Origin of the sequence: Kitasatospora sp. NPDC051984 (assembly GCF_044593455.1) — a bacterium.
GTDB lineage: Bacteria > Actinomycetota > Actinomycetes > Streptomycetales > Streptomycetaceae > Kitasatospora.
The window spans coordinates 1-168,015 of record NZ_JBIUCB010000003.1 but is presented as its reverse complement, the minus strand read 5'-3'; the positions used below and the strand labels follow the sequence as shown (position 1 = coordinate 168,015).

The 168,015-nt window shown below is 72.2% G+C and carries 156 protein-coding genes, 6 tRNA genes, 3 pseudogenes and 1 riboswitch; of the genes and pseudogenes, 68 read left to right on the top strand and 97 right to left on the bottom strand.

Features of this window, described 5'->3' with window-relative positions:
- Positions 1-356: 356 nt before the first annotated feature.
- Positions 357-1,754 (top strand): DUF2079 domain-containing protein, encoded by a 1,398-nt coding sequence (locus tag ACIHEI_RS07320; protein WP_396605976.1) that lies wholly within the window; start codon positions 357-359, stop codon positions 1,752-1,754.
- Between the two features lie 71 nt (positions 1,755-1,825).
- Here the strand turns inward: ACIHEI_RS07320 and ACIHEI_RS07315 are convergent, their stop codons facing one another.
- The 3 genes from ACIHEI_RS07315 to ACIHEI_RS07305 all read right to left on the bottom strand — a co-directional run bounded on the left by ACIHEI_RS07315 (position 1,826) and on the right by ACIHEI_RS07305 (position 6,211).
- Positions 1,826-2,389, bottom strand: a complete 564-nt coding sequence (locus ACIHEI_RS07315; protein ID WP_380480394.1) for a YbjN domain-containing protein — start codon at positions 2,387-2,389, stop codon at positions 1,826-1,828.
- A 201-nt stretch (positions 2,390-2,590) separates the two neighbouring features.
- Positions 2,591-5,194 carry an ATP-dependent chaperone ClpB gene (gene clpB, locus ACIHEI_RS07310; protein ID WP_392948897.1) on the bottom strand — a complete coding sequence of 868 codons (2,604 nt, stop codon included), beginning with the start codon at positions 5,192-5,194 and terminating at the stop codon, positions 2,591-2,593.
- 87 nt (positions 5,195-5,281) lie between these two features.
- Complete coding sequence (locus ACIHEI_RS07305) at positions 5,282-6,211, bottom strand: LysR family transcriptional regulator (RefSeq protein ID WP_392948900.1); 930 nt, start codon at positions 6,209-6,211, stop codon at positions 5,282-5,284.
- A gap of 70 nt (positions 6,212-6,281) precedes the next feature.
- Between ACIHEI_RS07305 and ACIHEI_RS07300 the strand changes: the two genes are divergently transcribed.
- The 7 genes from ACIHEI_RS07300 to ACIHEI_RS07270 all read left to right on the top strand — a co-directional run bounded on the left by ACIHEI_RS07300 (position 6,282) and on the right by ACIHEI_RS07270 (position 13,052).
- The gene (locus tag ACIHEI_RS07300) at positions 6,282-7,391 is read left to right on the top strand and encodes a TDT family transporter (protein WP_392948903.1); all 1,110 of its coding nucleotides are present in this window, start codon (positions 6,282-6,284) and stop codon (positions 7,389-7,391) included.
- A gap of 635 nt (positions 7,392-8,026) precedes the next feature.
- Positions 8,027-9,031, top strand: a complete 1,005-nt coding sequence (locus ACIHEI_RS07295) for a LuxR C-terminal-related transcriptional regulator (RefSeq protein ID WP_387639614.1) — start codon at positions 8,027-8,029, stop codon at positions 9,029-9,031.
- Positions 9,024-9,995: a helix-turn-helix domain-containing protein gene (locus ACIHEI_RS07290; RefSeq protein ID WP_387639611.1), complete on the top strand. Its 972-nt coding sequence runs from the start codon at positions 9,024-9,026 to the stop codon at positions 9,993-9,995. Before ACIHEI_RS07295 ends, ACIHEI_RS07290 begins: the two co-directional genes overlap by 8 nt.
- Positions 9,988-10,938, top strand: coding sequence for a LuxR C-terminal-related transcriptional regulator (locus ACIHEI_RS07285; RefSeq protein ID WP_392948909.1), 951 nt, complete (start codon positions 9,988-9,990; stop codon positions 10,936-10,938). The genes ACIHEI_RS07290 and ACIHEI_RS07285 overlap by 8 nt, the downstream gene beginning before the upstream one ends.
- Entirely contained in the window at positions 10,935-11,873 is a 939-nt protein-coding gene (locus ACIHEI_RS07280; RefSeq protein WP_392948912.1) for a helix-turn-helix domain-containing protein, read from the top strand. Before ACIHEI_RS07285 ends, ACIHEI_RS07280 begins: the two co-directional genes overlap by 4 nt.
- Positions 11,870-12,007: a hypothetical protein gene (locus tag ACIHEI_RS07275; protein ID WP_396605975.1), complete on the top strand. Its 138-nt coding sequence runs from the start codon at positions 11,870-11,872 to the stop codon at positions 12,005-12,007. The genes ACIHEI_RS07280 and ACIHEI_RS07275 overlap by 4 nt, the downstream gene beginning before the upstream one ends.
- A gap of 58 nt (positions 12,008-12,065) precedes the next feature.
- Positions 12,066-13,052: a LuxR C-terminal-related transcriptional regulator gene (locus tag ACIHEI_RS07270; RefSeq protein ID WP_392948917.1), complete on the top strand. Its 987-nt coding sequence runs from the start codon at positions 12,066-12,068 to the stop codon at positions 13,050-13,052.
- Between the two features lie 7 nt (positions 13,053-13,059).
- On the opposite strand, the gene ACIHEI_RS07265 is transcribed toward ACIHEI_RS07270, so the two are convergent.
- The 6 genes from ACIHEI_RS07265 to dnaK all read right to left on the bottom strand — a co-directional run bounded on the left by ACIHEI_RS07265 (position 13,060) and on the right by dnaK (position 19,714).
- A complete protein-coding gene (locus ACIHEI_RS07265) occupies positions 13,060-13,671 on the bottom strand; it encodes a hypothetical protein (RefSeq protein ID WP_387639596.1) in 612 nt (203 codons plus the stop codon).
- 579 nt (positions 13,672-14,250) lie between these two features.
- Positions 14,251-15,258 (bottom strand): helix-turn-helix domain-containing protein, encoded by a 1,008-nt coding sequence (locus ACIHEI_RS07260; RefSeq protein ID WP_392948921.1) that lies wholly within the window; start codon positions 15,256-15,258, stop codon positions 14,251-14,253.
- Positions 15,259-15,465: 207 nt separating this feature from the next.
- The gene (locus ACIHEI_RS07255) at positions 15,466-15,984 is read right to left on the bottom strand and encodes a heat shock protein transcriptional repressor HspR (RefSeq protein ID WP_396605974.1); all 519 of its coding nucleotides are present in this window, start codon (positions 15,982-15,984) and stop codon (positions 15,466-15,468) included.
- 7 nt (positions 15,985-15,991) lie between these two features.
- On the bottom strand, positions 15,992-17,143 hold the full coding sequence (gene dnaJ, locus ACIHEI_RS07250; protein WP_387639588.1) for a molecular chaperone DnaJ: 1,152 nt from the start codon (positions 17,141-17,143) through the stop codon (positions 15,992-15,994).
- A gap of 136 nt (positions 17,144-17,279) precedes the next feature.
- Complete coding sequence (gene grpE, locus ACIHEI_RS07245; protein WP_387639585.1) at positions 17,280-17,870, bottom strand: nucleotide exchange factor GrpE; 591 nt, start codon at positions 17,868-17,870, stop codon at positions 17,280-17,282.
- Positions 17,867-19,714 carry a molecular chaperone DnaK gene (dnaK, locus tag ACIHEI_RS07240; protein ID WP_387639582.1) on the bottom strand — a complete coding sequence of 616 codons (1,848 nt, stop codon included), beginning with the start codon at positions 19,712-19,714 and terminating at the stop codon, positions 17,867-17,869. The genes grpE and dnaK overlap by 4 nt, the downstream gene beginning before the upstream one ends.
- 324 nt (positions 19,715-20,038) lie before the next feature.
- Between dnaK and ACIHEI_RS07235 the strand changes: the two genes are divergently transcribed.
- The 5 genes and pseudogenes from ACIHEI_RS07235 (at position 20,039) to ACIHEI_RS07215 (ending at position 26,318) form a co-directional block, all read left to right on the top strand.
- On the top strand, positions 20,039-22,252 hold the full coding sequence (locus ACIHEI_RS07235; protein ID WP_396605973.1) for a (Fe-S)-binding protein: 2,214 nt from the start codon (positions 20,039-20,041) through the stop codon (positions 22,250-22,252).
- A gap of 93 nt (positions 22,253-22,345) precedes the next feature.
- The gene (locus tag ACIHEI_RS07230; RefSeq protein ID WP_396606190.1) at positions 22,346-22,846 is read left to right on the top strand and encodes a LamG-like jellyroll fold domain-containing protein; all 501 of its coding nucleotides are present in this window, start codon (positions 22,346-22,348) and stop codon (positions 22,844-22,846) included.
- 222 nt (positions 22,847-23,068) lie between these two features.
- A pseudogene (locus ACIHEI_RS07225) lies at positions 23,069-24,142 on the top strand (sugar phosphate nucleotidyltransferase); the annotation flags it as partial.
- Positions 24,143-24,378: 236 nt separating this feature from the next.
- Positions 24,379-25,338: a YIP1 family protein gene (locus ACIHEI_RS07220; RefSeq protein ID WP_396605972.1), complete on the top strand. Its 960-nt coding sequence runs from the start codon at positions 24,379-24,381 to the stop codon at positions 25,336-25,338.
- An 86-nt stretch (positions 25,339-25,424) separates the two neighbouring features.
- A complete protein-coding gene (locus ACIHEI_RS07215; protein ID WP_396605971.1) occupies positions 25,425-26,318 on the top strand; it encodes a metal-dependent hydrolase in 894 nt (297 codons plus the stop codon).
- A gap of 71 nt (positions 26,319-26,389) precedes the next feature.
- Here ACIHEI_RS07215 and dcd read toward each other — a convergent pair whose 3' ends face one another.
- Both dcd and ACIHEI_RS07205 read right to left on the bottom strand, forming a co-directional pair.
- Positions 26,390-26,965, bottom strand: coding sequence for a dCTP deaminase (gene dcd, locus ACIHEI_RS07210; protein ID WP_387639570.1), 576 nt, complete (start codon positions 26,963-26,965; stop codon positions 26,390-26,392).
- A gap of 80 nt (positions 26,966-27,045) precedes the next feature.
- On the bottom strand, positions 27,046-27,246 hold the full coding sequence (locus ACIHEI_RS07205; RefSeq protein ID WP_387639567.1) for a hypothetical protein: 201 nt from the start codon (positions 27,244-27,246) through the stop codon (positions 27,046-27,048).
- A gap of 163 nt (positions 27,247-27,409) precedes the next feature.
- Here ACIHEI_RS07205 and ACIHEI_RS07200 point away from each other — a divergent pair.
- A tRNA-Gly gene (locus ACIHEI_RS07200) sits at positions 27,410-27,483 on the top strand.
- Positions 27,484-27,773: 290 nt separating this feature from the next.
- On the opposite strand, the pseudogene ACIHEI_RS07195 reads toward ACIHEI_RS07200, so the two are convergent.
- Positions 27,774-29,022, bottom strand: a pseudogene (locus ACIHEI_RS07195) (IS3 family transposase).
- A gap of 171 nt (positions 29,023-29,193) precedes the next feature.
- Between ACIHEI_RS07195 and ACIHEI_RS07190 the strand changes: the two are divergent.
- Complete coding sequence (locus tag ACIHEI_RS07190; protein ID WP_396605970.1) at positions 29,194-29,583, top strand: hypothetical protein; 390 nt, start codon at positions 29,194-29,196, stop codon at positions 29,581-29,583.
- Between the two features lie 19 nt (positions 29,584-29,602).
- Here ACIHEI_RS07190 and ACIHEI_RS07185 read toward each other — a convergent pair whose 3' ends face one another.
- A complete protein-coding gene (locus ACIHEI_RS07185; protein ID WP_396605969.1) occupies positions 29,603-32,662 on the bottom strand; it encodes a type ISP restriction/modification enzyme in 3,060 nt (1,019 codons plus the stop codon).
- Between the two features lie 571 nt (positions 32,663-33,233).
- Between ACIHEI_RS07185 and ACIHEI_RS07180 the strand changes: the two genes are divergently transcribed.
- On the top strand, positions 33,234-36,983 hold the full coding sequence (locus ACIHEI_RS07180) for a hypothetical protein (RefSeq protein WP_396605968.1): 3,750 nt from the start codon (positions 33,234-33,236) through the stop codon (positions 36,981-36,983).
- Between the two features lie 103 nt (positions 36,984-37,086).
- Entirely contained in the window at positions 37,087-37,617 is a 531-nt protein-coding gene (locus ACIHEI_RS07175; RefSeq protein ID WP_396606189.1) for a very short patch repair endonuclease, read from the top strand.
- A gap of 394 nt (positions 37,618-38,011) precedes the next feature.
- On the opposite strand, the gene ACIHEI_RS07170 is transcribed toward ACIHEI_RS07175, so the two are convergent.
- Positions 38,012-38,968: a DUF4331 family protein gene (locus ACIHEI_RS07170; protein ID WP_387639562.1), complete on the bottom strand. Its 957-nt coding sequence runs from the start codon at positions 38,966-38,968 to the stop codon at positions 38,012-38,014.
- Between the two features lie 208 nt (positions 38,969-39,176).
- On the opposite strand from ACIHEI_RS07170, the pseudogene ACIHEI_RS07165 reads away from it, so the two are divergent.
- From ACIHEI_RS07165 to ACIHEI_RS07150, 4 genes and pseudogenes are all read left to right on the top strand, one after another.
- Positions 39,177-39,921 (top strand): annotated as a pseudogene (locus tag ACIHEI_RS07165) (cytochrome P450); the annotation flags it as partial.
- 219 nt (positions 39,922-40,140) lie between these two features.
- Positions 40,141-43,407 carry a BTAD domain-containing putative transcriptional regulator gene (locus tag ACIHEI_RS07160; RefSeq protein WP_396605967.1) on the top strand — a complete coding sequence of 1,089 codons (3,267 nt, stop codon included), beginning with the start codon at positions 40,141-40,143 and terminating at the stop codon, positions 43,405-43,407.
- A gap of 165 nt (positions 43,408-43,572) precedes the next feature.
- Positions 43,573-44,214 carry a pyridoxamine 5'-phosphate oxidase family protein gene (locus ACIHEI_RS07155; protein ID WP_392948957.1) on the top strand — a complete coding sequence of 214 codons (642 nt, stop codon included), beginning with the start codon at positions 43,573-43,575 and terminating at the stop codon, positions 44,212-44,214.
- 3 nt (positions 44,215-44,217) lie between these two features.
- The gene (locus ACIHEI_RS07150) at positions 44,218-45,468 is read left to right on the top strand and encodes an MFS transporter (RefSeq protein ID WP_396605966.1); all 1,251 of its coding nucleotides are present in this window, start codon (positions 44,218-44,220) and stop codon (positions 45,466-45,468) included.
- Between the two features lie 16 nt (positions 45,469-45,484).
- Here ACIHEI_RS07150 and ACIHEI_RS07145 read toward each other — a convergent pair whose 3' ends face one another.
- Together ACIHEI_RS07145 and ACIHEI_RS07140 are read right to left on the bottom strand one after the other, a co-directional pair.
- Entirely contained in the window at positions 45,485-46,111 is a 627-nt protein-coding gene (locus tag ACIHEI_RS07145) for a hypothetical protein (protein WP_396605965.1), read from the bottom strand.
- A 29-nt stretch (positions 46,112-46,140) separates the two neighbouring features.
- Complete coding sequence (locus ACIHEI_RS07140) at positions 46,141-47,652, bottom strand: LCP family protein (RefSeq protein WP_396605964.1); 1,512 nt, start codon at positions 47,650-47,652, stop codon at positions 46,141-46,143.
- A gap of 283 nt (positions 47,653-47,935) precedes the next feature.
- Between ACIHEI_RS07140 and ACIHEI_RS07135 the strand changes: the two genes are divergently transcribed.
- Complete coding sequence (locus ACIHEI_RS07135) at positions 47,936-49,126, top strand: ROK family transcriptional regulator (protein WP_396606188.1); 1,191 nt, start codon at positions 47,936-47,938, stop codon at positions 49,124-49,126.
- Positions 49,127-49,144: 18 nt separating this feature from the next.
- Here ACIHEI_RS07135 and ACIHEI_RS07130 read toward each other — a convergent pair whose 3' ends face one another.
- From ACIHEI_RS07130 to ACIHEI_RS07120, 3 genes are all read right to left on the bottom strand, one after another.
- Positions 49,145-50,386 (bottom strand): RNA polymerase sigma factor, encoded by a 1,242-nt coding sequence (locus ACIHEI_RS07130; protein ID WP_396605963.1) that lies wholly within the window; start codon positions 50,384-50,386, stop codon positions 49,145-49,147.
- 8 nt (positions 50,387-50,394) lie between these two features.
- Complete coding sequence (locus tag ACIHEI_RS07125; protein WP_396605962.1) at positions 50,395-50,766, bottom strand: YciI family protein; 372 nt, start codon at positions 50,764-50,766, stop codon at positions 50,395-50,397.
- Positions 50,767-50,856: 90 nt separating this feature from the next.
- On the bottom strand, positions 50,857-51,669 hold the full coding sequence (locus tag ACIHEI_RS07120) for a GNAT family N-acetyltransferase (RefSeq protein ID WP_392948974.1): 813 nt from the start codon (positions 51,667-51,669) through the stop codon (positions 50,857-50,859).
- 94 nt (positions 51,670-51,763) lie between these two features.
- Here ACIHEI_RS07120 and ACIHEI_RS07115 point away from each other — a divergent pair, with 94 nt between their 5' ends.
- The 4 genes from ACIHEI_RS07115 (at position 51,764) to ACIHEI_RS07100 (ending at position 53,864) form a co-directional block, all read left to right on the top strand.
- The gene (locus ACIHEI_RS07115) at positions 51,764-52,177 is read left to right on the top strand and encodes a MerR family transcriptional regulator (protein WP_392948977.1); all 414 of its coding nucleotides are present in this window, start codon (positions 51,764-51,766) and stop codon (positions 52,175-52,177) included.
- A gap of 19 nt (positions 52,178-52,196) precedes the next feature.
- Positions 52,197-52,520 carry a thioredoxin gene (gene trxA / locus ACIHEI_RS07110; protein WP_387639527.1) on the top strand — a complete coding sequence of 108 codons (324 nt, stop codon included), beginning with the start codon at positions 52,197-52,199 and terminating at the stop codon, positions 52,518-52,520.
- Between the two features lie 73 nt (positions 52,521-52,593).
- Positions 52,594-53,016, top strand: coding sequence for a MarR family winged helix-turn-helix transcriptional regulator (locus ACIHEI_RS07105; protein ID WP_392948980.1), 423 nt, complete (start codon positions 52,594-52,596; stop codon positions 53,014-53,016).
- An 80-nt stretch (positions 53,017-53,096) separates the two neighbouring features.
- A complete protein-coding gene (locus ACIHEI_RS07100; protein ID WP_396605961.1) occupies positions 53,097-53,864 on the top strand; it encodes a MerR family transcriptional regulator in 768 nt (255 codons plus the stop codon).
- A gap of 22 nt (positions 53,865-53,886) precedes the next feature.
- Here the strand turns inward: ACIHEI_RS07100 and ACIHEI_RS07095 are convergent, their stop codons facing one another.
- The 3 genes from ACIHEI_RS07095 to ACIHEI_RS07085 all read right to left on the bottom strand — a co-directional run bounded on the left by ACIHEI_RS07095 (position 53,887) and on the right by ACIHEI_RS07085 (position 58,270).
- Positions 53,887-54,903: a helix-turn-helix domain-containing protein gene (locus ACIHEI_RS07095; protein ID WP_392948982.1), complete on the bottom strand. Its 1,017-nt coding sequence runs from the start codon at positions 54,901-54,903 to the stop codon at positions 53,887-53,889.
- Positions 54,904-55,281: 378 nt separating this feature from the next.
- The gene (locus ACIHEI_RS07090) at positions 55,282-56,772 is read right to left on the bottom strand and encodes an aminopeptidase P family protein (protein ID WP_396605960.1); all 1,491 of its coding nucleotides are present in this window, start codon (positions 56,770-56,772) and stop codon (positions 55,282-55,284) included.
- Between the two features lie 127 nt (positions 56,773-56,899).
- Positions 56,900-58,270 carry a PP2C family protein-serine/threonine phosphatase gene (locus tag ACIHEI_RS07085; RefSeq protein WP_396605959.1) on the bottom strand — a complete coding sequence of 457 codons (1,371 nt, stop codon included), beginning with the start codon at positions 58,268-58,270 and terminating at the stop codon, positions 56,900-56,902.
- A 349-nt stretch (positions 58,271-58,619) separates the two neighbouring features.
- Between ACIHEI_RS07085 and ACIHEI_RS07080 the strand changes: the two genes are divergently transcribed.
- Positions 58,620-59,276: a bifunctional DNA primase/polymerase gene (locus ACIHEI_RS07080; RefSeq protein WP_387860573.1), complete on the top strand. Its 657-nt coding sequence runs from the start codon at positions 58,620-58,622 to the stop codon at positions 59,274-59,276.
- Positions 59,277-59,466: 190 nt separating this feature from the next.
- Here the strand turns inward: ACIHEI_RS07080 and ACIHEI_RS07075 are convergent, their stop codons facing one another.
- The 4 genes from ACIHEI_RS07075 to ACIHEI_RS07060 all read right to left on the bottom strand — a co-directional run bounded on the left by ACIHEI_RS07075 (position 59,467) and on the right by ACIHEI_RS07060 (position 63,535).
- The gene (locus tag ACIHEI_RS07075) at positions 59,467-60,444 is read right to left on the bottom strand and encodes a DUF5926 family protein (RefSeq protein ID WP_387639509.1); all 978 of its coding nucleotides are present in this window, start codon (positions 60,442-60,444) and stop codon (positions 59,467-59,469) included.
- A 65-nt stretch (positions 60,445-60,509) separates the two neighbouring features.
- A complete protein-coding gene (locus ACIHEI_RS07070) occupies positions 60,510-61,046 on the bottom strand; it encodes an ATP-binding protein (RefSeq protein WP_387639507.1) in 537 nt (178 codons plus the stop codon).
- A 238-nt stretch (positions 61,047-61,284) separates the two neighbouring features.
- Positions 61,285-62,097, bottom strand: coding sequence for a glycerophosphodiester phosphodiesterase (locus tag ACIHEI_RS07065; protein WP_396605958.1), 813 nt, complete (start codon positions 62,095-62,097; stop codon positions 61,285-61,287).
- Positions 62,098-62,176: 79 nt separating this feature from the next.
- Positions 62,177-63,535: a purine-cytosine permease family protein gene (locus ACIHEI_RS07060; protein WP_387639503.1), complete on the bottom strand. Its 1,359-nt coding sequence runs from the start codon at positions 63,533-63,535 to the stop codon at positions 62,177-62,179.
- Positions 63,526-63,677: riboswitch (TPP riboswitch) on the bottom strand. (Overlaps the previous gene by 10 nt.)
- Before the next feature lie 241 nt (positions 63,678-63,918).
- On the opposite strand from ACIHEI_RS07060, the gene ACIHEI_RS07055 reads away from it, so the two are divergent.
- Positions 63,919-65,661 carry a S1C family serine protease gene (locus ACIHEI_RS07055; RefSeq protein WP_396605957.1) on the top strand — a complete coding sequence of 581 codons (1,743 nt, stop codon included), beginning with the start codon at positions 63,919-63,921 and terminating at the stop codon, positions 65,659-65,661.
- Between the two features lie 58 nt (positions 65,662-65,719).
- Positions 65,720-65,805: transfer RNA gene (locus tag ACIHEI_RS07050), tRNA-Ser, on the top strand.
- A 103-nt stretch (positions 65,806-65,908) separates the two neighbouring features.
- Here the strand turns inward: ACIHEI_RS07050 and ACIHEI_RS07045 are convergent.
- From ACIHEI_RS07045 to ACIHEI_RS06945, 21 genes are all read right to left on the bottom strand, one after another.
- Complete coding sequence (locus ACIHEI_RS07045) at positions 65,909-67,321, bottom strand: tyrosine-type recombinase/integrase (protein WP_396605956.1); 1,413 nt, start codon at positions 67,319-67,321, stop codon at positions 65,909-65,911.
- A gap of 55 nt (positions 67,322-67,376) precedes the next feature.
- The gene (locus ACIHEI_RS07040; RefSeq protein ID WP_396605955.1) at positions 67,377-67,571 is read right to left on the bottom strand and encodes a helix-turn-helix transcriptional regulator; all 195 of its coding nucleotides are present in this window, start codon (positions 67,569-67,571) and stop codon (positions 67,377-67,379) included.
- A gap of 170 nt (positions 67,572-67,741) precedes the next feature.
- On the bottom strand, positions 67,742-68,995 hold the full coding sequence (locus ACIHEI_RS07035; RefSeq protein ID WP_396605954.1) for a DUF3631 domain-containing protein: 1,254 nt from the start codon (positions 68,993-68,995) through the stop codon (positions 67,742-67,744).
- 78 nt (positions 68,996-69,073) lie between these two features.
- Entirely contained in the window at positions 69,074-69,961 is an 888-nt protein-coding gene (locus ACIHEI_RS07030) for a bifunctional DNA primase/polymerase (RefSeq protein WP_396605953.1), read from the bottom strand.
- A gap of 54 nt (positions 69,962-70,015) precedes the next feature.
- Positions 70,016-70,372 carry a hypothetical protein gene (locus ACIHEI_RS07025; protein WP_396605952.1) on the bottom strand — a complete coding sequence of 119 codons (357 nt, stop codon included), beginning with the start codon at positions 70,370-70,372 and terminating at the stop codon, positions 70,016-70,018.
- The gene (locus tag ACIHEI_RS07020; RefSeq protein ID WP_396605951.1) at positions 70,369-70,959 is read right to left on the bottom strand and encodes a hypothetical protein; all 591 of its coding nucleotides are present in this window, start codon (positions 70,957-70,959) and stop codon (positions 70,369-70,371) included. The genes ACIHEI_RS07025 and ACIHEI_RS07020 overlap by 4 nt, the downstream gene beginning before the upstream one ends.
- A gap of 180 nt (positions 70,960-71,139) precedes the next feature.
- On the bottom strand, positions 71,140-71,412 hold the full coding sequence (locus ACIHEI_RS07015; RefSeq protein WP_396605950.1) for a hypothetical protein: 273 nt from the start codon (positions 71,410-71,412) through the stop codon (positions 71,140-71,142).
- Between the two features lie 13 nt (positions 71,413-71,425).
- Positions 71,426-71,845 (bottom strand): hypothetical protein, encoded by a 420-nt coding sequence (locus ACIHEI_RS07010; protein ID WP_396605949.1) that lies wholly within the window; start codon positions 71,843-71,845, stop codon positions 71,426-71,428.
- 22 nt (positions 71,846-71,867) lie between these two features.
- On the bottom strand, positions 71,868-72,059 hold the full coding sequence (locus ACIHEI_RS07005; protein WP_396605948.1) for a hypothetical protein: 192 nt from the start codon (positions 72,057-72,059) through the stop codon (positions 71,868-71,870).
- A gap of 51 nt (positions 72,060-72,110) precedes the next feature.
- Positions 72,111-73,487, bottom strand: a complete 1,377-nt coding sequence (locus tag ACIHEI_RS07000; RefSeq protein WP_396605947.1) for a transfer protein — start codon at positions 73,485-73,487, stop codon at positions 72,111-72,113.
- Positions 73,484-74,317 carry a hypothetical protein gene (locus ACIHEI_RS06995; protein ID WP_396605946.1) on the bottom strand — a complete coding sequence of 278 codons (834 nt, stop codon included), beginning with the start codon at positions 74,315-74,317 and terminating at the stop codon, positions 73,484-73,486. The genes ACIHEI_RS07000 and ACIHEI_RS06995 overlap by 4 nt, the downstream gene beginning before the upstream one ends.
- Before the next feature lie 83 nt (positions 74,318-74,400).
- Positions 74,401-74,895 carry a hypothetical protein gene (locus ACIHEI_RS06990; RefSeq protein ID WP_396605945.1) on the bottom strand — a complete coding sequence of 165 codons (495 nt, stop codon included), beginning with the start codon at positions 74,893-74,895 and terminating at the stop codon, positions 74,401-74,403.
- Positions 74,896-74,906: 11 nt separating this feature from the next.
- Positions 74,907-76,238, bottom strand: a complete 1,332-nt coding sequence (locus ACIHEI_RS06985; RefSeq protein ID WP_396605944.1) for a hypothetical protein — start codon at positions 76,236-76,238, stop codon at positions 74,907-74,909.
- 843 nt (positions 76,239-77,081) lie between these two features.
- Positions 77,082-77,264, bottom strand: coding sequence for a hypothetical protein (locus tag ACIHEI_RS06980; RefSeq protein WP_396605943.1), 183 nt, complete (start codon positions 77,262-77,264; stop codon positions 77,082-77,084).
- On the bottom strand, positions 77,264-77,764 hold the full coding sequence (locus ACIHEI_RS06975) for a hypothetical protein (protein WP_396605942.1): 501 nt from the start codon (positions 77,762-77,764) through the stop codon (positions 77,264-77,266). Before ACIHEI_RS06975 ends, ACIHEI_RS06980 begins: the two co-directional genes overlap by 1 nt.
- A 41-nt stretch (positions 77,765-77,805) precedes the next feature.
- On the bottom strand, positions 77,806-78,300 hold the full coding sequence (locus tag ACIHEI_RS06970; protein ID WP_396605941.1) for a transcriptional regulator: 495 nt from the start codon (positions 78,298-78,300) through the stop codon (positions 77,806-77,808).
- 40 nt (positions 78,301-78,340) lie between these two features.
- Positions 78,341-78,916, bottom strand: coding sequence for a hypothetical protein (locus ACIHEI_RS06965; RefSeq protein ID WP_396605940.1), 576 nt, complete (start codon positions 78,914-78,916; stop codon positions 78,341-78,343).
- Between the two features lie 2 nt (positions 78,917-78,918).
- Positions 78,919-79,056: a hypothetical protein gene (locus ACIHEI_RS06960; RefSeq protein WP_396605939.1), complete on the bottom strand. Its 138-nt coding sequence runs from the start codon at positions 79,054-79,056 to the stop codon at positions 78,919-78,921.
- Positions 79,057-79,071: 15 nt separating this feature from the next.
- Positions 79,072-79,302: a hypothetical protein gene (locus ACIHEI_RS06955; RefSeq protein WP_396605938.1), complete on the bottom strand. Its 231-nt coding sequence runs from the start codon at positions 79,300-79,302 to the stop codon at positions 79,072-79,074.
- Between the two features lie 24 nt (positions 79,303-79,326).
- Positions 79,327-80,913 (bottom strand): DUF2637 domain-containing protein, encoded by a 1,587-nt coding sequence (locus ACIHEI_RS06950; protein WP_396605937.1) that lies wholly within the window; start codon positions 80,911-80,913, stop codon positions 79,327-79,329.
- Complete coding sequence (locus ACIHEI_RS06945; RefSeq protein WP_396605936.1) at positions 80,910-81,203, bottom strand: hypothetical protein; 294 nt, start codon at positions 81,201-81,203, stop codon at positions 80,910-80,912. Before ACIHEI_RS06945 ends, ACIHEI_RS06950 begins: the two co-directional genes overlap by 4 nt.
- A gap of 696 nt (positions 81,204-81,899) precedes the next feature.
- On the opposite strand from ACIHEI_RS06945, the gene ACIHEI_RS06940 reads away from it, so the two are divergent.
- Together ACIHEI_RS06940 and ACIHEI_RS06935 are read left to right on the top strand one after the other, a co-directional pair.
- Complete coding sequence (locus tag ACIHEI_RS06940; RefSeq protein ID WP_396605935.1) at positions 81,900-82,670, top strand: helix-turn-helix domain-containing protein; 771 nt, start codon at positions 81,900-81,902, stop codon at positions 82,668-82,670.
- Positions 82,667-83,140: an NUDIX hydrolase gene (locus ACIHEI_RS06935; protein ID WP_396605934.1), complete on the top strand. Its 474-nt coding sequence runs from the start codon at positions 82,667-82,669 to the stop codon at positions 83,138-83,140. The genes ACIHEI_RS06940 and ACIHEI_RS06935 overlap by 4 nt, the downstream gene beginning before the upstream one ends.
- On the opposite strand, the gene ACIHEI_RS06930 is transcribed toward ACIHEI_RS06935, so the two are convergent.
- The 5 genes from ACIHEI_RS06930 to ACIHEI_RS06910 form a co-directional block, all read right to left on the bottom strand.
- Positions 83,137-83,682, bottom strand: a complete 546-nt coding sequence (locus ACIHEI_RS06930) for an HD domain-containing protein (RefSeq protein WP_396605933.1) — start codon at positions 83,680-83,682, stop codon at positions 83,137-83,139. The genes ACIHEI_RS06935 and ACIHEI_RS06930 overlap by 4 nt on opposite strands.
- A 27-nt stretch (positions 83,683-83,709) precedes the next feature.
- Positions 83,710-84,144 carry a GntR family transcriptional regulator gene (locus tag ACIHEI_RS06925; RefSeq protein ID WP_396605932.1) on the bottom strand — a complete coding sequence of 145 codons (435 nt, stop codon included), beginning with the start codon at positions 84,142-84,144 and terminating at the stop codon, positions 83,710-83,712.
- A 397-nt stretch (positions 84,145-84,541) separates the two neighbouring features.
- Positions 84,542-85,102 (bottom strand): NUDIX hydrolase, encoded by a 561-nt coding sequence (locus tag ACIHEI_RS06920; protein ID WP_396605931.1) that lies wholly within the window; start codon positions 85,100-85,102, stop codon positions 84,542-84,544.
- 4 nt (positions 85,103-85,106) lie between these two features.
- Entirely contained in the window at positions 85,107-86,594 is a 1,488-nt protein-coding gene (locus tag ACIHEI_RS06915; protein WP_396605930.1) for a hypothetical protein, read from the bottom strand.
- Positions 86,595-86,675: 81 nt separating this feature from the next.
- A complete protein-coding gene (locus tag ACIHEI_RS06910) occupies positions 86,676-86,897 on the bottom strand; it encodes a hypothetical protein (protein ID WP_387639492.1) in 222 nt (73 codons plus the stop codon).
- 105 nt (positions 86,898-87,002) lie between these two features.
- Here ACIHEI_RS06910 and ACIHEI_RS06905 point away from each other — a divergent pair, with 105 nt between their 5' ends.
- Positions 87,003-88,367 carry an FAD-binding oxidoreductase gene (locus ACIHEI_RS06905; RefSeq protein WP_396605929.1) on the top strand — a complete coding sequence of 455 codons (1,365 nt, stop codon included), beginning with the start codon at positions 87,003-87,005 and terminating at the stop codon, positions 88,365-88,367.
- Between the two features lie 624 nt (positions 88,368-88,991).
- Here ACIHEI_RS06905 and ACIHEI_RS06900 read toward each other — a convergent pair.
- The gene (locus ACIHEI_RS06900; RefSeq protein WP_396605928.1) at positions 88,992-89,960 is read right to left on the bottom strand and encodes an EamA family transporter; all 969 of its coding nucleotides are present in this window, start codon (positions 89,958-89,960) and stop codon (positions 88,992-88,994) included.
- 357 nt (positions 89,961-90,317) lie between these two features.
- On the opposite strand from ACIHEI_RS06900, the gene ACIHEI_RS06895 reads away from it, so the two are divergent.
- The gene (locus tag ACIHEI_RS06895; RefSeq protein WP_396605927.1) at positions 90,318-91,979 is read left to right on the top strand and encodes a long-chain fatty acid--CoA ligase; all 1,662 of its coding nucleotides are present in this window, start codon (positions 90,318-90,320) and stop codon (positions 91,977-91,979) included.
- A gap of 68 nt (positions 91,980-92,047) precedes the next feature.
- Here ACIHEI_RS06895 and ACIHEI_RS06890 read toward each other — a convergent pair whose 3' ends face one another.
- Positions 92,048-92,641, bottom strand: a complete 594-nt coding sequence (locus tag ACIHEI_RS06890) for a PepSY domain-containing protein (RefSeq protein WP_396605926.1) — start codon at positions 92,639-92,641, stop codon at positions 92,048-92,050.
- A 134-nt stretch (positions 92,642-92,775) separates the two neighbouring features.
- On the opposite strand from ACIHEI_RS06890, the gene ACIHEI_RS06885 reads away from it, so the two are divergent.
- Positions 92,776-93,453 (top strand): response regulator transcription factor, encoded by a 678-nt coding sequence (locus ACIHEI_RS06885; protein WP_392949015.1) that lies wholly within the window; start codon positions 92,776-92,778, stop codon positions 93,451-93,453.
- Positions 93,446-94,879 (top strand): sensor histidine kinase, encoded by a 1,434-nt coding sequence (locus ACIHEI_RS06880; RefSeq protein ID WP_396605925.1) that lies wholly within the window; start codon positions 93,446-93,448, stop codon positions 94,877-94,879. Before ACIHEI_RS06885 ends, ACIHEI_RS06880 begins: the two co-directional genes overlap by 8 nt.
- A gap of 7 nt (positions 94,880-94,886) precedes the next feature.
- Here ACIHEI_RS06880 and ACIHEI_RS06875 read toward each other — a convergent pair whose 3' ends face one another.
- Positions 94,887-98,132 (bottom strand): PAS domain-containing protein, encoded by a 3,246-nt coding sequence (locus ACIHEI_RS06875; RefSeq protein WP_396605924.1) that lies wholly within the window; start codon positions 98,130-98,132, stop codon positions 94,887-94,889.
- A gap of 201 nt (positions 98,133-98,333) precedes the next feature.
- On the opposite strand from ACIHEI_RS06875, the gene ACIHEI_RS06870 reads away from it, so the two are divergent.
- The 3 genes from ACIHEI_RS06870 (at position 98,334) to ACIHEI_RS06860 (ending at position 98,787) form a co-directional block, all read left to right on the top strand.
- Positions 98,334-98,424 (top strand) — tRNA-Ser (locus ACIHEI_RS06870).
- Positions 98,425-98,601: 177 nt separating this feature from the next.
- Positions 98,602-98,677 (top strand) — tRNA-Arg (locus ACIHEI_RS06865).
- 34 nt (positions 98,678-98,711) lie between these two features.
- Positions 98,712-98,787, top strand: a tRNA-Arg gene (locus tag ACIHEI_RS06860).
- 37 nt (positions 98,788-98,824) lie between these two features.
- On the opposite strand, the gene ACIHEI_RS06855 is transcribed toward ACIHEI_RS06860, so the two are convergent.
- Positions 98,825-100,030 (bottom strand): globin domain-containing protein, encoded by a 1,206-nt coding sequence (locus ACIHEI_RS06855; RefSeq protein ID WP_396605923.1) that lies wholly within the window; start codon positions 100,028-100,030, stop codon positions 98,825-98,827.
- A gap of 12 nt (positions 100,031-100,042) precedes the next feature.
- A complete protein-coding gene (locus tag ACIHEI_RS06850; RefSeq protein ID WP_396605922.1) occupies positions 100,043-100,519 on the bottom strand; it encodes a globin domain-containing protein in 477 nt (158 codons plus the stop codon).
- Between the two features lie 236 nt (positions 100,520-100,755).
- On the opposite strand from ACIHEI_RS06850, the gene ACIHEI_RS06845 reads away from it, so the two are divergent.
- The 3 genes from ACIHEI_RS06845 (at position 100,756) to ACIHEI_RS06835 (ending at position 106,249) form a co-directional block, all read left to right on the top strand.
- Entirely contained in the window at positions 100,756-103,884 is a 3,129-nt protein-coding gene (locus tag ACIHEI_RS06845) for an Ig-like domain-containing protein (protein WP_396605921.1), read from the top strand.
- Positions 103,885-104,075: 191 nt separating this feature from the next.
- Positions 104,076-105,305 carry an SPFH domain-containing protein gene (locus tag ACIHEI_RS06840; RefSeq protein WP_396605920.1) on the top strand — a complete coding sequence of 410 codons (1,230 nt, stop codon included), beginning with the start codon at positions 104,076-104,078 and terminating at the stop codon, positions 105,303-105,305.
- Positions 105,302-106,249 carry a C40 family peptidase gene (locus ACIHEI_RS06835; protein WP_392949035.1) on the top strand — a complete coding sequence of 316 codons (948 nt, stop codon included), beginning with the start codon at positions 105,302-105,304 and terminating at the stop codon, positions 106,247-106,249. The genes ACIHEI_RS06840 and ACIHEI_RS06835 overlap by 4 nt, the downstream gene beginning before the upstream one ends.
- Before the next feature lie 71 nt (positions 106,250-106,320).
- Here the strand turns inward: ACIHEI_RS06835 and ACIHEI_RS06830 are convergent, their stop codons facing one another.
- Positions 106,321-107,277 carry an aldo/keto reductase gene (locus ACIHEI_RS06830; protein WP_396605919.1) on the bottom strand — a complete coding sequence of 319 codons (957 nt, stop codon included), beginning with the start codon at positions 107,275-107,277 and terminating at the stop codon, positions 106,321-106,323.
- A gap of 150 nt (positions 107,278-107,427) precedes the next feature.
- Between ACIHEI_RS06830 and ACIHEI_RS06825 the strand changes: the two genes are divergently transcribed.
- Positions 107,428-107,628 carry a hypothetical protein gene (locus ACIHEI_RS06825; RefSeq protein WP_387639454.1) on the top strand — a complete coding sequence of 67 codons (201 nt, stop codon included), beginning with the start codon at positions 107,428-107,430 and terminating at the stop codon, positions 107,626-107,628.
- Between the two features lie 103 nt (positions 107,629-107,731).
- Complete coding sequence (locus ACIHEI_RS06820; protein ID WP_396605918.1) at positions 107,732-108,580, top strand: tyrosine-protein phosphatase; 849 nt, start codon at positions 107,732-107,734, stop codon at positions 108,578-108,580.
- Between the two features lie 143 nt (positions 108,581-108,723).
- Here the strand turns inward: ACIHEI_RS06820 and ACIHEI_RS06815 are convergent, their stop codons facing one another.
- The 6 genes from ACIHEI_RS06815 to ACIHEI_RS06790 form a co-directional block, all read right to left on the bottom strand.
- Positions 108,724-109,545, bottom strand: a complete 822-nt coding sequence (locus ACIHEI_RS06815; RefSeq protein ID WP_396606187.1) for an RNA polymerase sigma factor SigF — start codon at positions 109,543-109,545, stop codon at positions 108,724-108,726.
- A gap of 173 nt (positions 109,546-109,718) precedes the next feature.
- Entirely contained in the window at positions 109,719-110,576 is an 858-nt protein-coding gene (locus tag ACIHEI_RS06810) for an RNA polymerase sigma factor SigF (RefSeq protein WP_387639449.1), read from the bottom strand.
- Positions 110,577-110,780: 204 nt separating this feature from the next.
- Entirely contained in the window at positions 110,781-111,074 is a 294-nt protein-coding gene (locus tag ACIHEI_RS06805; protein ID WP_387639447.1) for a Dabb family protein, read from the bottom strand.
- Positions 111,075-111,150: 76 nt separating this feature from the next.
- Positions 111,151-111,315 (bottom strand): hypothetical protein, encoded by a 165-nt coding sequence (locus ACIHEI_RS06800; RefSeq protein ID WP_189273132.1) that lies wholly within the window; start codon positions 111,313-111,315, stop codon positions 111,151-111,153.
- Between the two features lie 367 nt (positions 111,316-111,682).
- Positions 111,683-115,393 (bottom strand): HEAT repeat domain-containing protein, encoded by a 3,711-nt coding sequence (locus tag ACIHEI_RS06795; RefSeq protein WP_396605917.1) that lies wholly within the window; start codon positions 115,391-115,393, stop codon positions 111,683-111,685.
- The gene (locus tag ACIHEI_RS06790; RefSeq protein WP_396605916.1) at positions 115,390-115,815 is read right to left on the bottom strand and encodes a hypothetical protein; all 426 of its coding nucleotides are present in this window, start codon (positions 115,813-115,815) and stop codon (positions 115,390-115,392) included. The genes ACIHEI_RS06795 and ACIHEI_RS06790 overlap by 4 nt, the downstream gene beginning before the upstream one ends.
- A gap of 265 nt (positions 115,816-116,080) precedes the next feature.
- Here ACIHEI_RS06790 and ACIHEI_RS06785 point away from each other — a divergent pair, with 265 nt between their 5' ends.
- Positions 116,081-118,111: a hypothetical protein gene (locus ACIHEI_RS06785; protein WP_396605915.1), complete on the top strand. Its 2,031-nt coding sequence runs from the start codon at positions 116,081-116,083 to the stop codon at positions 118,109-118,111.
- A 70-nt stretch (positions 118,112-118,181) separates the two neighbouring features.
- Here ACIHEI_RS06785 and ACIHEI_RS06780 read toward each other — a convergent pair.
- From ACIHEI_RS06780 to ACIHEI_RS06765, 4 genes are all read right to left on the bottom strand, one after another.
- Positions 118,182-118,268, bottom strand: a tRNA-Ser gene (locus tag ACIHEI_RS06780).
- 66 nt (positions 118,269-118,334) lie between these two features.
- Positions 118,335-118,874 carry a tRNA adenosine(34) deaminase TadA gene (gene tadA / locus ACIHEI_RS06775; protein WP_387639438.1) on the bottom strand — a complete coding sequence of 180 codons (540 nt, stop codon included), beginning with the start codon at positions 118,872-118,874 and terminating at the stop codon, positions 118,335-118,337.
- A gap of 29 nt (positions 118,875-118,903) precedes the next feature.
- Entirely contained in the window at positions 118,904-119,470 is a 567-nt protein-coding gene (locus ACIHEI_RS06770) for a hypothetical protein (protein WP_396605914.1), read from the bottom strand.
- 285 nt (positions 119,471-119,755) lie between these two features.
- Positions 119,756-120,031 carry a hypothetical protein gene (locus ACIHEI_RS06765; protein ID WP_392949054.1) on the bottom strand — a complete coding sequence of 92 codons (276 nt, stop codon included), beginning with the start codon at positions 120,029-120,031 and terminating at the stop codon, positions 119,756-119,758.
- 149 nt (positions 120,032-120,180) lie between these two features.
- Here ACIHEI_RS06765 and upp point away from each other — a divergent pair, with 149 nt between their 5' ends.
- Positions 120,181-120,816: a uracil phosphoribosyltransferase gene (gene upp, locus ACIHEI_RS06760; RefSeq protein ID WP_387639430.1), complete on the top strand. Its 636-nt coding sequence runs from the start codon at positions 120,181-120,183 to the stop codon at positions 120,814-120,816.
- A 92-nt stretch (positions 120,817-120,908) separates the two neighbouring features.
- On the opposite strand, the gene ACIHEI_RS06755 is transcribed toward upp, so the two are convergent.
- The 3 genes from ACIHEI_RS06755 to ACIHEI_RS06745 all read right to left on the bottom strand — a co-directional run bounded on the left by ACIHEI_RS06755 (position 120,909) and on the right by ACIHEI_RS06745 (position 123,323).
- On the bottom strand, positions 120,909-121,589 hold the full coding sequence (locus ACIHEI_RS06755; RefSeq protein ID WP_392949057.1) for a LytR C-terminal domain-containing protein: 681 nt from the start codon (positions 121,587-121,589) through the stop codon (positions 120,909-120,911).
- Between the two features lie 205 nt (positions 121,590-121,794).
- Positions 121,795-122,091 carry a type II toxin-antitoxin system VapB family antitoxin gene (locus tag ACIHEI_RS06750; protein ID WP_014136828.1) on the bottom strand — a complete coding sequence of 99 codons (297 nt, stop codon included), beginning with the start codon at positions 122,089-122,091 and terminating at the stop codon, positions 121,795-121,797.
- A gap of 68 nt (positions 122,092-122,159) precedes the next feature.
- Positions 122,160-123,323, bottom strand: a complete 1,164-nt coding sequence (locus ACIHEI_RS06745; protein ID WP_396605913.1) for a hypothetical protein — start codon at positions 123,321-123,323, stop codon at positions 122,160-122,162.
- A 92-nt stretch (positions 123,324-123,415) separates the two neighbouring features.
- Between ACIHEI_RS06745 and ACIHEI_RS06740 the strand changes: the two genes are divergently transcribed.
- Positions 123,416-124,252, top strand: coding sequence for an alpha/beta hydrolase (locus ACIHEI_RS06740; protein ID WP_392949064.1), 837 nt, complete (start codon positions 123,416-123,418; stop codon positions 124,250-124,252).
- A gap of 49 nt (positions 124,253-124,301) precedes the next feature.
- Positions 124,302-124,820, top strand: a complete 519-nt coding sequence (locus ACIHEI_RS06735) for a YbhB/YbcL family Raf kinase inhibitor-like protein (RefSeq protein WP_387639420.1) — start codon at positions 124,302-124,304, stop codon at positions 124,818-124,820.
- A 9-nt stretch (positions 124,821-124,829) separates the two neighbouring features.
- Here ACIHEI_RS06735 and ACIHEI_RS06730 read toward each other — a convergent pair whose 3' ends face one another.
- Entirely contained in the window at positions 124,830-125,327 is a 498-nt protein-coding gene (locus ACIHEI_RS06730; protein WP_387639418.1) for an FBP domain-containing protein, read from the bottom strand.
- A 67-nt stretch (positions 125,328-125,394) separates the two neighbouring features.
- Complete coding sequence (locus ACIHEI_RS06725) at positions 125,395-125,979, bottom strand: HhH-GPD-type base excision DNA repair protein (protein WP_387639415.1); 585 nt, start codon at positions 125,977-125,979, stop codon at positions 125,395-125,397.
- Between the two features lie 95 nt (positions 125,980-126,074).
- On the opposite strand from ACIHEI_RS06725, the gene ACIHEI_RS06720 reads away from it, so the two are divergent.
- Together ACIHEI_RS06720 and ACIHEI_RS06715 are read left to right on the top strand one after the other, a co-directional pair.
- Positions 126,075-126,584, top strand: a complete 510-nt coding sequence (locus tag ACIHEI_RS06720; RefSeq protein ID WP_387639413.1) for a SixA phosphatase family protein — start codon at positions 126,075-126,077, stop codon at positions 126,582-126,584.
- Between the two features lie 26 nt (positions 126,585-126,610).
- Complete coding sequence (locus tag ACIHEI_RS06715; RefSeq protein WP_396605912.1) at positions 126,611-127,210, top strand: hypothetical protein; 600 nt, start codon at positions 126,611-126,613, stop codon at positions 127,208-127,210.
- On the opposite strand, the gene ACIHEI_RS06710 is transcribed toward ACIHEI_RS06715, so the two are convergent.
- Together ACIHEI_RS06710 and ACIHEI_RS06705 are read right to left on the bottom strand one after the other, a co-directional pair.
- Positions 127,198-128,205: a hypothetical protein gene (locus tag ACIHEI_RS06710; RefSeq protein WP_396605911.1), complete on the bottom strand. Its 1,008-nt coding sequence runs from the start codon at positions 128,203-128,205 to the stop codon at positions 127,198-127,200. The two genes, ACIHEI_RS06715 and ACIHEI_RS06710, sit on opposite strands and share 13 nt — an antisense overlap.
- Positions 128,206-128,399: 194 nt before the next feature.
- Complete coding sequence (locus tag ACIHEI_RS06705; protein WP_396605910.1) at positions 128,400-128,696, bottom strand: hypothetical protein; 297 nt, start codon at positions 128,694-128,696, stop codon at positions 128,400-128,402.
- A gap of 167 nt (positions 128,697-128,863) precedes the next feature.
- Here ACIHEI_RS06705 and ACIHEI_RS06700 point away from each other — a divergent pair, with 167 nt between their 5' ends.
- Together ACIHEI_RS06700 and ACIHEI_RS06695 are read left to right on the top strand one after the other, a co-directional pair.
- Entirely contained in the window at positions 128,864-129,664 is an 801-nt protein-coding gene (locus ACIHEI_RS06700) for a VOC family protein (RefSeq protein ID WP_396605909.1), read from the top strand.
- A gap of 4 nt (positions 129,665-129,668) precedes the next feature.
- On the top strand, positions 129,669-130,190 hold the full coding sequence (locus ACIHEI_RS06695; protein ID WP_396605908.1) for a DinB family protein: 522 nt from the start codon (positions 129,669-129,671) through the stop codon (positions 130,188-130,190).
- 6 nt (positions 130,191-130,196) lie between these two features.
- On the opposite strand, the gene ACIHEI_RS06690 is transcribed toward ACIHEI_RS06695, so the two are convergent.
- Positions 130,197-130,577 carry a MerR family transcriptional regulator gene (locus ACIHEI_RS06690; RefSeq protein ID WP_396605907.1) on the bottom strand — a complete coding sequence of 127 codons (381 nt, stop codon included), beginning with the start codon at positions 130,575-130,577 and terminating at the stop codon, positions 130,197-130,199.
- On the bottom strand, positions 130,574-131,566 hold the full coding sequence (locus tag ACIHEI_RS06685; protein ID WP_396605906.1) for a helix-turn-helix transcriptional regulator: 993 nt from the start codon (positions 131,564-131,566) through the stop codon (positions 130,574-130,576). The genes ACIHEI_RS06690 and ACIHEI_RS06685 overlap by 4 nt, the downstream gene beginning before the upstream one ends.
- A gap of 138 nt (positions 131,567-131,704) precedes the next feature.
- Here ACIHEI_RS06685 and ACIHEI_RS06680 point away from each other — a divergent pair, with 138 nt between their 5' ends.
- The 4 genes from ACIHEI_RS06680 (at position 131,705) to gap (ending at position 135,775) form a co-directional block, all read left to right on the top strand.
- A complete protein-coding gene (locus ACIHEI_RS06680) occupies positions 131,705-132,277 on the top strand; it encodes a DinB family protein (RefSeq protein ID WP_396605905.1) in 573 nt (190 codons plus the stop codon).
- A gap of 200 nt (positions 132,278-132,477) precedes the next feature.
- Positions 132,478-133,149 (top strand): NAD(P)-dependent oxidoreductase, encoded by a 672-nt coding sequence (locus tag ACIHEI_RS06675; RefSeq protein WP_387639390.1) that lies wholly within the window; start codon positions 132,478-132,480, stop codon positions 133,147-133,149.
- Between the two features lie 112 nt (positions 133,150-133,261).
- Entirely contained in the window at positions 133,262-134,218 is a 957-nt protein-coding gene (locus ACIHEI_RS06670; protein WP_392949092.1) for a GlxA family transcriptional regulator, read from the top strand.
- A 558-nt stretch (positions 134,219-134,776) separates the two neighbouring features.
- Positions 134,777-135,775 (top strand): type I glyceraldehyde-3-phosphate dehydrogenase, encoded by a 999-nt coding sequence (gene gap / locus ACIHEI_RS06665; RefSeq protein ID WP_387639385.1) that lies wholly within the window; start codon positions 134,777-134,779, stop codon positions 135,773-135,775.
- A gap of 56 nt (positions 135,776-135,831) precedes the next feature.
- Here gap and ACIHEI_RS06660 read toward each other — a convergent pair whose 3' ends face one another.
- The 4 genes from ACIHEI_RS06660 to ACIHEI_RS06645 form a co-directional block, all read right to left on the bottom strand.
- On the bottom strand, positions 135,832-137,034 hold the full coding sequence (locus ACIHEI_RS06660) for a serine hydrolase domain-containing protein (protein WP_396605904.1): 1,203 nt from the start codon (positions 137,032-137,034) through the stop codon (positions 135,832-135,834).
- A gap of 154 nt (positions 137,035-137,188) precedes the next feature.
- Positions 137,189-138,391: a serine hydrolase domain-containing protein gene (locus tag ACIHEI_RS06655; RefSeq protein ID WP_396605903.1), complete on the bottom strand. Its 1,203-nt coding sequence runs from the start codon at positions 138,389-138,391 to the stop codon at positions 137,189-137,191.
- A 131-nt stretch (positions 138,392-138,522) separates the two neighbouring features.
- Complete coding sequence (locus ACIHEI_RS06650; protein ID WP_396605902.1) at positions 138,523-139,179, bottom strand: response regulator; 657 nt, start codon at positions 139,177-139,179, stop codon at positions 138,523-138,525.
- 103 nt (positions 139,180-139,282) lie between these two features.
- Positions 139,283-140,407 carry a sensor histidine kinase gene (locus tag ACIHEI_RS06645; protein WP_396605901.1) on the bottom strand — a complete coding sequence of 375 codons (1,125 nt, stop codon included), beginning with the start codon at positions 140,405-140,407 and terminating at the stop codon, positions 139,283-139,285.
- Positions 140,408-140,527: 120 nt separating this feature from the next.
- Here ACIHEI_RS06645 and ACIHEI_RS06640 point away from each other — a divergent pair, with 120 nt between their 5' ends.
- From ACIHEI_RS06640 to ACIHEI_RS06620, 5 genes are read left to right on the top strand one after another with little or no spacing between them, the layout of a single operon-like run.
- The gene (locus ACIHEI_RS06640) at positions 140,528-140,716 is read left to right on the top strand and encodes a hypothetical protein (protein ID WP_396605900.1); all 189 of its coding nucleotides are present in this window, start codon (positions 140,528-140,530) and stop codon (positions 140,714-140,716) included.
- Entirely contained in the window at positions 140,713-141,600 is an 888-nt protein-coding gene (locus ACIHEI_RS06635; protein ID WP_396605899.1) for an ABC transporter ATP-binding protein, read from the top strand. The genes ACIHEI_RS06640 and ACIHEI_RS06635 overlap by 4 nt, the downstream gene beginning before the upstream one ends.
- The gene (locus tag ACIHEI_RS06630; RefSeq protein ID WP_396605898.1) at positions 141,597-142,586 is read left to right on the top strand and encodes a transporter; all 990 of its coding nucleotides are present in this window, start codon (positions 141,597-141,599) and stop codon (positions 142,584-142,586) included. Before ACIHEI_RS06635 ends, ACIHEI_RS06630 begins: the two co-directional genes overlap by 4 nt.
- A 59-nt stretch (positions 142,587-142,645) precedes the next feature.
- A complete protein-coding gene (locus ACIHEI_RS06625; RefSeq protein ID WP_396605897.1) occupies positions 142,646-143,158 on the top strand; it encodes a SigE family RNA polymerase sigma factor in 513 nt (170 codons plus the stop codon).
- A complete protein-coding gene (locus ACIHEI_RS06620; RefSeq protein WP_396605896.1) occupies positions 143,155-144,066 on the top strand; it encodes a hypothetical protein in 912 nt (303 codons plus the stop codon). Before ACIHEI_RS06625 ends, ACIHEI_RS06620 begins: the two co-directional genes overlap by 4 nt.
- Before the next feature lie 12 nt (positions 144,067-144,078).
- Here the strand turns inward: ACIHEI_RS06620 and ACIHEI_RS06615 are convergent, their stop codons facing one another.
- From ACIHEI_RS06615 to ACIHEI_RS06600, 4 genes are all read right to left on the bottom strand, one after another.
- Complete coding sequence (locus ACIHEI_RS06615; protein WP_396605895.1) at positions 144,079-145,485, bottom strand: alpha/beta hydrolase family protein; 1,407 nt, start codon at positions 145,483-145,485, stop codon at positions 144,079-144,081.
- Positions 145,486-145,636: 151 nt separating this feature from the next.
- Positions 145,637-146,413 (bottom strand): ABC transporter permease, encoded by a 777-nt coding sequence (locus ACIHEI_RS06610; RefSeq protein ID WP_387639360.1) that lies wholly within the window; start codon positions 146,411-146,413, stop codon positions 145,637-145,639.
- The gene (locus ACIHEI_RS06605; RefSeq protein WP_396605894.1) at positions 146,410-147,444 is read right to left on the bottom strand and encodes an ATP-binding cassette domain-containing protein; all 1,035 of its coding nucleotides are present in this window, start codon (positions 147,442-147,444) and stop codon (positions 146,410-146,412) included. The genes ACIHEI_RS06610 and ACIHEI_RS06605 overlap by 4 nt, the downstream gene beginning before the upstream one ends.
- A gap of 52 nt (positions 147,445-147,496) precedes the next feature.
- Positions 147,497-148,165: a DUF4097 family beta strand repeat-containing protein gene (locus ACIHEI_RS06600; protein ID WP_396605893.1), complete on the bottom strand. Its 669-nt coding sequence runs from the start codon at positions 148,163-148,165 to the stop codon at positions 147,497-147,499.
- A 228-nt stretch (positions 148,166-148,393) separates the two neighbouring features.
- On the opposite strand from ACIHEI_RS06600, the gene ACIHEI_RS06595 reads away from it, so the two are divergent.
- Positions 148,394-149,176, top strand: coding sequence for a helix-turn-helix domain-containing protein (locus ACIHEI_RS06595; RefSeq protein WP_396605892.1), 783 nt, complete (start codon positions 148,394-148,396; stop codon positions 149,174-149,176).
- Between the two features lie 14 nt (positions 149,177-149,190).
- On the opposite strand, the gene ACIHEI_RS06590 is transcribed toward ACIHEI_RS06595, so the two are convergent.
- A complete protein-coding gene (locus ACIHEI_RS06590; RefSeq protein ID WP_396605891.1) occupies positions 149,191-150,675 on the bottom strand; it encodes an MFS transporter in 1,485 nt (494 codons plus the stop codon).
- Between the two features lie 251 nt (positions 150,676-150,926).
- Between ACIHEI_RS06590 and ACIHEI_RS06585 the strand changes: the two genes are divergently transcribed.
- Positions 150,927-151,832 carry a LysR family transcriptional regulator gene (locus ACIHEI_RS06585; protein ID WP_396605890.1) on the top strand — a complete coding sequence of 302 codons (906 nt, stop codon included), beginning with the start codon at positions 150,927-150,929 and terminating at the stop codon, positions 151,830-151,832.
- A 7-nt stretch (positions 151,833-151,839) separates the two neighbouring features.
- Here the strand turns inward: ACIHEI_RS06585 and ACIHEI_RS06580 are convergent, their stop codons facing one another.
- Both ACIHEI_RS06580 and ACIHEI_RS06575 read right to left on the bottom strand, forming a co-directional pair.
- Complete coding sequence (locus tag ACIHEI_RS06580; protein WP_396605889.1) at positions 151,840-152,394, bottom strand: cysteine hydrolase family protein; 555 nt, start codon at positions 152,392-152,394, stop codon at positions 151,840-151,842.
- A 28-nt stretch (positions 152,395-152,422) separates the two neighbouring features.
- Positions 152,423-153,658, bottom strand: a complete 1,236-nt coding sequence (locus tag ACIHEI_RS06575; protein WP_396605888.1) for an MFS transporter — start codon at positions 153,656-153,658, stop codon at positions 152,423-152,425.
- 142 nt (positions 153,659-153,800) lie between these two features.
- Between ACIHEI_RS06575 and ACIHEI_RS06570 the strand changes: the two genes are divergently transcribed.
- Positions 153,801-154,736, top strand: coding sequence for a LysR family transcriptional regulator (locus tag ACIHEI_RS06570; protein ID WP_392949143.1), 936 nt, complete (start codon positions 153,801-153,803; stop codon positions 154,734-154,736).
- 7 nt (positions 154,737-154,743) lie between these two features.
- Here ACIHEI_RS06570 and ACIHEI_RS06565 read toward each other — a convergent pair whose 3' ends face one another.
- On the bottom strand, positions 154,744-155,094 hold the full coding sequence (locus ACIHEI_RS06565) for an alpha/beta fold hydrolase (protein WP_396605887.1): 351 nt from the start codon (positions 155,092-155,094) through the stop codon (positions 154,744-154,746).
- On the opposite strand from ACIHEI_RS06565, the gene ACIHEI_RS06560 reads away from it, so the two are divergent.
- The gene (locus ACIHEI_RS06560; protein ID WP_396605886.1) at positions 155,069-155,794 is read left to right on the top strand and encodes an ArsR/SmtB family transcription factor; all 726 of its coding nucleotides are present in this window, start codon (positions 155,069-155,071) and stop codon (positions 155,792-155,794) included. The genes ACIHEI_RS06565 and ACIHEI_RS06560 overlap by 26 nt on opposite strands.
- Before the next feature lie 16 nt (positions 155,795-155,810).
- Here ACIHEI_RS06560 and ACIHEI_RS06555 read toward each other — a convergent pair whose 3' ends face one another.
- Together ACIHEI_RS06555 and ACIHEI_RS06550 are read right to left on the bottom strand one after the other, a co-directional pair.
- Positions 155,811-157,388, bottom strand: coding sequence for a hypothetical protein (locus ACIHEI_RS06555; protein ID WP_396605885.1), 1,578 nt, complete (start codon positions 157,386-157,388; stop codon positions 155,811-155,813).
- 283 nt (positions 157,389-157,671) lie between these two features.
- Positions 157,672-158,580, bottom strand: coding sequence for an MBL fold metallo-hydrolase (locus tag ACIHEI_RS06550; protein ID WP_396605884.1), 909 nt, complete (start codon positions 158,578-158,580; stop codon positions 157,672-157,674).
- 102 nt (positions 158,581-158,682) lie between these two features.
- On the opposite strand from ACIHEI_RS06550, the gene ACIHEI_RS06545 reads away from it, so the two are divergent.
- Positions 158,683-159,597: an AraC family transcriptional regulator gene (locus ACIHEI_RS06545; protein ID WP_396605883.1), complete on the top strand. Its 915-nt coding sequence runs from the start codon at positions 158,683-158,685 to the stop codon at positions 159,595-159,597.
- Here the strand turns inward: ACIHEI_RS06545 and ACIHEI_RS06540 are convergent.
- From ACIHEI_RS06540 to ACIHEI_RS06525, 4 genes are all read right to left on the bottom strand, one after another.
- On the bottom strand, positions 159,582-160,796 hold the full coding sequence (locus ACIHEI_RS06540; protein ID WP_396605882.1) for a hypothetical protein: 1,215 nt from the start codon (positions 160,794-160,796) through the stop codon (positions 159,582-159,584). The two genes, ACIHEI_RS06545 and ACIHEI_RS06540, sit on opposite strands and share 16 nt — an antisense overlap.
- Before the next feature lie 121 nt (positions 160,797-160,917).
- Positions 160,918-161,469 (bottom strand): nuclear transport factor 2 family protein, encoded by a 552-nt coding sequence (locus ACIHEI_RS06535; RefSeq protein WP_387639322.1) that lies wholly within the window; start codon positions 161,467-161,469, stop codon positions 160,918-160,920.
- Positions 161,470-161,735: 266 nt separating this feature from the next.
- The gene (locus tag ACIHEI_RS06530; protein ID WP_396605881.1) at positions 161,736-163,181 is read right to left on the bottom strand and encodes a DEAD/DEAH box helicase; all 1,446 of its coding nucleotides are present in this window, start codon (positions 163,179-163,181) and stop codon (positions 161,736-161,738) included.
- A gap of 106 nt (positions 163,182-163,287) precedes the next feature.
- Positions 163,288-163,491 (bottom strand): cold-shock protein, encoded by a 204-nt coding sequence (locus ACIHEI_RS06525; RefSeq protein WP_030916923.1) that lies wholly within the window; start codon positions 163,489-163,491, stop codon positions 163,288-163,290.
- Positions 163,492-163,940: 449 nt separating this feature from the next.
- Here ACIHEI_RS06525 and ACIHEI_RS06520 point away from each other — a divergent pair, with 449 nt between their 5' ends.
- The 3 genes from ACIHEI_RS06520 to ACIHEI_RS06510 all read left to right on the top strand — a co-directional run bounded on the left by ACIHEI_RS06520 (position 163,941) and on the right by ACIHEI_RS06510 (position 165,115).
- Positions 163,941-164,162, top strand: a complete 222-nt coding sequence (locus ACIHEI_RS06520; protein ID WP_387639316.1) for a hypothetical protein — start codon at positions 163,941-163,943, stop codon at positions 164,160-164,162.
- A 389-nt stretch (positions 164,163-164,551) separates the two neighbouring features.
- Positions 164,552-164,833: a type II toxin-antitoxin system Phd/YefM family antitoxin gene (locus ACIHEI_RS06515; protein ID WP_396605880.1), complete on the top strand. Its 282-nt coding sequence runs from the start codon at positions 164,552-164,554 to the stop codon at positions 164,831-164,833.
- Positions 164,834-164,836: 3 nt separating this feature from the next.
- Positions 164,837-165,115 (top strand): type II toxin-antitoxin system RelE/ParE family toxin, encoded by a 279-nt coding sequence (locus ACIHEI_RS06510; RefSeq protein WP_396605879.1) that lies wholly within the window; start codon positions 164,837-164,839, stop codon positions 165,113-165,115.
- Positions 165,116-165,171: 56 nt separating this feature from the next.
- On the opposite strand, the gene ACIHEI_RS06505 is transcribed toward ACIHEI_RS06510, so the two are convergent.
- Positions 165,172-167,385: a helicase C-terminal domain-containing protein gene (locus ACIHEI_RS06505; RefSeq protein ID WP_396605878.1), complete on the bottom strand. Its 2,214-nt coding sequence runs from the start codon at positions 167,383-167,385 to the stop codon at positions 165,172-165,174.
- A 284-nt stretch (positions 167,386-167,669) separates the two neighbouring features.
- Positions 167,670-168,015, bottom strand: a 346-nt coding sequence (locus ACIHEI_RS06500) for a hypothetical protein (protein WP_396605877.1), incomplete at its 5' end; no start/stop codon positions are given.

The window sequence follows — 168,015 nt, the reverse complement described above, 5'->3', positions numbered from 1 at the left end:
GGGGGGCCGCGCGCGCGCGGCCCCCCCCCCCGGGGCCCCGCGCCCCCCCCCCCCCGCCCGCCCCCCCCCCCCCCCCCCCCCCCCCCCCCCCGCCCCCGGCGCCCCCCCCCCCCCCCCCCCCCCCCCCCCCCCCCCCCGCGGCCGTGCGTGCTCCTACCTCGGACGGATCGTCGGTTCGCGGAGGCTGGCATAGTCTGCCGCCAGAGGGGTGATCCTCCTTCGGGGATCCGTGGGGCCGGGGGGAACCGGGCCCGCGTGGGGCTATCGGAAGTGAAGATATGGCGTCCGGAACAGTCGTATCGTCGTCTCCTGTCCGGCTGAGCGGGGAAGACGGCAGCCCGCCGGCCGGCCGGCGCGTGATCAACTGGCCGGCGCTGCTGCCGTGGGGGCTGGCCGCCGGGTTCTTCGCGTTCTACGCGGTGTTCTGCCTGCGGCGCCACGGGCTGCTGCTGACCACCGGCTACGACCTGGGGATATTCGAACAGGCGGTGCGCAGCTACGCGCACTTCGAGCTGCCGGTCACCCCGCTGAAGGGGAACGGTTTCAACCTGCTCGGCGACCACTTCTCGCCGATCCTGCTGGCGCTGGTGCCGTTCTACCTGGTGTGGCCGGCCGCCGAGACGCTGCTGCTCGGGCAGGCCGCCCTGCTGGCGCTGGCCGTGGTGCCGATCTCCCGTTGGGCGCAGCGGGAGTTGGGCCGTGCGGCGGCCGTGGCGGTGGCGCTCGGGTACGGGCTCTCCTGGGGCGTCGGCTCGACGATCGGCTTCGACTTCCACGAGGTGGCCTTCGCGGCGCCGCTGCTGGCGTTCTCGGTGGTCGCGCTGGCGGAGCGGCGCTGGGTGGCCGCGGTCGCCTGGGCGGCGCCGCTCTGCCTGGTGAAGGAGGACCTCGGCCTCACCGTCGCCGTCATCGGCGGCTACGTCGCCTGGCGCGGGCCGCGTCGGCTCGGGTTGGTGACGGCGGTGTCCGGCGTGCTGGCCAGCGTGGTGGAACTGCTGGTGCTGCTGCCGGCGATGAGCCCCAGTCACGCCTACAACTACTGGGACAACCTGGAGAGCCGGCCCGGCACCGAACCGAGCCTGGTGGAGCGGCTGTTGTCGATTCCCGGGCACCTGGTGACCGCCACCGTCGAGGGGCGGTTGCTGTTCTTCCTGCTGGTCCCGACGCTGCTGCTGGCGCTGCGCTCGCCGCTGTTCCTGGTCGCCGTCCCGACGCTGGGCTGGCGGCTGCTCAGCAAGAACCCGATGTACTGGGGCACCCAGTACCACTACAGCGTGGTGCTGATGCCGATCGTGTTCGTGGCGTTCGTCGATGTGCTGATCCGGTTGCGGGCCGCGAAGCCGCACTGGGGGCGCTGGGCGACGGCGCCGTTCCTGGCCGGCAGCGTGGTGGTGACCGGGGTGCTGTTCCCGTTCTTCCCGATGGCGCAGGTGACCGACGCGGGCTTCTACCGGGACTCCGCGCACGTGCGGACGGTGCAGTCGGTGCTGGCCGACATACCGTCCGGGGCGCGGGTGGCGGCCGGCAACCGGCTGGTGCCCCAACTGACCGGCCGCTGCACGGTGTTCGAGTTCGGCTGGCCGAAGGACTGGCGGACCGCGGACTGGGTGGTGCTGGACACCCGCAACCCGATGGGGTGGCCGCTGAACGGGGATCAGGAGGCCGCGGAGATAGCGAAGCTGCGCACGGAGGGCTTCTGGACGGTGCGCGAGGAGGAGGGCGTCCTGCTGCTGCGCGGGCCGGTCGCCGAGTAGTACGCGAGAACGCGAGAGGGCCCGCCCACCGATCGGTGCGCGGGCCCTTCCGTGTGCCAGGGGGCGGAGGCTCAGGCCTCGTCGGCCGGGCCGTCCTCGCCGTCGGCGGGCTTCTCGTCCTCGACCTGCTCCTGCAGGCCCAGGCGCTCGACCATCCACTGCTCGAAACCGACCGCGGCCTGCGTCCAGTTGGCGGTGGTGCCGACGAAGTACTCCAGGCTGACGCCGTTGCCGACGATCATCTGGGACTCGCCGATCAGGCGGACCACGCCGTCCTCGTGAGTGTGGGTGTAGACCTTGGGCCACAGGGTCTCGCGGTTCCACTCGTCGATCAGGTCGAGGATCTCGCCCTTCTTCTCCAGCGGGAACGCGCGGTCGTAGAAGGCGCGGACCGCGAACAGCTCCTTGTGGTCGCCGCGGAACATGTAGTAGACGCGGAAGTTCTCCCAGGGGGCGGTGAGGTCGCCCTCCTCGTCCACCACGTGCTTGAGCTGCATCTGGTCGAGCAGCTGGGCGACCAGGTTCTGGTCCGGGACGATCACCGGCGGCGGCCCGGCCGGAGCGCCACCGGGCTGTCCGCCCTGCGGCGGCTGCGGCAGGCCGAAGGACGGGATGGACGACGGGTCGATGCTCACGGGGGTGTCCCTTTCACGGTGCACAAGGTCGGCTGCCGATAGGGGGCCGCCTTCTCATGTTCCCATCCTGCCTCATTCGTGGCTCCCGGCACAGAGTGACCTCGGGGGGTGTTCCTGCCTGGTCCCGGGCGGTGCGCACACGCCGACGGGCGGAGCCCGCAGGGGCTCCGCCCGTCGGAGGGGCAGCGCTACTTCACCTGGTCACTTCACCAGCGAGGGCTTCGGGCCGACGCTGAGCCGGTCGTTCGCCTCGTCCCGGTCGACCAGGACGGTGTCCCCGTCCAGGACCCGGCCGGAGAGGATCTCCTTGGCCAGCTGGTCGCCGATCGCGGACTGCACCAGGCGGCGCAGCGGGCGGGCGCCGTACGCCGGGTCGTAGCCGGTGAGCGACAGCCAGTCGCGGGCGGCCGGGGTGACGTCCAGGGTGAGCCGGCGCTCGTGCAGGCGGCGGGCCAGCGCGGCGACCTGGAGGTCGACGATCCGGCTGAGCTCGGTGGTGCTCAGCGGGTCGAAGACCACGATGTCGTCCAGCCGGTTGAGGAACTCCGGCTTGAACGCCTGCCGGACGGTCTCCAGCACCAGTTCCTTCTTCCGCTCCTCCGGGGTGGTCGGGTCGACCAGGTAGGCCGAGCCGAGGTTGGAGGTGAGGATCAGGATGGTGTTGCGGAAGTCGACCGTGCGGCCCTGGCCGTCGGTGAGGCGGCCGTCGTCCAGCACCTGGAGCAGGACGTCGAACACCTCGGGGTGGGCCTTCTCCACCTCGTCCAGCAGCACCACGCTGTAGGGGCGGCGGCGGACCGCCTCGGTGAGCTGGCCGCCCTCCTCGTAGCCGACGTATCCGGGCGGGGCGCCGACCAGGCGGGAGACGGAGTGCTTCTCGCCGTACTCGCTCATGTCGATCCGGACCATCGCCCGCTCGTCGTCGAACAGGAAGTCGGCGAGCGCCTTGGCCAGTTCGGTCTTGCCGACGCCGGTCGGGCCGAGGAACAGGAACGAGCCGGTCGGGCGGTCCGGGTCGGCGATGCCGGAGCGGGTGCGGCGAACCGCGTCGGACACCGCCTGGACGGCCTCCCGCTGGCCGATCAGGCGCTTGCCCAACTCGTCCTCCATGCGCAGGAGTTTGGCGCTCTCGCCCTCCAGCAGCCGGCCGGCCGGGATGCCCGTCCAGGAGGAGACCACGTCTGCCACGTCGTCCGGGCCGACCTGCTCCTTGACCATGGTGGTGTTCGGCTCGTCCGCCGCGCGCTCCTGGGCCTCCGTCAACTCGCGCTCGGCGGCCGGGATTTCGGCGTACATCAGCTTGGAGGCGCGCTCGAAGTCGCCGTCCCGCTGGGCGCGGTCGAGGGCGCCGCGCAGGTCGTCGAGGCGCTCCTTGAGCTCGCCGACCCGGTTCAGGGACTTCTTCTCCTGCTCCCAGCGGGCGTTGAGGGTGCTGAGCTGCTCCTGCTTGTCGGCCAGATCGCGGCGGAGCCGGCCGAGGCGCTCGACGGAGGCCGGGTCGGACTCGTTCTCCAGCGCCAGCTCCTCCATCCGCAACCGGTCCACGGCGCGCTGGAGTTCGTCGATCTCGACCGGGGAGGAGTCGATCTCCATCCGCAGCCGGGACGCCGACTCGTCGACCAGGTCGATCGCCTTGTCGGGCAGGAAGCGGGAGGTGATGTACCGGTTGGACAGGGTGGCGGCGGCGACCAGCGCGGCGTCGGTGATCTCCACCTTGTGGTGCGCCTCGTAACGGCCCTTGAGGCCGCGCAGGATGGCGATGGTGTCCTCGACGGTGGGCTCGCCGACCAGCACCTGCTGGAATCGGCGCTCCAGGGCCGGGTCCTTCTCGATCCGCTCGCGGTACTCGTCCAGCGTGGTGGCGCCGACCATGCGCAGCTCGCCGCGGGCCAGCATCGGCTTGAGCATGTTGCCGGCGTCCATCGAGGAGTCGCCGCCGGCGCCCGCGCCGACCATGGTGTGCAGCTCGTCGATGAAGGTGATGACCTGGCCGTCGGAGTCTTTGATGTCGTTCAGGACGGCCTTCAGCCGCTCCTCGAACTCGCCGCGGAACTTCGCGCCGGCCACCATCGCCGCCAGGTCGAGCGCGACCAGGCGCTTGCCGCGCAGCGACTCCGGCACGTCACCGGCGACGATGCGCTGGGCCAGGCCCTCGACGACGGCGGTCTTGCCGACGCCGGGCTCGCCGATCAGCACCGGGTTGTTCTTGGTGCGGCGGGAGAGCACCTGCACCACCCGGCGGATCTCCTGGTCGCGGCCGATCACCGGGTCGAGCTTGCCGTCCCGGGCGGCCTGGGTCAGATCCGAGCCGTACTTCTCCAGCGCCTTGTAGGTGCCCTCCGGGTCCGGCGAGGTGACCCGGGCGCTGCCCCGGACGTCCTTGAACGCGGCGAGCAGGGCCTTCGGGGTGGCGCCGTGCTGCTTCAGCAGCTCGGCCACCGGACCGCCCTCGGCGGCGAGGCCGACCAGCAGGTGCTCGGTGGAGACGTACTGGTCGTCCAGATCGGCGGCGCGCTTGCCGGCCTCCTCCAGCACCGCGAGGGTGTCCCGGGCGAGCTGGGGGGCGGCCACCGTGGAGCCCTGGGCGGCGGGCAGCGCGGCGGCCTGCCGGCGGGCCTCGGTGGCGATCGGCGCCGCGTCCGCCGCGACGGCCTTGAGCAGCGGGCGGGCCAGGCCCTCCGGCTGGTCGAGCAGCGCCAGCAGGATGTGCACCGGCTTGACGTCGGGGTTCCCCGCGGCGCCGGCCTGGCGGATGGCGGAGGACAGGGCCTCCTGCGTCTTGCTGGTGAACTTACTGGCGTCCACTGCGGGCATACCCCTCTCGTCTTCGGGTCATCTGGCTCGTGACCAAGTCTGCTGACTACAGCATGCACTAAGTTGAGTCTATTCCGCTCAACTTTTTTTGAGACCCTGCGGCGACTGCCCCCCGCGGGTCAGCCCGAGCAGCAGCCGGGCCGGGCCGGCCGGGCGCTGACCGGCCGGCCAGACCGCGCGCAGCGGGCGCTGGAGCTCCAGCCCGGCCAGCGGGACGGCGACCAGCCGGCGGGTGGCCAGCTCCTCGGTGACGGCCAGCTCGCTCAGGCAGACCGGGCCCGCGCCGGTCATCGCGGCGGCCTTCAGCGCCGTCGAGGAGGCCAGCTCCAGCCGGGGCGCGGCCGGCCCGCCGTACGGGGCGAGCGCCTCCTCCAGCACCTCCCGGGTGCCGGAGCCGACCTCGCGCAGCACCAGCGGGGTGGCGGCCAGTTCGGGTCCGGTGACGGGGGTGCGGCGGCGGGCCCAGCGGTGCTCGGGGGAGACCACCACCACCAGCCGGTCCGTGGCGACCACGGCGCCGGACAGGCCGGGCGGGGTGGAGGTGCCCTCGACGAAGCCGAGGTCGGCCTCCCCGGCCAGCACCCGGGCGGCGACGTCCGCGGAGTTCGCGGTGCGCAGGGTGACGGCCGTGCCCGGGCTGGCCTCGCTCAGCGCCAGCAGCCAGCCAGGCATCAGGTATTCGGCGACAGTCAGGCTGGCCAGCACCCGCAGCCGGGCGTCCCGGCGTTCGCGCAGCGCGTCGATCCCGGCGTCCAGCGCCTGGGCGGCCTCCACCACCTGCCGGGCCCACTCGACCACCAGCCGGCCCGCCTCGGTGGGCCGGGAGCCGCGCGGGGAGCGCTCCAGCAGCGCGACCCCGATCTGCCGCTCCATCCCCTTGATCCGGGCGCTGGCGGCGGGCTGGCTGACGCCCAGTTCGGCCGCGGCCCGGCCGACGCTGCCCAGCCGGGCCACCGCGAGCAGCAGCTCCAGGGCGCCGAGTTCCGGGACGTGCGGGGAGAGAGCCATAGGTCCAGGCTATGTCCTCATAGCGGAGCCCCCGCTACCGCCGCCCCGGCCGCGCGGGGACGGTGGTGCCATGGCAACCCTCCTCGCGCCGCAGACCCGCCCGCACACCCCGAGCCTGCCCAGGCTGTCCCGGCTCGGACCCAACTGGTACGCCGCCGTGATGGGCACCGCGATCCTCGGCAACGGTGCCGCCGCGCTGCCGGTCGACCTGCCGGGCCGGCTGGTCCTCGCCGAGGCGGTGTGGACGCTGTCGCTGCTGCTGCTCGCCGTCCTGCTGGCGGCCCGCGCCGTGCACCTGGTGCGCCACCGCGAGCAGGCCCGCCGCACCCTCCTGGAGGAGCCGGCCGCCGCCGTGTTCTACGGCTGCCCGCCGATGGCGCTGCTGGCCGTCGGCTACGGCGCGCTGGCGGTCGGCGGGCCGGTGATCGGCGAGCGGGCCGGGCTGGCGCTGGACGTACTGCTGTGGAGCGCCGGGACGCTGTACGCGCTCGTGGTCGCGGCCGGACTGCCGTACCTGATGATCACCCGGCACCGGCTGTCCGCGCTGGAGGCCAACCCGACCTGGCTGCTGCCGGTGGTCGCCCCGATGGTGGCCGCCGCGCTCGGGCCCGCGCTGGTGCCGCACCTGCCGGAGGGGACGGCCCGGCAGGCGCTGCTGTACGGGTGCGTGGCGATGTTCGGGGCCAGTCTGCTGGCCACCCTGGCGCTGCTGCCGGTGGTGTTCGGCGGCCTGGTGCACAGCAAGCTGCCCGCGGTGGTGCTCACCCCGTCGCTGTTCCTGGTGCTCGGCCCGCTCGGCCAGTCCACCACCGCCGTGAACCAGTTCGCCGACGCGGTGCCGTTCGCGCTGCCGGGCGCCGGGCACCAGGGGGCGGCGGTGGCGCGCGGCCTGGCGGAGGTCTACGGCGTCGCGGTGATGGGGTTCGCGCTGCTGTGGCTGGCCGTGGCGCTGGTCGCCAACCTGCGGGCGCTGCGTGCCGGGATGCCGTTCGCGATGACCTGGTGGGCGTTCACCTTCCCGGTCGGCACGCTCGTCACCGGCTCGGCCGCGCTGTCCCGGCACACCGGCTTCGGCGGCTTCACCGGGCTGGGCGTCGCGCTGTGGCTGCTGCTCTTCACCGCCTGGGCGGTGGCCTCGGCCCGCACCCTGGCCGGTCTGAAGGCCGGACGGCTCCTCTAGCCCCCTCTAGCCCTTATCGGGACCGGGTGAGTCGCGTGCGGGCGATTCCGGATCGGTGGATTCGGCGAAGGATTGTCGAATTCTCGGAGACACCAGTGACATTTCCGTGCCGCGCGACGCTACCGCCCCGGCGGACCGCCGGAGAGGGACGAATGCCTGCTCGGAGAGGGGGGCAATGCCGAAAAATCGAGGATTCCGGTCACTCGATCGAGTGGTTTGCTGCAGGTTCCTGCACTTGCGGGAACCTGCAGCCGGAGAGCACTTGTTCGGCGTTCCCCGCGCTGTGAGGGTGGAGTCACGTCAAGTCGTCCCGGGCCGCCGCAGCCCGAGTCGGCGACTTGCTCTTCGTGTGGGGGCGACAGGTGCGTTCGTATCTGCGCAACGGGGGGAAGAGCACCGGTCCGGACGCCACGTGTGGTGGTGGCCGAGGGACCGGGATCGGTGAGGCGTTGCTGCTCCGCCTCGCCGAAAGCGCCTTGACGCTTGGCGTGACACGAGCGGGTCCTCCGGGGTCCGGGTGCCTGTGGCGCCCGCCCCCGGGGGACGCGCCCGTCTGCGGGGACTCCCGCCGTCGAGCCGGACGGCCCTGCTGAGATCATCATCCGCAACGGAGGAAGACGGCAGGAGAGCTCGACGTGGCTGCGGACCACCCGAAGTCCGATCCGGACGACACACTCCCCGAGGACGACGCCTCCCGGCTGTACCTCGCCATCCTGGCCGCCGGCGGTCGGATCCCGCTCGACCATCCGGAACTGCCCGGCTCCGACTTCACCCCCGAACGCCAACGCGCCCTGCTGGAGCAGCTGGTGGCCATCGGACTGGTGATGCCCAACCGCATCGACGAGTGCTACGTCGCCGTCAGCCCGCGCGCCGTCGCCGAACGCGTCGGCGCCGACCTGCGCGCCCAGGCCACCCGGCTGCTGCTCGACGCCGACCGGCTGCCCGCCGCCCTCGACCCGCTCGCCCGCGCCTACGACGCCGTCCCCCGGCCCGCCGACCGGGCCCGGCGGGCGGTCTACGTGGACGGCCAGGAGAGCATCCGGCTGCGGATCGCCCAGCTGGTCTCCGACTGCCGGCTCGAACTGCTCAGCGCCCAGCCCGGCCTGCGCCCGCCCGCCGTCCTCGAACTCGCCCACACCCAGGACCAGTTGATGCTCCGCCGGGGCGGCACCATGCGCACCCTCTACCAGCCGGTCGCGCTCACCGAGGAGAGCGCCGTCCGGCACGCCGCCGCGATGGCCGAGCAGGGCGCCCAACTCCGCGTCCTGGACGAGCCGTTCCTGCGGGTGATCGTCATCGACCGGCGGATCGCCGTGATCCCCGCCGCCGACGACCACAGCCGCGCCGCCTTCGTCGAGGACCCCGCCGCCATCGCCTACCTGGTGGCCGGCTTCGAACGCGACTGGGCCCGGGCCGACCAGGTGCACTGGAACAGCCTCGACGGCCGCACCCTCACCCGCACCGTCACCCACCGGGTCGGCCGGATGCTCGCCCAGGGCCTCACCCAGCGCGCCGTCGCCACCCGCCTCGGCCTGTCGGAGCGCACCGTGGCGGGTCACATCTCCCGGCTGCGCGACCTGCACAACGCCCAGACCCTGTTCCAGCTCGGCTGGTTGATGAGAGGCGGTGGACGTGGCTGACCCCTCCGCCGTACCCCCGCCGGTCGACGACCTCGCCCGACGCCTCTACCTGGAGATCCTCGACGCGGGCGGCCGGATCGCCGCCGACCGGATCGCCGACCCGCAGCGGCCCGCGCTCGCCGAACTGCTCCGCACCGGCCTGCTGATCTCCGACGGCCTGGACGGCGCCTACCTGGCCGTCGACCCGCGGTTCGTGGCCGAGAGCCTCGGCGCCGAGATGAACACCGAGGCCGCCCGGCTGCTCAACCGCGCCGAATGCCTGCCCGGCCGCCTCGAACCGCTGATCACCGCGTACGAGAGCGTCCCCCGCCCGATCGAACCGGCCGGCTGCGAGATCCAGGTGATCGGCCGCGAGCACATCCGCCGGCGGATCGCCCAACTCGGCGCGGACTGCCGCGAAGAGGCCCTCACCGCCCACCCCGGCGCGTTCGCCCCCAGCGCCCTGGAGACCTCGCTCCACCAGGAACTCCCGGTGCTGCGGCGCGGCTGCCGGATCCGCACCCTCTACCGGCCCGGCGTGCTCGCCGAACCCGCCGCGATCCGCTACGCCGCCGCCCTCACCGAGGCCGGCGGCGAGGTCCGGCTGCTCGACGAACCCTTCCAGCGTGCCCTGGTGTTCGACCGCTGCACCGCCGTCGTCCCCGCCGCCGAGGACCACAGCCGGGCCGCGCTGATCCTCGACCCCGCCACCGTCGCGATGGTCGTGGCCGGCTTCGAACGCGACTGGGCCCGCGCCGAGCGCGTCCGTTGGGACTCGCTGCTCGACACCGCCCCCACCCGCACCGCCGTCGACCGCACCGCCCGCCTGCTCGCCCAGGGCCTCACCCAGCGCGCCATCGCCACCCGCCTCGGCCTGTCGGAGCGCACCGTCGCCGGCCACATCTCCCGCCTGCGCGACCAGCACGGCGCCGACACCCTGTTCCAGCTCGGCTGGCTGATGCGCGGGGGCGAGGACCGTGACTGAACCGGACACCGTTCCCCCGACCGAGGCCGAACGGGCGCTCTACCTCGCCGTCCTGCGGGCCGGCCGGGTCTCGCTGCGCGAGGTGATGGAACAGGACGCGGGCGCGGCCGCCCGGCTGCTGGAACTGGGGCTGCTGGAGCACTACGCGGTGGGCGGCTGGGTGGCGGCCGTCAACCCGCGCACGGCCGGCGCCCGGCTGGGCAGCACCCTGCGGGAGCGCGCCACCGGCCTGCTCACCCGTGCCGACCGGACGGCGGCCGGCTTCGAGGAACTGGCCGAGTCCTACGACACCGCCCAGCGCCGCACCGAACCGGTCGCCGGGATCGCCCACCTGACCAGCGCCCAGCAGGTCCGGCACCGGCTGCTGGAGATCGAGGCCGACTATCGCGAGGAGGGCCTGGCCGCCCAGCCGGGACCGCGCCCGCCCGAGTACCTGAAGGACAGCTCCCGGCTGCACAAGGCGCTGGCCCGCGGAGCCGTCATCGACGTCCTCTACCAGCCGCTCACCCGGCACGCCCCGCACACCGTCGCCTACGCCGCCGAGGCCACCGACTGGGGCGTCCGCGTGCGGGTCCTGGACGAGCCGTTCGCCCGGATGCTGATCTTCGACCGGCGGGTGGCCGTCATCTCCGCGTCCACCAGGACCCTCGCCGCCGCCTTCATCGAGGACCCCGCCGTGGTCGACCACCTGGTCGCCGTCTTCCAGCGCGACTTCGCCCGCGCCGTCCGGGCTCCCTGGCGCGACCTGGCCGGACGTCGACTCCCGGAAACCGCACGCCGGATCGGCGAGCTGCTCACCGCCGGGCTCACCCAGCGCTCCATCGCCTCCCGCCTGAACCTCTCCGAACGCACCGTCGCCGCCCACATCGCCCGCCTGCGCGAGCGCTACGACGCCGAGACCCTGTTCCAGCTCGGCTGGCTGATGCGGGACGGCGTCCGATGACCGGGCCCACCGCGGCCGAACGGGCGCTCTACCTCGCCGTCCTGCGGGCCGGCGGCCGGGTCTCGGTCCGGGAGGCGGTCGAGCAGGACGCCGAGGCCACCACCCGGCTGCTCGAACTGGGCCTGCTGATCCAGCACGACGAGAGCGAGCAGCTGACCGCGGTGAACCCGCGCAACGTCAGCCACCGGCTGAGCCGGGAACTGCGGGAGGCCGGTACCCGCCGGTTCATCGAGGCCGAGCGGGTTCCGGCCGAACTCGACGAGCTGGCGGACGCGTTCGACAGTTCCACCCGCCGGGGCGACCGGGCGCCGCAGATCACCCACATCCTCGACGTGGACCGGATCCGGCACCGGCTGCTGCAGATCGAGGCCGACTTCCGCGAGGAGGTGCTGGCCGCGCAGCCCGGCCACCGCCCCACCGTCTACCTGGAGAAGAGCGACCGCACCGAGCGGGCCCTGGCCGCCGGCGCCCGGATGGACATCCTCTACCAGCCGGTCGGCAGCACCGATCCGGCGGTGATCGACTACGCGGTGCGCGCCACCGGCTGGGGCATGCGGCTGCGTTCGCTGGACGAGGACTTCACCCGGATGCTGATCTTCGACCGCAAGGTGGCGATCATCTCGGCGTCCGCCGACAACCGCACCGCCGCGTTCATCGAGGACCCGGCCGTGGTCGGCCACCTGGTGGGCCTGTTCCTGCGCGACTGGGAGCGGGCCGAACGCGTCCCGTGGCACGACCTCGCGGGCGGCGCCGTCCCCGCCGTCACCGACCGGATCGCCCGCCTGCTCGCCCAGGGCCTCACCCAGCGCGCCGTCGCCAGCCGCCTCGGCGTCTCCGAACGCACCGTCGCCGAACACATCGCCCGCCTGCGCGAACGCTACGACGCCGGGACGCTCTTCCAGCTCGGCTGGCTGATGCGGGACGGTGCCCGGTGACGGACCGACTGCCGGACTCCCGGCTCGGCCCGTCGGAACGGACGGTGGCCGCCCATGTCGCCCTGCTGCGCGACCTCTACGATGCGGAGACCCTGTTCGAGCTCGGCCGGCGGCTGCGCGGAGCACCGGAATGACCGATCGGAACCGACCGCCCTGGCGCCGCCGCCGAGCGGCCCGGAAGGAGTGGGACCTGTGAGCGAGTCGAACGGAGCCGCCCTGCCGACCGGGCCCGAGCGGCAGCTGTACCAGCAGATCCTCGACCAGGGCGGCCGGGTGGCCTTCCGCGAGGCGGTCGAACAGGACTCGGCGGGGGTGCTGCGGCTGCTGGAACTCGGACTGCTGGTGCACGACGCGGTCGGCCAGTCGCTGACGGCGGTCAACCCGCGGGTGGTCGGCGACCGGATCAGCGCCGAACTCCGCGCCGAGGGCACCCGGATGCTGCTGCGCGCCGAGGAGATGCCCGTCCTGCTGGAGGACCTCACCCACGCCTACGACGCCACCCCGCGCCGCGCGGACCGCTCCAGCGTGGTGCATCACGTCGGCCGGAGCGACCGGATCCGGGAGCGGGTACGGCAGTTGGAGAACGAGGCCGAGGAGGAGGTGCTCGCCCTGCAGCCCGGCGGGGCGCCCGCGGGCGACCTCCAGGCCGACTCCCTGGAGCGGGCCCGCGGCTTCCTGACCGGCGGGGCCGTGCTGCACACGGTCTACGAGCCGGCCGCGCTGCTCGACGAGGGGACGGTGCGCTGGGCGGAGGCCGTCACCGGATGGGGCGGCAGGTTCCGGACGCTGAGCGAGCCGTTCAGCCGGATGACCGTCTTCGACCGCCGGATCGCCGTCGTCCCGGCGTCGGCGGACAACTCCAGCGCCGCGCTGGTCGAGGACCCGGCGGTGGTCTCGTTCCTGGTCGCCGCCTTCGAACGGGACTGGGAGCGGGCCGAACGGGTCCGCTGGCGTTCGGCCGACCGCGAGGGCGAGAGCGTCGTACCGGTCCACGAACAGGTCGGCCGGCTGCTCGCCCAGGGCCTGACGCAGCGTTCGATCGCCTCCCGCCTCGGCCTCTCCGAACGGACCGTGGCGGGCCACATCTCCCGGCTGCGCGAACTGCACGACGCGGAGACGCTGTTCCAGCTGGGGTGGCAGATGCGCGCGGCCGAGGGCCCGGCCGCGCCACCGGCCTGACCGGGCATCAGCCGGTGGCGATCTCCGGGGACCAGAAGCCGTACGGGGCGGCGTGCTCACGGCGCGGACGCGGGAACTGCTCGCCGGGCGCGGTCCAGAAGCCGCTGCGCAGCGAGAGCGCCATGCCGGCCCAGTCCAGCGCGGTCTCCACGGTGTGGTGCAGCGCCTCCTGCGACCAGGTGTCGTCGAAGACCAGCGGCAGAACGGGGGAGACCTGCTCGATGGTGGCGATCAGCGGGTTGTGGGTGATCGCCTCGTCCACCAGCATCACGATCGGCTTGCGCAGCGCCGACGCCCAGCCCAGCTCCAGGCTGACCCCGGCCGACAGCGGGGCGCCGACGTACGCGAACACCAGGTCCGCGCTCTGCATCGCCCGGAAGTCCGAGGGGACCCGCTGCTCCGGCGCCTTCCCGGCCACCGTCCACGCGTCGCTGTGGTGGGCGCTGTACACCGCGGCTCCGCTGCGAAGCAGCGTGCTCCGCAGCGTGGTCAGTCTGGTCCGGCTGGCCAGCGTCACCACGCTGTCCGCAGGCCCGGTCAGCCGCATCAGGGGCGCGGCGAGGAAGACCCGTGCGCGTCGCCCCTCGGAGGCCTGGTACTGCAGGTGGGGCTCAGTCATGTCGACTCCGGGTGTGGTGATTCGGCCGGCTCGGTCCGGAAGGCCCTGTCCGGTGGAAGCGGTGCGGGCCCGAAGATTGCCGCACTTCGGGGTCGAGCGGACCGACGTGGAACTCGCTGATCATGCCGCTTTGGTTACGACTAGCTGATCGTCCATCGCCGGGTGTCAGGGAGTCCACTGGCGCATGGTGGCATCTGGCTGCCTGGCGGACAGATGACACCTCTATCCATCATCCGGACTTCTTAGTGCCGACATGCACATTTCACAGCCCGGGCGGTGCCGCCGCACCCGGTAGGTGACGGCGAGGCAGTTGATGAGTAATCATATGGGTGCCAATTGATGCGGGCGCCGTTCGGTGAACGGTGCTCGCGATGAATTTGTCCGAAAGGGGTGATTTTGTGCTGAAGGCCCGCCGTATCCTGATCTCGGCGCTCCTCCTGGGCATGGCCGTGTTCCTCGGGGCCGCCCCGGCGAGCGCGGACTCTCACTGGTTTGCGTCCCAGACCACCGAAACCCAGGTGGCCTCCCTCGACAGCCACTGGTAGAGCCCTGAAGCGCAGGACGGAGGGGCCGCCGGCGTCAGGCCGTCGGCCCCTCCGTTTGCGCGAGTTTCCAGCCGAGCTGGAACAGCGTGTCGACCCCGTATTCCTCGCGCATTTCGGCGATGTGCCGGGCCAGCGTCCGTTCGCTGAGGCCCAGCCGCCTGGCAATGGTGCGATGGGCGATCCCTTCCAGCATCATTCGCACGATCTGCCGGCGCATTCGGGTGACCACCAGGGGTGGAATTCCGTGGTCGCCGGTGAACGGAATTGCCCGTTCCCATTGGCTGTTGAACACCCCGACGATGTAGTCGATGACCGAGTCGTCCCGGATGAACGCCGCGCGATCGCGGTTCTCCTCGTCCCCCACGGTGACGACCGCGACCTGGCGATCGATGACGATGAGTTTGGCGAAGGCTTCGTCGAGTGTTCTGACCTGGCACCCTTCCTGGGTGACCGCCTGGACGTAACTGACCGTCGGGTTCGAATAGCGGGCGCTGGGCTGGTAGATCGTGCGGATCGTGCCGCCGCGTTCCACGAATTTCAGGTCACGGGCGATCGCGATTTTCAGCGCGTCCTCGCCGCGGCCGCCGCCGGGTTGCGCGGTGAGCATTTCCTTCGCACCGTTGGCCATCAGCGTCGCCAGCCGTTGGTTGATGTTCCCGCGGCCCTGGACGTATGCGATGGAACCGCCGGCCTCCGGGCGGCTGATGTAGCTCTGGTATTCCCGGTTCAGGTCCTGCAGGGTGTGGTGGATCGAGACCGAGCGCCGGAGTATTTCGCCGGCTTCCTGCTGGAGCTCCAGCGTCAGCGATTCCGCCAGTTGTTGGGGATCCTTCACGGCGTAGGTGCCGGACGGTCCCACCTCCGCCTGAAGCAGGCCGATGGCCAGCAACTCCTGCAAGGGGCCGTCGATTTGACCGGGTGACAGGCTGCCGGCATCGCGCTCGGTCAGCCTGCCTCCGGTCTGTACGGCGCGGACGTAGAGGGACCTGGCCTCCGGGGACAGGGCCGGGGTGACGGCACTGCTCCTCTGCTCAGTACTCATGTCCATGACTCCTTGCCTGAGCTGGGGCTTCCGGCAGTTCGGGAGCGTCTTCCGGCCCGCATCATAGAGCGAAGGGCGCTCGGTTCCGCCGAATTACCGAATCGGAGCGGAGCCGGAAGCACGTCCTCTCCCAAGACTCTGGCAGCACACCGAAACCGCCGACACCCCCCGGTGGGCAGGAATGTCGACGGTTCGTGGTCGGGTCGGTCAGCGCTTGGGGCGCCAGACCACCAGGGCGCTGGACTGCGTGACCTGCTGGTAGGGCACCAGGTCACGGCGGTAGGAGGCGTGCACGGCGGCCTCGCGCTGCTGCAGGGTGGCGGCGGCGCCCTCCAGGGCGTCGACCAGTTCGGAGACCCGGGACTGCAGGGCGGCGACCTGGTTCTCCAGTTCGATGATCCGCTTGATGCCGGCCAGGTTGATGCCCTCGTCCTGGGAGAGGCGCTGGACCTCGCGCAGCTGCTGGATGTCGCGCGCGGAGTAGCGCCGGCCGCGCCCGGCGGTGCGGTCCGGGCAGACCAGGCCGAGCCGGTCGTACTGGCGCAGGGTCTGCGGGTGCAGGCCGGAGAGCTCGGCGGCGACCGAGATCACGTAGACCGGGGTGTCCTCGGTGAGGACGTACGTCGGCGGACCGGCGGGGCGGCGGCCGGCGCCGGGCAGGCCCTCGCCGATGCCGGCGCCGATCCGGCCCTCGGCGCCGCGCGGGCTGCCGGGATGGGGGCTCATCGGGATCTCACGCTCCCTCCGCCGCCTTGAACAGGGCGGCTCGCGGGTCGTCCGAGGCGGTGGCCTCGCGGTACTGCTCCAGTGCGCTCAGTGCGTCGCCGCTGACGATCTTGGGTACGGCGACCTCGACGGTGACCAGCAGGTCTCCCCGGGTGCCGTCCTTGCGGGTGGCGCCCTTGCCGCGGGCCCGCATGGTCAGACCGTTGGCGCTGCCCGGGGGCAGCTTGAGCTTCACGGCCGGTCCGTTCAGGGTCGGCACCTCGATGGTGCCGCCGAGTGCGGCTTCGGGGAAGCTGACCGGCACCGTCACGGTGAGGTTGTCACCCTTGCGCCCGAACACCGGGTGCGGGTCGACGTGCACGGTGACGTACAGGTCGCCGGGCTGGCCGCCGCGCTCGCCCTGGGCGCCCTTGCCCTTGAGTCGGATCCGCTGGCTGTCCTGCACGCCGGCCGGGATCCGGACCTGCATGGTGCGGGCCGAGGAGGCCCGGCCGCTGCCGTGGCAGACGGTGCACGGGTCGTCGACGATCATGCCGCGGCCCTTGCAGTCCCGGCACGGCTCGGAGAGCGCGAACGCGCCCTGGCCCCGGCTGACGGTGCCCGCGCCGACGCAGGTCGGGCAGACCCGGGGGGTGGTGCCGGTCTTGGCGCCGGTGCCGGCGCAGGCCCGGCAGGCCGCCTGGGAGGTCATCCGCAGCGGCACCGTCGCGCCGTCCACGGCCTCCTCGAAGTTCAGGGTGACCTCGGTCTCGACGTCCGCGCCGCGCCGCGGCTGGGCGGTCTGCCGGCCGCCGCGGTTGAACAGGCCGCCGAACACGTCGCCGAGTCCGCCGCTGCCGCCGGCGGTGCCGCCGTTGAACAGGTCGCCGAAGTCGAAGCCGCCGCCGGCGCCACCCGCGCCGCCAGGCCGGAAACCGCCGCCGGCGAACAGCGAGCGCGCCTCGTCGTACTCCTTGCGGCGCTTCTCGTCGGAGAGCACGTCGTACGCCTCGGAGATGTCCTTGAACCGTTCCTCGGCCTTGGCATCGCCCTTGTTGGCGTCCGGGTGGAACTCCCGGGCCAACTTGCGGTACGTCTTCTTGATCTCGGCGGCGGTGGCGTCCTTGGGCACGCCGAGGACCTTGTAGTAGTCCTTCTCCACGTAGTCCTTAGCGCTCATGGCCTTTGACCGCCACCTCCCGTAATCCCGTAAGTCTGTTGGTGAAGCGTGTTGTTGGGAAGAGCCCCGATACGGCGCTGCGGAGCCGGCCGCCGTACTGGACGACGTACGACTCCGCAGCGCACAGGGACTCTACTCAGCTGTCGGACGAACCGTCAGCCTTGTCCTCGTCCGGTTCGCCGGTGGTCTGGGTGCCCGGCTGGGGCTCCGCGACCGCGACCATCGCCGGGCGGATGATCCGCTCGCCGATCCGGTACCCGGGCTGGAGGATCTGCACGCAGGTGTCCTCCGTGACGTCCGACGAGTAGCTGTGCATCAGCGCCTCGTGGATGGTCGGGTCGAAGGGCTCGCCCTCCTTGCCGAACTGCTGCAGCCCGAGCTTGGCGACGACCGTCTCCAGCGACTCGGCGACGGACTTGAAGCCACCCGTCACCTCGCCGTGCTCGCGGGCCCGGCCGATGTCGTCCAGCACCGGGATCAGCGATTCCACGATGTTGGAGACCGCGATCTCCCGGACGGTGGCCCGGTCGCGCTCGACCCGCTTGCGGTAGTTCTGGTACTCCGCCTGGAGACGCTGCAGGTCGGCGGTGCGCTCGCCGGCCTCGCGCTTGGCGGCGGCCAGCTCGTCGGCACCCGCACCCGCGACAGCCTCTTCGGCGGCCTTCAGCACGGCTTCCTCGGCGGCGGAGTCGTCGCCGGGCTGCTCGCCCTGCGGCTTCTCCGTCATGCCGCACCGCCCTTGGGCTTCTCGTCGTCGACGATCTCGGCGTCGACCACGTCGTCGTCCTTGGCACCGGCCTCGCCGGCCCCGGCCGCACCGGTGGCCGCACCCGCGCCGTCGGCCTGCGCGTACAGCGCCGCGCCGAGCTTCTGGGCGGTGGTGGAGACCTTCTCGGTGGCGGTGCGGATGGCCGCGATGTCCTCGCCCTTGAGGGCTTCCTTGAGCTCGGTGATCGCCGTCTCGACCTCGGTCTTGACGTCGGCCGGGAGCTTGTCGGCGTTGTCCGCGATGAACTTCTCGGTCGAGTAGACGAGCTGCTCGCCCTGGTTGCGGGTCTCCACGGCCTCGCGGCGCTTGTGGTCCTCCTCCGCGTAGCGCTCGGCTTCCTCGCGCATGCGGTTGACCTCGTCCTTCGGCAGCGAGGAGCCGCCGGTGACGGTCATCTTCTGCTCCTTGCCGGTGCCGAGGTCCTTCGCGGCCACGTGCATGATGCCGTTGGCGTCGATGTCGAAGGTGACCTCGATCTGCGGCAGGCCGCGGGGGGCCGGCGGCAGGCCGGTCAGCTCGAACATGCCGAGCTTCTTGTTGTACGCCGCGATCTCGCGCTCGCCCTGGTAGACCTGGATCTGCACGGAGGGCTGGTTGTCCTCGGCGGTGGTGAAGATCTCGGAGCGCTTGGTCGGGATCGTGGTGTTGCGCTCGATCAGCTTCGTCATGATGCCGCCCTTGGTCTCAATGCCCAGGGACAGCGGGGTGACGTCGAGCAGCAGGACGTCCTTGACCTCGCCCTTCAGCACACCGGCCTGCAGGGAGGCGCCGATGGCGACGACCTCGTCCGGGTTGACGCCCTTGTTGGCGTCCTTGCCGCCGGTCAGCTCCTTGACGAGCTCGGCGACGGCCGGCATACGGGTCGAGCCACCGACCAGGACCACGTGGTCGATCTCGGACAGCGCGATGCCGGCGTCCTTGATGACGTTGTGGAACGGGACCTTGCAGCGGTCCAGCAGGTCGGCGGTCAGCTGCTGGAACTGCGAGCGGGTGAGCTTCTCGTCCAGGTGCAGCGGGCCCTCGGCGGAGGCCGTGATGTAGGGCAGGTTGATCGAGGTCTCCGAGGAGGAGGACAGCTCGATCTTGGCCTTCTCGGCAGCCTCGCGCAGACGCTGGACGGCCATCTTGTCCTTGGACAGGTCGACGCCGTGGCCGGACTGGAAGACCTTCACCAGGTGGTCGACGACGCGCTGGTCCCAGTCGTCACCACCGAGGTGGTTGTCACCGTTGGTGGCCTTGACCTCGACCACGCCGTCGCCGATCTCCAGCAGCGACACGTCGAAGGTGCCACCACCGAGGTCGAAGACCAGGATGGTCTGGTCGTCCTTGTCCAGGCCGTAGGCCAGGGCGGCGGCGGTCGGCTCGTTGACGATGCGCAGGACGTTCAGGCCCGCGATCTCGCCGGCCTCCTTGGTGGCCTGGCGCTCGGAGTCGTTGAAGTACGCCGGGACGGTGATGACGGCGTCGGTGACCGTCTCGCCCAGGTAGGCCTCGGCGTCCCGCTTGAGCTTCTGCAGGACGAAAGCGGAGATCTGCTGCGGCGTGAAGTCCTTGCCGTCGATGCCGATCTTCCAGTCGGTGCCCATGTGGCGCTTGACCGAACGGATGGTCCGGTCGACGTTGGTGACCGCCTGGCGCTTGGCGACCTCGCCGACGAGCACCTCGCCGTTCTTGGCGAAGGCGACGACGGACGGCGTGGTCCGAGCACCCTCGGCGTTGGTGATGACCGTGGGCTCACCGCCCTCAAGAACACTGACGACGGAGTTCGTCGTACCGAGGTCGATGCCGACCGCGCGTGCCATCGTGAATACCTCCGGGGAGAAGTTGAGCAGTACAGGCTCAACTATGCACGAGGTCGCCCGAACCGTCAACAGCTTTGAGTTGAGGTGGCTCAACTTTACTGAGCGCTTATGTCGCGAGGCTCTCCGACCGGGACGTGGAGGTGCTCCGAACGGGTGAGTCTGGGCATAGTGACTGCCGCCATACCTTGAACATCTTCTGGACGGGTGTTAACGCGCGGTAATGTCCGGCGCGTCTACCCTCAAAGTTACCGACCAGTACACTCTTGGGAAGACTTGGGAAGCTGGGGAGAACCCGGACCAGAAGCCGCTGAAGACGGAGAGCCGATGCAGCTAGCAGCGATCGTCATCTCGCTGGTCACCTTCGTGATCGGCACCGCGCTCGCCGCCCGGGCGGCGCTGTACATCTACAAGGTGGTGCGCACCGGCTCCGCCGACAGCACCCGATTCGGGCAGCCCGCGCAGCGCGTGGCCACCGTGGCCAAGGAGTTCCTCGGCCACACCCGGATGAACAAGTGGGGCGTGGTCGGCGTCGCCCACTGGTTCGTCGCGGTCGGCTTCTTCTCGCTGATCCTCACCCTGGTCAACGCCTTCGGTCAGCTCTTCGACGCCGACTTCGCGCTGCCGGTCATCGGCCACTGGCTGGTGTGGAACATCTTCGTCGAGCTGATCGGCACGCTGACCACCCTGGGTATCGCCGTCCTGATCGTGATCCGGCTGCTCAGCCTGCCGTCCCGGTCCGGCCGCAAGTCCCGGTTCGCCGGCTCGATCGCCTGGCAGGCGTTCTACGTCGAGTACACGATCCTCGGCATCGGCATCTGCATCATGATGCTGCGCGGCCTGGAGGGCGCCCTCGAAGGCGTCACCTCCTACGACCCGACGTACCTGATCTCGTACCCGATCGTCGCCGCGTTCGAGGGCACCGCCCACGGCACCCTGGTCAACCTGATCTACCTGTTCGCGATGCTGAAGATCGTCATCTCGTTCGCGTGGGCCACCACCATCGGCATCAACCCGTCGATGGGTGTCGCCTGGCACCGCTTCCTGGGCTTCTTCAACATCTACTTCAAGCGCGAGGAGGACGGCGGCACCGCGCTGGGCGCCCTGCGCCCGATGACCAGCAACGGCGCCCCGATCGACTTCGAGGACCCGGCCGACGACGCGGTGTTCGGCGTCTCGCAGGTCGAGCACTTCTCCTGGAAGGGCATCCTCGACTTCTCCACCTGCACCGAGTGCGGCCGCTGCCAGTCGCAGTGCCCCGCCTGGAACACCGGCAAGCCGCTGTCGCCCAAGCTGCTGATCATGAGCCTGCGCGAGCACGCCTTCGCCAAGGCCCCGTACCTGCTGGCCGGTGGCGGCAAGGACATGGAGGGTGAGGAGAAGGCGTCCAGCGAGCAGCTGGCCGGGGTGTCCGCCGAGGCCCTCGCCGAGGCCGAGCGCCCGCTGATCGGCACCGCCGAAGAGGGCGGCGTCATCGACCCGGACGTGCTGTGGTCCTGCACCACCTGCGGCGCCTGCGTCGAGCAGTGCCCGGTCGACATCGAGCACATCGACCACATCGTCGACATGCGCCGCTACCAGGTGATGATCGAGAGCAGCTTCCCGACCGAGGCCGGGACGATGCTCAAGAACCTGGAGAACAAGGGCAACCCGTGGGGCCTGGCCACCAAGGCACGCCTGGACTGGGTCAAGGAGCTCAAGAAGGAGACCGGCATCGAGGTGCCGGTGATCGGTGAGGACATCGACCCCGCCGAGGTCGAGTACCTGTACTGGGTCGGCTGCGCCGGCGCCCTGGAGGACCGGGCGAAGAAGACCACCAAGGCCTTCGCCGAGCTGCTGCACACCGCGGGCGTCAAGTTCGCGATCCTCGGCAAGGAGGAGACCTGCACCGGTGACTCCCCGCGCCGCCTCGGCAACGAGTTCCTGTTCCAGATGCTCGGCGCGCAGAACGTCGAGACCCTGAACGCCGCGCTGGAGGACGCGCCGACCAAGCGGATCGTCGCCACCTGCCCGCACTGCTTCAACACCATCGCCAACGAGTACCCGCAGCTCGGCGGGCACTTCGAGGTCATCCACCACACCCAGCTGCTGCAGCACCTGATCGACGAGGGCAAGCTGCTGCCGGTCAACCCGGTGGAAGGCCTGATCACCTACCACGACCCGTGCTACCTCGGCCGGCACAACAAGGTCTACACCCCGCCGCGCGAGATCATCGGCAAGGTGCCCGGCCTGCGCAACGAGGAGATGCACCGCCACAAGGAGCGCGGCTTCTGCTGCGGCGCCGGCGGCGCGCGGATGTGGATGGAGGAGCGCATCGGCAAGCGGATCAACACCGAGCGCGTGGACGAGGCGCTGTCCCTCAACCCGGACATCGTCTCCACCGCCTGCCCGTTCTGCCTGGTGATGCTCTCCGACTCGGTCAACGGAAAGAAGAACGAGGGCGCCGCCAAGGAGCACCTGAAGGTCGTGGACGTCGCCCAGCTGCTGCTGGAGTCGGTCAAGGCCCTGCCCTCCGCGGAGGCCGAGCCCGTCGAGGCCTGACACCGCCTCACTCCCCGGACCCCGGACGCCCCTTACGGCTCCGGGGTCCGGGCGTTTTCGGCGATCGCCGATGACCTGGCATCTGCCGCATGACTGCTGACGGGGGAATACCGGGCCCGGCGGCTCCGGTGGCGGGCCCTACCACCTGCCGACGGTGACCAGCGCGGCTCCGGACTGGGCGGCGCTCGCCGAGGCCAACGAGAACGAGCACCGCCGTCGCCGGCTGCGGCTGCGGATCGGCGCCGGAGCGCTCGGCGTGGTCCTGACCGGCGCTCCACCGCCGCCGGAGCCGCCACCACCGGCCAGTGGACGCTGCTCACCGGCATCTACGACGCGGGCAGCAAGAAGATCACCCTGTACGTCAACGGGGTGCTCCAGCAGACCACCGCCGTCCAGGGCGTCTGGCAGACCACCGGCGGACTCCAACTCGGCCGGGTGCGCTACAAGAACACCTGGAGCGACTTCTGGGACGGTGCCATCTCCGACGTGCAGGTCTGGGACCAGGCGCTGCCCGCCACCGCCGTCGCCCGGTTGAACTGGTCCGGCGGCACCGATGCGGGAACGGCCGCCAAACGTTCCTGGCTGCTGCCCTAGCCCGGACCCGGCGGCTGTCCCGGGTCTGCCCCGGCGTCCGCACACCTGCCCGACAGGGGGAGTGGGTTTGACACGCTGTTCGAGCAAATAGAGTATGCGGCGGGGCCGGGAAATAGCCGGTTCCGTCGGAGGCCGCCTTGTGCCGGCCCGACACAGTCACCGAGCGAGCGCACCGGACCCTGTCGAGCCGGGCCGCCGGAATCTGACCAGGGGAGATAGGACATGACCGAGGCGATCATGTTGGTCGGCGGTAAGGGCACCCGGCTGCGCCCGTTGACCACGCACACGCCGAAGCCCATGCTGCCCGTGGCCGGTGTCCCGTTCATCGCCCACCAGCTGGCCCGTGCCGCCGCCGCCGGCGTCACCCGCGTCGTGCTCGCCACCTCGTACCTGGCCGACGTCTTCGTCGACCACTTCAAGGACGGCAGCCCCTACGGCCTCGAACTGGTCTACCTCACCGAGGACGAGCCGCTGGGCACCGGCGGCGCCATCCGCAACGCCGCGGCCGGCCTGACCTGCGGCGCCGACGAGCCGGTGCTGATCTTCAACGGCGACATCCTGTCCGGCCTGGACATCGCCGCGCTGCGCGACGAGCACACCGCCTCCGGCGCCGACGTCACCCTGCACCTCACCCGGGTGGCCGACCCGCGCGCCTTCGGTCTGGTCCCGACCGACGAGAACGGCCGGGTGCTCGCCTTCCTGGAGAAGCCCGAGACGCCCGAGCAGATCGTCACCGACCAGATCAACGCCGGCTGCTACGTCTTCACCCGCTCGGTGATCGACCGCATCCCGACCGGCCGCGAGGTCTCCGTCGAGCGCGAGACCTTCCCCGAGCTGCTCGCCACCGGCGCCCTGCTGCGCGGCGTCGTCGACACCTCGTACTGGCTGGACCTCGGCACCCCCGCCGCGTTCGTCCGCGGCTCCGCCGACCTGGTGCTCGGCAAGGTCGACTCCCCGGCCGTCCCCGGCGCGACCGGCGAGGCCCTGCTGCTGACCGGCTCGCACGTCGACCCGGCCGCCGTGCTCAGCTCCGGCACCGTGGTCTCCGCGGACGCCGAGATCGCCGCCGGCGCCATCGTCGAGGGCAGCGTGGTGCTCCAGGGCGCCCGGATCAAGGCCGGCGCGTACGTCAAGGACTCCATCGTCGGCGCCTTCGCCGAGATCGGTGAGAGCTGCTCGCTGGACGGCGTGGTGATCGGCGACGGCGCCGTCCTGGAGGCCGAGAACGAGCTCTCCAACGGCCTGCGGATCGCCTGCGGCACCCGCCTGCCGGTCGGCGCCGTGCGCCGCTCCGCCGGCCCCGGCGGCTGCGAGGCCGGCCTGAGCAACGCCGCCGCGGTGCACGCGCCCGGCAGCCGCGTCATCGGCTGACCTCCAACGGCCCCGCACGGCCGCGCCCTCGGCTTCACCGCCGACGGCGCGGCCGTGCGCCGTTTCCGGGCCCGCGCGGCCGCGTCACAGGACGGCTGCAATCCGGTCGTACCTTCATGATCACCCGGCCAGGGGTCGGCCGTTGCGGGTACCGTCGTGCCGTGGCTGGCAATCGACACGACGACGGACGGGGAGTCGACCCCCGGCGCTGGACGGCACCCCAACCGGGCACCCCGCAGGGTGACCCGTACCGCGGCGGGCCCACCGGCGTCCCCGAGTACTTCACCGCCCCGACCCCCGGCTACCCCGCCCCGACCCCCGGCTACCCCGCCCCGCCCGCGCACCCCGGCGACCAGCCCGGTCACACCAGGGCCTTCGCGATCGGCGAGCAGCCGTACGACGACGGGGCCCACCAGGGCTCGTACGACCCGTACGGCGACCCGTACGGCGGGCAGTACGGCGAGCAGCCGTACGCGGACGGGTACCAGCAGCAGTACGACCAGCAGGGCGGCTACCCGGTCGAGGACAACGTCGCCGTCTACCGGGCCGGCGGGCAGGCCGCGCCGCACCTCGGCGGGCCCCGGCTGGCCTGGCGGGAGCTGCTCGCCGGGATCTACCGCCGCCCGAGCGCCACCTTCGACCGGATGCGCGACCACCAGGTGTGGCTGCCCGCGCTGTCCGTCTCGCTGCTGTACGGCGTGCTCGCGGTGTTCGGCCTCGACAGCACCTACGACGAGGTGGTGCGCTCCACCTTCGGGGTCGCGCTGTCGGCGATCGCCGCCGCCGCGATCGGCTTCACCTTGGCCGGCGGCATCCTCAGTGCCGTCACCTACGCGCTGGCCCGGCAGTTCGGCGGCGACGGGCCCTGGCAGTCGACGGTCGGCCTGGCCGTGCTGGTCAGCTGGACCACCGACGTCCCGCGGCTGCTGCTGACGCTGTTCCTGCCCGCCGGCAACGTGGTGGTGCAGGCGGTCGGCTGGGCGACCTGGGTGGGCTGCGCGGCGCTGCTGACCATCATGGTGCGGCGGATCCACGACCTGCCCTGGGGCAAGGCGGCCGGTGCGGCGGCGGTGCAGCTGATCGCGCTGCTGGTGCTGATCAAGCTGCCCACGCTGGGCTGAGGCCCGTAGCCCCGGGCGTCCGGATGGTGGGATTTTTGTAGGGTGGGGTGTTCGGCCCACCCTCAGATCCCGTCCGGAGCCCGCGCATGAGCATGCCCACCACCCACGTCAGCTTCCCGGCCGGGGCGGTGACCGGCGCCTCGCCGATCCTCGCCGTGCACACCCTGCCCGACGGGCGCACCGCCGTGGTCACCGAGGCCACCCCCTTCCACCCGGTCGACCACACCTGGCCCGACCAGCCCGCCGACCTCGGCACCCTCACCGTCGACGGCACCGCGTACCCGGTCGTCGACTGCCTCACCGGCGGCCACGGCCCGGACGGCGAGTTCGCGGCCGGCGCCGACATCCCGGTCCGGCGCGGCGACGAGGACTGGGCCTGGCTGGTGCTGCACGTGCTGCCCGCCGGCGCGCTCGGCCCGGAGGCCGTCGGACGCACCGCCGAACTCGCCGTCGACGCCGAGCGCCGCGCGCTGCTGTCCGCCGCGCACACCGGCTGCCACCTGCTGGCACTCGCCCTGAACGCCGCGCTCGCCCCGCGCTGGCGCAAGGACCCGGGCCGCTCCGACGCCTTCGGCAACCCGGACTTCGACAGCCTCGCCATGGACACCTCGGTGATGGACACCGAGGCCAGCACCGACACCTACCGGATCGGCAAGTCGCTGAAGAAGAAGGGCTTCACCGTCGACGCCACCGAGGAACTCCCCTCGCTCGCCGACGCGCTGCCCGCCCTCACCGCGGACGTCAACGCCCGCCTGGCCGCCTGGGTCGCCGCCGACGCGGCCGTCCGGATCGACGTCCCCGGCCCCGAACTCACCGCCCGCCGCCGCTGGCACGCCGACCTCCCCGACGGCGCCGCGGAGATCCCCTGCGGCGGCACCCACCTTCACCACCTCGGCGAACTCGTCGAGCTGCGCGCGGAGTTGACGCTCTCCGCGGACGGCACCGAGCTGGTCGCCCGGACCAGCCCCAAGCGCGCCTGACACATGATGAGGGCCGGCCCCGAACTGCGGGGCCGGCCCTCCTTGCTGTCCGTGCGCTCTGCCGAAGCGGCTCAGACCTCGGTGCGGTGGAAGTTCAGGTACGACCGCGACGGCGTCGGGCCGCGCTGGCCCATGTAGCGGGAGCCGTAACGCTCCGAGCCGTACGGGTGCTCGGCCGGCGAGGACAGCCGGAACAGGCACAGCTGGCCGATCTTCATGCCCGGGTACAGCTTGATCGGCAGCGTCGCCACGTTCGACAGCTCCAGCGTCACGTGGCCGCTGAAGCCCGGGTCGATGAAGCCCGCGGTCGAGTGCGTCAGCAGGCCCAGGCGGCCCAGGCTGGACTTGCCCTCCAGCCGCGAAGCGACGTCGTCCGGCAGCGTGATCACCTCGTAGGTGGACGCCAGCACGAACTCGCCCGGGTGCAGGATGAACGCGTCATCGCCCTCCGGCTCCACCAGCCGGGTCAGGTCCGGCTGCTCCTCGGAGGGGTCGATGTGCGGGTAACGGTGATTCTCGAAAACCCGGAAGAACCGGTCGAGGCGGACGTCGATGCTCGACGGCTGGACCATCGACGGGTCGAACGGGTCGATGACGACCCGGCCCTTGTCGATCTCGCTACGGATGTCATTGTCAGAGAGCAGCACGCCCCCGAGGGTACGTGCCACGGGCGGGCCACCCAAAAGCACCCGCCCCGCAGACCAGCCCCGGCGGGCGCCCGCACCGCCTACATCCTTAGCCCGCGCGCCAGTTGGACCTCCGACAACTCCGACACGTCCGCCGGCACCGAATTCCGCAACCGCCCGCACCGCGGACACCGCAACAACCGCCCCGGCCCCAGCCGCCCCGCCTGCAACTGCTGCATCGGAAACGCCGCCGTCCCGAACAGATGCCCCTCCGCACAACGAACCAGGGTGCGCTGCTCCATCGGTCCCCTTCCCGTACTTCCGCATCCACCGAAAGCCGTCACATTAGGGGACCAACCGGACACCACCCCACCAGGCTCGCCGCCACCCAGAACCCCGCACTCCCACCCCACCCGATGGGGTACAGTGGTGCTTGATCGATCCGTCCCTGACGGTTCGTCAGCTGCGGGCGTAGTTTAATGGTAGAACATGAGCTTCCCAAGCTTAGAGCGCGAGTTCGATTCTCGTCGCCCGCTCCAGCAGAAAGCCCCGGGCCAGTGGCCTGGGGCTTTTTTGTTGTCTGGACCAATCGTCTCGACCAGGACCCGCTGTCGGGCGTTGAAGAAGCCCGCGAAGTCATCCTTGGCGAGCAGCGCGGGATCAGCCAGGCGGGTACGGATGTGGTCGGCCACGGTGTCCGCCTCCACCTCGGCGTTCTTGGCGAGCCTGGGGAGGTAGGAGGAAGCGCTGCCCCGCCGATGATCCGGTTGGTGCGTCCGGTCAGCGGGGGCGGGCCTTCCCCTGCGGTAGTGGACACGCGTTCGGGGTTTCATGCAGCCAGCGTGAGCTTATCGGATTGCTGCTGGTGCCGGTCTTCGTAGTCGATCGGGCTGAGGTGTCCGTTGGCGGAGTGTCTGCGGCGGGTGTTGTAGCGGGTGAGCCACCGGAAGACGATGCGTCGGCAAGTTCCGCGCCCGGGTAGTGGTGGGTGCCGCGCAGGGTTTCGCGTTTGAGGGTGGCATGGAAGTTCTCGCAGGCGGCGTTGTCGGCGGAGGTGCCGACCGCGCCCATGGACCGGGTGACGCCCAACTCGCCGCACAGATCAGCGAATTCACGGGATGTGTACTGGGCTCCGTGATCGGAGTGGAAAGCCGCGCCGCGCAGTCCGCCGCGGGTGGCCGCTGCCATCCGCAGGGCGCCGGTGACCAGTTCGGTGCGCATGTGGGCGGCGATGGACCAGCCGACCACCCGGCGGCTGAAGCAGTCCAGGACAGTGGCCAGATAGAGGAACTCGCCGTCTCCGGTGGGGAGATAGGTAATGTCGCCCATGTACTTCAGGCCGGGTGCTGGGGCGGTGAAGTCCCGCTGGAACAGGTCCACCACCGGTGTCGCCGACGGCTCGGGGACCGTGGTGCGGACTCGTCTGCGCAGGCGTATGCCCTGGATGGAGAACTTGTGCATCACACGGGCCACCCGCTTCTCGTTGATCTTCCGGCCGCCGGCGCGGAGTTCGGCGGTGATCCGCGGGGAGTCGTAGGCGCCGTCGGAGTCGGCGTGGACGGCGCGGATCTGTTCGGCCAGGGCCCGGTCGGCGGCCTGCTGCGCGGCCCGCGCGTCGGCCCCGTCCCGCCACTTGTAGTAGCTGGAGCGGTTCACGCCCAGCACCTGGCACAACCGCTTCACGCCGAAGGCGTCCCGGTGGTCGTGGACGAACTGGAAGCGGTTCACCAGTTTGTCTCGCCGGCGAAATACTTGGCCGCCTTGCGCAGGATGTCCCGCTCGGCGGCCAGCATCCGCTCGCTCGCCTCGAGCTCGGCCACCCGGGCCTCCAGCTGCCGGATCCGCTCGTCCGGATCGGCAGACGGTGCCGACTGTCCCGCCCAGACCGGCACCGCCCCGCCTGCCCGAGCGGCCGCCGCGATGCCGCGACGTTCCCGGTCCCGCAGCACCCACTCGCGCAGTGTCGCCCGGTTGATGCCCAGGTCAGCGGCGATGTCCTTGTAGGTCGCCCCGGGCGTGGACTCGTACAGGGCCACGGCATCGGCCTTGAATTCGTCGGAGTAGTCCTTCATCGCCATCGGCGGTGTTCTCGCTTCCTCCGGATCAAGCAGATCCAGTATCAGCGTGTCCACCACTCAGGGGGAGGCCCCGCAAGCGATCCCGGGGCGCGCATTCCTGCGACATGCCGCCTCTGCTGCGCGGATGAGATTCTAGGCAGCGCATAGCATCTGATGTGTTAGGCATGGCGTATGTCCGTCCCGCACGTGGTCCTGACACACTCGCAGTACCAGCTACTTACCGAGTTGGCGCTCAGTTCCCTACCTGCCTCCGCTCATGAGCCGCACTCCGCACTGGCACGTGGGCTGGTCCTGCAACAGATCAGGGCTGATGTGCCGGCCTTGCTGTGGATGGGCTTGATCTCCGATGCGCATGGAGCCCTGACGGTCACCGCGCTCGGGGCGGCAGTCTTCCACCGTGCCGAACAGGAGCATGCCGAGAATCGGCTGGCTGATGTGGCGGCGTTCGCGGATGCTCTTGAGACCGGTTCCGAGCTCGATCACCGCCGGATCCGCTCCGCCCTGCGCCGACTGGCGCAGGGCGTCTTCTCGCTGGACGAGGCGCTCGCGTATCTGTCTTGAGCCCATCGGTGCCAATAGCTCAAGATCCGAAAAGCCCGTCGGTCACCGCGCTTCGCGCCTTACGGACAGCAGCCTGAACCGGAAACACTCCAGCGGCCTCAAGGTCGTGCTCCGTGACGACCGGGCTGGCCAGGACCTCGGCGAGCAGATCGCGCTGCACCGGCACAAGGTCGACCAGGCGGCGCAGCAAGGACAGCAATTCGATGAGCTCGGATGTCCACTCGCTTGGCCAGCTGTTGACATGGATGTCGTCGAGAGGGCTAGTCTTCTTGCTGTTGGGGGAGGCCTTTCGGTAACCGAACCATTTCCGCAGCACCGACATGCCACCGACATTGAAGTTCCAGACATTCTCGGGCACCGGTGCGAACGAGCCTTGGCCGACATACAGCGTCTGAGTCTCGGCGTCGTGGGCCAGTCTGTCCGGGACTGCCGCGCCGATGTGAGTGAGGTATCGGATCTGACGGGGGTCGTCTTGCGGGAATTCGATGCTTCCGGTGGGGTGGGCGCCGTCCGGAGCTGTGTAGCGCTCGCCGTAGGTTGATGCCCACAGCACCTCGGTGCCGATCTCTACAGCCCTTTGCCAGGTACCCCTGTTTCGAGTGAGTGGGATGCGTACGCCAGGGGTGAGAAGCTCTTCACTGAAGTGCTCAGTGAAGACTGTGTGCCCCGTTACCGCGATCGTGTAGGCGGCCAAATCCTGGATCGTGATCTTCTCCAGGCCGAGTTCACGGGAAAGATACGCCAGTAGGCCAGTAGGGGCATTGGCCGAACCGTCGGGGTGCAGGAGAGGGATGTTCCTGCCGCCACGCCCATTGAAATGGTCTGTATCAGGGATAAGAGCGGTCGCCACCACAGCCGGCCCGGACTCAATCACGTGCGTTGACTGCTGATTCAGAAAGAGCTGGCCATCACCGAGCGCCGCCCAAAGTTGAGGGCGAGCGAAGTCCAGGACTCGGTTATCAGCTACAAGCCATTGTCGGTCAAAGCTGCGACGGGCGATGCGAACCAAATTCGGGGTGGGAGAGGTCTCCTCTCCAATTGCGAGCTTGTGGGCCGGTTGCCCCGGAAGTGAGGTCACTTTCCGGTCGAGCGTGCGGTCGCGAGTCTCCTTGAAGAGCCGACCCTTCTCGGCAGGATCATCTTCGCGGATGAGTCGGCTCCAGCGCCGGCGCAGGGTCTCGGCGGAGGGCGTGCTCACCCAGGAACGGTTCGACGTGACTCCCAGGGTTCCCCAGGGGAAGAGGTCGTCCAGAGCAGGGAAGTCCTCCCACCCGGACTGCGTGGCGGGGGTGAACGGACGCACGCCATCCGAGTGCGTGTCGCGCCATCCGTCACCGTCTAGCTGGATCTCTTTAAGCTGTCGGAACTTCTCAGCTCGCTTGCCAGCGATGGAGTAGTAATGGATTCGGGCAGGGCGCTCCGGATCTGTGTCAGCTCGGCGTAAAAAGATGCAGATGGCCAACGGCTGGGCGACCTTCGGGAAGATGCGGGTGTCGACGTCCGCACGTTGTCCCTCGGGGGAGAGATTAATGATCCAACCCTCATCGCAGGTACGCCGTAGGTAGTCTCGCATGCCCCGTCCACCGGGTCCGGTGGCGAAGCCCGACGGCGTGATAAAGCAGATCACCCCGTGACGATTGGCTTCATGAGCGTCGAACACCTTCCAAGTCGCCCAGCGCCAGAAGTACACGTACATGTTCTTGAGCATGTGCTCATATCGACCATTCCCAAGATGACGGAAGGCGTCGAGCAGGGGCGGCTCCTGGCCCTTCGCGCTCTTCTCCACCCAGCCACCGCGGTTCTCCGCCTTGTGGTCGTACGGCGGGTTGCCGATCACTACAGTGACGGGGATCTCTCCCTTTACCCTGTTGGCGCGCCTTCGAGAGGCGGAGAGGACGCTGTAGGTAGAGGCTAGTTCTTGCTCCTCCACGAATGGGTTATCTAGCGTGTCCGTGACGAAGAGATTGAGCCCGCCGTCAGGCAGTGGGGCTTGGTGCCGCTTCAAGAGGTCCGAGGTACGCAGTTCAGCGACGGCGAATGGGCCCATCTGGAGCTCAAAGCCGTAAAGACGCTGTGCGAGCCGGCCTATGGCGTCCTGCGCCATGGCGGGACCGCGGAGATCAGACGCCTGAGCGGCGACTCTCTCGATGATCGTGTGGAGGAAGGTCCCTGTTCCCATTGCCGGATCGACAATCTGCACGTCATCCCCGGCATAACCCTGTGCCTTGCTGAGTCGGGTGCGCAGCACGTCCTCGGTGAGGCGGACCATCTCCTCCACCACCTCGCGGGGCGTGTAGTACGAGCCGCTCCTCTGCCGTAGTTGGGCGTCGTACACAGTGAGGAAGTTTTCGTACAGGTGGAGATAGGCGTCCCTGTTGCCCTGCCTGATCGTGGGCCAGTCGACGCAGGCGATGGTGCGCATTAGCAGGTCGAGGGTCACCGCGAAGCGCTCGTTGACGTTGTCGGTGAGCAGTTGGAGGGCCTTGCCCATCAGCGCGTGATCGGCGTCCAACCTGCGGCCGACTTCATGGAGCCCGCCTTCGGTGAGGGGGATGTCCTCGGTGCGGGCCAGCAGCAGGGCGAAGGTCACGGCCTGCGCGTAGCCATCGGAGAACGTTGCGTCGTCGGCGGAGGGGAACAGCAGCTTGCGCCAGTCGCTCTTAAGCCCAGTGAACGGCCGGGCTCGTGCGTCGTCCTCAGCCTGGGAGGACTTGGCCTCAGCAGCCAACTGCTCCAGTACTGCGGCACGCAGCAAGCGGCAGAGCGGGGCGATGTGCTGAACGAGTCGGGAGACCTGGCGTATGGGGGGAGGGGCCCAGAGCAGGAACGCCTGCATCAGCGCGTCGAACGCCGCCGGATCGGCGGGGACGAGCCGCTCACCCGTGCTCTTCAGGGTGCCAGTGAACTGGACTGTCGCACCCAATTGGACCCCATCACGGAAGAGCCGCCACTCGGTGCCGTTGGTGTAGAGGAGGTTGGGTAGGTCGCGCAGTCGCTCCCACTGCTCCTTGTTGCGGCCGGTGAAGGTTTCGGGATCGACGCTGAGGCCTGGCCTCTTGACCTCGACGTAGCCGGTCACGAGTCCGTTGACCTGGAGCGCATAATCCGGACGTACACCGATTGCGGGAAGCGGAACCTCGTCGTGCCAAGTCACCTCGTGAAGCGAGTGGTGATCACCCACGGCCTTAAGAAGCGCCTCCAGGGGACTGCGTATCGCGGCCTCGGGGCCGCCTCCGCCAGCAAGCTTCCCCTTGCACGACCGGCCAAACTCCGACACAGCCTCGAGCAGCCAGCTGTCTAGGCTTTCAGGCATGGCTTCCCCCCCAGGATCACTCGATGGTGATCTTAACATCGGCTCTCTCGCCAAGATATGACTATGGATCAGCTGGTATCGAGGGCCGCTCACAGCTCGGCGCATGGTTCAGGATCTGCCGCATGCGTGCGAGCCTCAGCGCTCGGGCAGCCGCGGTTGGCGTTGGAGCCGTGGTAAAGCCGCAGGTCAGTTGACCTGTGGCTCCCGCGTTGGGTACAACATGGTCGTCGACGCGTTCACTGGCGAAGTCCAGCTGCCGGAACGTCGGCTAGTCGACCGCGCCCTCTCTTCCCGGAAGGCCGCCTCTGGGCCACTGGTCTTCGGCAGAATCGGGCGGGTGGCGAATTACATCGAGGGCGGGGAGTTTCACGGTCCGGTGGTGCAGGCCCGGACGGTGGGTGAGCTGCACATTTACACCAGTGGTGCACGTGATGCCGGACAACTGGTTGCCGAGTCCGAACTACCCTCCACCGAGGATGAGTTTGCTCGCCGCATCGACCTAGATCGCAAGACGCTGGCAACGGCGCGCAGCATCCGCAGGGGTGCTGGCGCCGATGGGCTGGAGACTCCATGGCTGCACACTCCGCTCAGCGATGTCCTTGAGGAGTTGACCTCCCCCGGGACGGTTGCGGCTCGCATCAGGTTGGCGGCTGAAGCGCTGCGGCGCTGGGTCGATTGGGATCCGCCCGCCGAAGGATTTCGACAGCCGACGGCCAAGCGGGTCGAATTAGCCCTCGGGGTGTGGCGTAGCCAGGAGTGTGATCGCGCGGAGTGCCTTCGGAGGGTCGAGGAGCTGGCCGCCATGCTGGAAGGCGTACCGCCCGAGTCCGCGAGGGACAACGGCAGCACAATCACGCCGGTGCTGGAACGGGCGGCCTCAGCGGCGGAGGCCATGGGAGCCCTGATCCGTGAGCTGTGTGCGGCTTTCAAGGCATCAGGGCCACGTGACGATCTGCCTGCCGAGCACGTTTCCGCCGAGCGGAGGCTGTTTTCCGCACTGCAGGAACTACATGCGTGCCAGCGCCAGCTGGCTGGTATCGGCATCGATGCCTCCCTACTCGCCCGAGCGTCTGGCGCTCTGCTGATTGCCGGAGGGTGGGGCACAGGCAAGTCCTACGGCCTCGGGGCCTGGACGGAGGCCCGGGTTGCTGCCGGGGCTCCGGTGGCGTTCGTCAGTGGTCGGGAACTCGGTGGCGAGCGGTGGGAGGAGGAAATCGCCGGCGCGGCCGCGCCGGGAGGTCGGGGCGGTCCCGTCCGGAAGCTGTTGGCGGCGCTCCAAGAACATGCGCGTGCCAGTGGGAAGCACGCCACGTTGGTGATCGATGCCCTCAATGACGTTGCCGCTCTGCGAGGTCATGAACTGGACGGGTTCGCGTCCCTGGCGATATTGCTGAGGGAGTTCCCCGAGGTCTTGCTCGTGGCATCCACCCGCCTGGACCGGCACAGGTCACGGGACGAGAGCACGGTCGGGCGGTACGGTATCCACTGGGCGAGCGGTGTGGCGGATCCGGAGAAGGCCTGGGAGGTCCTGCGGGATGTCTACCAGGTGCCCGCACTCGTTCTTCCACCTGACGTCGCTGAACTGCGCCGCCCGTTGATGCTGACCGTGCTCGCCTGGTGCCTGTACCGCGAGCGTGACGCAGTGGCCGTCGATGCACCCGTGCCAGTGCCCAGCATCGGCGATCTATTCGAGTGGTGGCTGAAGATCCTCGACAAGGACTATTTCGGGTACCTTCACGGTCGACCTTCCGCCGCCGCCCATCCTTTGGTGAGCAGAGCCTGTGCACTTCTCGGCGAGCGTCTGGGGCTGCAAGACTCCCTTGACCACGGCTCGGCATGTGCGGCTCTGCGTAGCGCGCCTGAACTGGGAGAGCCCGTACAGCTGTTGGAATGGCTCTTCCAGGCGGGTGTATTGGCGTCGGATCCACAGAATCAGCGGATCGGATTCGCCGTGCAGAGGTTTGCCGAGCACGTCTGGGCCAGCAATCTGATGGGTGGACCCGAGCGCCAGCGTCACCTGGTTTCCCTGGTGAACGACCTGTCTGGTCCTGACGAAACCGCCAATCGGGCCTACCGACTGCTGTCGGCTCTGGCCGGCGTGGTGCCATACACCCATCCGGGGAAGGAGCTTCCGCATTTCCTCCCGAAGGGGTTGCCGTCGGCAGCCGCCATGGCTGTTCTGGATTCTCTCCAAGGTAGGCGTGGTGATTGGGTCACTGGTCAATCGCTCGATTTCCTGAAGCGAGGTATGTCTGACCCCGAGCTGGCACCGTGGGTCTGGTACACGGTGCTGGTGAACTCGGCCTGCCGGGAACATCAAGCTGGTGCCGGCTTCCTGCACCGTGAGCTTCGCGGGCTGAGAAAGCGCCAGTTGGCAAGCCGTTTCATCGTTCCGATGCTGCACCTCCTGGAAGATCCGGACGGAATGGCCATGATCCAGCGGTTCATTCGATGGGCGGCCTGCGGGACTGACGAGGTTCGGAAGAATGCCACCGACGTGACCAGAGTGCTGCTATGGCTCGCCTCAGTTCCCAGCCCGCCTCTGCGTGCTCAGTGCGTGCGCACAGTGGCGCAGATCTGGCGGGACGTTCCCGGAGCGGCGATCGAACAGGTGGAGATCTTCGGGAAGCACCGCGATTCGTATATTGCCGAGGCGAGTTGGTTGGCCGCCTACGGTGCGCTGTTGCTGGGATCTGAGGCAGTTCCGGTGGAGGAGTGGAACGCCGTCATGATGCGTGACCAGTTCAGGGCACACAGGGGCATCCAACAGACGATCTCCAGCTTGCGGACGTTGCTCTGGCCGTCGTCTGCCCTGTCGTGCGAGGAGCCCAGGGTCGGACTGCCATGGGCTCCTCCACTGCCGGTCTCCTGGCGGAAGTTGGAGCGGTGCGAGAGCTACTTCGGGTCGATGGTCGAGAAGACCGACAGCCATCCAAGGCGCTATCGGTGGCTGGTCCAGCGGTCTCGGATTCTCAAGCCGAGGCGGCTTGAGGTGAAGATGCGCGGCCGCACGGGTTATCGCCTTGGGGAGTGGCCCTCCTACGCCCAGCAGCAGAAGGTCATGGAGACCGCCTTGGAGGAATGGCACGGCACGACCAAGTCCGGCTTGGGCGGGCTGCGCGCCTGGTCCGAACTCTCAGTGCTGGACCGGCGGCATGGGATCGACCCGACCATCGCACCCGGGTGGCCGACATCGTCGGCCCACCTGAGTCGGCGGTCCGACTCCTGGTGGTGTGCCCTGGTGGGCGAGGGTGACATCACGGCTGTGCTGAGAGGCATGCAGCCGTCCCGGTTTGCGATGGTGCAAGACCCCGATGGGGTGGCCTGGTATGTGCTGCGCGCCGAATACAACCTTGACCGGCCCGACGACACGGAGGGAGAAGGCCAACTTCCGGTTCTCGTCACCGACCCGTACACCGTTCTGCGACTGGACGGGGACCGGTCGTCGGCGCCCACCAGACCGGGCGCCGACCAGAGGTATGTCCATGTGGAGGTGGAGTCAGTCCTTGTACGGAGCGACGTGCGGGAGAGCGCCATCGAGACTCTGTTGGGTACGGGGGAGTCACCACAGTTGAGCGAGCGCTGGCCGCCGCAGATGTACCTGGCGGAGTACTACCGGCGAGCAGGGGCCACCACAGGATCCTCATCCGGCAGTGAAGCCACGTCCCCCAGCACGGCGGAATACGAGGACACCTTCCTCGTACGACTGTCGGACGGTGTCAAGGGCAAGCCGGATAACCGGGCCGTTCCATCACGGACGCTGGCCGACCTATTGGACCTCCACTGGAACGGCCGGCACCTCGACTTTCATTTTTCCGGGGAACATCAGCCAGTCCTACATGACCCGGGCATCGACCGCCACGGACCGCCGGCCCTGCTGCTTGCGACGACTGCCATGGACACCCTTGCCGCTAAAGGCTGGAATCTGGCTTGGAGAGTCAGGGTGACAGAAGGCTGGAGCTTCGGCCGAACGACCTGGACTGGTGACTGCGGATTCAATGGCGAAGACCTCGGCGATCAGGACGACTTCGGTGAACGGAGCGGTGATTGGCGGGTCGAACGTCGCGACTACTGGCGCAAGTACTGACGGTCCTGGATGGGCGTAGGCGTTCTCACGGCTGGTCGACTGGAGTGCAAAGCTGAGACGTGGGGGGCTTCGGGCGACGAATCTGGAGTGACCAGAACTCCGGATCGCGGTTGGTCAGCGTACGGGAGACACAGCTGGCTGGGCGGGCGCACCACCGCCACGGGACGCCAACGCCCGTCGTGTGATGCTGGCGCAGAGAAGTGTGAACACCCAGCCCGAGCTCGCGCTGAGGCGTGGGCTGCACTCGTTGGGCTTCCGGTACCGGGTGAACCATCCCGTTCCGGGGAAGCGGCGGCGCCGCGCGGACGTCAGTTTCGTGCGCTGGCGGACCGCGGTGTTCGTGCAGGGGTGCTTCTGGCACGCCTGCCCGGAGCACTTGCACATGCCGAAGCACAACGCGGAGTGGTGGTGGAACAAGCTCCAGAACAATGTTCGCAGCGATGAGGACACTGACGCGCACCTCGTCCGACTGGGGTGGCTTCCCCTGCGGGTCTGGGAGCACGAGGCCGTGGGGACCGCGGTGGCCAAGGTGGTCGAGGCGCTCGCGCACCAGGGGCACCCTCGTGCACGGGGGATCCACACGCGGAGCGGTAGGTCGGTCACGGAGGACGAGCAAGTAGCGGAGGAACGCTGAGTTTGGTGCCGCGGCCGGGAAACCTCGGCTGCTTGTTGCCTCCAGCACCCGGGGGCCGCCCAGCGTGGCAGGTGAGGGGTGCAGGTCTGGCAGCGGGCCTTGGGCGACATAGGTAGCACCGAGACGCGACTGAGGGCACGGTGCGGCTTCGGCGCGGACGATGGCGGTGCGTGCCAGATCAGTGCCAGAACGGCTGGTGGGTAACGGGTATCTCGGTAAGAGATGAGGAGCCGTAGGCCCCATCTGGCGGCGTATCACCGCAGGTCAGAGCCGCTTTGCGGCCCGGAGGCCCAAAGATTCCCAAGCTTAGAGCGCGAGTTCGATTCTCGTCGCCCGCTCCAGCAGAAAGCCCCAGGCCAATGGCCTGGGGCTTTTGCGTTGTTCGGTGGTGGGGTCAGGCCGGGTGGGGGGCGCCGAGGTGGGGGAAGTGGGGGAGGAGGTCGGTGTGGGGGGTGATGTGGTCGGTGGGGACTTTGCCGCCGGTGAGCATGGTGAGGCGGGCGGAGGTGACGTCGTCGGTGAGGGTGCGGCCGTTGGGGTAGGCGGTGGGCTTGGTGCGGTCGTAGCGGAGGATGTCGGGGAGGACGGCGCGTAGGGCCTGTTCGGCGGCTTGGGGGGTGTAGTCGCCGAAGTGCTGGAGGACGGCCGACCAGGGTTCGCGGTAGGTGGTCCAGTCGTCGGCGGGTTCGCCGGCGTTGTAGGCGTCCTTGACGTCCTCGGCGTTGAAGTAGGCGGTCAGGGACGGGTGGGCGCCGCGGTCGACGGACGTGAGTCGGCCGTTCTGGTGGAGGCTGACCCGGCCCCAGACGCCGATTTCGGGGTGCGGGCCGAGTTCGGTGTTCGGGACTTCCAGTGCCATGGCGAAGACGTTCTTGTCGGCTCCCCAGTCGACGCCGGTCCATTGGAACTTGGCGACGATGCCGTCCAGGTCGGCGAAGAACGGGTCGCTGCGGAAGCCGATGTAGCACTTGTAGGGGCCGGACTCGGTCACGGTGGGTGTGGCGTCGAAGTTCACCGGGAGGTCGGTGAAGAGTTCCTGGCCGGTGGCGTCGTGGGCGCGGGCCTGGTCGCCGGTGGCGCGGCGGACGGTGGCGGTCTGATGGTTGTTGGTGGGTGGGGAGAAAGTGAAGCTGTAGGCGATGTCGGCCCGGTGGTCGCTGTCGGTGTCGATGTTGATGCGGTAGACGGCGTCCGGGTGGAAGGCGTCGCCGCCGGTGGGGGCGATCGGGTTGACGTTGAGGATCAGGACGGTGCGGTCGCCGGGGGCGGCGAAGGCGAACAGGTCCGTCATGTCGAGGCGGGCGTCGTCCAGGGGTGAGCGGAGGTTGGGGCCGCTGAGGTGATGGGACATGGCGCCAGCATCGGAAGTCGAGTGTTCAGGGGTGTTGCGGCGCGGCTTGCGGGGGCCGGGATTCATCCGGTTGGCCCCGGAGCGGGAGCGGACATGGCCTCAAGTCGCCGTCAAGGGGCGGGAGTTCTGCTTTGGCGGAGTGGCGGGTGCGCAGGTGGCATGCGCGGTCGGCCGAGGTGTGTGCCTGCGCGGGGAGGAAGCCGAGCCGATGGACGTACGACTCGACGTGGCAATACCGGGGTGCCCGGTAAAGGGCGGGCGGGTGCCGCTGTACGGGCCGGAATTCGCCGCCGATCCGCAGGGGTACTACGAGCGGTTGCGGCGGTTCGGGCCGGCGGTGCCGGTGGAGTTGGCGCCGGGGGTGGAGGCCGCGCTGGTCACCGACTACGCGACGGCCCTGCAACTGCTGCAGGACCCGGCGACGTTCCGCAAGGATCCGCACCGGTGGCGGGCGCTGTACGACGGGCGGATCCCGGCCGACAGCCCGGTGCTGCCGTTGCTCGCGCCCCGTCCGAACTGCATGTTCACGGACGGCGCCGAGCACTTGCGGCTGCGGCGGCCGGTCACCGACAGCATGGCCCGGGTCGATCCGGGTCGGCTGGCCCGGACGACCAGGCAGGTTTCCGACTTCCTGATCTCGCGGTTCGCGGAGCAGGGGGCGGCCGATCTACTGGCCGCGTACGCCAAGCAGTTGCCGCTGTTCGTGTTCAACGACCTGTTCGGCTGCACGGCCGAGATCGGCGACCGGGTGCTGTTCGGGATCTCCGGCATGTTCGAGGGGGTGAACGCCGAGCAGGCCGCCCAGGTGCTGTTCGGCGCGGTCGGCGGAATTGGTCGTGCTCAAGCGGGAGCGGCCGGGCGACGATGTGACGAGTTGGCTGATGGAGCACGGCCAGCGGCTCACGGACGACGAGATGGTCCACCAACTGGCCCTGCTGCTGGGTGCCGGGGCCGGTTCACGCCGCGGGAGCCGGTGCCGCCGGTGCCCGCCCGGCGCACGGTTGTGCAGCCGGAGACGGCGCGGAAGCCGGAGGCGCCGGCTGGAAAACCTGGGCGTTGGAGCCAGTTCCTCAGCTGGCTGACCGGCTGATCCAAGAGCGACCCCGTCCTCCCTTGCCCGGCGCGAACGGCCCGGCCACACTTGCCTCGGGTCGGACGAGGGGGGACGCGCGATGGCGGTACCGGCGGCGGTTGGCGGGGTCCCGTTCGGCCCCCGGCTGCGGGCGCTGCGCCGGCGTTCCGGGCTCAGCCAGCAGGCCGCCGCCGAGCGCGCCGGGCTGAGCACCCGGGCGTTGCGTGACCTCGAACAGGGCCGGGTCCGCCGGCCCCGGCCGCGTACGCTGCGGCAGTTGGCCGAGGCGCTGGCGATCAGCGACGAAGAACTCGCCGATGCGCAACGGGAGTTGGACGACGGGCCGCGGCTGCTGGTCCTCGGGCCGCTGGAGCTGCGGACCGGTGGCGATCCCGTCCCGGTCACCAGCCCGATGCTGCGCCGCCTGCTCGGCCTGCTGGCGCTCAAGCACCCGGAGCCCGCCACCCGGCAGGAGATCACCGACACGCTGTGGCCGGACGGGCCGCCGGACTCGCAGCAGAGCCTGGTGCACACGTACGTCAGCCAGGCCCGCCGCCTGGCAACCGGGGTGGCCCGCACCCCCACCGGCTACCGGCTGACGGCCGGCCCGCAGGACACCGATCTCGGCCGCTTCGACGCCCTGTTGGCCCGTACGGTGTGCACGCACCACGCGCCCGACCCGGCCACCGTCCACGAGACGCTGGCCTTGGCGCTGCGCTGGTGGCGCGGGCCGGTGCTGGCCGACGCCGACCCGGCGCTGCGGCGGCACCCGGCCGCCGTCGCGGCGGGCGAACGGCGGATCCGCGCCGCGCTGTTGTACGCCGACACCGCCCTGCTGCTGCACCGGCCCGCCGACGCCGTCCCCCAGCTGTGGGAGTTGGTGCATGCCGAGCCGCTGCACGAAGGACTACACGCCCGGCTGATCCTCGCGCTGGCCGGGGGCGGCGAGCAGGCCGCCGCGCTCGACGTGTTCCAGCGGTTGCGCGAGCGACTCGACGAGGAGCTGGGCATCGCCCCCGGCCCGGAGGTCGAGGACGCCCACCTGCGGGTGCTGCGTCGCCAACTTCCAGTGCCTGCAAGGGGCGTCCAGCCGGCTCAGCTGCCTGCAAGGGGCGTCCAGCCGGCTCAGCTGCCCGCCGAGAGTGGCCCGTACGTCGGCCGCCGGGCCGAGCTCCGGCTGCTCGACGCGCTGACCGCCCCGGGCCCGCAGCCGCGCCTGGCGGCGGTGGTCGGCCCGCCCGGTGTCGGCAAGACCGCGCTCGCCGTGCACTGGGCGCACACCCGCCGCGAGCACTTCCCGGACGGGCAGCTGTACATCGACCTGCGCGGCCATTCTCCGCACCCGGCGCTGCGTCCCGCCGAGGTGCTCGGCCGCTTCCTGCGCGCCCTCGGCACCCCGCCGGACCGGCTGCCCGACTGCCGGGACGAGGCCGCCGCGCTCTACCGCACCCTGCTCGCCGACCGGCGCGTGCTGATCGTGCTGGACAACGCCCGCGACGCCGAACAGGTCCGCCCGCTGCTGCCCGGCGCCCGCGGCTGCGCCGTCCTGGTCACCGGCCGCCACCGCCTGACCGGGCTGGTCGCCGCCGACGGCGCCCGCCGGCTCACCCTGGACGCGCTCGGCCCGGACGAGGCCCGCGAGCTGCTCGGCAGCGTGGTCGGCGAGTGCCGGGTCGCCGCCGAACCCGAGGCCGCCCGCCGCCTCGTCGAGCTCTGCGACGGCCTGCCGCTGGCCGTCCGTGCCGCCGGTGCCGGCCTGGTCGCCCGGGACGGCACGATCGCCGAGCACTGCGCCCGGCTGGCCGGGGGCGACCTGCTCGAGCTGCTGCACGTCGAGGGCGACCCGCGTTCGACCGTCCGGGCCGCGCTCGACCTTTCCTACCGCGAACTGCCCTCCCCGGCCCGGCGGTTGTACCGCCTGCTCGGGCTGCTCCCCGGCCCGGACACCACCGCCGACGGCGCCGCCGCCCTTGCCGGCACCGGCCCCGGCGAGGCCGCCGCCCTGCTGCGCACCCTCGCCGACGCCCACCTGCTGCGTGAGCGCGCCGGCCGGTACGGGCTCCCCGGGCTGCTGCGCGCACATGCCCACGAGTTGACGGAGCGTCAGGAGATGGGCCCCGCCCGGCAGCGGCTGTTCGACTGGTATCTGACGGACGCCGACGAGGACCTGGCCCCCGTTGTCCGGCAGGCCTGCGACGCCGGCTTCCCCGCCACCGCCCGGCGGCTCGCCGAACAGTGGCGGCCCGCGGCGGCGGCCACCGGGCACCCCGACGAAGCCTGCGACGCCGGCTTCCCCGTCACCGCCCGGCGGCTCGCCGAACAGTGGCGGCCCGCGGTGGCGGCCACCGGGCACCTCGACGAAGCCTGCGACGCCGGCTTCCCCGTCACCGCCCGGCGGCTCGCCGAACAGTGGCGGCCCGCGGCGGCGGCCACCGGGCACCCCGACGAAGCCTGCGACGCCGGCTTCCCCGCCACCGCCCGGCGGCTCGCCGAACAGTGGCGGCCCGCGGCGGCGGCCACCGGGCACCCCGACGACCTCACCGTGCTCGGGCTGATCTGCGGGAAGCTCGGCCGGCTCCAGGAGGCCGCCGAGCACTTCACCCGGGCCGCCCGGCTGCACCGCGAGCAGGGCGCCACCGCCGAGGAGGCCATCGCCCGGACCAACCTGGCCGCCGTCCGCCGCGCGCTGGGGCGTCCGGCCGACGCCGTCCGCCTGCTCGACGCGACGCTGCCCGTGCACCGCCGCACCGGCAACACGTTCAGCGAGGCGGTGGCGCTGACCTGCCTGTCCGGCGCGCGCACCGACCTCGGCGACCCCGCCGCCGGCCGGCTGCTCGCCCGCGCCGCGATCACCGCCGCCCGCACCCTGCGCCACCCCGCGCTGGAGGCGGGCGCCCACCTCGCGCTGGCCGCCGCGCACGAACGCGCCCACTGCCGAGCCGACGCGGCCGCCGGATACCGGGAGGCGCTGCGCCTCGCGGAGGCCGCCGACGACCGGCACCCGCAGGCCGTCGCGCTGATCGGCCTCGCCACCACCCGCTCCGGCACCGACCCGCAGGCCGCCCTGGAGCACGTGGAAAACGCTCTCCGGATCAGCCGCGCCGCCGGTTTCCGCATCCTCGAAGGCAACGCTCTCACCGCTCTGACCTGCGCACTCGTCCGGCTGGAGCAGCCGCAGGCGGCACTGGACAGCGGCCGCCGCGCGCTCGCCCTGCACCGTGCGACCGGCCACCTGCCCGGCGAGGTGCGGGCCCTGCTGGCCCTCGGCCGCGCGCAGTCCGCGCTCGGTGCGCCCGGCCTCGCCGTCGGGCACTGGCGGGAGGCGTTGCGGCTGTCCCGGGCGATGGGCGTGAGCAGGCTGCGCTGAGCGGCAGTTCCGCCGCTTCCGCGCGTTCTGCCGGTCGCGGCTGACGGAAGGTCATATCGGCAGGTCAGAAAGGGTCCGGGCGCCTCTGGTCCGGCTGTGGGAGCGGGTACAGGCCACCTTCGTACGGTGGGCGCACCGCCCGCGCCGACACCCGGAGGACTTCGCATGAGCCGCTACGACCTGCTGGCGTCCACCCCGGCGGTGCGCCGCGTCCAACAGGAGCTGGGCAGCGCCGCCGCGGCCGGGCGCCGCCTGCGCGAGCCCGCCGGGGAGCCCGAGCCGCTGACCGGTGCTGCCGCCGCGTTCATCACCGGTCTCGACGGCTTCCTGGTCGGCACCGTGAACGAGAACGGCTGGCCGTACCTCCAGTACCGGGGCGGCCCGCCGGGATTCGTGCACGTGCTGGACGCGCACACGCTCGGCTACCTGGACGTCCGCGGCAACCGGCAGTACCTGACCACCGGCAACCTGCGCGCCGACGACCGGGTGTCGCTGTTCTTCCTCGACCACGCCAGGCAGGCCCGGCTCAAGTTGTTCGGCCGGGCCACCGCCGTCCCGGCCGATCGGTACCCGGAGTTGGTCGCCCGCCTGGAATCCCCGCGCACCGACGGCCGGATCGAACAGGTCGTCACCGTCCGGGTCGAGGCGTTCGCCTGGAACTGCCCCAACCACATCACGCCGCGGTTCAGCGAGGCCGAACTCGACCACGCCCTCGCCCCGGTCCGCGAGCGCCTCGCCCGGCTGGAGGCGGAGAACGCCGCCCTGCGCGCCGAACTCGCCGCCGCCCGTACCGACTTGAAGGACTGAACCGTGTCCGAACGCCTTGCCGATGCCCCTGCAGCGGAACAGGCCCGGCCCGCCGAACCGGCGATCTGGTCCCGCAACTTCCGCTATTACTTCACCGCCCGCAGTGCGGGCCTGCTCAGCTGGGCGATGCTCCCGGTCGCGGTCTCGGCCGGTCTGATCGGCAGCGGCCACGGCCTGGACGCCGCCGGCTACGCGATGGCTTTTCTGGTCGGCCCGTTCGCCGGGCTGGTGCTGTTCGGCGGAGTCCTCGCCGACCGGTTCACCGCCCGCCGGATGATGATCGTTGCCGACCTGGCCAACCTCACCGCGCACATCCTGCTGGCCGTTCTCTTCCTGCACGGCATCGACCACCTGTGGCAGCTGTACGCCCTGCTGGTGGTGGCCGGTACCGCCAACGCGCTGTTCCAGCCCGGGGCTTCGTCCACCGTCCCGCTGGTGGCCCGGGACGTGCAGGGTGCCAACGGGGTGCTGCGCACCTCCGAGGCGGTCACCGGGCTGGGCGGGCCCGCGCTGGCCGGTGTGCTGGTCGGGTTCGGTTCCACGGGCTGGGTGATGGTGATCTCCGGCCTCGCCTACGCGACCAGTGCGATCTGCCTGTTCGCGCTCCGCCTCGGTGCGGTGCCCGCCCCGCCGGTCGGGGACGGGCTGTGGCGGAACCTGGTGGTCGGCTGGCGGGAGTTCCGTTCCCGCAGCTGGCTGTGGGGCGTCATCGCGATCTGGATGGTCTACGCCGTGCTGTCCTGGGGCCCGCAACTCTCGCTCGCCGCAGGGCTGATCGTCCCCCGGCACGGCGCCACCGCCTTCGGGCTGGTCAACTGCGCGCTCGGCGCCGGGACGGTGGCCGGTGGGCTGATCGCGATCCGCTGGAAGCCGGCCCGTCCGCTCGCCGCCGGCGGGGCTGCGATGTTCGCCTACCCGCTGTACCCGCTCGGCCTGGTGCTCGGTGCCCCGGTCTGGCTGCTCGCCGCCGCGCAGCTGCTGGTCGGCGCGGGGATCGGCGTCTGGGGCGTCATGTGGGCCACCAGCGTGCAGACCCAGGTTCCCGGCGAGGTCCTCAACCGCGTCCACGCGTACGAGGTGGCCGGCTCGGTCGGCATGTACCCGCTCGGCAGCGCGCTGGCCGGCCCGGCCGTGCACGCCTTCGGCACCACGCCCGTCCTGCTGGTCGGCACCGTCGTCGCGCTGCTCGTCCCGGCCGCGCTGCTGCTCACCCGCCCGATCCGCACGCTGACCCGGGTGCCGGACCGCAGCTGAAAAACGTGGGCCGATATCAGTCGTCCAGCGGTTCCGGAGCGGGGGCGGCGGGGCGCGGGGCGGCGAGCAGGAAGGGGATCAGGCCGCGGTGCAGCAGGGCGGTGCGCCAGGCGGTGCGGGCCGCGGACAGCTCCTGGGTGTGCTGCGGCTCCTCGGAGGGCGTGGCGCGCTGGCGGGAGGCGCTGAACAGCAGGCCGAGCAGGCCGATCAGGGCGCTGGCGACGGCGATGGCGACGGTGGACCAGGCGGCGGTGCGCAGCACGTCGGCGGTGAAGGCGTGCGGGCTGGACAGGCCGATCAGGGAGGCCAGCAGGAAGAACACGGCGGCGGCGCTGCCGGACACGATCGGTACCACCAGGGCCAGCGCGCCGAACCAGCCGGACATCCGCTCGCCGGGTGCGGCGGCGGGCCCGGGTGCGGCGGGTGCGGCGTTGCGGAGCCGGCAGTACGTCAGGTACTCGGGTTCGGCCGCGGCCAGGATCTCCTCGGTGCGCTGCCGGGCCAGTGTCCGCAGCCGGGTGGCCTGCGAGGTGTCGCCGGTCAGTGCGGTGCGCACGGCGGGGTCGGCGAAGGCCCGGCCGAGGGCGTACTCGAAGTCGGCGCGGTCCTGCTGGGTGGGGCCGTGGCCGGTGAGCGGGTCCATGGTGTTGTCCCCCGTGGGTCGAATGCCGGTCAGCCGTAGCTGACGTCGGAACAGAGGTCGTCGTCGGCGGAGCGGGCCTGGCTGACGCTGGTGGGCAGCGGGCCGGAGGGCAGCGGCGGGGCGGCGGTGGTGCCGTTGCCGGCCGCGTAGTCGGCGCCGAGGGTGAGGGAGATGCCGGCGTGGCTGCCGGCCTGCAGGGTGGCGCCGGGGAAGAGTTCGGCGACCTTCTGGGCCTTGGCCTTCTCGCCGGGCCCGTATTCGACGAGGGTGGTGGCGTGGCTGCGGGAGGTGGCGTTGGCCCGGCCGGTGACGGTGAAGCCGGAGCCTTCCAGTGCCTCGGCGGCCTTGCCGGTCAGTCCGCCGGTCTCGGTGCCGTTGTAGACGGTGACCTTGATGCCGGCTCCGTCGACCTTGGCCGGTGCGACGGCCTGGCTGGGCGTGGGTTCGGCGGCGGGCGCACTGGCGCCGGCCGAGGCGTCCTGGCCGTCCAGGGTGCGGTCGGCCTTGAGCGCGGCCCACAGCTGGTCGACGTCGGGGTGCACGAGGGCGACCCGGTCGCCCTGGTAGCGCCACGGCACGGTGAGGAACTTGATGTCGTGCAGGTCGATGTCCTTGAGCGACATGGCGAAGTCGACGAGCTTCTGCGCCGAGCCGAGTCCCTCGTCGACGGTGAGCGACTTGGTGACGGCGTCGGCCAGCGGCAGCAGCGCGACGGGGTTCATGCCCTGCGACTTGACCTGCTTGATCAGCGAGGACAGGAAGGCCTGTTGGCGCTTGGTGCGGCCGATGTCGGAGCCGTCGCCGAGGCCGTGCCGGATCCGGACGTAGTCGAGGGCGGCCTGGCCGGAGATCTTCTGGTGGCCCTGGGCGAAGAGCTCCTTGCCGCGGTGCCCGAGGTTCGGGTTGAGGTCGCCCTCGTACACGGCCTTGGGCAGGCAGACGTCGACGCCGCCGACGGCGGAGGTCATGTCGGCGAAGCCCTGGAAGTTGATCACCATGGTGTGGTCGATGCGCAGCCCGGTGAGCTTCTCCACGGTGTTCTGGGTGCAGGCGGGGTTGCCCTGGTCGGTGTTGCCGACCGAGAAGGCGCCGTTGAACATGGCGCTGGCCTGCGGCTTGGTCCAGTTCTTGTTGGGCAGCAGGCAGGACGGGATGGCGACCAGCGAGTCGCGCGGGATGGAGACGCCGACGGCGTGTTTGTGGTCGGCGTAGACGTGCAGCAGGATCGCGGTGTCCGAGCGGGCGCCGCCGTCGTCTCCGCCGCCGAGGTCCTTGTTGGTGCCGGCGCGCGAGTCGGAGCCGATCAGCAGCAGGTTGACCGGGACCCGGCCCTGGGAGTCGGCGCTGGCGGCGTCGGGGCGGTCCTTGCTGATGCCGGCGCTGTCGAAGGTGCTCAGGTTGCCGTTGAGCCGGTAGTAGACCAGGCCGCCCGCGGTGACGGCGAGCGCGACGACGCCGGCGGTGGACCACAGGACGATCCGGCGGACTTTGCGGCCGCGGCCGGATCCGTCGCTCCGGGCCCCCACCCTGCGTGCAGACATGACGCACCCTTCCCCGTCGTGGCCGGCGGAGCGCCGGCCCGAACTTCTACAGAGCTGTAGAGGTTCAGCGAAGCATACAAATTCGGTCGGGTGAAGTCACACCCCTCCCTCCACGGCCCCCGGCCGCCCGTTGCCCGGGAAAGCGCGATCCCCCGGCGGCCGGGGGCCGTCGGGGGATCGGTGAGCGGGGAAGGTCAGTGCACGCGCAGCAGGGCGAGGTGGACGACGGTGGCCCGGGCGAGGTCCAGGGTGGCGCCGCGGCGGTGGCGGCGGGCTTCGGCGGATCCGGACCGCCCCCGCCCACCCGGCACCCTCGGCCCGCCGCCTGCGCACCCGGGCCACCCTGCTCGCCGTCCTCGGCGAACACGGCACGCTCAGCCGCGCCGAGATCAGCCGGCTCACCGGGCTCTCCCGCTCCGCCGTCAGCAGCGCCGTCACCGACCTGATCGACGAAGGACTCGCCGGCGAAACCGCCGCCACCACCGCCGCCGGACGGGGCCGCCGCGCCGCCGCCGTCACCCTGCGTCGCGCCCACGCCCTCGTTCTCGCCCTCGACTTCGGGCACACCCACGTCACCGCCGCCGTCGCCGACACCACCGGCACCGTACGCGGCGAGGCCACCGCCCGCCTCGACGTCGACAACCACCCCCGCGAGGTGCTGGCCGCCGCCCGCACCCTCGCCGACCGGGCACTCGCCGCCGCCGGCCACCCCCTGGACGCCATCACCGCCGTCGCCGCCGGCATCCCCGGCGCCCTCGACACCCGCACCAATGTGGTTCGCGCCCCCTCCACCCTTTCCCAGTGGATCGGCATGGACCCCGCCGCCGAACTCGGCCGGCTCTTCGGCCTGCCCGTCACCGTCGGCAACGACGCCGAGATGGGCGCCCGCGGCGAACGCGCCCACAGCGGCGGGAACGCCGTCAACGACCTGATCTACGTCAAGGCCTCCACCGGCATCGGCGCCGGACTGCTGCTCGGCGGACGCATCTACCGCGGCGCCAGCGGCATCTCCGGCGAGATCGGACACATCCAGCTCCCCGACACCGGCACCTGGTGCCGCTGCGGCAACCGCGGCTGCTTGGAGTCCGTCGCCTCCATCGTCGAGGTCCGCCGCCGCCTCGCCCACGTCCTCGCCCCCGGCGCCCGCCCCGACGAAAACGTCGAACTGCCGCCGCTCGGCGAACTCACCGACACCCCTGCCGCCGCCCGCGTCATCGGCGAAACCGGCCGCACCATCGGACGCGTCCTCGCCGACCTGGTCAACTGCCTCAACCCCGCCGCCATCGTGATCGGCGGCGAACTCGGCCTGGCCGGCACGCCGTTGATCAACGGCATCCGCGAGTCCGTCGACCGCTACGCACAGCCCGCCGTCGCCGAGGCCGTCGAGATCCGCGCCAGCCGGCTCGGCCTGCGCTCCGAACTGTACGGAGCGATCGACACCGCGGTGGCCGCGGCGGTCGGTCAACTGCCTTGATCGACACCGCGCCGGCCCCTAACGCAGCTGACGGGCCCGCTCCGCCAGGAAACGGCGCTCCGGCAGGCTCGGCGCCAGCGCGGACGCCCGGCGGAACACCTCCGCCGCGGCCTCCGCCTCGCCGGTGCGGGCCAGCAGTTCGGCCCGCACCGCCAGAAAACGGTGGTGCCGGCCCAACACCCGCTCCAGCGCTTCGAGTTCCTTCAGCGCGAGCTCCGCGCCGTGCACCTCCGCCAGCGCCACCAGCCGGCCCAGTTCCGGCATCGGGCCGGGCGCCACCCGCACCAGCAGGTCGTACAGCGCCAGGATCTGCGGCCAGTCGGTGGCCGCCACGTCCGGCGCCTCGTCGTGCAGCGCCGCGATCGCCGCCTGCAACTGGTACGGGCCCACCCGGCCGTGCGGCAGCGCCCGTTCCACCAGCGCCACGCCCTCGGCGATCGCCGCCGCGTCCCAGCGCGTCCGGTTCTGCTCCGCCAGCGGCACCAGCTCCCCGCCCGGGCCGGTCCGCGACGGGCGCCGGGCGTCGGTGAGCAGCATCAGCGCCAGCAGGCCCATCACCTCGGCGTCCGCGGGCAGCGACCGGTGCAGCAGCCTGGTCAGCCGGATCGCCTCGTCGGACAGCCGGGGGGTGGTCAGGTCCTCGCCGGAGGTGGCGGTGTAGCCCTCGTTGAACACCAGGTACAGCACCTGCAGCACCTCGCGCAGCCGCTCCACCGTCTCGCCCGGCTCCGGCAGCACGAACCGCAGCCCGGACGAACGGATGGTCTGCTTCGCCCGGCTGATCCGCTGCGCCATGGTCGCCTCCGGCACCAGGAACGCCGCCGCGATCTGCGCCGTGCTCAGGCCGCCGACGGCGCGCAGCGTCAGCGCGATCCGGCTCGGCGCGGTCAGCGCCGGGTGGCAGCACAGGAACAGCAGCGCCAGCGAGTCGTCCCGGTCCGCGGCGGGGTCGGCGTCGGCCGCCCGGCCCAGCAGCTCGGACTGCGGCGTGGCCAGGAACAGCCGCTCCTCGCGTTCGCGCCGGGCCCGGTCCGCGCGCACCAGATCGACCAGCCGGCGCGCCGCCACCGTCACCAGCCAGCCGCGCGGGTTCGCCGGCCGGCCCTGCCGCGGCCACTGTGTCGCGGCCGCCAGCAGCGCCTCCTGCACCGCGTCCTCGCAGCTGTCGAACGCGCCGGGGTGGCGGCGCAGCAGCACCGCCAGGACCTGGGGCGCGAGTTCGCGCAGCAGGTCCTGGTCGGCGGGTGCCCGGTCGGTCATGACGCGGTTCAGTCCGTCATCGGCGTCTCGTGCAGGATCGGCCACAGCTCGACCGGCTCCTGGTCCGCCCACGGCATGTCGGCGGCGATCTCCAGCGCCCGCTGCTCGTTCTCGCAGTCCAGCAGGTAGAAGCTCGCCATGTACTCCTTGGTCTCCAGGTACGGCCCGTCGCTCACCGCGGGCAGCCCGTCCTGGCGGCGCACCAGCCGGCTGGCGGCAGCGTCGCCGAGGCCGTACGCGCCGATCAGTTCGCCGGTCTCGCGGTAGCGCTGGTTGAACGCGTCCTGCTGGGCGATCGCCGCCGGCCACTCCTCGGCCGAGATGGACGCCCACTTCTCCTGGTTGCCGTAGGTCATCAGCAGGTACTTCACGCGGACCACGTCCTCTGTGTCGGTGGGTGCTTGTGTCCACTGGTCGGAGCGGAGCGGTGCTTCTCTACACGGAGTGGCGCTTCTCCGCACGGGGCGACGTTATTCGGCGGAGGCGGTCGGCGGTGTCCAGACGTACGGCGTGGTGGTGGTGACGGCGTGCATGCCGAGGCGGCGCAGGATCGGGGTGCTGTCGGGGGAGGCGTCGACCTGGAGGTAGCGGATGCCGTGGTCGAGGGCCCAGCGGGCGCGGTGGGCTACCAGCGAGCGGTAGATGCCGCGGCCGCGCCAGGCGGCCAGCGTGGAGCCGCCCCAGAGGCCGGCGAACTCGGTGCCGGGGGTGCGGGTCAGCCAGGCGGCGGAGACCACCTCGGGGGTGGGGGTGTCGGTCTCGGCGACCAGTACCAGGAAGCCCTCGGGGTCGGCGGCGGCGTTCTCGGTGAGGTCGCCGACCAGCCAGCTCCAGTCCTGGCCCCAGACCTCGCCCTGCAGCGCGGCGATCCGCCGCATGTCGGTGCGGGCGGTGACCCGGCGCAGCGTGATGCCGTCGGGCGCGGGGGTGGGGGTGGCGAGTTCGGCGGCCAGTCCGATCAGGACGGTCTCCGGGTCCTCGGCGACGAAGCCGGCCGCGGTCAGCCGTTCCGGGAGGTCGGCGGGCAGGTCGTGGCCGCGGGTCTTCCATTCGACGCTCTCGCCGCGGGCGGTGAAGAAGTCGCGCTGCCGGGCGATCAGCGCGTCGAGCTCGGCGCCGTCCAGGCCGAGGTCGGCGGACGGGGAGGTCACGAAGCCGCGGAAGCCGCCGCTCTTGCGCAGCAGCGGGCCGTCGGAGTCCCGGGTCTCGCCGTCGCGGACGGGGCCGAGGCCGCGCATGTGCTCGTCGTAGGCCGCGAGCAGGGCCGTGGTCAGGTCGGTCACCAGGCGAGGGTAAACGATCTTGTCCGGCGCTTTCCGGCAATTCTCGGGAATGCCACTGGCGTTGACGCCGGGGTGAAGGTCTAGCGTCGGAGCCATGCGGATCGGCGAGCTGGCACAGCGGGCGGGGACCACCACCAGGACGCTGCGGTACTACGAGTCGCGGGGGCTGCTGCCCGCGCGGCGCGGCGGGAACGGGTACCGGGCGTACGACGAGGAGGACCTGCGTCTGCTGCGGCAGATCCGGGTGCTGCAGGACTTCGGGTTCGAGCTGGAGGACACCCGGCCGTTCGTGGAGTGCCTGCGGGCCGGGCATCCGGCCGGTGACTCCTGCCCGGCCTCGCTGGAGGTGTACCGGGCGAAACTGGCCGAACTGGACGCCATGGTGGCCCGGTTGAGCGAGGTCCGGGATCAGGTGGCGGCCCAGCTGACCCAGGCCGAGGCGGCGCGCGACGCGCTGGCCGCGGCGGACCGGGAGCCGCGCTGCGAGCTGGTCCGCGACCACGAGTGAACGACGAGGGGAGAATCCGATGAGTGGCGTGCAGACCGTGACCGACCAGGACTTCGCGAGCGAGGTGCTGGCGGCGAAGGGCCCGGTGCTGGTGGAGTTCACCGCCGACTGGTGCCCGCCGTGCCGCCAGCTGGCGCCGGTGCTGGCCGAGGTGGCCGAGGAGCAGGCGGGCAAGCTGAAGATCGTCGCGCTGGACGTGGACCGCAACCCGGAGACCCAGGCCGCGTACGGCGTCCTGTCGATGCCCACCCTGATGGTCTTCCAGGGCGGCGAGCCGGTCCGCTCCCTGGTCGGCGCCCGGGCCAAGGCCCGCCTGCTGCGCGAGCTGGACGACCTGCTGTAGGACGCCGGTCGGCGCGGGCGGGCGGGTGCCCCTACGGTGGGTCGCAACACCGCACGACGAAGGAGTCACCGCCATGCCCGACCGCGACGCCGCGCTGGACACCATTCAGCGCGAGCTCACCGCGTTCGCCCGCCGGGCCCGCCACAAGGCAGCCCAGCTGCATCCCGAGCTGTCGCTGGTCACGTACAGCATGCTCGACCTGGTCAAGGAGCGCGGCTCGTGCCGGGCGGCGGACCTGGCGGCGCACTTCATGCTCGACAAGTCCACCGTCAGCCGGCAGGTCGGCGCGCTGGAGCGGCTCGGGCTGCTGGGCCGCCAGGCCGACCCGGACGACCAGCGCGGGCAGCTGCTGCACCTGACCGACGCCGGGGAGCAGCTGCTGGCGGAGGCGTACGAGCAGCGGCGGCGGGCCTTCACCGACCGTTTCACCTCCTGGGACGACGAGGACCTGGAGCGGTTCGCCGGCTACCTGGTCCGCTACGGCGCGTCCGAATAGCCCTGCGGCCGGGCCGGCTTGACCCTCACGCGACGTGAGGCCGGAGGCTGGTGCGCAGCGGGAGGGAAGGAGGCGACGCGATGAGCGGATACACGGTGGGACAGCTCGCCCACCTCGCCGGAGTGACGGTGCGCACCCTGCACCACTACGACGAGATCGGGCTGCTGTCGCCCAGCGGCCGCACCCCGGCCGGCTACCGGCGGTACAACGACGCCGAGCTGGACCGGTTGCAGCAGGTGCTGTTCTATCGCGAACTCGGCTTCCCGCTGGAGGAGATCGCGGCGATCCTGGACGACCGCTCGGTCAGCCCGACCGAGCACCTGCGCCGGCAGCGCGAGCTGATCGGCGACCGGATCAGGAAGTTGGAGGACCTCGCCGCGGCAGTCGAACGAGCGATGGAGGCAAGGACGTTGGGCATTCAGCTGACCCCGGAGGAGAAGTTCGAGGTGTTCGGCAAGGGCTACCAGGAGAGCTGGGAGGACGAGGCCGAGCAGCGCTGGGGCGACACCGACGCCTGGAAGCAGTCCCAGCAGAAGACCTCGAAGTACACCAAGGCGGACTGGGAGCGGATCAAGGAGGAGGCCGACGCCATCAACGACGCCCTGGTGGCGGCGTTCACGGCCGGCGCGGCCCCCGACAGCCCGGAGGCGATGGACGCCGCCGAACGGCACCGTGACCACATCGGCCTGAACTTCTACGAGTGCGCCCCGCAGATGCACCGCTGCCTCGGCGACATGTACGTCGCCGACCCGCGGTTCACCGCCACCTACGAGCAGCTCGCCCCGGGCCTCGCCGGGTGGCTGCGGGACGCGATCCACGCCAACGCGGACCGGCAGGAGCGGTCCTGACGGTGCGCCGGCCGGGCCGGCGTCACGCGGCCCGGCCGAAGGTGCGCCGGTAGGCGGTGGGCGAGGTGCGCATGGTGCGGCCGAAGTGGTGGCGGAAGGTCGCCGCCGACTCGAAGCCCACCGCCGCGGCGATCTCCTCGACGCTGCCTTCCGGCGATTCCAGCAGCGGCAGGCTGGCCGCGATCCGCTGGATCGCCACCCACCGCATCGGGCTGACCCCGTTGCGGGCGGTGAAGTGCCGCAGGTACGAGCGGTCGGACATGCCGGCCGCCCGGGCCAGCAGCGGTACGGTCAGCGGCCGGGCGAGCTGGTCCAGCGCCCAGCGCATCGACCGGGCCACCCCGTCCTCGGGCTCGTCCACCGGCCGCACCGCGGCTTCGACGTACTGGGCCTGCCCGCCGTCCCGGTGCGGCGGGGCGACGAAGCGGCGGGCGACGGTGTTGGCGACCTTGGCGCCGTGGTCCTGCCGGACCAGGTGCAGGCACAGGTCGATGCCGGCGGCGCTGCCCGCACTGGTCAGCACCTGGCCGTTGTCCACGTACAGCACGTCCGGGTCGACCCGGACGTCCGGGTGGCGGCGGCGCAGTTCGTCGGCCCACCGCCAGTGGGTGGTGGCGGGCAGGCCGTCGAGCAGTCCGGCGGCGGCCAGCGCGAAGGCGCCGGAGCAGATCGACACCACCCGGGCGCCGCGGGCGTGCGCGGTGCGCAGCGCGGCGACCACGGCGGGCGGCACCTGGCCGTACGGGTCGGGCACCCCGACCACCACGGCGGTGTCGGCTGCGGCGAGTTCCTCCAGGCCGTGCCGGGGGGTCAGGGTGAAGCCGCCGACCGCTTCCAGCGGGTGTCCGGGCCGCTCCGCGCACACCCGGACGTCGTACCAGGGGGCGGCCAGCAGCCCGGCGAGTTCGGGGCGGGCGAGGGCGAACACCTCGACCACCACCCCGAGTTCGAACGGGGCCATGCCCGCGAAGGCGTACACGGCGACGGTGTGCACGGGCGCCGGGCGCTTTCCGATGGTGACGGGCACGGGCTCGGCCATGTGGTGCTCCAGGTGCGGCCGTTGGCGGGACGCGGCGAGTGTAGCGGCCCGTGCCGCCGCCGTGCCGCGCGCCGGGCCGGGGCGGATCGGGTGCGTCCGGGCGGTGCCGCAGGCTGACCGGACGGTGGCGGAAAACCTTTGGAACTGAGCGGCGGCCGCCCGGGAGGATGGGGTCGACAGCACGCGCGGGCAGCGGCAGCGCCCTTCGCGGACCTCACCACACCCCTACTCCGGAGAGCAGCCATGTTCACGCCCGGCCGTGCCCGTTTCGAGAAGATTGTCGTGATCGCCGCCGTCCGCTCCGGGTGGGGCCGACGGCACTGAGCGCACCGAAGCCCCCGCCGGCGGACCGGACGGGGGCTTCGGGGCGACGCTGTGTCAGCCGTTCAGCGAGGCCATCCAGGCCTCCACCTCGTCGGCCTGCCGGGGCAGGCCCACCGACAGGTTCTCGTTGCCGTCGGCGGTGACCAGGATGTCGTCCTCGATCCGGACACCGATGCCGCGGTACTCCTCGGGGACGGTCAGGTCGTCGGCCTGGAAGTACAGGCCGGGCTCGACAGTCAGCACCATGCCGGGCTCCAGCACCGCGTCCACGTAGCTCTCGCGGCGGGCGTGCGCGCAGTCGTGGACGTCCAGGCCGAGCATGTGGCCGGTGCCGTGCAGGGTCCAGCGGCGCTGCAGGCCGAGCTCCAGCACCTTCTCCACGTCGTACACCGAGGCGTCGATCAGGCCCCACTCCAGCAGGCGCTCGGCGAGCACCCGCTGCGCGGCGTCGTGGAAGTCGCGGAAGGTTCCGCCGGGGCGGACGGCGGCGATGCCGGCCTCCTGGGCGTCGTACACCGCGTCGTAGATCTTGCGCTGCAGCGGGTTGAACCGGCCGTCGATCGGCAGCGTGCGGGTGACGTCGGCGGTGTACAGCGTGCTGGTCTCCACGCCGGCGTCGAGCAGCAGCAGCTCGCCGGGGCGGACGTCACCGTCGTTGCGCACCCAGTGCAGGGTGGTGGCGTGCGGGCCGGCCGCGGCGATGGTGCCGTAGCCGACATCGTTGCCCTCGACCCGGGCGCGGCGCCAGAAGGTGCCCTCGATCCAGCGCTCGGAGGTGGCGACGGCCTGACCGAGCTCGCGCACCACGTCGGTGAAGCCGTTGACGGTCGAGGTGCAGGCGGCCCGCAGCTCGCCGATCTCCCACTCGTCCTTGACCAGGCGCAGCTCGGACAGGAACACCGTCAGCTCGTCGTCCTTCTCGGCGTCGAGCTGCTCGGCGAGGGCGGTCTCCAGGGCGGCGTCGTAGCCGCGCACCAGGCGGGTCGGGACGGTGGCCGCGGCCAGCTCCTCGGCGGCCTTGCGGACGTCCCGCACGGGCAGGCCGTACAGCTGCTCGGCCTCGGCGTGCGAGTTGCGGCGGCCGACCCACAGTTCGCCCTGGCCGCTGAGCCAGAACTCGCCGTTCTCCCGGTCGGAGCGCGGCAGCAGGTACAGCACGAAGTCGTGGCCGCCCTCGACGGGCTCGCCGACCAGGACCGCGTCCTCGGTCTGGTTGCCGGTCAGGTGCACGTACTCGCTGGCGGCGCGGAACGCGTACTCGGTGTCGTTGGCGCGGGTGCGCAGGTTGCCGGCCGGAACGACCAGCCGCTCGCCCGGGAAGGCGGCGGACAGCTTGGCGCGGCGCTCGGCCGCGTACGGGGCCTGGGCGACCGGCTGCAGGCCGTGCAGTTCGGTGTCGGCCCAGCCGGAACGCATGGACGCGGCGAGTTCGTCGGAGATTTCGCCGTACAGGCCGTTCTTGCGGCTCTTGATCGGCTCGTCCTCCTCGCCGTCGGCGGTCCCTTCGGGGTTCTCGGACTCCGCCGGGCTGCGGTCCTCGGTCACTACGTCGCCTCCTTGCGCGTGGTACCGCCCCGCACTCCCCGGGTCGCGGGGCGCGAGGGCGGACGTCGCCCCCATGGTACGTAGGGCCGTTCCAGTGAAGAAAGGCTGTTCGAGCTGCGGTTTCGTGCTACTCGAAGCGGGCCGCCAGCAGCACCAGGTCGTCCTCGCCCGGCTCCTCGCCGCCGGCCTCGGCCAGCAGGTGGTCGCAGAGCCGCTCCGGGTCCAGCCGGATGTCGCGGGGGGCGTCCGCGGCGGCCCGGCGCAGCGCGCTCTGCCCGGCGTGCAGGTTGGACCCGAACCGGCGGGCCAGGCCCTCGGTGTACAGCACCAGCACGTCGCCGCGCTCCGCGGTGAGCTCCACCCCGGGCGCCTCCCAGCAGCTGAGCATGCCGAGCGGCGCGGACAGCGAGGTCTCGACGAAGTTCGCCCCGTACCGGGTGAGCAGCACCGGCGGGCAGTTCGCCGCCCCGGCCAGCGCGATCCGGCGCTCGGCGGGGTCGACGTTGGCGTACACGGCGGTCGCCGAACGGGTCGGCTCGGTGGTCTTCAGCAGCAGCTCGAGGTCGCCGAGCACCGACACCGGGTCCTCGCCCTCCAGCACCGCGTAGGCGCGCAGCGCGGCCCGCACCCGGCCCATCGCGGCGGCGGCGCCGACGCCCGCGCCCGGTCCGGCGCTGGGGCCGCCGCCGAGCACGCTGCCGACGGTCAGCGCCAGGGTGTCGTCCGGCAGCGGGACCGCGTCGTACCAGTCGCTGCCCGCGGCGTGCTCCAGCGCGGCGGGCACGCAGCGGGCGGCGATCCGCAGGCCGGGCCGGGCGGGCAGGTGGTCGGGGAGCAGTGAGCGGCGCAGCGCGGCGGCGGCGCGCACCGCCCGGTCGGCCTCCAGCTGGCGGGCCAGCAGCGGGGAGGCGAACTCGCAGTAGCGGCGCACCAGGTGTTCGCGGCGTTCGTCGGGGCGGCCCGGTTCGTCGTAGAACCAGACGGCGGCGCCGAGCGCGCCCTCGCGTGCGGTGGCCAGCGGCAGCGCGTAGCAGGCGCCGAGGCCGAGTCGGGCGGCGATCTCGCGGAACCGGGGGCCGACCGTCGGGTCGGTGGCCAGGTCGGAGATCAGCAGCCGGCCGGTGGCGCCGGGGAGGCTGAGCAGGTCGGCGAACGGGCCGTGCTCGGCGGGGATGGTCTCCAGCTGGCCGAGCGTCGCCGGGTCCAGGCCGAGGCCGACCGGCCGGGCCAGCGTGCGGGCCGGCCCGGGCCGCAGGGTGACCACCAGGCCGCGGCGGGCGCCGAGCAGTGCCGCGCCGGAGTCCAGCAGCGCGTCGAGGGTGCCGGGCAGCCCGTCGGCCCGGGCCAGCAGCTCCAAGTGCTCCTGGAGGCTGGTGAAATCGGACAGCCATCCGGCCAAACGGTCCTGCAGATCCGCCGAGGGCACCTCGCCGAGTTCCGGCAGCAGCACCGGCTCGGACCTCAGGGCCTCGGCCTCCAGCGGCTGGACGTCGGTCATGTCGCAACTCCCCACAATCCGGAACGTGTCACGCAGGAGCCCCGAGACCGACCGAAAACGATGTCTTTACTCACTACTCGGCACGATTCCCCCACTTGTACACAGGCCGATCGGGGCATGTCCAGGACTGCGACGGGCCGAACGTGCCAGGGATCGTACGGCGAGGCCCCGCAGGTGCCACCCGGGGCGCCGGGCACTCACTCGTACGGTGGAACCGGCGTCGGCGGAGGCGCGTCCATCCGGACGTATGGGGGATTCTCGTTCCAGCGGAGCGGCGTGGGCATGAGCGCGCCCGCACCCGCCCGCACCCCCGGCCCAGGCCGACCGACGCGGAGAGGAACGAGCCGCCATGCGCCGACACAGCCAAGAGCCGCTGACCGAGCGGGTCGGCCAGTGGTGGCCGGGCCGCCGAGGCCGGACGCTGGCGCTGGCCGCCGCGCTGCAGGCCGCCGTCGGCTGCGGCTGGCCGGTGGTGCCGGGGGCGCGGGCGCTGCGCGGACCGGCCTGCTCGTGCCCGGACCGGCTCTGTCCGGCGCCCGGCGCGCACCCGTGCGACCCGCCGCTGGAGGCGGCCACCACCGATCCGCGGATGGTCCGGCACTGGTGGGAGCGGCGCGCGCCGGGCGCGCCGGTGCTGGCGGCCACCGGCCGGTCGCTGTGCGCGGTGAGCCTGCCCCGCGCGGCCGGGCCGTGGCTGCTGCGGCACCTGGACGAGACCGGCGTCCCGTTCGGCCCGGTGCTCGGCGCGCCGGGCCGGTTCGTGCTGCTGACCGCGCCGTACACGCTGCCGGAGCTGGGCGCGCTGCTGTCCGAACGGCCGTGGGTGCCGGGTACGTTGCGCTATCACGGGCCGGGCGGCTACCTGGTGCTGCCGCCTTCGCGGACGGGCGCGGGCCCGGTGCACTGGGTACGCCGCCCCGGCCACGGCCGGCCCTGGCTGCCCGAGGTCGGCACCCTGCTGGGCGGGTTGATCACCGCGAGCGCGGTCGCCCTGCCGTACTGCTGACCTTCCGTCAGGTCCGTTGCACAGTAGGCCCGGAGACAAAAAAGGCCCGACCGCTGGCGACGGGGGATGCACCAGCGGTCGGACTGTTCAAACAGTAACAAAGATCCGGCTCCGCGCCAATTTGTCCACGCCGAAAGGACCTTGGGATTTTCGGCCGTCTGGCGGAAATGTGACGCCGGTCACTGCCCTGCTAGTTGAGGGTGATCTGACGGTTCACCAGGTTGGCGCGGGCGCGGCGCTCCTCGGCGGTCAGCGGCGCGGGCGCGGCCAGCACCTCGGCCAGCTTCGCGGCGAACTCGACGGCGGGCTTCTCCACCTCGGCGGCGGTCATGTCCACCGGCAGGTCCCACACCGGCACGGTCAGGCCGTGCGCCCGGAACGAGCCGACCAGCTTGGTGTTCTCGCCCAGCGAGCTCTCGCCGGCCGCCGTCAGCCGGGCCAGCGCGTCCAGCAGCTGCTCCTCCGGCACGGTCATCACCCAGCGCAGGTGGTTCTTGTCCGGGGTGCCGCACCAGTACGCGGAGTCCACGCCGGCCAGCTTCTCGGTCGGGATCGCCGAGGCGTTCGCCCGCTCCAGCGACGCCGCCACCTCGCCGGTCGCCGACTCGGCGTCCTCCAGCCAGAATTCGAACCCGGTGAACACGGTGGGCACGAAGTCGGCCGTGGTGTCGAGCAGTTCCTGCAGGCGGCGGCCGCCCGGGTTGGTCCGGCGGGCCGGCACCGGGGTGCCCGGCTCGGTCGCCAGCGCCAGCTCCAGCGCGTCCGCCAGGTCACGGCTCAGGTCGCCCGAGGACGACTGGGTCTGCAGGCCCAGCAGGATCGAGCCGTCCGCCCGCCGCAGCGCCGGCCAGGCCAGCGGCAGCACCGTCGCCAGCGTCACCGACGGGACGGTGCCGACGGCCTCCTCGGCCACCCCGGCGGCCAGCGTCAGCGGCACGGTGGCGGCCGGCACCAGCTCGCGCAGCGCCACCCAGTCCGCCTCGCCCGGCAGGCCCTCGAACGGCCGGTGCACCAACTCCTGCACCGCGTGCGCCGCCTCGCGGCCGTGGCAGGCCTTGTACCGGCGGCCCGAGCCGCACGGGCACGCCTCGCGCGCTCCGACGACCGGGATCTCGCCCTCGACGACGGTGGACTGGCTGGGCTGCTTCTTCGCGGCCTTCTTGGCCATGGTGCGGCTCTCCCGGGGACGTCGGACTTTGCACCGCGCAGCCTACTTCGCCCGCGGCCCGGGATTCAGGCGCTGCGCCGCTCCCCGCCGCCCACCACCTGCTCGAACACCGGCAGCTCCGCCCACACCGTCACCTGACCGGGGGCGTGCCGCACCCCCCAGTCCCGGGCCAGCTTGCCGACGATGCTCAGCCCCCGGCCGCCGTGCGCCGACACCGACGGGCTGGCCGGCACCGGCCGGGTGGTCGCCCCACCGTCCGTCACCTCGAGGGTCAGCAGACCGTCCCCGCGCATCCGCCAACTCCACAGCACCGTACCGATCTCCGCGTCGTCATCGCCGTGCGGATGCCACTCGGACGATCTGTCCGCCTCGTCGGGATCATCGGCCGGCAGCGGTCTGGCATGACGACAGGAATTGCTGAGCAGTTCGGAGAGGATCAACACCGCGTCGTCAATCACCCCGTCCGGTATCGAGCGATCACCGAGATCGTTGCGCAGCCTCCGTCGCGCGGTCGAAACACTGGCCGGACCGTGCGGAACGGCCATGGCCGATGAGGTCGACCCGGCCTGAACTGGCAAAGCTCGCGCCACCATCAACGCCACCCCCGGACCTCCTTCAGCTTCTGCCGAGGGATGGATGCCCGCCGTTAATGCATCGGAAACGGGAGTTCGACGATCCGATCGCGGCATTAACGAGATCCGCACGACGGGCGGCCAAAAGGTGAGGAGCGTCTCACCTTCGGTCTCACCGGGGGGCTTGTCCGAATGGCCAACAGGAAATACCCCGTTCGGTATTTCTGTCACGCCTATGGGGCGCGGGTGCCACCCGCCGGTTGCGCGGTCAGCGGCCCAACTGGGCCAGTACGTCGGCCGGTCGATTGGTGATCAGCGCCTCCACGCCCAGTTCCAGGCAGAGTTCGACGTCCTCGGGGCGGTCCACCGTCCACACGTGCACCCGGTGGCCGGCCCGGCGCAGCGCCCGGATCAGGTCCGGGTCGCGGCGCACCAGCGAGATGCCCGGGCCGGCGATCGACGCGCCGCCCGGCAGCGCCTTGGTGCGGCCCAGCAGCGGCACCGGGCGCTCCCACAGGTACACCCGGGGCACCGCCGGGGCGTTCCGGCGGACCCGGTGCAGGGCCAGCTCCGAGAAGCTCATCACCCGCACCGTGGACTCCTCCGGCGTGGCCGGCAGCAGCCCGAACCGGCCGAGCATCCGCAGCAGTTCGGACTCCACCCGGCCCGCGTACCGCACCGGGTGCTTGGTCTCGATGGCCAGCTCCACCCGCCGCCCGGTGTCCGCGACCAGCTCCAGCAGCCGCTCCAGGGTCAGCACGGAGCTGCGCCGCGGCTGCTCCGGGTGCTTCCACGAGCCGAAGTCCAGCGCGGACAGCTGGGCCAGCGTCATGGTCGACACCACGCCCTGCCCGTCCGAGGTGCGGCGGACGTTGCGGTCGTGCACGCACACCAACTGCCCGTCGGCGGTGACCCGGACGTCGCACTCCAGCCCGTCCGCGCCCTCCTCCAGCGCCCGCTTGTAGGCCTCCTCGGTGTGCTCCGGAAGGGCCGCGGAGGACCCTCGGTGGGCGATCACCTTGACCGCGGAGCGGTCGATCGGAGCGGGGAGCGGGGCCGAGGCGCTGTGCTGGGTGTTCACGTCAACCAGCCTACGCGGCACCGGATGACGGGTGGCTTCCGATCCGGCAACACTGCGGTGAACAGCCCTTGATGCGGCGTCAGCCCTTGCGGCGTTCCACGGCCGCCACCGCGCCGGTCGCCAGCGCAGCCACCAGGAACGAGAACAGCGAGGCCGAGCTCCACGCCTGCGGGGTGAAGTGCACGGCCTCCTGCGCCTGCGTCCACAGGTCCGTCCACCAGCCGGCCACCGCGGTCGGCGCCAGGAACTGGTACACCGCGAAGCCCAGCGCCCACGGCGCCAGCATCACCCAGCGCGCCGGGGCGTCCTGGGTCAGGTTCCAGCCGCGCCGGCCGGCCCCGAGGAAGTAGTCCACCGCCAGCACCGCGAACAGCGGCACGAACACCGACCCGATCAGGCCGAGGAACGCGTAGTACGAGTCGGTGAACTCCTTGATGCGCAGCGCCAGTACCGTCACCAGCACGCCGATGCCGCCGGTCAGCACCCGCCGGTCCACCTTCGGCCACAGGTTGTGGATCGACATCGCCGTCGAGTACACGTTCGCGAACGACTGGTCCGACTCGCGCAGCACCAGCACCAGCAGGAACGCCCAGCCCGCGGCCACGCCGGTGAACGAGCCGAGGATCTTCTCCGGGTCGCCGCCGGACTGCAGCAGCGCCACCACGCCCAGCACGTAGCACCACACCTGGGCCACCGTGTAGCCGGAGAACGTCCCCCAGAACGCGCTCGCCGAGGTGCGCGCGTGCCGGGTGTAGTCGGCGGCCAGCGGGACGAACGAGATCGACACCGCGATCACCGCGTCCGTCGCCGACAGGAAGCCGTCCCAGTTGCCCGCACCCGGGTCCGGGAAGCCCAGCCGGGCGAACTGCACCGTGAAGTACACCATCGCCACACCGACCGCGACGGCCACGTACTTGCGCAGCACCGCGATCGCGCCCAGCGGCCAGATCGTCAGCACCGTCGTCAGCACGCCCGCCAGCAGCACGAACAGCCAGCGCCAGCCCTCGGTGCCGGCCACCGTCTGGGCACCCCAGGCGATCACCGTCAGCTCGTACACGCCCCAGCCGACGCACTGCAGGATGTTCAGCACCGTCGGCACGTACGACAGCCGGGTGCCGAACAGGCCGCGCAGCACCGCCATGGCCGGCGCGCCCGTGCGGGCGCCCACCAGCGCCGCCACCGCGAGCATCGCGGTGCCGATCGCGGTACCCGCCACGATCGCCGTCACGGCCGCGGTGAAGCCCAGCTCGTGGCCCTGCTTGCCCAGCACCGTCGCGGCGCTGGTGAACCCGATCAGGCTCACCCCGAGGTTCGCCCACAGCGCGAACAGCGCCCGGAAATCCAGCGTCCGCGGCGGCGCCGTGTCGAGGGTCAGCGGGGCCTCGGCCCGCGCGGCCGTCTCAAGATCGGAAATTGGGGCAGACGGAACAGCCGTCATGGCCGATACTCCCTACGCCGGCATTACCCGGACAGGTTCCGGCGGTCAGCGCCCCCTCGACCGGGGTGGCGACACCGCCATGCCCTACGGTCGATCCGGCGCACTCTCAGCCTGGCTGGTCCAAGCTCCCGCGACGTTCTTCGGTTTACAGGAGCGACAGGCTAGCCTCCGGGTGGGAGAACGCCAAGGCCGGGGGGAACGGCGTCCGCATCGCGGGACCACTGATGTCCATGTCAGCGAGGCCTAAGGCTTCTCATGATTTCTTCAGGGGCCCGCTTACGGTGTCCGAATCCGGCATAGGAAAAACTGTGCCCCGAGGCTGTGGCCGCGCCGACCGAGCGACGGACCGCAGCCCAAGGTTCTGTCAGCGATGGAGGTCGTCCGTGAGCACCGAGCACGCGAGTGGTACCACCCCGCCGGAGAAGGCCCCCGAGGCCACCGGCACCGAGGCGGCCGCCGCCACCGCCGGAACGCCCGCGCCCGCTCCCTCCTACCTCGACGCCCCGCCGCCGGTGCTGCCGGCGGCCCCGGCGGCGCCCGCGCCCGCCGCGCCGGTGTCCGACCAGACCATGCAGCTCGGGAAGGTCCCCGCCGCGCCGGCGGCCCCGCCGGTGGCTCCGGCTCCGGCTCCGGCTCCGGTGGACGCGCCGCCGCCGTTCCAGAACCCGTACGGCAGCGTCAGCGAGCCGGCCAGCCCCTACACGCCGACCACCGTCGCCCCGGCCGTGCCGCCGCACGCCCAGGAGGCACCGGCCAACCCCTACGCGTCGGCCCCCGATGCCCAGCCCGTGGCGGCCAACCCGTTCGCGCCGACCGCGGTCGCCCACGACCCGCAGGGCACCCCGGGCGTCCCTGGCGTCCCCGGCGAAGGGCAGCACCCGTTCGGCGCCGGTCACCCGGTGGGCGGCTGGGGCCACCCGGCCGGCGGTCCGGGCGGCGTCGGCGGGCCGGGCGAGCCGGGTGCGCCGTGGGGCGGCCCGCAGCCCGCTCCGGGCGGCGGCTCCGGCAAGAGCAAGCGCGGCGGCCTGGTCGCGCTGGTCGCGGCGGTCGCCCTGGTGGCCGGCCTGGCCGGTGGCGCGATCGGCGCGAGCGTCTCCGGCGGGAACGGCGACAGCGGCACCAAGCACACCAGCACCACCGTCAGCGTCGGCAACGCCCACCAGACCCTGGACCGGGCCCCCGAGTCCGTCGCCGGGATCGCCGCCAAGGCGCTGCCGTCCACCGTCACCATCAAGGCCTCGAACTCCAGCGAGTCCGGCACCGGCACCGGGTTCGTCTTCGACACCGAGGGCCACATCCTGACCAACAATCACGTGGTCGCGCCCGCCGCCAAGGGCGGCAAGCTCTCCGTCAAGTTCTCCGACGGGTCCTCGTACACCGCGTCCGTGGTCGGCCGCGCCGAGGGCTACGACGTCGCGGTGATCCGCCTCGACAACCCGCCCAAGGACAAGCTCGTCCCGCTGCCGCTCGGCGACTCCGACAAGGTCGCCATCGGTGACTCCACCATCGCCATCGGCGCGCCCTACGGCCTCGAAGGCACCGTCACCACCGGCATCATCTCCGCCAAGGACCGCCCGGTCGCCTCCGGCGACGAGACCGGCGCCAACTCCTCGTACATGAACGCCCTGCAGACCGACGCGTCGATCAACCCCGGCAACTCCGGCGGCCCGCTGCTCGACGGCTCCGGCTCGGTCATCGGCATCAACTCGGCGATCCAGTCGAACACCAGCGGCTCCGGCCGGGCCGGCTCCATCGGCCTCGGCTTCGCCATCCCGATCAACCAGGCCAAGTGGGTCGCCCAGACCCTGATCAAGGACGGCACCCCCGTCTACGCGATCCTCGGCGTCCTGCGCAACGACGACTACCGCGGCGACGGCGCCCAGATCGCCACCGCCCCCGTCCGCGACACCCCCGCCGTCACCCCCGGCGGCCCCGCCGACCAGGCCGGCCTGAAGGCCGGCGACGTCATCACCAAGCTCGGCGGCATCTCCATCGACAGCGGCCCGACCCTGGTCAGCGAGATCTGGACGCACAAGCCCGGCGAGAAGGTCGAGGTCGAGTACACCCGCGACGGCAAGGCCGCCAAGACCACCGTCACCCTCGGCGAACGCAAGGGCGACAACTGACCCCTCCACCACGGAGTGCACCGAACCCGCCCCGACCCGTTAGGCTGGCCTCCGCCGAGGAGGGTTGCCCGAGCGGCCTAAGGGAACAGTCTTGAAAACTGTCGTGGCCTCTGGTCACCGTGGGTTCAAATCCCACACCCTCCGCGCTGGTGGGTAAAGCCACAGCTCAGGGCGGGTGCTGACGTCGAGTCAGTGCCCGCCCTGAGTCATTCCGTGTCGGGCTGTCCCGCCTCTGTGCCGGGTCCGGTCACTGTTCGTGGGCCAGCTGTGGGCCGGATCCGGGCCCGTACTCGGCGTCAAGGAACTTCTCGATCAGCCCGTTGGCCTGGTCCCGGCGGCCGTTGAGCACCTTGGCGTAGAAGTGGAACAGCACCGCCACGCTATGGCCGGCGCGATAGGCCACCTCCGTCGGGTCGACCCCGGCGGCGATCCAGCCCGAGACGCAGGTGGCCCGCAGCTTGCCCGGCGTCTCGGCCAGCGGGGTGTCCAGCTGGTGTGGCGGCAGGACCAGCTCCCGTGCCTCCTTCCATACGTCCGAGTACTCCTTGGTGGACACCAGCCCGCCGGTCGCGGACTGGAAGAGCCGCCCGTCCAGCCCGAGCCCGAACTCCTCGACGTGCGCGCGGAGCCGCTGCACGTAGATCGGCGGAATGGGTACCGTCCGGGTGGAGTTCCGGGCCCGGTGCTTCAACCCGCGCTCCTCGTAGGTCTTGCCGTCGTCCGTCCACCGGGACCCGACCCGCGGCGAACTCTTCGCCAGCACGGCCGACCCCCAGCCCTCGGCCGGCAGGTGGCAGTCCTCCTTTCGCAGGTTCACCGCCTCCGAGGGGCGGGTGGCGATCCAGTTGGTCGCGCCATACAGCGTCGACATGTGCCGCCCGCGCGGGCCGAGCGTGGCGGTGGCGTCAACCAGCTCCCGCGCCTGGTGGGGGCCCGGGACGTAGCGCCAATCGATCTCGGAGTCGGTCTCCGGGGGTGACCAGTCGATGAAGGTCAGCGGGTTGGCGGTGAAGAACTTCCGCTCCACCGCGTAGCGCAGGGCGCCACTGAACGTGGAGTACTTCCGGCGGATCGTGTTGTCCGCAGCCCGGGTGCCGTCGAGCTTCAACGTGATGGCGGTGAGCGCCTCCCGGATCACGTCCGACTCGTCCAACTGGGAGATGGGCACCGACCGTTCGGCGATCCATTCCAACGCCGCGACGATCTCGGGCGGCGGATCGCCCTTCTGTGGCGAGAAGTTGAACGCCCAGCAGCTCAACGCCCGCCGCAGCACGCGGGCCGACGGGCCACCGCGCGGATCCGTGACCAGCGCGGGCGTGAGCGTCGCGAGGCCGTCGGCTCGCGCCGAGCGCTCCTTGGCGGAGTCGTCGGGCCACTTCATCGAGACGTGCTTCACCGCGTGGCCGAACCAGGTTTCCTCCGCCGGCGCTTCCTTCTCCCGCAGCTTCTCCAGCTCGGAGACCGGGAGGCCGGTCTCCTCGTCGAACTGCTCGCCGTCCTTCATCGCCGTTTTCAGCTGGGCCAATCGGCCGGTGGCCAGCGTCTTCGTGACATAGCTCTTGGAGTGGGGTACCGATCCGACCTTCCACCGGAGTTCGAACGGGCGCCGACGCCCCTCGCGTTTGCGGATCGTGTAGAGCCGGACGTCATAGGTCAGCAAGGAGTGCTCCTGAGCGGGGCCCCGGCACCCCAGGGCCCCGCGAGTTGAAGGGATGTCAGGCTGCGGTGCTCTGCTCCTGGGCGCGCCACCAGGCGTCGAGGTCGGAACGACGCACCCGGATCTGACCGTTCGGCAGTTTCAGGACCTGCGGGCCGTGGCCGCGGGCAACCATGCGGTAGAAGGCAGAGCGCGACATGTCGAGCTCTTCGAGGACTGCGGCGAGTTTGAGCTTCTCGTCCAGGTTGGGCATGTACGGCTCCTCAGTCAGGGATCTTGGGCTTTCGCCTTCTTCTCTCTGGGATCCGTTACTGCCGTTACTTCCGTTACCGCGCAGGTCAGAGGCGTGATCGCGGTAACGGATTCGGTAGCGGTAACGGATTGCTGCCGTTTCCGGCGGGCTGGCCGGAGCGGCGCGGGGATCTACGGCGCAGTGGAGGCCGTGGTGACGGGTGACGGATCGGTATCCGTTACCGCCGTCGTATCCGTTACCGGGAACAGGGCCCTGACCTGCGCGGTAACGGAAGTAACGGCAGTAACGGATTCCTGGGACGGGAGCGGGCAGTAGCGGTTCCAGGCGTCGGCAAGGTCGGCGGCGTAGTAGCCCTTGGCGCCGGACTTGGGGCCGGTCTTGATGGTGCGGGGCTTGATGGGGTCGTTGTCGGCGGTGACGTAGTCGCCGAGCATGCGGGCGAGGGCGCGGGCGGTGATGGGCTTGCCGTCGAGGTCGGCCCAGGGGGCGTCGTCCAGTTCGGTGAGCTTGCTGAGGAGGTCGGCGCTGAGCATCCGTTCCGCACCGGCGAAGATGTCGCGCAGGTCGGTGAGGAGGCGGATGCCGACGGAGCCCTTGTCGTTTGCCTTGGCGGCGTTGACGAGCTGGACGCAGGCGGCGCGGGCGCGGGCGGGCCAGTGGCCGCCGGCGGCGTCGGCGACGGCGAGCAGGGGTTCCCACACGTCGGCGGGGCGGTCGCTGATGCCCTCGGGGAGTTCGGGCCAGACGTCGTTGAGCTTGTCACGGACGGAGTCGGCCCAGGCGGCGAGGCGCTTGCGCAGGGCGTGGCCTTCGGCGGCGTGGATGCGCTCGCGGAAGGGTTCGGTCTTCTCGTTGGGGGCGCGGCGGCGCATCCGGATGATGACGGAGCGGCTCATGATGGTGTCGGGGAGATCGCCGAGTCCGCCCATGGCGAGGGCGGCGTAGACGGGGAACGGTTGCACGGTCTGGACGTTGCCGTCGCCGACGCAGCGCAGGACGACGCCGGAGCGGCGGTGGCCGGAGTTGATGAGTCCGCGCAGGTCCTCGTTGCCGGCGGCCTTGGGCCCGAAGGTGGTGTCGATCTCGTCGAACAGCACGGTGGGTCGGGCCTCGGGGTCGCAGACGGAGCGGAACAGCGCGGCCGGGGACACGTCGGTGGTGAGGATCGGGCGGGGCGTGAGCGTCTCGATGATCTCCAGCGCGCGGGTCTTGCCGGATCCGGGCTCAGGGCTCAGGAACGCGATGCGGGGCGTGGACTCGAAGCAGTCCAGCAGGTGGGCGTGGGCGTCCCACAGGACCACGGCGACGTAGGCGGCCTCGCTGGGGAAGACGTTGAAGCGGCGGTGGTGGGCTTCGACGGCGTCGAGGAGGGCGGCGCCGTCCTCGAGCTCGGGGGCGGTGCGCGGCGGGGCGTGTTCGGTCATGGGTGTTCTCCTGGTTCTCGCATCGACGGGTCGCCGGGCCTAACTGGCTTGGTTGGCAAGCGAGTTACCTGCTGCCGGTCAGGTGGCGGCGTCGAAGCCGCGGGTGACGGCGCGTGCGGCGTAGTCGTCGGGGACGCCGACGGAGGTGGCGGCGGCGATGAGGTGGGCGGCGATGGTGTCGAGGCCGCAGGGGCCGGGGCACTGGGTGTGCTGTTTGGCGAGGAAGCGGGCGACGCCGTAGGTCTGGGATCCGGCGCCGCTCTCGACGTGGGCGCGGATCTTGGCGAGGCCCTTGGTGAGGCCGTCGGTGATGTAGCGCTCGGTGTGGCGGCAGCCGGTGGCGACGTGCCGCGACCACGGGGTGGGGGTGGAAGAGGCCAACCGCGCCCTGTTCGGCGACGGGTTGGCCTCTTCGTTCCGGACCACGAGGGCGCGGACCGCGTCGGTGAGGCGGGTCATGGTGCCGGTGCCGGGACCGAGCCAACGGGCGTACTGCATCATGGATTTGACGTCCACGCCGGGCCGGACGGCGTTCGAGGAGGGCATGGTGCCGAGGTAGATCCAGTGCTCGCCGCGCGTGGTCGCCACGGTGCGGGTGGCGGGCATGTGCTGCCGGGCCCATGCGACCGCGTCGGCGTTGTCGAGGTCGAGGACGGTCAGGCCCGCGCCGCCGGGGTGGTAGGCGACGGCGCGGGCCTCGCGCCAGGCGTCGAGCCAGGGGCGGCTGAGGATGACCCGCTGGTCGGTGGTGGCGGCGGCCCATGCGTGGCACGGCCTCGGGCACTGGCACGGGCCGGGGTTGCGCATGTTCGGCCGGCCGCCGCACCGGGAGCGGGTCGGGCTGATCTTCTCGCAGGCGGGGCAGTTGCCGAGGGGGCCCTTGCCCTCGCGCAGCGGCAGCACCGGCACGCCGGTGGCGGCGAGTTGGAGGGCGTCGGCAATCAGGTGGTGCATGGGGTGGGGCATCCGGGTCCTTTCGGAGCACCGGCCCGCCGACGTCACCGGCGGGCCGGTGGCGGGTCAGATGTCGAAGAGGGCGTCCGGCGCGGGCGGGTCGGCGGCCCGGGCGGTCCTGCGCGCGGCGGTGAGCGCGGCGTCGTGGCAGGCGGGGCACCAGGCGGCGAGGGCCTGCTTGGGCAAGGCGGCGGTCCGGTGCGGGGACATCAGGAGGTTCGCCGGGTCGGCGGGGGCGACGAGGAGGCGGACAGTGCCGCCGCCGTGGTGCTGCTGGTAGCCGCCGTGCTCGCGCCCGCACCTACTGCCGGCCTTGGCGTGGGACTTCCCGCACGCGCCCCGGCACTGGCACCGGCCGGCTGCCGCGGCGATGGCGGCCTGCCACAGGTCCGCGCCGACGACCGGTGGGATCCGGGCGCTCACTGCCTGCCCTCGGTGAGGTCGTTGACGAGGTGGGTGTGCGTATTCGTCCAGATCACCAGCGCGGCGATCGCGTTCTTGGCCTGGGCGGTCATGTCGTAGCCCGGCACCGTGGCGGTCGGGGTGACGAGGATGCGGTTGGGGACGGGCAGCAGCAGGATGGCGGTGGTCAGCAGGGCGGGCCGGCCGGTGGGGCGGGGTTCGGTGAGGGCGGTGAAGCCGTCGGCGGTGGCCCACACGTCGCGCTGCCAGTCGGTGAGGCGGTGGTCGGGCTGGGCCGCGAGGTGGTGGTGGCGCAGGGGGACGTCGATGCGCACCGCGACCTGGTCCAGGTCCTCACCGTCCGGGACGAGGGTGATGGCGCGCAGGTCGGGGCGGTGGCGGACGTAGCCGGGGGACATGACCGGGCTGGTGGCGATCCGCCAGACCGCGAACGCGAAGTCCTGGGAGTTGAGCGGCTCGCCGTCGTCGTGGAGCCGGTGCGCGTTGCGGGCGAGGTAGGCGCCGAAGCGGGAGTGGCCGTCGGAAGCGGCGCGGCGGTCGGCGACGTCGTCGGCAATGGCGAGCGTGGAGCGCGTGAAGTCGGGCATGCTGTGTCCTGGTTCGTCTCGTACGGACCTAGGCCCCGCAACAGCCGTTCATCTGCCAGGATTCGGCGGCTGCTGCGGGGTTTTGTTGTTCCGGGGTCGGACTGTCCGTCCCCCGCACCGCCCAACAGCCGCCGTTGGGGCGGGTGTTGGGCGGCACGGCGATCGGCACAGGTAGGCCGGTCAGAACGGCGGTTCGTCGCTGTAGGAGGGGTCGGTCCAACCGAAGAGCCGACGGGCGGCCCAGCGCGGCAGGGGCAGCGCGCGCTCGGGGCGGTAGGGGTTCCAGCACCCGCACGGGATGTGGTCGGCGTCGGCGTACTCGCCGAACTCGTCGCAGTAGCCGTCGGTCTGGCCCCCTGCGCCGTGGCATTCGGGGCACTTGGGGTCGGGGGTGTCGGTCAGGACCAGCCGGGGCCGGTAGCCGGCCCGGTAGCGCAGTCGCAGGCGGGACATCAGGGTTCTCCGTTCAGCGGTTGCGGTTGGTGACGTTGACGTGGACGTTCACGGCCCCGCCGCGCCCGCCGCCCGAGCCGCTGCCGTTCTTCAGCAGCCAGACGAGGGCGAGGACGGCGGCGAGCAGGCCGAGTCCGGTCGTGGCGGCGGCGAGGGCCTGGAGGAGGAAGCTGAGGCCGATACCGCCGGCGCCGAGGGCGACGCCACCGGCGAGGAGGCGGGCGGGCCAGGGGTCGCGGCCGGGCACGTCCATCGGCTCGGGCAGGTAGGCGGTGAGCGTGGCGGGCCGGTGCTGGGCGGCGGGTGCGGGGAGCCCGGTGACGGGCTGGTAGAGGGCGAGGGGCGCCGGGGCGGGCGGGGCGGCGTAGTAGGGGGTGCCGTCGGGGCCGTAGGCCACCGGGGTGGGGGCTGCTGTTTGAAGGTGCGTGTGCATGGGCCGTTCTCCTTCTCTTGGGTCAGCGGAGGGAGCCGGCCGCAGCGGCGACGGTGGCGATGAGGTGGTCGATGGCGGTGTGGAGGCCGGTGGAGGCGAGGGCGTAGCCGAAGAGGGCGGCGGTGATGGCGGATCCGAGGCGCAGGTAGCCGTGGCGCAGGAGGAAGAAGAGGGTGACGCTGGCGGCGACGGCCAGCGAGATGGAGAAGATCACGGGGTGCTCCTGGTCTGGTCGGGCGGTGGGTGGTGGCGCGGGGAGGGCGGGTCAGCGGAGGTTGCTGAGGGCGTTGCGGATGCTGCCGAGCTTCACGGCCCGTCCGCCGTCGGCGTTGACGGCTTCCAGCAGGGCGTGGGCGTCCATGTCGCCGTCGGTGGCCTCCAGGGCGGCCTGGACGCGGTCAGCGAGGGTCAGCCGGGCGGCGCTGTGCGGGCGGCCCGGTCCGGACGGTGCGCTGCTGCGTGGGCGGCTGCCGCTCTCGTCGTCGGTTTCGGGCGGGGGGAACGCGGCGTTGTAGGCGTCGGCACCGTCGAGTTTGTCGAGGTAGGCGCGTCCGGCGGCGGGCCAGGACGCCTTTTCCAGGGCGGCGTGCGGGCCGTCGCCGTACAGGGCGAGCATCTCGGGGTCGAGGCCGTCGGTGGGGGTTTTGGAGCCAACGTTGAACGCCCGCATCCTGGCGCCGGGATAGGGGCCGGAGAGGTGGTAGCCGCTGCCCTGGGTGCCGGGACGGTCGTCGTCGGCCTCGGACTCGAACTGTGAGATGAGGCGGGTGGCTCCGGCCTTCTTCGGGATGGGGGCGAGCTTCTGGCCGGCGGGGAGGAGGCCGTCGGCGACGAGCTGCTGCATCATGCTGGAGGTCCACCGCAGGAGGAGGACTTCGCCCTCTTTGAGCATGGCGCGCATGGTGTCGGACCCGCCGAGTTCCTCCAGGTGTCCTGCCTGGGCGAACAGGCCGATGCCGATGCCGAGAGATCGGCCGGTTCGGCCGATGTCCTTGATGTAGAAGGTGGCTTGCTCCCGGTAAGGAGCGCCCTTCTCCAGCAGGCGGTTCGGCTCGTCGATGATCTGGTAGAGCAGCGGGTCGGGCCGGCCCATGAGGAACTTGGAGCGGCCCATCTTGGCGTAGCGGGCCTCGCGTTCGCGCATGATGGACCAGGTGGTGTGCAGCTGGGCCATGACGCCCTCTTGCGAGTACACCGGCCAGTCCACGTTTTCCCGTGCTTCCGGGGCGGACTGGCCCCCTTTCAGGTCGCCGTAGAACGTGGCGATCCCGGAGCGTTTCATCGCGGCCAGGATGATCTGGCCGAGCGTCGACTTTCCGGCGCCGGTGGTGCCGAATACCAGCAGGCGCTGGGCGGACCCGGAAACGGGGTCGTAGAGCTGGATCCAGACCCGGCGGCCGTTGTGGTGGACGCCGATCCAGATCCGGCCGCGGGCGTCCATGGCGAGTGCTTCGGGGCTGGGGAGTTGGACGTCGGCGAGCGGGTCGGTGGGGTAGACGGTGACCAGGGCCTGGCTTCCTCGGGCCTCGATCGCGAGGCGGGAGGGGTCGTCGATGCGCATGGCGTCGGCGAGGCGGGCCGGGTCGAACTTGATGATGTCGCCGGGCGGGGCCTCGACGGTGAACTCGTAGATGCGGCTCACGCGTCGACCTCCCGACCGGCGTCGGCGTCGACGATCCGGATGCCGGTGATCGTGGTGCCGGGCATGCCCTTGGGGGCGATGTTCTGTGCCCAGTGCGCGTACAGGTCGATGGCGTCCTGCGGCGTGCGGCCGACGGTGAGGCGGCGGACTCCGGCGCCGCGTCCGGACATCTTGGTGACGGTGATGTCTTCCTCGTCCCAGTCGAGCAGCGCGGACAGGCGGGTGGTGGAGATGGTGGGGACGGGCGTGCCGGGGTGGGTCGAGCGGATGACGGCGGTCATGGACTCGGGGCCGGTCACCTCGATGTGCTCCAGGACGGTGCCGGGGGCGACGCCGCCGTCGGCGGCGGCGTGCTCGGACCACCAGGCGGCCAGCGGGTGCCGGTCGGTGGCCGCTTCCAGCCCGGTCGGCGTGTCCTGCTGGGCCTGCTCGACGGCGTCCGGGGTGAGGGACCGTTCGCGGCCGGCGATGACGCGGGCCATGCGGGCGGGGCGGACGACCCACACGGTGACGGCCCAGGCGGCGTCGGCCGCCAGTTCCCACCAGTGGACGCCCGGGGTCAGGCGCTCGGTGACGAGCAGGATGGTGAGGGTGGCGCCCGGGGCGAGGTAGAGGGCGGCGGCGATGTCCCGGACATGGCCCTTGGGGAGGGTGACGGACCACAGGAGACCGTAGGCGCCCGCGACCGCCGCGCCGCCGGCTGTGACGGGGAGGAAGTCGGTGGTGAACGCGCCGGCCGCGAGGCCCAGGGCGCCGGCGATGGTGGCGGCGCGGCCGATGCGGCCGCGGGCGGTGGCAATGTGCCCGCGGATCGGGCCGAGGGACATCATCAGCGTGCTCTCCTTCACGTTCCGTGGCGGGGTGAAGGGGCGGCGGCGTCGCCAACGGGGCGGCACCGCCGCCCCGTTGAGGGTCAGCGGTTGCTGTAGAAAGTCCGCTCGGCCATGGCGACGGGCATGGCGTTGGCGGCCTCGGCGACCGACCCGTAGTCGGCCTCGTGCTCGGCGGCGGTCGCGTGGAACGAGGTGGACAGGTCGGCGAGGTCGGCGGCCATGGCCTCGGCCTCGGCCAGGACCGAGCGCATGAGGGTGGCGGCGTCGCGGTGTTCGGCGACGGTGTCGTCATCGACGGCCAGGGCGGCGGCCTGGTCGGCGAGGCGGTCCACCGAGACGGCGCACTTCTCGACGTACTTGTAGGCGTCGGTGACGATGTCGGACACCAGGGCCAGCTTCACGCCGGCCTCGATGAGCTGGGCGATGACGATGCCGTAGCGGACGGCCTCGGTCATGACCCGGCCGGCGGCGACGAACGCGGCCCCGACCCTGGAGGTGCTGCCCCCGTCGGTGGGCGCGGCGGACGTGGTGACCGGCTGACTGCTCGTCACCGGCTCGTTGGTGCTCTCGGACACGGACGTCCTCCCTACTCGTTGTGGTAGTCGCGCTCGGCGGGCGCGGTGTGACCGGCGTCGCGCACGGCGTCCGCCAGGCCCTTGTGGCGGTCGGCGGCGTTGTTGCCGGCGGCGATGATGGCCTCGGAAGCGGCCGGGATCTTCGCGGCGACCGCCTCCGCGCGGGCCTTGACCGTGCCCGCCTTCTCCATCAGGCGGACGACCGCGCCGGCCAGGATGCCGGGAACCTTCAGCTCCAGGATCTTGGCGTGGAGCCTCTCCAGGTGCTCCGTCAGCTCTTCGCAGTCGTTGGCGGCCTGCTTGGCCTCGGCGGCGCCCTGGAGGATCTCCTCGCCCATGTCGGCGTCCGCCTCGATGACGTCGTAGATCGTCAACTCGGCGTCGTTGTACTGCGTGCCGTGCGCGGCGCGCGGCAGGGGAATGCTCACGGGCTGTTCTCCAACGGGTTTCGGTGGCGGGCCGGGTGGCGGTGCGGTGGTGCCGGGACGCTGGTGTTCCGGGCGGTCCGGCGCGGGGGGCAGGGCCGCCTGTCCCCGGCCGATCGCGGCGGGCTGACGGGGGCCGCGCCGGTGGGGGCCGTCGTCGGCGCGCTCGACCGTGATCGTCTCGCCCTCGGTCCAGCCCCAGCCCGGCGGTGGGCCGAACCCGCCGTCCGCGCCTTGACTCGGTGGCGGGGTGGCTTCTTTAGCACGTCCGTTCCTGGCCCAGCGGTCCCACCAGTGCGCGTGCCGCCACCAGTGGTTGTGCTTGCGGTGACGCCGTTCACGGCTGGACCGGCCCTGCCCGGGGCGGCTGCGCCAGGGCCTCGCCCCGGTCGCGCCTCCCGGTGTCATCCGTCGGCGCTTGCGGGCGCGCTTCGGCGGCTTCACCCTGTCGCGCTTGGTGGAGCCACTGCCCGTCTTCGGACCGGACGCGGCGCCGACCGGGGCGTTGGCGGGGGCAGCGAGGCCGGTACCGGGAGTTGCGGCCGACTCCGCCTGGTCTTTCGACTCGGCGGAGTCGCCGTCGGCGTCGGGCTTGGTCCTGCGGCCGTTGAGGATCCGGTCGGCGGCCCGCGCCCGGAGTGCCGCGCGGATAGTGATCGGCGAGTCGGACGGGGTCTTGTGAGCGCCGGTCGGCTTCCACGAGCCGGTGGTGATCCGGTCGGCGACCCGGCGGCTGGCGGCTCCCCGGATCGTGTCCGCCCCGGGCGGGGTCCGCTCCGCCTTGGCCGGCTTCTCCCGGGGGCCGTGCTTGATGCGGTCGGCGATCCGGTGGCGGACCGCGCCCCGGACCGTGTCGGGTCCGGCCGGCTGGCGCGACAGGCGTCCGTCGGCCCGGCCCCGGAGGGCGGAAGAGGCCATCCCGCCGCCCGAGTAACCTCCGGCGGCGAGGCGGCTCGGGCGACCCGCCGCCCCTGAGGCTTCCAGGGCCCCTCTGCGGGCCTCTCGCACTCGCCCCGCCCCCACGCCCCCACTCGCACTTGACGGGGCGTCAGAGCGCCTGTGGGGTGCCTTCGCGGGTGTCGTGCCGCCAGGGGCGGCGGTGTGGTGGCGGAACGTCGGCGAGACGGACGGGTCGGTGCGGGCCGTGCCGTGCGGCTGCCGGTGCGCGCTCCGCCCGAATTCCGGGCCGGACTGGACGCGGCCCCGGGGTGAGGCGCCGAACAGCGCGCGGGAATCCACAGGCTGTGGAGTTCCGGAGTTGCCCGGTGACTTCCGCTGGCCCTCCACCGCTTTCTGGTGTTCGGCGCGGGATTTCAGGTGGGCGACGAAATGCGCGGCTCCCCGCAGAGCGGCCACAGTGATTCCGGCCATCATGACCGTGGACATCGCGGCCACGTTCACCAGGCTCCCGCTTTCGCCGGAAGGAACGCCCGGCTCGGCGGATTCGCTTTCGGAGGAAAGGGCGGGATTGTCGGGGATGAGCAGGGATGCGGGCGGTGCCAGGTCGGTGGCGAGCGGGACCAGCGCCGGGATGTCGTCGGGCGGGCGGTCCTCGGCCACGACCCCCGGCACCGTCAGCCGGGGGAACCCGAGCACCGTCCCCCCGTCGTCGTCGGCCATCGGGGCCTCCAATCGGGATGTCACGCTCCGTCACGCATCCGGGGGTCCTCACACGCGTACGCGTGTACGCGTACGTGGGACCCCCGGATGTGCGGAGAGGAGTGATGATGATGAGCGCGAAGCGTCACTGGGAGTCGGGTGTCAGGACGCGGCGTGGTGTTGGGTCCAGGTGCTGAGCAGTCGCACCAGATCGGCCCACGACTCCTCGTCGGCGCCGGCCAGGGCGCGGGCCAGGTCCCACAGCACCCGGGCCCGATCGGGGTTCGTCGTCGTCGCGGCCAGGCGCTTTTGCCAGTAGGCGACCTGGCCCGGCGTGAGCGGCATCAGGCGCTCTCCTTGAGGAAGTCGAGGAATGCCGGAGTCTGCTTCTCACCGGAATTTCCTTCCGCCTTTTCGGAAACCGCACCGGTGATTCCGTGAAGGGTGGCGGCAGTGTTCACGGCGTTCATGGTCCGGGCCGCCTGGAGGCCCGCCTTCCGGGCCTTTTCGAGGGCCTTCTCGGCGGTGCGGGCGGCACGCTTCTTCGGGAGTTCGACGAATCGGCGGTTGTACTCCGCGTCGAGCTTTCCGGCGCAGTTCACGGCCTCCCGCAGGTGCCGCTCCAGGCTGGCGAGCGGCCGGGTGGCGAGGTAGGCGCGGACCTTGTGCTCCAGCGGCTTGTCGCCGTCGATGTGCACCAGCTCCAGGTCGGCGCGGTACTCGCGCACCAGGGCCTGGACCTCGTCGGCCATCTGCCGCAGCCGCTCGCGCTGCTGGGCGGCGTAGATGGCGGTGCCGCCCGGGGCCGTCAGGTGGTCGGACGTCCATCTGTTCGTGCTGGTCATGGTGTTCCTCCTGCTCCGTACTCGTTTCGGGTGGCGGCGGGTCAGGCCGAGGCGATGAGCGCCGCGACGGTCTCCCAGCCGTGGTGCCAGGCCTGGTCGAGCGCGTAACTGCCTCGGCCCAGGTGTCGGCCGGTGATGCCGTCCTCGGCGGTGGAGGTGTCGACGACGTCCGCGCCCAGGGCGTAGAAGTCGCCCTTACCGGTGGCCTCGGCGAGGCGGCGCAGGGGCTCGCGCCGGTCGGCGGCGTAGTGGGTGACGGCGGACACGGTCAGCGCTGCGGCCACCGGGACGGGCCGCAGGCGGACGCCGAGCAGCCGGGCCCCGCCCCACAGCGCGAGGCCCTGGGTGGCGACGTAGGCGGCGACGTGCGCGGCGCACGCGGCGCGGCCGGCGGCGCTGGACTGGCCCTCGTGGCCGTCGTGCTGGCCCTTGGTGCGGGCCTGGTGGTCGGTCTGGATCCAGTGGTCGGCGACGTCGGCGGCGGACCGCAGCAGGGCGTAGGCGGCGGCGAACCGCGCGGCACGGGCGGAGATCACGACAGGCTCCAATCGGCTTGTGGTGCGCGGGAGTTGGCGATCAGCGGCGGTTCTGGGTGCTGCTCCACCGGTCCTGGAGGCCGACGAACCGCGTCCAGACGGCCTCGCCTTCCTCGCACGGCTGGTCGTCCCCGCACGCCGGGCAGCCGCTGGTGTGCAGGACGGACGCCTCGAACGCGACCATGTAGTCGATGAACAGCTGGTCTCCCGGCCGGACGGTCCCGTCGCCGTCGCGCTCCACGACCGGCTTGGTGAGGTCGCGGTGTTCCAGGTGGACGGGGATTCCGGTCTTGCCGAGTCGGTCGGCGAGCGCCATGGCGACGGTGGCGGCGCGGTGTCGGCCACCCGCGCAGCCGACCGCGATGGTCAGCGGCGCGTCGATGGGGCCGACGTCGTACGCGTCCACGAGCAGGCTCGTGGCGCAGATCAGCTCGCTGATGCCCGGCGTGGCCAGGACGGCCTGCCGGACCGGCAGGCCGTTGGCGTCCATGTAGCGCAGGGCAGGCGAGACGTGGGGGTCGCGGAAGTGCTCGGACAGGTTCAGCACCAGGTGCGCGTTCGGCGGGGCGCCGTGCAGGTAGCCGAACGAGACGACGTTGATCACGGATGCGGTCATGGCTAGATCTCCTCGACCCGGTCGCCGTAGCAGTCGTCGCACAGCGGGATCAGCCGCTCCTCGTTGTAGACGTCCGCCGCGAACGGGTCGGCGACGGTCTGGACGTCCGGCTTGGCGGTGTTGCAGAAGTAGCACTTCACGGGTGTTTCTCCTGTTCAGCGGGTGAGTCGGGCCTTGGATGCGTCGAGGATGGATTGCGGGCTGATGCCGATCTCCTCGGCCTTGTCCGTCGCCCGGAGGGCGGCGACGACCGCAACGCGCCACGTCGGGTCGTCGTAGTGGTCGCGGCCCTGGTCGTGGATCTCGGTGGCGATCTGTCGAGCGCCCGCCGTGGCGATGACCGCCTCAGCCCGGACACGCTCAGCGAGCCAACTCGGAACGGACATGACTGTTTCTCCTGTTCAGAGCGGTCAGGCGAGGATGAGTGCGGTGGGCTGGTAGCCGGTGGCGAGGAGTTCGGCGGCGTCGGCGCGGCGCTGGGAGGCGGTGGCGAGGGAGACGCCGAGGTCGTCGATGATCGACTGGAGGGTGACGGCCTCGGGGTCGCCGTTGGCGGCGAGGATCATCCGGGCGACGCGGCGGGCGCCGCGGGCGGCGGGGGTGAGCTTCGCGGCGTCCTCGGCTTCGACGGCGCGGAGTTCGATTTCGGCGGCGCGCTCGCGGGCTTCGGCGGCGCGGAGCCGGGTGGTGTTTTCGGCGGCTTCGTGGTCGGCGCGGGTGCGGTTGGCGGCGGCGGTGTCGCGCTGGGCTTCGGCCTTCCGCTGGGCTGCTTCGGCGGCGGCGGCTTCCGTTTCGGTGGCGAGCTTGGCGGTTTCGGCGGCGCGCAGGCGGAGGGTCTGAGCGGCTTCCTCGTTCTCCGCCTTGGTCTTCTCGTGGGCTGCCGTGCGGGCCTGTGCTTCGGTGGCGCGCTCGCTGGCTTCGGCGGCGTCCTTCTCCGTTTCGGCGGCGACCCGGTTGGTTTCGGCGGCCTTCAGGCGGGCGTCGGCGGCGTCCTGCTCGGCGGCCGCGGCGGCAAGTTCCTCGGTCGCGTGGTCGAGCCGTTCGGCGGCGTCGGCTTCGCGGCCGGCGGCGAGGGTTCGGGCGTGGGCGTGAGCCTTGGCGGTCGCGGTTTCGGCGCCGACCTCGTACCCGGCGGACTCGATCCGGCCGGCGGTGCGGAGCTTGGAGATCTCGACCCCGGCGGCCCGCTCCTCGGCCCGCACCGCGGCTTCGGCTTCGAACGCGGCGGTGCGTTCAGCCCGCAGGCGGGCGGCCTCGTCGGCCTCCTGCGGCAGGGCCAGGGCCTCGTCCACGCTGAGTCCGAAGCGCTCCATGACGAGCGGAAGCAGCAGGTCGGCGGGCACGTTCTTCAGCTTCTTGCCGTGGTCGCGCTCCAGCATCACCCGGTAGACGGTCCGCTCGCGCTCCAGCTCGATCGCCCGCTGGTAGGAGTCGATCCCCCACAACCGCATGCGCCGGTACATGGCGAACGACGGCCAGGGGGCGAGGATCCAACGGCGAAGCGGGACGCCGTCGCGTTGGTGGCCGGCCTCGATCCGGGTGATCCGGACGACCAGGCGGCGCCCGGCCTCGACCACCGCGACGAACATCACCGGGATGACCGCGTGCATCGCCGTGCCGGTCGGGTTCGCCAGCAGCGGCCCGGCCGAAGCGGCGTTGAAGTAGATCGTCGCGGCGGTGAAACCGTGGGCCAGCAGCCGCAGCATCGGCCACGGCGTGCCCTTACGGATCAGGTGCAGGTCCATCGCCAGCAGCGCCACGATGCCCGCGTCCACACCGACCGGGAACGCGTAGCTGAAGTCCCCGAAGCCGTGCCTGAAGCCGAGGTCGCGCAGGGCGTTGTAGGAGCCGGTGAAGCCGATCGCGGCGAGGGCCACGCCGCCGACTGCGGCGAGGATCGTCAGGCCCAGCATGAGCCTGCCCGAAGCCGCCAACCGCGCGGTCGAAGCGACGGGCGTCGCGGCCGAAGCGGAGCCGCTCTGGTCCGGGGCGGTCACGCGGCCACCCGCTCGACGCTCGCGGTGCGGCGAATGACCGCCGGGCGCCGCAGCGGCACCGGCGCGATGCGCAGCAGCCGCTCGGCGTAGGCGGCCAGCGTCGGGTCCTCCCGGCGCAGGTCCGCCACAATGTCGTCGGCGGCGTACATTCGGGCCTCGCGCTCAGCCTCGCTCTCACCGGGAACGCCGATGAACAGGTGGGCGAACTCCGAGTCCGTGACCAGGCCGAGCGCCAGTTCCGCGAACTCTTCCTCCGTTGCGGCCGTCTGGCCTGCAACCATGTCCTTCATAGGTCTACCTCGTCTCTTGTGGGAGGTGGGCCCGGGGCCGCCGCGCGTTCCTTGGCCGGAGCGCGGCGGCCCACTTCGGGCCTGGACTGCTCGGTGCATCACGAGCAGCCGCGGCACCCGACGCGCGCCAACCACCCACTGTGGGGCGGGTGTTGCGCGCCGGGCACCGTGATCACTGGTGTGCGATCAGAAGCGGTGAGCCCCGCCCGCAGTCAGCGGCGGGGCCGGGAATGTCGGTGAGCTCTCATGGCTCACCCCCTTACAGGCGTATAGCTGGGTGATGGTGGTCGTCCCGCTGCTTTTCGAGAGCGTGCTCCCGTTTTAGGACGCAGCTGCGTGACCAGCGCTTTAACCCTCCGGCTGACAAGGTGCCGGGTACCTCGGCCCGATCTTTCGCGGGCCCCTTCACCCCTCGGGGTGCATTTGTGCAGCTCAGGGCAGCCCAAAGAAGGGCTGTTCAGTTCTTCAGCCCCGCCATGCGAGACATGTTGAACATGTCTCTTACGATGCCGACAGAATGACGCTTCGTCAAGTCCTTCGCTTGTCTTCGCCGGAGCACCCTGGCTGCGCACCAATAGATTCGGCGCTTCGGCCGTGTCAGAACACGACGCTCCTGGACGGCTGCTGGCCGGTTTCGTTACCGTCGAAGCGTCCCGAATCGTCCAAGCGCCGCGTGTTCGTCCAGGGGAGGGCGGGTTGGCCAACGAGAGGCTGCGAGGGGCGATCCTCGCGAGCAAGTTGACGCTGGAGCACATCGCAGAACGGCTCGGAGTAAGTCCTCGAACCGTCGAGCGCTGGGTAGAGGCCAGAGATGGTCGACGCCCGCACCGACGCTTCCAGTACGCGCTCGCCAACCTGCTGCAGAGAGACCTGTCGGACCTGTGGTCGGACGAGCAGACCAGCAGCGCGACAGCTGAGGCAGGCCGAGCAGAACTGGTGAAGCTGTACCCGCATCGTGCGGTCGCACCAAAGGAGCTCTGGACGTCGCTGTTTGCGAAGGCGAACCAGAGCTTTGACCTCGTGGTTTACGCCGGATTCTGGCTTTCGGAAGACCCACAGTTCCACCGGCTCGTCCGAGAGAAGGCAGACGCCGGAGTGCCAGTTCGGCTGATGCTGGGTGACCCCGACTGTGTGGGCGTGGCCCAGCGCGGTGAGGACGAGGGAATCGGTACGGCGATGGCCAGCAAGATCCGAAACGCGCTGGCCAACTACGGGCCGCTGTTCGGTCTACCCCGGGTCGAGTTCCGACTCCACTCGACCACCCTCTACAACTCGCTCTACCGAGCCGACGACGACCTACTGGTCAACGGCCATGTCTACGGCGTGGGCGCGTTCATGGCGCCGGTGATGCATCTGACGCGGGTCCCTGGCGGTGAGCTGTTCAGCACCTACGCCGCGAGCATCGAGAAGATCTGGGAGAGTTCACGAAGCATCAGCTCGCCCCAGCTCGGAAGTGAGGCCGCGTGAGCCGCATCGACTACTTTCACGACCCGGAAGCCCCGCCGGCGAACTCGGTGGTTCCGTCCGTGACGGCCGTGGTGACGAACGCCGAAGGGCAACTGCTACTCATCCACAAGACCGATAACAACCTGTGGGCATTGCCGGGTGGCGGGCACGACGTCGGCGAGTCCGTCAGCGACACCGTCGTTCGTGAGGTCCGCGAAGAGACGGGCATCGACGTGGAGGTTCTGTCGGTGGTCGGCCTGTACACGGATCCGAACCACGTCATGGCATACGACGACGGAGAGGTGCGGCAGCAGTTCTCCATCTGCTTCCGGGCACGTCCCGTCGGGGGAACACTGCGGACGAGTTCCGAGTCCAAGGAGGTCCGCTGGGTGAGCCCAACGGACCTCGCCGACCTGGACATTCATCCGTCGATGCGGCTTCGAATCGACCACGGCTTGTCGCAAGATCGCACCGAGCCATACATCGGTTAGGCGGAGGTCTCGGCCTGTTCCAACCGGAACTGGACGCGCTGTGCGGCGGCGCCGATCTCCGGCTCGGCGCGCCGGATGAAGCGTCCGACGACGCTATCGGGCCCATACCGGCCAACGATCTCCGCGATGCGGTCGGGCGTCGTGGTCGGCGTTCCGTCCGGGGTGGTGGTCATGTCGCAGTAGATCAGGGCATCGACCAAGTGCGGCTCCTCCAACGGGAACTCGCTCGCCAGTTCCCGTCGAAGGCCCCGCTCCTCGGCTTCGAGCAGCGCGCACGAGTGGTGAGCCACCAGCCGCACGACACGCTCGTCCACCCCTTCCCGGCGAAGGAAGCGGGCGCCGTCGAGAGGGTGGAACCCGGTGGCCGCGATCCGCGGCGCATACCCGACGTCATGAAGCACTGCGGCGGACTCCAGCAACTCGGCGTCCGGGCCGAGGATTCCTGCGAGAGTCCGTGCCTTGTCCGCCACTCCCTTGGAGTGGACCCATCGGCGGGGAAGGTCGTTGGAGAGAAGGGATTCGGCAAGCTCGTAGGCCCACACGATGGCATCTGCTCCTAAAGGCAGTGATCAGGAATGACTTGAAGGGAGGGACCGGACATGGCGCCCCTTCCCGTGGCGAACTTCGAGGACGCCAGCTCCTTCGAGCTGCGCGAGAGCACTGCGTACGGTGCCACGTGAGGCTCCAGTGGCCTCAACGAGCTTCTTTTCGGGAGGAAAGGCCGCCCCGACCTCGAGCGTCCGAACCATGGTGATGAGCTGTTCAATCACCGGAGGCTTGGCCTCACTCCCGGCGACGGCCCACCCGACACCCGGCTTCGACCGAATCAGCTTCTCGGCGGCGAGCACATCGAGCGCCCGCTTCACAGTGCTCCGGCCGGCCCCGTACTCCCGCATCAATGCGGCTTCCGACGGGAGCGCCGTCAGTTCCGGGCTCCCCTTGATCTTGGTGCGCAGCGCGTCAGCGATCCGCAGGTAGGTTCCACGCGGGCTTCGCTCGGGCACGGGCCGCTCCCTTCGTTGGGCAGGTACCCAGACAGCATGAGCGATCCCGGGGGGCGACTGCCAGCCCCGGGGTGGTCCCCGGGCTTCACCTTTCGACAGCAGGTCGAAGCATGTCGACCCTTGGGAGAGTCCGGGGAGAAGATCTTGAGATTTGCTGTGTGCGGCAGGAAGCAGCCACCTGTGGGCCAGGTGTGGGCCGCCAGCCGCGTGTGAGCCGCGATTGCAGGCTGCACGACTGGTCAGAGTGGGTGTGGGCGAGTAGCTTCACTCAGTCTTGAAAACTGTCGTGGCCTCTGGTCACCGTGGGTTCAAATCCCACACCCTCCGCGCCTGAGAACGGCCCCCGACCTGCAGTTTCCGGTCGGGGGCCGTTCGGCGTCCGCCGGGTGAGGAGCCGTCAGGGGAGGCGGCCGTGGGCCTGGGCGAGGGTGAGGGCGGCCAGGGTCATGCCGTCGTCGAGGTGGCCGGCGGTGATCCAGTGGCGGAGGGCGGGGAGGGGGAGCCAGCGGGTTTCGGTGACTTCGTCGGGCAGCAGTGGGGTGCCGGAGGGGGTGTCGCGGACGGTGGCGTGGACGATCGCGACGGTGCTGGCGAGCAGGCCGGAGTCGGGGGTCATGGTGCCGAGGAGCTCGAACTCGGCGTCGGGGACGCCGAGTTCCTCGTGCAGTTCGGCCCGCGCGGTGACCAGCGGGTCGGCGCTCTGCGAGAAGCCGCGGGGCAGGCCCCACTGAGGGCGGCCGAGCGGGTAGCGGTAGGTGCGGACCAGTCCGATCAGGTCGCCGTGGACGGGGATGATCACCACGCCGAGGCCCTCGTCCCGGTGACTGATCCTCAGGTAGTGCCCGGCGGTCCCGCTCGGGAAGGCGACCTCGTCGTCGTAGACGTCGACGAAGCTGTTGCGGTACGCGAGGACTTCGCGGGTGCGGCGGATGGCGTCCGGGTGCTCGGTGTCTGTCATGGCGTCAGTTCCTCACGTCGACGACTCGTCCCAGCGCGCACGCCAGCCGCCGGGTGGAGAGCCGGCGTGCCACATTCTCCTTGCCCTTGCGGTACAGGACGTTGCCGACGGCGCCGGCCGCCATCGCGGGGTAGCCGACCAGCCCGGGCAGTTTCCACACCTCGGTGGCCAGCGCGGGGCCGACCGTGCCGGCCGCGGTGAGGATCAGTTCGACGGCCATCCCGCCGATCGGGACGAGGCCGGTCCGGTCGCCGAGGATGGCGGCGACCCGGCTCAGGTGGGTGTCCAGCGCCTTGCGCGCGGAGAGCGGGTCCTCGGCCGCGCGCAGCCGCTCAATGCCTTGCCAGAAGGGCGATTTGGCGGTGCGGCCGCGTTCGGCGCGGGCCTGCAGCAGGGCGGCGATCGCGTCGGCGGCGTCGGTGCGCAGCGCCGCCATCCGGGCCCGTACCCGTTCGTCGGTGAGGCCGGCCGCCGCGCCGACCTTCACCTCGAACAGTGGCCCGTCCGAGGTCTCGTCGGTCTCCGGGAGGGTTCGTCCGGCCCGGTGGCGGTACTGGGCGAGGGCGAGTTCCTGGGCGGTGGCGCGGGCGGCGAGCCGGTTGTCGTCGTGGCCCTGGCCGGTGCTGAGGGTGGTGTCGGCGACGCCGATGGAGTCCACCACGATCAGGTTGTAGAGGGTGTCGACGAACTCCACCAGCAGGCCGAGGGTCTCCGGCCCGCCGACGATCTCCTCGGGGGTCCGTCCGGCGGCGTCGCCGGGCCACGGCCGGGCCAGTCGCAGCCGGCTGCGGTGGTGGAACGCGTGCGGGCGGTCGGCGCCGAGCCGGCGGATCGCGGTGGCCACGGTGGCGTGCACCTCCCGGTACGGCTCGGGCAGGTCCGCCACCGCCCGGCCCATCGGCGAGGTCTCGTCGACGGCGGCGAGCACCAGCTCGCCGAGCGCGTACAGCCGGGCCGGCGGCCGGGCGGCGACCCGGGGGAGGTGCCGGAACTCGTCGCGGACCACCGCCAGCCCGTCGGCCCGTTCCGGGTCGAGCCATTCGGCGTTCAGCAGCCGGTCGAAGTCGGCGGCCTGTTCCCGCACGTCGCCGGGGTCGAGGCCGTATTCGGTGGGGTCGTTGAGTTCGGGCAGCAGGCTGCTCAGGAACGGACTGGCCGGATCACCCGCCTGGGCGAGGATGCCGGCCACCGCCTCCTCGTACGAGCGCACCCCGAACAGGTGGAGCCGGAACGGGTGTTCGCCCGCCGCGCCGCTGTCCCGGGCCCGCAGTACGGTGGCCGCGACCCGCTGGAACCCGAACGAGTCGAACGCGTACGACTGCGGGACGACCACCTCGCGGCCGAGCGCCAGCGTCATCAGCACCTCGGTGAAGATCTGCAGGTGCAGCTCGTCCTCGTGCCCCTCGGCCGTGCGGTCCGGTCCGGGCCAGGTCGTCCGGGTCGAGTCGAGCGACTCCAGGTACTGGTACCGCGTGCCGTCGTCGTACGCCATGTCGTGCCCCCCAGGACGAACCGTCGCACGGGGACGCTACTCGTGGCGTCCGGTACTGGCCAGCCCCGGGGCGACGGGCCGTCAGAACAGCGTGGGTTCGCCGTCCTGGGCGGGCAGGCCGGGCAGCGCGTCCTGCCACAGGGTGGCGTCGCTGAACGGGAGTTGGCGCATGCTGCCGTCGCACAGCACCAGCGAGCGGCGGTCGCGTTTGTGGTCGTGGACGATGCCGTAGCCGGTGCGGCGGGTGGGCATGAGGGCGACCGGACGGCCGCAGGCGGGGCACTGGACACGGGGTGCGCGCATGGGTACCAGGGTGCCCGAACCGACCGACAGCCCGACAGTGGCCGGTGACGATTGCGGGGGGCCGGGCGGGGGAGGAGAGTGCGGGCGGAACGAGTGGAGGTTGTCGTGAGTGAGCTGGTCGAGCGGCTGAGCAAGGGACTGCCGGACGGCGCCGTCGCGGTGGACCCGGACGTCACGGGCGCGTACGCCCGCGACATGGCGGGATTCTGCGAGGCGGGCGAGCCGGCCGTGCTGGTCTTCCCGGAGACGGTCGAGCAGGTGCAGCACGTGATGCGCACCGCCACCGAACTGCGGGTGCCGGTGGTGCCGCAGGGCGCGCGCACCGGCCTGTCCGGCGGCGCGAACGCCGTCGACGGCTGCATCCTGCTCTCGCTGACCCGGATGAACCGGATCCTGCACCTGGACCCGGTCGACCGGATCGCGATCGTGCAGCCCGGCGTGGTCAACGCCGAACTGTCCCGGGCCGCCGAGGCCCAGCAGCTGGCCTACCCGCCGGACCCGTCGAGCTGGGAGTCCTGCACCATCGGCGGCAACATCGGCACCGGCGCCGGCGGCCTGTGCTGCGTGAAGTACGGCGTGACCAGCGAGTACGTGCTCGGCCTGGACGTGGTGCTGGCCGACGGCCGACTGCTGCGGACCGGCCGGCGCACGGCCAAGGGCGTGGCGGGCTACGACCTGACCAGGCTGCTGGTCGGCTCCGAGGGCACCCTCGGCGTGGTGGTCGAGGCGGTGCTCGCGCTGCGTCCCGCGCCCGGCCCGCAGCTGGTGCTGGCGGCCGAGTTCGACTCGGTGGACGCCGCCGGGCGGGCGGTGTGCGACGTGATGGCCGCCGGGTTCACGCCCTCGCTGATGGAGCTGATGGACGCCACCACCGTCCGGGCGGTCAACGAGATGGCGCAGATGGGGCTGCCGGAGTCCACCAGGGCGCTGCTGCTGGTCGCCTTCGACGGCCCGGACCAGCGCGAGCTGCTGGCCGCGGTCGGCGCGCTGTGCACGGCCGCCGGGGCCACCGAGGTGGTGCCGGCCGAGGACCGGGCGGAGTCCGAACTGCTGCTCCAGGCCCGCCGGCTGGCGCTGCCCGCGCTGGAGCGGAGGGGCACCACGATGATCGACGACGTGGCGGTGCCGCGCAGCGCGCTGGCCGCGATGCTGAACGGCGTCGCGGAGATCGCCGAGCGGCACGGGCTGACCATCGGCGTGGTCTCGCACGCGGGCGACGGCAACACCCACCCGGTGGTGATCTTCGACGCCAAGGATCCGGAGCAGGCGGAGCGGGCCCGGATCTCCTTCGACGAGATCATGGCGCTCGGCCTGGAGCTGGGCGGCACGGTGACGGGCGAGCACGGCATCGGGTTGCTGAAGCGCGAGTGGCTGGCCCGGGAGCTGGGGTCGGTCGGGCTGGAGCTGCAGCGGCAGATCAAGGCGGTCTTCGATCCGCTGGGTCTGCTCAACCCGGGAAAGATGATCTGAGAATCGTTCTGAATTCGGATCGGATTTCCATTGCCCCTGGCGTGCGGATAAAAATCGACATTTGACGGTCATCTCGGCTGTGACCGGGGCGCGGGCGCACCATTCGTGCGCCTGCAGGGTGGAACGACTCGCCGGAAAGCGGCGGCCTGCGCTCCGCCGTCCGGGCAGAAGCGCAGCTCAACAGCCGTGCAACCAGCGGCCGGCCACCTCGTGCGGCGGCCTCGGTATCACGCGAACGAGGGAAAAGGCCCAGTGGTGCTGGTGCTTTGTCGATTTGTTGCGGAATTCTGTTCCCAGGAAGAAGTGCAGGGAAGTGCAGGACAGCGATTCACGGTCATCAGCAGTGACCATCGGAACCGGACATCGGCAGCACGGAGGAAATCCATGGCGCGCTACTGACCTCCCGGCGGGAGGTGCGGCCGGACCGGCGGGGGCGCCGGACCGGCCCGAGCACGGACCGCCGGAGTACCCGGGAGTGGAAAGGGTCACCCGCCTCGGGGAGCAGGACGAGCAGAAACCCCTCGGGGGCGCGGCAGCCGCGAACGGCACCGCGCCCCCGAGGGGTGTTCGGAAGAGGACGCCCTACCGCGGAAAACCTACCGCGGAAGCCCTACCGCGGAGGCCCTACCGCCTGGCGGTGAGCGTGGCCCCGACGCTGGCGGCCACCACGCAGAAGATGCCGAACAGTTGCGGCAGGCCCAGCACCTGGCCGAGCACCAGCAGCCCGACCAGCGCGCTGACCGCCGGGTCCAGGCTGACGATCACGCTGAACACCCGCTGGGACATCCGGCGCAGCGCGACCATCTCCAGCGCGTATGGCAGCACCGGGAAGAGCAGGGCGACACCCGCGATCGCGAGCAGCAGCAGGGCGGGGGAGTCGGAGCCGGACAGGCCGTGCATCGCCTCGGCGGCGCCGAACGGGGCGAGCACCACCATGCCGACGGTGAAGGAGACCGCCAGGCCCTCGAAGCCCTTGAACGCGGCGCCGACCTTGTCGGTGAACAGGATGTAGCCGGAGTAGCAGGCGGCCGCCCCGAAGGCGCAGGCCAGGCCGACCGGGTCCAGGCTGGAGCCGGACTCGCCGTGGCCGAACAGGGTGAGCAGCACCACGCCGGCGGCGGCGAGCATCGCCCACAGCACGTGTCCGGCGCGCCGGGCGAAGACCAGGGCGACGGCGAGCGGGCCGAGGAACTCGATGGTGGCGGCGGTGCCCATCGGCAGCCGGTCGACGGCCGCGGCGAACAGCAGGGTCATGCCGGCGGACGCCACGCCGAGCAGTCCGGCCAGCGCCAGGTCGCGCTTGCTGCGGCCGCGCAGCCGGGGACGGGTGAAGGCGAGCAGCACGATGGCGGCGAAGGAGATCCGCAGGAAGGTCGCGCCGGCCACCCCCAGCACCCCGAACAGCGGCTTGGAGGCCGCCACACCGAGCTGGACCGCCACCATCGAGACCACGCACAGCACCGGTGCCGGGATACCGCCCAGCCGTCGTCGCATTCCGCTCGCCCGGGCTCGGCCGGAACTGGTGACCTTGGAAACGGAGGCGATGGCGGGGATGTCGGTGGTGCTTTCGACGGTGAGGGAGGTGCCTGGCATGAGATCGAGTGTGGCGTAAGGAGTGTCTTTGGTCAAAGACGGTTACCGCCAGAGGCAAGCCGGGGTGCACTGAGGGGCGAATCAAGGCCCGCGGGCGTCGGCGGCGCGTGCCGCCCGGGCGAACTGACGACCGGTCAGCGACCCGCCGCGCGACCATGGAACTGTGACGTGCCCCGCATCCCGAACACGCCGCGGACCCGGACGGACACGCGCGGAGACGGAAAGCCGCGCAGGTCGGCGGCGTCGGTCTCATCTCGGTTGCGGCTACTGACAGCGCGGGTGTGCCGGGGAAACAATCGGAGGCATCGCCTACTACCTGCGGGTAACAATCCGCCGGCCGGTCAAGGAGGACCCCTGGTGTACAGCACGATGCAGGACGTTCCACTCACTGTCGCCCGGATTCTGCAGCACGGGGCCACCATCCACGGCCGGTCGACCGTCACCACCTGGACCGAGAACGGCCCGGTCGTGCGGACCTTCGCCGAGGTCGGCGGCCGCGCCGCACAGCTCGCCCACGCCCTCCGGGACGAACTCGGAGTCACGGACGGCAGCGTGGTGGCCACACTGATGTGGAACAACACCGAGCACCAGGAGGCGTACCTGGCGATCCCGTCCATGGGAGCGGTGCTGCACACCCTGAACCTGCGGCTGCCCGCCAACCAGCTGGACTACATCGTCCGGCACGCCGCGGACCGGGTGGTGATCGTCAACGGCTCGGTGCTGCCGCTGCTCGCCGCCGTCCTGCCCAAGCTCGCCGACGTCGTCCGCCACCTGGTGGTCTCCGGCCCGTACGACCCGGCGCTGCTGGCGGGCTTCGAGGGGACGGTGCACGACTACGAGGCGCTGATCGAGGGCCGCCCGACCGACTACCCGTGGCAGACCGACATCGACGAGAAGCAGGCTGCCGTGCTCTGCTACACGTCCGGTACCACCGGCGACCCCAAGGGTGTGGTGTACAGCCACCGGTCGATCTACCTGCACTCGATGCAGATCATCGCCCCCGCCAGCTTCGGCCTGACCCCCCGCGACATCGTGCTGCCGGTGGTGCCGATGTTCCACGTCGGCGCCTGGGGCATCCCGCACGCGGCGTTCATGACGGGCTCCAGCCTGCTGATGCCGGACCGCTTCCTGCAGCCCAAGCCGCTGGCCGAGATGATCGACCGGGTGAAGCCGACCTTCGGCGCCGCCGTCCCGACCATCTGGAACGGCCTGCTGGACGAGCTGGACGCCGGCGACTACGACACCTCCACGCTGAAGTCCGTCGTCATCGGCGGCTCGGCCTGCCCGCCCGCGCTGATGAAGGCCTTCGAGGAGCGGCACGGCATCCGGGTCATCCACGCCTGGGGCATGACCGAGACCTCCCCGCTGGGCACCGTCGCCCACCCGCCGGCCGGCGTCAACGGCGAGGACGAGTGGACCTACCGGATCACCCAGGGCGTCTTCCCCGCCTCCGTGGAGGCCCGGCTGATCGGCCCCGGCGGCGAGGTGATGCCGCACGACGGCGTCGCCGAGGGCGAGCTGGAGGTGCGCGGCCCGTGGATCGCCGGGGCGTACTTCGGCGGCGCGAACGGCGAGCCCGAGCGTCCCGAGGACAAGTTCAGCCCCGACGGCTGGCTGCGCACCGGCGACGTCGGCACCATCACCGCCGACGGCTACCTGACCCTCACCGACCGGGCCAAGGACGTGATCAAGTCCGGCGGGGAGTGGATCAGTTCGCAGGCCCTGGAGAACCACCTGATGGCCCACCCCCAGGTGGCCGAGGCCGCCGTGGTGGCCGTCCCCGACGAGAAGTGGGGCGAACGCCCGCTCGCCACCGTCGTCCTGCGCCCCGGCGCCACCGTCGGCCTCCCCGAACTGCGCGCCTTCCTGGCCGAGCGGGTCGCCTCCTGGCAGCTGCCGGAACGCTGGTCGGTGATCGAGGCGGTGCCGAAGACCTCGGTGGGCAAGTTCGACAAGAAGGTGATCCGCGCCGACTACGCAGCCGACCGCCTGGACGTGACGGTGATCGGCAAGGGCTGACCACGCACGGTCCGCCCGGAACGCCCCGCCGCAGTTCTCGGTCCTGCGGCGGGGCCCCGCGGGTACGGTCAGCGGCCGTTCGCGACGGTGTTGGCGGTGATCGACCCGTCGGTGCCGTCCACCATCACCTGGTGGCGGACGCCGTCCGTGCCGAGCACCTCGACCGCCCAGGAGCTGCCCCCGCCCTCCCGGCCCACCACCGAGAGCGCGTCCACCTTGCCGCCGGGCACCGCGCCGGCCGCCTTGGCCACCGCCTGATCGGCGGGCACGGCCGGCAGCGCGGCCGGCGCGAGCCGCGCCGCCCGGCCGCCCGGCTGCGCCTTCCCGTCGCCCTGGGCGCCGCGGTGCGCCGCCTTCCCGTCGCCCTTCTGCTCCCCGTTCCGGTGCCTCCCGTGATCGCTTCCCCATGCGTTCGGTGCCCCGGGAGCCCCCGGCTCCCGCATCGCGAACGGGGCGATCGGCGGCCGTTCCCGGCCGGGGTGGTGCAGGGCCACCCCCGCGGTGACCGCGCCGACTGCCAGCACCAGCACGGCCGCCGCGCCCAGCCCCCAGCGGCTGCCCCGCCGCTTCGGCAGCCGGACCCAGCGTCGACGGGACGCCTTCCCGGCCTCGGGCCCGAACGGTTCCGGCGACTGCGGCATTGACGACTGCGGCTCGGACATCTGCGTCCCACTTCCCCTCGACGACCCGGCCGGGACCGAATCCGCCGGCCGGGCGCCCAGCATGCCGCCACCCGCCTGAAGCCAAGCTGAAGCCGCCCCCACCGCCGGATCCGGCGCCTGCGACGCTGGTTCCCATGCGCGTACTGGTGGTCGAGGACGAACGGCGGCTCGCCGCCGCACTGCAACGCGGCCTGCGGGCCGAGGGGTTCGCCGTCGACGTCGCCCACGACGGCGAGGACGGCCTCTGGCTGGCCACCGAGCACGACTACGACGTGATCGTGCTCGACATCATGCTGCCCCGCCTGAACGGCTACCGGGTCTGCGCCCGGCTGCGGGCCGCAGGCGACGACACCCCGATCCTGATGCTCACCGCCAAGGACGGCGAACTCGACGAGGCCGAGGCGCTGGACACCGGCGCCGACGACTTCCTGTCCAAGCCGTTCTCGTACGTGGTGCTGGTGGCCCGGCTGCGCGCCCTGGTCCGGCGGACCGGCCGCCGTCTGCCGCAGACCCTGGAGTTCGGCGACCTGGCGATCGACCCGGCCCGCCACAGCTGCACCCGCGCGGGCACCGAAGTGCGGCTCACCGCCCGCGAGTTCGCCGTCCTGGAGTGCCTGGCCCGGGCGGCCGGCGGGGTGGTCTCCAAGCGCGAGATCCTGGAACGGGTCTGGGACTCGGCCTACGACGGCGACCCGAACATCGTCGAGGTCCACATCAGCGCGCTGCGCCGCAAGATCGACGCCCCGTTCGGCCGCAGCGCCGTCGGCACCGTCCGCGGCGCGGGCTACCGGCTGGCGGCGGACGGTGGCTGACCGCGTGCGCCGCCTCCCGGCCCTCCGCCGCCTCCAAGTCCCGCCGCGCCTACGGCGGTTGCTGCCGCGCTCGGTGCGGGCCCGGGCCACCTTCGCCGCCACCGCCGTGGTGACGCTCGCGCTGGGCGGCAGTTCGGCCGCGCTGCTCGCCGTGCTCCACGCCAACCTGCTCCGCACCGCCCAGGACTCCGCGGTCGAACAGGCAGGCAAGGTGGTCGAGTTGGCCGCCCGCGAGCACCTGCCGTCGATCCTCCCCCTGCACGGCGGAACCTCCATCTGGGTGGTGGACGGCCAGGGCCGCCCGGTCGCCGCCACCCCGGACCTGCTGGCGCACCCCCTCGCCCCGCCGCCGGTACCGCCCGCCACAAAGGAGCAGCCCCAACCCGCCCAGGGCACCCAGCCGTTGATGCCCGTGCCGCGGATGCAGGAGCACCGGTCGCGGGTGATCACCATGCCCGTCACCGGCCCGGACGGCTATCTCGTGGTCCACGCCAGCACCTCGCTGCGCGACGTCGACGCCGCCGGGGACACCACCGGCACCGCGCTCGCCGTCGGCGTCCCGGTGCTGGTGCTGCTGGTCGCGGCCGTCACCTGGCGGGTCACCGGCCGGGCACTGCGCCCGGTGGAGGCGATCCGGGCCGAGGTCGCCGAGATCACCGGCCATGACCTGCACCGCCGGGTCCCCGTCCCGCACACTGGCGACGAGGTGGCCCGGCTGGCCGTCACCGTCAACGCCACCCTGGACCGGCTGGAGGACGCGGGCCTGCGCCAGCGCCGTTTCATCGCCGACGCCTCGCACGAACTGCGCAGCCCCATCGCCGTGTTGCGCACCCAGTTGGAGGTGGCACTGGCCCACCCGGACCCGGAGCTCTGGCCCGAACTGCTCGCCGACGCGCTGGAGGACACCGTCCGCCTGCAGGACCTGGCGGCCGACCTGCTGCTGCTCGCCCGGCTGGACGCCGCCGACCCGGTATCCGTCGAACTCCTCGACCTGACCGCCCTGTTCGCCGCCGCGCTGGCCGCCCGCACCGCCGACCGGATACCGGTCACGTCCCAACTCGCCGAGGGGGCCCAGGTGCTGGGCAACCGCACCTGGCTGACCAGGCTGCTCACCAACCTGGTCGACAACGCCCAGCGCTACGCCACGAGCCGGGTGGAGGTCCAACTCGCCGTCCAGGGGCCGCTGGTGGTGCTGGAGGTGCGCGACGACGGGCCGGGCATCCCGGAGGGTGACCGGGAGCGGGTGTTCGAGCGCTTCACCCGGCTCGACGACGCCCGCAGCCGCGAACTCGGCGGCGCCGGACTGGGGTTGGCCATCGCCCGGGACCTCGCCGGGCACCACGGCGGCACCTTGGCCGCCGAGCCCGCCCGCACCGGCGCCCGCCTGGTCGCCCGCCTGCCGAGGGCGGGAGCCGAACAGAACTGACGGACGGTCAGAACGACGCGGCCGTCGCCACCTGCCCCAACGCGCCGACCCGGGCCAGAAGTTCGACGATCCGGCGCTGCACCTCGTCGGTGGTGGAGCGCTCCGCCAGGAACAGCACGTTCGCGCCCGTGCGCAGCCCGGCGCGGGCCTGCGGGTCCAGGTCGGCCGAGGTGTACACCACCAGCGGGGTGCGGTGCAGGCGGTCGTTGGCGCGCAGCCAGTCCAGCAGACCGAGGTCGCCGTGTTCGATCCGCTGCAGGTCGAGCACCACCAGGTTGGGCTGGATGCTGCTGGCCCGGGCGACCGCCTCGTTCTCGTCGGCGGCGTGCTCCACCTGCATGCCGCGCCGCTCCAGGCTGGCGACCAGCGCGGCGGCCACCTCGGGGTCGGACTCGACCAGCAGGACCCGCGCGGCGTGGTTCTCGCTGTCCCGGGGGGCCAGCGCCCGCAGCAGCACGGCCGGGTCGGCTCCGTAGGCGGCGTCCCGGGTGGCCTGGCCGAGGCCGGCGGCCAGCAGCACGGGGATCCGCCCGGCCAGTGCGGCGGTGCGCAGCGCCTGCAGGGCGGTGCGGGTGATCGGCCCGGTCAGCGGGTCGACGAAGAGCGCGGCGGGGGCCTGCGGCACCTGGGCGTCGACCTCCTCGCGGGAGGCCACCACGACCGGCCGGAAGCCCCGGTTCTGCAGCGCGTCGTGGGTGGACGGGTCGGGTTCGGGCCACACCAGCAGCGGCCGGGGGCCGTCGAACGCGGGTTCCTTGGCGGGGGCCAGTTCGGCGATCGGCCGGGGCGGTGTGCGCCCCTCGACCGCGCCGGGCCCGGCGGGCAGCGCCAGCGCGCCGCCGCCCTCGCCCGAACCGGCGGGCAGCGCCTGCCCGTTGACGGCGTGCGGGGCCGTCTCGGCCGGGGCGGCGGGCAGTTCGGCCTGCTGCGGCGCCCCCGGCTGCGGGAACGCGCCCGGGAAGGCGGCCAGCGGCCGCGGCGGGACGAGCCCGCCCAGCCCGGTGCCGACCGGCTGCGGCTGGCCGGCATCCCCGGCCGGCGGCGGCGTGGCGGGCATCGGGGGCACGGCCGGCGCGGCGGGCCGGGCGGCGACCTCCAGCGCGGTGGACGGCTCCGGCGCCCCGGCGGGGACGGGCGGCAGAACCGTCGTCACCTCCTCCGCGCTCTCCGCGGTGTCGGCGGGCAGCGCCAGCCGTCGCCGCCGCCCGGTGGGCTGGGTCGGCGGCACGACGGGCTCCGGCGGGCCGGCCGGCAGCGCGTGCTCCAGCCCCGGGTAGACGGGCGTCCCGGGGTCCGGGATACCGGGCAGCTGCAGCGCCGGCATGCTGTCGCCGGAACCGGCGTGCGCCCGGCGGGCCCGCCGCCCGGTACGCGTGGGCGGCTCGGCACTCGGCAGCTGGCCGGCCCCGGCGGCTCCACTCTCGGCCGGTTCGGCCGAGGCGGAGGAGGTGGCGGCGGACGGCCCGGGCCCGAGCGCGATCGGCGCCCCGGGGGCAGCCGGTTCGGGCCGGGCGTCCTCTTCGCGGGCGGGGCGGGCCCGGCGCCGGCCGGAGCCCTGGGTGTCGTCGGCCCGGGCGGCGGGGGTGGCACCGTCCTCGGCCGGCTCGGGCGTTGACGGCGCGTCGTCCTTGGCCGGTTCGGCCGCGGGGGGCTGCCCGGGAAGGTCGGGCAGCATCGCGGTGTCGGAGTCCTTGGGGACGTGCTGCTGCTTGTCCGGCGTGTCGCCGTCGCCGCCGTCGGGGTCGAGCGGCAGCTCCACCACGTAGGTGGCCCCGCCGCCGCCGGGCAGGTCGTGCCGCTGCAGGACGCCGCCGTGCCGTTGGACGGCGGCGCGGGCGATCGGCAGGTGGACGGCGCTGGCGGTCTGCGCGGGGCCGCGCACCTCGATCCGGGCGACCTGTCCGCGCTGCGCGGCGGCCAGCACCACCATGGGCGGCTGCCCGGGGTCCGGCGCCGGCCCGGCGAACGCGCCGCCGGTGGTGGCGGATTCGTCCTCGGCGCGGGCGGGTTCGGGCACAGGCGTGACGCCGCTGACATCGGCGACCAGGTGCGCGAGCGCCTGGGCGAGCCGCTCGCGGTCGGCGAGCACCTTCACGGCGGCGGCGTGCACCGAGTAGCGGACCCGGCCGGGGCCGACCAGTTCGCCGGCCCGGTCGACGGCCAGCTGCACGACCTCGTCCAGGCCGATCCGTTCGCGGTCCAGGGCGGCCTTGCCGCGCTCGGCGGCGGCCTCGAAGCGCTGGTGCTCCAGTACGCCCTCTATCAGCCGTTCGAACCGGCGGCACTCGTCGGCGAGCCGGCGCAGCGTCCAGTTGGCCTCCGGCCAGAGCTGCCCGGCGGGGTCGGCGGCGAGCGCGTCGATCCGCCGGTGCAGGGCGCCGAGCGCGCCGCCGAGTTCGGACTCCAGCACGGCGGTGAGGTGCTCGTTGCGTGCGGTGAGGGCGAGTTCGTGGGTGCGGTCGGTGAACGTCATGACGGCGCCGACCAGTTGCTCGCCGTCCCGGACCGGTGCGGTGGTCAGGTCGACGGTGACGGGGCTGCCGTCCTTGCGCCACAGCACGGTGTTGCGGATCCGGTGCTTGCGGCCGGAGTGCAGGGTGTCGTTCAGCGCCGAACTCTCGGCGGCCAGCGGGCTGCCGTCGGGCTGCGAGTGCTGGATCAGCGGGTGTAGTTCGCGGCCGCCGAGCTCGCTGGCCCGGAAGTCGAGGATGTGCGCGGCGGCCGGGTTGACCAGCACCACGCGGCCTTCCAGGTCGACGCCGAGGACGCCCTCGGCGGCGGCCCGCAGGATCATCTCGGTCTGTTTGTGCTGGCGCCGGAGTTCGGTCTCCACACCCAGGCGGGTCGACAGGTCACGGACCAGGAGCAGCAGCAGGTCCTGGTCCGTCGTGGTGAAGGACAGGAATCCGTGCGCCTCCCCGCCGCCCTCGTCGGTGAAGTCGTTGCCCGACACTTCGACGGTGAAGGTGGTGCCGTCGGTGCGTCGGGCGGTCATCCGGACCGGTAGTTCCAGGCTCTGGGTCTCGCTCGCCGGGGGCCGCATCGAACCGGGGATTCGGCTGGGGTCGAACTCCGGCAGCAGGTCCAGCACTCCCCGTCCGACCAACGAGGTGCCGGGTGCCTGCAGGCTCTCCACGGCGGCCTTGTTGACGTCGACCACCGTGCCGTTGGAGTTCACCAGCAGCAACGGATCGGGCAGTGCGTCGAGTATCGCGGCGAGGCGAGCAGCGCCTCGGGTCGGCCTGCTGCTCACGTCGACAGGTCTCCTCACGCCTTCGGGCCGCCGCTTCGACGGGCGGCTCTGGCTCTCCTCGGAGACTGGAGTATCTCATTCTTCTTTGCGCCGTGGACGACCCGGCCAGTATCGTTGTGGTGGTTGGTGCCGGAGCCTTCGGCTGTGGCATCATCTCAGTCGCACGGAGTGCGCCGGAGTCCCGGTCGCAGTCCGGGTGTTGGAGGCGTCGCCTAGTCCGGTCTATGGCGCCGCACTGCTAATGCGGTTTGGGCTTTACCGTCCATCGAGGGTTCAAATCCCTCCGCCTCCGCTTCACCGGAAGCCCCGTCGGTCACTGACCGGCGGGGCTTCCGCGTTGTCGGCCACTGTTCGTCCAGCGGCCTCCGCGGCGGTCTTGACGGGGTCCCCGGCAATCGATTTCGCCCCAGGTCGCCGGTCATGTAATGTTGTCCCCGCACCGCCCAGGAGGCCAAGGCCGACGGGGCGAGCGCTCATAGCTCAACGGATAGAGCACTTGACTACGGATCAAGAGGTTGCAGGTTCGAATCCTGCTGAGCGCACCAATCTCCGCTCGCGGTTCCGCAAGGGGCCGTCCGAGCGCTCATAGCTCAACGGATAGAGCACTTGACTACGGATCAAGAGGTTGCAGGTTCGAATCCTGCTGAGCGCACCAACCGAAGGCCCCGGGTTTCCACCCGGGGCCTTCGTCGTCATGCCGTCCCGAGTTCGGTCCGGTTGATCCAGAGCACCTCGCGTTCTTCCAGGAACCAGTCCGCGGGCGTGAGCGGGCGGCTGCGGTTGAACGTGGCGGTGACGGGGTCGTGCCGGATGAGCCCGGGATCGGCGTGCTGGTCGAGAAGTTGGGCGGCGAGCGCGGGCGCGAGGTCGGGCGGGCCGGACAGGTGGATGTCGTGGCCGGCGCAGGTGCCGTAGTCGCGCAGGCCGTCGCGGAGCAGGCGGATCGCGGTGGCACGGGACGCGCCGGGCACGGGCGCCGACAGGACGGCGTGCAGCCAGGCATGCGCATTCACCAGGTCGTGCACGGCGGCTAGGTCGTACTGGTCGCGGTCGTCGCGGGCGGCGACGAACACGGTGGTGGGCCGGCCGCCGTTCCGGGCGAGCTGCTCCAGCAGGGCCTTGATCTGGGCCCAGCCGGTTCCGGCGGCGACCATCAGCAGCGGCCGCCCGGAGTCCTCGGCGAGCACCGCCTCGCCGAGCGGCGGGCCGAGCCGGAGCGTCTCACCGGCCCGGACCTCGTCGACCAGCGCGGTGGACAGCAGCCCGTCGGGGACCCGGCGGACGTGCAGTTCCAGGGTGTTGTCGGGCCGGGGCGCGCAGGCCGGTGAGTAGGGCCGCCAGACCTGCGGGTGCCGGTCCGAGCTGACGGTCAGGTACTGGCCGGCGGTGAACGGGTACGGGTGGTCGGGCGCCAGGGTGAGCACCGCCAGGTCGGGGGTGGCGCGGCGGACGGCCAGCACGTCGGCGTTCCACCAGCGCGGGGTGCCGGCGGGGACGGCCGCGGCCGCGTCGATCATGGCCTGGGCGATGATGCCGAACGCCTCCGTCCAGGCCTGCTCGACCTCTGGGGTCCAGGCGGTCCCGGAGAAGTGCTTCAGCGCGGCGATCAGGCTGGCGCCGACGGCCGGGTAGTGCTCGGGCGCGGCCTGGAACTTGCGGTGGTCGCGTCCGAGCGCCGCCAGGTAGCCGGTGAGTTTCTCCGGGTCCTCCAGTCGCAGCACGAGTTGGGCGAGTGCGGCGATCAGGCGGTCCCGCTGTTCGGCGAGCCGGGCCGGGAACAGCGCTTCGATGCCGGGGTTGTTGGTGAACAGGTGGGCGTAGAAGTACTTGGTCAGCTGGTCGGCCCGGCGCTCGACGACGGCGAAGCCGGCACGGACGACCGCGGGGTCGAAGGGCACCGGGGAGGCCCCTCAGCCTGCGGAGGCTTCGGTCAGCGCGCCGCCCATGACCTCCGCGACGACGCCGTACAGGGCGGTCCAGGCCGCGGCGGTCTCCGGCGTCCAGGCGTCCCCGGCGAAGTGCGCGAGGGCGGCCAGCAGGCTCGCGCCCACGGCGGGGAAGTGCTCGGGGAGGGCGCCGTACCCGGCGTGCCGGCGTCCCAGGCCCTGCAGCACCTCGACCACGGTGTCGGTGTCGTCGAGCTTGTCGACCAGGGTGGATATCGCCGCCCAGAGGCGGTCCTGCTGGTCATTCAGGTGCTCGGCGAAGAGCTTGCGGACATCCGGGTTGTGCTCGAACAAATGGGCGTAGAAGTATGCGGTGACATCGCTGCCGTGGGGCTCGACGGCGGCGAAGCTGCTTTTGATGAGCGCGGAATCAATAGTCACGCCCGCCGACTCTACTGATAAACACACCAATTCCAACAGGGCGATCTGACGATCACTCAAGTACTGGACAGTAGCGTCCGATTGATGCCTGCTTGGGCGAGTTGATGCCTGGCGTGGCGGGTATCCAGATGCTGCTGACCGATTGGCTGCTGAACGGGTGGAATCGGGCGATCGAGCAGGTGTCGCGGTATGACCGAAACCCGATCGTGATTCCCTTTTGTCTGATCGTCATCACCATTCGGGTGCATGGCACGGGCCGCGAATTCGGCGGACGAAGACACCGAGAGGAGAGCCGGATGTGCCGACAGTTCCTCCACCGGGCCCCGGCCCCCGACGCCCGCCCGGCCGACCGTGACCGGCCCGGGCCCCGGATCGGCCGGACCACCACCGCCCTGATCGCCACCGGGCTGCTCTCCGGCCTCGGCACCCCACCGGTGGCCGCCCAGCAGACGCCCGACAGCTGGTCCGCCGAGCGACGCGCCCAACTGCCCTCCGGGCTGGCCGTCCGGTTCGACTTCGAGGCCGTCCAGGGCGTTACGGTCGAGGCCGCACCCGGCAAGCTCACCGACCGGGCCGCCGGCGGCGACGCCTACAGCGACGGCATCCGCCCCGGCGACCCGGCCGAGACCTTCCGCGTCGCCGAGGACCACCCCCACGCGGACGGCGCCTGGCACCCCCTCGGCACGCTGCGGCTCACCTTCTCCCGGCCCGTGCGCAACCCCCGCCTGCACGTCAGCGGCCTGACCGCCCTGGCCACCGGCCAGGGCGGCACCACCGGCACCAGCACCCGCCTGACGGTCGCCGGCGGCACCCCCGCCGCCCCCACCCTGGTCGGCCGCACCGGCTGGCCGGGCTGGACGGTCGGCCCCGGCGAACTCGCCCCCGCCGCCGACGGCCCGCGCGACGGCGACGCCGGCGGCGACGGCACCCTCGAACTCTCCGGCACCGTCACCACCGTCGACCTGCGCCTCGAACAGCGCTCCACCGCTCGCGACGGCTCCACCACACCGCCGATGACGCTCCGTCCGGCCTGGACGGTCTCCCTCGACGAGGGCCTCGGAAGCGCCCCGCAGAGCTACGGCAACGCCTCCCACCTGGTCTCCGACCTGTTCCTCGGCCAGGACGCCGCACCGGCCGCCACCCGTACCCGGCCCGGCCTGGCCCAGTCCGTCGAGAAGCCGCTGCTGTCCGCCCCACCCGCCGGCGCGGTCGCCCTCAGCGTGGAGACCGACGGCGGGGCGAGCCGCCGCAGCCCCTGGGCCAGCCTGCCGCCGCCGCCCCGGCTCCAGCCCGGCCACGCCGACTACCAGGGCGCCGACCCCAACCTCGCCTTCCCGGCCGAGACCACCGCCGGGCGCACCTACCGGATCGAGGTGCCGGTCAGCCCCGGCACCGAGCCCGCCGTACTGGCCGGCTGGATCGACTTCGACCACAACGGGCGCTTCGACCCGGCGGAGCGCGTGCAGGCCGAGGTCCCCGCCGGGGCGAGCAGCGCCGCGCTGGAGTGGCCGGTCCCGGAGGGCGCTGTGAGCGGCGACACCTGGGCCCGGCTGCGGCTGGCCCGCGACGGCTCCCAGCTCGCCACCGCCGACGGCTTCGCCGACTCCGGCCAGGTCGTCGACCAGCGGGTCGCGCTGTCGGTCCGCACCGCCGCCCCGGAGAGCGCCGCCACCACCGGGCCGGAGATCGGCCTGCCCGTCCCCGGCACCGTCACCGGCGAGGTCCGCCCCGAGTTCCGCGGCGACGGCGCGCGCGCCGGGGCCGGCATCGCCGTCCAGGAGGACGGCACCACCCTGTGCTCCGCCCAGGTCGGTGACGACGGCAGCTGGAACTGCCGCCCCGACAACGCGCTCGGCGAGAGCACCCACGCCCTCGTCCTGGCGGAGACCCCTCAGGGCGGCACGGCGGTGCACGGCGAGCCGTTCCGGCTGACCGTCAAGACCACGGCGCCGACCGCCCCCGTGCTCACCCTGCCCGCCTACACCAACGACCCCGGCCTGCTGGTCACCGGCCTCGGCGAACCCGGCTCCACCGTCACCGTCACCGCGGACGGCGAGCCGGACGGCCTCGACCTGTGCACCACCGGCGTCGCCGCCGACGGCAGTTGGTCCTGCCTGCCGGTGGAGAACCTCGCCGACGGCGCCCACCGGCTCACCCCGCACGCCCGCGACGGCGCGGGCAACCGCGCCGACGGCAAGTCCGTCGGGCTCACGGTGGACACCGTCGCGCCCGACAAGCCGCAGCTCGTCTCGCCGGCCGCCGGTGAACTCCTGCACACCGCCCGCCCGTTGATCACCGGCCGCGCTGAGCCCGGCACCACCGTCACCGTCACCGCCGGCCACGGCAGCGCCGCACACACCACCGTGTGCAGCGCCGTGGCGGCCGCGGACGGCAACTGGTCCTGCACCGCCACCCAGGACCTGACCGGCGGCGACGTCACCCTGATCGCCACCGCCACCGACCCGGCGGGCAACGGCACTCCCGGCGATCCCGTCCCGGTCCGGGTGCCCACCCCGGCGGCGGCGAGCAGCAGCAGCGCCGCACCGGCACCGACCGCGACCACGACCGCGTCGACGAGCTCCCACAGCCCCGCTGCGACGAGCCCGTCCGCGTTGCTGTCCGCCTCCGCATCGGCTTCCGCTCGGCCTGCCCCGACGGGCGCTCCGGCGAGCGGGGCCCCCTGGGTGCCGGTACCGCCGGACGTGCTGCCGATCGTGGTCCCGGTCCCGGTCCCGGTCCCGGCCCTGACGCCGCCTGCGCCGACCCCGACCCCGACGGGAAGCCAGAGCTCGCCCGCAGCAAGCCCGTCCGCATCCCCGTCGGTCACGGTCTCCCCTTCGGTCACCGTCTCCCCTTCGGCCGCCGCCTCCCCATCGGCCACTGCTTCCGCTTCTGCGCCCGTCTCCGCCGTCCCGCCGGTGCCCGGCACGGTCGCCGTGCCGCTGCCGCCGTTCCTGGTGCCGGGGGCGACGCCCGGCCAGTGGGTGTTCACGGCGCCGCACCCGTGGTCTTCGGAGGCCCCGGGCCGGCAGGTGCCGGACGGGACGGCCGCGCCGTCCGGGAGCCCGTCGCCGACCACCGCGCCGTCTGCCGGCGAGTCGAGCTCGCCGCAGCCGCCGTCGGCCGCCGCGTCGACCGCGCCCACCGAGCAGGCCCCGCAGGCCGCACCGGCCGAGCAGCCCGACCGCGCCGGGCGGCCCGACCGCGCCGGGCCGGCCGAGCAGACCGGTGCCGGCTCGGCGGACGAGGTCGTGCGAGGGCGGACGTTGCCGGCGCCCCCGCCGGGTGGGCCGGCGGTCGTGCACCGGGCGACGGCCACCGGATGGCGCGGGCTGGCCTGCGGGGCGCTGCTGATCACGGCGGGCTTCGGGTTGTTGGTGCGCCGGGTGCTCGGCAGTCGGCGGAGTGGCGCCCGCCGGCACTGACGGCCGACCCGGTACCGCCCGTTCCGCCGTTCGTGGCGGGCGGTACCTCAACCGGCCAGTTTTCCGACATAGCGACACACCGGATGGCATACGTCGCATTTGATGATCAATCAGCCTAGCCTGGGTCCCCGGCACTGCCCGTCAGCTCCGGGCCGCCCGTTGCGCGACACTCTGACCCTTAGGACACGTGCATGGACGTCACCCGCGACTCGTCGCCGCGACCCCGTTCCTGGCCCTCCGCCACCGAACCCCCCGCCGACCCCGTCGGCGCGACCCAACTGGCCAAGGCGGTCGCCGAGGCGGTGCACAAGCCGCTGATCAGGACCGCCGCCCCCGTCGAGGAGCAACTCGACCGGGGCGCGCCGACCCAGCAGCTCCCGGTGGTCGAGCCGGCGGACCGCTCCGAGTCCTCGGCCCACCCGACGGTCGCGGACGCCGCGACCCACCGGCGGCCGCCGCGCGCCGACCAGTCGCTGCGCGAGCGCCCGGCGTTCACGCTGCCGGGCTGGCTGCCGCTGCTGGCGCTGATCCTCGGCGTGGCCGGTGTGCTGCTGGTGCTGGCCCGGGCCGGTGTGGTCCCGCACCTGTCCGGCCTGCCGGACGTCCGCACGGCGGCCGCGAAGGCGGACGGGGCGGTGGCCGACGACCGGACCATCGCCACGATCAGCGCGATCGGGTTGGCGATGATGGTGGCGCTGGCCGGGCTGCTGTCCAACCCGGGCGGCGAGACCCGGGTGCTGACCCGCTGGGGCCGCTACCGGGGCACGGTGCGCCGCACCGGCCTGCTGTGGGTGAACCCGATGGTGCGCCGCCGCCGGGTGGACGTCCGGCTGCGGCACTGGCGCAGCGAGGCGGTGCACGTCACCGACCGGACCGGCACCCCGCTGCTGGTGCGGGTGCTGATCGTGTGGCGGGTCAAGGACACCGCGCGGGTCACCCTGGGCATCGCCGACCACGAAACGTATCTGCGCGAGCAGGTGCAGGCCGTTCTCACCCGAACCGCCTCGGCTCTGCCCTGCGACTCCAATTCCGCTCCCGGACCGGCGCTGCGCGACGGCCAGTGGTTCGCCGACGAGCTGACCCGGGCGCTGGCGGCGGAGACCGCCCCGGCGGGCATCGAGGTGTACTCGGTGCAGCCGCTGGCCCTGGACTACGCGCCGGAGGTCGCCGAGTCGATGCGGCGCCGCCGCCTCGCCGACCTGGACGCCGGGCTACGGACGGTCCTGGTGGACGACGCGGTGGAGGCCGCGGCGCTCGCGGTGCGCCGCCTGGAGCGTGCCACCGCCCACGAGTTGGACGACAGCGCGCGCAGCGCCCTGATGGAGCAGCTGCTGGTCGCGTTCGTCGCCCCGGCCGGGGTGACCGCCTCGGTGCCCGCACCGGCCGCCCGGCCGGGCCGCAAGGAAGGGAAACCCGCGTGACGACCGTGCTCGCCTCCATATCCACCGACCCCACTGATCTGCCCGACTGGTCGGGCGCCCCGCTGCTGGGCTTCGCCGAAGCCGACGGGGCCGCAGCCTGCCGCTGCCCGCACTGCAACCGCCCGGCCCCGCGCGCCGCCGCGTCCGACGCGTCCGACCGGGCGAGCCGAATACACCGGGCCGTCCGTTCGACCTGTCTGGCCACCACTGTTCTGGCCGGCGCGGGAGCCGTCGGTCTGGGGCTGGGCGCGAGCACCGCGCACGCCATGCCCGCACCGTCCGGTCCCGGCTGGGACGGCAGCGTCTACTGGTTCAAGAACGCGGCCGGCGAGTGGCGCTACACCAAGTGGCACAGCGTCTACCTTGAGCGCACGGGTGGCGCCAAGGGTCAGCCGTCGTCGCAGAGTTCGAGCTCCGCGCAGTCCTCGGGCGGGATCCGGCAGGGCTGGGACGGCAAGGTCTACTGGTTCAGGAACGCGGCCGGCGAGTGGCGTTACACCAGCCACTACGACGTGTACCTGTCCCGCACCGGCGGGGGCGGCTCCTCCTCCGGCCAGTCCGTGCCCTCCGCGCCCGCCGCGAGCGGGGTGGAGGCGGCCGTCTCGTACGCACTCGCGCAGGTCGGCAAGCCCTACGTGTGGGGCGGCAACGGTCCGAACGGCTTCGACTGCTCGGGCCTGGTCCAGCAGGCGTTCCGCCGGGCGGGCGTCTCGACGCCGCGGGTCGCCGACGACCAGTACCGGGCCAGCACGCCGATCACCTCGAAGCAGCTCAAGCGCGGCGACCTGATCTTCTGGTCGGGCAACGGCCGGGTCTCCGGCATCCACCACGTCGCGATCTACCTCGGCGACGGGACGTACGTGGAGGCCCCCCGCCCCGGCAAGGACGTCCGGGTCTCCCGGCTGAGCAGCGGGTACTACCCGGACTTCTTCGGCCGCCCCTGACCCGGCCGGTCATGCCGACGGCGCCCCTCCCACGGCTGCGGGAGGGGCGCCGTCGGCATGCTGACGCAAGGTCAGGCGGAGGCGCCGTCCAGCAGCTTCAGCTCGGCCTCGGTCAGCCGCAGCGTGGCGGCGGCCAGCAGCGGGGGCAGCTGCTCGACGGTGCGGGCGCTGGCCAGCGGCGTGGCGACCGTGGGCTGCGCGGCCAGCCAGGCCAGCGCGACGGTGGCGACCTCGGCGCCGTGCGCGGCGGCGACCTCGTCCAGCGCGGCCAGCACGCGCAGACCGCGCGGGGTCTCCAGGTGCCGGGACGCGCCCTGCGCCCGGGAGCTGTCCACCTGCGCGCCGGGCCGGTACTTGCCGGTCAGGAAGCCGGACGCGAGCGCGTAGTACGGGACGGCGGACAGCCCGTGCGCGGCGGCCACCCCGGCCAGTTCGCCCTCGTAGGTGTCGCGGGAGACCAGGTTGTAGTGCGGCTGCACCGCCACGTACCGGGCCAGGCCCTCGCGGGCGGCGAACTCGAGCGAGGCGGCGAGCCGCTGCGCGCCGATGTTGGACGCGGCGAGCTCCCGCACCTTGCCCTCGCGGACCAGCTCGTCCAGCGTCGTGACGATCTCCTCGACCGGCGTGTCCAGGTCGTCCCGGTGGGTGTAGAACAGGTCGATCCGCTCGACGCCGAGCCGGCGCAGCGAGCCTTCGACGGCGCGCCGCACGGTGTCGCGCTTCAGGTTGTCCATGCCGGGCGCCATGCCGGCCTTGGTGGCGATGACGATCTGCTCCCGGTTGCCGCGGCTGCGCAGCCAGTTGCCGATCACCGTCTCGGACTCGCCACCGGAGTTGCCCGGCACCCACGCCGAGTAGCCGTCGGCGGTGTCGACGAAATTGCCTCCCGCCGCGGCGTACGCGTCGAGCACCGCGAAGGACTGCGCTTCGTCGGCCGTCCAGCCGAACACGTTGCCGCCGAGGGCCAGTTGGGACACGGACAGGTCGGAGTTACCAAGGGGAACCCGAGGGGCGTCAGTGGAAGTCATGCCCAAGGACAACCCGTTCGGGGCCTGGATGATTCCGCCGCGACCGGTTGTTCACCCGGGTGTCGTTCGAGGTGAGGGCTCCGTGCAGATGGGCCCGCAGTGGGGTCCGGGGTGTCGGCGGGCCGTCAGGGTTGGCTAGAGTCCCGTTCCATGGCTGACAACGACTACGACCCCGCCGGCTCCACCCAGATGTTCCGGGCGTTCGTCGACGAGGCCCCGGCCGCGCAGGCCCCGGGCACCGTCACCACCTACGGCAGCAACTCCTCGTCGAACCGCACCCCGGTGATCGTCATTGGGGCCATCGTGGCCCTGGCGGTCGTGGTCGGCGTGATCTGGCTGGCCGTCAAGTAACCCGCGAAACCCGCCCTCCCGGGACCGGCCGGACACCCCGGGCGGTCCCGCGCCGCGGCGCGCCTACACTGGCGGCAACCGTCGCAGCCCGCCAGGAGGCCCCGTGTCCGCGCCGTCCACCGAGACCGCCCGCAGCCTCGGCCTGACGGCCGCCGTCAACGCCCGTGACCTCGGCGGTTACCGCACCGCGGACGGCCGCACCGTCCGGCCCGGCCTGCTGCTGCGCACCGACGCGCTGAGTCGGCTCGGCGAGCGCGACCGCGAACTGCTCGGCGCGCTCGGCCTCCGGCACGTCGTCGACCTGCGCAGCCTGGACGAGGTCCGCCACCTGGGCGCCGACCTGGTCCCCGGCCTGCCCACCGCGGTGCTCCCGCTGGACGCCGCCGCGACCCTCACCGTGCTCTCACCGGACGGACTCGGCCCGGCCCTGCACCACCTGCCGGTCTTCTCCGCCGACTTCGACCTCTACGTGGACCTGCAACGTGCCCTGGGCAGCGGTGAACCGGACGCGATGCACACCATGCTCGGCGACGGCCGCGGCACCGCGATAATGACCTCGATGTACCGCTGGTTCGTCACCGACCCGGTCGCCCGCTCCCGCTTCGCCACCGTGCTCCGCCTGATCGCCGAGGCGGACGGCGGCCCGGTCCTCTTCCACTGCACCGCGGGCAAGGACCGCACCGGCTGGACGGCCGCCCTCCTGCTCACCGCCCTCGGCGTGAGCCGCGAGGCCGTCCTCGCCGACTACCTCCTCACCAACGACCGCTCCGCGACGCGAATCGCCCGCGTGGACCCCCTGCTGCGCCCCCTGGCCCGTGCTGAAACGATTTACCTCGACGCCGCCTTCGAAGAACTCACCCGCGGCTGGCCCACTTTCGAAGCCTTCTGGCACGACGGCCTCGGCCTGACGGACGATCACCTCTTGGCAATCAGGACCACTTGCACCATCTAGGGGCAGGGGGTGCGATTCCAGGGGCCCGGGGAACGGCGGGGCCAAGTCTGCGGGGGATCAACAGGGCGTTTTGCGTTCTGCCGTTTCCGGTCCCCGTCCTGACCCGCCGCAACACGACCATCCGCTGCCCCCGGAGCCACTGATCACTCGCTCGTCAGGCCTTCCCGCAGGTGCGCGAGCGTCTTGGTGAGCAGCCGCGAGACATGCATCTGCGAAATGCCGATCTCCTCGCCGATCTGCGACTGCGTCAGATTGCCGAAGAACCGCAGCATGATGATCTGGCGCTCGCGCGGCGGCAGCTTGGCGAGCAGCGGCTTCAGCGACTCCCGGTACTCGACGCCTTCGAGCGCGAGGTCCTCGTAGCCGAGGCGGTCGGCGAGCGGGCCGTCGCCGCCGTCGTCCTCGGCGGGGCTGGAGTCGAGGGAGCTCGCGGTGTACGCGTTGCCGACGGCGAGGCCCTCGACCACGTCGTCCTCGGAGACGCCGAGGTAGGCGGCGAGTTCGGGGACGGTGGGGGAGCGGTCGAGCCGCTGGGAGAGTTCGTCGCCGGCCTTGGTGAGGGCCAGCCGCAGCTCCTGGAGGCGGCGCGGGACGCGCACCGACCAGCTGGTGTCGCGGAAGAAGCGCTTGATCTCGCCGACCACGGTGGGCATGGCGAAGGTGGGGAACTCGACGCCGCGCTCGGGGTCGAAGCGGTCGATGGCCTTGATCAGGCCGATGGTGCCGACCTGGACGATGTCCTCCATCGGCTCGTTGCGGCTGCGGAAACGCGCGGACGCGTACCGGACCAGCGGCAGGTTGAGCTCGATGAGGGTGTCCCGGACGTAGCCGTGTTCGGCGCTGCCGGGCTCCAGGACGGCGAGCCGGCGGAACAGCGAGCGCGAGAGCGTACGGGTGTCGAGCGCCCGATCGGGGGCCTCGGCGGGACCGGCCTGGGCCGGGATCGGTACGACGACGGACTCGATGACCGCACTGCCCTGTTCTGTGAACACGCGCCCACCCCCTTGTGACTGCCTGTCGAACGGGTGCCGCCGAACGGCGGTTCCCGACTGCCGTGTCCTCCTGCTCAATACCGGATCACCGGCCCCGGCAAACCCGATCGTGGCGAGTCGTCACCCTGCGGTGAGCGGCGGGCGGTTCACTCCTCCCAGGAGTTGCCGGTGCGCAGCCGGGTGAGGATCCGGGACAGCAGCCGGGAGACGTGCATCTGGGACATGCCGAGTTCGGTGGAGATCTGCGACTGGGTGAGGTTGGCGAAGAACCGCAGCATGATGATCCGCCGTTCCCGTTCGGGGAGTTGGACCAGCAGGTGGCGGACCATGTCGCGGTGTTCGACGTCGGTGAGGGCGGAGTCCTCGTAGCCGAGCCGGTCCAGCAGGGCGAGCCCGCCCTCGTGTTCCTGGGCGGCTTCCAGCGAGGCGGCGTTGTAGGCGCGGCCGGCGTCCAGGCAGGCCCGGACGTCCTCCTCGGGGATGCGCAGGTTGGCGGCGATCTCGGGGACCTTGGGGGCCCGGCCGTGGGTGACCGTCAGCTCCTCCATGGCGCCGCTGACCTGCACCCACAGTTCCTGGAGCCGACGCGGTACGTGCATGGTGCGGACGTTGTCGCGGAAGTAGCGCTTGATCTCGCCGAGGATGGTGGGCAGCGCGTAGGTGGGGAACTGGACGCCGCGGGTCGGGTCGAAGCGGTCGATGGCGTTGATCAGGCCGATGGTGCCGACCTGGACGATGTCCTCCATGGGTTCGCTGCGACTGCGGAAGCGGGTGGCGGCGTAGCGGACCAGCGGGATGTTGATCTCGATCAGGGCGGCTCGTACCCGGGAGCGTTCGGAGGCGCCGGGGGGCAGTTCGGTGAGCCGCTCGAACAGCACCCGGGTGAGCGTCCGGACGTCGATCGTGCCGCGGCCGCCGGGGCGGCGGGCGGCCAGTTCGAGCGGGTCCGGCAGTTCCTCGGCCCGGTCCTCCGGCGCACTGCTGCCCTGCGTCCGCACGGACACGTCACCCCTCCCTCTGAACCACCTCGCCAAAATTTCCGGCAAAACCGGTCATAGCATCACAAGTCGCTCTGTGGCCGGGCAAGTACCCGGCCGAGGCGTGTTGGCGGCCGGTGGAGCATTCGGCGGAGCATGCCGCGACCCCCGGCCTGGTCGGCAGGCCGGGGGTCGCGGTGGTGGTGCGTGTACGGCGGGGGTGGCGGGCGGTCAGACCTCCAGGTCGGCGATCACCCAGGTGGCGAAGGTCTTCCACTGCCCGGCGGCGGCCTGATGGGCCGGGTGGCCGAGGTAGGCGGCCAGCGCCTCGCGGTCCTCGACCAGGCTGTTGATCGCGTAGTCGTAGGCGATGTCCCGCTCGGTGGTGTTCCAGCCGCACTCCCACTCGCGCAGCTCCGGGATCAGCGCGCCCAGCTCCGCGAACGCCTTCGCGCCCGCCAGGGCCCGCGGGTCGTCCTTGCCGACGCCTTCGTTGAGCTTGAACAGGACCAGGTGCCGGATCACGATGCCGCTCCTCGCGGATCAGGAGGGCACGCCCCGGCAGGGGAGCGCCCCCGAAGGACGAACCCCGCAAACGGTACTAGCGGACCAGTCCGGTCATGAAAGAACCGACCGCCTTGGCCGCGTCGGAGATCCCGACGAACCCGGACTGCACCAGCTCGGCGGCGCGCACCGGCGAGGTGATGATCGTGTAGATGACGAAGATGACCACAATCCACATGGCCACCTTCTTCGCCTGAGCCATCGAACGGGCCTGCCTCCCTGAGTCGGGCCGTGGTCCTCTCCCCGCACGGCCCTGCCACCCGCAGCTTATCCACCGGACGGCGCAAGAAGTGAGGGCCTTGTTCACCCGCCAGGACGAAGGTCCTGCTCGGACGGGGCTTTCTCCGGGTGTGGCCGCCACGGGGGCGCGGCAGGATGGTTCATGTACCGAGGATCTGGCAGGAATCCCCGGTACGGCGATCCGGAGGTCCCCGCTGTGGGACCGGGCACCGCGGCTTCCCCCCGACGCGGACCCGGTTGTGGGACCTCCGCCCGGGGCAGCAGCTCGTTCCCCCGGAGCTGCTGCCCCCTCCGCGGAGCGGCGGCCCCGCACTCCCGAGGCACGGTGGTCAACCGCCCGGGAGCGCGGGGCCGTTCGCCGTCCACGGCGCCGCCGCCGTGCGCAGTGCCTCGCCCAGCCGGGCAGCCTCCACCGCCACCGCCGGCAGCCGTTCGGCCCGCGCCCGGGCCGCCAGCAGGTCCACCGTCGACGGCCCCGGGAAGGCGAACGCCAGCGCCCGCAGCGCCGCTATCCGCGCCTCCTCGTCGCCGTCCGCCACCGCCCGCAGCCGCAGGAACTCCGCCACGTCCGGGTCGGCCGTCAGTGCCCGCAGCGCCACCCGGCGGGGCAGCGGATCGGCGTCCGCCACCGCCCGCTCGCGCAGCAGACCGGACGGTCGGGCCGCCCGGTCGCGGGACAGGGCGTGCAGGGCGATCGCCCGGATCGGCGCCGACGAGTCGGCCACCGCCCGCTCCCGCAGCATCGCCCGCACCGCCGGATCGTCCGGCCGGTGCGCCAGCAGCGTCCGCAGCACCGACAGCCGAACCGCCGCGTCCCGCAGGTGCGCGGCCCGCGCCAGCAGCAGCATCCCGGCCCGCTCCTCGCCGTCGTAGCAGCGCACCACCGCGACCAGTGCCAGATCCCTGGTGCGCGGGTCCGGGTCGGCCACCGCCCGTTCCAGGAACAGCGCCCGGGCCTGCGCGCTCGGCGAGCGGCGGTCCGCCAGCGCGGTCAGCACCGCGCCGCGCACCAGCGGGTCCGGCGAGTGCACCGCCTCGTGCCGGACGAACGCGTCCAGCTCCGGGTTGTCCGCGAAGTGCGCCGCCAGTTCGCCGGTCGCCTGCGCCCGGCCGTGCCCGTCCGCCGCCCGGGCCCGTTCGAACAGGAACTCCGCCACCTCCGGGTCGCCCGCCCAGCCCTGCCCGAGCAGCGTCAGGGCGAAGGCCCGCACCTCCGGCTGCCCGTCCCCGGCGACGAAGCCGCGCAGCTGCTCGGCCACCTGCCGGTCGCCGGCCCAGCGGTGCGCCAGGACGGCGAGGGTGCGCCGGCGGACCATCGGATCCGGGTCCTGGGCGACCCGCAGCCGCAGGAACTCCGCCACCTCCGGGTCGCCCGCCCAGCCGCGGGCCAGTCCGGCCAGCGCCGCCACCCGCACCCGCGGGTCCTTGTCGGCGCCGGCCAGCAGCCGCAGGAACGACGCGTTGCGCGGATCCTCGGCCGGCTGCAGGCAGATCGCCTGCAGGGCCAGCCCGCGCACTCCCGGATCCCGGTCGTTCCGCACCCGCTCGCGCAGGAACTCCGCCAGCGCGCCGCCCACCCGCTCGTTCACGGTCAGCGCGAACACCGCCAGCCCGCGCAGCTCCGGCTGCGGGTCGGACGCCGCGAGCTCCCGCAGCAGTTGCTGCGCCGGGCCGTCGCAGGCCCAGCCCTTGCCCAGCGCCAGCATCTCGTTCAGCCGGTTCTCGCCCCGCGCGGACGCCACCCGGGCCCGCAGGAACGCCCCGCCGGCCGCCTCGCCCGCCCAGCCGTCGGCGAGCGCCGCCACCGCCGCCTCCTGGGTCAGCGGATCCGGGTCCTCCTCTATCCGGCGGCGCACGAACGCCCCCACCCGTTGGTCGCCCGCCCAGCCCTCCGCGAGCGCAGCGAACGCCGCCGCCCGTTGCGCCGGCGACCAGCCGTGCTCGGCCCAGGCCCGCAGCACCGCCGGTCCGCGGGGATCGTTCAGCAGCAGCGCGCACGCCAGCCGGGCCGTCACCGCGCCCACCGCCGGCAGCGGCGACTCGCGCTGCGCGTGGTGCCCGTACACCAGGTACCAGCGCAGGAACCGCTCCCGCCCCACCCAGTGCGGCCCGAGCCCGGTCAGTACCGGCCGCAGACCGTCCAGCGCCTCCACGGTGTCGCCCGGGAGCACCGTCGAACCCTCCGCGGCGTACGCCTCGAACAGCGCCACCAGGGCGTCCACCACCGCCTCGCTCTGCGCCGTCACCAGCCCGAGCTTGCGCACCTCGCCCAGGCAGCGCACCGCCAGCACCAGCCACTCCGGCACCGGGTCGCCGGCCCCCGGCAGGGCCGGGGCCGCCGCCAGCAGCCGCGACACCGCCTCGCCGACGAACCGTTCGTCCAGCTCGCCCGCCAGCAGGAGCAGCACCTCCCGCCACGCCGGGTCCCGCCAGCGGGCCGCGAACACGCCCTCCAGCAACTGGTGTTCCGTCAGCGACCGCTCCCGGTTGAACCGGTAGGCGATGTCGGACGCCGCCAGGTACTCCAGGAACGCCCGGTGCACGAAGCCGTACACCTCGCCGCCGAACCGGCTCAGGATGAAGTTCCGCTCCCGGAACTGCTGCAGCATCGCCCGCGCCACCGGCGCCGCCCGGTCGGCCGGCAGCTCGTAGCGCTCCCGCAGGTAGCTCTCGAAGGACGCCAGCAGCACCCGCCCCGGAATGTGGTTCCCGGCGATCCCGTCGCCGCCCTCCTGCATCCGCCGCGCCACCAGCCGCAGCAGCTCGAGCCGGTCCTCGGACGCCAGGTACGGCATCCCGCCGTCCACCCGCCGGTCCTGCAGGTACTTGCTCGGGTCCCAGTGCTCCACCAGCACCGCCACCGCGTGCTCGTACACCGTGCGGCGGTCCCGGGGCAGCTCCCGGCGGCGGCCGATGATCGCCAGGATGGTCAGGATCAGCGGGTTGCCCGCGAGTTCCCGCACCGGTGCCGAGGACGCCACCGCCGCCGTCACCCGCCGGCGCAGCCGCTGCGCCTCCACCGGGTCGCCGGGGCAGGCGGTGGCGTACCAGCGGGCCGCGAAAGCGTCGATCTGCTGGGCGTCCAGGTCCTGCAGCATGTAGTGCCCGAACCCGGCGGCGTCCAGCGGCTCCCGCCGGTAGCCGATCACCCGGGACGTCACCAGCACCCGCACCTGCGGGTAGCGGGCGGCGAACGCGGCGATCCGCCGGCTCGCGGTCTCCCGGACCTGCGGGTCGAACAGTTCGTCCAGGCCGTCGAACACCACCAGGGTGGCCGCCGGGTGCTCGGTCAGCTGGCGTTCCAGCAGGTCGGCCGGCAGGCCCAGGCCCTCGGTGCCGTGCAGGTGGGCCAGGAAGTCCTCGAAGGTCCGCTCCCGCCACTCCGGGTCCGCGTACCGGCGCAGCTCCACGATCAGCGGCAGCCGGCCGGCCAGCGGTGCGACCTGCTCCGGGACGGCGGTGTCCGGGTGCAGCAGCGGCTCGGTCAGTGCCAGGCCGAGGAACCGGGCCAGTGTCGACTTCCCCGACCCGGGGTCGCCCAGCAGCACCGCCCGGTGGCCGTCCGGCCCGGCGAGCAGCGGCAGCACGGGGACGGCCGGGCGGCGCCGGTAGGCCTCCCGGACCCGGCGCACCGTCTCCCGCTCCACGCCCGGCGGGAGCCGGCCCGGGTCCAGCTCGCCGGTCTCCGTGAGACGTTTCAGCAGCTCGCGGGGCAGTTCCACCGGCGGCGGGTCGGCCCGCACCAGCTGCGGGACGAACACCTCGCGCAGGTGCACCGCCGGGTGCTCGTCCTGCTCCGACAGCGGGGTCAGCACCTCCAGGTCCAGCCGGTGGTAGCGCTCGCGCAGCCGCACCGCGTGCCGGCGGCGCGCCCCGTCCAGGTCGCCCGGGGGCGGTGGTGCGGCGCCGACCGTGATCTGCACGCTCTGCGCGTGCTGGATCATCGTCAGGTCGCCGCCCGCGGTGGCGTGCTCGGCGGACTGGCCGCCGTCGGCCGCGGTGCCCTCCGCGCCGAGCAGCCGGCGCCAGAATCCGCTCACGGCTGCTGCTGCTCGCCGAACCGGACCGAACCCTCCACCCCGTCCACCAGGTTCAGGTCGCCGCCCGCGCGGATCCCGCGCGCCGACTGCCCGTCACCTGCCGCGTCGGTGACGGGCGTCGCCGAGGCGTCCGGGACGGGGCCGGGCGCGGCGCCGCCCCCGATCACCACGTCGCCCTTCACATCGCGCACCATCCGCACCGATCCGCCGACCGCCGCGCCGTCCGCGGACTGGCCACCGCCGCGGCCGCGCACGCCGCCCGTCACCGACAGGACCAGGCCCGCCAAGCCGACGAACAGGCCCAGTACGCCGGCCCACTGATTCGCCCGGTCCAGCCCCTCTTCCCACAGGAAGAACACCAGCCCCACCACCGAGATCCCGGCCCCGACCCACACCATCCAGCGCCACCGCGTACTCCCCATGCCCGCATCATCCCCTCAACTGCGGCCCCGGCAACCGGAAATGAGCCGTCGGTGCACGACGGCCCGTGGAAAAACGGGACGGCCCGGGTTTCCACTCCGAAGGCCGCCGGGCGCTGGACCGGGCGGGTACTTACCGGCGGTCGCGCGCGTGTCCGGGCCTCGACTCGCCGTTCGGACGGGTCGACTGCGAGACGTCGACAGCAGACGCGCGCGTCCGCGACGGGGCGGTGGCCCGGCGGAGCGCCGCAGGAAGGCGGAACGAGAAGTGCTGAAAACCCTCCGGCCCAGCTGGACCGGCCGCAGACTCCTGGCGGGCGTGGCCTGCGCCCTGGCCGCCCTCGGCCCGGCCGCCCTGCCATCGGCGGCAGTAGCGCCGACCGTGCCACGGGCCGGCTCCGGAACTCTGCTGGTGTCCGAGACCTTCACCGGCGCGACCGCCGACCCGGCGTTCGTCGCCACCTCGGGCGCCTGCCTGACCGGCGCCCCCGCCACCAGCACTCCGCCGGGCAGCGACCCGCACCCGCTGGGCGGCTGCCCGCGCGTCGAGACCGGCCCCGTCCCGCCGGAGAACGGCGCCCCGCACGGCTACCTGCAGCTGACCGACGCCGGCCACGACCGCACCGCCGCCGTGCTGTACGAGCGCGCGCTGCCCGCCCACGAGGGCATGCAGGTCTCGTTCGAACAGTGGCAGTACGGCGGCGACCCCACCGAGCCGCGGCCCGCCGACGGCATCTCGTTCTTCCTGGTGGACGGCGCCGCCCCGCTGACCCGGCCCGGCGCGTACGGCGGCAGCCTCGGGTACGCCCAGAAGCTGCCCGACGACAACCCGGCCAACCCGTTCATCCCGGGCGTCGAGGACGGTTACCTCGGCGTCGGGCTCGACGTCCTCGGCAACTACTTCGGCGACTGGGAGCACCGCGGCAACGGGTGCCCGCCCGGCGAGCGCTCCCCGGCCGGCACCGGCTTCCGGGTGCCCGCGCCCGGACCGAACGTGATCACCCTGCGCGGGCCCGGCAACGGCACCACCGGGTACTGCTACCTCGCCGCGACCACCAGCAACCAGACCACCACCCCGCCGTGGCCCTCCACCCTGCCCGGCGAGCTGCAGGGCCCGACCACCGCCGCCGACCTGCCGCCCGGCATCACCCCGGAGCAGGCCGAGATCGCGCTGCTGCCCAGCAAGCGCACCGTGACCGTCACCGTCACGCCCACCCCTGACCCGCAGGTCGAGGTGGACGTCGACTTCGGCTCCGGCCCGGTCCGGGTGCTCAGTACCCCCGCGCCCCAACCGGTGCCCGCGACCTACAAGTTCGGCTTCGCCTCGTCCACCGGTGACTTCACCGACGTGCACCTGCTGCGCAACGTCGTCGCCCGCAGCGTCAACCCGCTGCCCCAGCTGGACCTGGTCAAGCAGATCGACCGCACCACGCCGCTGCCCGACCCGGTCACCGCCGGCACCGTGGTGCCCTACCAGTTCGTGGTCACCAACGCGGGCGGCAGCGAGATCCGCGACCTCGTCGTCACCGACCCGCAGGTCGGCGCGATCAGCTGCCCGACCACCACGCTGGCCGTGGACGAGACAGTCACCTGCACCGGCAGCTACACCGTCACCGAGGAGGACGTGCGGCGCGGCTTCATCACCAACGTGGCCGTCGCCAACGGCGACTCGGACAGTGGACCGGTCACCTCCCCGGAGGCCGACCACACCCTGCCGCTGACCGACAACTACGGCCTGCTGCTGGAGAAGCGCGTCGACGACAGCCGGGAGTACCTGGCCGGTGAGACCGCGACCTACACGTACACCGTGACCAACACCACCGACCGGACCGTCTCCGACCTCGCCGTGCTCGACGACCGGCTGACCGACGTGACGTGCGAGTCCACCACGCTCACCCCGGCCGAGACGCCCGGCGCGGTCACCACCTGCACCGGGTCGTACACCGTCACCGAGGCCGACGCGAAGGCCGGAGTGGTCCGCAACACCGCGCACGCCACCGGCAACGCGCCCGAACGGACCGTCACCTCGCCGCCCGCCCAGGAGGAGATCGCGGTCAGGGCCGAGGAGCCGAGCCCCAGCCCGTCGCCGTCGCCCAAGCCCTCGCACTCCGAGAAGCCGACCGAGCACCCGACCGAGCACCCGTCCGAGGAGCCGACCAAGAAGCCGGTCGAGCGCCCGAACCACCCGGGCGAGCTGCCCAAGACCGGTAGCGGCTCCCCGCTGGTCCCGCTGCTGCTCTCCGCCGGACTCGGCGTGGCCGGCCTGTTCACCCTCCGCTGGGCCCGCCGCCGCGGCTGACCCGCCCGGTGACTGACGCCAGGGACATACAGAAGAGGCCCCGACCTGATGGTCGGGGCCTCTTCGCGAGCGGTAGCGGTGGGATTCGAACCCACGGTGGAGTTGCCCCCACACACGCTTTCGAGGCGTGCTCCTTTGGCCGCTCGGACACGCTACCGAGGGGAACTCTACCGGATGCCCGGGGACGGACGAAATCCGTATCCGCGGGGGGTGGCGGCGGGGGTCAGCGCTGGGTGTCGAAGAAGGCCCGCAGTTGGGCGGTGCACTCGTCGGCGAGTACGCCCGGGATGACCTCGGGGCGGTGGTTGAGGCGGTTGTCGCGGAGGACGTCGAAGAGTGAGCCGGCCGCGCCGGCCTTCGGGTCGAGGGCGCCGTAGACCACCCGGTCGAGGCGGGACAGCACGATCGCGCCCGCGCACATGGTGCACGGTTCCAGGGTGACGACCAGGGTGCAGCCGCTCAGGCGCCATTCGCCGACGGCGTTCGCGGCCTGACGGATCGCCACCACCTCGGCGTGCCCGGTCGGGTCGCCGACCGCCTCGCGGACGTTGTGGCCCCGGCCCAGCACCGAGCCGTCCGGGCCTAGCACGAACGCCCCGACCGGGACGTCACCGGTCGCGGTGGCCAGTGCGGCCTCGGCGATGGCGAGGCGCATCTGGTCCCGCCACCGGTCGCGGACCGGGTCGGGGCGTTCGGGGGCGGGCAGCGGAGCGATCCGCGGCCGGTCGCCCAGGGTGCTGGAAGGGGCGGGGGCGTGCTGCATGGACCCAGTGTCGGCCACCGGGCCCGCCGCTAACGAACGGCCTCCAGGACCTCGCCGCAGCCGAGCGCCTCGGCGATCTCGCCGAGCGCGTCGCCCGGCGCCGCGCCTTCGCCCGCCAGCTCCAGCAGCGCGGCCTGGCCGAGGCCGAACTCGCTCAGCAGTTCGGAGTCGCCGATCGGCCCGACCGGGGTCGCGCCCCGGTTGTCGGCCGGCTCGTCGTCGTCCTCGTCGGTCTCGTCGTCCTCGTCGCTCGCGGCGTTCTCTTCGTCGAGTCCGGCCACCAGGCCGTCCAGGTCGTCGAAGTCGGCCTCCCCGTCCTGTTCGATCAGCTCGTCGGTGAGCACCGAGCCGTACGAACTGCGCGCCGCGGCGGCCGCGTCCGAGACGAAGATCCGCGGGTCGTCCTCACCGTCGATGCGCAGGACGGCGAACCAGGCGTCCTCCTGCTCGATGAAGACCAGCACGGTGTCGTCGTCCTCGGCCGTTTCGCGGGCCAGGTCGGTCAGGTCGGCCAGGGTCTCTACGTCGTCGAGTTCGGTCTCGCTCACATCCCACCCGGCACCGGTGCGAGCAAGCACTGCAGCGAAGTACGCCACCAGGGACACTCCCAAGATTGGTCTCGGCTGTCGGCGATCTCGGGCGGGTGCGGTCCGGCCGCCCCCGCGCCAGAAGAGCGGTCCGCTGTTCGGACCGTCCCACCGCATCGTGACAGAAAGGCCGCCGCTGCGGGGGGTGTTCGGCAGCGCGTCTTCGCAGGTCGTGTCGGAATGGCCTGCTTCCGGCCGCTCCGGGCGTGGATCATGCCCCTCGAACGCCCCACGGGCGGGGGCGGACGGGGGCTTGCGGGGCGCGACGGTGGGGCGGGCGCGTCCCCGGACGGCTCAGATCCGGAAGGTTCGCATCCGCATGGCCTCGCGCATCCGGCGTTCCTTGGTGCGTCTTGGCTGGACCCGGGCGCGCAGTTCGCGGGCCTCGGCCAGTTCGCGGAGGAACACGGCCCGGCGCCTGCGCCGGTCCGCGTCGGCGTCCGTAGTGGTTTCGGCGTCGGTCTCCTGGCCGGCTGTCTTCTCAGCGGCCGGTGACTCCGGACGGGACTCGTCTGTCGAGCCGGACCCGCCCGCGCCGGCGGTCGATGCCCGCGTCGGGTTGCTCTTCATAGGTTCCGACTTTCCCAGATGTCACCCGCCGATACCACAGCGGCGGCCGGGAATCGGTGTTTCCAGGGGGACTCCAGGCAGGTCACAGCGGGTCGCCGCCGACCCAGCGAAGTCGTACAGATGTGCCGACGGCCGTTATCGTCGTTGTCATGCGCCTCCACGCCGTCGACCACCCGCTGGTCGCCCACAAGCTGTCCACCCTGCGCGACGAGCGCACGGACTCGCCGACCTTCCGGCGGCTCACCGACGAGTTGGTGACCCTGCTCGCGTACGAGGCGACCCGGGACGTCCGCACCGACACGGTCGAGATCACCACCCCGGTCGCCGTCACCCAGGGCACCCGGCTGTCCTACCCGCGCCCGCTGGTGGTCCCGATCCTGCGGGCCGGCCTCGGCATGCTCGACGGCATGACCCGGCTGCTGCCCACCGCCGAGGTCGGTTTCCTCGGCATGGTCCGCAACGAGGAGACCCTGGAGGCCTCCACCTACGCGACCCGGATGCCGGACGACCTCTCCGGCCGGCAGGTCTACGTCCTCGACCCGATGCTCGCCACCGGCGGCACCCTGGTCGCGGCGATCCGGATGCTGCTCGACCGGGGCGCCACCGACGTGACCGCCGTGGTGCTGCTGGTCTCGCCCGAGGGCATCGAGGTGATGGAGCGCGAGCTGGCCGGCCAGCCCGTCACCGTGGTGACCGCGGCCGTGGACGAGCGCCTGAACGAGAACGGCTACATCGTGCCGGGTCTCGGCGACGCGGGCGACCGCCTGTACGGCACCGCCGGCTGAGGCCTGCGAGGCGTCCTTCGAACGCAAGAGATCCGGCCGGGAACGGGCTTCCGTTTCCGGCCGGATCTCGTCGTGTACGGCTGTTCGGCCGGTCAGCAGTTGCGGGGCTCCGGGCTGGGCGACGGCTTGATGAGCTCGGCCAGCGCGGCCGCGGCCTGGGTCGGGTCGGCCAGCGCGCTGAAGGTGTCGCCGATGACCAGGTCCACGGTGTTGTCGGTGCGGCCGTCCTCGGTGCTGGTGGCGGAGGCGACCTGGGAGACCAGCAGGGTGGCCGCGCCCAGTCCGCCGGGGCCGCTCAGCACCTGCGCGGTGCCGGGGACCTTCTTGTCCAGGGCGGTCGGCGCGTTGCCGACCTTGCCCACCTGGAAGCCGCGCTTCTTCAGCTCGTCGGCGGTCTTGGCCGCCAGACCGGACTTGTCGGTGGCGTTGTAGACGTTCACCGTGACGCTCGCGGGCTGCGGCACGGCCGTGCTGCTGGGGGCCGCCCCCGGCGAGTCGGCGGCGCCGGCGGAGGGAGAGCCCTCCGGGGCGGCCAGCGGCTTGCCGGACGGGTTCGCCGAGGCGCAGGCCTGCGCGGCGCTGTTCTTGTTCTTGCCGGTGAACACGTCGTAGAGCTGGACGCCGCCGACCGAGACCAGGCCGAGGGCGAGGATTCCGCCGACGGCGGCGACGACCTTGCGGCCGCGACGCGGGGGACGTCCGAGGCGGGGGTAACTGTTGCCGGTGATCCGGTACTGCTTCCCCTTCAAGCCCCGGGGAGTCAACATGCTCATGGTCTGTCTCCCCGTAGGTGCCAGGGTGGGGTGCCGGTGACCGCGGTGCGGCCATGGGAAGTGGCCGCGTGAGCCGTGGTAGTCAGCAGATTAATCCGACTACAGCGACACAGGTACTGGATGATCATCATCCGGGGGACGACGGCACTCGAAAGGACGTACCGACACCGACCATCGGTTGCAGCCGGTGGCGGGTGGCGGTGCGTCAGTCCATTTCCAGTACCCGGGCGTGCAGAACCTGCCGCTGCTGCAGGGCGGCCCGCACGGCTCGGTGCAGCCCGTCCTCCAGGTAGAGGTCACCGCGCCACTTCACCACGTGGGCGAAGAGGTCCCCGTAGAAGGTGGAGTCCTCCGCGAGGAGGGTCTCCAGGTCCAACTGGCCCTTGGTGGTCACCAACTGGTCGAGCCGCACCGGACGCGGCGCGACGTCCGCCCACTGGCGGGTGCTGGTCCGGCCGTGATCCGGGTACGGCCGCCCGTTACCGATGCGCTTGAAGATCACACGGAAAGCCTACCGTTTGGGACATGGCGGGCGCAGCAAGCGGGACCAACGGTGACCGACTTTCCGCCTCAGCGCAGTGCGGCGCCGATCCGGTCGAGCGAGGAGAGCCTCATCAGGCCGTAGTTGTAGAACTCGACCTCGGGGACGCCGAGCTCGCGGAGCGTGCTGATCTTGGCGGCGAGGTTGGCGGGGCCGTCGCAGTCGGAGGACATCGGGCGGAGGATGACGGCCATGTCCTGGGGGCGGACGCCGTGCAGGGCGAAGGCGGCGACCTTCTCGCGGACGGCCTCGGGGGTCTTCGCGTAGCCGAGTGTCTCGATCTGGTGGGCGGCGCCGGCCAGGGCGGGGAGGTCGATGCCGGAGAGCCAGCCGGTGCCGGGGCCGCCGCCGTCCATGAAGGTCAGCCGCATGCCGTGGGCGGCGGCGGTGGCGGCGAGTTCGGCGGCCAGGCCGGTGACGGTGCGGGCGCCGGCGTCGATGTAGGCGGCGAGGGCGCCACCGGCCAGCTCATCGAGCGGGACGGGGGTGAGGGCGCGGTCCTCGTCGGCGAGGCGGGCGCGCAGTTCGGTGCGGACGGTGTCGCGGACGTGTTCGGCGGGGACGCCCGCGGCGGTGGCGGCGGCCAGGCAGTGCGGGCAGAAGCAGATCGACAGCAGGGCCTCGGTGACGGGGCCGAGCTGCTCGAAGTAGCGCTCGTGGTGGTAGCCGTGGGCCAGGCCGTGGAAGTGCAGGGACTCGGCGCGGATCGCGTCCACGCCGTAGCGGGCGAGTTCCTCGACCAGGGTGTGGCAGTACTCGCGGACCTCGGGGTTGGCGGGGCAGAGCTCGGTGAGGTGGCGGTCGCCGAAGGCGTTGGCGGGGGCACAGTCGGGATGGGCGAAGCCGAGCCGGTCGTTGTGGCAGAACACCGTCCAGGCGTGCAGTTTGAGGCCGCGTCGGCGGGTCTCCTCGGTGGCCTCGGCGAACGGGTCGCGGGTGCCGATGGCGGTGGAGGACAGCGGGGCGAGGCGGCGGCCGGCCCAGCGGGCGGGGTCGGGGCGGAAGTAGGCGGCGCCGGGTTCGAGGTAGCGCAGCACCCGGTGCGGGTTGTGCGGGAAGACGTCGCGGGCCTCGTGGTAGACGGAGGCGAGAGTGACTCCGCCGACGCCGGCCCGGTCGGTAAGGTTGCCGAAGAAGGTGTCGGCCCCTTCGTCGAGCAGGTCGGTGGCGAAGGCGAGGACGGACGTCTCCACAGGGCAACTCCGGAGAAGGAAGTACAGGGAGTGACCACGCTAACCGCGGCCTCCCATATTGGTCTATACCTGGTTGTGAGGGGAGCGGCAAGGTGGCGGTCTACCGGGGATTCGACCAGCGGGAACTCGATCGGGAGTACTCGCCCAGCAGCCGGGTGGCGGACTTCGACGCGGAGCTCGCCGCGTACACCCGGGAGAGCGGGCGAGCGCTGCGGGAGCTGCCCGGGCACCGGGAGCTGCGGTACGGGGCGGACGGGCCGGAACTGATCGACTTCTTCCCGGCGGTGCCGGGCGCGCCGCTGCACATCTTCGTGCACGGCGGCTACTGGCAGGAGCTCGGCAAGGAGGACTCGGTCTTCCCCGCGCTGGACTTCGTCGCCCGGGGCACCGCGTACGCCGCCGTCGGCTACGGGCTGGCGCCCACCTGGACGGTGGAGCAGATCGCCGCGCAGGTCACCGAGGCGGTGGTGTGGCTGGTCGAGCACGCCGCCGAACTGGACGTCGACCCCGAGCGGATCGTGCTCAGCGGCAGCTCGGCCGGCGCGCACCTGGCGGCCACCGCACTGCTCGACGGGCGGCTGCGCGGGCGGATCGCCGGGGCGGCGCTGCTCAGCGGCGTCTACGACCTGGAACCGATCGCCCTCAGCTACGTCAACGAGCCGCTCGGGCTGGACGCCGAACGGGCCCGCCGGCTCAGCCCGCTGTTCGCCGACCTGGCGGCGCTGCCGCCGCTGGTGGTGGCGCTCGGCGAGTACGAGACCGGCGAATTCGCCCGCCAGCAGGCCGAGTTCGCGCACGCCGCGCGGGCCGCCGGAGTGCCGGTGCGGGAACTGCTGGTCGGCGGCCGCAACCACTTCGACCTGGTCTTCGACCTCGGCCGGACCGACACGGTACTCGGCTTGGCCGTCGAGGCGCTGGGCCGGGCCTGACGCTCCGTAGACTGCCCGGCGTACCCCGAACCGCTGCGAGAGGACACCGATGACCGGCCGCATCCCGCTTCCGTACGACTTCCTGCCGCCGGTGCCGAGGTTCGAGCTGCGCAGCTCCGACCTGGTGGACGGGACGACCATGCCGGACGCGCACGTGTACGCGGCCGGGAACCAGTCGCCGCAGCTGTCCTGGTCGGGCTTCCCGGCGGGCACCCGGTCGTTCGCGGTGACGTGCTACGACCCGGACGCGCCGACCGGGGCCGGCTGGTGGCACTGGCTGGCCGTCGACCTGCCGGCCGACACCACCGAACTGCCGCGCGGCGCCGGGGCGCAGGACAGCGACCTGCCCGGCGGGGCGTTCCACGTCCGCACCGACTTCCCCGGCCACCGCTACGACGGGGCGGCCCCGCCGCCCGGGCCGGCCCACCGCTACGTATTCGTGGTGCACGCCCTGGACGTGGCGAGCCTCGGCGTGGAGCGCGACACCCCCGCCGCGCAGGTCGGCTTCGCGCTGACCGCGCACGCGCTGGGCCGCGCGCTGCTCACCGTGGAGTACAAGTCCGCGTAGGGCGGGGCGTCAGGCCGCCAGGATCTGGCGGAGGAAGGCGTCGAGGTTGGTGACCGTCCGGGCGATCTGGTCCTCCAGCGGGAGGGACTCGTTCGGGCGGCTGACCGTCGCCGGGCGGCGGATGCCGCGCACGTACAGCGAGCAGGCCAGGTCGGCGCAGATGTAGGTGCCGACCGAGTTGCCCTCGCGGCCGCGGACGCCCGCCCGGGGGGCGGTGAGCAGCGAGACGCCGCTGCCCTGGTGGGCGGTGATGCACAGCGAGCAGACGTTCGTCCTGGTCAGGCTGCGCCGGACGTTCGGGGAGCGGAGCGTCGCCCCGACCAGGTCTCCGTCGAGTTCGGCGACCAGGTACGCCCGGTCGGGTGCGCCGAGATCCCGCCAGCCGAGGAAGTCCAGGTCGTCCCAGCGCTGTTCGGCCAGCTCGCGCGGGACGGGCAGCCGCTTGGCCTCGCCCTTCGAGCAGTTGACGAAGGAGGCGCGGATCTCGGGCTCGGTCAGGGCACGCATGGTCCGGACGCTAGCCGAGCGGCCCCGGGCGTGTCGTCCGGTTTTCCCGGCGGTGCGGGGGTGCCGCTCAGCCCTTGGCCGCCTTCGCGGCGCGCTTGGCCTCCTGCTTGGTGGCGCGGACCTTCAGCAGCGACTCCGGGCCGGTGATGTCGGCGACCGAGCGGTGGCAGCCCTCCTCGCCGTACGCGCCGGCCGCCTCGCGCCAGCCGGTCGGGCGGACGCCGTACTGCTTGCCGAGCAGGGCCAGGAAGATCTGCGCCTTCTGGGTGCCGAAGCCGGGCAGTGCCTTCAGCCGGGTCAGCAGGTCCTTGCCGGTGGGGGCGTCGCGCCAGACCGCCTCGGCGTCGCCGTCGTAGTGCTCGACCAGGTGGGCGCAGAGCTGCTGGACCCGCTTGGCCATCGAGCCGGGGTAGCGGTGCACGGCGGGCTTCTCGGCGAACAGCGCGGCGAACGCCTCCGGGTCGGCGGCGGCGATGGCGTGCGCGTCCAGGTCGTCCGCGCCCATCCGCTGCGCGATCACCAGCGGGCCGCTGAACGCCTTCTCCATCGGGACCTGCTGGTCCAGCAGCATGCCGGTGAGGGCGGCCAGCGGGCTGCGGCCGAGCAGTTCGTCGGCGTCGTCCTGCTGGGCGAGGTGGACGGCGGGCGCCATGGCGGGCTCCAGGGGTCGGGATTCCCATCCTGGCAGCCGCCGTTCGGCGGCGCGTCCCGCAACACACCACCGGCGGGGCGGGCCACACTGGGTGGATGACCCAACAGCGGCGGTTGATCGTGCTGCGGCACGCCAAGGCGGACTGGCCGGACGTTCCGGACGAGCTGCGCCCGCTGGCCGAGCGCGGCCGGGCCGACGCGGCGGCGGCCGGGCGCTGGCTGGCCGCGCACGCGCTGGTGCCGGACCGGGTGTTGTGCTCGACGGCGGTGCGCACCCGGCAGACCTGGGAGTTGGCGGAGCCGGCCCTCGGCGGCACGCCCGAACTCGTCCTGGAGCCCCGGGCCTACCGCGGTGAGGTGGACGAACTGATCGGCCTGGTGCGGGAGTTGCCGCCGATGGTACGCACCGCGATGCTGGTCGGGCACCGGCCGCAGGTGCAGGAGCTGGTGCTGGCGCTGGCCGGGGAGCGGGAGAGCGAGCCGCTGGAGCGGCTGCGGGAGAAGTTCTCCACGGCCGGGATCGCCGTCCTGGAGGTGCCCGGGGAGTGGGGTCAACTCGTCCCGGGAAGTGCTGAGTTGACCGACTTTGCGGTACCGCGTGGGTGAGCTGTAGGGCGTGATAGGCATGGGGCATGCGTTTTGACTCCGTGCCCAAGCCGCCCGCCGTGGCCGCCCGCCCGCGTGACGAGCGCGGCTACCCGGTGCCCGCGATCACGCCGTGGGAGGGCGGTCACCCCCAGTTCGGGCTGACCGACTACGAGCGGTCCGCCACCTGTGCCCGCGAGCGGCTGTGCTCGGTGTGCAACACGCTGATGCCGCGGGGCCCGGTGTGGCGGGTGGTCGGCGGGGAGGAGGCGGCCGCGATCGGCGAGGCGCTGGCGGCGGGCCGGCCGTACCGGAACATGGCGCCCACCATGGAGGCCCCCGGCCACCGGGCGTGCATGCTGTACGCGTCGATGGTCTGCCCGTACCTGGGCCGCCCGAACGCCCGTCGCCAGGTGACCGCCGATCAGGAAATGGCCCCGGACGACCTGACCGCGCACGTGGTGCGCGGGGCCGCCCGGGGCGAGCTGGGTGCCGTGGTGGGCTTCGAGGACTACGAGTTCGCGATCACTCCGACCCGGGTGCTGTTCCGCTTCATCGACCCGGTGGAGTGCCTGCCGCACGACCTGGCCGAGCAGCAACTCCCGAATCTCCAGGCCGAGTTGGCCCGGATGTCTCAGGAGCGGTAGGCGGGCAGGCCGACCGTGTCGGTGATCTTGTCCGGCTTTCCGCCCTTGGTCGGCATGGTGTAGATGCCGTCCGGGCCGCGGAACGCGACGGACTTGCCGTCGTGCGAGATCGCCGGCTCGGTGTAGTCCACCGTGGCGTCCGGCGTCAGGTCGATCTCCTTGGAGCCCTGCTCCTGCGCCTTGGCGAAGATGTGCGCGTGGCCGTTCACCGAGCGGACGAACACCACCTCGCCGTCGTCGGCGAGCGCGGGCTGCGAACCCTTGGTGACCACACCGCCGTTGGTGCGGGAGACCACGTCGTGGAAGTAGACCTGGCCGTCGGTCTTGTTGGCGTACACCGTCATGCCGAACTTGCCGGCCGAGTTCGGCCACTGGTTCCCGGCCTCCGGCAGCGGCTTCTCGGCCTCGGAGTCGCCGACCGACAGCGGTGCCGGCTTGGCGTTGGCCTTCGCCTCGACGGACAGCAGCTTCAGCGCCTTCTTGTCGTCCGCGGTGAACAGCAGGAAGGTGCCGGCGCCGTGCGGCTCGTCCGGGCCGTACACCTGCCAGGTCGGGTGGGACCAGGTCTCGCCGGACGGGGCCTTGGCGATGACGGTTTTGTGGCTGCCGTCCGGGTCGGAGGTCTCCAGGTTGCCGCTGCCGTCGATGAACGCGGCGTGCTTGCCGTCCGGGGACCAGGCCAGGTCGCGGACCACGGTGCCGAAGTCGACGGCCTTGCCGTCCATCAGCACGGTGTTGGTGCCGGTGCTGACGGTCACCTTGGTGCCGGCGGTCTTGTTCAGCTTGCCGCCCGCGGCGGCGGGCGCGGACGAACCGGCCGTCGAGCCGCCCGGGGCGTCGGAGGACGGGCTGTTGGCAGTGCTGCTGGGAGCGGCGGTCCCCCCGGTGTCGCCGCCCTCCGGGTCGCAGGCGGTCAGCAGCAGGGCCGACCCGGTGGTGACCGCGGCCACCAGCAGGGCGGCGGCGGACCGGCGCAGACGGGTGCGTTCGCTCATCAAAGACTCCCCCACGGAACGGATCTACGTATGGCGGTGGCCCGGCCGAAGACCGGGCCGCCGCCAACAGGCATGTGCCTCGTACACATCCTGTCAGTAAGCGACAACAGTCCGGAAGCCGGGGCCGTTCGGGCTATCAGTGCGTCAATTTTGGTTTGTGGAAACCGAATAGGCGAATCGGGACAGGTGGGGCATCAGCCGCGGAACGTCGGCAGGCCCGCCCGGTCGGTGACCTTCTGCGGCGTCCCGCCCCTGGTGGGCAGCGTGTGGACGCCGTCCGGGCCGCGGGAGGCGACGGTGGTGCCGTCGTGCGAGACGACCGGCTCGGTGAAGCTGACGGGGGCGTCCGGGGTGAGGTCGCGCTCCTGGCGGGTGTCGTTGCTCCGCTCGAAGATGTGGTCGTGCCCGCCGATCGAGCGGACGGACACCAGGTCGCCGTTCGGGTGATGACCAAAGATTCGCAGCCGGATGACCTCGATCCGTGCGGGCATCGTCACTGCCGTGCAACGGTCGTCTGCGGTTCGCGGGTGGTGAAGGGCCGTCGTGTGGTGGCGGGGCGGGTAGCTGGTTAGCGTGGCACTGCATGTGCTTCTGTCCGCGGGCCGGCTCTTCGGCGCGCCGCGGATCCCCGATTCCCGACAGCGGAGCGAGATGCACCATGGCTGCGCAACCCGAAGGCACCCCGGTCTGGGCGGACGCGATGTTCACCGACCTGGAGGGCGCCAAGAAGTTCTACGGTGACGTGCTGGGCTGGACGTTCGGCGAATCCTCCACCGAGTACGGCAACTACACGCAGGCGTACCGGGACGGCAAGGCGGTCGCCGCGATCGTCCCGCCGATGCCCGGGCAGGGCCCCGGACAGTCCGCCTGGGTGCTCTACCTGGCCTCGCCGGACGTCGGGGCCACCGCGGAGCGGATCCGGGCGGCCGGCGGCTCCCTGCTGCTGGAGCCGATGAAGGTCGGCACCTTCGGCTCGATGGCGCTCGCCAAGGACCCGGCCGGCGTGGTGTTCGGCATCTGGCAGGCCGGTGAGCACACCGGCTTCGAACTGCGCGACGTGCCAGGCAGCTACGGCTGGGCGGAGGTGTTCACCCGGGACCCGGCCGCCGCCAACGCCTTCTTCCCGAAGGTGTTCTCCTACGGCGTCCGGAAGCTCGCCGACGAGGAGGTCGACTACCGGGTCTTCAGCCTCGGCGAGGTGCCGGTGCTCGGCTCGATGGGCATGACGCCCGAAGTGCCCGCGCAGGTACCGTCGTTCATCAGCGTGTACTTCGTGGTGGACGGCTGCGACGCGGCGGTCGAGCGGGTCGCCAAGGCCGGCGGGCAGAAGGTGTTCGGGCCGATGAGCACCCCGTTCGGGCGGTTCGCGTCCTTCGTGGACCCGCAGGGCGCGGCGTTCTCGCTGATCGACCCGGCCGCCGCCGAGGGCGAGATGCCGGCCACGGTGGAGGTGTCCTGAACCGATGGTCACCCCACGGCCCGAACTCACCGGCGAACGCGCCGACTTGCTCAGCACGCTCGACAAGCACCGCGGCTTCCTGCGCTACACCGTCCGCGGCCTGACGGACGAGCAGGCCCAGCAGCGCACCACCGTCAGCGAACTCACCCTCGGCGGGCTGATCAAGCACGTCGCCGGGGTCGAGGAACGCTGGATGCGGTTCGCCGTCGGCGGCGCCGAGGCGATGCGTGCCGAGGGCGCGCCGCAGGACGCCGAAGCCTGGGCCGACCAGTTCCGGATGCTGCCCGGCGAGACCCTGGACGTCCTGCTCGAACGCTACCGGGCCGTCGCCGAACACACCGACGGCCTGGTCACCACCCTCGACCTCGACAGCGAACACCCGCTGCCGTCCGCGCCCTGGTTCGAACCCGGCGCGGAGTGGAGCGTCCGCCGGGTCCTGCTGCACATCGTCGCGGAGACCGCGCAGCACGCCGGGCACGCCGACATCCTCCGCGAGGCCCTGGACGGGCAGCGAACGATGGGCTGACGGGTCTCAGCCGGCGGGGAGGAGGCTGCGGTACCAGTCGATCTTCTCGCGCAGGTGGGCGCGTTGGCGTTCCAGCAGGGCGATGTGGTCGTTGACGGCGGTGTCGTGCTGTTCCAGCAGGGCGATGCGGTCGAGGAGGCTCGCCGGGCCTTCGGTGCGGGCGAGTTCGGCGTAGCGGCGCATGCCGGCGATGGGCATGCCGGTGTCGCGCAGGCAGCGCAGGATGCCCAGCCAGGCCAGGTCGTCGGGGGTGAAGCGGCGGTGGCCGCTGGTGGCGCGGGTGATGGCGGTGAGCAGGCCGATGCGTTCGTAGTAGCGCAGGGTGTCCAGGCTGAAGCCGGAGACTTCGGCGGCCTCGGCGGGGGTGAGGAGCTGCTGAGTCGTCACGGGGCCGATTCTGCCTGCTGGTCGGGGCGGGTGCAGCGGGTGAAGCGTTCGCCCCAGGTGGCGAGCAGCGCGGTGAGTTCGGGTGGGGAGACGACCCGGAAGTCGACGTCCAGCGAGCCGATGGCCATCGCGGGCCAGTCGAGCGACTCGGAGTTCATCAGGATCCGGCAGCGGTCCTCGTCCAGCTCCTCGATCTCTGCCCAGGTCCCGATCCGCTGCCGGACCGTCTCCGCGGGGGCGTCGAGCAGCACTTCGACGCGGTGCGGGCGGGACTGGCCGGACAGGCCGGCCCGGACGAACTCGGCGGCGTCGGTGGCCGGGAGGGTGCGGGGGAGGAAGTGGGCGCCGGTCGGTGCGGGGGCGGTGAGCCGGTCCAGGCGGAAGGTCCGCCAGTCGTGCCGGGTGAGGTCGTAGGCGACGAGGTACCAGCGCCGTCCCAGCCGGACCAGGTGGTGCGGCTCGGTGTGGCGTTCGCCGGCGCGGCCGTCGGCGGTGCCGTACTGGAAGCGCAGCCGCTCGGTGTCGCGGCAGGCCAGCGCGACGGCGGTGAGGGCGTCCGGGTCGATCCGGGCGTCGTTGCCGCCGTCGCCGCGCCAGCCGGCCGGGACCGTGACGGTGCGCAGCGCCTCCATCCGGCGGCGCAGCCGGGCCGGCATCACCTGCACCACCTTCGCCAGCGCCCGCACCGAGGCCTCGGCCAGGCCCTCCACCGCGCCGTCGGCCGCCGCCTGCAGGCCGACGGCCAGGGCAACCGCCTCCTCGTCGTCGATCACCAGCGGCGGCAGCGCGGCGCCCGCGGCCAGCTGGTAGCCGCCGTCCACGCCGCGGCGGGCCTCCACCGGGTAGCCGAGCTCGCGCAGCCGGTCGACGTCGCGGCGCAGGGTGCGGGCGGAGATGCCGAGCCGGGCGGAGAGATCCTCGCCCGGCCAGAAGCGGTGGGACTGGAGCAGGGTGAGCAGCCGCAGGGTGCGGGCACTGGTGTCGGCCATGCGGTTCATCCTGCTCGAATTGCGGCCGGAAACTGACCGGAATGGCTTCTAGTGTGGAACACGAGAGAGCGAGACACCGCCGAAAACGGTGTTGAACTCCGGTGTGGAGAAGCACAGTTGCTATCGAGAGGCGAGACGATGACCGAGACCGTCGAGACCACCGTCAGCGAGTACCCCGCGGCCACCATCACGGACGAGCGGCTGACCGGAGAGAAGGCCGACCTGGTGGCGGGGCTTCGCGCGGCTCGGCACTTCCTGCGGCTGACCGCCCGCGGCCTGACCGACGAGCAGGCCGGGCACCGCAGCACCGTCAGCGAGCTGTGCATCGGCGGCCTGATCAAGCACGTCACCTCGGGGGAGCGGACCTGGGCCGGGTTCATCGAGTTCGGTACGTCCGCGATGCCCGACTTCATGAACTTCACCGAGGCCGACTACGAGCGCCGCGCCCAGGAGTACCGGATGCTCCCCGGCGAGACCCTGGCCGGCGTGCTCGCCGCGTACGAGGCCGTGGCCGCCGCCACCGACGAGCTGGTGGCGGGCCTCGACGACCTGGGCGCGTCGCACCCGCTGCCCGCCGCCCCCTGGTTCAACCAGAAGGAGAGCTGGTCCGCCCGCCGCACCGTGATGCACATCGTCGCCGAGACCGTCCACCACGCCGGGCATGCCGACATCATCCGGGAGGCGATCGACGGGGCGAAGAGCATGGGCTGAGGCCTGGAGCACGTCGAGGGGCCCGCGCAGCTGACAGAGTGTCAGGTGTGCGGGCCTCTTGGCGTTTTGCGTTCTGCGTTCTGCGTTCGGTGTTTTGCGTTCGGCGGGGCGGGTTGGGCGGGTGGCGTGTCACAACGTGCCGGGCGGCGGCGTCAAGGCGATCGAGGCCGTTGGGCTGTGTGGGAGAGAAGGGGCGAAGGATGAGACTGACCGTACTGGCCGCCACCGGGGGCATCGGCCGGCAGCTGCTGGAACAGGCGCTGGCGAGTGGGCACGACGTCACGGCGGTGGTGCGCAACCCCGCCAAGCTGGGGGAACAGCCCTGGGCGCGGGTGGTGAAGGCCGACCTGGCGACCGCCGGTGCGGCTGAGCTGCGGGCGGCGGTGGAGGGCGCGGACGCGGTGCTGTCCGGGCTCGGCGCGGTGGGCAAAGCCGGGATCGGGGTGGCCGAACACGGCACCCGGACGGTCATCGAGGCGATGCGGCAGACCGGCGTGCGGCGGCTGGTGGTGGTCAGCGCCGCGCCGATCGGCACCGTGCCGTCCCCGGACCGGCCGCACCCGCCGCGGCACGACCCCGGGGAGGGGCCGGTGATGCGGTACCTGCTGACGCCGCTGGTGAAGCGGGTGCTGCGCGCGCACTACGCGGACCTGGCCCGGATGGAGGACGCGGTGCTCGCCAGCGGCCTCGACTGGACGGTGGTGCGGCCGCCACGGCTCACCGACAAGGCGCTCACCCGCGACTACCGGACCGCGTACGGCCGGAACGTGCGCGGTGGCTCCGCCGTGTCCCGGGCCGATGTCGCGCACTGCATGCTGCGCAGCCTGGGGGATCCGGAGACGGTCGGGCAGATTCTCGGCATCGCGGACTGAGCGTGCGCCGGGGCCGGTTGGGTGGGGCCGGGCGCCCGGGGCCGGTCGCCTGGGGCTGGTCGGGTGCGGCCGGTCGCCTGGGGCCGGTCGGGTGGGCGCCTAGGCTGAAGGGATGTCTGCTCCTCGTCTGCGCCGCGTGGCCGTGCTGGTCCTGGACGGTGCGAAGCCGCTCGACGTCGGGATCCCGGCGCAGGTGTTCTCGACCCGCGCGAGCATGCCGTACGAGGTGCGGGTGTGCGGGTCGGCGCCCGGGCTGGTGGCGGGCGGGGACGGGCTGTCGTACCACGTGGCGCACGGGCTGGAGGCGCTGGAGTGGGCGGAGTCGGTGTTCGTCCCCGGCTACCGGCACCCCGACCGGGACGACCCGCCGGCCGCCGTGGTCGAGGCGCTGTGCGCGGCGCACGCCCGCGGGGCCCGGCTGGCGGCGATCTCCACCGGGGCGTTCGCGCTGGCCGCCACCGGGTTGCTGGACGGCCGCCGGGCCACCACGCACTGGCACTACACCCGGGCGCTGGCAGCGAAGTATCCGCGGGTGCGGGTGGACGAGAACGTGCTGTTCGTGGACGAGGGCAGCGTGCTCACCTCGGCGGGCGCGGCGTCCGGCATCGACCTGTGTCTGCACATGCTGCGCCGCGACCTCGGGGTGGCCGCGTCCAACCACACCGCGCGGCGGCTGGTGGCCGCGCCGTACCGCAGCGGCGGGCAGGCGCAGTACGTGCCGCGCAGCGTGCCGGAACCGATCGGGGAGCGGTTCGCCGCCACCCGGGAGTGGGCGCTGCACCGGCTGGACGAGCCGCTGACGGTGCGGACGCTGGCCCGGCACGCCGCGGTCTCGCCGCGCACGTTCTCCCGGCGGTTCGTCGAGGACACCGGGTACACACCGATGCAGTGGGTGCTGCGGGCGCGGGTGGATCTGGCCCGGGAGCTGCTCGAACGTTCCGAGCGGAGCGTCGAGCGGATCGCCGCCGAGACCGGACTCGGTACCGGCGCGAATCTGCGTACGCACTTCCAGCAGATCCTCGGGACCACGCCGAGCGAGTACCGGCGGACGTTCACCAAGGGGGAGTGAAAGCGCTTTCCGTTCCCGGAGGGGAGGCGTTTGTCGGCGGCGGGGGAGGTGGAGGGGAGGCGTTTGTCGGCGGCGGGGGAGGCTGCCGGGGGCGGGGAGGCGGAGGGGAAGCGCTTGGCGGCGGTGGGGGAGGCGGAGGGAAGGCGTTTGCCGGTGGCGGGGGAGGTGGAGGGGAGGCGTTTGCCGGTGGCGGGGGAGGCGGGGGAAGGCGTTTGCCGGTGGCGGGGGAGGTGGAGGGGAAGCGCTTGGCGGTGGCGGGGGAGGCGGGGGAAGGCGTTTGCCGGTGGCGGGGGAGGCGGAGGGAGGCGTTTGCCGGTCGCGGAGGAGGCGGAGGGGAGGCGCTTGGCGGCGGCGGGGGAGGCGGGGGAAGGGGCTTTCCGGCGGCGGGGAAGCGGTAGGAAAGCGGTTTCTGGGCGCGGAGGGAAAGCGTTTTCCCGTTGGGTGCGGTGGTTGGCACGATCCTTTCGAACCGTGGCACGGACGCCACTGCCACCGGCCCGGTCCGCGAGCGAAAGTGGAGGAGTCCACCCCGCTCAGAAGGACAGAAGGGCACCTGCCATGACCCGCATCGCCATCAACGGATTCGGCCGCATCGGACGCAACGTGCTGCGCGCCCTGCTGGAGCGTGACAGCAAGCTGGAGGTCGTTGCCGTCAACGACCTGACCGAGCCGACCGCGCTGGGCCGGCTGCTGGCGTACGACAGCTCCTCGGGCCGGCTCGGGCGCCCGGTGACCGTCGAGGGTGATGTCCTGGTGGTGGACGGCCGCCGGATCAAGGTGCTCGCCGAGCGCAACCCGGCCGACCTGCCGTGGGCCGAGCTCGGTGTGGACATCGTGCTGGAGGCCACCGGCCGGTTCACCTCCGCGGAGGCGGCCCGGGCGCACCTGACCGCCGGCGCGAAGAAGGTCCTGGTGTCCGCGCCGTCCGACGGTGCCGACGTCACGCTCGCCTACGGCGTCAACACCGAGGCGTACGACCCGGCCGTGCACACCATCGTCTCCAACGCGTCCTGCACCACCAACGCGCTGGCGCCGCTGGCCGCCGTCCTCGACGAACTGGCCGGCATCGAGCACGGGTTCATGACCACCGTGCACGCCTACACGCAGGAGCAGAACCTCCAGGACGGTCCGCACCGCGACCCGCGCCGGGCCCGCGCCGCCGGCGTCAACATCGTGCCGACCACCACCGGTGCCGCGAAGGCGATCGGTCTGGTGCTGCCGCAGTTGGACGGCAAGCTGTCCGGCGACTCGATCCGGGTGCCGATCCCGGTCGGCTCGATCGTCGAGCTGAACACCACCGTCTCCCGCGACGTCACCCGCGAGGAGGTGCTCGCCGCCTACCGGGAGGCCGCCGGCGGCAAGCTCGCTGGCGTGCTGGAGTACTCGGAGGACCCGCTGGTCTCGTCCGACATCGTCGGCAACCCGGCGTCCTCGATCTTCGACTCGGAGCTCACCCGGGTCGACGGCCGCCACGTCAAGGTGGTCGCCTGGTACGACAACGAGTGGGGCTTCTCGCACCGGGTCATCGACAGCCTGGAGCTGCTCGCCGCGAGCTGACGCCACGGCAAGGGCCCGCACCGCTTGGACGGTGCGGGCCCTTTCGCGTGCCGGGGTCAGCCGGTCGGCAGGTCGAACGCGGCGGCGGCGACGCGGAGTTGCGACTCGGAGGAGGCGCCGCGGCGGGAGGTCGGGGTGAAGGAGTAGACGAGGTCGCGGGAGCCGTCGCGGGTGCCGAGAACGGCGCTGGTGTACCCGGGGCGGCTGCCGGTCTTGCCCCAGAACTCGATGCCGGGGGCGGGGGAGAAGCGCATCAGGCCGGTGCTGAAGCAGGCCCAGCCGGAGGTGGGACCGATGTCGCAGTGGTCGTTCTGGTTGTTCGGGACATGGGGGACGGCGAAGAGTTCGGCCTGCTGGGCGGGCGGCAGCAGCTTGCCGTGCAGCAGTGCGGACATGAAGCGGTCCAGGTCGGGCGCGGTGGAGATCATGCCGCCCTCGGCCCACGGCCACGGGCTCTGCCGGGTGACGTCCGCCAGGCCGGTGCTGCCGTCCGGGCGGGTGACGGCGAGGACGGCGTGCGCGCTCGGGTTGGACAGCGAAGTGTCGGCGACGTCGGGCACCCGGGTGTGGTGCAGGCCGAGCGGGCGCAGGATCCGGGCGTTGACCTCCTGGCCGTAGCTGTGGCCGGTGACCTGCTCGATCACCATGCCGGCCAGGTAGTAGTTGACGCCGTTGTACTGCTGCGCGGTGCCCGGCTCGAACTGCTTCGGGTTGGCCATGATCCGCCTGACCACTTCCTGCGGGGTGAAGCTGTCGCTCGCGTGGGCGACGAACCACTCCGGGGTTCCGTCGTCGGGGAACTGCCCCAGGCCGTTCGGCAGACCGCTGGTGTGGTTGAGCAACTGCCGTACGGTGACGGCCGGGTAGCCGTCCGGCAGGGCGTCGGGCAGGTACTGCTGGACGGTGCCGTCCAGGTCGACGCGGTGCTCGGCGGCGAGCTGGAGGAGCACGGTGGCGGTGAACACCTTGGTGATGCTGCCGATCCGGAACTCGCCGTCGGCCTTCACCGGGCGGCCGGTGGCCGGGTCGCCGGTGCCGGAGGTGCCGGACCAGCGGCCGCCGTCGCCGTTCACCAGCACGACGGCGCTGGTGAGTTGGTCGTTCGGCAGGCCCGCGATGGAGGCGCGGAGCGCGGCCGCGTTCGGAGGCGTGGCGGTGGTGGTGGGCGCGGCCGAGGCTGTTCCGGCGGCGAGTGCGACGACCATCGCGCCGATCACGGCCGTTCCCGCAAGCTTGCGTCCCATGGTCTTCGCGCGCATCCCCGTGTCCCCCAACTTTTGTTTCTGCTGTGCCTGTTGACGTTGATCAGTGTTCCGTGGGGGGCGCGGCCCGGTCATCCGGGACGGACCCTGAGCCGCCCCCGAGGTCTGGCCCCGGTGCGGGTCAGGGGCGGCAGCCCGGTGTCGCAGGGGGTCAGTTCGCCGGCAGGTCGAACGCGGCGGAGAAGACCCGGTACTGGGCGGCGAACGGGGCGCCGAAGCGGCTGGTGGGAGTGAAGGAGTAGACCAGGTCGCGGGAGCCGTCACGGGTGGCGAAGACGCCGCTGGAGTAACCCGGCCTGGTCCCGGTCTTGCCCCAGAACTCGACGCCCGGGGCGGGGGAGAAGCGCATCAGGGCGGTGCTGAAGCAGGCCCTTCCGGCGGTGGGGCCGATGTCGCAGTTGTGGTTGCGGAAGTTCGGGACGTCCGGGACGGCGAACAGTTCGGCCTGCTGGGCGGGCGGCAGCAGCTCGCCGTGCAGCAGCGCGGACATGAAACGCTCCAGGTCGGGCGCGGTGGAGATCATGCCGCCCTCGGCCCACGGCCACGGGCTCTGCCGGGTGACGTCCGCGAGGGTGGTGCCGCCGTCGGGGCGGGGGACGGCGAGCACGGCGTGGGCCGTCGGGTCGGGCAGCGAGGTGTCGGCGGCGGCGGGTGCCGAGGTGTGGTGGAGGCCGAGCGGGCGCAGTATCCGGTCGTTGACCTCCTGCGCGAAGCTGCGGCCGGTGACCTTCTCGATCACCAGGCCCGCCACGAAGTAGTTGGTGCCGTTGTACTCCTGGGCGGCTCCGGGCATGAACTCCTTCGGGTGCGTCATCGCCTCGGCGACCACCTGCTCGGGGCTCCAACGCGCGCCCGGGTGGGCGGCGAACCAGGCCTCGCTGCCGTCGTCCTCGCCCAGGTCGCCGCCGGTCGGCAGGCCGGAGGTGTGGTTGAGCAACTGCCGTACGGTGACAGCCGGGTAGCCCTTCGGCAGGGCGTTGGGCAGGTACTGCTGGACGGTGCCGTCCAGGTCGACGCGGTGCTCGGCGGCCAGCTGGAGCAGGACGGTCGCGGTGAACACCTTGGAGATGCTGCCGATCCGGAACCGGCCGTCCGCCTTCACCGGGCGGCCGGTGGCCGGGTCGCCGGTGCCGGAGGTGCCGGACCAGCGGCCGGTGTCGCCGCCCACCAGGGCGACGGCGCTGGTGAGTTGGTCGTTCGGATAGCCCGCGATGGAGGCGCGGAGCGCGGCCGCGTTCGGGGGTGTGGCGGTGGTGGCGGGTGCGGCGGAGGCGGTTCCGGCGGTGAGGGCGACGACCATCGCGCCGATCGCGGCCGTGCCTGCCAGCTTGCGTCCCGTGGTGTTCGCGTGCATCCCCGTGTCCCCCAACGTCCGTTCCCGTTCTGCCTGTTGACGTGGAGAAGTCTTTCGCTCGGCTGCCGTCGGGTCATCCGGGGCGGACCCCGATCGGACCCGGAGTGTGGGCCCAGGGAGGCGTCAGGGCGTCAGGGGTGGCCCATCAGCTTGTGCTGCCAGGCCCAGGCGGCGATCTCGACCCGGTTGCGGGCACCGAGCTTCTGCTGGACGGCCGTCAGGTGGCTCTTGACGGTGCTGAGGGTGATGAACAGGTCGGCGGCGATCTCCTGGTTGGTGCGGCCCCGGGCGATGGCGCGGACCACCTCGGTCTCGCGGGCGGAGAGCGGCCGGCCGGGCGGGGCGGCGGCCGGGGCGGTGGGGGTGGTGAGGCCGCGCAGCAGACGGAGGGTGAGGGAGGGCGAGATCAGGGCGTCGCCGGCGTGCGCGGCGCGAACCGCCTCGATCAGCAGGGCCGGTGCGGCGCCCTTGAGCACGAACCCGACCGCGCCGGCGTGCAGCGCGCCGTGGACGTACTCGTCGAGGTCGAAGGTGGTCACGACGACCACCCGCAGCGGGTCCTGGACGCCGTGGCCGGCCAGTGCGCGGGTGACGTCGATGCCGTCCAGGCCGGGCATCCGGATGTCGACCAGGCAGACGTCGGGGCGCAGCCGGCGGGCGAGTTCGACCGCCTCGGGGCCGTCGGCGGCCTCGCCGACCACGGTGATGTCGTCCTGGTCCTCCAGGATCAGGCGCAGGCCGCCGCGGATCATTGCCTGGTCGTCGGCGAGCAGGACGCGGATGGTCATCGGGCGGCGCCGTTCTGGCCGGGGGCGGCGGTGAAGTTGCGTTGGAGGGAGCCGAGTTGGGTGGGCTGCCGGTCTCGGGCGACGGCGAGCAGGACGCGGATGGTCATCGGGCGGCGCCGGTGGGGACGGGGAGTTCGGCGTGGACGGTCCAGCCGCCGGTGGGGGCGGGGCCGGCGGTGAAGGTGCCGCCGAGGGCTTCGACGCGTTCGCGCATGCCGAGGAGGCCGAAGCCGACCGGGCGGAGGTGGCGGGTGTGGCCGGGTGGGGCGTCGTCGGTGACGGTGACGGTGAGGGTGCCGGGCGGGTGGGCGACGGTGACCTGGGCGGTGCGGGCGTGGGCGGCGTGCCGGGCGACGTTGGTGAGCGACTCCTGGACGATGCGGTGCACGGTGGTGGCGACCTCCGGTGGCCAGGGTGTGGCGTTCTGGTCCGGGAGGTGCAGTTGGACGGCGGGCCCGTGGTCGTCGAACCGCCGTACCAGGGCGGCGAGTTCGGCGGTGCCGGGGGTGGTGGGCGCCGTTCCCGGGGTGTCGTCGGCGGCCCGCAGCAGGCCGACCACGCGGCGCATCGCGGACAGGGCGTCGGCGCCTGCCGTCTCGATGCCGGCGAGGGTCTCGTCCAGTTGCTCGGGGCGTTTGCGGGCGACGATCCGGGCGGCCTGGGTCTGGACCACGACGCCGGTGATGTGGTGGGCCACCAGGTCGTGCAACTCGCGGGCCAGCGCCAGTCGTTCGTCCCGGCGGACGGACTCGGCGGCGGCCCTGCGGCGGTGGTCGAGGAGCCGTAGGCCGAGGCCGGCGGCGAGGGCCAGCGCCCACACCTCGATGCCGATCCGGAACGAGGTGGCCGGGGCGGGGGCCGCCAGCAGGCCCGCCGTCATCAGGGCCAGTCCTGCCGCGCCGAGGGCCGCTGCCGGACGCCACGGCAGCGTCCGCACCGCCGATCCGCCGAGCACCAGCAGGCCCAACACGGCTGCCGCGCCGGGCTCCCCGGGCAGTCCCGCCTCCCGCGCGATCAGCGCCGCCGCACCGGCCACGGCCAGGCCGAGGGCCGCCGCCGCGCCCCGGTGCCGCTCCCGGCCCAGCGCCAGCGCGCACACCACGGCGCCGGTCGCCGCGTCCAGCGCCCATACCCGGCCCTGCGCCGCGTACTGCGCGGCCATCACCAGCAGTACCAGCGCGAATCCCGCGCCCAGCACCGCGTTCCCCACTATCGCCGTTCGCCTCACGGCCGCCACGGTAGGGGAATCCGCGGCCGCCGCGAACCGGCCGAAAGTACGACCCCGTTCCCGTCCGGACCGTACCTTCGGCCGCTGTGGGCGGCTGCCGCCGAACGGCAGCGTGGGCCCATGACCACATCACTGGCCGGTGCCGCGCTGCTCGCGGTGGCCGAGAAGACCGAACGCAGCCCGCTGCTCTACGCCTGGTGGGCGCTCCAACTGGGCGTGCTGATCGCGCTCGGCTGGGGCGGGTACCGCCTGGTGCGGGCCTGGCGGGCGCGGCGCGCCGAGCAGGAAGCGGAGGACGGACAGTGGTGACGCCGGTGCTGGAGGCCGTCGGGCTCGGCAAGCGGTACGGGCGCCGACTCGCGCTCGCCGACGTCGAGTTGAGCATTCCGGCGGGTCGGGTGGTCGGCCTGGTCGGGCCCAACGGCGCCGGCAAGTCCACGCTGATGCAGCTGGCCTGCGGGCTGATCGGCCCGAGCTCGGGGCGGATCCTGGTGCACGGCACCGAGCCCGGCACCCGCCCCGACCACCTGGCCCGGGTCGGGTACGTCGCCCAGGACACTCCGGTCTACCCGGACCTCACCGTCGCCGAGCACCTGCGGCTCGGCGCCCGCCTCAACCCGCGCTGGGACGCCGCGCTCGCCGAACGCAGGCTTGCCCGCTCCGAGTTGGACCCCCGGCAGAAGGGCGGACGGCTGTCCGGCGGTCAGCGCGCCCAGCTCGCGCTGACCGTGGCCGCCGCGAAGCGCCCCGACCTGCTGATCCTGGACGAGCCCGCCGCCGCCCTGGACCCGCTGGCCCGGCACGCCTTCCTGGACCACCTGATGGAGTCCGTCACCGAACTCGGCGCCACCGCCCTGCTCTCCTCGCACGCCCTGCCTGACGTCGCCCGGGTCTGCGACCACCTGGTGGTGCTGGCCCGCGGTCGGGTCCAACTGCACGGCGACATAGAGCCGTTGATCGCTCAGCACGCCCGGGTGACCGGCCGGCCCGCCGACCTCGACGCGCTCCCGGCGGACGTCACGGTGCTCACCCGCACCGACCCGGCGACCGCGCTGGTTCGTTTCGAACGGCCGCTGCCCGACGGGCCGTTCACCGTCACTGCGCCCGACCTGGAAGAACTCGTCCTCGCCCACCTGGCCCGCGCCGCCCGCCCCGGGCAGCCGGCCGCCGCCCGACCGGAGGCCCGTCGATGATCTGGCTGACTTGGCGCCAGTTCCGCACCCAGGCCCTGATCGGTCTGGCCGCGCTGCTCCTGCTGGGCGGCTACCTGCTGCTGCTCGGCCTCGACATCCAGCACGCCCACCAGGACGTCCTCGCGCACTGCGGTGGCCGGGACTGTGCCGGCCCGCTCGGGGCTTTCGCCGACCGCTACCGGCTGCGCACCGACCTGCTCGGCTATCTGCTGCTGGTGCTGCCCGTCGTCCTCGGCGTGTTCTGCGGTGCGCCGCTGGTCGCCCGCGAGTTCGAGGCCGGTACGCACCGGCTGGTGTGGAACCAGAGCATCACCCGCCGCCGCTGGCTGGCGGTCAAGTTGGCGGTGGTGGGCGGCAGTTGCACGCTCGCCGTCGCGCTCGTCTCGCTGCTGCTGGGCTGGGCCACCGGCCCCGTCGTCGCCGTCGAGGGTGCGCGCTTCGAGCCGGTGGCTTTTGCTTCGCACGGGCTGGTGCCCGCCGCGTACGCCGCTTTCGCGTCCGTGCTCGGGGCCACCTTCGGGCTGCACCTGCGTCGGACCGTGCCGGCGATGGCCGCGACGCTCGCCGTGTTCACCGCCGTCCAGCTGGCCGTTCCGGCCCTGGTCCGGCCGCACTACCAGGCGCCCGAGCGGACCAGTGTGCAGCTGACCGCGCCGATCGTCGCCAACCTCAGCAAGATCGGCACCTACGGCGACATCGGTGGCCTGCGCGTCCCCGGCGGCCCGTGGGTGATCGACACCAGCGCGATCCTCGACGAGAGCGGCGCACCCGTCGGGCACAGTGACTGGTTCCAGGACTGCATGGACCACAGTTCGCTCGCCGACCTGCCCCGCTGCCTCGCCGACCACCGGATCCACGTGGAGATCACCCAGCAGCCGGCCGACCGCTACTGGACCTTCCAGGTCGTCGAGAGCGCCCTGTTCGCCCTGCTCACCGCCTTTGCCGCCGTCCTCGCCGTCCGTCGGCTGCGCACCCGCGCCGACTGACCGGAGAATCGATCGGAAGAGCTGACAACCTTTCGGACGGGCTCGGGCGTGTGGTCGGTGTGACGCGAGGAACCGAGGACGACCTCTACACCGCTTTCGTCGCGGCCGCCTGGCCGCGACATCTACGGACGGCCACCCTGATCACCGGGGACCGGCTCCGCGGCGAGGAGTTGCTCCAGGACTGCCTGGTGAAGCTCTACGTCCGCTGGCACCGGATGGCCACCGACGACCCGCACGCCTACCTGCGGCGGATGCTCGTCAACGGCCACGTCAGCTGGTGGCGTCGGCGACGCCGGGAGACCCTCACCGCCGAGCTGCCGGACCTGCCCGGTAGGGCCGGCGACGAGTACGGCGAGACGGACGAACTGCACCGTGCCCTGCGCTCGTTGCCCACCCGGCAGCGTGCGGTGGTGGTGCTTCGGCACCTGGAGGACCTGTCGGAGAAGGACACCGCCAGCGTTCTCGGCTGCTCCGTCGGCACCGTCAAGAGCCAGCACTCCCGGGCCATGGCCCGGCTGCGCACGGCACTTCCGAAGAACCGGTCGAAGAACGAGGAGGCTGTCAGCCCATGAGCACCAACGACCATGAGGACCTGTCGCACGCGCTGGAGGTGCTGGCGGACCGCCAGCTCCCGCCCGGCTCCGCACCCACGGCGGACCTGCTGCGCCGGGGCCGCCGCAGCAAGCGGCTGCGTGCCGCCACCGTGACCGGCACGGCCGTCGCCGTCGGCGCGCTCGCGATGGGGACGCTTTTCATCGGCGGCCCGGGGGCCACCACCACGGGCATCGGGCCGGCCGCCGCTGCCGCGTCCGGGCCGGAGGCGTCGTCCAAGCCGTCCAGCACACCTTCGGGGTCGTCCAAGCCCTCGGGGGAGCCGTCGACCAAGCCTTCGGGGTCGGCCAAGCCGTCCGGCACGCCGTCGGAGGTGAGCAAGCCCTCCGGCACGCCGTCGACCAAGACCAGCAACAGCCCGGTCCTCGACCCGAGGGTGAAGGAGCTGCTCACGGCGCGGATCCCGGCCGGTTACCGGATCGCCAACAGCTACGACGATCCGGACCCGGCGCCCGGATCGGGCGTGCGGTACCGGGTCGCGACGACGATGCTTCTCGTCGACGACGCGAAGAGCCCGGTGGAGGGCACCGACATCCGCCTCGAGATCAGCCACATGCCGGGAATGGCGCCCGGGACGACGTACCAGCCGAATCCGACCTGCGACGGGGCGTCCAACTGCACCGTCACGCAGCGCCCCGACGGCAGCGTGCTGATGGTCAAGCTCCCCCCGGCGGCGGGCGATTTCTACCGGTGGTCGGCAGCCCTGTACCGCACCGACGGCAACATCGTCACCGCCAGCGCGAACAACTCCCCGATGATGGGGGGGCCGATCGTGCAGCCGGCTTTCAACGGCGATCAGCTCACGACCCTCGTCCTGGACCCGGTCTGGTCGAACGTGATCGACCAGCTGAAGGCCCAGTTCGGCTGATCCCGACGCGGGTCAGGGGCGCAGCAGCCCCCAGTACAGCGCCCACGGGACGAACGCCGCGCCCGAGAGCGCCAGTAGTCCGATCCGGACCCGGCTGCCGCTCGCCGGGCGGTTCCGGACGGCTGCGGCCACGGTGACTCCGGCCGCCACCACCGTGGCCGTGGCGGCCAGTTGCAGCACCAGCCAGGGGACGGGCCGGCCGAGCAGGACCGGTCCGGGCAGGGCGGCTGCCACGACCGCCATGTACAGCAGGTAGACCGGCGTACCGGCGACCGCGAGTGTGCCGGTCAGGGCGGCCCAGCGGGCCGCGCGGGGGAGGCCGGCCGGTGCGGGGCGGCGGCGGAGACGGCGGACGGCGCCGGTGGCCAGGTGCCCGGCGAAGCCGAGCAGGCAGACGGCGGTCAGTGCGGCCTGCAGCCAGGGCGACTCGTACCAGTGGAGCGGGGCGAGCGGCCGGCTGGCGTACTGCTGCGCGGGGGCGGCGTCGACGGTGACCGGCGGCAGGCCGGTGGCCAGTCCGGTGATCCAGCGGGACTCGAACTCGGCGTAGTCGCTGGGCAGTTGGCTCGGCCGGTCGAAGCCGTCGTCGAAGGTGCGCCGGAGGTTGTGGCGGACGTCCGGGATGGTGCGGATCGTGTAGTGGCGGTTGCCGCCGCGGTCCAAGGCCTCCCGGACGATCCGCTCGCTCTCGGCGGGCACGGCCTCGCGGTCCAGCGTCCCCCATTCGGCCAGTACCGGTACCTGGAGCCGCTCCCAGGCCGGTACCGGGTCGTAGTCCGCCTCCGGGAAGAGCTTGGCGGCGGCCAGCTCCCGGATCAGCGTGCGCTGCATGGTCGGCACCAGCGAGCCGGTGACCCCGGCGTGCCGCAGGTACTCGCCGTACGCCCAGGCCTCCTGGCGGGACGGGCTGAGGCCGGACGCGCCCGCGGTCACCAGGAAGGACACGTCGGTGGTGCGGCCCGCGGCCAGCGTGATCACCCATGCGCCCTCGGACAGGCCCCACAGGCCGACCCGGTTCGGATCGATTTCGGGCCGGGAGCGCAGGAGTTGGACGGCGGCGAGCGCGTCGTCCGCGAGCCGGCCGTAGTCCCGTTGGAGGGTGGAGTAGCCGGCCGTTCGCTTGTCCCAGATCAGCGCGGGGACGCCGTGTGCCGCGTAGGCCTCGGCGGAGGGCCGCAGTTCGTCCATGGTGACCGGCCCGGCCCCGGCGACCATCGCCAGTCCGGGGGCGCCGCTCGCGCCGTGCGGGGCGATCAGTTCGCCGTGCAGCCGGGTGCCGTCGGCGCTGGTGAACTCGACTGCGGTGTGGTCGAGTTGGGTGTCCGCCGCGGTGGCGGGGGTGGTGATCAGCAGGCCGAGCAGGAGGGTGATCAGTCCCAGTAGCGCGGTGCGGTGTGCCGTTCGGTGTCTGCCGCCCATGGCGTGGTCTCCCCGTGGTTGATGGTCGCTCCACCTTTTCCGATCGCGCGGCGCCGCGGGATGGGGCAGCCACCCGGAAGCTCAGGGGGGACAGCCCCAGGAAACGCCGACAGAGCTGACGTGGTGTCAGCTCCGGGGCGGGGTCGGGCGATTACTTCGGCTCGCGGTCGAACTGCGAGCGGGACCAGACGTAGCCGAGCACGGTGAGGGCGGCGCACCAGAGCAGGGCGATCCACCAGTTGTTGCCGATGTGGGTGCCGAGCAGCAGGCCGCGCAGCGTTTCGATGGCGGGGGTGAACGGCTGGTACTGGGCGATCGGCTGGAACCAGCCGGGCATCGAGTGCAGCGGGACGAACGCGCTGGAGATCAGCGGCAGCACGATCAGCGGCAGCGCGCTGTTGCTGGCGGCCTCCGCGTTGGGGCTGCCCAGGCCCATGCCGACGGCGATCCAGGTGAGGGCGAGCGCGACCAGCGCCAGCAGGCCGATCGCGGCCAGCCACTCCAGCACGGTGGCGTCGTGCGAGCGGAAGCCGATGGCGACACCCACCGCGCCGACCAGCAGCACGCTCAGCATCGACTGGAGCACGCTGCCGATCACCCGGCCGAACAGCACCGAGCCGCGGTGGATGGCCATGGTGCGGAACCGGGCGACGATGCCCTCGTTCATGTCCGTCGCCATCGAGACGGCGGTGCCGATCACGGTGGAGCCGATGGTCATCATCAGGATGCCGGGCACCAGGTAGGCGACGTAGGCGGCGCGGCCGGCGCCGCCGCTCATCGCGTTGCCGAAGATATAGACGAACAGCAGGAGCAGCATCACCGGCGTGAGCAGCAGGTTCAGGGTGAGCGACGGGTAGCGCCGGGCGTGCAGCAGGTTGCGCCGCAGCATGGTGGACGAGTCGCGGACGGCGAGGGCGAACGAGCTCATCGGACAGCCTTCTTCGAGGATGCGGCCGCGGCGGCCGGGGCGGTGGATGCGGCGTCGGACTGGGCGGGGACGGACTCGGCGGGGACGGACTCGGCGGGGACGGCGGGTGAGCCGGTCAGCGCGAAGAACACGTCGTCCAGGTCGGGGGTGTGCACGGTCAGCGCGTCGGCCTCGACGCCCGCCGCGTCGAGCCGGTCGAGCACCGAGCGCAGCGCGCGCTGGCTGCCGTCGCTGGGGACCAGCAGGGTCAGCGACTCGTCGTCGCGGGCGCCCTCGGCGAGTGCGTCGGCGGCGGACCGGTACCCGGCCGGGTCGGTGAAGCGGAGGCTGACGTGGCCGCCCGGGACGAGGCGCTTGAGTTCCGCGGCGGTGCCTTCGGCGGCGATCACGCCGTTGTGCAGGACGGCGATCCGGTCGGCGAGTTCGTCGGCCTCGTCCAGGTACTGGGTGGTGAGGAAGACGGTGACGCCGCCGGTGACGAGCTCCCGGATGATCTGCCACATGCCGTGCCGGCTGCGCGGGTCGAGGCCGGTGGTCGGCTCGTCCAGGAAGATGATCCGCGGGCTGCCGACCAGGGTCATCGCGATGTCGAGGCGGCGCTTCATGCCGCCGGAGTAGGTGGAGGCGGGCTTCTGGGCGGCCTCGGTGAGATCGAAGCGGGCCAGCAGGTCGGCGGCGACCCGGCGGCCCTCGGCCTTGGGCAGGTGGTGCAGGTCGGCCATCAGCAGCATGTTCTCCTCGCCGGTGATCAGGCCGTCGACGGCGGAGAACTGGCCGGTGACGCCGATCGCGGCGCGCACCGCCTGCGGGGCGGCGGCCAGGTCGTGGCCGCCGATCCGGATCGGCCCGCTGCCCGGGCCGGCGGAGATCAGGGTGGAGAGGATCTTGACGGCGGTGGTCTTGCCGGCCCCGTTCGGGCCGAGCAGGGCGAAGACGGTCCCTTCCGGGACGGACAGGTCGACGCCGTCGAGGACGGTCTTGTCCCCGTAGGACTTGCGCAGCCCCTGCGCCGCGATGGCCAGGCCGGTCATGGGAGAACTCCTTCTTCTGTCGCTGAGCTGGTGGGGCGGTGCGGGGTGGTGGTCAGACCGTGCGGGCGGTGATGTCGCCGTTCTTGGTGGTGGCGCGGATGGCGAGCGCGGGCACGTCGTCGGCGTTGCGCAGCGCGTTGTGGATGCGGCCGTAGCCGGTGCCGGCGTCCAGCGAGGCGGAGATGCCGCGGGCGGCGCCGACGGTGATCGACCCGGACTGGGTGGTGAGCGTCAGTTCGCCGCGCACCGCCTCGGTGACGGTCAGGTCGCCGCGCTGGGTGTCGAGCTGCGCCGAGCCGGTGAGCCGGCCGATTTCGACGGAGCCGTCCTGGAGGCTCAGGCGGCCGCCGGCCGTCTCGTCGAGCTTGACCTTGCCGCGGGCGCTCTCGTACGAGACCTCGCCGAGCCGTCCCACGCCGCGCAGTTCGGCGTCGGCGGCCTTCGCCTCGACCCGCGAACCGGACGGCAGCTGGACGGTCACCTCCAGCGCGCCGCTCGGGCCGAGCAGGCGGTGGTTCGAGGCGGCGGTGACGATCCGCAGCACGCCGTCGGTGAGGGACACCTCGGTCTGCTCGGCGGCCTGCACGTCGCGGCCCTTGGACGGGTTCGCGGGGCGCACCTCGACGACGGTGTCGGTGCGGTCGGCGGCGATCAGGCGGAGCTGGCCGGCCGGGATGTCGATGACGGCGGTGATCGTGGTGGGGGTGTCGAACTTCTGCATCGTGTACTCCGTCTGCGCGTTGTTTCTGATGATGGAAACGCTACGTTGCGTTCATGAAGTCGGCAAGGAGGTTGTTGCAATCGATCAGTGTCTGTGCAGCTCAGGGCTAGTAAATCGTTGCAATGGTTCGTGAGATAACGCAACGACGGAAAGGCGTGCGTTGCAATGGGCTAAGGGTGAACGCTATGCTGGACCGCGTCACGCACCGATCGACCCGAGGAGACCGCGATGCCGGGAGGCAGGCTCACCCAGCAGGAACGCCAGCAGATCGCGCTGGGACTGGCCGACGACCTGGCGTACGCCGAGATCGCCCGCCGCCTGGACCGGCCGACCTCGACCATCACCCGCGAGGTCATGCGCAACGGCGGCCCCAACGGCTACCGGGCCGACCTCGCCCACCGCGCCACCGAACACCGCGCCCAGCGCCGCGCGGCGCTGCCCCGTGACCCGTACACCGACCGGCCCGTCGACGGGCGCGACCCGGAGGCCGTGCGCGCCTACGAGGAGTCCGTCACCACGGTTTTCATGCACTCCGGGATGAGCCGAATGCCCGCCCGGGTGCTCGCCGCGCTGCTGCTCACCGACGAGGGCACCCTCACCGCGGCCGAACTCGCCCAGCGGCTCCAGGTCAGCCCGGCGTCCGTCTCCAAGGCGGTGGCCTTCCTGGACGAGCAGACCATGATCCGCCGCGAGCGCGACGACCGGCGCCGCGAGCGCTACGTGTTGGACGAGGACATCTGGTACCAGGCCACCCTCGCCAGCGCCCGCGCCAACTCCGCCGTGGTCGCCATCGCCCGGGAGGGCGTCTCCGTGCTCGGCCCCAGCACCCCGGCCGCCGCCCGGCTGGAGAACATCGCGCGGTTCCTCGACTTCGTCACCGAGAGCCTCTACCGGACGGCCGAACAGGCCCGCGACATCCTGTTCGTCAAGCCCGAGCCGAACGCCGACGCACCCGAGAGCGCCGAAGCCGCCGACACCCCCGAGGGCGGGGGCGACGGCGGCAAGCGCTGAACTGCGTTGCCCGGTCAGGTCTTTCGCCCGGCCGGGGCTTCTCGCCGGGCTGGAGCCTCTCGCCCGGCCGGGGCTTCTCGCCGGGCCTGGGCTTCTCGTCGGGCCGGTGACTGCCGTCCGGCCGGGCGGCCCAGGAACGCGGCGACCGCGGCCGCGCCGGCCAGCAGCGCGAGACCGGCGACCAGCAGGGCGAGCCGGGTGCCGGAGCCGCCCGAGGCGGTGTCGGCAAGCGCGCCCAGCACGGCCACGCCGAGCACCGCGCCGGTCTGCCGGGCCGAGTTCAGCGCGCCCGAGGCGATCCCGGACTGCTCCTTGGCGACCGCGCCGACCACCGCCGTCATCAGCGACGGGATCGCGAACGACACCCCGAAGCCCAGCACCAGCAGCCCGGCCGCCATCGCCACCCGCGCGGCCGTCGAGTCCGCGGTCGCCGCGGCGGCCACCAGCACCCCGGTGCCCATCAGCAGGAATCCGGCGACGGCCGGGCGGCGGGCCCCGATCCGGCCCACCAGCCGTCCCGTGAAGACCGGGTTGAACGCTGTCGGCAGCATCAGCGGCAGGAACGCGACGCCCGCGCCGAGCGCGCTCAGGCCGTGCGCCCGCTGGAAGTGCAGCGAGAGCACGAACAGCACCCCGGACAGCCCGAAGTTCACCAGCAGCCCGGCGAACAGCCCGGTGGCGAGGGTCCGGTCGCGCAGCAGCCCCAGCGGGAGCATCGGGGCGAGCCGCGCGGCCTCCCGGCGGCGTTCGACCGCCACGAACGACCCGCCCGCCAGCGTGAACACCGTGAAACCGCCGAGCACCGGCAGCGACGCCCAGCCCGCCGGCTCGCTCTCGATCAGCGCCCAGGTCAGCCCGGTCAGCGCCAGCACCGCGCAGAGCTGACCCGGCAGGTCCACGCCCTTGGCCGGCCCGGGCCGGTCCGCCGGGGCGTGGCGCACCGTCAGGGCGATGGCGAGCAGCGCCACCGGCACGTTGACCAGGAAGATCGCCTGCCAGCCGAACCGGTCGGTGAGCACCCCGCCCACCAGCGGCCCGGCGGCCAGCGCGCTGCCGCTGATCGCCGCCCACACGCCCATCGCCCGGGCCCGCGCCGCCGGTTCGGTCCAGGCGTGCGCGATCACCGCGAGCGAGGCCGGCAGCAGCAGCGCGCCCGCCGCGCCGAGCAGCGCCCGCAGCGCGATCAGTACGCCCATCGACCCGGCCAGCGCGCTCACCCCGGAGCAGGCGCCGAACAGCCACAGCCCCGCCAGGAACACCCGCCGCCCGCCGTGACGGTCGGCCAGCGCACCGGCGGTGAGCAGCAGCGCGGCGAAGGTGAGGGTGTAGCCGTTCGAGACCCACTGCAGGCCGCCGAGCGAACCCGACAGGTCCGCGCCGATCGCGGGCAGCGCCACGGTCACCACCGTGGTGTCCAGCATCACCATGAAGTAGCCGAGCGAGATTCCGAGCAGCAGCAGCCCGTTCCCGCGCCGGGCGTCGGTCCGTCCACCGGGCACAGCTGTCCCCCCGAGGGTGCGAAGAAGAGTGGATGCGACGGGCGTGCCGGACGACGGCGACGCCGCGGTTCGCCGGGCCGGTTGTGAGCGGCGGGCGATCACTGAAATTCTTGCCGCGGCACGGCGGTTGAGGAAGCGGAAGCTTCCGATGGCACCCATCGCCGGAGCCGATGACGAAGCAGGCCCGGGCCGACTCGGCCGATGACGAAGCCGGCCCGGGCCGACTCGGCCGACGACGAGGAGCGGACACCGTGGAACTGCGCCATCTCCGGACCTTCCGCACCGTCGCCCGGACGCTCAACTTCACCCGGGCCGCCGCGGAGTTGAACTACGCCCAGTCCAGCGTCACCGCACAGGTGCAGGCCCTGGAGGCGGAACTCGACGCCAAGCTGTTCGACCGCGGCCACCGCCAACTGTCGCTCACCCCGGCCGGCGAACGGCTGCTCGAGTACGCGGACCGGATGCTGCTGCTCGCCCAGCAGGCCCGCACGGCCGTCGAGCAGGAGGACGGCCGGCCCGGCGGCCGGCTGGTGGTCGGCGGGCTGGAGACGCTGTGCGCCCACCGCCTGCCCGCCGTCCTCGCCCCGTACCGCCGCGAGTTCCCCCAGGTGCAGGTCGCGGTCCGCCAGGGCAACCGGGGCGAGCTGTACGACGCGGTGCGACGCGGCGAGCTCGACGTGGCACTGACCTTCGGCCGGGCACCCCAGGACGAGCTGATGGCCAGTGAGACGCTGGCCGGCGAACGGCTGATGGTGGTCGCTCCGATCGGCCACCGGCTGGCCCGGTACCCGCAGCTCGGCGGGCCGGAACTGCGCGGCGAACCCTTCCTGGCCACCCCGCCCGGCTGCGGCTTCCGGGAGATGTTGGACGCCCTGATCGGGAGCCTCGGCCCGGACGCCCCCGTGATCGACACCGAGCTGGCCGGCATCGCCGCCCTCCGCCAGTGTGCCGTGGCCGGGCTCGGCTGCGCCCTGTTGCCCGAGCTCGCGGTGGCCGACGCGGCGGCCCGCGGCGAACTCGCCGCCGTCCCGGTGCTCGGTGACGCCGCCCGGACCACGATCACCATGAGCTGGCTGCGCAGCGCCGAACTCCGGCCCGCCGTACCGGCGTTCCTCGCTACCGCGCGCGCCGCGTTCGCCCGGATGGCGGTGGCCTGACGCGCGATCAGGGCGCGAACGGAGCCGCGCAGGTGACCAGTTGGGCGCGGGACGAGAGCAGCCGGTCGAGCACGAACGCGTGCACCTCCGGGTCCGGGTCCGCGATGCCGTCCGACAGCACGTGCAGGCGGTAGTCGCGGTCGGCCGCGTCCAGGACGGTGGACAGTACGGCGCCGCCGGTGCTGAGCCCGCCGACGATCAGGGTGTCGATGCCGCGGGCCCGCAGCCGCCGGTCGAGGTCGGTGGTGGACAGCGCGCCGAGGCGGGTCTTGCGGGCCACCAAGTCGCCTGGCTGCGGGGCGAGTCGGGGGTGGAAGGCGGCGCCCGGGTCCTGGTGGTGCAGGGCGCGGTGCCGGGCCACGGCGGCGAACGTGGTGTTGGCGGCGGGGACGGCCGCCCAGTCGTCCTCGGTGAACGCGGCCCGCACGTGGGCCACCGTGCCGCCCTTCGCGCGGACCTCGGCGACGGCCCGCTCCAGCCGGTCGAGCAGCGGACCGGCCTCGGGGACGGCGGACAGGACGGCCGGCTGGCAGTCCAGCAGTAGCAGCGCGGTGTTCTTCACGGGAGTCTCCTCACTCCTGAGGGGGCGATCAGGCGCGGTTGTTGAGCAGCGCGGGCTCGTGCGGCGCGGCTTCGTGCGGCGCTGCCGGTTCGCGGCGGGGCAGCAGCAGCGGGGTGGCCAGGGCGAGCAGGCCCGCGACGGCCAGCGTGGTGCGCGGGCCGGTCAGGGTGGCGAGCAGGCCGCCGAGCGTGGTGAGGGCGGCGATGGCGGCCTGCTGGCCGATCGACCAGGCCGAGAGCGTGCGGGCGACCAGGTGCTGCGGGGTGCGTTCCAGCCGGTAGGTGGCGAGCACCGGCGTGAACAGGCTCATGTTGACGATGATCGCCAGCTCGACGGCCATCACCGTGACCAGTCCGACCACGCCGGGCCGGACGAAGGCCAGCCCGACCAGCCAGACGGCGCGCAGCGTGCCGATCGTCCGGAACACCCACGTCCGGCCGTACCGCGCCACCACCCGCGGGGCCAGCCGGGAGCCGATCAGTCCGCCGAGGCAGGGGGCGGCGAAGGCCAGGCCGTACTGCCAGGCGGGGAAGTGGAGTTGGCGCAGCAGTAGGACGGCGAGGACCGGTTCGGTGGCCATGATCAGACCGGACACCAGCAGGTTGTTGAGGTACAGCGCGCGCAGCCCGGGGTCGCCCAGCAGGTGTCGCCAGCCGTCCAGCAGCGATCCGGCCTTGCCTGTTTCGCGCCGCCGGGGTGCTTCCTCGCGGTCGCGGATCGCCGTCAGGCCGAGCGCCGACAGCAGGTAGCTGCCCGCGTCGGCCAGCACCGTGATGACCGGCCCGAACGCGCCGATCGCGGCCCCGCCGAGTGGCGGCCCGATTGCGATCGAGCTCCAATTCGTCGACTCGAAGCGGGAGTTGGCGACCAGCAGGTCCTCCGGTCGGACCAGTGCCTTCAGGTAGGCGCCGCTGGCCGCGCCGAACGCGATCTTCGCCGCGGCGACCACCGCCGACACCGCGAACAGCTGCCCGATGCCGAGCACCCCGCAGGCGTACGCGAGCGGGATGGACGCCATCGCGCCGAACCGGACCAGGTCGGCCGCGATCATCACCGGCCGCTTGCGCCGGAACTCCACCCACGGCGCGAGCGGCACCGCCAGCATCGCCCCCACCGCCGGGCCCACGGCCGACAGCGCCGACACCTCGGCGGGCCCGGCGTGCAGCACCAGCACCGCGATCAGCGGCAGCGCCCCGAACCCCAGCCCCGACCCGTACGCGCTCACCGCGTACGACGCCCACAGCCACCCGAACCGTCGTCCCAAGGACCGCCTGCCCACCGCCACCCCCGCCGACCGTACAAACCTCCGTTGACCATGGAGAGCCAACCGGGCCGCACAAGCGCAGGTCAAACAACCGAGGACGGCCGTCTGTACAACCAGTGGTTGTTCACTAAGGTGGGGCAACGTGGACCTCGAAGCCGTACGCACCTACCTCGCCGTCGCCGAGGCGGGCCAGTTCCAGAAGGCCGCCACCGACCTGGCGATCACCCAGCAGGCTGTCTCCAAGCGCATCGCCGCCCTCGAACGCGACCTCGGGGTCCGGCTGTTCATCCGCACCCCGCGCGGCGCCGAGGCCACCATCGACGGTCAGGCGTTCCTCCCGCACGCCCGCGAACTGCTGCGGGTCGCCGAACGCGCCGTCGCTTCCGTGCACGCCGCCCGCCGCCCGCTCCGGGTGGACGTGATCAACCTGCGCGGCGCCGCGTCGGGCCTGCTGCGCGACTTCCACCGCAGCCACCCCGAGACCGAACTCGACGTGGTGAAGCTGCTCGACATCGACGAGGCCGTCCGCGCCGTCCGCTCCGGGGCCATCGATGCCACCTTCCGTGCCGTCGCCGCCCCGGGCCGGCCACTGCCCGACGACCTCGCCGCCGCCCGGGTGATCGACGAGCAGCTCCAACTGCTCACCGGCCCCGACCACGCCCTCGCCGAGGCCCGCTCGGTGACGCCGCGCGAACTCGTCGGCCACCGGATCTGGATGCCCGGCATCCTCCCCGGCTCCGAGTGGGCGGCCTACTACGACGACCTGGTCGCCGAGTTCGGCCTCACCATCGAGGCCACCGGCCCCAACTTCGGCTCCGACGCCCTGCTCGACACCATCGCCGACACTCCCGCACTGGCGACCTTCCTCAGCGACGGCACCCGGCTGGTCTGGCCGGAGAGCCACGGCCTGCGCCGGATCCCGCTCACCGACCCGACGCCCGTCTACCCGCACTCCCTGGTGTGGCACCGCGACAACCCGCACCCGGCACTGGCCGCCCTGCGCACCCACCTGGCCGCCACCAAGGCCGCCCACGACGCCCCCGGCACCTGGGTGCCCGACTGGGTGCAGCGGGACTGAGCACGGCTCAGAGCAGCGCGCGCAGGTACTTCTCGAACGCGGCCGGCGCCGACAGCATCGGGAAGTGGTCCGCCTCCGGCAGCTCCGTCAGCGTCGCGTCCGGTGCCTGCGCGGCCAGCCGCCGGGCCCACAGCCGGGTCGCCTCCAGGTCGTGGCCGCCGACCAGAACGCTTACCGGGACAGCGAGTTCGGCGAACCGGGTTTTGACGGGCGGGTCGAGTTCACGGCCGAGATACTCCTCGTCCGGCAGCGTCATCAGGTGGGAGTTCGCCACCTCCAGCCCGATCATCAGCCGCCGCTCGTCCGGCCCGAGCGCCGGACCCCACGCGTCGATGTCCACCGCCGCCGAGGCGTGCATCCCCTCGGCCGCCCTGACCTCGGCGATCCGGGCGAACAGCGCCAGCATCGGGAGCCGGGAGGCCGCCTCCTCCTCGGTCGTCGTCCAACGCCTCCGCGACGAAGGCGCCCGCGCGCTGCGCCCCGTGATGAACGCTGCCGCCGCCCTCTACCGCGAATGCCTGGCACCCGACTGGCGGGTCCTGCGCCGCACCCTCGACGCCCAAGTCCGGTGCCACGCACAGACGGTGGCGACGGACGGGCCCGCCGCGATGCTCTCCCGCCTGCACCCGCGGCTGAGCTGGCACGACGCCGGCACCCTCACCGTCGAGCGCCCCGGCCCTGTGCTCCGGCACCGACTCGCAGGCCGCGGGCTGCAGTTGCACCCGAACCTGTTCCTCGACAAGTGCGCCGTCCTGCACCCGCCCGACCGGCCCACCGCCGTGCTGCACCCGGTGACGCCCGCCGTCCGTCCGGACGCCGCTCCCGACGGCCTGCTCGCGCTGCTCGGCCCGGCCCGCACCCGAGCTCTCCGGGTTGTCGCCCAAGGCCCGTGCACCACCACGGAGTTGGCCGCCACGCTCGGCATCGCCGCACCGTCCGCCTCGCCGCACACCAACGTGCTGCGAGCCGCCGGACTGATCACCATCACCCGGCAGGGGCGCCAGGTGCAGCACGCCCTCGCGCCGCTCGGGCACGCGCTGCTCGACGCCAACCCGTGACGGCGAGCCGTCCCGATCAGCCCGCCGGGACGGGGTTGCCGACGGCCGACCTGCCCGGCCGGGCGACCCACTGCATCGCCTCCCTGACCCGGGCGGCACCCGCCCGGGCGAACGCCGCGCCGCCACCTACAGCGGGCTCCCGACGGGCGCCCAGACCGGCACACGGGGCGCAGATGCCGGGCCGCGGGATCGGGTCGCAGCACTTGGCGCACTCGGCCTGCGGGGGCTTGGCGGGAGGCGCGGGCTCCGGGACGGGCGGGAGCTTGTCCCTCAGCCGGAAGCGGACCAGGCCGGCCGGCGACGTGACTTCGGGGGGCAGGTGGCTCGTCAGGGCCCGGACCAGATCGGCCTCCGGCACGTTGCGCTCCAGCCACGGCACGACCAGCGGCGCGAGCCTCCGCGCCTCGGCCTCGCCGAGACGCAGGCGCGGCTCGTTGCGGAGCGCCCGGAACAGCGCGGCGACCGCCTCGCGGGTCCGGTCGTCCATGGCCGTCAGGGCCGTCCGGGCCGTGCCACGCGGGGTTCGCGGAGCACGTTCGGCGCGCTGCGCCCGCACGGTCGGGGCGGTTCGCTGTGCCGGGATGGCGCGTTCGGCGCGCTGGGGCGGCTCGGCGTGCTCGGCCGGCGGTGCGGCCTGCTTGGCCGGCGGTGCGGCGGGCCTGCTGCGGTCGTCCGGCTCGGGCTGACCGGCCTGGTCGGCGGGCGCGTTCGGCTCGTAGGGCTCACAGGGCGCGTGCGGCTGGTCCGGCAGGTCCGGCTGGTCCAGTTCGTCGGGCTGGCCAGGATCGGTCGTCCCGCTGGGCTCGCTGGGATCGGCAGGCGTGTGCGTTCGGTTCGGCCAGGTCGGCCAGGTCGGCCAGGTCGGCCAGTACGGCAGGTCCGGCTCGTCGGGTTGGCCAGGCAGGTCCGGCTCGCCCGGCTCGTCGAGCGCGTCCGGCTCGACCGGCTCGACCGGCTCGCCCGGCTCGACCGGCTCGCCCGGCTCGCCCGGCTCGACCGGCTCGTCGAGCGCGTCCGGCTCGACCGGTTCGGTCGGTCGGTCCGCCTCGTCCGCCCCGCCCGGCTCGACCGGCTCGACCGGCTCGTCGAGCGCGTCCGGCTCGCCCGGCTCGGTCGGTCGGTCCGCCTCGTCCGCCCCGCCCGGCTCGCGCCGGTCGCTCGGCGCTGGGGACGGTAGGGGGGTAGTAGTTTCTTTTACCTTCTTTTGTAGGTACCCGCCCGGCGCACCGACGCTCGCTGCACCGGGGCCCGGATTTCCGGCCTCCGGTGCGTCGGTGCCCGACTCGGCGGCGTCCTGCGGGAGTTGGGGCGTGTCGTAGACGTGGATCTCGCTGATGACCTGGCCCGCCGGGAGGCGCTTCTTCACCAGCCGGTAGTACCCGGCGGCCCGCAGCTCGGCCACGGCCTTCGTGATGGTGGTGCGGCCTTCGAAGCCTGCGTCGGCCAGGTTCTTGCAGTTCTCCGGCGTGTCGTCCGGCAGCGAGAGAAGGTACCCGAGCACGCCCTTGGCGACGTACGAAAGGTCACGGTTCTGCAGAATGTCGTTGGCGATAGCCGTGGATTCGCCGCTCTGGGCGCTACGATGAATACGCATCGGGAGGTCTATTCCTGTTGCCAGGCCCCGGGACGTTGCCGCGTCGTCGGGGCTAACTATGTTTACAGGCACGGAACTTAGCACCCGAACCGATCGAAGATCGGCGAAACTGGCGAGTAGCCGAAATTTCGCCACCTGCGGATGAAATCGGACCATTCCCGACCGCAGACGGTCGATATCTGTCACACTCTCGACCGCTTCCCTCCGTCTGCCCGAACAGGGCTACGCGTTGAGGCACTCCCTGGCGTCTGCGAAGTAGAACTTTCGCTACTTTCACCGCAGTTCAGGCGAAGGCGGCCGCCCACCGCTCGATCGCGAACCCGCCGCCCGGCGCCCGCCGGACCTCCAGCGCCCCGGCTCCGCCGAAGTGCGCCGGCACCACCAACTCCCGCCGCGCCGCCGCCCGTTCGAGGATCCGGTGACGGCTGGCCGCCGCCTGCGCGGGGTCGACGCACCAGCAGCTGTTGCAGGACGGGGCGATGATCTGCACCGGGCTGTGCATCAAGTCACCGACGAAGACGGCCCGTTCGCCCCCGGACTCCAGCCGCAGCACCGAGGAGCCGGGTGTGTGGCCGGGCGCGGACTCCAGCACCAGGTTCTCGTCGATCCGGTGTTCACCCTCCCAGCGCGCCAACTGCCCACTCCGGTCGACCGGTTCGATGCTGTCCTGGTAGATCAGCTCCGCCTCCCGCCCGCCGCCGTAGGAGTTCCCCGGGCCGAGGTGGAAGTCGTCCGCGGCGTGCAGCAGGTACTGCGCGTTCGGGAACGTGGGCACCCACTCCCCGTCCGACTCGGTGGTGTTCCACCCGACGTGGTCGGCGTGCAGATGGGTGTTGACGACGACGTCCACGTCCTCCGGGCGGACGCCGGCCGCGGTGAGCCGGCCGAGGAAATCGCCCTGCCACTGGTGGAACGCCGGCGTCTCGGGCCGCTCGCGCCCATTGCCAACGCTGGTGTCCACCAAGACAGTTCGGCCGCCGCTGCGCAGCACCCAGGTCTGCAACGCGGCCGCCGCCAGCCCACTCTCCGGCACCCAGTGCTGCGGCGCCAGCCACCCGGCGTTCTCCTCCCACCGCTCGGCCCCGAACCCGGGGACCAGCTGGTGGGCCGGCAGGAACGGGCCCTGCCACTCGATGACGCGGAGGACTTCGACACTCCCGAGCGTGATGCTCCGCACGTGTTCGCTGTTCATGTCGCCGACGCTAAGGGCCATTTGGCGAGTGTCTCAATGCTCGATCGGCTCATCCGGATACGCAACACGCTCTCACCTGCGCGGGTGAATACACTCCGGGGCATGGACGTGGTCAGCGACGCGATATCGACGGTCCGGATCGGACGGCCCTCCTCCAACCGCGTGCGAGTCGGCGGAAGTTGGAGCACCCGCCTCGCCCCGTACGACGGCGCCGGCTTCCACGTCGTCCTGGCGGGCAGCTGCCGGCTGATCGGCGCGGACGGCACCACCCTGGCGCTCACCTCCGGCGACGCGGTGCTGCTGCCGCGCGGCGCCGGCCACGTCCTCGCGGACGCCGAGGCCGGTCCGGGCGCTGCCCAACGCGCAGTCCCGTTCGAGCAGTTGGCCGAAAAGGACATTCTCGGGCGGCCGGGCCAGGGGGAGGTGGAGCTGCTGTGCGGCAAGTACCGGCTCGACCACAGCCGCGCGCACCCACTGCTCGCTGAGCTGCCGGAGTTGGTGCACCTCCCGAGCCGGGTCGGCCGCCACCCCGAACTCCGCGCCGCCATCGACCTGTTGGGGCGCGAGGCGAGCGGTCGCCGCCCCGGCTCCGGCGTCGCCGTCCCCAGCCTGCTCGACCTGCTGCTGGTCTACCTGATCCGCGCCTGGCTCACCGAGGGCTCGACGGGCGCCTGGCCTGCCGTCCTGGACGACGAGGTGGCGGCGGCCGCGGTCCGCGCCCTGCACGCGGACCCGGCCGCCCGGTGGACCACCGATCTCCTGGCGGCGGAGGTCGGGGTGTCCCGCGCCACCCTGGCGCGCCGGTTCACCGCACTGGTCGGCCGGCCGCCGATGGCGTACCTGACCTGGTGGCGCCTCGCCCTGGCCGCCGCGAGACTCCGGGACACCCCCGACCCGCTGGCCGCCATCGCCCGCCGGGTCGGCTACGGCACGCCCTACGCCTTCTCCCACGCGTTCCAGCGGGAGTTCGGCACCACACCCGGCCGCTACCGCGCCGCTGCTCAGCCCCCGCCGTAGGTGGCCTGGGTGACGGCGAAGACATTGCGTCCGCCCGTGGTCTCCTGCAACGACCACAGCAGGTCGGGGTTGGTGGCGTCCTCCCAGTAGGAGAGGCTCTCACCGCCGCCCACCCAGGCGAAGGTGGACGGCCCGGCCGTCGGCGTCCAGTAGTAAAGCTGCTTCTCCCCCGAGGAGTTGAACCACCACCGGCCGTTGTGGGACGCCACGCCGTTGAGGTGGTACCAGGGCAGCATGAGCGCCTGACTCGCGGTCGTCGTCGTGGCGAACGTCGTCGCCCCCGGTGCGAACGGGAAGCGCACGGCCCGCGGCTCCCGCTTCGGGTAGTCGGTGCAGGTCGAGCTCACCGGGCAGGTGTACTCCGTCATCACGATCGACTTGCTGACCCGGTCCAGCGAGATGGACGACCACGCCAGCCCGGCCACACCGGTGGCCGTCTGCGAGGTGACGGTGCCGACCTGCGGCAGCACGTAGGCGTAATTGTGGGCGTAGTAGGCCCCGTTGGCCTGGCGGCCGATCTGATCGGCGGTGCCGCCGGTGTCGGTGTTGAGGATCTTGCGCATGTCGAAGACCCGCATGCCGCGCCCGGTGTCGGCGACATAGAGGTAGTCCCCGTACCAGGAGACGCCGCCCGCGTGGATCGGGATGTCCTTGAAGTCCGGCGCCGCCGCCGTGCCCGTCGGCTCCACCAGCAGGATCTTGCGGTACGTGTTGGGGTAGGTGGCGTCCCAGTCCGCCAGCGTGATCCGGCTGCGCTGGTGGTTCCCGCCGCAGGCGTCGGCGGTGTACCAGCTGACCAGCACCAGCTGATGCCCGTCGTAGTTCCCGCTGTTCGCCGTCCCCACGGCGTCCCGGCTCGTGGTGATCCCCTGCGGAACGCTCTTGCAGTCCGTGTTGTCACCGTCGTCGAACCGGAACCCCGTGGACAGCCCCGCCACCGAGAACGACGAGGGCAGCGCCTGCCGGGTGTGGTTGGCGTTCTCCATCACGGTGTGCACGGGCGACGTCCCCAGTGCCGTCACCAGCGCCGAGTCGAGCGCGTCGTACTTGTGGTAGTCCGCGCTGAGCGTGTAGTCCGCCCCGTTCAGCGCCGTCGGGCCTGCCGCGGCCCCGGCCGGCGAGGCCCCCACCCATCCTCCGGCGACCGCCAGTCCGGCGGCGATCACCGCGCTTGTTGCTGCCCTGACTTGACGAAGCATCACATCGAGCCTCTCCGTGCGAACAGTCCAACAGGCCCTTACGCTAGGCTCGTGTTGGACATGTACGCAACACTCTGGCCGCTTTGTCACCCGCCAAGGGGTCGGCCGTCCCCACGGGAGGTCACACGCCGACCGCGAGGTCGCGCAGCGTCGCCTCGGCCTCCGGCGTCAGGGCGAGCGGCCCCTTCCCGTTCGTCCAGACCGCCTGCACCTCGAGGCGGCGCAGTCGCCAGCCGTCCGAGGTCCGCACCGCCTCGCCGGTGAACGTGCCGCCGACATCGAAGTGGCCGCCGGCTTCCTCGCCGCGCGCCTGCTGAGTCGCGGCGAGGTGCACGTGCGTCATGATCGCGTTCCAGCGGACCGCGGCCCGGTCCCCGGCCAGGTCGATCATGTAGTTGGCCCCCGTGTGCTGAGTGCGCTTGAACTTTCCGAGCGCCACCTGCTCCGCCTCGGCCAGCCCGGCGATCCCCTCGTGCTCCCCGACCGGCCTGCTGATCCGCACATCGGACGTGAAGTACCGCCGCGCCCACGCTTCGTCGAACCGGCCGCCGCCCTGGGGCACCGTGTCGAGGCTGATCAGATAACCGTCGATGAGTCCGGTGATCTCGGCACGATCGACCAGAACCTGAACCTGCCGCTCCAGAGCGGCGAACGCCTCCGTGCTGATGCCCATGGCCGTGACTCCCCGGCTCGCGCTGCCTGCCGCGGCCGACCCGGCCGCGTACCGCTGAGGCTAGAACTTCAAGCCCACTGGAGATCAAGGCCCGGCACAGAGCCACCGGTGCCCGTCAGCCACGCCCGTGCAGCCCGAACGCCGCCCGGCCTGCCGGCTCCGGCCCTCCCTCAAGGGCGGCCGACTGACCATCTGGGTCACGGCGATGGGCAACCGACGCGAGGTCCGCCGCCGCCGGTTGACCCCGCCGGGGCGATTGTTCGCGGTTACCTGCTGCGCGACCGGGACGCGGTGCCGCCCGAGCCGTCGGTGGTCGGCCGGGTGCGGGTGGCGGAGGCCGGGCGGCCGTAGCGGGGGCGGCCGGTGGACCGGTTGTGGCGGGGCCGTTCGACGACGGGGTCGGGGATCGTGGTGGGCACGCCGGTGGGGACGCGGGCGCCGGTGATCCGGGTGAGTTCCGCGTCGCCGGGCCGGACCTTGGTGGTGACGGGGGTGATGCCGGCCGTGGACATCATCCGGGCCGTGCCGCGGCGCTGGTTGGGGAGGACCAGAGTGACGACGGTGCCGGACTCGCCGGCCCGGGCGGTGCGTCCGCCGCGGTGCAGGTAGTCCGTGTGGTCGGCGGGCGGGTCCAGGTTGACGACCAGGTCGAGGCCGTCGATGTGGATGCCCCGGGCGGCGACGTCGGTCGCGACGAGCGCGGCCACCTGACCGGTGCGGAACTGTTCCAGGGTGCGGGTGCGCTGCGGTTGGGACTTGCCCCCGTGCAGGGCCGCGGCCTTCACTCCCTTTGCCAGCAGGGTGTCGACCAGGCGGTCCGCGCCGCTCTTGGTGTCGATGAACATGATCACCCTGCCGTCGCGGGAGGCGATGTGGGCGATCGTGGCGGTCTTGTCGGAGTTCTGCACGTGCAGCACGTGGTGCTCCATCGTGCTGACAGTTCCTGCGGACGGATCCACCGAGTGCGTGACCGGGTCCTTCAGGAAGCGCCGCACCAGGCCGTCGACGTTGCGGTCCAGGGTGGCGGAGAACAGCATCGTCTGGCCGCCTTCGGCGACCTGTTCGAGGAGCGCGGTGACGTCGGGCAGGAAGCCCATGTCGGCCATCCGGTCGGCTTCGTCGAGGACGGTGATACCGACCCGGTCCAGGCGGCAGAGCCTGCGCTCGATCAGGTCCCCCAGCCGGCCGGGCGTGGCCACCACGATCTCCGCACCGCGGTTCAACACCTGCGCCTGGCGGCGGACCGGCACCCCGCCGACCACGGTGGCCATCCGCAGATGCGTCGCGTGGGCGTACGGGGTGAGGGCTTCGGTGACCTGCTGGGCGAGCTCACGGGTGGGGACCAGGACCAGTGCGAGCGGGCACCGCGGCTCAGCCTGCTGCCCGACGGTGCGGGCGAGTACGGCGAGACCGAACGCGAGTGTCTTGCCGGAGCCGGTACGGCCCCGTCCCAGCACGTCGCGGCCGGCCAGCGAGTTCGGCAACGTCGCGGCCTGGATCGGGAAGGGCGTGCTGATGCCCCTGCGCGCCAGGATCGTCAGCAGCTCCCTCGGCAGGTCCAGTTCCTCGAAGGACTCGACGGGCGGCAGGGCCGGCACGGTACTCACCGGCACCGAGAACTCCCGCACGGAGGCGGATCCCGCGCCGCCGCCCGATGCGGAGCCGGAACCGGAACCGGTGCGTCGGCGCGGAGGGCGGCTGGAACGGTTCATGCGGGAGACCCTCCTCGGGGCGGCACAAAAGCCGAGGGGCCCGCACCGGGCACCATGTGCGCGGCGCGGGCCCCTCGCTGCCAGGCGGTTGCCGTGGCAGTAGGAACTACAGCGGGCGAATGTTCTCGGCCTGCGGGCCCTTCTGGCCCTGCGTGACGTCGAACTCGACCTTCTGGCCCTCGAGCAGCTCGCGGAAGCCGCTGGCGTTGATGTTCGAGTAGTGGGCGAAGACGTCCGGGCCGCCACCCTCCTGCTCGATGAAGCCGAAGCCCTTTTCCGCGTTGAACCACTTCACGGTGCCATTAGCCATGTAAAAAATCTCCTTCAAGGGACCTTCCGGAACCCGCACGATACGGGCACCGAGTCACCGCGATGAGCGCCCGCCCGGAAAATGTCCGGAAAACAGAAATGCGCCTGCGATACATCAGCAGGCGCACACAAAGTTCATGGGAACCACTACTGCAACTCCTCCGACTGTAGCAGCCCCAAGCCCGGAACGGGGGGACATTTTGCCCCAGGTTTCGGCGGCCGCTGCCCCGGCGCCAGCGGGCCGGATCCACCGCGTACGCCAACATCACTGCTGGTGCGGGCAGTTGATCCGACCGTGCGCAGTGCCCCGGCGCGGCGGCCGACCTGTGGTGTGACTCCGGGCGCACGCCCCCGGAAAGTGACGTTCAACAAACCCGGCATTTCAGGCATCCAAGATTTCGGGTCGTCAGAAAGGGCCGCTACCACGCTTCGCGGAGCATACTGACCTGGATGAGAAAACCTGAAGCAGTCCGCCGCCACCTGCCCACCAGCCCCTTCAAGGCCAAGGCCGAAGCGCCGCGCAAGCACTTCGCCATCGGCGATCGCGTCACCCACGACGCCTACGGCCTCGGCCGGGTCATCGGCGTCGAGGGCGACACCGCAGTACTCGTCGACTTCGGATCACGGCAGGAGCGCATCGCCGAGCCGTACCGCGGGATGTTCAACCTCTGACCCACCCCGCCACCGCCGCCACCCCGCCCCCAGCCCGCGCCACCCCGGCCCGGGCTGCGTCGGCATGGCGCCGTGGGCGCGGGCAGTGCAAGGGGACGGAGCACGACGAAGGCCGGACCGCTGTTGCGGTCCGGCCTTCGATCAGGCGGAGGATACGAGATTCGAACTCGTGAGGGGTTGCCCCCAACACGCTTTCCAGATGCGTCCAGGTGTCCGGGGAGGTCCATGGGCATTCTGACCTGCAGCGGTGTGACTCGTTTGCTGGGCGTCGAACGGCGCTGGACCGGGGTGACTGCCACCAGAGCTGCAGCCAGCCGGGCTTCGAGTCATGCGCGCTCGGTCCGTTGAGCGCTGCAATCACATAGATGTACATCTGCTACATTTGTTGCATGAGTGAGCCGGTGATCGAATCCATGGCCGAGGTCCGCAGCCACCTTGCGGACGTCCTCGATCGCGCGCGCAGGGACGAAACCCCCACGATCATCACGCGGCGCGGCAAGCAGGAAGCCGTAGTGATCGACATCCGTGAGTACCAGCACCTGCGCAGGCTGGCGGAGCAGGCCGAAGACGCCTGGCTCAACCGGTTGGCCGACGAGGCGGAGACCGAGGGGCGCGACGGATCCGTGTCGCTCGAAGAGATGGCCGCCATGCTCCGCGACCACCACGCCTGAGCCATGGGCTACGTCACGCGGTTCACACCGCACGCCCAGCGGGACATGCTCAAGATTTCCCGGCCTGATGCCGTGCGTATCCTGCATCGCCTCACTGATCTCCAGAAGGCGCTGGACGACGGGGACACCGGGGCCTCCGACGTCAAAGCCCTTCAGGGGCACAGTGCGCGTTGGCGACTGCGGGTCGGGGACTATCGCGTCGTGTACACGGTTGAGGGCGGCCAACTGGTCGTGTGGGTCCTGACTGTCGGCAACCGCCGCGACGTCTACCGCAACGTGTAGGCGACCTCGGCCGCCCAACCGGAGGTCCGATGACCGGAGGCCCACGACGGCGTTGGCTACCCGGGCATCACCCCGTGGATGCGGGAGATGGTGAACACGCGTTCGTCGTTCCGCAGATGGCACCAGGCCTGAAGGTAGGGCGGGTCGAGATCCAGACGGCTGAGGGTGCGGATGGTCTCGTTGCCGGAGGTGGCGATGTACTCGATGGTGACCGACAGGCCCTCGTTGACCGCGTGGGCCAGCTGGCGGACGTCGGCGAAGGACAGGTTGCGCGCGTACCCGGCGATGATCTCCTCGGTGTCACTGCCGTAGGGGCGGCCGTCCCACGGGTCGGGGTCCGGGATGTCCTGCGGGCCGGCCAGTAGCCGGGCGGCGAGGGCTCCCAAGTCGACGGGACGGTTCCCCGGTTGCTGCGGCCGGGACCTGCCGCGGGGCAGTCGCGGGGACGGTACCGGGGGTGCCGCGCGGGGGCGCTCGGCCCGCTCGACGCGGACGGTGCCGTCGGGCTTCTCGGCGACGGGGGCATAGCCCGCGGATCGCAGTGCCGCGAGCGTCTTGTCCGGCGGGGTCCGGCTGATCAGGACGGTCGGTGCCAATTGCCGTAGGCCGAGCTGGGCGAGCTTGCGGTGGGCAGCGAGTTCGGCCAGGAGAGCCGGTTCCTCGCCGTGGATCACACTGGCTGCGGAGACGACACGGACCCGGCCGTGGCTGCGCGCGGTGTCGTGGATCAGGTACGAGAGCGGCTGGGGAAGCGGTTCGACGGCGACGGCGGCCAGGTCGGCCGTGATCGCGTCGGGGGTCAGGCCCGCGTCGAGGGCGCGGCGGACGCTTCCCGGGCTGAACCGCCACACGGACGCCGTTCCGGCTGTCTCCCGGTCTGCGGCGGAGTCCAGCAACGTGGCGATGGCTGCTGATGGCGTACCGGCAACCATGGCCGTGAGATCGCTGCCGAAGCGGGCGGTCCCGCTGGCGGCGGGCAGTAGCTGCCGGCAGGCGTCCGCCAGCGCGGCGGTGTCACCGGCGAGCAGCGCGGTCCCGATGGGGGACAGCGCCCCGAGGGCGAGTGCGCCGAGCAGTTCCGTTTCACGGATCAGGGTGGCGAACGGCGTGGCGTCCTGGGGGAGTTCGTCGGCGAGCGGCCGGTGCCACACGATCAGCGCCCCCAACCCCGCTGGGTTCGACGCGCCTTCGCCGGCCGGGAGCTGTGACGCGGCCGAGAATAGTCCGTGCCGACCCTGTACGCAGCCCCCGCAGGCCGGTGGGCCGGCGAGGGCAGGCAGAGCCTTCCCGTCCTCGTCGCGGCTGCCGCCGGGGGACAGCGGGAGTGTCCACCACGCCTGGAGAAGCACGGCGAGTTGGTCGGCCGGCTCCTTCTCGGCCCAGACGTCGTAGCCGGCGGTCGCCACGACCCGGTCGCCGTCCCGGGCGAGCAGCCCAGCCCCGTTCGCCGCCTCCAGCGCGATGCGGACCACGATCTCGTCGCACTGCGCCGCCTTGCAGATCCGGGACAACTCGCGTGCGCCGATCCCACCAGCCTTGAGCCGAGTCGGGGGAGTGACGGCGCACACCCTGAGAACCGACGCGGCATGGGCGGCGAACGCCATCGAGGCGGCTGCGGCCTCCCGTTCGATCTGCGAAGCAGTGATGGACACCGATCGCACGACCGGCGGGACGGGCGTGAACGGAGCGAACCAGCCGGGCCCGCGCACCGCGAGTGCCACCTCTGCCGGCATCCGGGCCGACCCGTACCGATGGCGGTCCCGGATCAGCAACCCCCGCTCCAGCGCCCACTGTTCGCCTGGCTCGGAGCCGGACTGCGAGCCTGTGAACATGATGAACGCCGGTTGCTTCGGAGGCCGGCTCGCACGCTGCTCGAGGAGCTTCCTCGTTGCCCCCGGAGCCTTGGCCACCAGCGCGGCGACCCTTTCCGGATCGCTGTGATGGTCGATCAGCGCCGCCAATCGCCGTGACTTGTTGTTGCCAGCCGGCTTGACGCCCAGTTTCGCCAGTACGCGGCCCAGTTCGTCGGAGTTCGTGCCTGCGAGCAGACGCGCCAGCGGTGCGTCGAGCCCGAGAGGTGAGTCCCATGCGTGCCGCAGCGGTGCTGCCATGTGCAGCACCCCGTCGTGGCCCGGCCACACCAGAGCACGATCGGCCAGCGCCTCCAGGGCCACATCCAACCCGCGGGTGCGTTCCCCGTCCGCCGCGTCCAGGAAGGCGGCCAGGTCGTCCCGGGACACGGACCCCAGCGCGGCGATGGCCTCCGCCACTTGCAGGCACGGCAGTGCGAGCCGGGGCAGGGCCAGTGCCACTGACGCCGGGCGCTGAAGACGGTCTGCCAGTTCACCGACCGACCGCGGCTCCGGCGCCACCGCCACATCCGGGCGTGCCGCCAGGACCCGTTCCAACCCGGGTGCGTCGAGTCCGCACAGCCACGCCGTCAGGGCCGAACCGTTCGTCTTGCTTATGGGGAACACCTCGCCACGCAGGAGTACCGCCGTTCCGCCGCGGGACCGGCCGGGGCTCCAGGATGGCGTACGAGAAGGGTCGCGCGTCACACGAAGGACCGGATGATGCCGGAGAACGCCTCGGGCCACCACTCCGGCTCGCGTCCCGAACATAACGATGGCCCCGACCGGAACCCGGTCGGGGCCTTTCGTTTGCCCTGGCGGGCGGAGGCGACGCTTTCCAATTCTCCTCGGCGCCGTTCAAACGCGTTCGCGACCGTCCTGGCCTGCAGCGGAGTCAGCCACTCAGGGGTGATCGAACCTCGGCGGACGGGTATGAATGAGACCAGAACTGAGAGGACGGTATGTGACGTGATGTCGCTTCTGTCATCACCAGAACGTGTGGTGCCGATGCGTCCGCGCTGATCGGGGTGTCCGGCCGTGCTGGAGTGT

Bases quoted from the DNA above. Each gene is read 5' to 3' on its own strand.
- ACIHEI_RS06650 (WP_396605902.1), bottom strand. From the start codon at position 139,179: ATGACCATCCGCGTCCTGCTCGCCGACGACCAGGCAATGATCCGCGGC.
- ACIHEI_RS06630 (WP_396605898.1), top strand. From the start codon at position 141,597: ATGATCTGGCTGACTTGGCGCCAGTTCCGCACCCAGGCCCTGATCGGT.
- upp (WP_387639430.1), top strand. From the start codon at position 120,181: ATGCGCCTCCACGCCGTCGACCACCCGCTGGTCGCCCACAAGCTGTCC.
- ACIHEI_RS06765 (WP_392949054.1), bottom strand. From the start codon at position 120,031: ATGAAGAGCAACCCGACGCGGGCATCGACCGCCGGCGCGGGCGGGTCC.
- ACIHEI_RS07035 (WP_396605954.1), bottom strand. From the start codon at position 68,995: ATGACCGAACACGCCCCGCCGCGCACCGCCCCCGAGCTCGAGGACGGC.
- ACIHEI_RS07205 (WP_387639567.1), bottom strand. From the start codon at position 27,246: ATGGAGCAGCGCACCCTGGTTCGTTGTGCGGAGGGGCATCTGTTCGGG.
- ACIHEI_RS07075 (WP_387639509.1), bottom strand. From the start codon at position 60,444: ATGGCCAAGAAGGCCGCGAAGAAGCAGCCCAGCCAGTCCACCGTCGTC.
- ACIHEI_RS06525 (WP_030916923.1), bottom strand. From the start codon at position 163,491: ATGGCTAATGGCACCGTGAAGTGGTTCAACGCGGAAAAGGGCTTCGGC.
- ACIHEI_RS07130 (WP_396605963.1), bottom strand. From the start codon at position 50,386: ATGACCGACCGGGCACCCGCCGACCAGGACCTGCTGCGCGAACTCGCG.
- ACIHEI_RS06825 (WP_387639454.1), top strand. From the start codon at position 107,428: ATGGCTGACAACGACTACGACCCCGCCGGCTCCACCCAGATGTTCCGG.
- ACIHEI_RS06985 (WP_396605944.1), bottom strand. From the start codon at position 76,238: ATGGCCTCTTCCGCCCTCCGGGGCCGGGCCGACGGACGCCTGTCGCGC.
- ACIHEI_RS06510 (WP_396605879.1), top strand. From the start codon at position 164,837: ATGGGCTACGTCACGCGGTTCACACCGCACGCCCAGCGGGACATGCTC.
- ACIHEI_RS07305 (WP_392948900.1), bottom strand. From the start codon at position 6,211: ATGGCTCTCTCCCCGCACGTCCCGGAACTCGGCGCCCTGGAGCTGCTG.
- ACIHEI_RS06615 (WP_396605895.1), bottom strand. From the start codon at position 145,485: ATGGGCGGCAGACACCGAACGGCACACCGCACCGCGCTACTGGGACTG.
- ACIHEI_RS06600 (WP_396605893.1), bottom strand. From the start codon at position 148,165: ATGCAGAAGTTCGACACCCCCACCACGATCACCGCCGTCATCGACATC.
- ACIHEI_RS06830 (WP_396605919.1), bottom strand. From the start codon at position 107,277: ATGACTTCCACTGACGCCCCTCGGGTTCCCCTTGGTAACTCCGACCTG.
- ACIHEI_RS06735 (WP_387639420.1), top strand. From the start codon at position 124,302: ATGACCGGCCGCATCCCGCTTCCGTACGACTTCCTGCCGCCGGTGCCG.
- ACIHEI_RS06945 (WP_396605936.1), bottom strand. From the start codon at position 81,203: ATGAAGGACATGGTTGCAGGCCAGACGGCCGCAACGGAGGAAGAGTTC.
- ACIHEI_RS07280 (WP_392948912.1), top strand. From the start codon at position 10,935: ATGACCGGGCCCACCGCGGCCGAACGGGCGCTCTACCTCGCCGTCCTG.
- ACIHEI_RS06885 (WP_392949015.1), top strand. From the start codon at position 92,776: ATGCGCGTACTGGTGGTCGAGGACGAACGGCGGCTCGCCGCCGCACTG.
- ACIHEI_RS06920 (WP_396605931.1), bottom strand. From the start codon at position 85,102: ATGACAGACACCGAGCACCCGGACGCCATCCGCCGCACCCGCGAAGTC.
- trxA (WP_387639527.1), top strand. From the start codon at position 52,197: ATGAGTGGCGTGCAGACCGTGACCGACCAGGACTTCGCGAGCGAGGTG.
- ACIHEI_RS06535 (WP_387639322.1), bottom strand. From the start codon at position 161,469: ATGGGCATCAGCACGGAGGCGTTCGCCGCTCTGGAGCGGCAGGTTCAG.
- gap (WP_387639385.1), top strand. From the start codon at position 134,777: ATGACCCGCATCGCCATCAACGGATTCGGCCGCATCGGACGCAACGTG.
- ACIHEI_RS06560 (WP_396605886.1), top strand. From the start codon at position 155,069: ATGTCCACCGCCGCCGAGGCGTGCATCCCCTCGGCCGCCCTGACCTCG.
- ACIHEI_RS07170 (WP_387639562.1), bottom strand. From the start codon at position 38,968: ATGTCCCATCACCTCAGCGGCCCCAACCTCCGCTCACCCCTGGACGAC.
- ACIHEI_RS06620 (WP_396605896.1), top strand. From the start codon at position 143,155: ATGAGCACCAACGACCATGAGGACCTGTCGCACGCGCTGGAGGTGCTG.
- ACIHEI_RS07215 (WP_396605971.1), top strand. From the start codon at position 25,425: ATGAGCATGCCCACCACCCACGTCAGCTTCCCGGCCGGGGCGGTGACC.
- ACIHEI_RS07095 (WP_392948982.1), bottom strand. From the start codon at position 54,903: ATGGCCGAGCCCGTGCCCGTCACCATCGGAAAGCGCCCGGCGCCCGTG.
- ACIHEI_RS07010 (WP_396605949.1), bottom strand. From the start codon at position 71,845: ATGCACACGCACCTTCAAACAGCAGCCCCCACCCCGGTGGCCTACGGC.
- ACIHEI_RS06705 (WP_396605910.1), bottom strand. From the start codon at position 128,696: ATGCCCGCACGGATCGAGGTCATCCGGCTGCGAATCTTTGGTCATCAC.
- ACIHEI_RS07265 (WP_387639596.1), bottom strand. From the start codon at position 13,671: ATGACTGAGCCCCACCTGCAGTACCAGGCCTCCGAGGGGCGACGCGCA.
- ACIHEI_RS06955 (WP_396605938.1), bottom strand. From the start codon at position 79,302: ATGTCCGTTCCGAGTTGGCTCGCTGAGCGTGTCCGGGCTGAGGCGGTC.
- ACIHEI_RS06845 (WP_396605921.1), top strand. From the start codon at position 100,756: ATGTGCCGACAGTTCCTCCACCGGGCCCCGGCCCCCGACGCCCGCCCG.
- ACIHEI_RS06680 (WP_396605905.1), top strand. From the start codon at position 131,705: ATGACCGAGACCGTCGAGACCACCGTCAGCGAGTACCCCGCGGCCACC.
- ACIHEI_RS06700 (WP_396605909.1), top strand. From the start codon at position 128,864: ATGGCTGCGCAACCCGAAGGCACCCCGGTCTGGGCGGACGCGATGTTC.
- ACIHEI_RS07300 (WP_392948903.1), top strand. From the start codon at position 6,282: ATGGCAACCCTCCTCGCGCCGCAGACCCGCCCGCACACCCCGAGCCTG.
- ACIHEI_RS06605 (WP_396605894.1), bottom strand. From the start codon at position 147,444: ATGACCGGCCTGGCCATCGCGGCGCAGGGGCTGCGCAAGTCCTACGGG.
- ACIHEI_RS06840 (WP_396605920.1), top strand. From the start codon at position 104,076: ATGGACGTCACCCGCGACTCGTCGCCGCGACCCCGTTCCTGGCCCTCC.
- grpE (WP_387639585.1), bottom strand. From the start codon at position 17,870: ATGACGGAGAAGCCGCAGGGCGAGCAGCCCGGCGACGACTCCGCCGCC.
- ACIHEI_RS07160 (WP_396605967.1), top strand. From the start codon at position 40,141: ATGGCGGTACCGGCGGCGGTTGGCGGGGTCCCGTTCGGCCCCCGGCTG.
- ACIHEI_RS06710 (WP_396605911.1), bottom strand. From the start codon at position 128,205: ATGAGCGAACGCACCCGTCTGCGCCGGTCCGCCGCCGCCCTGCTGGTG.
- dnaK (WP_387639582.1), bottom strand. From the start codon at position 19,714: ATGGCACGCGCGGTCGGCATCGACCTCGGTACGACGAACTCCGTCGTC.
- ACIHEI_RS06555 (WP_396605885.1), bottom strand. From the start codon at position 157,388: ATGCGTATTCATCGTAGCGCCCAGAGCGGCGAATCCACGGCTATCGCC.
- ACIHEI_RS07030 (WP_396605953.1), bottom strand. From the start codon at position 69,961: ATGCCCCACCCCATGCACCACCTGATTGCCGACGCCCTCCAACTCGCC.
- ACIHEI_RS07260 (WP_392948921.1), bottom strand. From the start codon at position 15,258: ATGAGTACTGAGCAGAGGAGCAGTGCCGTCACCCCGGCCCTGTCCCCG.
- ACIHEI_RS06800 (WP_189273132.1), bottom strand. From the start codon at position 111,315: ATGGCTCAGGCGAAGAAGGTGGCCATGTGGATTGTGGTCATCTTCGTC.
- ACIHEI_RS07100 (WP_396605961.1), top strand. From the start codon at position 53,097: ATGAGCGGATACACGGTGGGACAGCTCGCCCACCTCGCCGGAGTGACG.
- ACIHEI_RS06900 (WP_396605928.1), bottom strand. From the start codon at position 89,960: ATGCCAGGCACCTCCCTCACCGTCGAAAGCACCACCGACATCCCCGCC.
- ACIHEI_RS07020 (WP_396605951.1), bottom strand. From the start codon at position 70,959: ATGCCCGACTTCACGCGCTCCACGCTCGCCATTGCCGACGACGTCGCC.
- ACIHEI_RS06685 (WP_396605906.1), bottom strand. From the start codon at position 131,566: ATGGCCGACACCAGTGCCCGCACCCTGCGGCTGCTCACCCTGCTCCAG.
- ACIHEI_RS07190 (WP_396605970.1), top strand. From the start codon at position 29,194: ATGTCCGTCCCGCACGTGGTCCTGACACACTCGCAGTACCAGCTACTT.
- ACIHEI_RS07115 (WP_392948977.1), top strand. From the start codon at position 51,764: ATGCGGATCGGCGAGCTGGCACAGCGGGCGGGGACCACCACCAGGACG.
- ACIHEI_RS06610 (WP_387639360.1), bottom strand. From the start codon at position 146,413: ATGAGCTCGTTCGCCCTCGCCGTCCGCGACTCGTCCACCATGCTGCGG.
- ACIHEI_RS06675 (WP_387639390.1), top strand. From the start codon at position 132,478: ATGAGACTGACCGTACTGGCCGCCACCGGGGGCATCGGCCGGCAGCTG.
- ACIHEI_RS06515 (WP_396605880.1), top strand. From the start codon at position 164,552: ATGAGTGAGCCGGTGATCGAATCCATGGCCGAGGTCCGCAGCCACCTT.
- ACIHEI_RS06915 (WP_396605930.1), bottom strand. From the start codon at position 86,594: ATGGCGTACGACGACGGCACGCGGTACCAGTACCTGGAGTCGCTCGAC.
- ACIHEI_RS06670 (WP_392949092.1), top strand. From the start codon at position 133,262: ATGTCTGCTCCTCGTCTGCGCCGCGTGGCCGTGCTGGTCCTGGACGGT.
- ACIHEI_RS06975 (WP_396605942.1), bottom strand. From the start codon at position 77,764: ATGACCAGCACGAACAGATGGACGTCCGACCACCTGACGGCCCCGGGC.
- ACIHEI_RS06565 (WP_396605887.1), bottom strand. From the start codon at position 155,094: ATGCACGCCTCGGCGGCGGTGGACATCGACGCGTGGGGTCCGGCGCTC.
- ACIHEI_RS07145 (WP_396605965.1), bottom strand. From the start codon at position 46,111: ATGGACCCGCTCACCGGCCACGGCCCCACCCAGCAGGACCGCGCCGAC.
- ACIHEI_RS06755 (WP_392949057.1), bottom strand. From the start codon at position 121,589: ATGAGCATGTTGACTCCCCGGGGCTTGAAGGGGAAGCAGTACCGGATC.
- ACIHEI_RS06715 (WP_396605912.1), top strand. From the start codon at position 126,611: ATGCGTTTTGACTCCGTGCCCAAGCCGCCCGCCGTGGCCGCCCGCCCG.
- dnaJ (WP_387639588.1), bottom strand. From the start codon at position 17,143: ATGAGCGCTAAGGACTACGTGGAGAAGGACTACTACAAGGTCCTCGGC.
- ACIHEI_RS06695 (WP_396605908.1), top strand. From the start codon at position 129,669: ATGGTCACCCCACGGCCCGAACTCACCGGCGAACGCGCCGACTTGCTC.
- ACIHEI_RS06720 (WP_387639413.1), top strand. From the start codon at position 126,075: ATGACCCAACAGCGGCGGTTGATCGTGCTGCGGCACGCCAAGGCGGAC.
- ACIHEI_RS06790 (WP_396605916.1), bottom strand. From the start codon at position 115,815: ATGGGGAGTACGCGGTGGCGCTGGATGGTGTGGGTCGGGGCCGGGATC.
- ACIHEI_RS07080 (WP_387860573.1), top strand. From the start codon at position 58,620: ATGCGCCGACACAGCCAAGAGCCGCTGACCGAGCGGGTCGGCCAGTGG.
- ACIHEI_RS06965 (WP_396605940.1), bottom strand. From the start codon at position 78,916: ATGACCGCATCCGTGATCAACGTCGTCTCGTTCGGCTACCTGCACGGC.
- ACIHEI_RS06640 (WP_396605900.1), top strand. From the start codon at position 140,528: ATGACCACATCACTGGCCGGTGCCGCGCTGCTCGCGGTGGCCGAGAAG.
- ACIHEI_RS06890 (WP_396605926.1), bottom strand. From the start codon at position 92,641: ATGTCCGAGCCGCAGTCGTCAATGCCGCAGTCGCCGGAACCGTTCGGG.
- ACIHEI_RS06530 (WP_396605881.1), bottom strand. From the start codon at position 163,181: ATGAACCGTTCCAGCCGCCCTCCGCGCCGACGCACCGGTTCCGGTTCC.
- ACIHEI_RS06545 (WP_396605883.1), top strand. From the start codon at position 158,683: ATGGACGTGGTCAGCGACGCGATATCGACGGTCCGGATCGGACGGCCC.
- ACIHEI_RS06540 (WP_396605882.1), bottom strand. From the start codon at position 160,796: ATGCTTCGTCAAGTCAGGGCAGCAACAAGCGCGGTGATCGCCGCCGGA.
- ACIHEI_RS07015 (WP_396605950.1), bottom strand. From the start codon at position 71,412: ATGTCCCGCCTGCGACTGCGCTACCGGGCCGGCTACCGGCCCCGGCTG.
- ACIHEI_RS06660 (WP_396605904.1), bottom strand. From the start codon at position 137,034: ATGCGCGCGAAGACCATGGGACGCAAGCTTGCGGGAACGGCCGTGATC.
- ACIHEI_RS07140 (WP_396605964.1), bottom strand. From the start codon at position 47,652: ATGTCTGCACGCAGGGTGGGGGCCCGGAGCGACGGATCCGGCCGCGGC.
- ACIHEI_RS07155 (WP_392948957.1), top strand. From the start codon at position 43,573: ATGAGCCGCTACGACCTGCTGGCGTCCACCCCGGCGGTGCGCCGCGTC.
- ACIHEI_RS06980 (WP_396605943.1), bottom strand. From the start codon at position 77,264: ATGCCGCTCACGCCGGGCCAGGTCGCCTACTGGCAAAAGCGCCTGGCC.
- ACIHEI_RS06725 (WP_387639415.1), bottom strand. From the start codon at position 125,979: ATGGCGCCCGCCGTCCACCTCGCCCAGCAGGACGACGCCGACGAACTG.
- ACIHEI_RS07235 (WP_396605973.1), top strand. From the start codon at position 20,039: ATGCAGCTAGCAGCGATCGTCATCTCGCTGGTCACCTTCGTGATCGGC.
- tadA (WP_387639438.1), bottom strand. From the start codon at position 118,874: ATGCAGCACGCCCCCGCCCCTTCCAGCACCCTGGGCGACCGGCCGCGG.
- ACIHEI_RS06520 (WP_387639316.1), top strand. From the start codon at position 163,941: ATGAGAAAACCTGAAGCAGTCCGCCGCCACCTGCCCACCAGCCCCTTC.
- ACIHEI_RS06655 (WP_396605903.1), bottom strand. From the start codon at position 138,391: ATGCACGCGAACACCACGGGACGCAAGCTGGCAGGCACGGCCGCGATC.
- ACIHEI_RS07255 (WP_396605974.1), bottom strand. From the start codon at position 15,984: ATGAGCCCCCATCCCGGCAGCCCGCGCGGCGCCGAGGGCCGGATCGGC.
- ACIHEI_RS07105 (WP_392948980.1), top strand. From the start codon at position 52,594: ATGCCCGACCGCGACGCCGCGCTGGACACCATTCAGCGCGAGCTCACC.
- ACIHEI_RS06730 (WP_387639418.1), bottom strand. From the start codon at position 125,327: ATGCGTGCCCTGACCGAGCCCGAGATCCGCGCCTCCTTCGTCAACTGC.
- ACIHEI_RS07060 (WP_387639503.1), bottom strand. From the start codon at position 63,535: ATGACGGCTGTTCCGTCTGCCCCAATTTCCGATCTTGAGACGGCCGCG.
- ACIHEI_RS06550 (WP_396605884.1), bottom strand. From the start codon at position 158,580: ATGAACAGCGAACACGTGCGGAGCATCACGCTCGGGAGTGTCGAAGTC.
- ACIHEI_RS06995 (WP_396605946.1), bottom strand. From the start codon at position 74,317: ATGATGTCCCTCGGCCCGATCCGCGGGCACATTGCCACCGCCCGCGGC.
- ACIHEI_RS06910 (WP_387639492.1), bottom strand. From the start codon at position 86,897: ATGCGCGCACCCCGTGTCCAGTGCCCCGCCTGCGGCCGTCCGGTCGCC.
- ACIHEI_RS07085 (WP_396605959.1), bottom strand. From the start codon at position 58,270: ATGACCGACGTCCAGCCGCTGGAGGCCGAGGCCCTGAGGTCCGAGCCG.
- ACIHEI_RS07040 (WP_396605955.1), bottom strand. From the start codon at position 67,571: ATGCCCAACCTGGACGAGAAGCTCAAACTCGCCGCAGTCCTCGAAGAG.
- ACIHEI_RS06595 (WP_396605892.1), top strand. From the start codon at position 148,394: ATGCCGGGAGGCAGGCTCACCCAGCAGGAACGCCAGCAGATCGCGCTG.